Consider the following 225,935-nt stretch of genomic DNA (forward strand, 5'->3'; position numbering starts at 1 on the left):
TCAGGCTCAGCGCATGGGCGAAATCCACCGCCATGCCCGCCGCGCCAACAAGCGGCACCAGCAGCAGCGCCGTCATGATGCCGAAATTGCCCGAGCGGTCCGATATAAAGCCGGGCGGAAGGATCGCCATTGCATGTCCCCGATGTTGAAACTCCTTCCGCTTCTAACTTCAAAGTATAAAATATGGGGAAATCGAAATGGTATATGCCGGTTTAACGACAAGACGGCGGGCACCGGCGCCGGGGCGGAAGCTTCGGGCGATTGGCCTTTGCAAGCTTGATCTAAAAGTCTATAAGCCGCCGGATATCGAGATAGGGCATCCTGGTGAACGGATGTGAGAACAGGTGAGTGAGATGGCAGAGAATTGGACCCCGAGCAGCTGGCGGCAGAAACCGATCCTGCAGGTTCCCGAATATCCGGACGCAGCCGCTTTGGCGGCAACGGAAGCCACGCTTGCCAGCTATCCGCCGCTAGTCTTTGCGGGCGAGGCGCGCCGCCTGAAGAAGCATCTCGCCAATGTCGCCGAAGGCAACGGCTTCCTGTTGCAGGGCGGCGATTGCGCCGAGAGCTTCGCCGAACACGGCGCCGACAATATCCGCGACTTCTTCCGCGCCTTCCTCCAGATGGCCGTGGTGCTGACTTTTGGTGCGCAGCTGCCGGTCGTCAAGGTTGGCCGCATCGCCGGCCAGTTCGCCAAGCCGCGTTCGTCGAATGTCGAGAAGCAGGGCGACGTAACGCTGCCGGCCTATCGCGGCGACATCATCAACGGCATCGAGTTCACCGAGGAGTCGCGCATTCCGAACCCGGAACGCCAGGCCATGGCCTACCGCCAGTCGGCCGCGACGCTGAACCTTCTGCGCGCCTTCGCGATGGGCGGTTACGCCAACCTCGAAAACGTGCATCAGTGGATGCTCGGCTTCGTCAAGGACAGCCCGCAGGGCGAGCGCTACCGCAAGCTCGCGGACCGTATCAGCGAAACCATGGATTTCATGAAGGCGATTGGGATCACTTCGGAAAACCATCCGAGCCTGCGCGAGACCGATTTCTTCACCAGCCACGAGGCACTGCTGCTCGGCTACGAGGAGGCGCTGACCCGCGTCGATTCCACCTCAGGCGACTGGTATGCCACGTCAGGCCACATGATCTGGATCGGCGACCGCACGCGCCAGGCCGACCATGCGCATGTCGAATATTGCCGCGGCATCAAGAACCCGATCGGCCTGAAATGCGGCCCGTCGCTGCAGGCTGACGATCTGCTTCAACTGATCGATATCTTGAACCCGGCCAACGAAGCCGGGCGCCTGACGCTGATCTGCCGCTTCGGTCATGAGAAGGTTGCCGAAAACCTGCCGCGCCTCATCCGCGCCGTCGAGCGCGAAGGTCGCAAGGTCGTCTGGTCCTGCGACCCGATGCACGGCAACACGATCACACTCAACAACTACAAGACCCGCCCCTTCGAGCGGATCCTGTCGGAAGTCGAAAGCTTCTTCCAGATCCATCGCGCCGAAGGCACACATCCCGGCGGCATCCATGTCGAAATGACCGGCAAGGACGTGACCGAGTGCACCGGCGGCGCCCGCGCCGTCACCGCCGAAGACCTGCAGGACCGCTACCACACCCATTGCGATCCGCGTCTCAACTCGGACCAGGCGCTCGAGCTCGCCTTCCTGCTTGCCGAGCGCATGAAGGGCGGCCGCGACGAAAAGCGTATGGTCGCCAACGGCTGAGACTGAGCCCAAACAGATGATGAAAAGCCCGGTTCGCCCGGGCTTTTTGTTTATGGGCCTTACGTCATTAGCAGCTTCGGCATCCAACCCCTCATATACTCGCCTGAACGCTGTGCAGGTTGGCGTAGACGCCGCCTTGCGCCATCAGGTCGTCATGCGTGCCCTGTTCGACGATGCCGTCGCCCGTCAGGACCAGGATGCGGTCGGCATGGCGGACGGTCGACAGACGGTGGGCGATGACCAGGGTGGTTCGACCGGTCGCCAGGGTCAGCAGCGCCTGCTGTACGGCCCGTTCGCTCTCGTTGTCGAGCGCACTCGTCGCCTCGTCGAAGATCAGGATCTCCGGATCTTTCAGGAAGGCGCGGGCGATGGTGATGCGCTGGCGTTGGCCGCCCGAGAGCTTGACGCCGCGCTGGCCGATATCGGTGTCATAGCCATTGGGAAGAGCCATGATGAAGTCATGCGCATTGGCGGCGCGGGCGGCCGATTCCAACTCGGCATCGGTGGCGTCCGGTCTGCCATAGCGCAGGTTTTGCGCCACGGTGCCGGCAAAGAGATAGACATCCTGCTGGACCACGCCGACGTGGCGCCGGAGCGAGGCAAGCGTGACATCGCGGATATCGGCGCCGTCGATGTGGATCGAGCCGGCGTCGATATCGTAGAAGCGCGGGATGAGCGCGCAGAGCGTGCTCTTGCCGACCCCGGACGGCCCGACCAGGGCGACGAACTCTCCGGGAGCAATGGTGAGGGAAAGCCGCTGCAGCACCCGCGGACCATCGGCCTCATAAGCGAAGGCGACGTCGGAAAAACGGATCTCGCCCCTTGGCGCCGGCATCGGACGGGCGGCCGGCCGGTCGGTAATATCGGGCGCGATCTCCAGGATTTCCATGGCCCTAACGAAGCCGGTATAGCCCTCCTGCCAGAGCCGCACGAAATTGGCGAGCCTCTGCACCGGATCGATCAGCACGCCGACGCAGAGCAGGAAGGTCAGCATGTCGGGAACGGTCAGCTCCGCCGCCAGGATGCGCAAGGCCCCGACGATGATCACCAATATGGTGACGAGTTGGGCGAAGGTTTCGGTGCCGACCGAAAACCAGGCCTCGCTACGGTAGCCTTCGGCGCGGCTTTGCAGGAAGCGATGGTTCTGCTCGGCGAAACACTCCGTTTCCAGCGCCTCGTTGGCGAAGGACTGGACGACGCGGATGCCCGCAAGGGCATCCTCGACGCGCTCGTTGACGGCGGCGATCTGGCGTTTGCTGGCTTCGAGTGCGCGGTTCATGCGCCGGTTGAAATAAAGGGCATAGGCCACGGCCACGGGGGTGAGCAGCAGAATGAGGCCGGCAAGCGGCGGATCGATTGAGAATAGCACCAGCATGGCGCCGCCAAATTTCAGCACCGCGATCGAAAGATCCTCAGGGCCATGGTGAAAGAGTTCACCCAGCCAAAGGGAGTCATTGGTGATGCGGCTCATCAGCTGCCCGGTACGCTGCCGGTCGTAGAAGCTGAAGGACAGCTTCTGGCAATGCTCGAACAGTTCCTGCCGTACCGTCGCCTCGATGCGGGCGCCCATGACATGGCCGCGATAGTCGACGAAGAAGATCGCGCCGATCTGGATCGCCAGGACGGCCAGCATGACGCCGCCCATCGCCAGGATCTGTGCGAAGGCCTGCGGCGCATCAGATAGCGCCAGAAGCCGGCTCGTGACGATATTGGCGCAGAGCGGCAGGGCGACCGCCGTGCCGGCGACGAGGATCGCACAAAGCAGGTCGGCCAGCAGCAAAGGCAGATGCGGGCGGTAGTAGGAGAGGAATTTTCGTATACGCAATCTGCGCCGCTCATGGTCGGCGGCATTCGACTGGTCGCGGAAAAAGTTCAGGAAAGGCTTATGGCGTCGCGAGCTTTTCCTCGCGCGGGAGAACGGAATGTTCATGAACCTGAATGTCCTTGTGGGGGATGTTTCCTTTCTGTTTGGACAGGGTCGCTCTCATGTCAGTCTCCCGAGGATCGGATGGATTTGAGCCGTCAGTATCGCCGAGAACCGCGTTTAATTCAACGCGGTAATGGGACGAGGTCGGCAGGTGTTGTCGTCAGGCAACAGACTGTGGTTGCAATCGCGGGGCGTTACACCGGCGATGGCAGGCCTATTGCACCAGCACCGATTGCTGGCAGCGCACATCGGTGACGCGCACGTCAGCTTCGCCGATCTGATGCCGAGCAGTGTCAGCAGGTTGAAGAGCAGCTCGTGGAGCGGCTTGGTCAACCCTGAGTGTATCGGCGACGGCGCCGAGCAGCGTTACAACTATTGGTAACTATCGATGCCGGTAGGCGAGGTACACGTAAAGGGAAAGGATGGTTCCCATTTCGACCGGGGCGACAGGCGTCAGGCCTGTTCTCTTCAAGATCCCTGATGGTTTCGTTGAGGGAAATGGATTTGACCACGGCGACGATCGGCGGCAACGTTCTGCCTGAACGAGGAGAGTATGGTCATGACAGAACGACATACAGGCGGCTGCCTTTGCGGCGCCTTGCGATTTTCAATTTCGGCAAAGCTCGGACCTGTCGTCGGCTGCCACTGCTCGCAATGCCGTCGGCAGACGGGGTTCTATTACGCCGCGGTCAACGTGCCGCGCGCGGCGCTTTCGATCGAGGGCGATGGGGCCATCCGCTGGTATCGGTCGAGCGAAGAGGCGCAACGCGGCTTCTGCTCCAATTGCGGCTCGGCGTTGTTCTGGCAGGGCGACCAATCGGCGGAGATTTCTGTCATGGCGGGAACCTTCGACGAACCGAGCGGCCTGGCGTTCAGCCATCACATCTACTGCGCCGACAAGGGGGATTTCTACGAGATATCAGATGGCCTGCCGCAATATGACAGGAATCCCCCGTGATTGACAAAGGTTGATCGCCGAGGCTAGGTTTGTCGTGCTGCGTAGGGCGCTTCGCCGAATGTCGAAAGGGCAATGCCCGCCTACACTGTATCAACAGTTGCGCCCATGCCGAATCTCGAAAACCTCAAAAAGCAGGCCAAGCAGTATTTGCGATGGCACCGCGAAGGATACTATCCCGTTGCAGCCGAGATTAGAGCTGCGTTGCCGCGCTTCCGTCATCTCGATGACAGGCAGGTGCTGGAGGCGCGCTTCAAGCTCAGCGACGCGCAGGACCTGATCGCACGTCAAATGGGTTTCGAGGGATGGCAGGCGCTCAAGACAGGAGCCGCAGCCATGACAGATCCGAAAAACAAGCCCGCACCACAGGCCATCCTGAGTTCGATATCCGCGCAGTTGTTCGTCACCGATATCAAGGCGTCGTGCGAATTCTTCACCGGCAAGCTCGGCTTCAGGGTCGATTTCGTCTATGGCGACCCGCCGTTTTACGGGCAGGTCATCCGCGACAATGCTCAGCTCGCTCTGAGGCTGGTATGCGAGCCCGTGTTCGTGGGCGATATCAGGCAACGGGAACACCTGCTTTCAGCCTCGATCACCGTCGATACATCAGCCGAGATCAAGCGCCTCTTCCTGGATTTCCAGGCCGCAGGGGTGTCCTTCCATCAGACCCTCAGGAAGGAGCCGTGGGGCGCCAGAAACTTCATCGTGATGGATCCGGACGGAAATCTCATCCTGTTTGCCGGCCCAGGGGGCTGATCGTCGCGCAATAAGCGCTGCCTCAGCTTCTGGCGGAAAGTTCGGCGGTGAGACGGGCGACGTCCTCGCGCAGCCCCGTCAGTTCGGTCAGTACGTGCATGTCGATCTTCTGGTGCAGGGAGAGCACTTCGAGCTCGGCCTTGAGATTGACCTCGTAATCCTTGGCGGCTTCGAAGCGGTCGCGCTCGGCCTGGCGGTTCTGCGACATCATGATGATCGGCGCCTGGATGGCGGCGAGCATCGACAGGATCAGGTTCAGGAAGACGAAGGGATAGGGGTCGAAGGCGCCGCTCACCAGAATGATGGTGTTGATGACAGTCCAGGCGACCAGGAAGACGAAGAAGGCGATGATGAAAGACCAGGAGCCGCCGATGCGGGCGATGCTGTCAGCGATGCGCTCGCCGAAGGAGGCATCGGCTGAGAAGGCGGCGTTGACGTCGGTCGAGATGACCTTGCGCGCGTGCGCTTTCGCCAGCACGCGCTTTTCGATGTCGCCGAGTTCATCGGCCGGCTTGTCGAAATGATGGTGCATGAAATTCGAAAGATTAGACATGGCCTGTTTCCGATATCCGTTATCGATGCGGTCGCTTTCGGCGCCAGTATTCCGCTCCGGAGGTAAATTGCAATGCGTATCGGCGCCGCGGGGGCTATCGGCGATTCGTTCATAAAAATTTCGTCACTGCCGGACGCCGCATTCGGCGCGAACGTGTTGCGGTCGCGGAAGGTGCAGGCTAAATAAATGACATGACACAGGAAAACGCCCTTTCTGATATCTTCCGCATCGCGGTCGGCCAGCTTAACCCAACGGTCGGCGATGTTGCCGGCAATCTTGCCAAGGCGCGCGAGGCGCGCGCTGATGCTGCCCGGGAGGGCGCGCATCTGCTTGTCCTGACCGAGCTTTTCATCTCCGGTTACCCGCCTGAAGATCTGGTGCTGAAGCCCGCCTTCATCCGCTCCTGCTGGAAGGCGGTCGAGAGCCTGGCCGCCGACACCGCCGATGGCGGGCCGGGTGTCATCATCGGCTTTCCCCGGCAGGACGAGACCGGGCGCTACAATTCCGTCGCCGTGCTCGACGGCGGCAAGGTGATCGCGGTGCGCGACAAGATCGACCTGCCGAACTACGGCGAGTTCGACGAGAAGCGCGTCTTCGACCAGGGTGCCATGCCGGGGCCGGTGAATTTCCGCGGCGTGCGCATCGGTATTCCGATCTGCGAGGATATCTGGGGCGATCTCGGCGTCTGCGAGACGCTTGCTGAAAGCGGGGCCGAAATCCTGCTCTCGCCGAACGGTTCGCCCTATTATCGCGGCAAGGTCGATATCCGGCATCAGGTGGTGCTGAAGCAGGTGATCGAAACAGGCCTGCCGCTGATCTATGCCGCCCAGCTCGGCGGCCAGGACGAACTGGTCTTCGACGGCGCGAGCTTCGCCTTCAATGCCGACAAGACGCTCGCGTTCCAGATGAGCCAGTTCGAAACCGCGCTTGCGGTGACGACGTGGAAGCGCGGTGAAAACGGCTGGCACTGCGCCGAAGGGCCGATGGCGCATATTCCCGAGCGCGAGGAGGCTGACTACCGCGCCTGCCTGCTCGGCTTCCGCGATTACGTCAACAAGAACGGCTTCAAGACCGTTGTGCTCGGCCTTTCCGGCGGCATCGACTCGGCGATCTGCGCGGCGATCGCTGTCGATGCGCTCGGCGAGGAGCGGGTGCGCACCGTCATGCTGCCCTACCGCTACACCTCGGAGGATTCGCTGAAGGATGCCGCCGATTGCGCGAGAGCGCTCGGCTGCCGCTACGACATCGTGCCGATCGAGCAGCCGGTGACGGGCTTCAGCAATGCGCTCTCCAGCCTTTTCGAGGACACGGACAGCGGCATCACCGAGGAGAACCTGCAGAGCCGGGCGCGCGGCGTCATCCTTATGGCGATCTCCAACAAGTTCGGCTCGATGGTGGTGACGACGGGCAACAAGTCGGAAATGTCGGTCGGTTACGCGACGCTCTACGGCGACATGAACGGCGGCTTCAATCCGATCAAGGACCTCTACAAGATGCAGGTCTATGCGCTTTCGCGCTGGCGCAACGAAAACGTGCCGCCGGATGCGCTCGGACCATCAGGCGAGGTGATCCCGCAGAATATCATCGACAAGGCGCCGTCCGCCGAGCTTCGTCCCGACCAGAAGGACCAGGATTCGCTGCCGCCCTATCCCGTTCTCGACGATATCCTCGAATGCCTTGTCGAAAAGGAGATGGCGGTCGAGGAGATCGTGGCGCGCGGCCATGATGTCGCGACCGTCCACCGGGTCGAGCACCTGCTCTATCTTGCCGAATACAAGCGCCGGCAATCGGCGCCGGGTGTGAAGATCACCAAGAAGAATTTCGGCCGCGACCGGCGCTACCCCATCACCAACCGGTTCCGGGATCGCTAAGGTCATCAGTTCAAAGTGCTACAGCGTCCTTTACGTGTCTGAAAGGACGCGCGGCGCTCTAGGATTTTCGGGAGGAAACATGCGCAGCTCGGTTGAGATCTACAATGTCAGGACGGGCAGGGCTCGCGAAGTCTGGCAGACGGACAGTCTGGTTGAGGCGCCGAACTTCTCGCCCGATGGTTCCTACCTCTTGTTGAACGGAGACGGGCTGCTTTACCGTCTACCGCTTAATGGCGGAGAGGTGGTCAAGGTCGATACCGGCTTTGCCGTCAACTGCAATAACGACCACGGCATTTCGCCTGACGGCACCAGGATCGTCATCTCCGACAAGACCGAATTCGGCAAGTCGGCGATCTACACCCTGCCGATCGAAGGCGGCACGCCGAGGCTCATCACTCAAAACCTGCCGTCCTACTGGCATGGCTGGTCGCCGGACGGACTCCAGCTTGCCTATTGCGGCATTCGCGACGACCTCTTCGACATCTACACCATCTCCGTCGACGGCGGCGTCGAGACGCGGCTGACGCATGGCGAAGGCCGCAATGACGGCCCGGACTACTCCGCCGATGGGCAATGGATCTATTTCAATTCCAGCCGCACCGGTTTGATGCAGGTCTGGCGCGTCCATCCCGATGGCACGGGTCTCCAGCAGGTGACTTCGGACAATCACGGCAACTGGTTCGCCCATCCGTCGCCGAATAACGACAAAGTGCTGATCCTGTCCTACGACCCATCGGTTTTCGACCATCCGCGCGACCTCGATGTGCGGCTGCGGCTGATGGACATGGACGGCGGCAATCTGAAAACAGTGTTCGAGCTTTTCGGCGGGCAGGGCACGATCAACGTGCCCTGCTGGTCACCAGATGGTGATGAGTTTGCCTATATCAGGTATTTTCCCGCGGCTTAGCGCGTCCGCCGCCGCTCGCGAGCGGATTTCGCCAAGTCTTCCAGCACAGCAACCGACATGTCCCAGTCGATGCAGCCGTCGGTGATGGACTGGCCGTAGACGAGCGGCTTGCCGGGAACGAGATCCTGGCGGCCGGCGACGAGGTTGCTTTCGATCATCATGCCCTTGATGTCGCTGTTTCCGGCGGCGATCTGTGCGGCGACTGACTTGACGACGATCGGTTGGTTCATCGGGTCCTTGCCGCTGTTGGCATGGCTGGCATCGATGAGGATGCGTGGGGCCACAGCGAGCTTGACGGCGTCGCTCGTGACCGCCTCGACGTCGGCTGCCTCATAGTTCGGCCGCTTGCCGCCGCGCAGGATGATGTGGCAGTCCTCATTGCCCGTCGTCGAGGCGATGGCCGCCTGTCCGTCCTTCGTCACCGCCGGGAAGTGGTGCGGCTGCGAGGCGGCAAGGATCGCGTCCAGCGCCACGCGCACGCCGCCATCGGTGCCGTTCTTGAAGCCGATCGGGCAGGAGAGGCCGGAGGCGAGTTGCCGGTGGATCTGGCTCTCGGTTGTGCGCGCGCCGATCGCGCCCCAGCTGACGAGGTCGGCGATGTATTGCGGCGTGATCGTGTCGAGGAATTCGACGCCGGCGGGAAGGCCCATCGCATTGATGTCGAGCAGCAGGCGCCGGGCGATGCGCAAGCCTTCCTCGATGCGGTAGCTGCCGTCGAGATGTGGATCGTTCATCAGGCCCTTCCAGCCGACGGTGGTGCGGGGCTTTTCGAAATAGACGCGCATGACGATCTCGAGATCGCCGGCGAAACGCTGCCGCTGCTCCGCGAGCCGTGCGGCATAGTCCCTGGCCGCGACAGGATCGTGGATGGAGCAGGGGCCGATGACGACGATCAGGCGATCGTCTTCGCCCCGGAGAATTTGATGGATCGCATCGCGGTTGCTGGTCACGGTCTTGCTGACATCGGCATTGCGGGGAATTTCCGCGATGATATCGGCAGGCTTGGTCAGCGGGGTGATCTCGAGGATACGCAGATCATCAATGGTATCGGACACGGGTATGCTCCTGTTTGGTCATACCGTGCGGAAAAAAAAGCCGCCAGGTAGACTAGCGGCTGTTCGGGTTGTCGTCGCGTCGAATTCAGTTACGCATGGACCCGCGTCCGCTGTGAGGAGCGGTACCAATAAAATCGCGAGGCGTAGATAGAAGTGATCGACATGGTGCGTATGTAGTGTCACTGCCACGCGTTGTCACGCAGAATTTTCTGTCTGAAAAATACCGCCCGAAACCACGTATGCATCCGGGCGATATTTGTACTGCTTCAATGAGCTAACGCAATTCTGTGATCAAAGGGCGTCGACGTTCACGCCGATGGTGATGGCGCCGATCGGGGTTCCCTTATCGTCTGATATCGTGACGCTTGCCTGCGACTGCAGCGTCTGGGTGGATTCGTCCTTTTCGATCTCGTCGACGAAGACGGCGTCCTTGCCGGCGCCGAAGGACTTCTGGAACTTGGCTTCGTCGCCCTGCCAGTAGTCTGACGTAACGTCGCTCTGGCCGACATTCAGGCCCTTTGCATCCATGACGAAGATCTCGGTGATCTTGCCGCCGGAAGCAGTTTTCTTTTCCTGAAGGAATTTAGACAGCGCATTGCCGAGCACACCGTCGATCATCGAGTGGTCGGAACCATCGACTTCTGCGCGCCATTTCTTGTCGAGCGCGTCGATATCACCAGCGCTCAGGTTGGCGTTGGTGGCGTCCTGCGCCTTGAGGGCATCGATGATGGCAGGGTCGTTCAGCCAGGGTTCGACGTCGCTCTTCACGTAGTCGGCGATCGGGGCAAGCTGGGCAGCATCCTGCGCCATGGAAACGCCCATGGGGAGAGCTGAAGCGGCGCAGGTCAAAAGCAATGCGGTCATAATTTTCTTCATAGCAGTTCCCTTCTGATGATCAGTTGTTGAGGAATGAGGCTTGAACGAGGATGACGTCAGAATTCTTCCCAGGCGCCGGGAGAAGCAGCAACGGCGGCACTTGTGGCATGCCGCTGCGCAACGACTCTCTGCTCCTGGCGAGGCTGACGAACGGGTTGAGCGGGTTGCGGCTGGCTGGCGGCAGAGGCGCCGACAGTGAACCCAGCCGCCGAATTCTGCAGCAGGCGCCCCTGCGTCAGCAGTTCCTGGCAGGCCGCGTTTGTTTCCTCGACCATGGCCGCGTTCTGCTGTGTGGCCTGATCCATCTGGTTGATCGCGCCGTTGATTTCCTGCAGGCCCGTCGCCTGTTCGCGATAGGACTGAACGATGGAGGCGATGCTGTCGCTGATGCGGTTGACCTGCTCCTCGATCTTCAGCAGGGCGTCGCCGGTTTGATTGACCAGCCCGACGCCGGCGGCAACCTCTTGTCCTGACACGTTGATCAGGTTCTTGATTTCCTTCGCCGCGGTTGCGGAGCGCTGGGCAAGTTCACGCACTTCCTGCGCAACGACCGCGAAACCCTTGCCGGCGTCGCCGGCACGCGCGGCCTCGACGCCGGCATTGAGCGCCAGCAGGTTGGTCTGGAAGGCGATTTCGTCGATCACGCCGATGATGCGGCCGATCTGGCTGGACGAAGTCTGAATCCGATCCATCGCGCCGATCGCATCGCGCACCACCGTTGCAGACACATGGGCGCTGCGCTTGGTTTCCTCAACCAGTTGCCCGGCATTCTCGGCCCGCTGCGACGATGTTCTGACTGTTGTCGTCACCTCGTCGAGAGCCGCGGCAGTCTGCTCCAATGCGGCTGCCTGCTGTTCGGTCCGCCTGGCGAGCTGATCGGCGGAGGAGGCAAGCTCGCTCGACCCGCTTTCGACCGCGACCGAGGCGGTCTTGATCTCCGTCAGCGCGGCGGCGACCGCTTCGACCATGCAGTTGAAATCCTGCCGCAGCTTGTCGAATTCGGGGCCGAGATCGGCGAGACTTATCGAGAAATCGCCTGCCGCAAGCCGTTCCAATGCATTTGCGAGCGTGTTCATGACCAGCCGTTGCGTGTTGCTGGCCTCTTCCGTCAGCGATGCGTTGCGCGCCCGTTCGGCGTCGAGTGAGGCGCTCTGTTCGGCTGCAGCCTGTTCCCTTTCGATCTTCGCAATCGCCTCTTCGCGGAAAACTTCCAAGGCCCGCGCCAGGAAGCCGATTTCATCGCCGTTTTCGCGGTAGGTGACGGGAGAGGCGAGATCGCCTTTCTGCAAAGCGCTGATCCTGCCGCTGAGGATCCTGAGGGGGCGGCCAACGAGGCTGCGCATGGCGAGAAGAAATGCGACGACGGCCAAGGCTGTTATCGCCGATTGTGTGAGCAGCGAAATGACGACCTTCTGACGAACTTCGGAAGCGATCTTTTCGATAGACCAATTCGTGAGGACGTAACCGGTGGCCTTGCCCAACTTATCCAGCGGAAGCGGCGCGATGATCGTGACCACGCCTGCCGCCACGCCGTCGTCGATCGTCGTTTTTTCCGGCTTGGCACCGAGGCGCTTCTTCAAATCGTCGGCAGAAGGCAAACCGCCGATGCCGTCGCGCGTCCACGTATCGACGGCTGCGAGGTCCGCATTGAATGCGGCAAACTGGACAAGGTCGAGCGAGGGATCATCCCGGTAGAGCGAATAAGCCTCGCGAACGGCATTCGCCTTGCCCCATTTGACGCCGCCGGCGGCCACGGATGCAAACTGTTCGGCATCCTTGGCCCAGTTCGCCTTGGCGCCATCGACCAAGGCCCGGGTTTCGTACATCCAGCTATAGGCCGCGAAGGCGGAGATGCCGCAGAGATTGACGGTGACGATGATCGCTGCCAGCTTTGCCGTCAGGGGCATCGTTTTGAGAAATTGGAACATGCCGTGGGGCCTCGAATGCAAACGCGGTCGGCTAGTCCCCGACCGGCATATCAATACGGGCATCCACGCCGGCGATCGCAGCGCGAGCACTCATGCCCACGTCCTCCTTGCGACCCAAAACGCGCAATCTTAGTCTGTATTTTTTGTGTGAAGAAATGATAAATTGAAATGGACATCGGCGCGTCCGGCTGCTGTTTCCGGATTGCCGGGCCTCGATCGCCGCGGCGCTCCCCATCGCAACCGCCTTCCAGGAATAAAAGACTAAGAGCCGCGTTCCGCCATCGCCTCTTCGGGCTCGGCCTGGCGGTGCCTGCGGCGGCGTGTCGTCAGTTCCGCGCCGGTATCGCGAGGCAGGCGCAGGAAGGTGATGCAGGCAAGTGCCGAAATCGATGTCGCAGGCAGCTTGCCGCTGCGCCGGTTTCCTGAAATAGATGCATCGTCAGGTGCCCGCCGTCGCGGCGGGAGAATCGGGAATCCGGTGCAAGACCGGAACGTGCCCAACGCTGTAAGGCCGACGCCTGCCGCTCATCATGCCACTGGCTTTTTGCCGGGAAGGCTTGCGGCAGGGGGATGACGCCAAGTCAGAAGACCGGCCTGGCAAGATAGACCCAACCCGCGCGGACGGCGGGCGGTTGCGTTGTTTGGGATTTGACGATGCGACCCTTTGATGAGGATGCCCTTTCGGCGGCATCCGGCTTTTCCTTGGCCGAACGCGAGGCCGTTTATCACGCGATCATGACGCGGCGTGACGTTCGCAGCCAATTTCGGCCCGATCCCTTGCCCGACGACGTCGTGGAGCGGCTGCTGACCGCCGCTCATCACGCACCATCCGTCGGCTTCATGCAGCCCTGGAATTTCATCCTGGTGAAAAGTGCGGAGGTGAGGACGCGGGTGCGGGATGCCTTTGCCAGGGCCAACGAGGAGGCGGCGCTGATGTTCGAAGGCGAACGGCGGCAGGCTTACCGTTCGCTCAAGCTTGAAGGCATCGTCGAGGCGCCGCTCGGCATCTGCGTGACCTGCGATCCGACACGCAGCGGCAGCGTGGTGCTGGGGCGCACGCACAATCCCAGGATGGACGCTTATTCCACCGTCTGCGCCATCCAGAATCTCTGGCTTGCTGCACGGGCGGAGGGTGTCGGAATTGGCTGGGTCAGCATCTTTCGCGAAGGCGACCTGAAGACCATTCTCGGCATACCCCACCATGTCGAGGTGGTCGCCTGGCTCTGCGCCGGCTTTGTCGACCGGCTCTATGACGAACCGGAACTCTCCGTCAAAGGCTGGCGGCAACGGCTGCCGCTCGAAGAACTCGTCTTCCACGACGGCTGGGGACGGAGCGAGCGCTGAACCGGATTCAGACGATCACTGCTGCTGCTGCGGCTGCGGGCCGGGCGTTGCCGGATTGGCAAGATCGATCGAGCCCTGGTCGCCGGCGAGGAATTGCGGGCCCACCTGGCGGACCTTGTTCTGCGTCGGATCGTAGGGACGCTCCGGGACAGATGGCTGCGGCACGGTGGCTGCCGCGGCATCTTTCGCCGGCGGATTGGTGTGGAGGGTGGTGATCGAGCCCTGTTGCGGCGGTTGGCTCAGGGCCTGCTTGCCGCGCATCTCATTGTAGTAGGCGGTGAGATTGCAGGCGCAGGCGTTCTTTTCGCCGGGCGCGCGGCTCTTGTAGGCGAAGGCGTTCTTCATCGCGCTGTAGGGCGTGCCCGTCGCGACGGAGATCATGTTCGAGGCTTCGGTGCTCGTCACGTCGCGATAGAAGAGCTGGGTCTCGATGCCGGGGCACATCTTGGCGCAGGTCTGGGCATCACGGCCGAAATCCACCGAGGTGGCATTCGAGCTGATCGGAAAGAAGCCGCCGTCGCAGCTGCGCACGCAGATGGTGCTGACGGGCGAGAGCATATCGGCTCGCGGCAGGCCGTAACGCGGGTCAACCTGTTCATCGCCGCCGAGCGGAATGAAGGTATCGGTGCGCATCGCCTGTTCCTCGATGCTCGGGGCGGGATCGTTGGCGCTGCGCTCGGACGGCGCATAGAAATTGTCGCTGTTGCAGCCGTTGCCCTCGAGGGCGGTGGTCAGCTCGCGGCGTGCGTCGTCATTGCCATCGGTCTGGTTGCGCAGCTCGTCACGGCGATCCTGAAGATAGCGGATATTGTCGATCATCCGGGCTTCGGCCTGCGAGAGTTCGGCGCAATAATCGGCATTCTCTCCGCCGATCACGACCATGCTGCCCGAGGTGCAGTCGAAACTGCGCAGATCGTTGCGAACCTTGCGCAGTTCGAGGTTCTGCTCGGCCATGGCGTTGGCATATTGGCGCGCTTCCGGCCCGTTGTTGTTGCCGATCGATCGTGGCAGATCGGCCAGACGGCCGCGCAGGTCGTTGCAGATAGCGCTGGTCTGCGCGGCGGCTGGTGCTGCCAGTGCAAGAAGGAGCGCGAGAGACAGGTTTCGGCGTTTCACGGCGTCGTCCCGGAATGAGAAATATTCAATCGGTCAAAGGCGACGTCCATCCGCCGCGCGTTTTCTCTTAGCGTGTTTCTCTTAAGAAGCTGGGATATATTCCTAGCGCATTTTCGCAATTTTATCCAGCAGATGCGGCAATCTTCCTTTGGGGAAGGTCTGGGGTAGCTTTGCGCTGGAAGCGGACACCGCAACCGTCAATGGCAGTTCCCTTCTTCATCCGAATTGTTATTCTCACCGCTCGCTCCTGCGGGAAATTGGCTTTCACTGGGGATAGAACACAATGCGCTATATGCTCATGCTGCATGCCGACGAAGCTGCCGGGAAGGCCATAGCACCTGAAGACATGGCACGCTTCCTCGGCCAGATGTATGCCTATCAACAGGCGCTGGAGAAAGCGGCGGCGTTCGTCTCCAGCAACGCGCTCGTCAGTTCCTCCGAGGCGAGTATCGTTCGCGTTCAGGGAAATGAGGTCAGTGTTCTGGACGGCCCTTATGCCGATGTTCGCGAACAGTTCGGCGGTTACTTTATCATTGACGTCGCCGATATTGATGAAGCCAACAAATGGGCGGCACGCTGTCCTGCCGCGACCTGGGGCACGGTCGAGGTTCGTCGTATCAGGGATGCCTCGGAATATGCAGGATGACGGATTCGGGTTCCATCCTTGCCCGATCCGTTGCAGAGCGGGTGGCGCGCGAGAGCTATGGCCGCCTCGTCGCTTATCTTGGCGGGCGCTTGGGTGACCTCGCGTCTGCCGAGGATGCGCTCGCGGCGGCTTTCCTCGCGGCTCTCGAGAAATGGCCTGTCGATGGCGTGCCTGACAACCCCGATGCCTGGTTGCTGACCATCGCCCGCAGGCGCAGGTTCGACGATTGGCGCAAGGACAAAGTCAAGGCGAGGAGTGCCGATCATCTCGCGCTCATCACCGAGGAACTCTCGGCCGCGGCGGAACGGGATGAAGAAATCGCGGACAGGCGACTGGCGCTCATGTTTGCCAGCGCACATCCCGACATCGATGTCTCGGTGCGAACGCCGCTGATCCTTCAGACCGTGCTGGGCCTGACCGCGGCAGATATCGCCGCGCGGTTTCTCGTCTCTCCGAAGGCCATGGGGCAGAGGCTGGTGAGGGCCAAGGCGAGGATCAAGGACGAGAAAATTCCGTTCGTCGTGCCGGAAAAAGAGGAATTGTCGAACCGCTTGCCGCCGGTACTTGCTGCCATCTACGCCGCCTATACGAATGGGTGGTTGGACATTGACGGGGCGGAAACGCTTGGACAAGAGGCAATCTGGCTTGCACGTGTGGTCGTATCCCTGCTTCCGCAAGAGCCGGAGCCGAAAGGTCTTCTCGCACTGATGCTTTATGCGGAGGCGCGGCGATCATCCCGCAGGGGGCCTGATGGTGCATTCGTGCCGCTGGACAGCCAGGATGTCGGACTTTGGGATCATGAGCAATTGCGCATCGCAGAAGGTCTCTTGCGAGAGGCAAACGCAAAGGGGCCAACAGGCCGCTACCAGATCGAGGCGGCCATTCAATCTGCCCATGTCGCGCGCCGTTTGAGCGGCATCTCAAACTGGCAAGCTGTGGTTTCCCTCTATGATGTGCTGGGCAGGATTGCTCCGTCGCCCGTCGTGACACTCAATCGGTCCGTGGCGCTCATGCGGATAGGGCAAGCAGATGCGGCTCTCGGCGACATATATACGCTTGCCGTCGATCCGAGGATGGCCGACTACCTGCCCTATTGGACGGCCCGCGCGCGGATTTGCGCCGATCTAGATAGGCATGTCGAGGCGGCGGAAGCTTTCACGGTCGCCATCGGATTGTGTTGGTCGGAGGTAGAACGACGCCACCTCGAAGAACAGCGCTCAAAAGTTTTATGTTGACCACGAAGTTTTCTCACGGCGCCTGTCGAAATCGAGAACTCCTGCACGACATCCGTCTGTCCAACCAAGGAGTACGACATGACCAACACTTCAATAACCGTACAGAGCATCTTCGCTTCCGCCACCGTTTCCAACTTTGACGAAGCCCTCGTCTGGTATGAAAAGCTCATGGGGCGTCCCGCAGATGACAAGCCGATACCGGGCATGGCTCAGTGGCGCAAAATGGGCGGGGCCGGCCTGCAGGTCTGGAAGGATGACAAACGCGCAGGCAACGGGATGATAACGATCGTCGTCCCCGAGCTCGAGGCCGAGCGCGAAAGGCTTTCGCGCCAGGGCTTGCAACTCGTCAACAAAGTGGAAGGCGACTTTGGGGTCGTGGCTCAGATATTTGATGCGGAGGGCAACCGGATCAACCTGGCCGAGCCTCCCAAGGGATCTGTGAAGAACTGACTTCGCAGTCGCCGCTTCCAGACAATTAAGTCTTCGGCCCAGAGCAATGGCTGCTTTGGGCCGAAAGCAAAGGCTGGAGATGATTGAATAGCAAGAAGTGGCTGGCGCGGATCGCCCTGGCCGGCGCGGCGGCGAGCGAAGGCGAAAAGGGCGGAGAATGACAAGCATTTCCAACGAGCTTCACCCTGCGACGACATTCGGCATACCGGCAGCCCAACACGGTCTCCATATCTTCGTGGACGGTTGTTATGATCCCGGTTCCGGGCACGGGGGCTGGGCTTTTGTTGCTTATCGCGATGTCGTGGAAATCGCCTCCGGCTTCGGTGGCGTCGGAGACTCCGCCAATAATTCGATGGAGTTGACCGCCGTCCTCAAGGCAGCAATATGGATCAACGGCGAGGCGACGGGCGAAGCCGCGACCATCTGGTCGGATTCCATCTACGCCGTCACAGGCTGCAACATCAGGCGACATATCTGGAAGAACAATGGCTGGAAGAAAAGCAATCCGAACGGGAATGCTCGAAGCCGAATGATCGCCAATGCTGAACTCTGGAAAGCGGTCGATCTTCAGCTATCCCAGAATCCGTTGGTCACTATTGCCTGGTGCAAGGGCCATTCCTGCGTATCAGGCAACGAACGCGCGGATGAGCTTGCGGATAGAGGACGTCTGTCGTTAGGGCGCGGATGACTTGGCGTATCCTCGACCTTTGTCGAGGATCTGCTGCCGCTAACGCCGATGCTCGGGACAAGCCCGAGCATCGCGAACGAGATTGGCAGCCTGAGCCGCCTTACGCCGGCTGCGATGCCTCGACGACTGCCAATGCCGCCATGTTGACGACGCCGCGGGAGGTGACCGAGGGGGCGAGGATGTGGGCGGGCATAGCCGCACCGAGCAGGATCGGCCCGACATGCAGGCCGTCGGTCATCGACTTGACCACGCCGAGCGTGATGTTGGCGGCGTCGAGGTTCGGGAACACCAGCAGGTTGGCTTCGTCGTGCAGCGTCGTGTGCGGCATGACGCGCTTGCGCAGGGCTTCGGTGATGGCGCTCTCGCCATGCATTTCACCATCCACCTCAAGATCGGGGGCTGCGTCGCGCACGAGCTGCAGGGCGTTGCGCATCTTCGTCGCGCTCTCGGATTCGCGCGAGCCGAAATTGGAATGCGAGACGAGGGCGGCGCGCGGCGTGATCCCGAAACGGCGGATCTCCTCGGCCGCCAGCACCGTTGCCTCGGCGATTTCTTCGGCGCTCGGATTGAAGGTGACATAGGTGTCAGTGAAGAAGGTGGCGCCGCGCTGCGAGATCATCAGGCTGAGTGCGGAGAAATCGCGGACATTCTTGCGCTTGCCGATGATCTGGCGGACGTCCCGCAGGTGCTTCTCGTAGCGGCCTTCGAGGCCGCAGATCAGCGCATCGGCTTCGCCGCGCCTCAGCGCCAAAGCGCCGATGACTGTGGTGTTGGTGCGCACGATGGTGCGGGCGGCTTCCGGAATGACGCCGCGCCGGCCGACGAGCGAGAAATAGAGATCGACATATTCGCGGAAGCGCGGATCGTCTTCCGGATTGATGACCTCGAAATCCTGCAGCGGACGGATGCGCAGGCCATAGCGCTTCAGGCGCGTTTCGATGACCTGGGGACGGCCAATGATGATCGGTTCGGCGATGCCTTCCTCGATGAGAACCTGGGCGGCGCGCAGCACGCGCTCGTCTTCGCCTTCCGAGAAGATGACGCGCTTGCGCTCTGCTGTCTTTGCCGCCGTGAAGATCGGCTTCATGATGAAGCCGGAGCGGAAGACAAAGCGGTTCAGCTGGTCGAGATAGGCGTCGAAGTCCTGGATCGGACGGCGCGCCACGCCGCTCCGTTCAGCCGCTTTCGCGACCGCCGGCGCGATGCGCAGGATGAGGCGGGGGTCGAAGGGCGAGGGGATCAGGTAATCGGGGCCGAAGACCGGGGTCTCGCCGGAATAGGCGCGGGCGGCGACATCGGACGGTTCTTCGCGGGCAAGGGCGGCGATGGCGCGCACCGCCGCCATCTTCATTTCCTCGTTGATCGTCTCGGCGCCGCAATCGAGCGCGCCGCGGAAGATATAGGGGAAGCAGAGGACGTTGTTGACCTGGTTGGCGAAATCGGAGCGGCCGGTGCAGATCATCGCGTCGGGACGAGCGGCGCGGGCGAGATCCGGCATGATCTCCGGCGTCGGATTGGCAAGCGCCATGATCAGCGGCTTGTCGGCCATCTGCGCCAAAAGTTCGGGCTTCAGCACACCGGCGGCGGACAGGCCGAGGAAGACATCGGCGCCGCCGATATTTTCGGCGAGCGTGCGTGTATCGCTCTTCTGGGCATAGACGGACTTCCACTCGTCCATCAGCTCGGTGCGGCCTTCATAGACGAGGCCTTCGAGATCGTGGACCCAGATGTTTTCCCGCTTCGCCCCGAGGGTAACAAGCAGGTTGAGGCAGGCAAGGGCGGCGGCACCGGCGCCGGAGGCGACGATCTTGACGTTCTCGATCTTCTTCCCAGCGAGTTCCAGCCCGTTCAGGATCGCGGCGGCGACGATGATCGCGGTGCCGTGCTGGTCGTCGTGGAAGACCGGGATCTTCATCTTTTCGCGCAGGCGCCGCTCGACCTCGAAACATTCCGGCGCCTTGATGTCTTCCAGGTTGATGCCGCCGAAGGTCGGCTCCAGTGAGGAGACGGTGGAGACCATCTGGTCGACGCTGGCCGCATCAATCTCAATGTCGAAGACGTCGATGCCGGCGAACTTCTTGAAGAGTACGGCCTTGCCCTCCATAACCGGCTTAGAGGCGAGCGGGCCGATGTTGCCGAGGCCGAGGACGGCGGTGCCGTTGGAGATGACGGCGACGAGATTGGCACGCGAGGTATATTCGGCCGCCATCTCCGGATTGTCGCGGATGGCAAGGCAGGGGGCGGCAACGCCCGGCGAATAGGCGAGCGCCAGGTCGCGCTGATTGCCGAGCGGCTTGGTCGCCTGGATCTCCAGCTTGCCGGGGCGGGGATAGCGGTGGAAGAAGAGCGCCTGCTCGTCGAGATCGCCGCTTGGCAGGTTCTTGTCCGTCTTGGATTTATCCTGGTGATCCATTGCCGCCTCCGTGCACGTCTTTTTGGGAGTTCCCTCCATACATCAATCGGATACGGGCGACAGTATGGAAATGGGGGGAAGGAAGAAGTTTTCGATCGAACGGCAAAAACATCCCGGCCTCACGGACGGGATGTTCATCTTGGTTATAGGCGGTAAGCTCTCAGGCGGCGATGTTGACCCAGGCAGGCGCGATGGCGGTTCCCCGGCCGAGGCCGTAGCCGAGGCGGATGTTGAGCATGCCGAGCGGTTCCAGAAGTGTCGCAGCGTCAAGGCCGCCGGACTTTTCGACGGCAAATCCAGAGTCGACGACCAGACGGGAAACCTTTTCCACGGCGTCCTCATCATTTCGGGCGACGAATACCGGCACTTTCGCCGTGGCGTCGCGGGGCGCGTTGAAGAGTTCGGCGAAGATGGTGTTGAAGGCCTTGACGACCTTGGCGCCGGCGGCTGCCTTCTGGATCTTCTCGGCGGCGGAAGTCTCGTGGCCGAAGAGCAGGCCGGAGAAATCTGGTTTCAACGGATTGCTGATATCGACGACGATCTTACCTGCGAGGGACGGCAAAGCGGCAATTTCAAGCGCGCTCGCATAGGGAACGGCAAGGACCACGATTCCGGCGGCGGCGATCGCTTCCGTGATGGGGGCGCTCTCGACGCCGAGGCTTTCGGCAAGGCTGCGTGCAGCCGTATCATTGCGGCCGGCGATAACGAGATCAGTCTTGCCGGCGAGACGCGCGGCCAAGCCCTTGCCCATGTTTCCAATGCCGATAATTGCTGTTTTCATTGTGCTTTCTCCTGTGATCCGATGGGATAACAAAGAGATACATCCAAGCAATCCATTCGTTAATTGCATTGATTGCGATAACAGACCTGCATAAAAGTATCGAATGCCCGATCTTTTGAACCTGCAGACCCTCATTGCCGCCGCGACATCGGGAAGTTTTGCCGGAGCGGCGAAGCGGCTTGGCATTTCGCCGGCGATGGTTGGCCGACGCATCCAGGCGCTGGAGCAGGAATACGGGGTCAAGCTGATCGAACGCACCACGCGCACACAGCGGCTGACCGAGATCGGGTCTCGTTTCCTCGTCAAGGCAAGCAGGATCATCGACGAGCTGGAGGAGCTCAACGACATCTCCCGCCCTGATGCCGAGGCCCTGTCTGGACGCCTGCGTGTAAGCGCTCCGACGACGCTGGGGATCAAGCGGCTCGCGCCTGCCATGGCCGAGCTCGCGGAGCGGCATCCGGCGCTTTCCGTCGAGCTCAATCTCAGCGACCGCAATGTCGACCTCGTGGCCGAGGGTTACGATCTGGCAATCAGGATCGGCGAATTGAAGCCATCTTCCCTGATTGCGCGGCGGGTCGGCAGCTATCATTTCGTCTGCTGCGCCTCTCCGGCCTATTTTGAACGATTTGCTGCGCCGGAGCGGCCTGAGGATCTTCGCCTCGGCCGCTGCATCCTCAATCTCAATCTCGTTCCGCGCGACGAATGGCCGTTCGAGACGGAGGACGGAGAGAGTTTCACGGTCGCGGTGCGCGGCAACATAGAGATCGACAACGGTGAGGCACTCAGGACGGCAGCGCTCGCCGGCGCAGGCATCATCTACATCCCCGTCGATCTCGTTGCGGAAGACATAGCCGATGGAAGGCTTGTCGAGGTTCTCTCCGGCTGGCGAAAACTGGTGCTGCCGATCCACGCCGTCCATCCATCGCGTCGGTTCGTGCCGGGGCGGATCGGCGCGGTGATCGATGCCATCGCGCGCGGGCTGCGGGGTTAGATATCTGTCGGCTCGCGGCAGGGATTGCCGTCCGCGAACACCAATTTCCGAGTGAAGTCAATGGAATGCCACTTCTGCGGTTGCAGCCGCAGGGAGCTAATCCTTTTCGGAACTTGTTTGGCGGCCCCAGCAAGCGCAAAATGCCGCCGCGACGGGGCGGGGCGCCGGTTGCAAGGAGGAAATCATGGACAATTTGAACCTGACGACCCTGCAAAAGGGACAGACGATGGTCAATGACATGGCCATGGATGCGTTTGCTGCTGGTTTTCGCGGCAGTCTCCTGACCAGTCAAGACGCCGATTACAACGAGGCGCGGGCGATCTGGAATGCGATGATCGATCGCCGGCCCGGCCTTATCGCGCGTTGCTCAGGTGCGGCCGATGTCATGCGCGCGGTGCGTTTTGCGCGCGACAACAATCTGCTCGTTTCGGTGCGCGGCGGCGGCCACGGCATTGCCGGCAATGCGGTCTGCGAGGGCGGCGTCGTCATCGATCTGTCGCCGATGAAATCGGTGCGGGTGGATCCTCAGACGCGCCGCGCCCGGATCGAACCTGGCGCCACACTCGGCGACGTCGACAAGGAAACGATGGCCTTCGGGCTGGCGCTGCCGACCGGCATCAATTCCACGACCGGCATTGCCGGACTGACGCTCGGAGGTGGTTTCGGCTGGCTCACCCGCAAATTCGGGCTGACGCTCGACAATCTGCTTTCTGTTGATGTGGTGACGGCCGATGGCGAGCTGGTCAAGGCGAGCGAGACCGAAAAGCCGGATCTCTTCTGGGCGCTACGCGGCGGCGGCGGCAATTTCGGTGTCGTGACCTCCTTCGAGTTCAAGCTCAACCCTCTCAACACCGAGGTTCTGGCAGGACTGGTCGTGCATCCCTTCGCTGACGCGGAAAAGGTGCTCAGGGAATACCGGCAGGCATTGGAAGCAGCACCTGACGAACTGACCTGCTGGGTGGTGATGCGCCAGGCGCCGCCGCTGCCGTTCCTTCCGGCCGAATGGCACGGCAAGGAAATCGTCGTGCTCGCCATGTGCTATTGCGGGGATATCGCGGCGGGAGAGAAGGCTGCGGCCAGATTGCGCGGGATCGGAACGCCGATCGCCGATGTCGTCGGCCCGGTGCCGTTCACCGGTTGGCAGCAGGCATTCGACCCGCTTCTGACGCCGGGGGCGCGCAATTACTGGAAGAGCCAGGATTTCGCCTCCCTTTCCGATGCGGCGATCGAGGTTCTTCTCAACGCCGTGCGCAAACTGCCCGGACCGGAATGCGAGATCTTCATCGGCCATGTCGGCGGCGCCGCCGGCCGCGTTCCCACCGAGGCCACCGCATTTCCGCAGCGCAGCTCGCATTTCGTCATGAACGTGCATGCGCGCTGGCGGGAAGCCGGAATGGACGCAAGCTGCATCGGCTGGGCGCGCGAACTTTTCGAGGCAACCAAGCCGCATGCCGTGGGAACCGCCTATATCAACTTCATGCCTGAGGACGAGACCGATCGTGTCGAAATGGCATACGGCGCCAATTACCATCACCTTGCCGAAGTCAAGCTGCGCTACGATCCGAACAATCTGTTCCGCATGAACCAGAACGTGAAGCCGATGGCGGCCGTGCGGGCTGCGTGAGAGGATTGAGCGAAGTCAACAAGGTGAAATTTCCGCCGCGCATGTTGATGCGCGGCGTTCCATGATGGGCGTTCGAAAGGTGCGATGCCATCGGTCCATGATGAGCCGGCTACTTATCGCCTTCCACTGAGTTGACCAACAGATGTTGGATTAGCGATTGCTCTCGTTATCCGCCGGTCTTCGGCGTGATCGTCACGTCGGCGCCATAGGCATTGCGCAACTGGCCTTCCTGTCCCGGCTGCCGGTCGGCGGCCTGATGCAGCAGGATCGTCTCGTATCCTTGTGAACGGGTGCCTTCGATCAGCGTGATATCGGCATTTCCGGGATTGTCGGAGCGCTCGAACCACTCGACAGGGCGGTGCAGGAAGTTCATTTCCACCGCCCGGTTGGTGACGCCATGGCCGACGATTGCGACATTATGGTCGCTACTTTCGGCATCGCGCATGACGGTCTGCAGGAACAGGCGCACCCGCTGCGCCACATCCGCCCGGCTTTCGCCATCCGGCGGCCGGGCGTAGAATTTGCCGCTGTTGCTGCGCAGCCGCGCCCATTTTTCGAATTCCTCGGGGAATTTCTGTTTCTGCTCGGCATGGTCGTAGATTTCAGTGAAGAGACCGAAATCCTGCTCGCGCAGAAGATAATCCTCCCTGACATCGCCAACGAAGTTTTCGGGCAGGGCTTCGAGCAGCGCATCCTTGCTCTGGCGCGTGCGCAGAAACGGCGAGTACCAGATGTGCAGCTTCTGGAAGCCCGAGCTCGGCAATGCCTTCAGATAGGAGGCGATCACGCCGCCGGCCTCGGCCGCCTGGCGATAGCCCCACTGCGTCAGCGGCACGTTGTGATCGCCGAATTGGCGATAGGCCCGTTCGTTGATGTTGCCGAGGGATTCGCCGTGGCGAACGAGGAAGAGACGCATCAGCCGTCCCGCTTTGTCGGATATGGAATCGCTGTCATCATGAACGCGCTTGACCCACAGGGCAACATTGCCGGCAGGATGGAAAGGGTCGAAGCGCTTGGTCTCCGCTCGCCCGACCGTCCTGATGGTCTTTTGCGTCGAGTGAGAGCGAGACGTTCCGGGTTCTCGCTCTCCTTTGCGTGACCTTCCTAGATATCAGCGGCCTTGAAAGATCTTGATGAGCTTTGGTGTGAACCGGTGCGCCTTGATATCGAGGAAATCTTGATAGTTGGCGCGACCGGAGGTTATGGCCGCCAGATACCGCTGACAGGCAACCCTCGGAGCGTCCTTGTCGGAGACGTTCGTCACAATTCCGGCGACACGACGCTCATTCGCATCGAAACCCTTTGAGCAGTCCTTAATGACTTCATTTCTCGCTCTCGCGCTGCCCTGCAGCAGCGTGACGGTCGCATCGTAGTCCTGCTGCGTCGGTACGCAGCCTGCAAGCAGTGCAATAGACATCAGTATCGTCGCGGTGCGGGCGCGCATCATCAATTCCCCCGGTTAAGCCTCAATCGGCACTTGCTGTTAATTTGATTCTCGCTATGCGGGAAAGATCCTGAGCCTGTCAACATGATCGGATCGTTGGTCGTTGATGTTGCGAGCTTCACGGCCGACCGGGTCCGGCCGGGATTATCTCTGCGGAATGGACAGGTTTGCAGGGCTTTTCCCCAGCTTGTCATCTTCCTGAAACACGAGTCTGGTTTTGGAAGGCTAGATGAAAGATGGGACATGAGCCGTAGCTCGTGACAGACATGATGGAACCCAGACATTTCCGCACGCTCTTCATTTCCGATGTCCATCTCGGCTCGAAGGCCGCGAAGGCAGACTTCCTGCTGGACTTCCTGCGCTACCACGAAGCCGATACGATCGTGCTCGTCGGCGACATCATCGACGGCTGGCGCCTGAAGCGCAGCTGGTACTGGCCGCAGGTTTGCAACGACGTCGTCCAGAAGCTGTTGCGCAAGGCGCGCAAGGGCACACGCGTCGTCTATATCCCCGGCAATCATGACGAATTCCTGCGCGATTTTCCGGGCATGCATTTCGGCGGTATCGAAGTCGTCGAGCGCATGATGCATGACGGCGCCGACGGCAAGAAATACCTGATCTTGCACGGCGACGAATTCGACGTCGTCGTCCGCAACGCCCGCCTGCTCGCCTATCTCGGCGACTGGGCCTACGATACGGCGATCCGCATCAACATTCTGCTGGCGGCCGTGCGCCGCCGTCTCGGCATGCCCTACTGGTCGTTCTCGGCCTGGGCCAAGCTGCAGGTCAAGCATGCCGTCAACTTCATCGGCGAGTTCGAGCGCGTCGTGACTGAAGAGGCCCGCAAGAGCGGCGCCGACGGTGTGATTTGCGGCCATATCCACCATGCCGTCATCCAGGATATGGACGGCATTCGCTACATCAACACTGGCGACTGGGTGGAAAGCTGCACTGCGGTGGCCGAACATGAGGACGGCACGTTCGAACTGATCACCTGGCGCGCGCTCGCCAGTGCGGTGCCGGCGCTTGCCGCCATCGAGATGCATGACGAGGGCGAACTGGCTCCGCAGGCCGCTTGATTTTGGCGCCGGCGCGTTCGCGGCGGCACTCCAGCAATTTAGCCGTTACCGTCAGGTGACAGGCCCTATTTATTTTCTAAAACGTTTCAGGACGGCTATATCTCGCAATAGTCGCCCTCGGGGTGGTGTGTTAGGACAGCGGCCAGTTTCCTTCAGGTCCAGCCATGATTCCCGCTCAACATTCCCCGGGTGAGGGAGCGCCGCCGCGCTTCCGGTTGCTTAGCGCGCTTTCCTATTGCGCGCCGCTGCTCGTCAACGGCATCGTCCTGCCGTTCTTCCCCGTCTGGCTCGCTACCCACAGCTTCAGCGATCATGAGATCGGCATCATCCTTGCCATACCGATGGTGGTGCGCGTGTTGGTGGCGCCTGTCGTCGCCATGATCGCCGACCGCCTGAAGGAGCGCGCCGACGTGCTGCTCTGGTCGGGCGGACTGTCGCTGCTGACAGCGATCGCGCTCTACTGGACGACGAGTTTCTGGCCGGTGGCGATCGTCTTCGCGCTTCAGGGCGCCACCTTCGCGCCCTACCTGCCCGTCGTCGAATCGATCGTCATTTCGGGTGTGCGCCGCTGGGGGCTCGATTACGGCTCGATGCGCGTCTGGGGCTCGATCGCCTTCATCGTCTCGACCCTCGTCGGCGGCCAGCTGATCAGCCGATGGGGCGGCAGCATGGTGCTTGCCGTCATGGTGTTCGGCTTTAGCATGACCGTCGTCATGGCGATCTTCTGTCCACGCATCGGGCCGACGCGGCGGCACGGCCAGCCGATCGATCTTCCCGCTGCCACCGGCAGCGGTTTGCGCGAGCCGCATTTGCTGCTGCTCCTGATCGGTGTCGCGATCCAGCAGTCGAGCCATGCCGTGCTCAACGCTTTTTCCTCGATCTATTGGCATCAGCTCGGCTTTTCCGGCACTGAGGTCGGCCTGCTGTGGAGCGCCGGCGTCGCGTCGGAGGTGACGGTGTTCTTCCTGTCGAAGCGGCTCAACCGGCGCTTCGACGCCTGGACGCTGATTCGCTTCGGCTGCGCCGTCAGCGTCTGCCGCTGGATCCTGTTTCCCATGAATACGGGCTTTGCCGGGTTCTTCCTGCTGCAATGCTTCCACGGCTTCACCTATGCCTTCGTGCATACGGGCGTGCAGCGGCGGATCGTGGCGACGGTGCAGGAGACGAAGGAATCCTCGGCGCAGGGCGCCTATTTCTTCTATGTCGGCATGGCGATGGGGCTGATGACCATCGCGTCGGGTTATCTCTACGCCTGGCTCGGCGTCGTCAGCTATTATGTCATGGCGCTGATTGCGCTTTCCGGCCTCGGCCTCGTCATCTCAGCTTACTATCTTCAGCCCCAGAGGCTGCTTTCAGGCGGAAAAACCAGGGAAGCGGCGTAGCGCAGACCGGGCTCGCGGTCGCGGGCCAGCAGCAGAGGACCGTCGAGATCGACGAAATCGGCACTCTGGGCGAGCAGCACGGCCGGCGCCATGGCGAGCGAGGTGCCGACCATGCAGCCGATCATGATGCCGAAGCCGAGCCGCTCGGCTTCGGCTTTCATCGCCAATGCCTCCGTCAACCCGCCCGTCTTGTCGAGCTTGATATTGATCGCGTCGTAGCGGTCGGCAAGGCTTGCGAGATCGCCGGTGTGGTGGACGCTCTCGTCGGCGCAGACGAGGAGCGGGCGGCGGATTTCGGCAAGCAGGGCATCGCGGCCGGCCGGCAGCGGCTGCTCGACAAGGGCGACGCCCGCTTGCGCCGCGATATTCAGGTGGCGTTCCAGCACCGCCTCCGGCCAACCCTCATTGGCGTCGAGGATGATTGCGGCATCGGGCGCGGCGGCGCGGACGGCGCGGATGCGGCTTTCATCGTCACCGGTTCCAACCTTGACCTTGAGGAGCGCACGGCCTGCATGTTCGCGCGCCTGCGCGGCCATCACCTCCGGCTCGCCGAGCGAGATGGTGTAGGCTGTCGTGAGCGGCTTCGGAGCATCGAGGCCGAGGCGGGTGGCGACAGTTTGGCCCGTCTGTTTGGCTTCGAGATCCCAGAGCGCGCAATCGACGGCGTTGCGGGCCGCACCCGGCGGCATCGCCGACAGGAGATCGCGGCGCGAGATGTCGGCCTCTATTAGCGGGCGCGCCGCCTCGATCTGGGCGAAAACGCTCTCCATGGTCTCGCCGTAGCGGCGGTAGGGCACGCATTCGCCAAGCCCCTGTGCCCCGTTTTCGGCGAGCATGCAGGTGATGACCTCAGCTTCGGTCTTTGCCCCGCGCGAGATGGTGAAGGTCCCGGCAATCGGAAAGGAATTCATCTGGATATCGAGGGTGCGCGGCATTATTGCTATCCTGCGAGCATGGAAATTGGACGTTGCTTCTGTATATTGACGCGCCGGACGAACGATCGTTTTCGCGATTCGGCAATGTCACCGTAAGCCTTGAGAGACACAAGTATCTTGAACGCCGAGAATCGCAACGCCGCCTCGCTTGACGTGGACGACCATGCCGATGGTTCGGGGCAGCATGTGCGTCTTCGCGGCAACTGGCGTAGCGCCTACGTGCATTTCGTGCTGCGCGATTTGGAAAAGCTGCTGCACCAGAAGGCCGGCGACCTGACGGTCGACCTCTCCGATATATCAGATATCGACACCGCCGGCATCTGGCTCCTGTGCCGGTTGAAAAAGGAAGAGGAGGCGGCCGGGCGCACGGTTCGTTTCGTCGGCACCAATCCGCATATCGACGAAATGCTGGTGATGTTTTCCGAGGAACCTGCCAAAGCCGAGCCGGAGCAGAAGGAAAAGGTCTCGCTTGTCGCGCGCATTTTCGCGCCTGTGGGCAAGATGACCTACGACGTCTGGGATAATTTCGCCGCCGCCATGTATATCCTGGGTTCGGCGGTGCGCGGCGCGCAGATGAAGTTTGGCCGCGGCAGCGGTGTTTCGCCGGCTTCGATCGTCAACCAGATCGACCGCATGGGCGTTCGCGCCGTTCCGATCATCCTGCTGATGTCGTTTCTGATCGGGGCGATCATCGCCCAGCAGGGCGCCTTCCAGCTACGGTATTTCGGCGCTGAGGTTTTCGTCGTCGATCTCGTCGGCATCCTGCAATTGCGCGAAATCGGTGTGCTTCTGACCTCGATCATGATTGCCGGCCGGTCCGGCAGCGCGATCACGGCCGAAATCGGCTCGATGAAGATGCGCGAGGAGATCGACGCGCTGAAAGTGATGGGGCTGAACCCGATCGGCGTACTGATCTTCCCGCGGCTGGTGGCGCTGACGATCGCGCTGCCGCTTCTGACGGTGCTGGCGAATTTCGCATCGCTTGCGGGGGCTGCCGGCGTGGCTTGGGGGTATTCCGGCATCACCTTCGCCAACTTCCTGTCCCGGCTGCACGAGGCGGTGACGCTGTCGACGGTCCTGTCGGGCATGATCAAGGCGCCGTTCATGGCGCTCGTCATCGGCATCGTCGCGGCCGTCGAGGGGTTGAAGGTCGGCGGTAGCGCGGAGTCGCTCGGTCAGCACGTGACGGCCGCGGTGGTGAAGGCGATTTTCGTCGTCATCCTGATGGACGGGCTTTTTGCGATGTTCTATGCAGCGATCGACTTCTAGCATGGCGGGCGGCGTGAACGAGCAACCGATCGAAAGCGAAGGACAGGGCAGGGATGTCGTGCTTTCGGCGCGCGACGTCACGGTCGCCTTTGGCCCGAAGGTGGTGCTCGACAATCTGAACCTTGATATCTATCGCGGCGAGATCCTTGGATTCGTCGGCGCTTCGGGCACCGGCAAATCGGTGCTGATGCGCACGGTGCTGCGGCTGCTGCCGCGCCGCTCCGGCACGATCAAGATCCTCGGCCAGGATTTCGACGAACTCGACGAACCGCAGCGCAATGCGCTCGATATGCGGCTCGGCGTGCTGTTCCAGCAGGGGGCGCTGTTCTCTTCGCTGACGGTGAAGGAAAATATCCAGGTGCCGATGCGCGAATATCTCGACCTGCCGCGCTCGCTGATGGACGAACTGGCGCATCTGAAGATCCGCATGGTGGGGTTGGCGGCTGACGCTGCCGACAAATACCCTTCCGAACTGTCAGGCGGCATGATCAAGCGCGCAGCCCTTGCCCGCGCGCTGGCGCTCGATCCGGAACTGGTTTTCCTGGACGAGCCGACCTCGGGTCTCGATCCCATCGGTGCGGCCGAATTCGACGAACTGATCGCCAACCTGCGCGATAGTCTGGGACTGACCGTGTATATGGTGACGCACGACCTCGACAGCCTGTTTTCGGTCTGCGACCGTATTGCCGTGCTCGGAAAGAAGCGGGTAATGGTGGAAGGCACGATTGACGACATGCTGGCCTATGACGATTCGTGGGTGCAGGCCTACTTCAAAGGCAAGCGGGCGCGGTCGATCGTACCGCGGAACGATGGCGCGCAGCACAGCAGCAGCGGGAAGTGACCGGATAAGATGGAAACCAAAGCCAATTATACGATTGTCGGTTTTTTCACGGTGCTGGTGATCGCGGCGGCCTTCGGCTTCGTCTACTGGATGGCCGAATATGGCCGCGGCGGACCGATGACGGAGCTGATCGTGCGCATTCCGGGTTCCGCCAACGGCCTCAGCGTCGGCTCGCCGGTGCGCTTCAACGGCATCCAGGTGGGCTCGGTGCAGACGCTGTCGATCGATGCCGATGATCCGCAATATTCGCTGGCTTTCACCCAGGTGCGCACCGATGCGCCGATCTACCCTTCGACGAAGGCCGCCCTTGAAATCCAAGGCTTGACGGGCGCCGCCTATATCGAACTGTCAGGCGGGCGCAAGGGCGAGGAAAGTATCCTCCAGCATGCGATCGACAACGGCAAACGCGCCGTCATCGTCGCCGACCAGTCGAGCGTCACCAACCTGCTGGCGACCGCCGATAAGATCCTCGACCGCGCCAACGATGCGGTCGGCGATCTTCAGGGCTTCATCCAGGATTCGCGCGGGCCGCTGACCGAGACCTTCAAGAATGCCGAGACCTTCTCGGATGCGCTTGCCAAGAATTCCGACAATATCGACTCTTTCCTGCAGAGCGTCGGCGAGCTCTCCAATACGGTGAAGGCAGTCTCCGGCCGTGTCGACTCGACGCTTCAAGCTGTGGAATCACTGGTGAAGGCGGTCGATGCTCAAAAGATCGACCACATCGTCTCCAATGCCGAGAAGATCACCGCCAACGTCGCCGATGCCTCCGGCGACCTCAAGGGCGCGATCCAGAAGTTCGACGAAACGGCCACGACCTTCAACGATTTCGGCAAACAGGCGCAGGCGACGCTCGACCGCGTCGACACGCTCGTCGCCCAGATCGATCCTGCCAAGATCAAGGGCTCGGTCGACGATATCTCGCAGGCGACCAAGGATGCGCGCGTCGCCGTCGCCTCGATCCGCGACGTCGCCAACACGGTTTCGGCGCGCCAGAAAGATATCGACCAGACGATCCAGGACGTGTCGCAGCTTGCCAACAAGCTGAACTCGGCCTCGACCCGCATCGACGGCATTCTCATCAAGGTCGATGCGCTTCTCGGCACCGACAATACGCAATCGCTGTTTACCGAAGCGCGCGATACGCTTGAGTCCTTCAAAAAGGTCGCCGACAACCTGAATTCACGGATCGGCCCGATCGCCGACAATCTGCAGAAATTCTCGAGCGGCGGCTTGCGTGACGTGCAGACGCTCGTCAACGACATGCGCGGAACCGTCAGCAATCTGAACGATACGATCACCAACTTCGACCGCAATCCGCAACGCCTGATCTTCGGCGGGGACACGGTCAAGCAATATGACGGCCGGACGCGGCGTTAACAGGGGAAGTCAGGGGTAGCCTAATATGGTCGCATCGCATCTGTTGTCGCGCCGTTCATGGATCAGGGGAACGGCGATCGCGCTGCCGCTGACGGCGATGATCCTTTCCGGGTGCGGCACGTCGGCCAAGAACGACACCTACGACCTGTCCGCCGCCGTCGACGGTGACGGACCTGCGGCCAAATCCCGCCAGATCCTGATTGCTGGTCCGACGGCGCTGAAGGCGCTCGACAGCGAGCAGATCCTGATCCGCGTTTCGCCCTCGGAAATCCAGTATCTCTCTCGCGCGCAATGGGGCGACAAGCTGCCGCGCATGGTGCAGTCCAAGCTGGTGGAGGCTTTCGAGAATTCCGGCAAACTCGGCGGCGTCGGCATGCCGGGGCAGGGACTTGCGATCGACTACCAGGTCGTCACCGATATCCGTTCCTTCGAGATCGACGCTTCGAGCGGCAACCAGGCAGTGGTCGAAATCTCCGCCAAGATTCTCAACGACCGCAACGGCTCGGTGCGCGCCCAGAAGGTGTTCCGTGCGGTGGCGCCGGCAGGCGGTGGTAATGACGGCTTCGTCAAGGGGCTCGACCGCGCCTTCTCCACCGTTGTTTCCGAGATCGTCAGCTGGACGCTGCGTTCAATCTGAACTCGAATTCTGCGGCCGCTCCGCAAATATCGAGGGTTGTCAAATCCGGAAAATGTTTGCCTCCGTGGCGTAAGGCTGCCATCGTATTCAAATTCTTCATGAATTTGTGGAACGCATCATATGGTCCCATTTCAGGAGAATGCGGCATGGTGGTTGCGCGAGTATTCGGGAAATCGTCACCGGAAGCGATCCAGCGCGAAAATGATCGGCTGGCGGCGCTGCAACAACTCGATCTCCTCGACACGCCAAGGGACGAAGGCTTCGAACGGATCGTACGCCTGATAAAGCAGATATTCTCCGTCGACATCGGCATCGTATCGCTGATCGATGCGCATCGGCAATGGTACAAGGCCTGCTCCGGTTTTTCGGCCGACGAGGTATCGCTTGAAGACACGTTCTGCCGCTGCGTGGTGGATTGTGACGAGCCTGTCATCGTGCAGGATGCCACCAAGGATTTTCGCTTTTCGAAACATCCTTCGGTGACGGGCGAGGGCCACATTCGCTTTTATGCCGGCGTGCCGCTGAGAACGAAGACCGGGCACATGATCGGAACGGTATGCGCGATCGACCGCAGGCCAAGATCGTTCAGCAGCAAAGATCTCGGCATTCTCACGGAACTGGCGGGGGCTGCGATGGACCGCATCGACATCATGCAATCTGCCGCCACCGACGGCCTGACGGAGGCGATGACGCGGCGCGCCTTCAAGCAGGAAGCCGATCAGCTGATTTCGCTCGCCTTGCGGCACCAGCACGATCTGTCATGCATCGTCTTCGACATCGACCATTTCAAACAGGTGAACGATACGCATGGACATGCCGCAGGGGACGAGGTCTTGAAGGCCGTCGCCTCGATCTGCAAGACAGTCCTTCGCGTCGGCGATCTGTTTGGCCGTATCGGAGGCGAGGAATTCGCCGTCATCCTTCCGCATGTCGATCGGGAAGGAGCGGCCGCGGTCGCCGAAAAGCTCCGAGCCGCCATCGCTTCCGAACCCATTTTCCGCGATCATGGCGCTCTGAACGTCACAGCCAGCCTCGGAACATCGGCCCTTTCGATTGTCAGCAAGGACATCGAGACCCTGCTCGCTCAGGCGGACGCCGCAATGTATCAGGCAAAGCACGGCGGACGGAATCGCTGCATGTCCTGGGGTGCGATTCATGCCGATCACGCCATCGGCGCTCGACGGCGGGTGTTGAAGGCGGGCTCGATCATGTTCAACGAGCGGCGCTCGACCATCGACTGCACGGTCAAATCCCTCGGTTCGGAGAGTGCCGGCCTTTCAGTCTCGAATACGGCAGGCATTCCCCCGGAATTCATTCTCGCCATCAAAGGGGAAGGGTTCGAGACGAATTGCAGGGTGATTTCGCAAGACCGGCAACATCTGGAAGTGGCTTTTCGGTAGACCTGGACAGCGACTTACTTCGTCGGCTGCGTATCGGTCATCGTCGCGCCCGGCTGGCCGCCTGCGGTTGCGGAAGCGGCGGCGGCCGATGACGACGATAGGTAGCTGTCGAGCAGGCCTGCCATCTTGTCGTCGCGGATGCTTGCGGTTTTTTCGCCCATGACGACGCCGACCACGCGGCGGCCATCCTTCAGGGCTGACGTCACGACATTATAGCCCGATGCATCGGTATAACCGGTCTTGATGCCGTCGACGCCGTCATAGCGATACATGAGATTGTTGTGGCCGCGCAGCTTCATGCCGCGGAACTGGAAGCCGCGCATGGAGAAGAGTTTGAACTCTTCGGGGAAATCCCGCATCAGCGAAACGCCGAGGGTCGCCATATCGCGCGCCGTGGTGACTTGCTCCGGATCGGGAAGGCCCGACGGGTTCTTGAAGACCGTATCCTTCATGCCGAGCTGGTGCGCCTTGTCGGTCATCGCTTTGGCAAAAACCTCTTCGGAGCCGCCAAGCTGCTCGGCAATCGCCACAGCCGAATCATTGGCAGACAGCACGACAATGCTTTCGACCGCTTCACGCAGCGTCACCTTGCGGCCGGCGCCGATGGCAAGCTTGAACGGCTCCTTGCTCTCGGCATTTTCCGACATGGTGAGCTTCTGATCCCACGTCATGCGTCCCTCGTGCAGGGCCTCGAAGGCGAGATAGAGCGTCATCATCTTGGTCAGCGATGCCGGATAGTTCAGTTCGTCCTGATTGGAGGCTTCAAGCACTTGGCCAGACTGTGCATCCACGACGAAGCTTGCCTGGCCCGCTTCAGCCAGCGTGAAAGCGCCGAGCATGAAGGCCGATGAGAGCGCGGCGGCAAGAAGGCTGGGTGTCGTCTTGGTCATCAATGTTGCTGTCTCTATCGTTTGCGTGGTCGAATGAGCCGTCCGCTGGATTGTAGCGCATCAAAGAGGTTTGTGACGAAAAGAAGGACAACGGGCAATAAAAAGAGACCATCCACAGCCGATACCCGTCATTGCGCCGCCTTCGGTTTTGACAATGATACGCGCCGCACGTAGAGAATTCGCCATGAGCATGAAAAGCGCGCCTTCCTTCCGCAATGACCGCACCTGCCTGCAGGCTGCGATCGTGCGCGCTTTCGGCGGACGAGGTCTCTGCGTCCTGCTGTGACGTGCGGGCGCAATCGGCGTCCGGCGCGCTGCTGGACGTAAAGCCCTTCACCACGCCAATCAAGGTTGCCAGGGAGACAGGCACCGTGCTCAATCTTTATCATGTCAATTCGCTCGTCCATTGGGAGGAGCGCGAAATCCGTCTGCGCGATCATATGATCGACTTCTTCTCGCAAGAGGTTCGCAGCTTTCTCAGATCCGCCAATCCGGCCTGGGATGTCAGAAGGGTCGAGGCACCGGCGCTGATGCCGCGGGCTTTGGTTTCCAGCGCCTATTCCAACGCCGATATCTGGGTCCAGGAACAGCTTTCCATCAGCGATACTGCGCTGGTGCTGCGGCCGGAGACGACGCCGTCGACCTATGCCTATATGCAGCATGTTCTCGGAAATCACTCGAAGACGCGGCTGCCGCTCTGCGTCTGGCAGGCGGGCCGGTCTTACCGCCGGGAGCAGGAGCAGCCGACGAAACACATGCGGCTGAAGGAGTTCTGGCAGCTCGAATTCCAATGCGCGTTCACGGCCGACAGCGGCAACGACTACCACGCCGCCTGCCTCGAGCCGGTGCGCCGCATGATCGCCTCGCTGATCCATCTGCCGACGCGGGTCGTGCCGTCGGACAGGCTGCCTGCCTATTCCGAGGTGACGATGGATATCGAGGTCGACAATGGCGACAAGTGGATGGAGGTCTGCTCGATCTCGAGGCGCACCGACTTTCCGCAGCGCTACCGGTCTCAGCCGAGGAAGGGAGCGGCTATCGACCACGACGTTCTCGTGCTCGAAATCGCCATCGGCCTCGATCGGTGCGTCTACAATTGGAACATAGCGTCCGATCGATAGAGCGCGGGAAACCGGGGCCGCTTAGCGCGCCCCCGGTTCTCTTGAGCCTTTTTTTTCGCCGGCGTTTTCCCTACAAAGGGAGTGACCGTTAAGGCGCCGGCGCAGATTCATAAATGGAGTGACAGGCCATGTTGATTATTCTTGGCGGCTTGCCGGGTAGCGGAAAAACGACTGTTGCCCGCGCGCTCGCGAGACGGCTGGGCGCCGTGCATGTGAGGGTCGACACGATCGAGCATGCGATCAGAGCGTCAAGCGATCCTTCAAGAGACATCGGTCCGGCAGGTTATGTCGTCGCCTATGGGGTTGCGGAGGATAACCTCACTCTCGGCGGCGTCGTGATCGCGGACTCGGTTAATCCGTTGGAGATAACCCGCGACGCCTGGCTGGCGGTGGCGGCGCGATCCGGTGTGACCGCGGTCGAAATCGAGGTGATCTGTTCCGACAAGATCGAGCATCCCCGCCGGGTCGAGACGCGGAAAACCGACGTCGAAGGTCTTATCAAACCGACGTGGCAGCAAGTCGTCGACCGAGTATACGACGACTGGGGGAATAGGCCGACCATCGTCGATACGGCTGTGAAGGATCCGCCGGAGATTGTCGACGCGTTGATCGTCAGGCTGGGGATTGATCGCCCGCTTCCGATTTGATGTCGGCTCTTTTTGTGGGGCGTGCCGCGGGATGCCTCTTCTGCTCGCCGCGGCTGTGCCTTCTGGAGCTTTATGAAAAAGCAATGTCGGCGGTGGAGCGGATTTCTACCGTTGCCTTGCCTGCGTCAAAACCGTCGAGCGTTTCATTGTGGTGAGCGATAATCTCTGAGAAGGTGAGGGTCGCCGTATCGCCGGTGGTATGGCCATCGGCAATCAGCGTTACGTCATATCCGAGAGAAACCGCGCGTCTCACCGTCGTGTCGACGCAGAACTGCGACATGCAGCCGCCGATGACGAGGTGAGTGACCGACCGTTCGTTCAGGCGTTCGGCTAGATCGGTCTCGAAGAAAGAGTCGGCACTTTTCTTGCGGACGACAACTTCGCCTTGTCGTGGCGCAATCTCCTCGCGCAGAGCCCATCCTTCCGTGCCGACGGCCAATCGATGGCCACTGTCGCCATCATGCTGCACCAGCACGACCGGCACGCCTGCCTGTCTTGCCTTTTCCTGGAGCGATGCAAGCCGAGCGACGGTCTCATCGAGTGCGGCATCGACGTGCGGCTGGCGCTCCGGCGTGGCTTTTCCAGAGAGAATTGCATTCTGCACATCGATAATCAGCAGGGCTTTGGTCATTTCTGATGCCTCAATCAGGATGGTTCTCGGTCGCGGTCTTCAGACGAACGAAAGCCGCCCGACATGTGTGCGGCGGCTTTCTGTTCAATTCGGTTCGCTTGAGATCGTTGGCTACAAGCAGGCTCAGCTGAGCCTGCCCGCTGCGTGGGCGAGCATGGTGTAGACCTTGCCCGTATCCGAGGTGAGGTAGGACTGGGTCACCGTCCGGTTCGGGTCGGTGCGGGCGACGTCGGCGAGCAGCTTTTCAAAATCACCGATATAGCGATCGACGGCGGTGCGGAACTCCGGCTCGCGGTCGTATTTGCGCTTGATCTCGTCAAAGGTCTGCTGGCCCTTCAGCGTGTAGAGGCGACGGGTGAAGACGTCGCGCTCGCCGCGCTGATAACGGCGCCAGAGATCGACCGAGGCATCGTGATCGATGGCGCGGGCGATATCGACCGAGAGCGAGTTCAGCGATTCAACGACGTGGCGCGGATTGCGGGCATCGTTGCTGCGCGCGGCGGGTGCGGCCGTTTCGGCCGGGCGAGCCGGTGCGCGGGCAGGCGCCTCCTCGGCGGCCTCCTCACGCGATGCGCCGCGCAGAAGATCGCTGATCCAGCCGCCGCTTTCCGGATGGGCGGGCTCCTGGCGGGCTGTTTCCTGGCGCGCGGGTGCCGGCTGAGGGGCGGGGCGCTGGGGAGCGGCAACCGGTGCCGACGGCGCGATCGTTCCGCGCAGGCCCGTCGCTTCGATCGGCGGGCGGGCTGCCGGCTGCTGCGGCTGAACTGCGGCCGGCTGGGCGGCACGCGGGGCCGGCTGGGCCTGGGCGAGCGAGCGGGCGGCGGGTTCGGAGATTTCGAGCTGCTGGCTGGTGCGGCCGACGAGCTGGGAGATATCCTGCAGCGCCTTGATCTGCTCGGCGACGGCCCGGCGCATGGCCGAGGCGCTTTCCTTGGCTTCCTCGGGAAGGTCGAAGGCGCCTCGCTTCAGTTCAGCGCGGGTGGCGTCGAGCTCGTTGCGGATATCGGCGGCGGAGCGGCGGATATCCTCGGTGGCGCCGGAGAAGCGGCCGACTGCATCCTCCACCGCTTCGCGCAGCGCTTCGCGCATGTGCTGGGCAGCACCGTCCGAGGCACGGCCGGCTTCGCCGAGCATACGCTCGACTTCAGACAGGGAGGCGGTGAGGCCGCCGCGAATGCGGTTGGAGAGATCGCCGGAGCGGCGCTCGACATTGGCGAAGGTTCCGTCGATCGTCGTATTGGCCTCGTCGCCGGCGCGGGTGATCGCCTCGCGCATCGTCTCGGCGGCCTCCTGGGCGCGCTTCTCGGTTTCGGTGAGAATACGGCCAATATCGGTGAAGGAGGATTGTACGCCCTGGCGCAGATTGCCGGTGACCTGGTTGGAGCGCTGCTCTGCCCGCTCGAACACGGTCTCGATCATGCTGCCGAGGCCGAGCATGGTCTTTTCGATCTCTGCGGAGCGCGTAACGAGACCGACAGAGAGCGTCTGCAGCGCGCTTTCGCGCTCTTCGAGCGTCGAGGCGAGGTTGGACTGGGCGGCGCCGAGAAGCTGCGAGGCCTGGGTCAGGACCTTGGAGTGTTCGTCGAAGCGGCCGATGATGCCGCCGACCTGTGCCAGCGTCTGGCCCGAAATGTCGGAGAGGCGATCGACCTTGCCTTCGAGAAGCCTGGTCGAGGCCGAGACCATTTCGGCGGCCTTGGTGGCAGAGTCGGCAAAGCGCGTGGTGGTGTCGCCGAGGCGGCCATCGACGCTCGTCAGCTGCTCCGCGGCACGGTTCATCATCATCGCCATCGCCGCACTGCTTTCCGACATGCGCTCGACGAGGCCGTTGACGTTGGCGACCAGGCTGTTCTCGATGGCGCTGACGGCATTTGCGACATTTTCGGTGCGGGCGGCAACGGCGCTAGCAAGCGCTTCGTTTTGGGCGCGCAGACGGTCGGCGCTGAGGTTGGCGGCCGCGGTGATGCGGGCGGCGGCCTGCTCGCCGGCATCTGTGTAGCGGTCGATGATCGGGCGGGCGGTCTCGTCGAGGATGCGCGTCAGTTCGACCGAGCGGCCTGCGAGCATCGAGTTGAGGTCGCGGGTGCGCTCGTCGAGCGTCGAGCGAATCGAGTTGCCGCGCGCTTCGAGCGCCCGGTCGATGTCGGAGAGCGTCGTATCGATCTCGCGGGCACGTTCTTCGAGATTGGAGCGGATGGCGCTGCTGCGGGCTTCGAGCGCCCGGTCGACATCGGCCATGGTGGCGGAAATCTCGCTGCCGGCGCCCGAGAGCGTCGAGCGGATGGCGTTGCCGCGGGTTTCCAGCGACTGGCCGGCATCCGACAGCACCTTGGAGATGGCATTGACCTGGGTGCCGACGATGGTTTCGGCTTCGGCGACCTTGTTGACGATGGCGTTGCCGGCTTCCGAGAAGGTCTGTGCGACGGCAGCGGCCTGGCTTGCCAGCCGGTTTTGCGCTTCCGCCACGCGCGTGACGATCTGCGAGGAGCGCTCATCCATGGTACGGGTGAATTCGTCGCTTTTGGCGTTGAGGTCCTCGGCGAATTGCTGGCCTGTTTTGCCGAGCAGTTCGGTGGTTCTCGTCGCTTCGCCTTCCATTCCCTGGGCGGCTTCGGCAACGGCGCTGCGCAGCGTCGAGGCGAGACCAGCGGCCTTGCCTTCGATGGTGCGGTTGACCGCGTCGAGGCCGATGGTCAGGGCGCGGTCCATGGTGGAGAGGCGTTCCTCGATGCGTGCGTTGCCGCGGTCGAGGGTTTCGCCGAGGCTTGCCGTGCGGCCTTCGATGGCGCCCGTCAGCGTGGTGGAGCGGCTGTCCAGCGTTTCGGCCAGATTGGCGGTGCGGCTGTCGATTGCCTGGGTAAGGGTCGCGGCACTGCCTTCGAGCGTGGCCGAAATACGCCGGGTGGTGTCGTCGCTCAGCGCACCGAGACGGGAGATGCCGTCGGAAAGCACACCGGAGAGCTGACCACTCACCGTTTCGACCTTTTCGGCAACGCCGCCGACGCCGTCGCGGATGCGGTTCTCGATCGCCGCAAGGCCGGATTCCACCCGCGATCCGGTTTCTTCAAAACGGCCGGTCAGGCTTTCCACAGATTGGTCGAGATGGGCGGAGAAGCTCTGGGCGGAGGTCGAGATCGCGCTTGCCGCCTCCTGGAAGCGACCCGCGATCTGGCCGGCGCCCGCATGCATGCGCTCTTCCAACGTTTGCGCGCCGGCATCGATGGCCTGGCGGATCGCAGCCTCGCGTTCCTCCAGCGACATCTCGAGCATGCTGACGCTTGTTGCTACCGAGGTGCCGATGCTGGTCGCCTGCTCGGAGAGCGTATCGCTGATCAGCGCGTGGGCCTGGTTCAACGACAGGTCGATGGCGTTGGTGCGCTCCTCGAGCGTCGTACGGATGCGCTCGTGGGCGGAGGCGAGGCCGCCTTCGATGCGCGTCGCGGCCTCGTCCGCAAGGCCACCGAGACGCGCATGGGCATCGGTCAGTCGGCCTTCGATGCGGCCGGTCAAGCCGCCGACGATATCCTCAAAGCGGGCGCTGCCGGCATCGAGAGCGCCGGCGAGGGCCGCGCTATGCTCCGAGAGCGCGTTTTCGAGCCGCTGCTGGTTGTCGGTATAGGCATCGCGGATAGCGTCGGTCTTGTCGGCGAAGGCGCCAGCGACGCGTGCTTCGGCACCGGCGACAGCTTCCATCATGGAGTTGCTGCGGGCTTCGAGCGCGCTGTCGAAGCGGCTCTGGTTGTCGTCGAGCGAAATGGCGAGCGCCATGGTCTTTTCGTCGAGTGCATCGGTGAGCCGGTCGTGGCTTGCCGCAACGGCGCCGACGATCGCGGCGGTGCGGTGTCCCAGTGCTTCCTCGAGGCGAGCCTGGCCCTCGGTCAGCGAGGCGGCGAGCGCGTTCGCCTTCTGATCAAGCACACCGTTCAGGCGTTCATGCGTGCCGGAGACGGCATTGGTGATCGCATCGGCACCACTCGTCAGCGTCTCCTCGAGACGGCTCTGGCTCTCGTTCAGGGAAATGGCAAGCGCCATCGCGCGATCGTCGAGTGTTTCGGACAGGCGGTCATGGGTGGCCGAGACCGCGTTCAGGAAGGACTCCGAGCCGGTCTCCAGCGTGTCCTGCAGCCGGCTCTGGCCCTCGTTCAGCGAGGCGGCCAGCGCCGCTGCCTTCGTGTCCAGAGTTTCCGAGAGACGCTCATGCGTGCCGGAGACGGCCTTGAGGAAGGCTTCGGAGCGGGCTTCCAGCGTGTCTTCAATCTGCGACTGGCTCTCATTGAGCGAGATGGCGAGCGCCATCGCCTTCTCGTCCAGCGTCTCGGAGAGGCGGTCATGGGTGCCGGAGACAGCGTTCAGCAGGGCGGCCGAACGGGTTTCCAGCGTATCCTCGATACGCGCCTGGCCCTCGCTCAAGGAAGTGGCGATCGCCATTGCCTTTTCGTCGAGCGTTTCGGCAAGGCGGTCGCGCGTTCCGGAGACGGTGTTCAGCAGCGCTTCGGCGCGTGTTCCGAGTGCGTTCTCGATGCGGGCATGGCGCTCGTCGAGCGAGGTCGTAAGGGCAGCCGCCTTGCTGTCCAGCGTTTCCGACAGGCGGTCGTGGGCGCCCGAGACGGCGTTGAGGAAGGCGGCGGAGCGGGTTTCGAGCGTATCCTCGATACGGCTCTGATTTTCGTTCAAGGAGATGGCAAGCGCCATCGCCTTCTCGTCCAGCGTCTCGGAGAGGCGGTCATGGGTGCCGGAGACAGCGTTCAGAAGGGCTGCCGAACGGGTTTCCAGTGTATCCTCGATACGGGCCTGGCTTTCGTTGAGCGAAATGGCAAGCGCCATCGACTTTTCGTCGAGCGTCTCGGCAAGACGGTCATGGGTGCCCGACACCGTGTTGATGATGGCGTCGGCGCGGGTCGCCAAAGCTTCCTCGAAGCGGCCGTGATGGGTGGCCAGCGCATCGACGAGCGCGTCGCCGCGCTCTGCCATCACGCTGTCGATGCGGCTGTGCGCCGTGCCGAGCGCCTCGGTTATTTCGGCTGCGCGCGCAGCAAGCACGCCGCTCAGTTCCTCGGCGCGGCCGCCGAATGCCGACGTAACCTGCTCGGTGCCGGCGGCAACGGCGCTCGTCAGATCGGTCGTGGTGGTGCGCAGCGTGTCGCGGAACTCGGCCGAGCGGGCCTGAAGATTGTTCTGCAGCTCGGAGCTGCCCGATGCAAGCGCCAGCGCGATGTCCGACGTGGCGTTCTGCAGCGCAGAAGTCAGTTCGCCGGTGCGGCTGGTGAGGGCAGTGGTGATTTCCTCCGCCCGGGCGCCGACAGTGCTTTCCAGCATTTCGTGGCCGGTGGCGAGTGCGGTCGCAAGCGCCAGAGACTGGTCAGTCATCGACGAGCCGAGACGGTCGATGCCGGAACTCAGGATGCCGTCGATCGAATCCGAGCCGCCGGTCAGCGTCTCGTTGATGCGGGCGAGGCTTTCCATCAGTTTGGTGTCGAGCGAGCCGGTGCGCTTGTCGAAGGCGCTGGTGAATTCTGCGACCCGTTCGTCGAAGGCTGTCGACAGCTGAGCGACGGTGGTCTGCAGCCGCTCCTCGAAGAAGCCGGAGCGCACGTCGAGATCCATCACGGCATCGTCGGCGGTGGTCTGCAGGCTCTGGCGGAAGCTTGCGCCCTTTTCGTCGAGCGCGCTATTCAGCTTTGACAGCACGTCGTCAAGCGTGCCGCCGATGGTGCGTTCGCCCGATGTCAGGCTCTCGTTGATCTCGCGGGTGCGGGCGATCAGGATTTCGTTGAGCTGATGCGTGCGCTCGTTCAGCGCTGCGTTCAGCTTCTCGGTGCTGCTGTCCATCGTCGAGGCGCGCGTCTCGAACTGGCTGAGCAGCCTTTCGCCATGTTCGTTGAGGTTGACCGAGAGCGCTTCGAGGCGGTTGTCAAATTCTGTGGCAAGCGCAAAACCGGAGGCGTTCAGCGTCTGGAGCAGGCTGTCGGTCTTGGCGGCGAGCAGGCTGCCCATGGACTGCAGGGCGCTGTCTGACTTTTCCAGGATCGTAGCCGCGCGCGTATCGATCAGCGATGCGAAGGCTTCGCCCGATGTGGCAAGCCGCACGGCGATCTCCTCGGTCGCAAGCGACAGCTCTTCCTTCAATTGGTCGTGGACGCTGCCAATCGAGGTGCGGATGCGGTCGGCATGATTGACGATCGCCTCGCGTTCCGAGCCGAGTTCGTGGACGAGGCCGCGCACGCGCAGTTCATTGTCAGCATAGGAGCGCTCGAGGGCATTCACCTCGGAATGGACAAGCGTTTCCAGCTCGGAAGCGCGCGCGATCGTGCGCTCGATGCCTTCGTTCATGGCCGAGACTTCGCGACGCACGGCCTGGCCGACAGTCATGATGCGCTCGGAGGCGATGGTTTCCGGCTCTGCCAGACGAAGTGCCACCTCCGCCATAGAGCGGGCGGCGTTGCGCATGTCCTGGGCGCGGGAGATCATGATGGCGAAGGCGTAGAACATCATCACGGGAATGACGATGCCGACGAGGCCGGCGATGACGCCGGGCAGGGCGACGAGATCGGCGATCGAACGGATCTGCCAGATCTGCGGTGAATAAAGCAGCGACATCAGGCCGAGGCCGGCCATGACCCAAAGGATTGAGAACAGGGTGGCGGTGCGCATCGCCGAGCGGCTGGAGGCGCCGTCGAAGGATTTTAGGATAGAGGCGGGCGTGTTGCGGCTGGCATCGTTGGCCGGCGCGAAGGCCGGAGCCCTGGAAGCCTGCTCGCCGGCAGCACTGCGGCGGTTACGGCGTTGCGCTTCTTCCTGGGCCTGCTGATTACGCGCATTCGATGGGTCAGACACATTAGCCTCCGGGGCCTCAGGCGCGCTGCCGCGGCGAGACGGCACGTTTTCCTTGCCGAAGTCGATCTGGAGCGCTTCGTCCAATGCCTTGAACGCCTTGTCCTCGATCGACTCATTATATTTGTTGTTCGCCATTCGTATGCCTCGTTACTGTCAGCCAGCCGGACACCGCATCCCGGGCTTCCGCATCACCCGGGGACAACTTTGCCGTTCCAGCCCTCCCTCCCAACGACGGACGGATAAGCATGTCATTTCAGAGTAGATAGCCGCTTTTTCAAACGGAAGGTATCAAAACACTACCATTATCCACTCACTCGGCAAAGGCGCGTACCATAAACCCGCTCCACCAGTATCGTAGTGACACATCTGGGCTCTTCACACAATTAATGAAGGCTTGAGATTCATGGCTCGTTAACCCGTTGTTAACATCTTTGAATCCGAGGAGCCGCTTAAAAACCAATAATTTAGGGATATTTAACGGACGTTAACCATGTGGCGAGATTTCCGCCCTCGCTGTGCCGGAATTTAACGTGATGGCCACCCTGTCGTCGCAGAACTGTTGCAAGTGCGGACGACAAGCGACGGGGAAATTGGCACATGGCAGCATTGAGCATCGTATTCGAGACGCCGGATAATGCAAAGGGACCGTGTCCCTCCAAGGCTCGGCCGATCGATCTGGTCCACCTCGCAAAACAGACGATGGGCGACAAAACGCTCGAAATCGAAGTCCTTCAGATGTTTGCGCGCCAGGCGCGCGCATGCCTTCAGGACATTGCGAGCGGAGAAACCAGCCGCGCCGGCGCGGCCGCGCACCGGCTGAAGGGGGCTGCAAGCTCGGTCGGCGCGTTCCGCGTGTCGGAGACGGCGGAAGCCATCGAGGAAAACGGGACCGATGCCGGCACGATGGCAGCGCTCGGCGCTGCCGTCATCGACGCCGAGAATTTCATCCTGAAGCTCTGCCGCGGCTGAGCCGCTTCCGGGCACAAAACATGAGGCCCGTTGTTTCATTGCGAAACCACGGGTCTTTTTGCGACGTCCGATATGACGCTTTGAAGACGGCGGGCAAAGGCCCGATCTGCGAGGCTATGGCCAATTTCCCCGATGTTGACTGACGCGTCGAATTATCGGAAGAAAATCCGCCCATCCATTTGAAGACCGGAATCGTCCTGATGCCCAAACTTACCATCGTCGCCTTCGACGGCACGCGCTTCGACCTCGACGTCGACCAAGGCTCCACCGTGATGGAAAACGCAGTGCGCAATTCGGTGCCCGGCATCGAGGCCGAATGCGGCGGCGCCTGCGCCTGCGCGACCTGCCACGTCTATGTCGACGAGGAGTGGACTGAGAAGGTCGGCCAGCCGGAGGCGATGGAAGAGGACATGCTCGACTTCGCCTTCGACGTGCGCCCGACGTCGCGGCTGTCCTGTCAGATCCGGATGAAGGCCGTCTATGACGGGCTCGTGGTGCACGTGCCGGAACGACAGGCCTGACGCGCGCCGCGCATCAACCGCAGTCGCTGCTCAACATCCCTACAGTACAAAAAAGACGCCTCGCGCGCTGGTGCGAGCGAGGCGAGGCGGGCGCATTACCTACGGATGAGGGAGGAACATCCGCGGCTTCGGAACGCGCCAGGAGAACCCAGCGATGAAAGTGCAGATGCCGTACCTGAACTTTCGAATGTGTTCATATTAACGCGTTCCGGTTGAGTCTGCCAGAATGAAAAATGACCATTGAATCGCTGGGGAGGACGCAAGTTTCGCACAGGTTTCGTTGTGCAGCTAAGCTTTTTCGCTCGCAGCCTGCTTGAGAAAGCCTTATTTTTCGCCGGTTCGACCTCTGATTCGATTGTTCAGCAATCTCAGCATACGCTTCTGGAAGTTGACCGCTTCGACCCGGTCGAAGCGCGCCTGCAACTGGTCGTGCTCCTCTATACCGCGAGCTGATTCGTTGGAAACGAGCTCCTGCATGGTCTCGCAGCTGCGCTGCGGCGGCAGGGCGCGGATGGCCCGCTCCATGGAGCGGGCCTGATTGCGGGCAATCTCGGCATGGCGCTCCTCGTGACGCTTGATATCACTCGATAGGGCATCCCAGATCATCGACAGCTCCTTGCCCGCGCCCATACGGTTGCTCCAGCGCGGCAGGATGATCTGGGTGTGGACGGTAACCTTGACGTTGCCGATGCGGCAGCGGCCGTCGTCCTGGATATAGGTGGCCTCGCCGCCGAAACGGATCTTGGTGGCGCCGGGATGGCGTGCCGAGGAACCGCTCGCCGTCGGGCCGCGCCGGCTGAGTTCGCGGTCCAACTCATCCGCGGTTTTGCCGCGAATGTCGAAATAGGAATAGCTTTTCGATGCGATCACTTCAGCTGCGGCCGGCCCGCAAAGGGAAAGACCAATGGAAAAGACCATAGGAAGGACCATATAACGCACTGCAAGCGGCATTCTGAACGCAACCCGTGTTGAAATCGACGGGAGCTTGGGGCATAGCCACCGCAAGCGCAATATCGGATGACGGTTTTTTCGTCATCAATGGGATAAGTCTGGTGACAGGGCTCGAAGGCATTTTATGGCGCGTCGCCCATGGCCGTGAGATCGAACTCGGCCGTCGTTCGACGATCATGGCGATCATCAACGTGACGCCGGACTCCTTTTCCGACGGCGGGCGCTTCGAGACCGTCGATGCGGTCGTCGAGCATGCGTTGAGGGCGGTGAGCGAAGGTGCCGCCATTATCGACATCGGCGGTGAATCAACCCGGCCGGGCGCCGCAGCCGTCAGCCCTTCCGAGGAACAGGCGCGCGTGCTGCCCGTCATCGAGGCGTTGCGCGGGCGCACCGAGGCGCTGATCTCCATCGATACCTATCGCGCTGAGACGGCGCGGCTGGCAGTCAGCGCCGGCGCCCATATCGTCAACGACGTGTTCGGGCTGCAGAAGGAGCCCGATATCGCCAATATCGCCGCGGCGACCGGGGCGGGGCTCTGCATCATGCATACCGGCCGCGACAGGGCGAAACTTCCCGACGTGATCGCCGATCAGGTGCACTTCCTCAAACAATCGCTCGCGATCGCGACGGCATCAGGCGTCAACAGTGACCGTATTGTGCTCGATCCCGGCTTTGGCTTTGCCAAGGAGACGGCGGAGGAGAACCTGGAACTGATGGCACGTTTCTCCGAACTTTCCCGCTTCGGCCTGCCGCTGCTCGCCGGCACGTCGCGCAAGCGCTTCCTCGGCACGGTGACGGGGCGCGAGACGCCGGACCGGGACGCGGCGACGGCTGCATCAAGCGCTCTGCTCAGACTTCAGGGAGCTGCGGTTTTCCGCGTGCACAATGTCGCAATCAACAGGGACGCACTCGACATCGCTGATGCTATGCTGAATGCGCGCCAGGAATTCGAGAGGAAGCGGCCGACATGACCACCTACACGATCACGCTGCAGAACTGCGCCTTCTTCGCGCGCCACGGCGTGCATGACGAGGAGGAATTTCTCGGCCAGCGCTTCTTCGTCGATGCCGAGCTCGATGTCGTCGCGGGCGAGGCGTTGGAAAGCGATTCTATCAACGATACCGTCAATTACGGCATCGCCTTTACCGTGATCGAGGAAATCGTCACAGGCAAGCGGCGCTACCTGATCGAGGCTTTGGCGCTCGATATCGCCAAGGGCCTCTGCCAGACGTTCCCGCAGGTCAAGCGGGCGAAGATCACGGTGCGCAAGCCGAATGCGCCCGTGCCAGGCGTGCTCGATTTCGTGCAGGTGAGCGTTGAGCATTTTGCCTGACACTGCATTGCACTCGGCGACCCTCGGCCTCGGCGGCAATATCGGCGATCCCGTGAAGGCGATGGCGGCCGCGCTGCAAAGACTGGACGCGCGGGATGACTGCCGGGTCGCGGCGGTCTCGCGGCTGTATCGCACGCCGCCCTGGGGCAAGACCGACCAGTCGTTCTTCTTCAACGCCTGCGCTGCCGTCGAAACCCGGCTCGATCCGGAAGCGTTGCTCGATGTTTGCCTGTCCATAGAGCGCGAGATGAAACGTGAGCGGATCGAGCGCTGGGGGCCGCGCACGCTCGATATTGACGTTCTCACCTATGGCGATGTCGTGCAGGATGCGCCGCGGCTGGAATTGCCACATCCCCGCATGACCGATCGTGGGTTCGTGCTGATGCCGCTTGCCGATATCGCACCCGGCCTTCTCGTCCGCGGCAGGATGGTGAGCGACTGGCTTGGTGATGCCGATGTGGCGGGCATCGAAGTCGCTGACGACAGCCGCGACTGGTGGCTCAAGGTTTGAAAGAAGCCCCCTGAAACGGAAAACGGCGGGAAACCCGCCGCTTCAGGAAAATCCCGGAATGCCGTTCCTTATTCGATGGAGCCGACGGCCATTTCGTCGACCTGGCGGGTCAATGTCAGGCCGATGACGGGGATCATCTGGCTTTCGACCTTGACCGAAACGGTGACGTTCATCGTCTTGTCGTCACGCACGCGGGCAATCATTGCGCCGTTCAGCTTGGCGCGGTTGATGCCGACGACGACGGTGTCCTCGGTGACGGCGCCGGAGACGACGTCGAGGCCCTTGCCGGCGGCACCGTCGAGGAACTTGCCTTTGTAGGTCGAGCCGGATTGCGAGATGACCGCGGTCATCGGCTGCTTGAAGACGCCGACCCGGCAGGTGCCGTCGAGCTTGATGCCGGCGCTGTTGTCGCCTGTGGGCTCACCGATCAGGTTGCAGGTGAATTTCGTGCCCTTGTATTTGCCGGCGACGATCTCGCCAGGGCCTTTCCAGGAGCCGGTTACGGAATCGAAGAAGGCCTTGTCACGGGTCGCAGCGGTGGCTGCCGGAGCGACATCTGCGACGGGAGACAATGCCGCGGCGGCTAGGCCGCAAACGAAGAGAAACTTGCGCGAATACATGGATTTTCCTTGGCAAACACCACTCACGAACTGGCTGCAAGTTTTGCCGAATAATGGTTAATCCTTCCTTTCGATTGCGCCCGAATACGAGGTGACACGCGGCTTTCACGCGACCGAGATTTTAACATTATGCCATTATGGCATTGAATCCGCTGAATTTTCCCTGTCTTCCTGTTAGGGAAGGCGAAAACTTCGCAAATCGCCTCATCGCTTAAGGATTGTTGCCGCGCGGTGACATGGAGGGCGTGAGATAGCCGATGAAGTCGCCGATTCCCGGCCGCTTCAGGGCGCGGAAGGCGAGCGGACGGCAGAGATCCATCGCCGCGATTCCGATGCGGGCGGTCATCAGTCCGTTGATGACGCCTTCGCCGAGTCGGGCCGAGAGCTTGGAGGCCAACCCATGGCCGAGCACCTGCTGAACGAGGCTGTCACCCACCGCAATCGAACCGGTGACCGCGAGATGGGCCAGCACATCCCGAAGCAGGCGGAACATGCCGAGCGTGCCGGGACGGCCGCCGTAGAGCTCTGCCATGGCGCGGATGAGACGAACCGCCTCATAGAGCACATAGAGCAGGTCGACGACGGCGCGCGGGCTGACGGCGGTGACGATCGAGACGCGCTTGGAAGCGTTGACGATCAAGGTGCGGGCTTTGCGATCGAGGGGAGCGAGCAGTTCGCGTTCGGCCAGCGCAATCAGATGCGGGGGATCGATGACCTCGCCTTCCGTCGCTTTCAGCGTCGCACGGCCTTTCGATGTCTCCGCATTTGCCGAGAGAAGCGCGGTCAGCTGCGCGACGACGGCGCGCGCATTGGCTGGGCGGGTTTCGAGGATCGCCGCTTCGGCTTCCGCCTTGATCTTCTGGACGGCGGCAAGGCGCATCACGCCCGCTGTCTCCCGGATCACGAGGGCAAGCACGGCAAGGATGCCGACCGCGAGCACGGCAAGGGCCGCATACCCCAGCCAGTCGGCGCGGGTGAAGAGATCGCGAATCAGGCTGTCGGTCCAGAGGCCGACGGCAAGCGAGATCAGGATGCCGAAAGCGCCGGCGGCGATCTTGCCGAAGGAGGTTCGCCGCCTGCGCGGCACGGCAACGGGCACCGCGCTCAGATCCTTGTCGGGATTGAGGAAGGGATCGTCCTCATCAGGTGTGACGATGATATGTTCGGAGAAGCTTTCCGGCTTGCGGCGCTCACCTGCCTGCCGACTGTTGTCGCGCGGCGCGGCGGCTTCGTCCTCATAGGTGAAGGCGGCGGGCGGGCGGCGCGGGGGATCGGATGGAGGCTTGCTCATGCGAGACGATCTCCGAACAGGAACTGCATGGCGCGGTCGAGGCGGATATGCGGCACCGAGAGCTTGATGCCGCCGCCGGTTTCCTCGAGAAGCGGCGGGCGGAACCTGACGACGTTGACGTCGGGCAGGGGCTCACCGGCCTCGCCCGAGGCGATGCGGGCAAACAGGCTTTCCGGATCCTCCGGCAGGTCGCCGGGAAAGATCGCGGTCTTCCTCTGGCCGTCGAAGCACTCGGCTCCGATGGTTTCGCCCTCCATCGGCGTGCCGACGATGACAGGCAGCTCATGGCCGTTGCGCTTGACCGTTGCCTCGCGGGTGGCGCGCACCGAGGCGAGCGCCATGACGTCGATGCCGGCTCCTGCCATGCCGATGCGGGCGATGGCGCGATCGACGAGGCGTCGGGTCAGCGCGTCGAGCCGGTCGTGGCTTTCATGGTGGAGATGATCGGCCTTGGTGGCGGCGACCAGCACGCGGTCGATTCGGCGTCCGAGCAGGGAGGAAAGCAGCGAATTTGTGCCGGGACGGAAGCAGGCGAGGACATCGGTCAGCGCGCGCTCCAGATCCTGCACGGCTTCGGGGCCGCGGTTCATCGCCTGCAGCGCATCGACCAGCACGATCTGGCGGTCGAGACGGGCGAAATGCTCGCGGAAGAAGGGTTTGACGACGACCGATTTATAGGCCTCGTAGCGCCGCTCCATCATCGCCCAAAGCGAGCCGCGGCCGGAATGTCCCTGCGCCGGCAAAGCCAATGGCGCGAAGGTCAGCGCCGGCGATCCTTCGAGATCGCCGGGCAGAAGCAAGCGGCCTGGCGGCAGGGTGGAGAGCGAGCGTTCGTCGGCCTTGCAGGCTTTGAGATAATCGGCAAAGGCGTTAGCGAGGTCGCGGGCGACCATCTCGTCGGCGCCGGCATGAATATCGGGGGCGCGGGTGAGCGCCAGCCACCCATGCGACAGCTCCGAGCGGATGCCGGTTTCGGCGAGCGCGATCGTTTCTTCGCTGAAGGTCCGGTAATCCTTGCCGAGCAGGGGCAGGTCGAGCAGCCATTCGCCGGGATAGTCGACGATATCGATCGACAGCCGGCCGGGGGAAAACAGGCGGTTCCAGCCGCTGGCGCTCTGATAATCCAGCGTGATGCGCAGTTCGGAGATGGCGCGGGTCGAATCCGGCCAGATCCGCTCCTTCACCAGCGCACGGATATGATCCTCGTACTGGAAGCGCGGCACGGCATCGTCCGGCTGCGGCTCCAGACGCACGGCCGAGACGCGGCCTGACTGCACCGGCTCGAACAGCGGCAGACGACCGCCATGCAGCAGATTGTGGACCAGCGAGGAGATGAAGACCGTCTTGCCGGAGCGGGAGAGGCCGGTGACGCCGAGCCGCACGGTCGGATTGACGAGGCCGCTCGCCCGGTCGGCGAGATTATCCAACGCGATGCGGGCGTCGTCGGCAAAAGATGTCAGGCGTGGCGGCAAGGCGCAATTCCGATTGGTGACTGCCGGCAATATAGGAAGGGCGCGCCGCCCACAAAAGAAGCGCCGCGTTTTTGCTTGAATTGCGCCAAAGATTCAGACGACCACGAAATCGATGAGACGCCAGGCGGTGGCGGAAGCGTCGAAATCGATGACGGCAAGGCCGGCCGTCGGAAAGCCGCCGGGAAGGGCGCTCACCATCGCCTCATGGCCAATCAGCGCCTCAAGGGCCTGCTCCATAGTCGGATTGTGGCCGATCAGCATAACGGCCGCCTCCTCCTGCGCATCGACGATCTCGATGTAGTTGTCGACGGTGGCGTTATAGAGCGCGTCGACATAGCGAACCTCGAGCGACAGGCCCATGGCCCGGTACACCGCATCGGCGGTATCGCGGCAACGCTGCGCCGTCGAGCTGATCAGCAGATCGGGACGGTAGCCCTTGTCGGCGGCCTTGTCGGCGATGATCTCGGCATCGCCATAGCCCTTTTCGTTGAGCGGCCGGTCAAAATCGCGCTGTCCGGGTTCGGCCCGGGCAGACTCGGCATGACGCAGGAGATAAATGCGGTTGGGCGGAGGCAAGGGTACGGTCATGGGCAAAATCCAGGATCCAGCGGGTCTTTTCAGTATCGGTTGCATTTCGCCGCCGTCAACCGCCAGCCATGCGGAGGCTGACCAAAAGGTGGCCGACAACACGGCGTTTTGAAGGCGAAGCAAAAAACGGCGGCCGGAATAATGGTGAGAAAATAGACCGTTAGCCGAAAAATGTAACAGATTTAAAAATCTGTTTACCTGTCGTATTTGGCTTGAATCGCGGATAGCGCTTGGGATATACAGCCCGCCAAGAGATGTTCTTCAGGAGAATCGCGTTGAGTGAGAAGATCGATCTTAGCAATTACGTTCCCTCGGAAGAGGAAGAGTTCATGAACGTAAACCAGCGTGCCTACTTCAGGGCAAAGCTGGTTGCCTGGAAAAATGATATCCTTAGAGAAGCGCGCGAAACACTCGACCATCTGGCCGAGGAAAGCGCAAACCATCCCGATCTCGCCGACCGGGCGTCATCGGAAACAGACCGGGCGATCGAACTTCGCGCCCGCGACCGGCAGAGAAAGCTGATTTCCAAGATCGACGCCGCATTGCAGCGCATCGAAGACGGCACCTACGGTTATTGCGAGGAAACCGGCGAACCGATCGGCCTCAAGCGTCTCGACGCCCGCCCGATCGCGACGCTGTCGATCGAGGCGCAGGAGCGCCACGAACGCCGCGAAAAAGTCTACCGCGACGAATAACGGTTTTCATGCAGGCATGAGAGTTATAAGGCGCCGCGATCCGTTCGCGGCGCCTTTTCCAATTATAGCGGGCTTCCGGTCGCCAGGGGTTTCCACCATTGCTCCCGGTCCGTCTCGGCGGCGAGGTCAACCGCAACCCTGGTGCCGTCTCTGATCCGCCGTCGCAAAACGTCGTCCCGATCCGAATTCGTCCGCAGCATGCCTCCCTCGTGAAGAGCTTGCAGCCGCGTGCGGGACACTTTCAGCTCGGACACCAGTAGGCGGTCGAGGCGCGTGCTTGATGGAAACGGGACGATCAGTTCGATTTCCAGCGTCGTCCAATCGGACGTTTCCTGCCGAATCTCTTTTGCGATGTCGAATTCGGCAAATTCGTCCACACGCTGCGATTTGCGCCTGAGAGCCTCGGGATTGAAGGCTTCCGCCCGAATCCAATCCGGATCGTTGGACTGCAAGGCCGCGAGGATTGCGGGGTCGATGTCACGAACATTGCGGCGCTCGAAGATCGGACGGTTCCATGTCTTTTCGCAGGCCAGGCATTTGTAGATAAGCCAGGCATCGAGTCTGCGGCCATTGGCGTTGAGCCGGATCTTGTCGCTGCACCGGAAAGCTCTGAGGCCTCCGCATCCGCTGCATGCAATCCAAGGCTGGGGCGCTGTTTTGGGTAGAATGGTCCATCGGACCCGAAGGGTACTGCACATATCGTCTTGGTCTTCCGTTCGGAAGTCCACCAAGATGGTGCATGAGAGAACCCTTGCGGGCGCGGCGTGGCGATGTCTTGGGCGGCTGAAGAGCTGAGGCAGCGGAGCTGCGCATGGCACAATTGAACAATGCCAAACCGGTCTCTCGCCACCACCCTGTGAACATGGTCATACGCCGCCAGCGTGTCGCTATGCGGCAGTACGGGTGAAACTGGAGTGAGACCGGTATTTACTTAGGCAAAGTGAACCTCAGTGCGCCAACGCTCTTCAACCCAAGCGATAACAAATGACCGCGGGAAAGGGGAGTCCCTAAGCTATTCAGAGATGGAAAGCCGCATGCTTGCGGCTTTTATGCAACTTGCCCGATGGAGGCGGGAGCGCGGGGATCCGATGTCACACGATGTGCGCGCCCTTACTTGTCGCGATTGACGCTCATTTCGCCGAAGATACGGGCGACTTCCTTCTGCAGCTCGGTGTCGGCGCCGGTGATCGGCGCAAGGTCGGGATCGCGGCGTGGCAGGTTGCCCGGCTGCGGTGCTGCTTGACGGGGCGGCTGATTTGCCGGAGCCGGCACGATGCGCTCGGCCGTCAGGTTGTTCGACATTTCCTGCTCCAGCACGCGCTGGAAATCACGTCGGATCGCTGCCGATTGCGCCGCCGCGTCGTCCGCGGCCTCGGCTGTACGCGCCGCCGCCGGAGTGTCCTGGACAGGCGGGGCGGAAACTTCGGGCTCGATGCGCTGCTGCGGCAGCACGCGCTGGCGGGCGGCGTCGAGGATCTCGGCCGCGCTCGCGGCATCCCGGAACGACGCGGGCTGCGCTGCCGGAGGTGAGACGGGACGCTCCGGCGGGCGCGGCTGTGGCGGAGCGGCACGCAGCGGAATGTCGCGTTCGGCCGAAAGTGCAGCCGCAACCGGAGGCATCATAGGTTCGGCTGGAAGGGGGCTCGTGGCCACGGGCGGCGCGGCGACCGGCGAGGCTGGCGCCGAGAAGGAAGGTTCTGCGGCGGCCTCGACACGGGCTGCAACCGGCGGCCGCTGCGGAGGGGCGGGCGGTGTATCCGGTCGCATGGTGGATATCGGGCGTTGCTCTACCGGCTGCGGGCGAAAGGCGCTTTCCGGCTGTTCGGCCGCCGCGGGCAGGATGCGGCTTTCAATCACGACATCGGTCGGGCCGCCGATCATGATCAGGTGCTCGACGTCGTCGCGGCGCACCAGCACCAGCCGGCGGCGGGTATCGACGGCTGCCGCGTCCAGGACCTGCAGGCGGGGCTGGCGGTTGCGGCCGCCACGCACGAAGGGCGAGGGCGCGCGGTTGCGGATCACCCACAAAACGACGATGAGCAGGAGAAGCGCAAGTCCGACGCCACCGGCCGCAAGCAGGAAACGACCGCCGTAAGCTCCGACAACATCATCCAACATAGTCACTCACTCCATTTCACATCAGGCACATATTGACGACTTTTCCGTTCCTTAGGCAAGGGCCGCCGGTTCTGTCCAGTCACGTGTGGACGCGATTTCGTGTTGTGCCGGGGTCGCGCTTGCCGACATTGCACCTTTGCGGGCAACGGTGGCAGGCTTCAGGGGCAGATGGCGTTCTTGTCTGTGAATTCAAGCAGTCTTGCCGACTACCGCTGTTCTTGCGGGCGTGGCAAATTGCTAAGAAGAAAAGAGTGCCTGATTCCTGCTTCGTCCTCGTGCTAGTGACTGAGAAGGAAGGGTTTATGTGAGGAATACATGACGAAACCGCGTCAGGCCGACGACTATAACGCACCGCTTGTGGATCGTGGGGGGCGTTCTGGCACGGTTTTGCGCATTCTTCTGCTTGCGCTCGTGCTGATCGCCGCCGCCGGCGGCTTCGTTGTCTTCAAGCGGTCGCTTGATAACGAGATCGTGCTCGGCGGCCTCGGCGTGCTCGCCATGGTCGGCATCTTCTTCCTGGTATCCTCGGTCATCGGCTTCATCGAGGTGATGCCGCAGCGCCAGTCCGACAGCCTGGCGCGCTCTTTCCTCAACAGCCATCCCGATGGCACGCTGATCACCGACGAAAAGGGCAGGATCATCTATGCCAACGCCGCCTATGGCGCACTGACCGGTGCGCGCAAGGCGACCGAGGTGCAAACGCTGGAAACATTGCTGTCTCGCCACCGCGAGTCCAATGAGGCGCTCTACAGGCTGGTCAACGGCCTGCGGGAGGGCAAGGAGGGCAGCGAGGAATTCCGTCTGCTGCGCGCCGTCGGGCCGGGCAGCAACAACTCCGGCGCGCACTGGTATCGGCTGAAGGCACGGCTGCTGCATCCGGAGGAGAACGGCAGCAAGCCGCTGCAGATCTGGCAGATCACCGACATCACTGCCGAACGCGACGACCAGGAGCGCTTCTTCAAGGAGTTGCAGAACGCGATCGACTATCTCGACCATGCGCCGGCCGGCTTCTTCTCCGCCGGCAGGAAGGGCGAGATCTTCTACTTGAATGCGACGCTTGCCGAGTGGCTCGGGCTCGACCTGACCAAATTCGTGCCAGGCTCGATGACGATCGGCGACGTCGTGGCGGGAGAGGGGCTGGCGCTGATCCAGTCGGTGCAGGCCGAACCCGGTCTGAAAAAGACCGTGACGCTCGATCTCGACCTGCGCAAGACCAACGGGCAGAGCCTGCCGGTGCAGATCATCCACAGCGTCACCTCGATGCGCGATGGCGCACCCGGCGAAAGCCGGACGATCGTGCTGGCGCGCGAAAAGGGCGACGAAAACGGCCACTCCGCGTCGGCCGCCGCCATGCGTTTCACCCGTTTCTTCAACAACACGCCGATGGCGATCGCCTCGGTCGACGGTGACGGGCGCATCCTGCGCACCAATGCGCCGTTCCTGAAGCTGTTTGCTGGCGTCGTCTCGCGTGACGATCTCGAAAAGCGGCCACATCTCGAAATCATCGTCCAGGAGAGCGACCGGCCGCAACTGGCCGAGGCGCTGGCGGCGGCGAAAGACCGGCAGGGCGATATCGCCCCGCTCGACACCCGCACGCCGACCGACGAGGCGCGTTATTTCCGCTTCTACGTCAATGCCGTCATCGACCAGAGCGACGAGGCGCCCGAGGAGGCAGCGATCGTCTACGCCGTCGAGGTGACCGAACAGAAGGCGCTGGAAGCGCAGATGGCGCAGACGCAGAAGATGAATGCCGTGGGAACGCTTGCCGGCGGCATCGCACACGACTTCAACAACGTGCTGACGGCGATCCTGCTTTCCTCGGACCATCTGCTGCTGCAGGCGCGCCCCTCGGATGCGAGCTTTGCCGATCTGATGGAGATCAAGCGCAACGCCAACCGCGCCGCGGTGTTGGTGCGCCAGCTGCTCGCCTTCTCGCGCAAGCAGACGATGCGGCCCTCGGTGCTAAACCTTACCGACGTCGTCGGCGACCTGCGCATGCTGGTCGACCGGTTGCTTTCCGGCACCAACGTCAAACTCGATGTGCAATATGGCCGCGACCTCTGGCCCGTCAAAACGGATCTTTCGCAATTCGAGCAGGTGCTGATCAATCTCTGCGTCAACGCGCGCGACGCCATGCCCGACGGCGGGAAGCTGACGCTGCGCACCCGCAATCTGACCGCCGCCGATGTCGCCGCCTTCAACTATTCCTACATGCCGGCCGAGGACATGGTGCTGGTCGAAGTCGCCGACAATGGCACGGGCATTGCGCCGGAGATCATGGACAAGATCTTCGAGCCGTTCTTCACCACCAAGGACGTCGGCAAGGGCACCGGCCTCGGCCTCGCCATGGTCTACGGCATCGTCAAGCAATCGGGCGGTTACATCCAGCCGGAATCCGAAGTCGGTAAAGGCACGACCTTCCGCGTCTTCCTGCCGCGCCACATTCCGGAGCCGGCGGTTGCGGGCGAGGTGGACGCCATCGCCGAAGCCGGCGCGCGGCCCGAGGCGCTGGCGGCGCAACAGCCGGAGGACCTGACGGGATCGGCCGTCATCCTTCTCGTCGAGGACGAAGAGGCGGTGCGACGCGGCGGCAAACGCATGCTGGAAACGCGCGGCTATACCGTGCACGAGGCGGGCTCGGGCGTCGAGGCGCTCGCCATTATGGAAGAGCTTGACGGCAAGGTCGACATCGTCGTTTCCGACGTCGTCATGCCCGAAATGGACGGCCCGACGCTGCTGGGCGAACTGCGCAAGACCTATCCCGACCTGAAATTCATCTTCGTGTCGGGCTACGCCGAGGACGCCTTCGCCCGCAACCTGCCGCCGGATGCGAAGTTCGGATTTTTGCCGAAACCGTTTTCGTTGAAACAGCTGGCCGTTGTGGTGAAGGAGACGTTGGACGGGTGAGCCGCGGTAGGCGTTGTGCCGTGTCAGCCCCCAGAAGGGGCTGGAACGGCACTACCTGTCTGCCAAGGCGATTCCGGCCGGGCGCCGTCAATTCAATCCTCATTCCTCAGCGCGACCGCAATCTCAGCCGCAAGCCGCGCATTGTTCTCAACCAGCGCAATATTCGTCTTGAGGCTCTGGCCGTCCGTCAGGTCGAAAATGGTCGAGAGCAGGTAGGGCGTGACCGCCTTGCCGGTGATTTCGTCGCGCTCGGCGCTATCAAGCGCCCGCTCGATATAGATTTCCATCTCTTCGCTCGGAATCTCGTCGGCCTCAGGCACCGGATTGGCAACCAGCATGCCGCCGTCGATGCCGAGCTGTTCGCGCACGGTCTGGAAATTGGCGATGGCGGCCGGGCTGTTCAGCGACAGCGGGCTTGATATGCCTGAGGAGCGCGACCAGAAGGCGGGGAATTCCTCGCTCTCATAGGTGACGACGGGCACACCGCGGGTTTCGAGCACTTCCAGCGTTTTCGGAATGTCGAGGATCGCCTTGGCGCCGGCGCAGACGACGATGACGCCGGTGCGCGCCAGTTCCTCCAAATCGGCTGAAATGTCGAAGCTCTCCTCGGCGCCGCGATGCACGCCGCCGATGCCGCCCGTTGCAAAGACGCGGATGCCGGCGCGTGCCGCTGCAATCATCGTTGCCGCAACCGTGGTGGCCCCGGTGCGACGCTCGGCGATCGCAAAGGCCAGATCAGCGCGCGAAACCTTCATCACCTCGGTCGCCTTGGCGAGTTGTTCCAGCTCGTTCGCTTCAAGGCCGATATGCAATGTGCCGTGAATGACGGCGATGGTTGCGGGCACCGCGCCCTGTTCGCGGATGATCGCCTCGACGCTGCGGGCCATCTCGATATTGCCAGGATAGGGCATGCCGTGGGTGATGATGGTCGATTCCAACGCTACCAGAGGTGCGCCGCGCTGCTTGGCGCTCGCGACCTCCTTCGAATAGGCGATCGGCAGAAGAGGGGAGATGGGTTTGGTCATGGTCATGTCCTGTGATCGACAGAGCATGATGCCGAAAAGTGTGAGCGGTTTTCGGACGACATCATGCTCAATTATTTAATTCGCCGCTTCAATGCAGAATTCGGGCCGCGGGAACAAGGGCAAGCGCCTCATTCAAGAGGTCCGGCGTCAGATTTTCATTGACGGCGTGCCGCGACTGCACGGTGAGAATAGCCGCGGCCGTGCCATAGCGGACAGCTTCCTCGAGCGGCAGGCCCGCCATCAAGGCCGCCAGCGTGCCGGCGGCAAGGGAATCGCCGGCGCCGGTAACATCGGCGACCGTATCGGTGATCGGCGGCTGCAGCGTCATGGCGCGGCCCTCGCAAATCGCAACCAGCTCGCGCCGGCCGCGGGTGACGACGGCACTTTTGATGCCGATCTCGTTTAGCAGCGGCGGCCAGCCGCCCGCATCATCGGGCCGTCCACCGGTAAGAGCGGCGGCTTCGGCCTCGTTGAGGAACAGGTAGTCGATATCCCCGATGCAGGGTGTCAGCCTGACGACCTTCGCCGGCGAGATGGCGATCGCCGCGACGGGCTTTTGAAGGGAATTTGCTTTTGCGACGATCGCCGCGATCGTCTCTTCCGGCAGGTTGGCATCGAAAAGAATGAAATCATGGGCGGCGAAGGCCTCCCGCACCCAACGAATGGAGAGACGGCGCGGCACGAAGAAACGATAAAGCTCCATGTCGGCAAGGGCGATAACCAGATTGCCGTCCTTCTCGATGATGGCGGTGTAGCTCGGCGTCTTGCGATCGAGGAAGACGAAAGGCCGGTCGTCGATGCCGGCGAAATCGGCGGCTTCGCCCACTATCTCGCCCAGGGGATCGCCGCCACGCGGCGAGATCATCGTCACCTGAAAGCCGAGCCTTGCGAGATTTCGCGCAGCATTGAAACCACCGCCGCCGGGCTCCTCGAACCATGTGCCGGGGTTGCTGGCGCCCGGTGCCGTCTCGCCTGAGATGCGGCCGCGCCGGTCGATATGGGCGCCGCCGAGAACGAGAATCTTTCTCTTCATTTCAACCGCTCTCCATATCCTGGGCGAGCGAATCGGCATGCCGCAACTTGGCGCATCGCACCCGGCGCATGCGGTCTAAGCCGTTGCTTTGCATCGATAAAACAAATATAGAACACGGATCGTTTTACCTTTTTCTTTCAATTGTTTGATCGCCTATTGCGAGAGTGGAACAAATAGGGTACAAACTCGACATTGCTTGAGCGGCTTCAATAACCTAAAGGTGGATCGGATGTCTCAGAATTCATTGCGGCTGGTAGAGGACAAATCGGTGGACAAAAGCAAGGCGCTTGAAGCGGCACTCTCACAGATAGAGCGGTCGTTCGGCAAGGGCTCGATCATGAAACTCGGCTCCAACGAGAATGTTGTCGAGATCGAAACGATTTCGACCGGCTCGCTTGGCCTCGATATTGCGCTCGGAGTCGGCGGCCTGCCGAGGGGCCGAATCATCGAGATCTACGGGCCGGAAAGCTCGGGTAAAACGACGCTTGCTTTGCAGACCATTGCTGAAGCGCAGAAGAAGGGCGGCATCTGCGCCTTCGTCGATGCCGAACATGCGCTCGATCCGGTCTATGCCCGCAAGCTTGGCGTCGATCTGCAGAACCTTCTGATCTCACAGCCCGATACCGGCGAACAGGCGCTTGAAATTACCGATACGCTGGTGCGCTCCGGCGCTGTCGACGTCCTTGTCGTCGACTCGGTCGCCGCGCTGACGCCACGCGCCGAAATCGAAGGCGAGATGGGCGACAGCCTTCCGGGCCTGCAGGCCCGCCTGATGAGCCAGGCGCTGCGCAAGCTCACCGCTTCGATCTCGAAGTCGAACACCATGGTCATCTTCATCAACCAGATCCGCATGAAGATCGGCGTTATGTTCGGTTCGCCTGAGACGACGACAGGCGGCAATGCGCTGAAATTCTATGCCTCCGTGCGCCTTGATATCCGCCGCATCGGCTCGGTCAAGGAGCGCGAAGAGGTGATCGGCAACCAGACCCGCGTCAAGGTCGTCAAGAACAAGATGGCGCCTCCCTTTAAGCAGGTCGAGTTCGACATCATGTATGGCGAGGGTGTTTCCAAGACCGGCGAACTGGTCGATCTCGGCGTCAAGGCCGGCATTGTCGAAAAATCGGGCGCCTGGTTCTCCTATAATAGCCAGCGTCTCGGCCAGGGCCGCGAAAACGCCAAGACCTTCCTGCGCGACAATCCGGATCTCGCCCGCGAGATCGAGCTGTCGCTGCGCCAGAATGCCGGCCTCATCGCCGACCGCTTCCTGCAGAACGGCGGACCGGAGGCTGATGACGGCGACGGCGCCGCGGAAATGTAATTTCAGCGTTCAGTTCGTCCGCCAATCCATTTGAAAACCCAGGCCGGCCGCATTCCTTGATCAGAATGCGGCTGGTTTTGTTTGTCGGCTGGACAGTGGCGGAGGTGAACGTTAAAAGCCGATGGATTTAGATTGACCTGCCTGGGGCAGCATTGAAGGGCATAGAATGAGCGGCGTGAACGATATCCGGTCGACCTTCCTCGACTATTTCAAGAAGAACGGCCACGAGATCGTTTCGTCGAGCCCGCTGGTGCCGCGCAACGACCCGACGCTGATGTTCACCAATGCCGGCATGGTGCAGTTCAAGAACGTCTTCACCGGCCTGGAAAAGCGTGCCTATTCCACGGCGACAACCTCGCAGAAGTGCGTGCGCGCCGGCGGCAAGCATAACGACCTCGACAATGTCGGCTACACCGCGCGCCACCTGACCTTCTTCGAAATGCTCGGCAATTTCTCCTTCGGCGATTATTTCAAGGAGAATGCGATCGAGCTTGCCTGGAAGCTCGTCACCGAAGGTTTCGACCTGCCGAAGAACCGCCTGCTAGTCACCGTCTATTCCGAGGACGAGGAAGCAGCGACGCTCTGGAAGAAGATCGCCGGCTTTTCCGACGACAAGATCATCCGCATCCCGACCTCCGACAATTTCTGGCAGATGGGCGATACTGGCCCCTGCGGCCCATGCTCCGAAATCTTCATCGACCAGGGCGAGAACGTCTGGGGCGGCCCTCCCGGCTCGCCTGAGGAAGATGGCGACCGGTTCCTGGAATTCTGGAACCTCGTTTTCATGCAGTTCGAACAGACCGAGCCGGGCGTACGCAACCCGCTGCCGCGCCCGTCGATCGATACCGGCATGGGCCTGGAGCGCATGGCCGCCGTTCTGCAGGGCGTGCAGAGCGTGTTCGACACTGACCTCTTCCGCACGTTGATCGGCACCATTGAGGATACGATGGGTGCCAAGGCAGAGGGCAGCGCCAGCCACCGCGTCATCGCCGACCACCTGCGCTCCTCTGCCTTCCTGATCGCCGATGGCGTGCTGCCGTCGAATGAAGGCCGTGGCTATGTGCTGCGCCGTATCATGCGCCGCGCCATGCGTCATGCCCAGCTTCTCGGCGCCAAAGAGCCGCTGATGTACAAGCTGCTGCCGACGCTGGTGCAGCAGATGGGCCGTGCCTATCCGGAACTGGTGCGCGCCGAGGCGTTGATCTCCGAAACGCTGAAGCTCGAAGAAAACCGCTTCCGCAAGACGCTTGAACGCGGCCTGTCGCTTCTGTCGGACGCGACCACGGATCTTTCCAAGGGCGATATGCTGGATGGCGAGACCGCCTTTAAGCTCTACGACACCTACGGCTTCCCGCTCGACCTGACGCAGGATGCACTGCGCGCTCGCGAAATCGGCGTCGATATATCTGGCTTCACTGATGCCATGCAGCGCCAGAAGGCTGAAGCACGGTCGCACTGGGCCGGTTCCGGCGAAAAGGCGACGGAAACCGTCTGGTTCGAGCTTAGGGAGAAGCACGGCGCAACCGAATTCCTCGGTTACGACACGGAAGCTGCCGAAGGCGTGGTGCAGGCGATCGTCAAGGATGGTGCCGTTGCGACTGAAGCCAAGGCCGGCGATAAGGTGCAGATCGTCGTCAACCAGACGCCGTTCTACGGTGAATCCGGCGGCCAGATGGGCGATACGGGCATGATCTCGTCCGACCACGGCAAGATCGAGATTTCAGATACACAAAAGAGGGGCGAAGGCCTGTTCGTGCATGTGGGCACGGTCGTCGATGGTGTGATCAAGGCTGGCGATGCCGTCGTGCTGACGGTCGACCACGCCCGCCGTTCGCGCCTGCGCGCCAACCATTCGGCGACGCACCTGTTGCACGAGGCGATGCGCGAAGTGCTCGGCACCCATGTTGCGCAGAAGGGCTCGCTGGTCGCGCCCGAGCGCCTGCGTTTCGACGTTTCGCATCCGAAGCCGATGTCGGCCGAGGAGTTGAAGGTCGTCGAAGACATGGCCAACGAGATCGTGCTGCAGAATGCGCCCGTCACGACCCGCCTGATGAGCGTCGACGATGCAATTGCCGAAGGTGCGATGGCGCTGTTCGGCGAGAAGTACGGCGATGAAGTGCGCGTCGTGGCGATGGGCGAGGGCGTGCGCGGCGCCAAGGCCGGCAAGCCTTACTCGGTCGAACTCTGCGGCGGCACGCATGTGTCGGCGACCGGCCAGATCGGTCTCGTGCGCATTCTCGGTGAAAGTGCCGTCGGTGCGGGCGTTCGCCGTATCGAAGCGGTGACCGGCGAGTCGGCGCGTGAATATCTGGCTGAACAGGACGAGCGCGTGAAAACGCTCGCCGCCTCGCTGAAGGTTCAGCCGTCAGAAGTTCTCTCGCGCGTCGAGGCGCTGATGGACGAGCGCCGCAAGCTCGAGAAGGAACTGGCCGACGCCAAGCGCAAGCTCGCCATGGGCGGCGGGCAGGGCGGTTCGGGCGATGCGGTGCGTGAAGTCGCCGGCGTCAAGTTCCTCGGCAAGTCGATATCAGGCGTCGATCCCAAGGATTTGAAGGGACTTGCCGATGACGGCAAGACCAGCATCGGCTCCGGCGTCGTCACGCTCATCGGCGTTTCCGAGGATGGCAAGGCAAGTGCGGTCGTCGCCGTGACGCCGGACCTCCTGGGTCGTTTCAGTGCCGTTGATCTGGTGCGCGTCGCTTCTGCCGCGCTTGGCGGCAAGGGCGGCGGCGGCCGTCCCGACATGGCGCAAGCCGGCGGCCCGGATGGCGCCAAGGCCGACGAGGCGATCGAAGCGGTTGCAATGGCGCTCGCCGGCTGAGCTGTCCATTCAGAGAAGAATTTCGAAAGGCGGAAGCTCGGCTTCCGCCTTTGTTTGTTGATGGACTTTGTTTTTTAGTCGGCGTTCCGTCGCCTCCCTCAATCCTGTGCTCGTCACAGGAATCCAGGCCGCCCAAGTCATTGGGCGCGAAAGACTCTTTCCATTGAAATTTTGATTCATTCACGGCGCAGGAGAGGTGGCGTAGCTGGCATAGGGCCACGCCTTCTTCTGCCGCCTAGCGTAGCTTTGGCGCTCCAGAGCCAGCAAGTCAGCAGGATTTGTCAAATCCGGATATGGTTCTCTGCGGTCGATCGATTTGCATGAGGTTCTGACATGAATGGTGAAACGGCATGGGCACTTTATGAAAACCGCCTGAGGCGGGTTTCGGCCTATATTCACGACCACCTCGACGAGGAGCTGGATATGGAGCGCCTTGCCGAAATCGCCTGCATGTCGAGCTATCACTGGCACAGGGTCTACCGGGCGATTTACGGCGAGACGCTGGCGGCGACCGTCAAGCGGCTCAGGCTGCATCACGCGGCGGGTGAGATCGTCCGCACGGAGCTTGCCGTCAGTGAAATTGCGAAGCGATCAGGCTATCCCAATCTCCAATCCTTCAATCGCATCTTCAAGTCGGTCTACGGCATGCCGCCGGCCCGCTACCGGAAAGAGGGAAGCCACACAGCCTTCGAACCCTCACCTAACGGAAAGACCAAAGCCATGCTGGACGTTACCATACGCGAGATCGGACCGATCGAGCTGATCGGCGTTGCCCATACCGGTTCCTACATGCAGATCGACAAGGCCTTCGAGACGCTGTTCGGCACGCTTTATGCCCGCGGCCTCGCCAGGCCCGACATGCGGATGATCGGCGTCTATCTCGACGATCCCGACATCGTGCCGGAGGAAAAGCTGCGCTCGGTCGCCTGCGTCACCGGCGCTGCCGAGGTGCCGGCCGAGGCGCCGTTCGAGCGGCGCACGATCGAGGGCGGCGATTATGCCGTGCTGCGCCACAAGGGGCCCTATGCCAATATGCCCAAGTCCTATCAGTGGCTGTTTGCCGAATGGCTGCCGAAATCCGGCCGGCAGCTGAAGGACCGGCTGATGTTCGAGGAGTATCTCAACAATCCGCGCGACGTGCCGCCGACCGAGCTTCTGACGGATATTCACATGCCGCTCGTCTGACGACAGATATCTCCTGCGCGGCGATAGTCCAAAGTGCACGCGTCCTTTGCGTATCCGAAAGAACGCGGCGCTGTAGCCGCCGTGCAGGATTTGACGGTCAGGCGGCCTGCATCGCCTTGCCAGCCTCGTCGTCCAGCGCTTTGGCGCGCTTGTGGGCCTCACGCTCGCTGATGCGGCCGAAATAATCGATGAAGGCCTGGCGCTTCTCGATGCTGCCGAAATCAAGGCCCCAGCCGATATGGGAGCCGACATAGACGTCGGCGGCAGTGAAGCGCTCGCCGGCGACGTAGGTCGAGTCAGAGACGGCCATCTCCAGCGCGTTCATGACGTCGCCGAAACTGCCGCAACCAGCCATGCGCAGACGTTCCGGGGGAACTTCGAAGCCGAGAGCCTTCATCGTCACCGCCGATTCAAGCGGGCCGGCGGCAAAGAACATCCAGCGGTAATAGGAGGCGCGTTCCTCCGGCCTCGGCGCCAGGTCTTTTTCAGGAAAGGTGTCGGCAAGATAGGCGCAGATCGCCGCGCATTCGGTGACGACAGTGTCGCCGTGGCGAATCGCCGGCACCTTGCCCATCGGATTGACCCGGAGATATTCCGGCGCCTTCATGGTTCCGCCGTAGGTCAGGAGTTCGGTGCGGTAGGGTTGGCCGATCTCCTCCAGCATCCAGCGCGCGATGCGGCCGCGCGACATCGGGTTGGTATAGAATACCAGTTCTTCGGTCATGACGCCTCCTCGTATTCCCTAGTTTTCTGTGTTGCTGTCGCCCGGAATCAATAGCGCGGCGAGGTCTTTATGCAAGCCCCCGAGCCTAAAGCGCCTTTCGGTATTGAATGAAACCCGAACGCTCGGCGATCCTGTCATAGAGGCGCTGCGCTGTGGCATTGCTTTCGTGCGTCATCCAGTAAAGCCTGCCGGCGCCATTTTGCCGCGCCAGCCCGGCGACTGCATCGATCAGTGCTGCGCCGGTGCCGAGCCCGCGTTGATTGTTCTCGACATAGAGATCCTGCAGATAGCAGGTCCATTGCGGCAGCCAGCAGGAGCGATGGAAGATCGCGTGCGTGATGCCGACGAGGCGGCCGTCGTCGTCAAAGGCGCCGAGCGCATGCATCATTTCATCGGGATCGTGGAAGCGGGCCCAGGTAAGATCGGTCGTCTCGGCAGGGATGGCCACTTCGTAGAAACGCTGGTAGGCCGCCCATAAGGGTTCCCAGGCGGCACGGTCAGAAGGTTCGAGCGGGCGCACGGTCGCCGTCATTTCCTGTTCTCCCAAAATGAAAACGGCGGGGAAATCCCCGCCGCTTCAATGCTACCCCGAAAGGAGAGGCTTACGCCATGGCCTTCTGCAGGTTCTGGTCGATCTTATCGAGGAAGGCAGTGGTGGAGAGCCACGGCTGATCGGGGCCGATCAAGAGCGCAAGATCCTTGGTCATGAAGCCGGATTCGACGGTGTCGACGCAGACCTTTTCCAGCGTCGAGGCGAAGCGGGCAAGCTCGGCGTTGTCATCGAGCTTGGCGCGGTGGGCGAGACCGCGGGTCCAGGCGAAGATCGAGGCGATCGAGTTCGTCGAGGTTTCCTGACCCTTCTGGTGCTGGCGGTAGTGGCGCGTCACCGTGCCGTGAGCGGCTTCGGCTTCGACTGTCTTGCCGTCGGGCGTCAAGAGAACCGAGGTCATCAGGCCGAGCGAGCCGAAGCCCTGGGCAACCGTGTCGGACTGGACGTCGCCGTCATAGTTCTTGCAGGCCCAGACGTAGCCACCGGACCACTTGAGCGCGGAGGCGACCATGTCGTCGATCAGGCGGTGTTCGTACGTGATGTTGGCTTCCTTGAACTGATCCTTGAATTCGGTCTCGAAGACTTCTTCGAAGATGTCCTTGAAGCGGCCGTCATAGGCCTTGAGGATGGTGTTCTTGGTCGACAGGTAGACCGGCCACTTGCGCATCAGGCCGTACATCATCGAAGCGCGGGCGAATTCGCGAATCGATTCGTCGAGGTTGTACATGGCCATGGCGACGCCGGCGCCCGGAGCGTTGAAGACTTCCTTCTCGATGACCGTGCCGTCTTCGCCGACGAACTTGATCGTCAGCTTGCCTTTGCCGGGGAATTTGAAATCGGTGGCGCGGTACTGGTCGCCGAAGGCGTGGCGGCCGACGACGATCGGCTGCGTCCAGCCGGGAACCAGGCGGGGAACGTTGCGGCAGATGATCGGCTCGCGGAAGATGACGCCGCCGAGGATGTTGCGGATCGTGCCGTTCGGGCTCTTCCACATTTCCTTGAGGTTGAATTCCTTGACGCGGGCTTCATCGGGCGTGATCGTCGCGCACTTGATGCCGACGCCGTACTTCTTGATGGCGTTGGCGGCGTCGACGGTAACCTTGTCGTTGGTGGCGTCGCGGTTTTCGACCGAGAGGTCGTAATAGTCGATATCGAGGTCGAGATACGGATGGATCAGCTTATCCTTGATGAGCTGCCAAATGATGCGAGTCATTTCATCGCCGTCGAGATCGGCGACGGGATTGGCGACCTTGATCTTGTTCATGTATCTGCCTCGTTCGAGCTTGAATGGGGACGGGGTCCCGGGTGGGTTATGTGATGAGGAGCGCTATAGCATTGTGAACCCGGAACGCAAAGCTGCAACGGGTTCGACAATGCGTTTTTGCCGCCATTGCCAAGCGCAGAAATCTGGCTAGTGTCCGGCCTGATTTGCCCCGCCCGGAACATTCGACCATGAAGACGATTGCCCTCACCATCACCAGCCTTATCGCCTTTTCCGGCATCGGCCACGCCGCCGACGCCACAGCTCCGGTCAAGGAGATCATGGAGGCGACCAAGAACAACTGGGCCGACAACAACAGCGACTGGACCGATATCTTCGATGCGAGCCGGCTCGACCATCTCTACAGCAAGGATTTCGTGGCGAGATATCAGGCCGCCGCGCAGTTTCCTGCGGTCGATGACGACGGCATATCGCCGTTCGATTACGACGTCATTGTCAACGGCCAGGATGCGTGCCCGCTGCAGGATCTGACGATAGCGGCGGCGCCGCCGGTCAATGGCGCGACCGAGGTGACGGTGCGCTTTCAGAAGTCCGCCTGCTCGGACGCGCCCGATGCCAAAGACTATACGACCGTTCGCTTCGAGGTGGTCGAGGAGGGCGGCAATCCTGTGATCGACGATATCATCACCGAGAATATCGAGACGCAGGCCCGTGATTCCCTGAAGGCGACGATGGCGCTGATTGCCAAGGGCCAGTAAGCGCGCGACATTCGACCAGTGTTGGGAGGATGGTCTCCGGCGATTTGATTTCCGCTCCCACGGCGGTATCTATCGATGCTTCAGGCATGAGGGGCTCATGCATTTGTTTTCCGGTTTTCAGTTCCGCGACTGGCTGCTCGCCAACGATCCGGCGCTTTCGCGCCTGCGCATGGGCTTGCGGGTGACGCTGACGATCGTTCTTTCCTTCCTGATCCTGCTTGCCATCAAGACCCTCATCCTGCCATTGCCGACCGCAGCTTTCGGTCTCGGCATCGTATTGTCAATCGAGGGTGGGGTGGCGGTGCGCGACAAGGGCAATTCGCGCCAGTTGGTGACACGGCTCTTCGGTTGCGTCGCAAGCCTTGCGGTCGTCGGAATTGCGGCGGGGCTCGAGGATCGCCGCCTTCTCTCCGATCTCGTCTTCCTCCTGATCATCGCGCTCGCCTCGGCAGGGCGAGTGTTCGGGCCGCGCGGCTTTGCGATCGGCATGTTCGCCTTCACCTCCTATTTCATGGGCGCCTATTTCAAGCCGTCGCTTGCCCAACTGCCCGAAGTGGCGATCGGCCCCGTCGTTGCGGTGCTCGTCGGCCATGTGGTGAGGGCGGTGCTCTTGCCCGACGACTGGCGGCGCGACCTGCTGCGCTCACTCGAGAGTGTCAGGGGCCGTATCAACCAGATCCTCTTCAAGCTCGCCACCCTTGCCGGCAGCGCCGAGATCGGGGAAGCCGATCGCCAGGAACTGCGCCAGCTGGAAGACCGGCTGAAGGAAGTGGTGCTGATGGCTGAAACCTTCATCCCGCGCCCACCGGCCGGCGTCTTCGACGGTGCCGCCGATCCCGCCGCCGAGCTGGCGATCCGGCTCTTCGATGCGCATCTTGCCGCCGAGAGCGCGATCGTGCTGAGCTTCCAGAGCCCGCCACCCTTCGCCCTCGTCCATGCGGTGATCGAGGCCGACGCGGCGGAGCTCGCAAGATACGAGAACACGACCGAAGCCATCGTGGATCAGCCGCAGGGCGAAACCGTGCGGGCGCTGCTCTGGCTTGGCGAGGCGCGGCAGCAGTTGACGCAGGCGATCGGCGAGGGACAGGCGTCCGGTTTTTCAGGCATCGATGCGGTCAGGGAAACGGCTCAAACCCAGCCGATCGACTTTTCGTTTGCCAATCCGCTGCTGCGCTCGGCACTGCAGATCACGCTCGCATCGGCCATCGCCATGAGCTTCGGCCTGCTCTTGTCGCGCGAGCGCTGGTTCTGGGCGGTGCTTTCCTCCTTCCTGGTCTTCACCAACACCAATTCGCGCGGCGACACGGCGATGAAGGCGCTGTCACGCTCGCTCGGCACCGTGTTCGGCATCGCAATCGGCCTGGTGCTCGCGACGCTGATTTCGGGCGAGCCCGCGATCGCCATTCCGGTCGCGGTCGTTTGCATCTTCCTCGCCTTCTATTTCCTGCAGGTTTCCTACGCGACGATGACCTTCTTCATCTCGATCGTGCTTTGCCTGGTCTATGGCATGACCGGGGTGCTGACACTCGACCTCCTGAAGCTGCGCATCGGCGAGACCATGATCGGGGCTGCGGCCGGAACCGCGGTCGCCTTCGTCGTCTTCCCCGCGCGTACACGCGGTGCGCTCGATGCAGCGCTTGCCCGCTGGTTCGAGGCGCTGCGCGAACTGCTCGGCGCGATGGGCGAAGGTAAGCGCGGTTTCGAGCTGATCGCGCTGTCACAGAAGATCGATGCCTGCTACCGCGACATCACGGTGGCGGCGAAGCCGCTCGGCTCCTCCTGGTCGGTGGTGACGCGGCCGGGCCAGATCCGCCAGACGCTGGCGATCTTCCTGTCCTGCACCTATTGGGCGCGCATCCTGGCAAGGAACCACGATGCGCCTGCTGTCGACGATGACCAAAAGAGATTGATTGCGGCGGATGTGGCACTGATCGACCAAGCGGCTCCGCGCGGCTCGACCTGTTTCTTCATGGCGCGGAAGACACCGCGGACGACGGGGCGGCACTTGCCATTGTCGCGCGAGGGCGCCAGGCTCGGGCTCGAAATGATCGGTTCGGCGCTGGAAAGGCTCTATCCGCAGGCTGACGTCTTGCCGTTTGTACCGGGCGAGGCTATTGCGCGCTCGAAACAGGGATAGAACCATGGCAGGCACGAACAGCGAGCGTCAACTTCTGGCCGAAGGGCCGGCCATCATTCTGGTCGAGCCGCAGATGGGCGAGAATATCGGCATGGTGGCGCGCGCCATGGCGAATTTCGGTCTTGCCGAACTTCGCCTTGTCAATCCGCGCGACGGCTGGCCGAACGAAAAGGCGCTGGCGACCGCCTCCAAGGCCGACCATGTGATCGAGACGACCAAAGTCTACGACACGCTGGAACAGGCCGTCGCCGATCTCAATTTCGTCTATGCGACGACGGCCCGCGAGCGCGATGGCTACAAGCCGGTCCGCTCGCCCGTCATCGCTGCCGAAACGCTCAGGGCGAAATTCCGCGCGGGTGAGGGCACCGGCATCCTTTTCGGGCGCGAGCGCTGGGGATTGACCAACGAGGAGGTGGCGCTTGCCGACGAGATCGTCACATTTCCCGTCAACCCTGCCTTCGCCTCGCTGAATATCGCCCAGGCCGTGCTGCTGATGTCCTACGAATGGATGAAATCAGGCATGGAGGATCTGGGCGACGTGCCTTTCCAGGCGATCGGGCAGACGCCCTCGACCAAGGAGCAGCTGTTCGGCCTGTTCGATCAATTGGAAGAGGCGCTTGATGCGCGCGGTTATTTCCACCCTGCCGGGAAAAAGCCGAAAATGGTCGACAATCTCCGTGCCGTTCTATCCCGCCGGGCTTTCACGGAGCAGGAAATCAGCGTGTTGCGCGGCGTCATCTCCTCCCTCGACCGCTTTTCGCGCAAGAGCCCGCGCGGCGGCCGGTTCCCGACAACGGCCAAGGAAACTCCGCCCGATGACAGCGCCGACGCATGAGCTGAAACCCGTCCTCGTCTTCGATTCCGGTATCGGCGGGCTGACCGTGCTGCGCGAGGCGCGCGTGCTAATGCCCGAGCGCGGCTTCATCTATGTCGCCGACGATGCCGGCTTTCCCTATGGCGGCTGGGAGGAACAGGCGCTGAAGGAGCGGATCGTCGGGCTATTCGGTCGGCTGCTTCAGGAATACGACCCCGAGGTCTGCATCATCGCCTGCAACACTGCCTTCACGCTCGTCGGCGCCGACCTGCGCGCCGCCTTCCCCCAAATGACGTTCGTCGGCACCGTACCGGCGATCAAACCGGCGGCGGAACGCACGCGTTCCGGCCTCGTCTCGGTGCTCGCGACGCCCGGCACCGTGAGGCGGGCCTATACGCGCGATCTCATCCAGTCCTTCGCCCAGCAATGCCACGTGCGGCTCGTCGGCTCGGAAAATCTCGCGCGCATGGCCGAGGCCTATATTCGCGGCGATGCCGTCTCCGACGAGGCGGTGATCGAGGAAATCGACCAGTGCTTCGTCGAAAAGGACGGCCGCAGAACCGATATCGTCGTGCTGGCCTGCACGCACTACCCCTTCATGGCCAACCTCTTCCGCCGGCTCGCGCCCTGGCCCGTGGACTGGCTCGATCCGGCCGAAGCGATCGCGCGGCGCGCCCGCACGCTGGTGCCGCTGGTCGCCGATGCCGTGCATCCCGACAATTTCGACTTTGCGGTCTTTACATCAGGTCAGCAGGATTTCGCGACGCGACGGCTGATGCAGGGGTTTGGCTTGCGGGTGTGACGATCGGTTCGACTGCTGGAATTGTCCTGTGGGTTGGCGAAATCCGATCCTGAAAGATAGCGTATTCTTTGATAGACGGGGCGCTGCCGTTTCGGAAGAATGGCGTTTCGTTCATGTGAGTCTCTTCGCCGCGAGGATCAGCATTGCAAGTTGGCATCGATATGGGATTGGCGTCCGGCAGCCCGGCGACGCTCGATATCGAGGAGCTGCTGGCGACCCGTCTTCTCGTGCAGGGGAATTCCGGATCGGGCAAGTCGCATCTGCTGCGCCGTTTGCTGGAGCAATCCGCGCAATGGGTGCAGCAGGTCATCATCGATCCCGAGGGTGATTTCGTCACGCTCAGCGACAGGTTCGGCCATGTCGTCGTCGACGGCGAGCGCACCGAGGCGGAGTTGGCGGGCATTGCCAACCGCATCCGCCAGCATCGCGTTTCCTGCGTGCTGACGCTCGAAGGCCTCGATCTCGAAGACCAGATGCGCGCCGCCGCGGCCTTCCTCAACGGTATGTTCGATGCCGACCGCGAATATTGGTATCCCGTTCTCGTCGTGGTCGATGAGGCGCAGATGTTTGCGCCATCCGTCGCCGGCGACGTTTCGGAAGATGCGCGCAAGATGTCGCTCGGCGCAATGACCAACCTGATGTGCCGCGGCCGTAAGCGTGGGCTTGCCGGCGTGATCGCGACGCAGCGGCTTGCCAAGCTCGCCAAGAACGTTGCGGCCGAAGCCTCGAACTTCCTGATGGGCCGCACCTTCCTCGATATCGACATGGCGCGCGCCGCCGACCTGCTCGGCATGGATCGGCGCCAGGCGGAGATGTTCCGCGATCTCAAGCGCGGCAATTTCGTCGCTCTCGGACCGGCTTTGTCTCGCCGGCCGCTGCCGATCCAGATCGGCTCGGTGGAGACCTCGGCGCGCTCCTCCAGCCCGAAGCTGATGCCGCTGCCGGATGCGCCTCAGGATGTCGAGGACCTGATCTTCACGCCCGACCCCGAGGAATTCCAGCGCCCGCTGGTGCGCCGCGCGCCGCCGGCGCCGCGGCCGACGACCGATATTCTTGCCGAACTCTCGCGTTCGACACCGGCGGCGTCGGCAGCACCTGTCGAGGCGAGAGCGAGCCAGGTGGAAGTCTCCGCCGAGGAGCGGGAAGAGCGCCTTGCCGGCGTGCTGGCCGAAATCCTCGACGATCCCGCCTCCGCTTTCCGTACAGATTCGGTGCTCTACCAGGATTTTCTCGTGCGGCTGCGCATGCGCCGCGTGCCGGGACCGCCCATCGCGCTGCCGGATTTCCGCCGGCGCGTGGCGGTATCACGTTCCGGCGTCGATGCGGTAACGGCTGGAACGGAAGCCTGGGCGACGGCGCTGTCACTGTCATCGGGCGTCACCGACGATCTGCAGGGCGTTTTCCTGATGCTGGCCAAGGCCGCCGTCTGCGGTGAGCAGTGCCCGTCGGATGCCCGCATCGCCCGCGCCTACGGCACCCATTCCGCCCGCCGCGCCCGCCGTCTGCTCGGCTATTTCGAGGAGCAGGGGACCGTTGTCGTGCACACGGATTTCTCCGGCAAGCGTATCGTTGCTTTCCCCGACATGAATTGCCAGACGGCACCGGGCGATGCCAATGCGCCTGATACGGGCGACCAGCCGCTGGCGGCGGAATAGTCACGCTTTCGAGCGTTGCCGCTGTTGACATTTTCATGACGGGCCTCTAAAGACCGCGCCAAGCACCGGGCAGCAATGTCCGGTGTTTCATTTGACATGTCCCGTGGATCGTTCCTGTTCGCTAACCGGAACATCCTGTCAGATCTCGGCAGAGATCAGAGGAGGGCGTGTTTCCTTCGTGCGGTTTGGCAACAGACCGTCATAAACCTTTGAAAGGAAATGCGATGAGCAAGCGCGAATCGTCCAAGTACAAAATTGACCGCCGTATGGGCGAAAACATCTGGGGCCGTCCGAAGTCCCCGGTGAACCGCCGCGAATACGGCCCGGGCCAGCACGGCCAGCGCCGCAAGGGCAAGCTTTCGGACTTCGGTGTGCAGCTGCGCGCCAAGCAGAAGCTCAAGGGTTACTACGGTGACCTGCGCGAAAAGCAGTTCCGCGCGATCTTCGCCGAAGCCGATCGCCGCAAGGGCGACACGTCTGAAAACCTGATCGGCCTGCTGGAATCGCGCCTCGACGCGATCGTCTATCGCGCCAAGTTCGTTCCGACGGTCTTTGCTGCCCGTCAGTTCGTCAACCATGGCCACGTCACCGTCAACGGCGTTCGCGTCAACATCGGTTCCTACCGTTGCAAGGCCGGCGACGTCATCGAAGTTCGCGAAAAGTCGAAGCAGCTGGTGACCGTTCTCGAATCGGTCAGCCTCGCCGAGCGTGATGTTCCCGACTACATCGAAGTCGATCACAACAAGATGGTCGCAACCTTCGGCCGCGTTCCGACGCTCAGCGACGTTCCGTTCCCGGTCGTCATGGAACCGCATCTGGTCGTCGAATTCTATTCGCGTTAAGAAGCACCAGGCGTTTTCGCATATGGAAAAGCCGCTCTTTCGGGCGGCTTTTTTGTTATCTGGAGAGAAGCGATGGCGGATTTGCAGGCGACCCTCGATAGCATCTACAGCGATATCCTGCCGCGCGTCGGCGAGGGTAAGGTCGCCGACTATATTCCCGAGCTCGCCAAGGTCGATCCACGGCAGTTCGGCATGGCGATCGTCACCGTCGACGGTAAGGTCTTCCGCGTCGGCGATGCCGATGTTGCCTTTTCGATCCAGAGCATATCGAAGGTCTTCATGCTGACGCTGGCGCTCGGCAAGGTCGGCGAGGGCCTATGGAAGCGTGTCGGGCGCGAACCTTCCGGATCGGCATTCAACTCGATCGTCCAGCTCGAGCACGAGAGCGGGATTCCCCGCAATCCCTTCATCAATGCCGGCGCGATCGCGGTCACCGACGTCGTCATGGCCGGTCACGCGCCGCGCGAGGCGATCGGCGAGTTGCTGCGCTTCGTCCGATATCTCGCCGATGACGAGTCGATCACCATTGACGACAAGGTGGCGCGCTCCGAAACCCAGACCGGATACCGCAATGTCGCGCTCGCCAATTTCATGCGCGCTTACCGGAACCTCGACCATCCCGTCGACCATGTGCTCGGCGTCTATTTCCATCAATGCGCCCTTTCGATGAGCTGCGAGCAGCTCGCCCGCGCCGGACTGTTCCTGGCGGCGCGGGGCAGCAATCCGATGACCGGCCATTCTGTGGTCTCGCCGAAGCGGGCGCGGCGCATCAACGCGCTGATGCTGACTTGCGGCCATTACGACGGTTCGGGCGATTTCGCCTATCATGTCGGTCTGCCCGGCAAGAGCGGCGTCGGCGGCGGCATCTTCGCGGTGGCGCCCGGCATCGCCTCGATCGCGGTGTGGTCGCCGGGGCTAAACAAGGTCGGCAACTCGCAGCTTGGCGCCGTGGCGCTCGAAATGCTGGCGGCACGCACCGGTTGGTCGGTTTTCGGCGATTGAGGCTGTGTTGGCGAGGGGCTTTCTGCTAAGGCAAGCACGAATCTTCGATGGGACGAAGCAATGAATATCGCAGCCGATATCTCCGATGATCTGGAAACCGGCGAAGCTGATGGCGGCATCGGCCATGCGCTGTTCTCGGATGCGCCGCGCTCGGTCTCCTTCAACAAGCTGCGCAAACGGCTGTTGCGACAGGTGCGCCAGGCCTTCGACGATTTCGACATGCTGAAGGGGCAGAAGCGCTGGCTGGTCGGCCTTTCCGGCGGCAAGGATTCCTACGGGTTATTGGCGCTGCTGCTCGATCTGCAATGGCGCGGCCTGCTGCCGGTCGAGCTCATTGCCTGCAACCTCGACCAGGGCCAGCCGAACTTTCCGAAGCACGTCCTGCCGGATTATCTGACGAAGATCGGTGTGCGGCACCGGATTGAATATCGCGACACCTATTCGATCGTGAAGGAGAAGGTGCCGGAGGGCGCTACTTATTGCTCACTCTGTTCGCGGCTGCGGCGCGGCAATCTCTATCGCGTCGCCCGGGAGGAAGGCTGCGACGCGCTGGTGCTCGGTCACCACCGCGAGGACATTCTCGAAACCTTCTTCATGAATTTCTTCCATGGCGGGCGGCTTGCCTCGATGCCGGCAAAGCTTCTAAACGACGAGGGCGACCTGATGGTGCTGCGGCCGCTTGCCTATGCCGCCGAGGACGATCTCGCCAAGTTTGCCGCCGCCATGCAGTTTCCGATCATTCCATGCGACCTCTGCGGCTCTCAGGACGGGCTGCAGCGCAATGCGATGAAGGATATGCTCGCTGATATCGAGCGGCGCATGCCCGGCCGCAAGGACACGATGCTGCGGGCGCTTTCGCATGTGAACCCGTCGCATCTGCTCGACCCGAAACTCTTCGACTTTTCCAGCCTTGGCGTCACCGATCCTTCATGAAGGGCCGGCTATGCAGGCTGCCCATTGCATGAAGGACAGATTTCGCATGACTATTTCAGACACGGATATTCTTTTCCTCGGCGAGTGCGTCAGGCAAGCGGCGCAAGCCGAGATCATGCCGCGCTTCCGCAATCTCGGCGCTGCCGACGTCCAGGAAAAGACCTCGGCCACCGATCTGGTGACACAAGCCGATCTGCTTGCCGAACACAGGATCACAGCCGCATTGAAAGAGCGCTTTCCCGCAGCACTCATCGTCGGCGAGGAGGCCTATGACGCCGACAAGTCGGTGGTGCCTGCACTTGCCGATGCCGAGCTTGCCTTCGTCATCGACCCTGTCGACGGCACGTTCAATTTCGCCGCCGGGCTTCCCGTTTTCGGAACGATGCTTGCGGTCACCGTCAGGGGCGAGACTGTCGCCGGTATCATTCACGATCCCGTTCTTGGCGACACAGTGACGGCGATCAAGGGGGCGGGAGCCTTCCTCACGCGGCAGGACAGGCAGTCGAGTAAGCTGAAGGTGGCGGAACCCGCCGCACTGAACCAAATGGTCGGCGGCATATCATGGGGTCATATGGACGAGCCGGACCGTTCGCGCACCTGCGCCAACATGGCAAAGGCCCGCATGACCTTTGCTTTCAACTGCTCGGCCTACGAATACTGGATGGTTGCCTCCGGCAAGCTGCATTTCATTGGGCATTCGAAGCTGATGCCCTGGGACCATCTGGCCGGCGTGCTTGCGCATCAGGAGGCCGGCGGCCATACGGCGAAATTCGACGGAACGCCCTACAGGCCAGGAGAGATTTCCGGTGGCATCATCTCGGCGCCGGATAGGGAAAGCTGGCAGACGATCCGCAGGGAAATCATCGGCCGCTGATAAACCGAAGAGGAATTTGCCATGACGACTGCCATTGACACGATGACCCTTGCCGATCTTCTGCGGCAGGCAGCGAAAGCCGAGATCCTGCCGCGCTTTCGCAGGTTGGGCAGCCGTGATGTCCGCGCCAAGACGGAGGCGACCGACCTGGTGACGGAAGCCGATGAACAGGCCGAAAGAATGCTGAAGGCAAAGGCCGCGCGCCTCTGGCCGGAAGCGCTCTTCATCGGCGAGGAGTCTGTTTCGGCCGATCCCGCACTGCTCCACAAGCTCGACGGCGCGGATCTTGCCATCGTCGTCGATCCGGTCGATGGCACGTTTAACTTCGCCTCCGGCATTCCGGCCTTCGGCGTCATGGCCTCGGTCGTGTCGAAGGGCGAGACCATCGCCGGCATCATATACGATCCCATGGGCGACGACTGGGTCATGGCCGAAAAGGGCGGCGGCGCCTGGCTGCGGCGGCCGGACGGCGAGGCGGAGCGGCTGCACACCGCCGCCCCGGTTGCGCTCGATCAGATGGTCGGCATGGCCTCCACGGGCTACCTGCCACAGGAAAAGCGGGCCGTGATCCTCGGCAATCTCGCCAAAGTGCGATTCCTGACCAACTACCGCTGCGCGGCCCACGAGTATCGGACCTTTGCCGGCGGGCATGTGCATTACCTCATGTACAACAAGCTGATGCCCTGGGATCACCTTGCCGGCACGCTGATCTCACAGGAGGCGGGTGCTTATGCGGCCCGTTTCGACGGCTCGCCCTACCTGCCGCATCATCTTGACGGCGGGCTACTGATCACGCCTGACAAGGCTTCGTGGGACGTGCTGCGGCGCGAGGTTTTCACGGTCTGATGACATGAAAGCCGGTCGCAAAGCGCGGATTTCGCGGCCGGTTTCTGTAGGAGTCATTCTTCTCAGCCAGGACGCGGGCCCTGTTCTCCCGCCCCGCGTGTCAGCCGTAGAGCTTTTCCATGAGGAAGTTTTCCAGGCTTTGGCCACGCTTCTCGACGATCTGCTTCGTGATCAGGCGAAACCCTCTGCGCTCGAAAAACGGGCGGGCGGTTCGGCTGGCTTCCGTATAAATTCGTCTGAATCCCAGCTTCAAGGCTTCCTCCTCGACCCGGCTCAACAGACGGCTTGCAATTCCGAGCCCCTGGAGTTCAGGATGAACGAACATCATGTCCAGGCATCCGTCGCTGGTCAGATCTGAAAAGCCTACGGGCCTTCCATCCATTTCTGCGATCCAGGCGGGTCTGCTTATCCTGCGCTCCGCCCATAGACTGCGATCTTCCACTTGTGCCCAAGCCTTTATCTGAGCCGGCAAATAGTCTTTCGAAGAAACCTCGCGAATGGCGAGCAGGAAAATTTCGATCGTCGCGTCCGCGTCGCCCGGTGCATAAGGCCTGATCAGAATTCGTTCATCCATGGCGAATGCCTTGAACCGGCCCAGCGGGCCTGCGTCAGAAGTGGGCCGCACCCGGATCGAGCTGTGGGCTGTCTCCGGGATGGGTGAAGAGCTTGCCGTTCTCCGCCCAGAGAGTGGCTGCGATCGTCACCAGGCCGAAGAGTGCGAAGCCGCCGAAGAGGGGCTGCACCGTGCCGTTGAACATCTGGCCGACCAGGCCGCCGAGGATGGCGCCGAAGGTCGTCGAGACGAAGCCGGTGATGGCGGTCGCCGTGCCGGCGAGATTGCCCATCGGCTCGAGGCTGATGGCGGTGAAATTGGTGGCGATCACGGCGAACATCATCAATACAACGGTGAAGATGCCGTAGGCGACGGCAAAATCCGGCTTGCCGGCCAGCGAATGGAAAAAGCCGACGGCCGACAGCGCCGTGAAGATCAGGAGGGCGGCGTGCGAGATGCGGCGCATGCCGAACCTGCGCACGAAGAAGCCGTTGGCGAAATTGGCGACAGCGATACCGCCGGCGGTGGCGGCAAAGGCGATCGGTAGCCAGTCGCCAAGGCCGTAGACCTCGCCGAAGACCTGCTGCACGGAGATCACATAGGCGCTGATGACGCCGGTGAACATGGTGAGGCCGATCATGTAGCCGCAGGTGATGCGGTTTGTAAGCACGGTCTTGAAACCATCCACGACAGAGCCGACCGACAGCGGCAGCCGCTCTTCCGGCGGCAGCGATTCCTTCAGCCTGAGAAGAGCCCAAACGAACAGGATCGAGGCCACGATGCCGAGCAGGATGAAGATCCAGTGCCAGTTGGCGTAGATGATGATGAGTTGGCCGACGGAGGGCGCGACGATCGGCACGATCATGAAGACGATCATGACATAGGACATGACACGGGCCATTTCGCGGCCGCCGAAGCAGTCGCGGACGATGGCCATGGTGGTGATGCGCACGGCCGCGCCGCCCACACCCTGAACGAAACGCATGACGAGCAGCATTTCGAAGCTGCCGGTTGCCGCAGCGGCAAACATGCCGAGGACATAGCAGGCGAGGCCGCCAAGCAGGATATTGCGGCGGCCGAACGTATCCGAAAGGCTGCCGAAGAAGATCTGCGAGAAGCCAAACCCTAAGAAGAAAACGCCGATGATGAGCTGTGCGTCGTTGGTATTGGTGACGCCGAGGGAGTGGCCGATATTGGGCAGTGCCGGCAGCATGCTGTCGATCGCCATGGCGATGCTGGCAGTCATGATGGCGATGGTGACGACGAATTCGCCGAAACCCATGCCGATGCGGCGGGAGCCCTGGTTTTCCTGGTGCGGTTTATGCGGCGGCGTCATGTGGTGAAATCCCGTATGCGAATGTGGTCGGTCGTTCAGACGGCCGGATTATGCTGTTGGAAGAGCCGGCCCTTCTCGGCGATCAGCACGAAGATCAGCCCGACGATCGACACGGCAAAATAACCGGCGACCATCGGCAGCGCGGTGCCGTCGAAGGCCTGGCCGATGCCAGCCCCGATGATGGCGCCGCCGACCGTGCTCATGAAACCGAGCACGGAGGAGGCGGTGCCGGCGACGTGGCCGAGTGGCTCCATGGCGAGCGAATTGAAGTTCGAGCCGATCCAGCCGAACTGGAACATGGCAAGACCGAAGAATGAGATGAACAGGGCAAAGGGCATCGGCTCCGTGCTCATCATCTGCACGATCAGCCAGATGGTGTTGATGGCGATGAAGCCGAGGAGCGAACCGTGCGACAGGCGGCGCATGCCGAGCTTGCCGACGAAGCGCGAATTGAAGAAGGACGACAGCGACATGAAGATCGCGACGGCGGCGAAGGCGAAGGGGAAATAGATCCCGAGGCCATAGATGCCAACATAGACCTGCTGCGCGGAATTGATGAAGCCGAACAGCGCGCCAAAGATGAAGGTGCTGGCGATGGTGTAGCAGAGTGCCATGCGATTGGTCAGCACGAGCTTGAAGGCGCCGAAAATCGAGCGGGCAGTGAAAGGCCTGACATTGGCGGGATGCAGGGTTTCCGGCAGGCGGAGATAGGCCCAGACGGCGATGGCGGTCGCCATGGTGGCGATGAACAGGAAGATCAGGTGCCAGTTGCCGAAGAACATGACGATCTGGCCGGTGCCGGGCGCAATCACCGGTACGATCATGAAGACCATCATGATGAGCGACATAACTTCCGCCATCTGCCGGCCGCCATAGATATCGCGGACGATGGAAATGGTGATGACTCGGGTGGCGGCCGAGCCGATGCCCTGGATGAAGCGCAGCACCAGCAGGCCAGCGAATGACGGAACGAAAACGATTCCGATGGCGGAGGCGATATAGATGACGATGCCGATCAGCAGCGGTGTGCGCCGGCCGAAGCGGTCGGAAAGCGGCCCGTAGAAGAGCTGGGCGCAGCCGAAGCCGAGCAGGTAGCTGGAGACGACGAACTGGCGGTGATTCTCGCTTTCGACGCCGAGACTCGCGCCGATCTGCTGCAGAGCCGGAAGCATGATGTCGATCGCCAGCGAATTGATGGCCATCAGGAAGGCGGCAAGCGCGATGAATTCACGCTTGCCCATGGGCAGGCGGCCCGCGGACACGGCTTGCGATGAATCTGTCACAATGAAATTCCCATAAACAGGCCAAGGCGCTGCTTACCGCAGCGCCCCGGACTCAAGAAACAGATTTGGAAACCGAGCGGACGCCCGGAGACCGGTCAGGCGGCGCCGCGTACGGCGATGCCATTTTCCTGGAGATGCTGCTGCAACTCACCGGCCTGGAACATTTCCCGGACAATGTCGCAGCCGCCGACGAATTCGCCTTTTATGTAAAGCTGCGGGATCGTCGGCCAGTTGGAATAATCCTTGATGCCCTGGCGGATTTCCGAATCGGCGAGCACGTTGACGCTCTTGTAGTCGACGCCGATGTAATCGAGAATCTGCACGACCTGCCCGGAGAAACCGCACTGCGGAAACTGCGGCGTGCCCTTCATGAAGAGGACGACGTCGTTGCTCTTGATTTCGTTGTCGATGAATTCGTGAATGTCGCTCATAGGACCTGATCCTTTCAACAGGCGGGTTAAAGGCCCGTCGTTTCAATCGTTGCCTTTAGATAGCATGCGTCAGCAGGAATTCCAGCCGCCCGAACCAAAAAAAGACCAATCCGGCCGGCCGCCGCCGGGATTGTTGCCATCGCGTTACGGTTGCCGGGCGAGATAGGCTTGAATCTGGTCTATTTCAACATCGGTGAAGTGGTTGAAATCCCATTGCGAAACCTCGGTCATGACCCCGAGATCACGCCTGCCGACACCCTTGCCGGTGCGCAGCAGCGTCTTGAAATCGGCAGGCGAATAGGATTGCGCCAGCGGCCGCAGCGCCGGCGCCACGAAGACTTCCGACTGCTTCTCCGTGTCAAGATTGTGACAGTGGCTGCAATCGGTCCTGAAGGCATATTCGCCGATATCGGCGGGACGAGCGGTGGCGGGCGTCATCGAGACAGGGACGAGATCGGCTTCAAAGGGGATCTTGTCGAGCGCAAGGCCGATCCGACCGATTGGACCCCATTGCGTCGTTCCTTCCACCGCATCGGGAAGCTGCTTGAGGCTGCGCAGCCATGCGATCATCGCCGCCATGTCGTCATCGGCAATATTCGCAAAGTTGCTTGCCGGCATGATGAAGACGCCCGTGCCATCCTTCTTGACGCCATGGCGGATGAGGCGCACGAGTTCGGCGTCGCTATACATGGGCACGAAGCGGGTCAGGTTCGGCGCGACGATGCGACCGACGCCCGGCTCGTCGACCAGCACGTTGCCGGCATCGCGATGGCAGCCGCCGCACATCAACGTGCGGGCGCGGCGTTCTGCTTCCTCGGGAGACAGTGTCGTCTTGACCGTGAAGTCGGTCGTCGCAACGTCGTAGGTCCTGGCAAGGCGCCTCTCCGACAGGACGTAGACGCCGGCAACGGCGATGAGACAGATCGCGATGACGGCTGCCAGAGTGATTTTCAAAATGCGCTTCACGGTTCAGCCCCTTGGTGACGTTGCGGAGGCGCATAAGCCGGATGCGGGCTCTTCTGTTGCCGGAGCCGACGATCCGCAAAGCGCTCAGATTCTGATTTCATGATGCCTCAGCTGCGGCGCTGACGGCTGCGGCCGGCGACGGTGCGGCGCTTGCTGACCTGTTTGCGGGCAGGTTTGCGCTTGGCGGAGGTTGTCTTGCGTGAAGCCGTTGTCGTTGCAGTTGGGCGCGTCTTGCGCCTGCTGCGCTTCGTCGTCACGCGGCGGGTGGTTTTCTTCAGGATTTCCTTCAGCACGCTGTCGACGATGCCCGATATCAATTCTTTGACAAGATCGGCCACAAAACCCCTCCGTTCGTGGTGGAAACGACATGGTCGCTATTGAATTCCGGAAGAGTTCGGTTAGCAAGACGGCTTCGAGACCATCCCTGCTTTTTCGCCGATATCAGCGGCGCAACAGCAAGATAGCAGCAATATGCCGGCCATTGAGCCGGTCGGAAGAGCGGAATGAAACTGATCGAGAAGCGGGTCGTCCTGCATTTCCCGGGCTTCGAGCCGCTCGACGGCGCGGCCCACAGGGCGCGCTACGAGCGTTCGGCCAGACAGAGCGCCGCCGTCTGGGGCTATTCTGTCGAGACCGGCGCTCCGGAGGCGGGAAGCGATCCCCTCAGTTTCGAGGTCACGACGGGCAATGGAGCCGGAACCGATCCAGCCGGCTGGCGGACGAAGAGCCGGATTCACATGGTCGATCATGATGTTTTCGTGCGCAGACTGCGCAGCGGCAACACGCTGAGCCAGATCATTGCCGGTTTCCGCAGCTTCATACAGATCGTGCTGGAAGGTGGGATGCTGGGATATTTCCGCCATGCGTGGCGCTTTGGCCTGTTCTTCCTCTTTCCGTTCCTGTTGACGGCGCTGGCGATCTTCCTGGCAGCGCAAATCGCTCTCTTGCCTTATAGTTTCGGCTTTTCGCCCTGGAACACGCTCTGGAGCGGGCCGCTGGGGCTCTGTTTCTTCATTTTCGCCTTCCTGCCGTTTTCCGAACGTTTCCATACGCTGCATCTCTTTGCCGATTGGGAAATGGCGGTGGCGCTTGGCCGCATGAACCGGGCAGCTTTCAACGAGTGGCTGGAAGACAGAGCCGATGCCGTGCGCAAGGCGCTTGACGAAGAGGCTGGCGAATATGTGATCTCCTCGCACAGCATGGGATCGAATGTGGCTGCCCATGTCATCGGCATATTGCTCGAAAGGGAGCCGGATCTCTTCAAGGGCAAGCGCGTGGTGTTCGCCACGCTAGGCAGCGCCATCCTGCAATGCGCGCTGTTGTCGTCGGCGACGCGGCTTCGCGCCCGCGTCGGCCTGATCGCCCGCTGTCCCGATATTTCCTGGCTCGACGTCCAGTGCCTGACGGATTCGATCAACTTCTACAAGGTGCCGGTCGTTGCCGTTTCCGGCCATCCGGACGCGCCCCAGGCGAAAATGATCCTGATCCGCGTCAAGCAGATGCTGACGCGCGAGCACTACCGCAAGATCCGCAAGGACCAGCTGCGTGTCCACCGGCAATATGTGCTGGGGCCTGATCTCAAGGCGCCGTTCGATTTCACGCTGATCACATCAGGGCCGATGCCGGCGTCGGTTTTTGCGAGCCCCGATGAAACGAGGATACCCGGCTGAGAGCGGCCTTTTCGAGGTATCCCGCACAGAGACCAATGCGTCTGCTTGTTCTTGACGCCATGCATAGAGCCGGCGTAACTGGGCGCGACGGTTCCCCGAGGATGACTCCAAAGGGATTAATAGGGAACACGGTGAGGACGACCCAAAAGGGATCAAGACCGTGGCTGCCCCCGCAACTGTAAGCGGATTGCCGATCATCCCAGGGAGGAGCACGTTGTGGCTCTCCCTCAGGGCCTCTGGCCATGCCACTGCGAGGGTTTTCGCGGGAAGGCAGATGATCGGCGCATATTCGTAAGCCAGGAGACCTGCCGTCAATCACGATCCAATCAACCGGGCGGGGATGCCTGGAAAGGAACAGACATGATTGACCTGAACCTTCGCCGAACTCCGGCACGAATCCGTCTCGATTGGGTTTTTCACCGCTAGCGTCCGTTTGACCGTGCCTTGTTCCGCGCAGCCGCGCGCGGCACGGCGAGCCTAGCCATTTTCCTCCTTATCGAGATTTTCCATGCGCCAGTTTCTCACGAGCATGACGTTTGCCTTCGGGCTAACCGGCCTTGCAGCACCGAGCCTTGCTGCAACCCAATATCCATTGACCATCACCAATTGCGGCCAGCAGGTGACCTTCGAAAAGGCCCCGGCAAAGATCGTTTCGATCGGCCAGGGCATGACCGAAATCCTGTTTTCCCTGGGCCTTGCGGACAAGATCGCCGGAACCGCCGTCTGGGTCGGCCCCGTCCTGCCGCAATATGCCGAGGCCAACAGCAAGATCAAACGCCTTGCCGACAACGATCCTAGCTTCGAATCCGTCGTCGGCGCGGAGCCCGATCTGGTGGCGGCCGAATTCGAGTGGCATGTCGGCGCGCAGGGTTCCGTCGGTACGCGCGAACAGTTCTCCGGGCTCGGGATCAACACCTATGTCGCGCCCGCCGACTGCGTCGCCAAGGTCAATGCCGACGGCGGCGACGGCGTGCGCAAGGAGTTGTTCACGATGGACCTGATCTATCAGGAAATCGCCGAACTCTCCGAAATTTTCGACATCAAGGACCGCGGCGATGCCCTGATCGCCGATCTGAAGAAGCGCGAGGCCGATGCCGTCGCCTCGATATCGGGCGCGTCGGCAAAGAACCTGCCCGTCGTCTTCTGGTTCTCCAGCAAGGAGGTCAACGGCGACGCCTTCATCGCCGGAAAGAACGGCGCCCCGGCCTATATCCTGAAGACCCTGGGTGCTGCGAATGTCGTCACGACCGAAGAGGAATGGCCGCTGGTCGGCTGGGAGACGATCGCTCAGGCCAACCCCGCGGTCATCGTCATCGCTACGATGGACCGCAGACGCTATGCGGCCGACGATCCCAAGGTGAAACTCGGCTTTCTGGAGAATGACCCCGTCACCCGCGAGCTCGATGCTGTCAAGAACAAGCGCTTCGTGATGATGGACGCGCAATCGATGAACCCGACGATCCGGACGATCGACGGCATCGAGATCCTGGCAAAGGGCATCAAGTCGTCGGGTCTCGCCCAGTGAACAAGACGCTCCTGAAACGGGAGGGATGGTGGGCGCTTGTCGCGCTCACCATTGCAGCCTTCATCCTCCTGGGACTGATGATCAGTCTGGCCGTCTCGATCGGCGAAATATCGATACCGCTTCAAACGACTGTAAAGGCCGTCTCGAACCGGCTTTTCGGGACCGGTTTCGAACTCAGCCGCATTCATCAGGGCATCGTCTGGGATTATCGCCTCAGCCGCGCGCTGGTCGCCGCCAGTGCCGGCGCCTCGCTGGCGCTCTGCGGCGCCATCCTGCAGGCCCTGCTGCGCAATCCGCTGGCCGAACCTTACGTTCTCGGCATTTCGGCAGGCGCATCGACGGGTGCGGTCTGCGTCATGATCCTCGGCTTCGGTTACGGCGCGCTCAGCCTGTCGAGCGGCGCATTCATCGGCGCGGTGATCGCCTTTCTGCTGGTCGGCGTGCTTGCTGCCGGGGCCGGCGGCACCAGCGAGCGCATTATCCTTTGCGGGGTAGCCGGATCGCAGCTCTTCAATGCGCTGACCTCCTATATCGTCACCACATCGGCGAATGCCGAGCAGGCGAGGGGCGTCATGTTCTGGCTGCTCGGCTCTCTCAGCGGCGTTCGCTGGCCGGATGTCTATCTCTCTGTGCCGGTTGCCGTGATCGGCTTCCTCGTCTGCCTTGCCCACGTGCGCGCTCTCGATGCTTTCGCCTTTGGCACGGATGCTGCCGCATCGCTTGGCATTGCAGTCAGGCGCGTCCAGGTCGTGCTGCTCGGCGCGACCGCCGTGATGACGGCCGTTGTCGTCAGCATGGTCGGCTCGATCGGCTTTGTCGGCCTTGTCATTCCGCATGCCGCGCGTTTTCTGGTCGGGCCGGCACATAGCCGGCTGCTGCCGGCCACGGCACTCGGCGGCGCCCTTTTCATGGTCGCTGCCGACATCATCTCGCGGATCATCATCCCGCAACAGATTCTGCCGATCGGTGTCGTCACGGCGCTCTTCGGCGCTCCGGCCTTCGCCGTCATCCTTTATGGTTTCAGGAGGACCGCATGAGCATCACTGTCGACAGGGTGAGCGTTGCTGCCGGCAATGCGCTCATCGTCAACGGCGTCAGCCTTGCCGTGGAAAAAGGCAAGGTGCTCGGCCTGCTCGGGCCGAACGGTTCGGGAAAATCGAGCCTATTACGGCTAATCTGCCGGCTGAGAAAGGTGCAGAGCGGCATTATCCGGCTCGGGGAGGACGATATCTCGACGATATCGAGAGCCGAGCTTGCCCGCCGCATCGCCTTCGTCGAGCAGCAATCGACGACCGAGACGCAACTGACCGTCAGGGATGTCGTACGTCTTGGCAGGACGCCCCATCGCGGACTGCTGTCGTCCTGGGCTGCTGATGACGATCTCCGCGTCGACGAGGCTCTTTCCCGTGTCGATATGCGAGATCGGGCCGCGCAGCTCTGGCAGACGCTCTCGGGCGGCGAGCGTCAGCGCGTCCATATTGCACGAGCGCTTGCGCAGTCGCCGAGCGAACTCCTGCTCGACGAGCCGACCAATCACCTCGATATCCAGCACCAGCTGGACATTCTTTCCCTTGTCTCGAAGCTCGGCATTACCTGCATCGTCGCCCTGCACGACCTCAATCTGGCGGCAATGTTCTGCGATAGCCTCGCCGTGCTTGAGAAGGGAAAGCTCGTTGCAGTGGGAGCGGTCGAAACAGTGCTCACCGAGGGGTTGATCGGCCGCGTCTTCGGTGTCCGGGCACATGTCGAAAGATCTTCGATCCATGGCCGCTTCCATATCCAATACAGGATGGGCTGAGCCAGAAGCGCTCCATTCGGAGCGTTGCGGACCCTATTCCGGCGCCGAAGTCTGGAGGGCCAGGGCGTGCAGTATGCCGCCCATGTTGCCCTTCAGCGCCTCGTAGACCATCTGGTGCTGCTGCACGCGGCTCTTGCCGCGGAAGGCTTCGGCGACGACTTCGGCGGCGTAGTGATCGCCGTCGCCCGCCAGATCGCGGATCGTCACCTTGGCACCGGGAATCCCAGCCTTGATCATGTCTTCGATATCGCCGGGTTTCATGGCCATGATCGTTACTCCTTGCGCATTATTCCGCGGCAAGTTCGCCGCGGCCTTCCATGAAATCAGGGAACCACGATTCATGGGCATCGCGCAATTGCTGAATCGGCAGCGAGATGAGATCGCCGACGACGAGCGCCGTTCCCCCGACCGTGCCGAGACGGCGGAAGGGAACGCCGGCGCCTTCCGCGTTGGCGCAGACGAAATCGGCAACATCGCTCGGCACCGTCAGCACGTAACGAGCCTGGTCTTCACCGAAGAGCAGCGCATGCGGCGCACCTCTGCTTTCGCCGAGATCGATGGTCAGGCCCTTGCCTGATGCCATGGCCATTTCAGCAAGGGCAATGGCGAGGCCGCCCGAAGAAATGTCGTGGCAGGCTGTCGCCTGGCCGTTGCGGATGACGGAGCGGACGAAATCGCCGTTGCGGCGCTCGGCGAACAGATCAACCTCCGGCGCCGGGCCTTCGCGGCTGGCAAGCACGTCTCTAAGATAGACGGACTGGCCGAGATGGCTGCCGTCCAGGCCGATCATGACGACCTTGTCGCCGTCATTGGCGCTGCCGATGCGCACCATCTTGCGCCAGTCCGGCAGCAGGCCGACGCCTGCGATCGTCGGCGTCGGCAGGATGGCGACGCCGTTGGTCTCGTTGTAGAGCGAGACGTTGCCGGAGACGATCGGGAAGTCGAGCGCGCGGCAGGCTTCGCCAATGCCCTTCACGGCCTGAACGAACTGGCCCATGATCTCAGGCTTTTCGGGATTGCCGAAATTGAGATTGTCGGTGGCGGCGAGCGGCTCGGCGCCTGTCGCGGTGATGTTGCGCCAGCATTCGGCGACCGCCTGCTTGCCACCTTCGAAGGGATCGGCCTCGACATAACGCGGCGTGACGTCCGAGGAGAAGGCAAGCGCCTTGCTCGCATGGCCGTCGACGCGCACGACGCCGGCGTCGCCGCCCGGAAGCTGTAGCGAATTGCCCTGGATCAGCGTGTCGTACTGCTCGTAGACCCAGCGACGGCTCGACTGGTTGGCGGAGCCGACGAGCCGAAGCAGCGCCTGGCCGTAATCCTCCGGTGCTGCCACGAGATTGGCGGGCAGGGGGGCCTGCTTGCCGGATTCGCGCCAGGGGCGGTCATATTCCGGCGCCTGGTCGCCGAGATCCTTGATCGGCAGGTTGGCGACTTCCTCGCCCTGGTGCATGACGCGGAAGCGCAGGTCGTCTGTCGTCTTGCCGACGATGGCGAAATCGAGACCCCATTTGACGAAGATCGCCTTGGCTTCCTCTTCCTTCTCCGGCTGCAGCACCATGAGCATGCGCTCCTGGCTTTCCGACAGCATCATCTCGTAGGCCGTCATCCGCTCTTCGCGGACCGGCACCTTGTCGAGTTCGAGCAGGATGCCGAGATCGCCCTTGGCGCCCATTTCGACGGCCGAGCAAGTGAGGCCGGCCGCGCCCATGTCCTGAATGGCGATGACCGCGCCGGTCTGCATCAGTTCGAGGCACGCTTCGAGCAGGCACTTTTCGGTGAAGGGGTCGCCGACCTGAACCGTCGGGCGCTTCTCTTCGATCGACTCGTCGAATTCGGCCGAAGCCATCGTCGCGCCGCCGACGCCGTCGCGGCCGGTCTTGGCGCCGAGATAGACGACCGGAAGGCCGACGCCCTTGGCTTCGGACAGGAAGATGGCATTGGATTTCGCGATGCCGGCGGCAAAGGCGTTGACCAGGATGTTGCCGTTGTAGCGGGCGTCGAACTCGACCTCACCGCCGACCGTCGGCACGCCGAAGGAGTTGCCATAGCCGCCGACGCCCGAGACGACGCCGGAGACGAGGTGGCGGGTCTTCGGATGATCGGGTTCGCCGAAACGCAGCGCGTTCATTGCGGCGATCGGGCGGGCGCCCATGGTGAAGACATCGCGCAGGATGCCGCCGACGCCGGTCGCAGCACCCTGGTAGGGCTCGATATAGGAGGGGTGGTTGTGGCTCTCCATCTTGAAGACGACGCAATCGCCGTCATCGATATCGACCACGCCGGCATTCTCGCCCGGGCCCTGAATGACGCGCGGCCCCTTGGTCGGCAGCGTGCGCAGCCATTTCTTGGAGGATTTGTAGGAGCAGTGCTCGTTCCACATGGCCGAGAAGATGCCGAGCTCGGTGAAAGTCGGTTCGCGGCCGATCAGATCCAGAATGCGCTGGTACTCGTCCGGCTTCAGGCCATGGCTTGCGATGAGTTCCGGCGTGATCGGGATGGTGTTTGGAATGGTCATGAGCGGAAAGTCCCTGGCGCGTTTTGCGCTGTCTTTAGCTTATGTAGCGGCGACGCGCGACAGGAAAATGCCCGCCGTCAACAGAGGGCGGGCAGACTTTCTTTATAAAGCGGCAGCCGCTCAGAATTTGTAGCCGATCTGCAGGCCGGCGCGCGTCATGCCGTCGTTCGGGCCGTCGCAGAGATTGGCATGCGAGGAGTGGGCGATCTGGGCCATCACGTTCCAATTGCGGGTGAAACGGTAGCCGGCGCCGAGATATTCGTGAAACAGGAGGCGGCAGCCGAGTTCCGGACCGTCACTATCGCCATCGAGATCACCGGTATGGATGACGCCGCCGAAGCCGGCTTCGGCAAAGAGCTTCTCGTTGAAATCTACCGTCCAGGTGAAGCCAGTGAAGAATTGGGTGGCCTCGCCGGAGGTGCCGATCGAGGTACCGAGATGGACACGGGGGTGCAGCAATTGCTGCTGCCAGCCGGCGGCCTGATCGTAGCCGAAGAGATCGAAGAGTGCGGTAATTTCCGGAAAGACGCCGTTTTCCCGGGAATGGCCCGATTGTACCGAGGCCGATGCGCCGAAGCGCAATTCATCGAAAATCCGTTCACTTGCACTTGCGGAGCCTGTCATAGCCAAAAAGCCGGTAACCGCTGCCACTGACGCTATACCCAACAAGCGCAGAGCGACTTTGTCGAAGTCGATCTTCATTTGCTGTCCTTTGATTCCCTCATCCGTGGGATGTGAGAGGGGTATCATGGAGTGTCGATGGGTAAAGCGCAGCGGCTCAGCGCCGGGATTTATTTGGAACTATGAGGTGTATTTGCAACAGATCATATTTCGCCATCATAGGCGGAGCCACCATTTTCCAACAGCCGGCGCAGGATCATCAGGCCCGTGATCAGCTCTTGCCCCGTCTTCGGCGAGGAGAAGCCGACGCGGACGCGGTAATAGGTTTTTTCGCTGCGCGCCGTCTTGAACTCGTCCTCGTCGTCGACGAGCACACCATCACGGTAAGCGGCGTTCTTGAAGGTGCCCGACATCCAGGGCTCCGGAAGTTTCAGCCAGAGGAACGGCGCATGTTGGTGTGATTCGAAATCGAAGCCCGCCAGCTGTTCGCGGGCGAGCCGGACACGCCTCGAGAGCTCCCTGACACTCTCCTTGCGGATTTCGTGCGCCTTTCCGCTTTCGACGAGCTGCGCGCAGGTTTCCGCCAGGATGAAGGGAAGGCCACCGGTGACCATCCTGTGGGTCACCTTGATGCGCTGAGCAAAATGCGGCGGGCAGGCGACCCAGCCGCCGCGCACGCCGGCGGCGACCGATTTCGACAGGCCGTTGACGAGGAAGGTGCGATCGGGCGCGATCGAGGCGAGCAGCGGCGTGTCATCGTCGGCCATGCCGCCGTAAAGATCGTCCTCGATCAGCCAGACGCCGTGTTTCCTGGCGATTGCAGCGATTGCGACGCGCCGCTCATAGGGCATGATCGTCAGCGTCGGATTGTGAACGGTTGGCATCAGGAAGGCGAGCTTCGGATGCTGCTGCTGGCAGAGCCGCTCGAAATCATCGGGGATTATACCGCATTCGTCGGAATCGACTGTCAGCGTGCGACGACCGAGAAGACGGGCACTGCGGCTGATTTGGGTATAGCTGAGATTCTCGAAGACGATTTTGTCGCCCGGTGCCGAAACGGCGGCGATGACTGATATCGCAGCCGCATGCGCACCGAGCGTCGGCACGATGTTTTCAACCTCCGGCGTCCAGCCGCTGCGGGCAAGCCAGAGACGGCCGGCTTCGAACCAGTTGCGTGGGAAGCTCCGGGAATAGGAGGAGATCTCGGCGAGATGCTGCTCGCCGATTTCGGCGAGGATGCCAGCTATGATCTTGCCCTGCCCGAGATCGGGCGCGGCTGTCGTATCGAAGCGGATCTTGTTTGCCGGCGCATCCTGGAAACGGGTCCCGCCGAGCGAGATCGCCAACGGATCCATCTGTTCGCCGGGCGGCGTCTCGGAACGGTTCAGCACATAGGTGCCGCGCCCGACTTCACCGGCGACCAGGCCGCGCTCGTGCACCAGCGCATAGGCGCGGCCGATCGTGCCGATCGTCACGCCGATATCGTAGGCCAGGTTGCGCTGCGGCGGCAATTTGCTGCCGGCGGGCAGGGCGCCGCTTGATATGGCGGATTCAATGCTGTCGGCAAGCCGGAGATAGACCGGCCCGGAGCCACGGGAAAGATCAGGAAGCCAATTTGTCATGGTGACAATTGCTTATATTGTCACATTGTACCTGTCAAGTTTAGGAGTCAATTCCGACGGATCGCCGAAAGGATTCCTGAAATGTCTGCCTTGCCTGAAATCAAAATGCCGATTGTATCAATTGCCTCATTCGAGGACAGGAGAATGGTTGCCGTGCCGGCCGCGCCCGCCGGGACGACGCGCCTGGGCCGGATCTGGGCGGCTGTTCTTCTCTGGCAGCAAAAGCGGGAAGGTCGGCGTGCGCTGAGAAACCTGACGGCCGGCGAGCTCAAGGATATCGGCGTGTCGCAATCCGAAGCGGCACGCGAAATCGGCAAGTCGTTTTTCTGGGACTGATCGCGGCGATCAGTTGCAGGCCTTGCCGCCTGCCGACCAACGATTGACGTCAGCGGCGACGCGACCGGCGACCGGCTCCTGCATCATCGGGCCGAAGGCCTGAAGACGTGCAGGGCTTCCCTCGGCCTGGACGACGAGCAGCGGCCGGCTTTCCGGGCTGCCCTTGTGGACGAGCAGGATGCGCGGCCGGCCGGAGAAGGAATTGAGCTCCGGCGCGAGTTTATAGGCAGCAAAGGCCGGGTCGCCTGATTTAAACCAGCAGGCATTGGCGCCGAGCGCCACGCGTTCCATCGTCGGCAGCGCGCCGCGGTTCGGACCAGCTGTCGGCGCCGGCGTCTGGCACGCTGCCAGCATGGCTGCGAGAACAGTCGACACGGCGGCGTTTGCGACGGAGAGGCGAGGGCGCATTGGTCTTGCTCCAGGGATGAGGGCCTGGCATGTCGTACGCACGGCACGCGTGCCGGCGACATGCATCAGGGCGCGAGGCTCAGGCGGCGATGACGTCGAGCGCGGAGGCGAAGAGACCGCGGCCGTCCGAACCGCCATGGGCGGCTTCGATCAGGTTTTCGGGATGCGGCATCATGCCGAGCACATTGCCCTTTTCGTTCATCACGCCGGCAATATCGTTGATTGAGCCGTTCGGATTGGTGCCCTCGGCATAGCGGAACACCACCTGGCCATTGCCTTCGATCTTCGCCAGCGTCGCTTCGTCGGCGAAATAATTGCCGTCGTGATGGGCGACCGGGCTGCGGATGACCTGACCCTGTGCATAGGCGCGGGTGAAATCCGTATCGGCGTTGACGACTTCGAGCTTGATCTCGCGGCAGACGAATTTCAGCGAGGCATTGCGCATCAGCGCGCCGGGCAGCAGACCGGCCTCGACGAGAATCTGGAAGCCGTTGCAGACGCCGAGCACCTTCACGCCCTTTGCAGCCTTGTCGATGATCGCCTGCATGACCGGCATGCGGGCGGCGATCGCGCCGCAGCGCAGGTAGTCGCCGTAGGAGAAGCCGCCGGGAATGACGATCAGGTCGACATCGGGGATCTCGGTTTCCGTCTGCCAGATCGTGACCGGCGCCTTGCCCGAGATCTTGGTCAGGGCTGCGATCATGTCGCGGTCGCGGTTAAGGCCCGGAAGTTGAACGACGGCTGATTTCATGGGGTCCCTGCGTTTCGCGAAAGATATTGAACTGGAACGCTTTCGGTGAGCCATACTCCATTGTCGGAGACAAAGAAAGAATGACCCTCTGAAAACATGCGGGCCGCATCCACCCACAGGATGACATATTCACCCTTGCGGCGCATTGCGACGATTTTCGCCGTTTCGACATCCGCCGACAGATGAATATGATGCCGCTGCATCTTCTTCAGGCCCTCGCGCTCGATCGAGGACCAGCTCGCCAGGGACGTGCCATGAAAAAGAACGGCTGGCGGCTCGACCTGCTTCAAGGCGAGGTCGACCTCGACGCTGTGACCTTGATTTGCGCGAATTCTGTTATCGGCGAGCGTGAAGCGCTTCTTGGGATTGTTTTCGACGATTTCGATAATATCGGCGCGGGAGACGTCATATTTCGACGTCAGCGCTTTTTCGAATTCATCGAACGACACCCAGCCCTCGCCATCCAGCGCCAAGCCCGCGGCTTCCGGCGCATGACGTAAAACATAGCTCATATATTTCGAGACTTCCGTCTCCAGCTTTGCTTTCATCATGACGCCAAATCTTCAAAGTCCGCCGGACAGCCGGGCCGTGATCATCAGTCGATTGCGATTGCGAAGTTCTCGATCACCGTGTTGGCGAGCAGCTTTTCGCACATGGCCTTGAGGTCGGCCTCGGCCTTGGCCTTGTCGGCGCCCTCGAGCTCGAGGTCGAAGACCTTGCCTTGTCTTACATGGCCGACGCCCGAGAAGCCGAGGGCGCCGAGCGCCCCTTCGATGGCCTTGCCCTGCGGATCGAGAACGCCGTTTTTCAGCGTGACGGTGACACGAGCCTTGATCACTTTGTCTTTCCTGCCTTACTTGACGAGAACCGGGCCGGTGCCGCGCACGGGCTCGTTTTCATTGATGATGCCGAGACGGCGCGCGACTTCGGAATAGGCTTCCAGCAGACCGCCGAGATCGCGACGGAAGCGATCCTTGTCCATCTTCTCGCGGGTTTCGATATCCCAGAGCCGGCAGCTGTCCGGCGAGATTTCGTCAGCGAGGATGATGCGCATCAGATCGCCTTCGAACAGGCGGCCGCATTCGATCTTGAAATCGACGAGCTGGATGCCGACTCCGAGGAAGAGGCCGGTCATGAAATCGTTGACGCGGATGGCGAGCGCCATGATGTCGTCGAGTTCGGCGGGATTGGCCCAGCCGAAGGCGGTGATGTGCTCTTCAGAGACCATCGGGTCGTCGAGCGCGTCGGACTTGTAATAGAATTCGATGATCGAGCGCGGCAGGACGACGCCTTCCTCGATACCGAGGCGCTTGGCGAGGGAACCGGCGGCGACATTGCGCACGACGATCTCCAGCGGGATCATCTCCACTTCCTTGATCAGCTGCTCACGCATGTTCAGCCGGCGGATGAAATGGGTGGGGATGCCGATCTTGTTCAGATGGCTGAAGATATATTCGGAAATGCGGTTGTTGAGGACGCCCTTGCCGTCGATAACTTCGTGTTTCTTCTTGTTGAAGGCGGTGGCATCGTCCTTGAAGAACTGGATCAAAGTGCCCGGCTCGGGGCCCTCATACAGAATCTTTGCCTTGCCCTCGTAGATACGGCGGCGACGGTTCATCGTGGTTATTCTCTGTTGTTGGCGCTCTTGGGATAGCGCGAGTGGATCGATCTCGTGGCGTCCCCTTAAAGGAAAAGAGAGTGTTTCACAATCCGCCTGTCGCTCCTTCCCCGGTTTCCAGATTTCGTGGCCCCGGATTCCGGATTTTACGGAATACCGCCAAGAGAATCGAATGAATTCGCCAGATGAGTCTAGCGCCTTTTCCTTTACGGTGAAATGAAGGCGAAATGGCGGGCCGCTTATGCAGGCTTTTATTTGGCGGCTCTGCTTCGCAACGCGCGGCGAAGCTGCGTCTGTAGGGCGCGGGCGGCCGTTTGCCCATGGCGCCAGCTTCCGGCGCGGATGAAGGAGGGGATCTGCATGGCCGGCATCGGCCGGGCGAGCGCATAACCCTGCAGCATGTCGCAGTCGAGTTCTTCGAGAATACGGACATGCTCCGCCGTCTCGACACCCTCGGCGATGACGAGGATATCAAGCGAACGCCCGATATCGATGATCGAGCCGACGAGTTTACGCTGCTCGGCCGATTGCGGCAGCATGCGGATCAACTCGCGGTCGATCTTCAACGTCTTCGGGCTCAGGCGCAGCAGGCTGACGATCGAGGCGTGGCCGGTGCCGAAATCGTCGATCTGGATGTCGATACCGAGTTTGCGCAGCTTTTTCAGGTTTGCGGCCACCGCCTCGTCGCAATCGTCGAGCGAGATCGACTCCAGCAATTCGAAGGAAATACTGCCCGGCGGGATCTTGAGGGCTCGAAGCTTCTTGCCGAGATCGGGATCGGCGATCCGCCTGGCGGAGACGTTGACCGATATTTTCGGGACCGACAGCCCCTCCTTGATCCAGGTGCTGCGGTCGGCCAGCGCGCGCTCCAGGATCAGGGCATCGATGGTCGAAACGACGTCGAGATCCTCGGCGATATCGAGGAAGCGGTCGGGCGTCAGCAGCCCGTGCACGGGATGCTGCCAGCGGGCAAGCGTTTCGACGCCCGCGACATCCAGTGTGCGGGCATCGAACTGCAGCTGATAGAAAGGCACGAATTCATTGCGCTCGAGGCCGATCAGGATCTCGTCGGCGAGCTGCTTGGCGGAGACGACATCGCGGCGGTCGGATGCCGAGAAGAATTCGAATCGATTGCGGCCGAGGCCCTTGGCCCGGTAAAGCGCGATATCGGCGTCGAGCAGTATCTGCTTGGCGTCGAGCTTCGGACCGCTGTCGACAGCGATGCCGATGCTGGCGCCGAAACGGCAGTCGTGCCCCTCATATCTGACGGGTTTGCGTAATTCGCGGATGACGCGTTCGGCAAGGCTGGCGATCTTCTTCGAGGCGGCATCGACGGCGCAGAGGATGACGAATTCGTCGCCGCCGATGCGGGCAACGAAATCGGCGGCGCGGACGGAATTTCTCAACACGACCGCGGCATGCTTCAGCATGGCGTCGCCGGCCCGATGGCCGAGCGTGTCGTTGATCTGTTTGAAGCGGTCAAGATCGATATGCAGGATCGCCAACGCCAGGCCCTTGGCCCGGCATTCGGCCGAGCGGTCGTCCAGCATCTTGTCGAGATAGCGGCGGTTCGGAAGGCCGGTGAGGTAATCGTGCAGAGCCAGGTGCTCGATGCTTTCCTTAGCGGCCTCGAGTTCATGGTTGCGGGCTTCCGCCAGATCCTTGGCGCGCTGCAGCTCGTCGCGAAGCCTGACTTCCTCAGTCACATCCCAATTGGCGCCAATGAGCTTACGGTGACCGTTTCCGTCGATGAAGAAGGCCGAGCGGGCGCGGATGACGCGTTCAAGGCCGTCGCCGCGGATGATGCGGTATTCCTGCTGGAAATCACTGCCGCTTTCGACGCTGCGGTCGGCCAGGCCAAGGACGCGCTCGCGATCGTCGGGGTGCAGGCTTTTTGCCCAGACGTCGCCGGCAATCCGGCGGGCGGCGCCCTTCAGCCCGTAGATGGCGATCAAGCGGTCGTCCCACTCGACCATATCCTCCTCGATGTCGGCCTCGAAGACGCCGATGCGGGAAATCTCCAGGGCCAGATCGAGCCGGCGTGACAGGCGCGACAGCGTCTCCTCCGCCTGCTTGCGGGCGGTGATATCGGTATCCGTGCCGACGACGCGTGTCGGCACGCCTGCCTCGTCCCATTCCACGCAGGCGCCACGGCATTCGATCCAGATCCAGTGGCCGTCCCGGTGGCGCTCGCGATATTCGAAGATCTGATAATCAGGATCGCCGGCGTTCTGCCGATCGATGGCATGCGCGATGAAATCGCGATCATCGGGATGGACGAGCTGCAGCCAGGCATCGTAATCGCCGGCAACTTCCTCGTCCGGCGCCATGCCGCGCATGGTTTTCCACGTCGGGGAGTAATATTTCCGATCCAGGCGGTAGTTGTGATCCCACACGCCGAGGTCCGAGCCGACGAGCGCATAGTTCCAGCGGCCCTCCCGCTCGGCCAGATCGGAGCCGTCGGCCGCTGCGGCATCGCCATGCGGATCATCGGCCTCTGGATGGGCTTTCTTCACGGGCATTCTCGCTTATTGCATCTCGATGCAGTCTGCGGTTATTCCATTAAGAAAGACTTAGAAAGCAATCGCTCAATTAACGAGAAGGTGGCTTTTCCTCAATCAGGCGGTGAGCCGGCTGAGGAACTGGGCAAAGACCATCGTGCCTTCCGGCCAGGGCCCGTGACCGGAATCCGTATTGATATGACCGGACTCGCCGGCATCGACAAGGAAGGAGCCCCAGCTGCTGGCGATGTCGTCAGCATGGTCGTAGCTGCCGAACGGATCGTTGCGACTCGCCACGGTGATCGAAGGGAAGGGCAGCGGATCGCGCGGGTAGGGGCCGAAGGTCATCAGGTGCTTCGGGCGGATCTCGGGATTGGCGACATCGGGCGGGGCGACGAGAAAGGCGCCCGCCACCGGCTTACGGAAATGCGGGATGGCGTGGATCACCGAGGGCACGCCCAGCGAATGGGCGACGAGAACGACTGGCCGCGTCGAGGCGTTAACCTCCTCGGCGATGCGGGCGATCCAGTCCTCGCGGACCGGCTTCGTCCATTCGGCCTGTTCGACGCGCCGCGCCGTGCTGAGCTTTGCCTCCCAGCGGGTCTGCCAATGGCCGGGACCTGAGTTGGTGTAGCCGGGGATGATGAGGATATCTGCGTCTGAGGCTTTCATAGTGCCGCCGATGTGAGAAAGCTTGTCCCGGATGTCAAGAGGGGGTGGTCAAGGCAGACGGCGACACGGGCGCTGAAAGTTGCTATATTGCTCCAGTGCCGGTTGCGGATTTCGTGTCGGCTTGCCCGCCGATGCTTTCCGCCGCCGATCAGGTCTCGGCTGAGGAGGAGAAAGCCATGGCGGCATTTCATGTCATGACGGGTGCGGGTGAAAGCTTCGCGCGGCCCGTGGTCAATCGCATCGGCATCGCCGACGTCTTCGATGCGCTGAAGCGCGGATTCGATGATTTCATGGAGAAACCATCCCACTATGTGTTTCTCTGCCTGATGTACCCGATCGCCGGCGTTTTCCTGACGCTGTGGACCTCGGGCGCCAACCTTCTGCCGATGGTTTTCCCGCTGATGGCGGGCTTCGTGCTGATCGGTCCGATCGCCGCGATCGGCCTTTACGAGATCAGCCGCCGTCGCGAGGCTGGCGTCGACATGTCGTGGACGCATGCGCTTGATGTGCGCCATTCGCCGGCGCTGCCGGCGATCGTGGCGGTCGGGCTGATGCTTCTTGCCCTCTTCGTCGTCTGGCTGGTAACGGCGCAGACGCTTTACAGCAACCTGCTCGGCGAAGTGTTTCCGCGCACCATGGGCGATTTCACCCGCCAGGTCTTCGGCACGCCCCAGGGCATGCAGCTGATCATCTGGGGCAATCTCATCGGCTTCGTCTTCGCGCTCGTCGTGCTGGCAATATCGGTCATCACCTTTCCGTTGCTGCTCGACCGCGATGTCGGGGCGGTCTCCGCTGTTGTGACCTCGATCCGCGCAACATTCGTCAATCCGGTGCCGGTGCTGCTCTGGGGCCTGATCGTGGCCGTGCTGCTCGTCATCGGCACGATCCCGGTCTTTGCCGGGCTTGCGCTCGTCATCCCGATCCTCGGCCATGCGACCTGGCATCTCTATCGCAAGCTGATTGCGCGGGAAGCCGCGTAACCACGGCGTTGCCCCTTGGTTTCGGTCGCAACTCGATCCCCAGGGGAACCTTCGGACCTGCCTCGGAGTTTTTAGCAGGGACTTCGAGGCAGGATTTCAGAGGTAACGATGAAACATCTGTTTGCCCACTTCGCAACCAAGACATCGGAATGGGCGGGTAAACCCGTCGTCTTCATCCTGGCGCTGATGGTCGTCGTCATCTGGGCGGCACTCGGCCCCTTTTTTGGCTATTCGGAAACCTGGCAACTGATCATCAATACCGGAACGACGATCATCACCTTCCTGATGGTCTTCGTGCTGCAAAACGCCCAGACGCGCGACACGCGAGCCATCCAGGCCAAACTCAACGAAATCATCCTGACGAGCCACGCCGAGAACCGCTTCATCGGCATCGAAAACCTCGACGAAGAGGAGCTGAAGCGTCTCGACGAGTTGGTCGCCAAGGCCGCCAAAGGCAGGGGTGAGAGGGAAGCCTGCATGACTGAGGAAACAGCCGAGGCCGCGCCCTCGAAAAAGGCGGTGGCAAGGAAGCGACGGGTTTCCGCTAAGCCGGCGAAGCAGAAATAAAAACGGCGCCACCGGACCGCCGACAGTGACTGCTAACCCTTCTTCGTCATGCTCGGGCTTGTCCCGAACATCTGCAGCCGTTGATATGTGGCAGATCCTCGGCACAAGGCCGAGGATGACGCCAATTGGAGAGCGAAGGTCGCCTTCAGGGCGTTGCAATATCGCTATCGGGGATCGCTCACGCCTCGCCAAACACCCGACGGAAGATCGTGTCGACATGCTTGGTGTGGTAGCCAAGGTCGAACTTCTCCCGAATATCCTCCTCCGAAAGCGCGGCGCGAACTTCCGCATCAGCGAGCAGCTCTTCCAGGAAATCCTTGCCCTGTTCCCAGACCTTCATGGCGTTGCGTTGTACCAGGCGGTAGGCGTCCTCGCGGGAGGTGCCGGCCTGGGTGAGCGCCAAGAGGACGCGCTGGGAGTGAACGAGGCCGCGGAATTTGTTGAGGTTCTTTTCCATGTTCTCGGGATAGACCAGCAGCTTTTCGATGACGCCGGCGAGGCGGGAGAGGGCGAAATCGAGGGTGACTGTCGCATCTGGGCCGATCATGCGTTCGACCGAGGAGTGGGAGATATCGCGCTCGTGCCAGAGGGCGACGTTTTCCATGGCCGGCATGGCATAGGAGCGGACCATACGGGCAAGGCCGGTGAGGTTTTCGGTCAGAACCGGGTTGCGCTTGTGTGGCATGGCCGAGGAGCCCTTCTGGCCGGGCGAGAAATATTCCTCGGCTTCCAACACCTCGGTGCGCTGTAGATGGCGGATCTCGGTCGCCAGGCGCTCGATCGACGAGGCGACGACGCCAAGGGTGGCGAAATACATGGCGTGGCGGTCACGCGGGATAACCTGGGTCGAGACCGGCTCGGCCTTCAGGCCGAGAGCCTCGGCGACATGTTCTTCGACGCGCGGATCGATGTTGGCGAAGGTGCCGACGGCGCCCGAGATAGCGCAGGTCGCGACTTCCTCGCGGGCGGCGATGAGGCGCTGGCGGCAGCGCTCGAATTCGGCATAGGCGAGCGCCAGCTTGACGCCGAAGGTGGTGGGCTCGGCATGGATGCCGTGCGAGCGGCCGATGGTGACGGTGTCCTTGTGTTCGAAGGCGCGGGTCTTCAGCGCTTGGAGCAGCCGGTCGATATCGGCGATGAGGATGTCGGTCGCGCGCACCAGCTGGACGTTGAAGCAGGTGTCGAGCACGTCTGACGAGGTCATGCCCTGGTGGACGAAGCGCGCATCCGGGCCGACGATTTCGGCGAGATGGGTGAGGAAGGCGATGACGTCGTGCTTGGTGACGGCCTCGATCTCATCGATGCGCGCAACGTCAAAGGTGGCGGCGCCGCCTCTTTCCCATATCGTTTTTGCCGCCGATTTCGGGATGACGCCGAGCTCGGCCAGCGCGTCGCAGGCATGCGCCTCGATCTCGAACCAGATGCGGAACTTGGTTTCGGGAGACCAGATGGCGACCATTTCGGGCCGGGAATAACGCGGGATCATGGGCGGCTGCCTTCATTCAAGAGGTTTGAGCGTCTGAGACGCAATTCCCGGCAAAATCGCTTCGCGCTTTGCCTGGCAAAACCGCTGGGCACTTTTGCCGAAATTGCTTTAGCGCCCCTGTAGCAAAGACGGGCGGCAATCTCAACGCATGCGTTTGGCAAGATGATAGCTGCTTGCGACAAGGCAGACGAGCCCCAGCGGCAGGAAAAGGCGTAGGCCGATCACCAGGAACTGGTAGACGGCGCTGACGCTGGTGAAGACGAATTGGAAGACCCAGACGACGCTGCCGAAGGGGGCGTGCCAGCGCGAATAGAAGATCCGATATTCCATGGCGAAGAGGAAGGCGGTCATGAGGATCGTGGCCGCCGTCAGCGTCACGAAGAAAGCGGCAAACCGGGCTTCCGGCGGCCTGTTATAAGCGAGGAAGCGCGCGACCGGCAGAGCAAAGGGCCAGGAGAGCAGGCCGCCGAGGAAATAGAGTGCGGCGACCTCGCCAAGCCGGCTCGTCTGCAGGCCGTTACGCAGGTAGAGACCGAGCATGGCGGCCGCCAGCATCTGCATGCCCCAGAGCAATGCGCCGGCAAATAGATCGGGATAGGGCGGCTTTGCCGCCCGAAGGCGATCCATGCTCAGGGATGAACCGGAACGGCAATCCAGCGTCCGTTCCTTGCCGCATCGAAGGCGAGGATAAGGGCGATATGGACCTGGTTTCCGCCTTCCGGCTGATAAACCATGGCGCCGCCGATCCTGTATTCCACAGAACAGGTGCGCTCGGCCGGAACAGCCGTCACCTGCTTTGCCGCCTGACGGTTCGGAACGCCTTCCTTCTCGATCATCTGCAGGCTGAAGCCGAGTATCCGCTTGTCGACGGCAGCGCAATCCTTCGGCGCCGCCACCGGCATCTCGCCAAGCGCGAGCGTATAAGGCGCCTTCGGCGGACCGTCGGTCGCAAGCGTCGTATAGCGGAGTGTCTTCGAGGGAGAGCCAAGTTCGGTCGGCGGGTTGAAGGCGGCGATCAGGCCGGGATTGGTCAGGAGGTCGTATTTGTCCATCTGGCTGCGCGCTGCCGTGAGGTTCTGACGCCGCGCCTTGGAAAGATTGGCGTCCTTGTCGGTCAGCTCGGTGCGGAAGGGGGTGCCCTCGAGATATTCGCCGCTGTCGGTATCGATGAAATAGGTTTCGGAATAGGGGACGTTGCCGGTCTCCTTGATGCCGAATTCCTGGAACGCAAAGACCTTGCCGTCGGCGGAAAAGCCGATCGGCTGGATGCTGGCGATGTCGCCGGCAAGTGACATGCCGGGCAGGCCGGCGAGTGCGGCGGCAAGCATGCCGCCAATCATCAAATGCTTCCTCATGCTCGTGCCCCTTCAGCTGCCTGACGCAGATCGGCGACGGTCTTGCGATAAGCCTCGACCGTATCGCCCTTGAAAATTGCCGAGCCTGCAACGAGGACGTTGCCGCCGGCGCGCGCGATCACTGGTGCCGTTTCCACCGTGACGCCGCCGTCGACCTCGAGTTCGATCGGACGGTCACCGATCAGTGACTTTGCCGCGGCGATCTTCGCCGCCATCGCCGGAATGAACTTCTGCCCGCCGAAGCCGGGATTGACCGACATGATCAGGATGAGATCGACATCGTCGAGCACATTCTCGATGGCACTGAGCGGGGTTGCCGGATTGATCGTCACGCCGACCTTCTTGCCGAGATTGCGGATGGTCTGCAGCGAGCGGTGCAGATGCGGCCCGGCTTCAGCATGGACGGTGATGCGGTCGCAGCCGGCCTTGGCGAAGGCTTCGAGATAGTCATCGACTGGGGAGATCATCAGGTGGCAGTCGAAAGTGGCACTCGTGTAGGAACGCAGCGACTTGATGACATCGGGGCCGAAGGAGATGTTCGGCACGAAATGGCCGTCCATCACATCGAGATGGATCCAGTCGGCGCCGGCGGCCGTCACGTCGCGCACCTCCTCGCCGAGCCTGGCGAAATCCGCCGCGAGGATCGAGGGAGCAATGCGAATGGGCAACGTCATCAGTCTTACTCCGTATGGGGCGCGCGCTTTTATCACGGCGCCCGAATTCAAGGCTGGCGATCGCCGCTCATTGCGTCGGCGCCGCAGGTGGAAAGAAGCCGCTGCGTCGCCATTCGAGCACGCGGTAGGGATTTTGCGAAAGTTCATGGGCGCCGGTAAAGGTGATGGCGCCGACCGGCATCTGGAATGTCGTGCCGAGAAGCATCTCCTGCACCGGTTTGCCGGCCGCAGCAGCAGCTTCCGCCGCCTGGCCGGCAATAAGCGCCGCCGATAGCGACGGCAGGACATAACCTTCCGGCTCGATGCCCTTGGCGCGCAGCAAATCGGCCGCAGCCGTGCCCTCCGGCAGCATGGCGTATTCGGGCAGGGTGACGGCGCGTACGCCGTCTGCGAGCGGCAGCGGCTGATTGGCCGCGCGCATGGCATCGCCGCCGAGGATGGAGAGCGGGATGTTCTCCGCCCTGGCATCACGGGCGATGACGGCGACATCGTTGCGGTCGCCGCCGATAAAGACCCTGGTGGCGCCCGCCCGCTTCAGGCGGCGGACAAGGGCAATCTGCTGCTCCTGTCCCGGGCGGTAGGTGTCGGTGAAAACAGGCTTCAGGCCGTTCTGTTCCAGCGCATTGCGCACGGCTTCCGACAGTTCGCGGCCGTGGATGGTGCCGTCCTCGATCAGCGCGATCGGATCGGCGGCCCAGTCCTTCAGGATGACCTCGATGACCTTTGCCGCTTCGGCGCCGTCGGCGGGCGCCATGCGGAAGAGCGGCCAGCCGTTCTTCAGCGCATCCTCCATCAGGATGCGGGAGCGCACGGAGACGGTGATTGCGGGAATATTGGCGTCCTTCAGCTTCGGCAGCGCGCCTTCCAGCGTTTCGCTGCAGAGGAAGCCGACGGCGACCTGGACTTTCGCATTGACGAGCGCATCGGCAACCGCCGCGCCGCTATTGTCCTCGCAGGTCTCGTTGACGGCGACGAGGGTATTTCCCGATTGCTGGATCTCGAAACCGGCGCCGGCTGCAATCTGCGCGCCGAGCAGGCCGAGCGGACCGCCCTGAGGGGCGACGACGCCGATCGTCACGCCGGCCGCATGGCCTTGCGCCGCCGCTACCAGCAGCGTCAGAAAGGCTGCTATGCCACGCAGGTTGATCATGAAAGGCGGAGATCCCTAGCCATCGTCCATGCCCTTTTATCCGCAAGGCCGCGATCGTCAAAGAAAAACAAGCAAAAGGCAGCGCTTTTCACCGCTCGTCTTGTAGAAAAGGTAACCGATGCTCGCCATATTGGCGCGATGGGAAGAGGATCCCAGGCATATCGGGCGCACGGAGAAGCAGGTGTTGAACAGGCAGCATATCGACCCCGGCCTTTATCGCGATGCCATGAGCCGCTATGCTGGCCATGTGCAGCTCGTGACGACGGCGATGGAAGGCATGCGCCGTGGCGTCACCATCACTGCCGCCTGCTCGGTTTCGGACAATCCGGCCTCGGTGCTGATCTGCCTTAACAACACCAACCCGAAGAACGATATCTTTTTCCGCAGCGGCATCTTCGTGCTGAACACGCTCGGCGCCCATCACCAGGGTGTTGCCGACGCCTTTTCCGGGCGCACGGCGCTTACCAATGAGGAGCGTTTCGCCAGCGCCCGTTTCGACATGCTCGTCACCGGCGCACCCGTCCTTGCCGATGCGCTTGCCGCCTTCGATTGCCGGGTGACCGACATCAAGGAATTGCCGACCCACAACGTCATCTTCGGTGAGGTCGCCGCCGTCCGCTTCAGCGAAAAGCATCCGGCGCTCATCTATATGAACCGTGATTATCACACGCTGTGATTGGCCTGGCCGGGATTTCGAGGAGATAGAGCATGGACAATGCCGGGATCGAGGAAATGTTTCAGGGCCTCGGGCCGGTCACGGTCAAGCGCATGTTCGGGGGCAAGGGCATCTATCATATGGGGCGCATCGTCGCCGTCGAGGTGCGCGACGAGATGCTGCTGAAGGCCGACGAGACGAGCGCCCCGGAGTTTGCCGCTGCCGGCGCCACGCAATGGGCGTATGAGGGCAAGAAGGGCAAGCCGGTGAAGATGCCCTACTGGTCGATCCCCGACGAAGCTTACGACGATCCCGATCTGATGGCGAAATGGGTGCGGCTTGCCTACGAGGCAGCGCTTCGCGCCGAATAGCTAGCTGCGTTCGACCGAGGGTAGGGCTGCTATCGCCGCCTTCGTGAAGGCAGACAGCGGTTCCGGCAAATCCGTCAGGGGAAACCAGCCGAAATCCGAAAGCTTGTCCGGCTCGGTCAATCGCGGTTCGCCCTCGACGTCGCGGGCGAGATAGAGAATTGAAATCCAGTGCTGGCGGTCGGCATCGAGGATCTGTTCGGTCATGCCGATGCGTTCGATGCCGCCGATCGTCAGGCCGGTTTCCTCTTCGGCCTCGCGGCGGGCGGCGTCCTCAGCCAGCTCCATGTGATCGACCTTGCCGCCGACGATATTCCAATAGCCGGCTTCAGGCGGACGCATGCGTTTGTAGAGAAGGATCCTGCTGTCGCGCAGAATCACCAGGCCGACGCCGAGGCCCGGAAAATCGAGGCCGGGCCTGCCCATCGGATGTTCAGACCTTGGCGCTGCCGGCGATCAGCATGAAGGCAGGGATATCGTCGCCGAAGCCGACCGGGGTCGGGCCATCGTCGTGATCGCGATGACGGCGGCGATCGCGGCTGTCATCATTTGCCGGGTAAGGCCGATTGTTGCGCGCATTGTTTTGCGGCTTCTGCTCTGCTTTGCGCTCGTTTTTCAAGACCTCGGCCTTTGCTGGTGCTGCTGCGATCACTTCGACGCCATTATCCTGTATGTCGTTATCAGATTTATGACTCGTGGCGCTGCGACCACCGCGTCCGCGGCCCTTCTCGCCCCGATCATCCCGTCCGCCACGCTCGCGACTGTTGCGGCGCGGGCGTTCGCTATCCCGGCTGTCTTCCACCGGCGGCGGCAGTGAATTCACGTCGCCGCTCAGCCATTCGACTTTCTCGCCGATCAGCTTCTCGATCGCGTCGACGAACTTGGTGTCGCGCTTGGTGACGAGCGTGAAGGCGGCGCCCGAGCGACCGGCACGGCCGGTGCGGCCGATGCGGTGGACGTAATCTTCCGAATGAATCGGCACGTCGAAATTGAAGACGTGGCTGACATCGGGAATGTCGAGGCCGCGGGCGGCAACGTCGGAAGCCACCAGAAGCTGCAGATTGCCGTCACGGAAGCTTTGCAGCATCATCGTGCGGGAGCGCTGGTCCATGTCGCCATGCAGGGCGCCGACCGAGAAGCCGTGGCGCTCGAGCGAACGGAAAAGATCGGCGACATCCTTCTTGCGGTTGCAGAAGATGATGGCGTTCTTCAGCTCGGTCTGGGCGCGGACCAGTTCGCGCAGAACCGCGCGCTTTTCATAATCCTTGCCGTGCGAGGCGACGAAACGCTGCGTGACGGTCTTTGCGGCCGAAGCCGGCTTTGCCACCTCGATGCGCTCGGGATTCTGCAGGAAGCGGTCGGCGAGCTTCTGGATCTCCGGCGGCATGGTGGCCGAGAAGAACAGCGTCTGGCGGGTGAACGGGATGAGCTTGGCAATGCGCTCGATATCGGGGATGAAACCCATGTCCAGCATACGGTCGGCCTCATCGATGACGAGGATTTCGACGCCACTCATCAGGAGCTTGCCGCGCTCGAAATGGTCGAGCAGGCGGCCGGGCGTGCAGATCAGTACGTCGGCGCCACGTTCGAGCTTGCGGTCCTGATCCTCAAAGGAAACGCCGCCGATCAGAAGGGCGACGTTGAGGCGATGATTCTTGCCGTATTTCTCGAAATTCTCCGCGACCTGGGCGGCCAGCTCACGCGTCGGCTCGAGGATCAGCGTGCGGGGCATGCGCGCACGGGCGCGGCCCTTTTCCAGAAGCGACAGCATCGGCAGAACAAATGATGCCGTCTTGCCGGTGCCCGTCTGCGCGATGCCGCAAATATCGCGACGCTCGAGCGCAAAGGGAATAGCCCCCGCCTGAATAGGCGTGGGGATCGTATAGCCCGCGTCGGTCACAGCGGATAACACTTTTTGGCTCAAGCCAAGGTCAGCGAATGTCGTCAAAGGGAAAACTGTTTCCGTTCCGGTTCGGCCGAACTCTGAACGAGTCGGCGGGATTGCATGCCGCAATGCAGCGCGACATAGCCCCGAATGCCCGGCAAGTCAAGAAATAGAGAGACCTCACCCCGTGCAGAGTGAAGCGATGGTTACCGGCGGCTATTACTTTATATAGGTGGCGAGTTTAAGGCCTGCATTCATGAAATATACTGGATCGACCGCACGGCCATCCTGGCGCACTTCATAATGCAGATGCGTGCCCGTCGAACGGCCGGTGCTGCCGGCAAGCCCGATGACATCGCTGCGGTCGACTATGTCGCCGACTTTGACCAGAACTTCAGACATGTGCCCGTAGCGCGTCGAGATGCCGTTGCCGTGATCAACCTCGACCATGTTGCCGTAACCGCCGGTCCAGCCGGCGGAGATCACCTTGCCGGGCGCCGTCGGGCGAATCTTCTCGCCCGGCGAAAAGCGGAAGTCGATGCCGGAATGGAGGGCCAAACGGCCGAGGAAAGGGTCGCGGCGATTGCCGAAGGGACTGGTCATTTCCTTGCCGATGGCGGGATTGCGGAAGGGCAGGGATTCGGCGGTGCTGCGCACGGCCTCAAGCCGTGTCAGCGCGCCGTCGAGCGCCACCAGCGAATTGTTGAAGTCGTCGTTGCTCTCCGGCTCGACATAGGGGCCGCCGACGGCGCTGTCATCCTCATCCTGCTTGGCGGCCGCCTCGGGCATCGGGATCTTGAAGCGGGTCAGCACGCTCTCGATGGCGTTGGCGGCGCTGCCGGCATCGCTCGTCAATTGCTCGACGCGGTTGCGCTGGTCCTGTTCGACGTCTTTCAAGGACAGCGTCACCTTGGAGAAGATACGGTCGGCGCGGTCGCCGACGGTATCGGCAGCCGGCACATAGGCGAGCGTCGAATTGTCGGGCGTCGCATCGGCGGGTGCGCCGCTCGCCAGTTGCTTCTCGATCGCCTCGATGCCGCCACCAGTCAGCGAGGCGCGTTTGCCCTTGATATCAGGGGCGTAGGACTGGACCGGCGAAGACGGCGCCTGCGCGGCACCGTCCTTGTCGGTCAGGCCGGAGCTTTCGGCCCGGTCGAGCAGATTGTCGAGCTTGCCGTGGCGCGAGGTGAGCGCCATCTGCTGCTCCATCAACTTGTCGACCTTGTCCTCGACCACCTGCTGGTCGAGAAGCTGACGGGAGGTGATGCGGTCGACCTGAGCGCGAAGCGCGGCGATACGATCCTCGTAGTCGTGCTGCATCCGGGCCTGGCGCGCCATGGTGGCGCCGATCAGGTCGTCGCGCAGCACGAGATAGGACGTGGCCAGGAGATAGCCGATCGAGAAGACACCGACGAAACAGAAGGCAAGTGCCGCCATCCACGGCCGGACCGTCATGTGGCGGACCTTGTCGCCGCTTGCCAGGATAAGGATATGTTCCTGCGCCCGCTTGCCGAATACCCGGTGCTGATGTCCGCTGTTCACGCAGGCTCTCCCGATTGATGCTCTACGCCTCTTCGGGAAAATTAGACACGGTTATGGTTAATGAATGATTTCATTATTGCCGTCGCGCCACAAATTGCGGGCATGCGCTGTATGCCGGACATTTCAGGCGTGGCTGATCGATGCGAGCGAACGGTAGAAGGATGGCGTCAACCCGGCCTCGGCGCGGGCGAGATCGTTGAAGGGCGGCTTCAGCGGTCCGCGGAAATTGGCACGCACCAACTCCTGGAAGGCCTTTGCCGGATCGCGCTTCTCGCGGGCGCAGAGGAAGCGGAACCATTTGGCGCCGACGGCGACATGGCCTTTCTCGTCGTTATAGATAACGTCCAGAACATCGGCACTTTCGAGATCGCCGGTCTCGCGCATCTTCGCCTGCAGCGACGGGGTGACGTCGAGGCCGCGGGCTTCGAGAATCAGCGGCACGACGGCAAGCCTTGCCGTCAGGTCGTGGCGCGTCGAATGGGCCGCCTGCCAAAGCCCGTCATGGGCAGGCAGATCGCCGTAATCGGCTCCGAGGTCGTTGAGACGGGCACGTACCATGCGGAAATGCTTGGCTTCTTCGAAGGCGACCTGCATCCAGCCATCGAAAAAGGAGTTCGGCACCTGCTCGCTGGCGAATCGCGCCACGATATCGAGTGCCAGATCGACGGCGTTGAGCTCGATATGGGCGATGGCGTGGAGGAGGGCGATACGGCCTTTCAGCGTATGCAGCGAACGCTTCTCCACCTGAGTGGGCGGCGTCAGCACCGGTTTGTCGGGACGGCCCGGCCTTTCGGGCAGGGCGGCGTCGAGCGGCGAGCGCAGTGACACCCGGCGCGCGAACCAGCGGGTGGCGCTTTCCTGCGCAAGCTTCGTCTTGCGGTCGAGATCGGTTGCGCGGATGGCATCGATCGCGCCACCGCGCAGCGAGGTTATCGCAAGATCCCCGGTCACGCCGCGAGGTTCCTCACCGCTTCGAGCACGGTTTCGGCATGACCCTGTACCTTCACCTTCTGCCAGATGGTGGAGATGATCCCGTCCCGGCGGATGAGGAAGGTGGTGCGCTCGACCCCCATGAAATTGCGGCCATACATGCTCTTTTCCTTCCAGACGCCATAGGCCTGCAAGGTCGTCTTCTCTTCGTCCGAGGCGAGCGCCACCGAAAGACGGTGCTTCCTGATGAACTTGTCATGGCAGGCGGCCGAATCGGGCGACATGCCGATGACGGCAGCGCCCACCGCGTCGAACTCGGGCGCGAGCGCGGTGAAAGCCAATGATTCGGCCGTACAGCCCGTAGTGTCATCCTTGGGATAGAAGAACAGCACGAGCGGCTTGCCGTGGAAATCGGCAAGCGAAATGCGCCCGCCGCCATCACGGGGGAGGTTGAAATCGGGGGCCATGGCACCGATGCCGGGAACCGCCATTATGAAAACCTTTCTTTTGCCGGGTTTGTGGATGACACACTCTCTCCCCGAATTATATATTGGACGGAAACCCGTCCAGCATGGCCGGGTTCAATTCTTCATTTAAGGGAGAGCCCGAGGGCGCATGTCAGCCATCCGCGGCGAAAAGGTCACGTTTCGCAAGAAGGATATCGTTGCGCTGGACCGCTTGCCGTCCGCCCAGGCCGAGGATCCGATCATCGTCCATTGCCCGCCGCCGCGCTCTTCGATGCGGCGCACGGCGAAGCTGACCTCAGGGTTCCTGGGACTGATTCTCCTCATTGTCGCCGCCATCATCTTCACCGTCGAGAGCGGCATGTTCGACAAGCCGCTGTCGCAGCAGGCCCAGGCGGCGCTGAACGGCGCGGCCGGACCGCGCTATCGCGCCGAGGTCGGCTCCACCGTCATCCGCTTCACCTCTGGCTTGCGGCTGGCGCTGGAAGCGCGCGACGTCAACATGATCGACCAGGCGAGCGGTCAGCACGTATCGACGACGGGCTCGGTGCGGCTGGCGCTCGATCCGCTGCAGCTATTCCGCGGCCGTATTGCCGTCACCGATATCGAAGCGGAGGATATCGCCCTCGATACGGCGCTTCTGCCCTCCGGCAATCCCATCAAGCTCGACGATCTGCGTATCGACGCGATGCCGGCGGCAATGGAGAGGATATTCTCGCAGTTCGACATGTTCGACGGCATCGTCACGCGCGGTTCGACGAATTCAGTGCGCATCTCCGGCATCGACATCAAGCTTGCCGATACGGCAAACGGCCCGCTGTCGCTCGTTGTCGACAATCTCGTCTTTGCCCATGCCGGCCCAACCTCGCTGCAATTGAGCGGCGAGGTCGCGCTCAACGGCGAGGTGGCGGAACTCGACGTGCTGGCCGAGAAGGAAGATGGCCACGTCTCGAAGGTGGTGGCGACGCTCAAGCACGCCGACCTCACACCCTTCACACTGAAACGCAACGATCAGGGCGTAATACGGCAGGGGCTCAACACTTTCGCAGACCTCACCGTGTCGGCCACCAGGGCGGGGGATGGTGTTTCGCCGTCGCTTGCGGCGACGATCGATGTCGATCCCGGCCTGATCTATACGGATGGCGATGCGCAGGAGCTTTCGGGCGGGCAAATCAACCTCGTTTACGATTTCACCAAGCAGACGCTCGAGATCGCCAAATCGAACGCCCGGTTCGGCGCGACCACGCTTCCCCTCAACGGTGCACTGATCGATCTCGACAAGCTGGACCCGAAGGCGGGCAAAGGTTTCGGCATCGACCTTCTCGTCAGCGGCGGTACGGCCGCCCCCAGCGGTTCCGGCGAACAGCCGCTGTCTTTCGATATTCAGGCGACCGGGCGCTACATGGTCGCCGGCCGAGAATTCCAGTTTCCCAATATGACCGTCTCCAGCCCGCTCGGAGCGCTCTACGGATCGCTGCATGTCAAACTCGGCGACAAATCGCCCGAGATCAGCTTCGCCGGCCAGTCGTCGCAGTTGCAGACGACGGCGATCAAGCAGCTCTGGCCGTTCTGGATGGCGCCCAAGGTGCGCACCTGGGTGCATGGCAACCTTTTCGGCGGCATGGTGACCGACGCCGCCATTTCAGTCTTCATCCCCTTCGGCCGGCTGGACGAGGCAGCCGGCGGCAAGGGATTGAAACTCGATGCCAACCAGATCCGCATCGGTTTCGACATCACGGGCGCGCGAATGAATGTTGCCGGTGAGATTCCGCCGATCCGGGATACAGCGGCGCACTTCGACCTGACAGGCCCCGTGGCGACGATCGCGATCAAGAGCGGCATGTCCTATTTCCCCTCCGGCCGGTCTGTCGGTCTCGGGCAGGGGACATTCGTCATACCGTCTGCCTACGACAAGCCGCTGATGGCCGACATCGATCTTGCGGTATCAGGTGCGGCGGACGCTATCGGTGAGCTCCTGACGTACAAGCCGATCCGGGTGCTGCAGCGTGCCGGCTTTACGCCCGACGATTTGAAGGGACACATCGAGGCGAGTGTGAAGGCGCATTTCGGCCTGCTCTCCTCGCAAAACCCGCCGCCGGCCGACTGGAAGGCGGCGATGAAGCTCACCGACGTCGATCTTGCCAAGCCCTTTTCCGGCCGCACGATCAGCAATGTCACCGGCATGCTGAACGGCGATCCGAAACGGATCACGCTCGATGCCAAGGGCGAGATCGACGGCATTCCGGCCGATATCGATCTCACCGAGCCGGTCGAGGGATCCTCCGGCGTGGAGCGGCAGCGCGTGATCACCGCCACGCTCTCCGAAGACCAGCGCAACAAGGTGATGCCCGGACTTTCCGGCATTGTCGGCGGCAATCTGAAGATGGTGCTGACACGGATCGACGACGACCGGCAGAACGTCCAGCTCGACCTCACCAAATCGCTGCTTGACCTGCCCTGGATCGGCTGGTCGAAAGGCAGCGGTATTGCCGCCTCCGCCGAATTCGAGATATCCGGTCCACCCGACAATTCGCAGATCAAGAATTTCCGGCTGAAGGGCGACGGTTTCGGCGCCACCGGATCGCTGAATGTCGGCAAGACAGGCCTCATTTCGGCGGATTTCGACAGCATCAAACTTTCCTCGCTTGACGATTTCGCCCTCTCGGTGAAACGCAGCAAGGGCAGTTTCGACGTTTCCGTCTCCGGCGACAGCGCCGATGCGCGGCCGGTTATCGCGCGGCTGAAATCGGGCTCGGACAGCGACGGAGACGGGGATGCCGGCGATACCAGCGTAGCGGTGCGCGCCAAGTTGAAGAATGTTATCGGCTTCAACGATGAGAAGGTCGGCAATTTCCAGGCTCAGATATCGCTGCGCGGCGACAAGCTGCAGGCACTCAGCTTTTCCGGCGTCACGGACAGCGGCGAGGCCGTGGTCAGCCAGATGAAGGATGGCGGCGTCATCAACATCACCAGCGGCGATGCCGGAGCGGTATCGCGTTTTGCCGATCTCTATCAGCACATGCAGGGCGGCCTTCTCAATCTGGCGATCCGGCTGGGGGCGCAGGGCGGATGGGATGGTTCGCTCGACGTGCGCCGCTTCTCGATCGTCAACGAGCAGCGCCTGCACTCGATCGTCTCGACCCCGGTCGGACAGGAGCAGCGCAGCCTCAACGAGGCCGTCAAGCGCGACATCGACACCTCGTCGCAGCGCTTCCAGCGCGGTTTCGCCCGCGTCGTTTCACGCGACGGCATGATCGGCATCGAAAACGGCGTGCTACGGGGCGATCAGATCGGCGCAACTTTCCAAGGCGTAGCGCGCGACCGCAACGGCAACATGGACATGACCGGCACCTTCATGCCGGCCTACGGGCTCAATCGCCTGTTTGCCGAACTGCCGCTGATCGGCGTCATCCTCGGCAACGGCAGCGACCGCGGCCTGATCGGCATCACCTTCAAGCTCACCGGCAAGTTCGACCAGCCGAACCTGCAGATCAACCCGCTCTCGATCATCGCGCCGGGCGTGTTCCGCCAGATCTTCGAATTTCAATGAGGCGGGCGAGGGCCACGACGGCAGCGGTCGTGGCGACAAGTCCCTAAATCTCTTCCCCCTGAGGAGATCAGAATTGACGCACGGGCAGACGGGTCAGCCTCGATCAGAAACCCTGTGTAGCACGCGCCATCGATGCTCGGCCTGCTATTTTAGAGAGATTTGATGTAAGCTGTGGTTCTCGGCTTTGACAACGGCCGTTGCATTGTCGGAGGATGCCATGCAGTGCGCTCGGACAGGCTATTTCGTATCGGTTGCGGTGATCGCCGCCGCGCTCGGCGGCCATGCTTCATATTCCGCCGAAAAGAGCGAGCGACTGAAGCAGCAGGAGCTCGTTCGCTCCGCCCACGTGCTGACGGTTCCACTCGACGCGATGATGACGCCGCCGATTTTCTCGATCAGCTGGTGGTCGCGCGTGAAGCCTGTGTCAGACGTCAATCCGCCAATCTATGTCTTCCGGGAGGCCGAACGTACGGACGCGACATCTCGGCCCGGAGTTGAGTGATCTCTGCATTGTGGTCGTGCCCAAAAGCTTTCGGCACTCAAACGCCGCCCGGATCGGCGCATTTCGGCGGCCAATACCTGCCAACGCCTTCAGCGAAATCGAAAAAGCCGGCGCGGACGCCGGCTTTGATATCCGTTCAGAATTGAAGCCGCTTACGCCGCGCGGCGGATAAGGATGTGCTTCTTCTTGCCGAGCGACAGCTTGATGATGCCGTCGGCGGTGATTTCGCCGCTGCCGATCATCTTGCGTTCGTCGCTGACTGCCTCGTCGTTGATACGGACAGCGCCACCCTGGACGTGACGGCGAGCTTCGCCATTCGACGAGGCAAGGCCGGCGCGAACGATCAGCGACAGCAGACCGATGCCGGCGTCGAGTTCGGAAGCGGGCACGTCGACCGAGGGCAGGTTTTCCGAAAGGCCGCCTTCCTCGAAGGTCTTGCGTGCCGTTTCGGCGGCCTGCTCGGCGGCCGGGCGGCCGTGCAGGATCGCCGTGACCTCGGTCGCCAGGATCTTCTTGACCTCGTTCAGTTCCGAACCGCCGATTGCCGAGAGGCGAGCGATTTCGTCCATCGGCAGCGTGGTGAAGAGCTTGAGGAAGCGCGGCACATCGGCGTCCTCGGTGTTGCGCCAATACTGCCAGAAGTCATAGACGGGGAGCAGATCGGCATTCAGCCAGACCGCGCCGGAAGCCGACTTGCCCATCTTGGCACCTGATGACGTCGTCAAGAGCGGCGAGGTGAGGGCGTAGAGCTGCGGTGTCCCCATGCGGTGACCGAGATCGATACCGTTAACGATATTGCCCCACTGATCCGAACCGCCCATCTGCAGACGGCAATCATAGCGCTTGGCAAGCTCGACGAAATCATAGGCCTGGAGGATCATGTAATTGAATTCCAGGAAGGACAGCGACTGTTCGCGGTCAAGGCGCGTCTTCACACTGTCGAAGGACAGCATGCGGTTGACCGAGAAATGACGGCCGACATCGCGGAGGAACTCCAGATAATTCAACGAGCGCAACCATTCGGCGTTGTTGATCATCAGTGCGGCGTTGCCTGATTTGTCGTAGTCGAGGTAGTTCGAGAAGCAGTTCTTGATCGAGGCGATATTCTGCTCGATCGTCTCGATCGTCATCAGCTTGCGGGCCTCCTCCTTGAAGGAGGGATCGCCGACCATACCTGTACCGCCGCCCATCAGCGAAATCGGGCGATGGCCCGTCGCCTGCAGCCAGTGCAGCATCATGATCTGTGTCAGATGGCCGACGTGAAGGCTCGATGCCGTCGGGTCGTAGCCGATATAGGCGGTCACGGTTTCCTTGGCGAAGAGGTCGTCGAGGCCGCTTTCATCGGAGATCTGATGAATGAAGCCGCGCTCTTTCAGCGTGCGGAGGAAATCGGACTTGAACTCGGACATGGCCTTCGTCTCTTGATATCTGCGCTCGCCCATGCGGGCCTTGCGCAAGTTCGTTGTTGTTGATCTGTCGCGGCGCGTTTAGCACTGTTTTTATAAAAGTGCATCCGGGAATCGCATGGGAGGCAAGCCTCATGAATGTCATCAGGACGGCGATCGGTCTGATGAGCGGCACGTCGATGGACGGGATCGACGTCGCGCTGCTCAGGACCGACGGGCGCGGCTTCATCGAGCGCGGGCCGTTCTTGGGGGTTCCCTATGATGCCGACTTTCGCGGACAGCTCAAACGCGCGCTGGAACTGGCTCGTCCGCTGCACGACAGGAATGAGCGGCCGTCCGAACTTCGCGAGATCGAGCTTGAACTTACCTTACGGCATGCAGCTGCCGTTACGGCATTCCTTGAGCGCTTCGAGCTTTCTCCAGATGCCGTCGATGTTCTCGGCTTTCATGGCCAGACCGTGCTCCATCGCCCCGACGAAGGATTGACGATCCAGATCGGCGACGGCCCGGAACTTGCGCGCCGAACCGGCATATCGGTGGTTTACGACATGCGCGCCAACGACATGGTTCATGGCGGGCAGGGTGCGCCGCTGGTGCCGGCCTATCACGCAGCACTTGCGGGAAAATTCCAGCAGGCGGGACAGTCGGTGTGCTTCGTCAACATCGGCGGCATCTCCAATCTCACCGCAATCAGCTCGGATGGCCGGATATCGGCCTTCGACAGCGGGCCGGGCAATACGCTGATCGACCAGTGGGTGGAGATGCAGACCGGCAGAACCTATGATCCCGGCGGCGAGATCGGCGGGCGCGGCAAAGTCGTGGCCAGCCTGGCTGAGCGTTATCTGGAAAGCCCGTTCTTTCGCAGCAATGTTCGCCGGTCGCTCGACCGCGGCGATTTCGCGCCGCTTCGGCCCGGCGAGGCGAGCCTCGAAGACGGCGCCCGGACACTTGCGCATATCGCCGCCGCGTCGATCATCAAATCCGCCGATTTCCTGCCCGAAACGCCATCGACCTATATCGTCTGCGGCGGCGGGCGGCTGAACCGGACCCTGATGGCGGAATTTTCGACCATGGCTGAACGGCTGGGGTCTAATGTATTGACTGCCGAGGAGACAGGCTTCGACGGCGATGCGATGGAAGCCGAGGCCTGGGCCTATCTCGCCGTGCGCTCGCTGGACGGGCTGCCATTGACATTTCCCGGCACGACGGGGGTTGGTGCGCCGGTCAGCGGCGGGGTACTGGCAAAGCCGTAATCGGCCCGGGCAAACCCCGGGCCGTGCCGCATGGAATAATCTCGGCGCTATGAAATCAGCGAATGCGCTTGGCCGCCGGTTCCGGCACCAGCTCGCCGTTGAGGCGGCGATCGAGATAGTCCTCGCATTCGCCCATCAGCGTTTCCACCTGGCCGTTGAAGAAGTGGTTGGCGGCAGGCACGGTGCGGTGGGTGATGAGGATGCCCTTCTGGGTCTTCAGTTTCTCGACGAGGCCGTTCACATCCTTTTCCGGCGCGACCTTGTCGGCGTCGCCGTTGATGATCAGGCCGGAAGAGGGGCAGGGGGCCAGGAAGGAGAAGTCGTAGGTATTCGGCTGGGGGGCGATCGACATGAAGCCCTCGATCTCAGGCCGGCGCATCAGAAGCTGCATGCCGATCCAGGCGCCGAAGGAATAACCCGCGACCCAACAGGTCTTGGAGTCGGGATGCAGGCTCTGCACCCAGTCGAGCGCGGAGGCGGCATCCGACAATTCGCCGGCGCCGTGGTCGAACTCGCCCTGGCTGCGGCCAATGCCCCGGAAGTTGAAGCGCAGCGTCGTGAACCCGCGCTTCTGGAACATGTAGAAAAGTTGGTAGACGATCTGATTGTTCATCGTGCCGCCGAACTGCGGGTGCGGATGCAAAATGAGCGCGATGGGCGCGCTTTTTTCCTTGGAGGGCTGGTAGCGGCCTTCAAGACGGCCGGCAGGGCCGTTGAAAATAACTTCGGGCATTGGTACTCCGGGTTTTATTTCGCGTTCGCGCTGCGTTGGACGACAACATGACTTGACTAATGTTGTCAGCTTTTCTAAAACGCAGTTTAGAACAATTCGAAACTTGCATGGCGATCCACGCATCGTGGAACGTGTCATAAGGCAAGCCCGGCGGAAATTTCAAGAAAAATGAACCGCGGATGCTGAAGCAAGCTCGTCAAGCGCAGGACTGAAGATCATGGCGCCGCCACGCCTTTATCTTGATTGGAATGCCACAGCGCCGCTGCACCCCGCAGCGCGCGAGGCGATCATGCGCGCCATCGATGTTTTTGGCAATCCGAACAGCGTGCATGGAGAGGGGCGCGCCGCCCGCGCCGCCATCGAAGGCGCACGGCGCAAAGTCGCACTGCTGACGGGGGCTGATCCCGCCAATGTGATCTTTACCAGCGGCGCCACGGAAGCCGCCAATATGGTTCTGACGCCGGAATTCAACATGGGCCGCACGCCGCTGAAGCTCGGCCGTCTCTATTTTTCGGCCGTCGAGCATCTGGCAGTGCGCGAGGGCGGCCGGTTCCCCAAGGACAGCACGACCGAGATCCCGGTGACGGAGGCCGGTGTCGTCGACCTGAACGCGCTGGCAGCGCTTCTCGAGGTCCACGACAAGTCGACGGGCCTTCCCGTCGTCGCGATCATGCTCGTCAACAACGACACGGGCATCGTTCAGCCGGTGGAAGAAGCGGCCAGGATCGCGCATGCCCATGGCGGCCTCTTCATCGTCGACGCCGTGCAGGCGGCAGGTCGTCTGCCGATCGAGATCGAGCGCATCGGCGCGGATTTCATGATCATCTCCTCTCACAAGATCGGCGGGCCGAAGGGTGCGGGCGCGCTGATCGCCCGTGGCGAGGCACTGATGCCGAAGGCGCTGATCCGCGGCGGCGGGCAGGAGAAAGGTCACCGATCGGGGACACAGAATTCGCTGGCGCTGATCGGCTTCGGAGCAGCAGCGGAAGCTGCACTGGAGAACCTCGGGGAACGCAACGCTGCGATTGCCGCGCTGCGCGATCGGCTGGAAGCCGGCATGCGCGCTGCTGCGCCCGATGTCATCATCCACGGGTTGGGCGGTCCGCGGGTCGCCAACACCATCTTCTTCACGCTTCCCTGCCTGAAGGCGGAGACCGGCCAGATCGCCTTCGATCTTGAAGGTGTTGCGCTTTCGGCAGGCTCTGCCTGCTCGTCCGGCAAGGTCGGTGAAAGCCATGTTCTGGCGGCGATGGGACGCGACGCCAAGCTCGGAGCCTTGCGCATCTCGCTCGGCTTTTCCACAACGGACGAGGACATCGACCGGGCGATCGCGGCTTTCGGCAAGATCGCCTGCCGGCGTAGGTCGGCGGGCGAGGCGGCTTGACCGCATCATAAACTTGCGGAAACGCAAATTTCCGCTTGCCAATCGGGCTGAAAAGTCCCTTTTGGCCTCTTACATAAGGGCAAAGGATTGCCCGGCATAAGGGGCAAGTAATTGCCCGAGGTAAAGGGCAAGTGAATTGCCCAGACGCTACAAGCTGCCGGACCTTGTATCCGGCGAGATTGGAGAATGAGATGGCTGCGGTGCAGGAAACGATCGACCAGGTTCGCCTGATCGATGTGGACCAGTACAAATACGGTTTCGAGACCGTCATCGAGATGGACAAGGCACCGAAGGGCCTGTCCGAGGATATCATCCGCTTCATTTCGGCCAAGAAGCAGGAGCCGGAATGGATGCTGGAATGGCGTCTCGAAGCCTATCGGCGCTGGCTGACGCTGGAAGAGCCGACCTGGGCGCGCGTCAACTATCCGAAGATCGATTTCAACGACATCTATTACTACGCCGCGCCGAAGAGCACGCCAGGCCCGAAGTCGCTTGACGAAGTCGATCCGGAGATCCTCAAGGTCTACGAAAAGCTCGGCATTCCGCTGAAAGAGCAGGAAATCCTGGCCGGCGTCGAGAGGCCGAAGATCGCCGTCGATGCCGTCTTCGACAGCGTCTCGGTCGTCACGACCTTCAAGGAGGAGCTGAAGAAGGCCGGCGTGATCTTCATGTCGATCTCGGAAGCGATCCGCGAGCATCCGGAACTGGTGCGGAAGTACCTCGGTTCCGTTGTTCCGACCAGCGACAACTACTATGCGACGCTGAATTCGGCCGTGTTCACCGACGGTTCGTTCGTGTTCGTTCCGAAGGGCGTTCGCTGCCCGATGGAGCTGTCCACCTATTTCCGCATCAACGAGAAGAACACCGGCCAGTTCGAGCGTACGCTGATCATCGCCGAAGAAGGCGCCTACGTCTCCTACCTCGAAGGCTGCACGGCGCCGCAGCGCGACGAAAACCAGCTGCATGCGGCCGTCGTCGAGCTGGTTGCGCTCGACGATGCCGAGATCAAGTATTCGACGGTGCAGAACTGGTATCCGGGCGACAAGCACGGCAAGGGCGGCATCTACAACTTCGTCACCAAGCGCGGCGATTGCCGCGGCGACCGTTCGAAGATCTCGTGGACGCAGGTCGAAACCGGCTCGGCAATCACCTGGAAATATCCGTCCTGCATCCTGCGCGGCGACGACAGCCGTGGCGAATTCTACTCGATCGCCGTATCCAACGGCCATCAGCAGATCGACAGCGGCACCAAGATGATCCATCTCGGCAAGAACACGTCGAGCCGCATCGTCTCGAAGGGCATCGCCGCCGGTGTTTCCAACAACACCTATCGCGGTCAGGTCTCGGCCCACCGCAAGGCCTCGAATGCGCGCAACTTCACCCAGTGCGATTCGCTTTTGATCGGCGACAAGTGCGGCGCCCATACGGTGCCTTACATCGAGGCGAAGAATTCGACGGCGCAGTTCGAACACGAGGCGACAACTTCGAAGATTTCCGAAGACCAGCTGTTCTACTGCCTGCAGCGCGGCATCCCGACGGAAGCTGCGATCGCGCTGATCGTCAACGGCTTCGTCAAGGAAGTCCTGCAGGAGCTGCCGATGGAATTCGCCGTCGAGGCGCAGAAGCTGATCAGCATCTCGCTGGAAGGCTCGGTGGGTTAAACACGGTCTCCGTCATCCTCGGGCTTGTCCCGAGGATCTGCCGTGGCCAGAGGATAGGGATGAGTGGTTTCGTCTATATGATGTCCGACAAACCACGGGGGGTGATCTACACCGGTGTCACGAGTGATTTGCACGGTCGCATATGGGAACACCGGAACGCAATCCAGAAGGGTTTTACGCAGAAGTACAGAGCAAAGAACCTCGTCTGGTTTGAGAACCATCCGAACATCGTGTTGGCGATCCAGCGAGAGAAGTCCTTGAAGCGATATCTGCGTGAATGGAAAATCAAGCTTGTAGAGGAGCTTAATCCAACTTGGATCGACCTCTATGAGCGGATCGACGAAATTGAGAATATCTATCGACCGCATCCGAATACGCGGGAGTGGAGCGATTACAATTGAAGGCTTAGATCCTCGGGACAAGCCCGAGGATGACGATCGAGACCGGTGCGAACGGTCAACTAGGCGGCATTTGAATCCGCTTTATGGACAGGAAAAACGAAATGCTTGAAATCAAGAACCTCCATGCCCGCATCGCCGAAGACGGCACCGAGATCATTCGTGGCCTGAACCTGACGGTGAAGGCTGGTGAAGTTGCCGCGATCATGGGGCCGAACGGCTCCGGCAAGTCGACGCTCTCGTATGTGCTGTCCGGCCGCAGCGACTACGAAGTCACCGAGGGCGACATTCTCTATAATGGCGAGAGCATCCTCGAGCTCGATCCGGCCGAGCGCGCCGCCAAGGGCATTTTCCTGGCCTTCCAATATCCTGTGGAAATTCCGGGTGTCGCCACCATGCAATTCCTGAAGGTCGCAATGAACGAGCAGCGCAAGGCGCGCGGCGAGGACGAGCTGACGACGCCTGACTTCATGCGCCGCGTCAAGGATGCTGCGGCCAAGCTGCAGATCAATACCGAGATGCTGAAGCGGCCGCTGAACGTCGGTTTCTCCGGCGGCGAGAAGAAGCGCGCCGAGATCCTGCAGATGGCGCTGCTCGAGCCGAAGCTTTGCGTGCTCGACGAAACCGATTCCGGCCTCGACATCGACGCGCTGAAGATCGTCGCCGACGGCGTCAACGCGCTGCGTTCGCCGGATCGCGCCGTGGTCGTCATCACTCACTACCAGCGCCTGCTCGACTATATCGTCCCCGATACCGTCCACGTGCTCTACAAGGGTCAGGTGATCAAGTCGGGTGACAAGACGCTGGCGCATGAGCTTGAGGCCAACGGCTATGCCGACATCATCGGCGCGGCAGCCTGAGTTTCGGGCGGAAAGGACGACGTCCATGAACATGCAGACGACGAGCCGCCTGACCGCGGCCGAGGCGGCTCTGATCGAGGCCTTCAACGAGCAGATCGGCGAACTGCCGGGCAATGGCGCTGTGACGGCGCTGCGCGACCGGCTTCTCGACGACCTGAAGAAGGCCGGCCTGCCGACGCGCCGCATCGAGGCCTGGCACTATACCGACCTCAAGAATCTGTTGCGCACTATCCCGTCGCAGGCAGGTGATGCCGGCTCGGAGGCTTGGGAGCCGCTCGTTGCCGATGCGACAGTGCTGGCAGTGATCCAGGGCCATTCCAACCAGAAGGCCGTCGCCGACGGTCTTGGTATTTCGGCCTATTCCGAACATCTGATCAGCGGCTCGGCCGCGGATGGCCTGGATGCACTCGGTTCCGATGACGCGGTGGGCCGCATCAACGGCAGCTTCGTGCGCGACGGTTATGTTGTCGATGTGCCTGCCGAGACCGAGCTTGAATCTCCGCTCGAAATTCAGTTCATCCATTCCGGCGGACAGGCGCATACGCGCCTTCCCGTCTCCTTCGGCGCCGGCGTCAAGGCAACCGTCATCGAACGTCACCTTTCGGTGACAGGCGATGCGGCCCTCGTGTCCCACGTCAGTGACATCACTGTCGGCGAAGGCACGGAGCTGACCTGGATCATCCTGCAGCAGCAGGGCGCCGAGGATACGCATCTCGGCCAGATCCGCATCGATCTCGGCGCAGACGCCAAGCTCCGGCTTTTCGTCATCAATGCCGGCGGCAAGCTGGTGCGCCAGGAGCTGCATATCAAGGTGACGGGCGAGGGCGCGGATCTCACACTGCGCGGCATCAACCTGCTTGGGGCCGACAGCCATACCGACGTGACGATGGTGCTCGGCCACGATGTGCCGCACACCGGCTCGACCGAGGTGATCCGTAACGTTGTCTTCGACCGCGCCAAGGGCGTCTTCCAGGGCATGATCCGGGTGGCACCCGATGCGCAGAAGACCGATGCCAAGATGGCCTGCAACACGCTGCTGATGTCCGACGATGCCGAATTCTCGGTCAAGCCCGAGCTCGAGATCTTCGCCGACGACGTCCAGTGCGGCCACGGCGCGACGGTGACCGATATCGACGCCAATCATCTCTACTACATGATGGCGCGCGGCATTCCGGAGAACAAGGCGCGGGCAATGCTCGTCAACGCCTTCGTTGCCGAGATCGTCGAAGAACTTGATGACGAAGCCCTGGTCGAGGCGCTGGAAGGCGTGATTTCGGCCTGGCTCGAAAAGCACGCCTGATCGGATTTTGCCATGGACAAGATAGTACCGGCCACGCAATACGACGTCGAAGCCATCCGCCGGGATTTTCCGATCCTCAGCGAGAAGGTGTATGGCAAGCCGCTGGTCTATCTCGACAACGGCGCCTCGGCACAGAAGCCACAGGTGGTGATCGACGCCATCTCGCATGCCTATAGCCATGAATATGCCAATGTGCATCGCGGCCTGCATTATCTCTCGAATGCCGCGACGGACGCCTATGAGGCGGCGCGCGAGAAGGTCCGCCGCTTCCTCAACGCGCCTGATATCAACGACATCGTCTTCACCAAGAATTCGACTGAAGCGATCAATACCGTCGCCTATGGCTGGGGCATGCCCAAGATCGGCGAAGGCGACGAGATCGTCCTGACGATCATGGAGCACCATTCCAACATCGTGCCCTGGCATTTCATTCGCGAACGGCAGGGCGCCAAGCTGGTCTGGGTTCCCGTCGACGATGAAGGCGCCTTCCATATCGAGGATTTCGAGAAGAGCCTGACGGAGCGCACCAAGCTCGTCGCCATCACCCATATGTCGAATGCGCTTGGCACGATCGTTCCCGTCAAGGAAGTCTGCCGCATCGCGCATGAACGCGGCATTCCCGTCCTGATCGACGGCTCGCAGGGCGCGGTGCACCTGCCTGTCGACGTGCAGGATATTGATTGCGACTGGTACGTGATGACCGGCCACAAGCTCTACGGCCCGTCCGGCATCGGCGTGCTCTACGGCAAGAAGGATCGGCTGCAGGAGATGCGCCCGTTCCAGGGCGGCGGCGAGATGATTTTCGAAGTCGCCGAGGACGCAGTCACCTATAATGATCCGCCGCATCGCTTCGAGGCCGGCACACCGCCGATCGTACAGGCGATCGGGCTCGGTTATGCACTTGATTACATGGAGAAGATCGGCCGCGAGGCGATCGCCCGTCATGAAGCCGATCTTGCAGCTTACGCGGCCGAGCGCCTCAAATCCGTCAACTCGCTGCGGGTTTTCGGAACGGCGCCCGACAAGGGCGGCATCTTCTCCTTCGAACTGGCGGGCATTCATGCCCATGACGTCTCGATGGTGATCGACCGGCAGGGTGTTGCGGTACGCGCCGGCACGCATTGCGCCATGCCGCTCTTGAAACGTTTCGGCGTCACATCCACATGCCGTGCATCCTTCGGGATGTATAATACCCGCGCCGAGGTCGATGCCCTGGCCGATGCGCTTGAATATGCGCGCAAGTTCTTTGCTTGAGGAGTGTCCGTGATGAGCCTGGACGAAAGCGAACAGAAGATCGACGTGCGCGAAGGCATCGTCCATTCCAGCATCCCCGCCGATGAGCTGGCGCGGCTGAGCGACGACGTCATCAGCGCGTTGAAAACCGTCTACGATCCGGAAATTCCGGCCGACATCTTCGAGCTCGGTCTGATCTACAAGATCGACATCGAAGACGACCGCATGGTGAAGATCATGATGACGCTGACCGCGCCCGGCTGCCCAGTTGCCGGCGAGATGCCCGGCTGGGTCGAAAATGCCGTCGGCGCCGTCGAAGGCGTGTCGGGCGTCGAGGTCGCGATGACCTTCGATCCGCCGTGGACGCCGGACCGCATGTCGGAAGAGGCGCAGGTCGCCGTCGGTTGGTACTGATCCCCCGGTATTGATCCGTTTACCTCAGGGTACTACATTTGATTCACGATGCGCCGGATCTTGACCCCGGTTGCGGAAGGAGAATGAGCCGATGGGCTTTGCAATCATGAGCATGACGGACGGGGCTGCGGCCCGCGTCAAGGCGATCGTCGAGAATTCGGGGCCTGAGGCCAAGGGTGTGCGCGTCGGCATCAAGAAGGGCGGCTGCGCCGGGATGGAATATACCATCGACCTGGTGACCGAGCCGAATGCCAAGGACGACCTGATCGAGCGCGACGGGGCGAAAGTCTGGGTTGAGCCATCGGCCGTGCTCTATCTGCTCGGCACCGAGATGGGCTTCGAGCAGACCACTCTGCGCTCCGGCTTCACCTTCACCAATCCGAACCAGACATCGGCCTGTGGCTGCGGCGAATCCGTCGAACTGAAGCCTGCCGATGTGGCCGCCCTTGCCGCACAGCGCCAAAGCGAACCAGCGCATTCCTGATAGTGCCACGCTTCAGGCTGGTGGGAAATTCTCTGCCAGCCAATTCCCAATAAAATCCGGTTCCCGCTCATCGAGGCCATGGCCCGTGGGGAACAGTCTTGTCGTGACTCGGGCGCCGCTCTTTTCGATCTGATGGCTGACAAGAACGACATCCTCCGGCGCGCGCCGCTCGTCGCGTTCGCCGGCAAGAATGAGGATGCGATGGTTCTTCAGCTCGGGAAAATCCGCGGCAGGCGCGGGTGAGAGCGGCCGCAGCAGGACGGCACCGATTGCCGTTTCCGGACGATGCAGCAGGACCGAGGCGGCCATGATCGCACCATTCGAAAAGCCGAGCAGCACGGGCGGCCGTTTCAAGAGCCGGGTCTCCAAGGCCCTCGCGAGGAAATCGGCGAGGTGATGGGTTTCGTTGAAGAGGTCGAGATAATCGAGTGTCCGATCGGGGTTTCGCCGGAAGAAGGCAAAGCCTTCCTCCCATTCCACCGCGCCCCTCAGCGCGAGATAAGGACGATCCGGCCCGACCCGGTCGGCAAGCGCGATGAGATTGCGCTCGTGCATGCCGCTGCCGTGCAGCAGCACCAAAGGTGCTGCATCGAACTTGGCTCTTTCTGCGATGAAAAGGAAATCCTGAGGTTCCGGCATAGGATCGATCCGCGTCAATGGCGCGGATCGATATAGGCCCGATTCGAGGCGATCTTATAACAAGGCTGTCGAATGGCAGACGTCTTTGGCGTGGCTCGTGGTCAGTCGCGCTTGATGCTCATGAGCATTTCCCACATGTCGGCGCCAGTCTCGAAGACGACCGTGTTCGCCTTGTAGCTCTGCTCGGCTTCGATCATGTCGGTCAGTTCAGTGGCGGGATCGACCGGCTGATCTGTCTGGTTGACAACCGCCTGAACACCGCCTGGTTCAACCGAGGTGAGGCCGGTGTTCAGCCTGCCATAGCCTGATGTGCTGCTGTTTGCGACGTTGTTGGCGATCGCACCGATCCGCGTCGTCTGCGCCAGCATGCCCGAAAGAGCGGTGTTGGTAATGCCCGATATGCTCATCAGCCGTTTCCCCAGAACTGGATAGGAACCTTGTACCGACAAGGGTTTAGGGAATGCTGAAGGCGTTGTGTTAGCAAAGGGCTACCGGACGGACGTCGTTCGCGCGTATCTGCTCCGGATTGGCACAGGATGATATCCGGGGTGGGTGGCGGCGGAGCTGGCGGCTACGACGAGGGATGCGGCCGCCAGCGCCGACATGGACGCCGAGGCCGCTGCAAATGCGAGCAGCGCCGCCAGGATGATGAACTGGCCCGTGATCAGCCGGCCCCGATTGCCCAGATTTCCGAGCGGCCGCAGCAGGAACGATCCGGCATGGCTCAGCTTGTCGTAGCCAGCATTGCCTTTGGTTGCCGCCTTTGCCAGACGGCGCAATCTTGCGATCCAAGGAGGGTCGAGTGTGCGGATGGTGGTCATGATGCCGTTCCTTTCCAGCAGGTCTCGGGCCGGGCTATTCGGCCTTGAAAGAACCATAGAACGGGCTCGAAGAGCGGGACATTCAATGCTGGTGTAGGCGGACCTATACTTGGGTCCAGGTTTCAGCGATCACGACGAGGATCGGTTAAAACACCAGGATCGATCACGAGATTCCCATACCTATGTATAGTTTCGCGGTCCGCTTCCGGGGCGTAGCGTCTGGATGTCTCTCGGAAGCAACTTCCGTACTGAGACCGGCACCGCGAATGTGCCAATGGATTTCGGCATGTCCCCTCCCGCGCCGAAGTCTCGTGGATCGAACGATCCGCCAAGGACCGCTCCGCCGCCGCCGGAGCGGTCCTGCTTTTTTTGAGAGGGCGTTGTGTCACCTATCCCAAGGCGTGGCGTTCCCCTACATTGCCGGATGATGGGTTCTGGCCCTCGGCTGGATTTGTGGAGCAGGTGATGACCAAGAAGCGGCCGAAAGGCATAGAGAAATACACAGCACCCGCCGGTGGCTGGGGTGCGCTCAAAGCCGTTGCCGAAACCCTTGCGCGCCAGCAGGTCATCGCCCAGGGTGCGACGACGCTTTTGAAAGCCAATCAACCCGAGGGTTTCGATTGCCCCGGCTGCGCATGGCCCGATCCCAAACATACGAGCTCATTCGAATTCTGCGAAAATGGCGCCAAGGCGATCACCTGGGAATCGACGGCGAAACGCGCCGGACCGGATTTTTTCGCGACGCACAGCGTTGCCGAACTCTGGCAGTGGAACGATCACCAGCTCGAAGATCAGGGCCGCCTGACGCATCCGCTGATCTACGACCATGCCAGCGACCGCTACCTGTCGATCGGCTGGGATGAAGCCTTCGCGCTGATCGGCACGGAATTGCGGAAACTGCCCGATCCTGACATGGCCGAGTTCTATACATCGGGCCGCGCCTCGAACGAGGCGGCATTCCTGTTCCAGCTTTTCGTCAGGGCCTACGGCACCAATAATTTTCCCGACTGCTCGAACATGTGCCATGAGGCGACCAGCGTCGGCCTGCCCGAATCGATCGGGGTCGGCAAGGGCACGGTGACGCTCGAAGATTTCGATCATGCCGATGCGATCTTCAGCTTCGGCCACAATCCCGGCACCAACCATCCCCGGATGATGACCACCCTGCACGATGCCGCAAGGCGCGGCGTGCCGATCGTGGTCTTCAATCCGCTGAAGGAACGGGCGCTCGAAAAATTCGCCGCACCGCAGAACCCGGTGGAAATGGCGACGATGTCGTCGACGCCGATCGCATCGGCCTATCATCAGGTTCGCACCGGCGGGGATCTCGCGGCCCTCAAGGGCCTGATGAAACGGATCTTCGAACGGGATGACGCCGATATCGCCGCAGGCGGCAGGGGCTTTCTCGACCGGGAGTTCATCGAGGCCAACACGATCGGACTGGAGGCTCTGAAAGCCGATGTCGAAAAGACGGAATGGGCCGATATCCTCAAGAGATCGGGACTGACATTCGAAGCGCTGGAGAGCGCCGTCGATGTCTATCTCAACGCCCGCAACGTCATCCTCTGCTACGGCATGGGCATCACCCAGCACAGCCATGGCACCGCCAATGTCCAGCAGCTTGCCAATTTCCTGATGCTGCGCGGCAATATCGGCCGCCAGGGCGCCGGCATCTGCCCGCTGCGCGGACATTCGAACGTTCAGGGAGACCGCACTGTCGGGATCACCGAAATCCCCAACAAGGCGCTGCTCGATGGCATGGAGAAGGCCTTCGGCTTCCGTCCGCCGGAAGAGAAGGGCCACAACGCCGTCGAAGCCATCGAGGCGATCATAGAAGGCCGGTCGAAAGCGTTGATCTGCCTCGGCGGCAATCTCGCCGTCGCGATCTCCGATCCCGAGGCGACGTTCGAAGGCATGCGCAAGCTCGACCTTGCCGTCCATCTGGCGACAAAACCCAATCGCTCGCACCTGCTGATCGCCGGGACCTCGATCATCCTTCCGGTTCTCGGCCGCACCGATCAGGATATCCAGAAGACGGGACCGCAATCGGTGACCGTCGAGGATTCCATGTCGATGGTGCACGCCTCGCGCGGTTTCCTGAAGCCGCCGGGCGAAGAGCTGAGATCCGAACCGGCGATCATCGCCGGCATCGCCAAGGCAACGCTAGGCGCCAAATACGATATCGACTGGGACGGGATGGTTGCCGACTACAACCGCATTCGGGAAAAGATCGAGGTGGTCTTTCCCGACTTCCACGATTTCAACACGCGAGTGAGGAAGCCAGGCGGCTTCCGGCTGACAGTAGCCGCCTCCGACCGGCAATGGCGCACGCCCTCGGGCAAGGCGCATTTCATCGTCGCGCCGGGCCTGGACGAAGATCCGCGCCTTGCCGACGCGGATACGCTGGTTCTGACGACACTGCGCAGCCACGACCAGTACAACACGACGATCTACAGCCTCGACGACCGCTATCGCGGCGTCTTCGGCCGTCGCGACGTCATCTTCATGAACGGCAAAGATCTCTCCGCCCGTGGCCTGGCAGATGGCGACAGGGTCGATATCGAGTCGGTCGGTGAAACCAGCGGCAAGGCGGTCAAAGGGTTCACGGCTGTGGCTTACGACATCCCGGCCGGTTCCGTGGCCGGATATTATCCCGAGATGAACCGGGTCATCGCGCTTGCCAATTACGACCGCAAATCAGGAACGCCTGCTTATAAGGGCGTGCCGGTGAGGGTGCAGAAGTCGGCATGAAGGTGAGGCAGACGCTTGCCTGCCTCAACACTATCGCGATGCCGCCCACTTGTGCCAATCGCTTTCGTTGCCGTTGAACACGTTGAGGTCGATCTTGCCGTCGACGCCATCGGAAAGGCCGGAGCCGGAATATTGCCAGAAGAGCCACTTCCGGCCCGGATAGACCTTGGAAGGATGGGCGGCGACAGAGCGCAGCCAGAAGGGGTAGTTAAGCAGTTCACCCTTCAAATTGTCCCGGTAGAAGTCTGGCGCGGTGTAGATGATCGGGCGCTGGCCGTAGTAGCGCTCCAGCTTGTCCATGAAGACCTGCATCTTTTCCCGGACACGTGCAGGGGATATGCGCCTCTTGCAGCTCGATTCGCCGTTCCATTCGACGTCGATGACGGGCGGAAGAGCGTTGGCTTCCTTCGGCACGTTGCGGATGAACCAGTCGGCTTGTTCACCGGCTGTCCGGCACCAATAAAAGAAATGGTAGGCGCCATGCTTCAGTCCGGCCTCCTTGGCCCGGCGCCAGTTCTTCTTGAACATCGGATCGAGGTGATCGCCGCCGTCCGTCGCCTTGATGTAGACGAAGTTGGCGCCTTGCCTCCGCAACGTCTCCCAGTCGATCTCGCCCTGCCAGCGCGACACATCGACGCCGTGAACTGCAAGCTTTCTCGGCGAGGTGGAGCCGAAGTTGATCGGCTTGGCATCACGGAAGCGGTGGCCGTAAATTCGTCCGCGTGTCGGCGATTTCGTATCGGCATCGGGATCGACATCCGGCTCGGCGGGCATGAGCATCGCGACAGGCCTTTCCGTCGGCATCGGCATGCCGACCGGCCTGTCGGCGGGCACGAGCGCCTGCGGTTCTGGAACCGGCCCTGTCCAGCTCAGCGCCTGCTGCGGCGGGCTTGCCTGCGGCGCGGGATTACCGACGGCTGCAGCCGGTATCGGGCCGCTTGGCTTGGTGATGGCGCTGGTGGTTTCCGATGACGGCACGTTCGCCAGCACGTCTTCGGCGCCGGAACTGGCGGAGCATCCCGAGAGAATCAGGGCGGCGAGGAGAATTGCTGGCACAGCCGATGGACGCATGAGAACCTGCACGCAAAACAAAAATCGACGGCAATATCCATGCGGAGTGGAAATCGCCCATTTTGAATTGCTAACAGAGACTTGCTAAGAAAGGTTAAATTTGAACCTATGCCTCGAAATGGGCACACCCGAGTTCGCGCCGCGCATCGAAGCTTGGCGCGGAAATTCTCCATGGCGACGTCGCCACAGCCTCAGCGACCGGCTCGCATGCCCGCAATCAGAATATCGATGAGTTGCCTTGCCGCATCCCGCCAGGCGGGGCCGTAGCTGATGCTCGCGCCGCCCGCCAGCGCGCGCAGGATATCGAGCGGGTCCATAGACAGACGGATTTCACCGGTGGCGACTGCGCGATCCACCAGCAGATTGACGGCACCTATGATCAAATCGGCGGAATCGGCATAGAGCTCGGAGGTGCCGCCGACTAAAGAATCCAGCACCTCGGACATGCCGCGTTTCGTCACAACATAATCGACGAACTGCACCAGCCACAGGCGAAGCGCTTCGACAGGGGGATGAGTTTCGGCGAGGCTTTTGGCGGCGGCAGCAAGCTGTGTCGTCTCGTTGCGGTAGATGGCAGAAACCAGTGCATCGCGCGTCGGGAAATGGCGATAGAGCGTGCCGATGCCGACGCCGGCAATGCGTGCGATTTCCTCCAGGCTGGCGCTGGAACCCTTGTCGGCAAAGACGGTCTTTGCCGTCTCCATCAGCAGAAGACGATTGCGTTCGGCATCCGCGCGCGGCTTTCGGACGGTGGACCCGTCACTTTTTTCGGCCATTTACGAGAAGTCCCCTTGATAAGCGGAGGTGCCCTCCGTATTTATCTGGAGGCATCCTCCTTTTATTCCATTTGAGGCCGGTGGGCAATGGTTCACCAGTCCGGAGCGGTGCGTCCATGATCAAGGAGAAAATCATGAGTGGACTTTTTGGCGCGACATCGACCACCGACGAGGTGCTCGCCGGCGTCGATCTCAACGGCAAGCGCGTGCTGGTGACGGGTGTTTCGGCCGGCCTCGGCGTGGAAACCGCGCGCGTGCTGGCAGCCCACGGAGCGCAGGTGGTGGGTACGGCACGTGACCTTGCAAAGGCGAGGGAGGCAACGGAAGTCGTGCGCACCGATGCTACCAATGGCGGTAGCCTTGATATCGTCGAGCTCGATCTTGCTTCACTCGCAAGCGTGCGCGCCTGCGCAGATGCGCTTATCAAGGATGGCCGCCCCTTCGATGTCGTCATTGCCAATGCCGGCGTGATGGCCGCTCCCTTCGGCCGTACCGCCGATGGTTTCGAAACGCAGTTCGGCACCAACCATCTCGGTCATTTCGTGCTGGTCAACCGCATCGCCCCGCTCGTCACATCGGGCGGCCGCGTGGTGATCGTCGCATCCTCGGGCCATCGCATGGCACCTTTCAGTCTCGATGACCTCAATTTCGAGAGCAAGACCTACGAGCCCTGGGCGGCTTACGCTCAGTCGAAAACCGCAAATATCCTGTTCGCGGTGGAACTCGACCGACGCCTGAGGGAGCGCGGCATCCGTGCAACGGCACTGCATCCCGGCGGCATCCAGACCGAGCTCGACCGTCATCTCGACCCCGGCATGATCGAAGGCATATTGGCGCAGATCAACGCCGCACTCGCCGTCGAGGGCAAGCCGCCCTTCCAGCGGAAGACGATCCCTCAGGGGGCCGCTACATCAGTCTGGGCAGGCTTCGTCGCCCCGGCAGACGCGGTCGGCGGCAGATATTGCGAGAATTGCCACATCTCCGAAGTGACGGATGCGGAGGTCAGCCCGATTTCCGAAGGCGTGCGCAGCTACGCGCTCGATCCCGAGACGGCCAAGGTATTGTGGGCCAAAAGCGAGGATATGGTCGGCGAGCGCTTCTAGGCTTTAAACCGACACGCTTTGGCGCCGATGGAGAGCAGGGGGCTGGCGCGCATCGTCCGATCGCCGCCGTTCAGGCCTTGATATCGAGGCCGGCTTCGACGGCGGCGGCGATGAATGCCTTGCATGCATCCTCGCCGGTGCGCTTGCCCTTGATGACGTCGGCGCAAATCAGCAGCGCCTGGTCGAGTGCGGAACCGTCCTCCGTCGGCCAGTCCTCGATCATCGCCCAGGAGGCGGCCTGGGTGTTATCGATGGTCACGTATTGGCCGGGCTCTTCGAGGGCGATGAGCACAGGCTTCGACCAGGGCGCCCGCATTCTTGCTTCGCTTTGATCCTGGGGCATGGGGACTTCCTTCGCGCATTTCTATCAGAATTTGGAAAGCCCCTCCCATGATGGAAGGGGCTTGGATTGTCAGGCTCTTTACTACGGCATCAGGCTTGACGCTACTCGGCTGCCTCTGCATAGGCCTCGACCGGTGGGCAGGTGCAGATCAGGTTGCGGTCGCCATAGACGTTGTCGACGCGATTGACCGGCGACCAGTACTTGTCGACGCGGAAGGCACCGGGCGGGAAGCAGGCCTGCTCTCGGCTGTAGGGCCGGTTCCATTCCCCGACGAGGTCTTCCACCGTGTGCGGAGCGTTCTTCAGCGGATTGTCGAGCTTGTCCATACGGCCTTCCTCGATGGCGCGGGCTTCCTCGCGGATTGCCAGCATCGCTTCGCAGAAGCGGTCGAGCTCGGCCTTGGTCTCGGATTCGGTCGGCTCGATCATCAGCGTGCCAGCAACCGGCCAGCTCATGGTCGGCGCATGGAAGCCGCAGTCGATCAGGCGCTTGGCGACATCGTCGACCGTGACGCCTGAGCTGTCGACCAGCGGGCGCGTGTCGATGATGCATTCATGCGCGACGCGGCCGGTCTTCGACTTGTACAGCACGTCATAGGCACCCTTCAGCCGGGTGGCGATATAGTTGGCGTTGAGGATCGCCACCTTGGTCGCCTGCGTCAGGCCTTCGCCACCCATCATTAGGCAGTAGCTCCAGGAGATCGGCAGGATGGAGGCCGAGCCGAAAGCCGCCGCCGAAACCGCACCGGAACGGCCGTCGGTTTCCGGATGACCGGGCAGGTGAGGCGCCAGATGCGACTTGACGCCGATCGGGCCCATGCCGGGACCGCCGCCGCCATGCGGGATGCAGAAGGTCTTGTGCAGGTTCAGGTGGCTGACGTCGGAGCCGATGTCACCTGGGCGGGACAGGCCGACCATGGCGTTCATGTTGGCCCCGTCGAGATAGACCTGGCCACCATTGGCATGCACGAGATCGCAGATTTCCTTGACGGTTTCCTCGAAGACGCCGTGCGTCGAGGGGTAGGTGATCATGCAGCACGAGAGATTGTCTGCATGTTCCTCGGCCTTGGCGCGGAAATCGTCGAGATCGATGTCGCCGTTCTCGCGCACCTTCACGACCACGACCTTCATGCCGACCATCTGGGCAGAAGCCGGATTGGTGCCGTGCGCCGAGGTCGGGATCAGGCAGACGTCGCGGTGACCCTGGCCGTTCGCAATGTGGTAATTGCGGATTGTCAGCAGGCCCGCATATTCGCCCTGCGCGCCGGAATTCGGCTGCATGGAGAAGGTGTCATAGCCGGTGACGGCGCAGAGCTTTTCCGTCAGATCGTCGATCATCTCGCGATAGCCGAGTGCCTGGTCTGATGGCACGAAGGGATGGATATCCGAAAATTCCGGCCAGGTGATCGGCAGCATTTCCGCCGTCGCATTGAGCTTCATCGTGCAGGAACCGAGCGGGATCATCGAGCGGTCGAGCGCGAGATCGCGGTCGGAGAGCCGGCGGATGTACCGCGTCATCTCGCTTTCGGCGCGGTTCATGTGGAAGATCGGATGGGTGAGATACTCGCTGGTCCTGAGCAGGCCCTTCGGCAGGCGGTAGGAAGGCTCGAAATCGGCGATCGCGAAATTGCCGCCGAAGGCGCGCCACACAGCTTCCAGCGTTGCCGGACGCGTGCGCTCGTCGAGGCTCATGCCGATCTTCGTTTCGCCGACCTTGCGCAGATTGACGCCTTCGGCGACGGCTGCGCGCAGGATGAGGCCCTGCATATGACCGACATCGACGGTGATGGTGTCGAAGAAGGTTTTGGGTTCGACCTTATAGCCGAGCTTTTCCAAGCCCTTGGCCATCAGCACGGCCTTCTGGTGCACCTGCTGGGCGATTGCCTTGATGCCCTTCGGCCCATGGAAGACGGCATACATGGAGGCCATGACGGCGAGCAGCACCTGGGCGGTGCAGATGTTCGACGTCGCCTTTTCGCGGCGGATATGCTGTTCGCGCGTCTGCAGCGACAGGCGATAGGCGCGGTTGCCGCGAGCATCGACGGAAACGCCGACAAGGCGGCCGGGCATGGAGCGCTTGATAGCGTCCTTGACCGACATATAAGCCGCATGCGGGCCGCCATAGCCGACCGGAACGCCGAAGCGCTGCGACGAGCCGACAGCGATATCGGCGCCCATTTCGCCGGGCGATTTCAGCAGTGTCAGCGACAGGATATCGGTGGCAACGACAGCGATGGCGCCCGCCTGGTGCAGGCGCGAGATGAGGCCGGTGAAATCATGCACGTGACCGTGCGTGCCCGGATACTGGAAGATCGCGCCGAAGACATCGACCGGATCGAGATCGGTGAAGGGATTGCCGACGATGACGCTCCAGCCGAGCGGCTCGGCGCGGGTGCGGATGAGCGCGATGGTCTGCGGATGGCAATCGGCATCGACGAAGAAGGCCTTGGCCTTCGACTTGGCGACGCGTTCGGCCATGGCCATGCCTTCGGCAGCGGCGGTCGCCTCGTCGAGCAGCGAGGCGTTTGCGACGTCGAGGCCGGTGAGATCGCAGATCATCGTCTGGTAGTTCACGAGCGCTTCCAGGCGGCCCTGGCTGATTTCCGGCTGGTAGGGCGTGTATGCCGTGTACCAGGCGGGGTTCTCAAGAATGTTGCGCTGGATGACAGGCGGCGTGATCGTGCCGTAGTAGCCCTGGCCGATCAGCGAGACCAGCACCTTGTTCTTGTTGGCGGTCTCGCGCAGTTTGTCGAGCGCCTCGCGCTCTGTCATCGGCGCGCCCCAGACGAGCGGCGCCTTCTGGCGGATTCCGGGCGGCAGCGTCGCGTCGATCAGCCCGTCGAGGCTGTTATAGCCGATGACCTTCAACATGTCGGTCATTTCGGCCGGCGAGGGACCGATGTGACGCCGATTGGCGAAATCGTAGGGCTGATAGTCGGTGAACTGGAATTCGGTCGGCGTCGTCATTACGCGATGAGCTCCTTGTAGGCGGCCTCGTCGAGCAGGCCATCGGCATCGGCAAGGTTCTTGAGCTTCAGCTTGAAGAACCAGCCGGCGCCCTGCGGATCGGAATTGACGAGCGAGGGATCAGCGACGATCGCCTCGTTGACAGCAGTGATCTCGCCATCGAGCGGACAATAGACTTCGGAGGCCGCCTTGACGGATTCGACGGTCGCCGCGTCGTCGTTCTTGGAGAAGCTTGCGCCGATCTCGGGCAGTTCGACGAAGACGAGGTCGCCCAGCTGTTCGACGGCATAGGTGGTGATGCCGACGGTTGCGACATCACCGTCGAGCTGGAGCCATTCATGTTCAGCGGTAAATTTCAGCATGGAAAAATCCTCTCGGAAAACAGGGTTTCAGCGTTTGTAGGTTGGCGTAACGAAGGGCAGGGCAGAGACGGTGACTGGCAGGAACTTGCCGCGCACCTCGGCATAGACCTGTGTGCCCACAGCGGCGTGGGACACCGGCACGTAGCCCATGGCGACAGGGCTTTCGGCGCTGGGGCCGAAGCCGCCCGAGGTGACTTCGCCAATTTCGACCTTGCCCTCGGCATCGGCATAGAGCTTGGCGTGGCCGCGCACCGGCGCCTTGCCTTCCGGCTTCAGGCCGACGCGGCGGCGCGCAGCACCATTTTCAAGTTCGGAGAGGATGCGGCCGGAGCCCGGGAAGCCGCCGGCGCGGGCGCCGCTGGAGCGCCTTGCCTTCTGCATGGCCCATTCGAGGGCCGCCTCGACCGGCGAGGTGGTCGTGTCGATATCGTTGCCATAGAGGCAAAGGCCGGCTTCGAGGCGCAGCGAATCGCGGGCGCCGAGACCGATCGCCTGAACATCGGGATGTTCGAGCAACCGCATGGTGACATCCACGGCTTTGTCCGATGGAATCGAGATTTCAAAACCGTCCTCGCCGCTGTAGCCGGAGCGCGAGACCAGACAGGACACGTCGTGCAGGCGGCAGTGGCGCACGTCCATGAATTTCATCGCCGCGACATCGGCCCAGAGTTCGGCAAGAACCTCGACTGCACGCGGTCCCTGGAGCGCGATCAGAGCGCGGTTGAGGACTGTAATGTCGCATCGGTCGCCGATATGAGCCTGGAGATGGGCGACATCGGCCTCCTTGCAGGCGGCGTTGACGACGACGAACAGGTGGTCGTCGAGATGGGTGATCATCAGGTCATCGAGAATGCAGCCGCTGTCGTCGGTGAAGAAACCGTAGCGCTGGCGACCTTCGGCAAGACCCAGGATATCGATGGGCACCAGGCTTTCGAGCGCGAGAGCGGCGTCCTCATAGCTGCCCGACTTCGCCTTCACGATGACCTGGCCCATATGGGAGACATCGAACAGGCCGGCTTCGGCGCGGGTGTGAAGATGCTCCTTCATGACGCCGGCGGGATATTGCACCGGCATGTCGTAACCCGCGAACGGCACCATGCGGGCGCCGAGCTGGAGATGCAGGGCATGCAACGGGGTTTTCTTTAGGGCAGCGGTATCGTCCAAAAGACGCCTCCGGGGTTTGCGCCTTCTCACAAGGGCGCGGGCTCAAATCTGAAGGCGCGGCTGCGCACTTCTCTCCTGAGCCCCCTCTGTCCTTGACGCCTGAGATTGTTATCCCTTCGGCGAGCGTTTCGAGAACGCTTCTCTCCAGAGTTCCGTCTGCCCCTTGCTGGTCCTTTTGCCTGAGAGTTTCCGGGGCGGTTGCTCCTTCGGCACCGGTGGCGAAAGCACCGGATTCTCCCAACAGGGTTGGCGCAATTATCCGGCGGGCGCAGCACTTGGCAAGACCAAATGTCGTGACCTGACAAATTTTTGTCGCCATACTTCAGGGAAGCCTCCGATCTGTGGCAAATCTGCTTTTGCATTCGGCGGGGAAACCGGCTATCGCGAGATGCTGTTGAAGGGGATCTCATGCGGCAGACCAGACTGAAAGCGACGCTCTTCCTGCGCATGCTTTGCGCATTGAGCTTGCTTTTGCTCGGCCTCGCCCATCAGGTGCCGCGAGCCGCCGCTTCCGAGGGTTATGAGACAGCCGCCTATATGCTGCCGGACGGCACCTTTGCCTCGCTTTGCGTGACGGTGAAGGACGACGACGGCAAGACCGCTGCCTTCAAGCCGAATTGCGAAGCCTGTCGGCTATCGGCCTCGGTCATGCTGCCAACGCCGGATGCGGGTTGCTGGCTCGAGCGCAAGCTTGCCTCGGTCGTCAACTCGCCGATCGAAACATCAGCGATTGCCGGTGCAAGCGCCGTCAGCCGGCCGAATTCCCGCGCTCCTCCTATTCCCGTCTGATTTTTCTCCGCAATCTGAACGCAACATGCCGGTCCGCCTGAGAGAAATGCCGCGGCCGGCGAGGAGATATCCGATGAAAATGATCAAGACGCAGACCATCAAGACGTTGGGGCTTGTCGCCCTCTTTTCCGCAACCGCAGCGGCCGGCGCCGAAGCGCATGTGACCTTCCTCGACAAGCAGGCGACACAGGAAAGCACCATTCTCGCCACGCTGCAGCTGCCGCATGGCTGCGACGGCAAGGCGACGACGGAAGTGCGGGTCAAGCTGCCTGAAGGTTTCGTCTTCGCAAAGCCGCAGCCGAAGGCTGGCTGGGAGCTCGAAGTGATCAAGGGCGATTACCAGAAGACCTACGACAATCATGGCGACAAGGTGAAAACAGGCGCGATCGAGATCCGCTGGAAGAACGGCAATCTCTCCGACGATTTTTACGACACCTTCGTCATCCAGGGTAAAGTTTCAGGCGTCGAGGCCGGCACTTCGCTCGCCTTTCCGGTGACGCAGATCTGCGGTGACACCGTCACGGCCTGGGATCAGGTGGCGCCGGCAGGCGGCGATGCCCATGGCCTCAAAAGCCCGGCGCCGCTGCTGAAGATCGTCGCCGGCGAAGATCACGGCCATGACCATGATGATATGGCCGGCATGAATATGTCCGGTATGGCAGGCATGGCTGCTGCAGCGCCGGCCGGCGAAACGGTCAAGGCCGGCGATCTCGAAATCTCCGGCGGCTTCGCCAAGGCGATGCTGCCCGGTCAGCCGGTCGGCGGCGGTTTTTTCACGGTGAAGAACAATGGCAATGCGGATGATCGCCTGATCTCAGTAACGTCGCCTGTATCAGGCGAGGTTCAGATCCATGCGATGGAGACCAAGGACAACGTCATGCGGATGCGGCAGCTGAAGGACGGCGTCGCCATTGCCGCCGGCGAAACGGTCAAGCTCGAGCCCGGCAACCTGCATCTGATGTTCCAGAAGGTGAAGACGCCGTTCAAGCAGGGCGACACGGTGCCGGTGACGCTGACCTTCGAAAAGGCCGGCAAGGTCGATCTGGTGCTGCAGGTGCTGTCAGCACAGGGCAAGTAAGGCGAGGCCGGTTAAGACAGAAAAGCCCGCGACAGCAATTGCAGTCGCGAGCTTTTCGTTCGGAAGGCGATTGCCTTAGAAATCCTCGTAGGATCGCAGCGCCTGCTCCAGGCCTGCCTGCGGCTGGCGGTTGCCCTTGGCCATCAGGTCGAGCGCCACTTCCGTCGACTGGATGATGCTGGAGGGCTCGTCGACATCGTCGGTGCTCTCAGCCTTCAATTGCCTGTCAGCCAAGCGCCGCGCGTCGCGCGCTGCGGTGCTCGTTGCCACACGCTGCGGGATTCGGAGCGATTCAAAGGCAATGGCGGCGGTGCTGGCCGATATCGACAAGAGTTGGGTCATGCCGTCACCGTATCGGTATGATCTTGGTGCCATCATAAGAAAATCGTTGGCATTTTACCGAATGGTAAGAATTCATTCCTTCTCGATTGGAATCGTTCCCGAAACACGGTAAATCCGGCTCATGATCCAGGCTCTCCTTGTCGCAGTCGGCGGCGCTATCGGTTCCCTCCTCAGATATTATGTCGGCCAATGGGCGCTGAGGCTCATGGGCCCGGCGTTTCCCTGGGGCACGCTCACGGTCAATGTGGTCGGCTGCTTCGTCATCGGCCTCTTCACCGAGCTGATTGCGCGGAAATTCAACGCCTCGGTGGAACTGCGCCTGCTGCTCGTTACCGGCTTTCTCGGCGGCTTCACCACCTTCTCGGCCTTCTCGCTCGACGCCATCTCGCTGTTCGAGCGCGGCGAAGCCGTCGCCGGCGGCGTCTACATCGCTGCGAGCGTCGGGCTTTCGATGGCGGCCGTCATATCTGGGCTCGCCGTTATGCGCGCTTTGGCCTGATTTCTTTTCCGGTTTCCGTTTTGCATGAAAATGCTCTAAAGGCTGCGGCAAGAACGCCGGCTCGGCCCGCGCTGCAATTTCCGAAAGATCATTTATGGCTGGCATAGAACATATCAAGGTTGAACCCGACGAAGCGGGCATGCGGCTCGATCGCTGGTTCAAGGTACATTTTCCCGGGCTCGGATTCGGGCCGCTCCAGAAGCTGCTGCGCTCCGGCCAGGTGCGCGTCGATGGCGGCCGTGTCAAATCGGATGCCCGCGTGCAGCCCGGCCAGACCGTGCGCGTGCCGCCGCTGGATGTCGATGCGAAGCTGAAATCCGGGCCGATCGCCGGCAAGGATCTCAAGCATTCGACAGATTTCGAACTGCTGTCGCGCATGGTGCTGCATGAGGACGAAAAGGTGATCGTGCTCAACAAGCCACCCGGTCTTGCCGTGCAGGGCGGCTCCGGCGTCGCCAGGCATATCGACCAGATGCTCGAAGCCTGGACCAGCCCGAAGGGCGAGAAGCCGCGGCTCGTCCACCGCCTCGACCGCGACACGTCAGGCGTTCTCGTCATCGCCCGGACGCGCGGTGCAGCGCAGAAGCTGACGGCGGCCTTCCGCGAGCGCGACACCAAGAAGACCTATTGGGCGCTGGTCAAGGGCGTGCCGCGCAAGCACGAGGACAAGATCTCGACCTGGCTCGTCAAGGAACCGACTGCCGACGGCGACCGCATGCGCATCGCCAAGCACGGCGAGGACGGGGCAGACCATGCCGTCTCCTTTTACCGCGTGCTGGAGACCGCCGCGCAGAACCTCGCCTGGCTGGAGATGGAGCCCTATACCGGTAGAACCCATCAGCTGCGCGTACACGCGCTGCATATCGGCCATCCGATCATCGGTGATCCGAAATATTTCGACGACGATCCGAACTGGGATTTTCCAGGCGGCGTCCAGAAGAAGCTGCATCTGCATGCCCGCCACATCGACATCCCGCATCCCTCAGGCGGGCGACTGCGCATCAGCGCGCCGCTGCCGCCGCATATGGTGCAGACGTGGAATCTTCTCGGTCTCGATCTTGCCAGTGCCGAAAGGGATGCCGAATGAAACTGGCACTCTTCGATTGCGACGGCACACTGGTCGACAGCGCCGGGCTGATCCACGAAACCATGCGCAGGACCTTCGATAAGTTCGGCAAGCAGGAACCTCGATTTGAAGACACCAAGTCGATTATCGGCCTGTCCCTCGATATCGCGATCGCCCGCATGCAGGGCAGGCCACATATCGAGCAGGAAGACATCGAGATGACGGCGCATTACAAATCGCTGTTCTCGATCGTGCGTCAGGATCTCGATTACCGGGAGCCGTTGTTTCCTGGCATTCGTGAGATGATCGACGCGATCAGCGGGCGCGAGGATCTGCTGATCGGCGCGGTGACAGGCAAATCCAGGCGCGGGCTAAACCTCGTGATGGAGACGCATGGCTTCGACCAGTATTTTATTGTCGCGCGCACCGCCGACGATTGCCCCTCCAAGCCGCATCCGGCCATGGTGACGGAATGCTGTGACGAAACCGGCATGAATGCGGCCGACACCATTGTCATCGGCGATGCGGTTTACGATATGCAGATGGCAAAGGCTGCCGGCGCCAAGGCGATCGGCGTTGCCTGGGGCTATGCCAGCGTGGATGAGCTGATCGCCAATGGCGCCGATGCGATCGCCTACCATCCGAACGAAATATTGCGCCATTTTTCCTGAGGTAAGCCCATGCGCGATCTGCTGAACGACCTTTCCGAAGGCCTGAGCCATCCCGATCCCATCCGCCGCGCGCAGATCCAGATGAAGAAGCCGCTGCCGAAGCGCTTCTACACTGACGTCTCAATTGTCGAGCACGAGGGCGGCTTTGCGATCACGCTCGACGGCAAGATGGTGCGCACGCCGGCACGCCAGGTTCTCGCCGTGCCGACCGAGGCACTCGCCCGGCTCGTTGCCGCAGAATGGGAAGCGCAGGCTGAGGTCATCGACCCCGTCACCATGCCGGTAACGAGGCTCGTCAATACCACGCTCGATGGCATCGTCTCCAACACGCAGGCGATCTTCGAAGATATTCTGCGCTTTTCCTCGAGCGACCTGCTCTGCTACCGGGCCGATGGGCCGGAACGGCTGGTGGAGCGCCAAGCGGAACGCTGGGATCCGATTGTCGACTGGGCCGCGAACGATCTCGGCGCCCGCTTCATCCTCGTTGAAGGCGTGATGCATCACGAACAGCCGCGCGAGGCGACCGCCGCCTTTGCCGTCACGCTCGCACGGCACGAAAACCCGCTGGAGCTCGCCGTGCTCCACACGATCACGACGCTGACCGGCTCGGCGATCCTGGCGCTCGCCTTCGCCGAGGACATAGTGACCATGGAGGAGGCATGGTCGCTTGCCCATCTCGACGAGGATTGGACGATCGAGCATTGGGGACGCGACGAGGAGGCCGAGGAGCGGCGGGCGAAGCGCTTTGCAGAGTTCAAGGCGGCGACGGACGTTTTTTTTGCCCTAAGCGCCTGAAACATATTGCCTTCCCAGACATTATGACGAAATCTGCGACTCCAACGGGGAATGCGGGATTTTGCAATGAATTGGCTGAGGTCGTGTTTTTGCCGGGCCGCACTCGTCTGCATTGCGCTTACGGCCTGCGTCAGCCTCTCGGCCAACAAGCACGAGGCGCCGGTCTACGATGTGCGAAGCGCTGTCGTTCTCTCCGGTCCGAACATGCCGGCCGAATTGCTTTCCGGTATCAATGACCGTGTCAATGCTGCGATCAACTCAACGGTGCGTGACACCGTGCTGCCGCGCGTGGTGCTGACGATCCGGGTGGTTTCCATCCAGAAAGGACTCGGCTTCCAGAACGACCGCAACGTCGCCAAGATCAGCATCGACGCAGCCTCTGTCGAGGACGGCTCCGTCATCGCCGTCAGCGCTTTCGAGGTGACCAGTATCGCTGCCGATCCGAAGCTTGCCGACGAGATCATGGCCGAAGACGTCGCGGCACGGATCCGTTCGGTCTTCTCGCTCAGCGGACGTGGCCGCTAAAGAAATTAAACAGTTTGATATCGTCCGGAAATCGCTCACATTTTTCGGTATCATGCGCTAGCGCATATTGAATACGCAGCGGCGAGGAGAGATCGCATGAAGGAAATTCTCGAAGAACTGGAACGCCGCCGCGGCGTTGCCCGCCTCGGTGGCGGCAAGGAGCGCATCGACGCCCAGCACAAGCGCGGCAAGCTGACGGCGCGCGAGCGCATCGACCTCTTCCTCGACGAAGGCTCCTTCGAGGAGTTCGACATGTTCGTCGAACATCGCTCCACCGATTTCGGCATGGACAAGAGCCGTATCGCCGGCGACGGCGTCGTCACCGGCTGGGGCACGGTCAACGGCCGCACGGTCTTCGTCTTCGCCAAGGACTTCACGGTCTTCGGCGGCTCGCTTTCGGAAGCGCATGCCGAGAAGATCATGAAGGTGCAGGACATGGCGCTGAAGAACCGCGCGCCGATCGTCGGTATCTACGATGCGGGCGGCGCCCGCATCCAGGAGGGCGTGGCGGCACTCGGCGGCTATGCCGAGGTGTTCCAGCGCAATGTGCTCGCCTCCGGCGTCATCCCGCAAATCTCGGTCATCATGGGCCCCTGCGCCGGCGGCGACGTCTATTCGCCTGCCATGACAGATTTCATCTTCATGGTGCGCGATTCCTCCTACATGTTCGTCACCGGCCCGGACGTGGTCAAAACGGTCACCAACGAGACCGTGACGGCCGAAGAACTCGGCGGCGCGGTCGTGCATACGACGCGCTCATCGATTGCCGACGGTGCCTATGACAATGATGTGGAGACGCTCTTGCAGGTGCGCCGCCTGATCGATTTCCTGCCGCAGTCCAACACGTCACCGGTGCCGGAAATCGAATGTTACCAGTCGGTGACCGACACCGACAATTCGTTGGATACTCTTGTGCCAGCCAGCGCCAACAAGCCTTACGACATCAAGGAACTGATCCGGAAAGTGGCGGACGAGGGGGATTTCTTCGAGATCCAGGAGAGCTTCGCCAAAAACATCGTCTGCGGCTTCGGCCGCGTCGAAGGCTCCACCGTCGGCTTCGTCGCCAACCAGCCTATGGTGCTGGCCGGCGTGCTCGACAGCGACGCCTCACGCAAGGCGGCCCGTTTCGTGCGTTTCTGCGATTGCTTCAACATTCCGATCGTCACCTTCGTCGACGTGCCGGGATTTCTGCCGGGCACGGCGCAGGAATATGGTGGCCTCATCAAGCACGGCGCCAAGCTACTTTTCGCCTATGCGGAGGCGACGGTGCCGAAGCTCACCGTCATCACCCGCAAGGCCTTCGGCGGCGCCTATGACGTGATGGCGTCGAAGCATTTGCGCGGCGACCTCAACTATGCCTGGCCGACGGCGCAGATCGCCGTGATGGGCGCCAAGGGCGCGGTCGAGATCATCTTCCGCAAGGATATCGCCGATCCAGAGAAGATCGCCGCCCATACCAAGATGTACGAGGACCGGTTCCTCTCGCCCTTCGTCGCCGCTGAGCGCGGTTATGTCGATGAGGTGATTATGCCGCATTCGACGCGGCGGCGGCTGGCGCGCGGCCTGAAGATGCTGCGCAACAAGGATCTCTCCAACCCCTGGAAGAAGCACGACAACATTCCGCTTTGACATTCGCCTTCGAATAAAGCCGCGCAGTCAGGTGTTTACCCGCTGTCGAAAAAGTGAACGGCCGTCAGCGATCCGTGTGTTCAATCCTTGCGGGGGACAGGCTAACGCTCGGCTCTTATTCTTTTAAAGGAGAGGTTTAATGTCAACTTTCGAGCGTCTTTCTGCCTATCGCCCCTATGGGCTGGCCGCTCTCAGAATCATCACCGCGCTGCTGTTCATCGAGCACGGCACGATGAAGCTTTTCGGTTTCCCGGCTTCTCAGATGTCCGGCTCGTTGCCGCCGCTGATGCTTTTCGCCGCGCTTCTGGAATTGATCGGCGGCCTTCTCATTCTCGTCGGCCTGCTGACGCGCCCTATCGCCTTCCTTCTCGCGGGCGAAATGGCGGTCGCCTATTTCATGGCGCATGCGCCGAGCAGCTTCTTCCCGGCCGTCAACCAGGGCGACGCCGCAATCCTGTTCTGCTTCGTCTTCCTTTATCTGTTCTTCTCCGGTCCAGGCGCTCTTGCCGTCGACAACCGCAAGACGGCCTGATGCTTATCGGCTGCGGGGCGCTTCGGCGCCCCGCAGTGTTTTCGCGGATCAGGCGGTAAGCTTGAGGCCGGCGATGCCGGCAACGATCAGCGTGATGCAGGCAAGGCGGGAGACACTGGCCGAATCGCCGAGAAGCCAGACGCCGAGAAGCACGGTGCCGACAGTGCCGATCCCAGTCCAGATCGCATAGGCTGTGCCGATCGGCAGGTGCTTCACGGCAAGACCGAGCAGCACGACGCTCACCACCATGGATATCACTGTCAATGCGGTCGGCAGCGGCCGCGTGAAGCCGTCGGTATATTTAAGGCCGATCGCCCATCCACATTCGAAAAGACCTGCGAGAAAAAGCAGAAACCAGGCCATAAGCCTCTCCTTGTTCAAGAGCGAGGCCGTCCCCGCGACGTTGCATCCTCGGGACGCCGCAGTCGTCTGCGATAGTGCCTATATGCGTAAGGAAACGGCTACGTTCAAGATAGGAATAGGCATGGCTGCCATGCCACCCGTTTCTTGCCGCCCTTGCGGGCAGGCGTCACCGCTGCCCGCCGGTCTCCCCGGAAATGCTCTTGGCGCGGCGGCAGAGGCGGTCGAAGGTTTCGAGGAACCGTGAACGATCCTTCGGACTGAAGGCGGCATTATAGCCCTTGCTCTCACCGGTCTCGCGCAGGTGTGCGCCGAGATCGCGCATGGCGCTCGCCATGCCGATATTGGTCTCGTCGAAGACACGCCCGGTCGGCCCGGAGACGAAGGCGCCGCCGGCGACACAACGTACGGCAAGCGGCACATCGGCGGTAACGACGACGTCGCCCGCGCCAGCGTGCTCGGCGATCCAGTTGTCGGCGGCATCGAAAGCGTTAGAGACGATGACGTTGTGGATCATCGGATCGCGCGAGGGGCGCAGGCCTGAGTTGGCGACGAAGGTGACTTCGAGGCCGTGGCGCTCCGCGACCTTTAGGACTTCCGGCTTCACCGGACAGGCGTCGGCATCGACGTAGATCATGACGATATCCTCATGCCGGTTGAGTGACCGGCTGGCGGACCATATCGATATGGGGAATGCCGTCTTCCAGATATTCCTCAGACGTGCCGATAAAGCCGAAGGATTCGTAGAAGCGGCGCAGATGGGCCTGCGCCGACAAGGCGATGGGATTTGCCGGATAAAGCCGCTCGCAGGCGGTGATCGCTTCGCTCATCAATGCATCGCCCAGACGCTTGCCGCGATGGGCGGGCGAGACGACGACGCGGCCGATCTTCGACGCATCTTGCGGTTCATGCGGTCTCAGTATCCGCGCGGAGGCCAGCAGTTCGCCGCCATCCAGCAGCCGCAGATGCAGGGCATCGATATCCTTGCCGTCGAGCTCGGGATAGGGGCAGTTCTGCTCCACTACAAAGACGTCGACGCGCATTCTCATGAGGTCGTAAAGTTCACGGGCGGAGAACTCGTCGAGACCCTTGAGGTCGGTTGTGTAGGTGGTCGCCATCAGTTAATCCGCTGCGGATGCTCTCGCCGGAATGCATGAGCTCGAGGTTTTCCGTATATGTACGACGGGACGGCTGACTTCAAGCAAGGAATGACGGGCTGACCACGCCGTCGCCTCAGGCGAATTCCATGATCACGGCATCGACGGCCAGGCTTTCGCCGGGCGCCGCATTGATCTTGGAGACGACGAGATCGCGTTCGGCACGCAGCACGTTTTCCATCTTCATTGCCTCGACGACGGCAAGCGTCTCGCCGGCCTTGACCTCCTGGCCCTCGGCAACGGCGATGGCAACGACGAGGCCTGGCATCGGGCAAAGCAGGAACTTGGACGTATCGGGCGGAAGCTTCACCGGCATCAGCCTGTCGAGCTCTGCATGACGGGGCGAAAAGATCTTGGCCGTCACCGAAAGCCCTTGCCAGTCGATGCGCAAGCCGTTGAGAACAGGACGGATTTGCGCAATGACGTCGCGCCCGCCGACCTTGCCGTTCCAGACCGGATCGCCTGGTCTCCAATCGGTGACAACGCTCTTGTTTTCGCCCTCTATCGCCATATCCATGTCGAAGGGGATGGTGACGAGACCGTCGAGCAATCTGGCGGCGACATAGTTGCCGCCGAGCTTGATCACCCAATCCTCGCGCAGGGCGCCCGATGCGGCGCGCAGGCGATCGGCGAAACGTTCGCGGCGGCTCGTCTCGATCAGCGAGGCGGAGAGTGCGATCGCTGCCAGCACGGCCTCCTCCGCCCGATCCGGTTTCATCGGCGCGAAACCATCGGGATATTCCTCGGCGATGAAGCCTGTGGAAAGCCGGCCTTCGCGCCAGCGCGGATGTTTCATCAGCGCCGCAAGGAAAGGCACATTGTGCTGGATGCCATCGACGACGAAGCCGTCAAGTGCCTGACCCATGGCCTCGATCGCCTCGAGCCGGGTTGGCGCCCAGGTGCAGAGCTTGGCGATCATCGGATCGTAATACATCGAAATCTCCGCGCCCTCGAAGACGCCGGTATCGTTGCGCACAACGACATTGCCTGTCCTGCCTTCGGCCGGCGGACGATAGCGCGTCAGGCGGCCGATCGAGGGCAGGAAGTTGCGGTAGGGGTCTTCGGCATAGAGCCGGCTCTCGATCGCCCAGCCGTCAAGCCTGATATCGGCCTGAGTGAAGGGTAGGTGCTCTCCCGCCGCGACGCGAATCATCTGCTCGACAAGATCAATGCCGGTAACGAGTTCGGTCACGGGATGCTCGACCTGCAGGCGGGTGTTCATTTCGAGGAAATAGAAGTTGCGGTCGCGGTCGACGATGAATTCGACGGTGCCGGCGCTCTGGTAGTCGACGGCTCTTGCCAGCGCCACCGATTGCTCGCCCATGGCCTTGCGGGTGGCTTCGTCGAGGAAGGGCGAGGGCGCCTCTTCCGCCACTTTCTGGTTCCGGCGCTGGATCGAGCATTCGCGCTCGCCGAGATAGACGACATTGCCATGCGCATCGGCCAGCACCTGGATCTCGATATGGCGCGGCTCGACGACGAACTTCTCGATGAAGACGCGGTCGTCGCCAAAGGAGCTTTTCGCCTCCGAGCTGGCGCGATCGAAGCCGTCGCGCACTTCCGCCGGGTTCCAGGCGATGCGCATGCCCTTGCCGCCGCCGCCGGCCGAGGCCTTGATCATGACGGGATAACCGATCCCGCCAGCGATTAATTCCGCATGGGCGGCGTCCTCGATGACCCCGAGATGGCCGGGCACGGTGGAGACGCCGGCGGCATTGGCGAATTTCTTCGATTCGATCTTGTCGCCCATCGCCATGATGGCTTTGGGCTTCGGCCCGATGAAGACGATGCCCTGCTTTTCCAGCTCGGCGCAGAAGGAAGCACGTTCGGAGAGGAAGCCGTAACCGGGGTGGACGGCCTCAGCGCCCGTCGCCTTGCAGGCAGCGATGATCTTATCGGCGACCAGATAACTCTCGGAGGCCGCGGCTGAGCCGATGTGAACGGCCTCGTCGGCCATCTCGACATGCAGCGCGTCCCGATCGGCATCCGAATAGACCGCAACGGTCGAAATGCCCATGCGGCGCGCAGTCTTGATCACGCGGCAGGCGATTTCGCCGCGATTCGCGATCAGGATTTTCTTGAACATCGAGACTCCACCCAGAAATGCGTTCCGAAGTTTTACGCACAAAACATCGGAACGCACAATCAGGCTTGAGGCAGGTCACGCTGCAAGGCGTCAGGCGACGGCGGCTTCCCAGACGGGTTCTTCGTCGACGATGCGCAGCCAGCGGCTACGCCGCGGCCCAGGACGGTCGCGCAGCTCGATAGCGGCCATGATGCCGTTCCAGTGCGGATGATTCGCGCTAGGCAGCGTTGCCTGCTCGATCTGCTGGAGCACGCCATATTCGGCCGGCGAGACGGCGATGACGCCGCCTTCGGCGATGGCTCTGAATATGCGCATCGCGAAATCGACATCCTGGCGGGTGATGTTCCGGCGGTCGACGGCGCGCGATAACTTGTAGCCGCCGATGCCGTCGGTGATCGCCAGCCGAAGCTGATCGAGGGCGAGGGCTCTCAGTTCGCCCGGAACATCGGCCGAAATCTCCATAACATGGAGAATGAGCTCGAGCTCCAGCGCCGAGTTGACGACACCATCGGTCGTAAACATGCGCATGATCCAGGCGACGTTGATTTCATCAAGCGAGCCCTGCGGATAGGTGTGATTAACGATGAAACCGGCGAGTTGCTCCACGAAGAAAGCATTCCACTCGGTGCATTTTTCAGGGCAGGAATTGTTCAGTGCCAACATCGCCACGACATCCTGAGATGTCCGGATACCTTCCGGAAAGGCATGTTTGCGCAGCAGCACTATATCTTCGGCCGTCAGCCGATGCTTACCGGCCACGACGGAGGCCGGAAAAGCGAGACGGAATTCGCTCATGTTTTAACTCCAGACTTCATCATGAAGCCGAAGATTGTTTTACCGTCTGCGAATTGACGATCCCTCAAGAAGGGGAGTTAACCCCGTATTTGCCCGGTCAGGAAGATTTTAACGATCGCGCCTGCAGCCGCTCACGCCAGATGATGAAGAGACCGGAAGCGACGATGATGAAGATGCCGATCCATTTGGAAAAACTCGGGAAATCGTTGAACACCGCATAGCCGAGCACGGTCGCCGAGATGATCTCGAAATATTGGAAAGGCGCAAGCAGCGACAGCGGTGCGAGCCGGAAAGCCCTGACCACCAACAGGTGCGCATATCCCGAAATCGAGCCTAGGATGAGAAGCAGGACGAGGCCGAGAATGGAGGAGGGCAGGGAGATGGCAAAATCGGCACTGCCGGAACCGCTTCCGACGACAAGGGCGGCCGCCATGAAAACTGCTCCACCGATGCCAGACATCGTCTGCATGGTCAGCGGCGAATCAGCTTCGCCGATCGCGCGGTTGAGGAAAAGATAGAGCGCGAAGAGAAAGGCGCAGGCAACCGGCAGCAGGGCCTTCAGGCCGAAGATCTCGTAGCTCGGCTGAATGACGATCATCGCGCCGCCAAAACCGACGACGATCGCCATCCAGCGCCGCCAGCCGACCTTGTCGCCGAGAAACAGCGCGGACATGGCGGTCAGCATGAAGGGCTCGACGAAATAGATGGCGAAGACATCGGCAAGCGGCATGTATTTGACGGCAACGAAAAAGAGCAGGCTCGCGGCACCGTGCAGCACGCCGCGCAGCAGGTTCATCCACGGCCGTTTGGCCGAAAGCGCCTTCCGCCCGAAAAAGGCGAAGAGAAACGGCAAGGTGCAGGCAAGCTGAAAGAAGAAGCGATAGAAAGTGACCTGGCCCGGCGACATCGCCTCGAAGGTCGCCATGTATTTGGCGATGGCATCCATGGTCGGCAGGATGAGCATGGCGCCGGACATGATGGCCATGCCCTGCAGGGAATTTTGATGGGCTGAATGCTCTGACATGGCTGCCGATTCTGAAGGGAACCATGCCATCAACCACGGGAAAGCCAGGCAAATCAAGCCGGCAACGGCGAAGATCAGACCTCGCTCATCGTTTCGCCGAAAACCTGCTCGAAGGCGGCCCGCAGCCGGATATCGACATCCGCCATCATGACAGGCAGGCCAAGATCGACGAGGCTGGTGACGCCATAGCCCGATATCCCGCAGGGCACGATGCCGCTGAAATGATCGAGATCGGGATCGACGTTGAGCGACAGCCCGTGAAAAGTCACCCATTTGCGCAGCCTGATACCGAGGGCCGCGATCTTGTCTTCCGCCATCGTTCCATCGGCCAGCAGCAGTTTCTCGGGGCGGCGTACCCAGACGCCGACGCGATCCTCGCGCCGCTCGCCGCGCACGTTCATCATATCGAGCGTCCGGATGACGATCTCCTCCAGGGCGGCGACGAAGGCGCGCACGTCCTGGCGCCTCCGCTTGAGGTCGAGCATGACATAAGCGACGCGCTGGCCAGGCCCATGATAGGTATATTCCCCGCCGCGCCCCGTCCCGAAGACCGGAAAACGGTTCGGGTCCACCAGATCCCGCGCATCGGCACTGGTGCCGGCGGTGTAAAGCGGCGGATGCTCGACGAGCCAGACGAGCTCGTCACCGCCATCTGATATCGCCGCCACCTCACGCTCCATCGTCTCCACCGCCTCCTCATAGGGAACGAGGCCATCGGCGATGCGCCAGCGCACCGGGCTGGAGCCGAGTTTCGGAAGCATGGAGAATTCGAGATCGGTACGAAGCATAGCCATTCCTTGCCGCTCTCCCGTATTGCCTGCGAAAAAAGGGGCGGCAGCAGCCGTATATGGACCCGTTTGGAGGGCAATTCAAATGCTGTGACAGGTTTTCAAAAAAACTGTCATATCGCCCTTGTGCACCCCAAATGCTTTTGCTACATGCTGCCCCGCCGACGCAAATCGGCACCTACCACGATGCGGTCGTGGCGGAATTGGTAGACGCGCAGCGTTGAGGTCGCTGTGGGGCAACCCGTGGAAGTTCGAGTCTTCTCGACCGCACCATCTCCCTTTCAAGGGAACGCTCGCCGCGCAATAGTTGCGGCAGATCCTGACAGAACTCTACTGCCTGTGACAATGCCTTTAAGCTTGTCATTGTTGCTGCGTTCTGCAGCCGGATCGGAGAAGCAAGAGCATTTGCACCGTGAAAATTCATAGAGCGCCTTAATACATAATTAGCAATGGCGCATATAGAGGTAAACTCGGCTCTGTGCATGCGAAAGTGGTTGAGGACAATGAAAAAACAGGCGTCAAGCTGGTCACTCCTCGATGTTCATTTTGCTCTCGATATCGTCGAGAAGGCCCTCATTGGATATTTCTTCGTCGCCATCGTCATGCGTGTCGTGCCCCAGATGCGGGACAACCGGGCGATCATCGATTGCCTGTTGATTGTCTCAGAGGCGGCCGCGGCCTTCCTCATTCTGACGCGCCGGCCGACGAGAAATACGTCGCTGCGCCTTTTCGACTGGATGGTCACCGCCGTCGGCACTACCTTCCCGCTGCTCGTCACGCCCTCCGATTCGCAGCCGCTTGCGCCGATCCCGCTCTGCGTGATGGCAATGGCCTTCGGTTTCAGCCTGCAAATCGCGGCAAAGCTGACGTTGCTGCGAAGCTTCGGGCTGGTGCCGGCCAATCGGGGCGTGAAGATCGGCGGACCCTATAAATTTATCCGCCATCCGATGTATGCAGGCTATCTGCTGACGCATATCGGCTTTTTCCTGGTCCATCCGAGCTTTTGGAACTTTGCCGTCTATGCAATTGCCCTTACGGCACAATGTTTTCGGCTGCTGGCTGAAGAGCGTCTGCTCAAGCAGGATCCTTTATACGTAACCTTCATGGCCACGACCCGTTACCGGCTCATTCCATTCGTCTTCTGAGATGACGAAGCGGATTTAAAAGAAAAAGGGCCGACTTCCGGCCCTTTCCTTCAGCCAATGATGATCGCTGATCAGTGCATTGCACGGCATGCATCGGTGCGGGAAGCTCCACTGTCGGCACCCTTGGTGTGGGAGCCGCTCGGGCCGATCATGCTGTGGCATGGGGGCAGGGGCTTGATGCTGGCGGTCGCCATCTTGTCGACGGCAGGACCGGACATGCGGCTCGGGGCAAAACCGTCGCTGTCATTGGTGTAGTCGCTGGAATAGGCCGGGGCCCTGCGGTTGCTGTAATGCACCTGGGCCGGCTTTGACATCGGGCTCGGGGCAAAACCATCGCTATCATTGGTGTAGTCGTCGGAATAGGTCGACTGGGCGAAGGCAGCGCCTGCGAGGCTGACGGCGAACAGGGAGGCGGCGAGAGCAAATTTGATGCGCATGAGTTTATCTCCTCAATCTGCTGTTGAATTCAACAGCATAAGCCATCCCCGGCGAAGAGAAGTTCGCGCCCCAATTCAGGCAATTTTGTGAAATGAAAAAGGCCTGCCTCCACCCTTTTGTTCAAATGAAATCACAGTCTTGTCAACGGATTTGACGTTTTCGTTACGGAAGCCGCCTAAGAAAAACAGGCAAAATTGACAGGCACAAAACAATGTTCGATACAATCGGAAATTGATTAACTTTTGGTAATATTGCGGCGGCCATTCGGGAGGCGAGGGGCTGCCTCCCGGGTTCTTTTATCGGGTGTGCGTTCAATCCTCATTCGGGATATGCGCATCGACACCGGTCAGCTGCAGTTTGTTGCGCACATGATGGACGCCGTCGACCGAAAGCGCGCTGAGTTCGACCTTGCGGGCAATGCCGATCGTCTCCACGGAGCCTTCCAGGGTGACAACGTGTCCGTCGGCGTGGACCTCGATGCTGTTTATGTCGACCTCGGGAATGTTTTCGAGGTTGTCCGTCACCCGCGCTTCCAGATCATCGCTTTCATCCCGATCGATCATATCGGCGCGCAGCGAATCCTTCAGACGATTCTCGTTTCCGTCCCTGTCGATGCCGTCGATCCGGAAGCCCTTGTTGGGATCGGTCTCGAAATTGGCCGCGGTCTCGCCATAGGGGCGGTTTCCCGGGCCTTCAGTGCCGGTGCCGTCGGCATAGGGCCAGCCATCGTCAAGATTGCGTTCCTCGAGGTCGCGATAATCTTCTTCGCGGGAAAGCTCCAGATTGTTTCGGGAAACCCTGGGCTTATCGCCTGTACGCGGGGTTTTGCCATCGATCCTTGCCATTGCCGTCGCTCCTTGCTTTCTCTTTTGAGAACGCGAGCAACGGCCAATGGTTCGAGGCGGCGGACGATTTGTCAGCCGGTCGTCTTCTCCCATTTCTTCACGAGACGGTCGCGCTTCAGCCGCGAGAGGCGCTGCAGCCAGAAAATGCCGTCGAGCTGATCGATTTCGTGCTGAATGCAAATGGCGAGAAAACCTTCGGCAGCATCCTCGTGCCCGGCGCCCTCGCCATCCTTATAGCGGAAGCGGATTGCCCGCGGGCGCGTCACCTCGTCGGTCGCACCTGGCATGGAGACGCTGCCTTCGGCGTGGCTCATCGTCTCCTTCGAAAACCAGGTGATCTCCGGGTTGACGTAGAGGCGTACGCCGTCGGCCTTGTCGAGCTCCAGCACCGTCACGCGGCTGAGGACGCCGATATGGGCGGCGGTGATGCCGACGCCGGGAGCAGCGCGCATGGTCGCCAGCAGGTCGTCAGCGAGCTCGGCAAGCGACGAATCGAAGGCCGTCACCGGCGTGCAAACGGTCTTCAGACCGGGATGCGGATAGCGCAGAATCGGACGGATGGGCATGGGACGGGCTTCCTGTGCTTGGACGGTCGCGGAAACTATCGCCGGCCGCAGGCATTGTCATCACGAAGCATGGTTTGCAGCTTTACGGCAAGGATGCTTTGGGCTAGCAGGAGCAGGAATTCCGGCTGCGGGAAGCGCGCGCCGGATTGACTTATCCGCTTGTTGACAATGTGTTTTCGGCCGACATTTGCGAATGGCGGCGGCAGTCGTTGAAATTCGAACCAGATGCGAGGCGGCAGATGACGACGACCGACGGGGAAGACCGCATTCGCAGGCGCGATGACGAGGAAGCCGACATCTACGACGAGGACGGCAATGTCCGCAGCGATTTCCTGGCGCTCGTCGGCGCCGCGATCGCCGACCGCGATACGCTGTTCCTGCGCCAGAACGTTGCCCGCCTGCATGAATCCGAAATAGGCGACCTGCTGGAATCGATCCAGCCGGATCAGCGCCTGGCGCTGGTGCGCCTGCTCGGCGACGATTTCGACATGACGGCGCTGACCGAGGTCGACGAGGCGATCCGCCGCGAAATCGTCGACCAGATGCCGAACGAGCAGATCGCCGCGGCAATCGGCGAACTCGATTCGGACGATGCGGTCTACATTCTCGAGGATCTCGACAAGGAAGACCGGGAAGAGATTCTCGCCCAGCTGCCATTCACCGAGCGGGTGCGGCTGCGCCGGGCGCTCGATTATCCCGAAAGTTCGGCCGGGCGCCGCATGCAGACGGAATTCGTCGCCGTGCCGCCGTTCTGGACGGTCGGGCAGACGATCGACTATATGCGCGACGAGGAGGATCTGCCCTATTCCTTCTCACAGATCTTCGTCATCGATCCGACCTTCAAGCTGCTCGGCGCCGTCGATCTCGACCAGATCCTGCGCACCAAGCGGCAGACGAAGATCGAGCAGATCATGCGGGAGACGAACCATCCGATCCCGGCCGAAATGGACCAGGAAGAGGCCGCCCAGCTCTTCGAGCAGTACGACCTTCTCTCGGCCGCGGTCGTCGACGAGAACGGCCGGCTGGTCGGCGTCTTGACCATCGACGACGTCGTCGACGTCATCCACGAGGAGGCCGACGAGGACATCAAGCGCCTCGGCGGCGTCGGCGACGAAGAACTGTCCGACAACGTGCTCTCGACGGCGCGCTCGCGTTTCCTGTGGCTTTTGATCAACCTCGGCACGGCGATGCTGTCGGCAAGCGTCATCGGCCTGTTCGACGCTTCGATCGAGAAGATGATCGCGCTTGCCGTGCTGATGCCGATCGTCGCTTCGATGGGCGGCAATGCCGGCACGCAGACGATGACGGTGACGGTGCGCGCGCTCGCTACCCGCGATATCGATATCTACAATGCCGGCCGTATCATCCGCAGAGAGGCTGGCGTCGGCATCCTCAACGGCATTATCTTCGCGACGATCATGGGCGCAATCGCCGGCATTTGGTTTCATGACTACCAGCTCGGCGGCGTGATCGCTGCGGCGATGATCATCAACCTGATGGCGGCGGCCCTTGCCGGCATCCTTCTGCCGCTGCTGCTCGACAAGATGGGAGCCGATCCGGCGATCGCCTCGTCCGTTTTCGTCACGACGGTGACCGACTGCACCGGTTTCTTCGCTTTTCTCGGCATCGCCACCTGGTGGTTCGGCATCTGATCGACCGCTGAAATTGACTATTACGTAAAAGTCAATATTATGGCCTGTGCAGACGGGGAACACATGCCGGTGAACAAATATTATAGCATAACGGAGCTGACGCGCGAATTCGGTGTATCCACGCGCACGCTCCGCTTCTACGAAGATGAGGGATTGATCCATCCGGAACGGCGAGGACGCACCCGTCTCTTCAGGCAGGCCGACCGGCGTCTCATCGCGGAAATCCTGCGCGGCCGGCGCATCGGTTTCACCATCGCCGAGATCCGCGAGATCATCCAGGTCTACAAGGAGCCGCCGGGCGAGCTCGGCCAGCTCAAGCTGCTGATGAAACGCGTCGACGAGAAGCGCGAGGATCTGCGCCAGAAGCGCAAGGACATCGACGACACGCTGACCGAGCTCGACAATATCGAAGAAGCCTGCCTCGGCCGCCTCGCCGAAATCGGCGTCACCACCTGAAACTGCCGCCGAGCGGCCGCCATTATTGCGCCTCGGCGCTGCATTCGGCGGCAATCGTCTGGACGCGCTCGTCGTTTTCTATGTCGATCGTCCCCGCCTGCAGTGGGGTAAGCAGGCTTTGCGTCTGCAATTTTTGCAGCGTGCACTGGCAGAAGCTGCGGCAGAGCGCTTCGCCCTGCTGCATGACGCAAGCGGCATTGCATTGCTTTAGGTAAGTTTCGACCGGATCAGGCTTCGGCGGCGGGACCACAAGGGAAAGTCCGTAGGCGAGAGCGATCAAAACCGGCTGGTGAATGAGGTAGAACGCAAGGCTGTGACGGCCAAGCTTTGCCGTCCACCTGGAGTCGGTGCCGATGGCGGCAAGCCGGTGGACAATCCCGGTTCTGAGGGCAATCGAGGCAAAGCTCAATCCGACGAAAAAGGGCGTTCCCCATGGAAAGAGCGGGACGTAGTCGTTGGAGCGTTCGGGCATCTCGGCAAGGCCGATCCAGGCAAGATATCTGGGATCGAAGAAAGATGATCGAAGCAGGCCCGGTGTTCCGAAATTGTCGGTGATCCACGCGGCCAGGAGGGCGACCGTGACGATCAGCGTGAAAGCGAGCGGCAACCTGACGAAAACCACGCCGATGAGCGTGAGCACCGCGATGCAATGCAGGATGCCGAAATAGATCCACTCGTTCGGCATTGCGATGCGCGTGGCGATCGAGATGAGCGCGGCCGCAGCGGCAATCATGCCGAACCGCTTCCAGAAGGAGGGCCAGCGCACTTCGGGCGTGCTCGAGAGCGCCAGGCTGATTCCGACGATGAAGAGAAAGGTCGTGGCGATCGCCCGGGCATAGATTTTCAGCCAGCCGGTCTCGGCCGTGCCCGGCGCGAGATACCCCATGAACTCCATGTCCCAGCTGAAATGGTAAGTCGCCATGGCGATCAGCGCGGCGCCGCGCGCGGTATCCAATAGACCGATGCGTGGCGGTCTGGCCGCGGCATCGGCTTCAATTGCCGGCAATGTCATCAGAAGCCCTCGGGCAAATCATTTCCGTCGCGCGACGGCATATCGCGGCGAATAGCAGAAAGGTGGAGATTTGATGGCGAACCGACATCCATGATCGCCAGACGCGCTTCCGAGAAGAACTGCCGGCGCGCCAGCACGAAAATGACAACCGATGTCGTCACCATGAAGACATAAGGGTTGATGAGCCAGCCGAGATATCCGATCGACAGGAAGATCGCCCTCAGGCCTTCGTTGAAATTGCTGGCAGCAATGACGTTCATGCGAATGACGCGTTCGGCGGCTCGCTCGGCGGCGATGACATCGCTTTCGGCCTCGCGTAGCATCGGGATCGAGCCGAAAAGAATGGTGCAATAGTTGAACAGCCGGTAGGACCAGCCGAACTTGAAGAAGGCATAGCCGAAAAGCGCCGCGAGCCCTCCGACCTTGAGCTCGAAGGCGGCGTGGCCGCCGTGGAAGACGAAGGGCAGGTCGGCGAAAACGGCGTCGACCTTTTCCGTCGCACCGAGCAGGGCAAAGCAGCTGCCGATCGCGAAGATCGAGGTCGAGGCGAAGAAGGCGGTGCCGTTCTGCAGGCCGGCCATGATCTGCGTGTCGATCATCTTCAAATCGCGGCGCAGCGAATTGTAGATCCACTCCCGGCGCCGCTCGATCATCGCATGCGTCAGGCTGGTGCGTCCGAAGAAAGTGCGGCCCTGCAGCAGCCAGGAATAGCCCACCCACATACAGGCAAAGAAGGCCAGAGCGATGTAGTCCGCCATCGTCATCAGTGATTCAGTCTCCGCAGGAAAGCGGCCACTATGCCGCAAGTCGGATTATGCCGCATGGCCGAGTTCGGCGGCTTTACGCGGGCTTTCAGCCACGCAGCACTTCGGCATAATCGAGCCGCTTGGAAACGACAAGGCTTAGTGGATCGCCGACCGGCATCTTCTGGAGAAAGCGCCGCCTGGCCGGAAAACTTAGCTACCCGAAGTGGCGTCCTGCATGGCAACCAGCAGACGAACGCACCGCGTTAACCGCTTGTAAAGTTGTGACGGCCAATTGTTCAGGACTGGATATGAACACCTAATTTGAAAAGTGCCCCATGAGCCGGCCGGATTACATCCCGAGTCTTGATGGCCTGCGCGGTGTCGCTGCGCTTCTGGTCGTTGGAGCCCATATTGGCTTTATCTTTCCCGTGACAGCTCGGCATCTCGTGACGATGGGCGATGAAGCTGTGGGTTTGTTTTTTTCTCTTAGCGGCTTCCTGATGGCTCATCTCTACGGCTCACGGCCGGTTACGAGAGAAAACGTGATGGATTTTCTTGTGAGCCGCTTTGCTCGCATCTATCCGGTTTATCTCGCCGCAGTCGTTTTCGTAGCGATGCTGTCGAGCATGCAAAATCTGGATTTTGTTCAGCCGATCATGGGCGGCGCGGATTTTGTGCGCCATATCTTTCTTCTCGGCTCCAGCGGTGTTTTCTGGTCGATACCACCTGAGATCCAATTCTATCTGCTTTTTCCTGTCCTGTGGCTTTGCCTGGCCCAGCCGCAACGCTATAGCGGCCTGATTGTGGGCCTCACCGTGGTCGTCGTCGCGGACGGCCTGGTTGAATTGCCCGGCCCGGGAATAATGCTGGTCTCCAAGCTCCCTTACTTTCTTTTCGGCGCACTTGCCGGAATGATGCATTCCTACTGGTACAGCTGGATTCCGTCTGTCCTCACAGGGATTTTGACGCTTTTCCTTCTGGCGGTGTTTTTCACTTACAGGCATATCGTGTCGGGCTTTTCCCCTGAATTCTGGGGCCTGCAAAGTGCGGTGGCCGCAGCCGTAATTGTCGGGCTCGTCGCTCGACAACCTCCCGTCGCTGCACATGTCCTGGCGGCTGCGCCAATACGGTTTCTAGGAAAGATCAGCTTTTCACTCTACCTTTTCCATGTCCCCATCATGTTCCTGACGCGTCTGACTTTTGATGTCTTGATGCCGGAACCGGCGCTCATTGTGGTGACGCTTTTCGTAGCGGCAGTCGGGGCATGGTTCATCCACGAGACGATCGAGGTTCCCGGTCGGCAGCGGCTGGTTCGGCTATGGCAGGATAATCGATCGCGCGTGGTTTCGCGCAAGACTCCGGCTGATCAAACGGACCGCGCGATCATCAATCTGCAAGAGGTTGAAAAGCGTCTGCTGCACGGCGCGACTTCAACCATGGCCGATCAACGACAAGTCTCTACGACGCCCGAAGCGTGGGATGAGGCCGATGGCGTCATTCAAGATAATCTCAACGAGAAGCGTCGCGCATAGCCCAGATTCTCGCTGGCATTGAACGCCCTTCATCATCGTCTTCGTATTGCGCTCAGCCGAGTTCTTGGGCGAGCCCGATGAGAAGTCCTTCCGGCCCTCTTATGTAGCAGAGCCGATACGCGTCTTTATACTGCACGACTTCGCCTATGAGCCGCGCGCCGTGCGTACGGAGCCTTTCAAGCGTCTCGTCGATATTGTCCACGGTGAACATCACGCGGAGGTAGCCAAGTGCGTTGACCGGGGCATTCCTGTGATCGGCGACGACACGCGGCTTCAGAAAGCGGGAGAGTTCGAGCCGGCTGTGTCCATCAGGTGTACGCATCATAGCAATCTCGACATGCTGGTCGCCCAGTCCAGTGATACGTCCAGCCCATTCTCCTTCGATCGTGGCCCGCCCTTCGAACTCGAGGCCGAGTTCGCGAAAGAATTCAATCGTTCCTTCGAGGTCTTCGACGACGATTCCTACATTGTCCATCCGCTTGAGCGCCATGTTTCAAATCTCCGAGATGTCGTTCCAATCTGCAAGGTGTCACTAGTCCAGCAACGGACAAGTTGTTCAACATCCCCGGGCCTCATCCGGGGAGCCCGCATCAACGAAGGCGTTCAACTTGCCCGGCATTAGCCGGGACAGCCTCCGCCAGTGCCGTTGCACCCCAGCGCTGACGGCCAAGATCGCGATCCAGTCTTTTCTCGCGCTGTGTCCAATCGGTTCTACGTTGATATCGGCATAAAGCACACTCTACATAGGCCTCGAATGCTGCAATGACTGTAACGCGAACCGCTTGGTTTAGCGCATAATCCCGAAAAATCGGATTCGATTTTCGGAAAGGACTATGCGCAAACTCAAAGTGCTAGCGCGGCCCTATTCGACGCGCGGCGCTCTAGCGTGTAGTCCCGATGTCGCACCGGCTCCATGCGATGTCGGTGCGCCGCGCGGATCCGAAACCGGCCTCGCTTAAGCTTGCAATCTCGTATTCAAAAGGCGCATCCATGTTTCTTTCGGTATTCGATGTCTTCAAGATCGGTGTCGGGCCTTCGAGCTCGCACACGATGGGTCCGATGTCCGCCGCCAACAGGTTTCTCCAGCTGATCCTGTCGGACGAATGGCCGCGTCCGTCATCGGGCGCGCAGGTCGCCGCAATCAAGGTCAGCCTGCACGGCTCGCTCGCGCATACCGGAATCGGCCACGGCACGGGCAGGGCGGTCATTCTCGGGCTGATGGGCGAGGCGCCCGACAGTGTCGATCCGGACAAGATGGACGGCATCATTGATACGGTGGAGCGCACTGGCCGCATTGCGCCGGCTGGCCATCCTTCCTATCAGTTCCAGCCGAAGACCGATCTCATCTTCGACAAGAAACAGCCGCTGCCAGGCCATGCCAACGGCATGGCTTTTTCGGCCTATGACAGGGATGGCCGGCTGCTCCTCAAGCGCATTTATTATTCGGTCGGCGGCGGCTTCGTCGTCACCGATACCGAGCTGGAGCAGATGCGGGCGAAGAAGAATGCCGCCAGCGGCGCGCGCGTCCCTTATCCCTTCTCGACCGCCAAGCAGATGCTCGAGATGGCGGAGCGCTCCGGGCTTTCGATCGCGCAGATGAAACGAGCGAATGAGGAGAGCCAGCGCTCGCGCGAGGAACTCGACCAGGGGCTTGACCGCATCTGGGAGGCAATGCGCTCCTGCATCGAGCGCGGTCTCAAGGTGGATGGCATCATGCCCGGCGGCCTCAACGTCAAACGCCGCGCACGCAAGATCCACGACAAGCTGGAGGAGGAGTGGCGCAGCAACCGGGTCAACCCGCTGCTCGCCAACGACTGGCTGAGCGTTTATGCGATGGCCGTCAACGAGGAAAACGCGGCCGGCGGGCGTGTCGTCACTGCGCCGACCAACGGGGCGGCCGGCGTCATTCCGGCGACGATCCGCTACTACGAGCATTTCCACGAGGACTGGGACCAGGAAGGCATCCGCGATTACCTGCTGACCGCTGCCGCGATTGGCGGCATCATCAAGCACAATGCCTCGATCTCGGGCGCTGAAGTCGGCTGTCAGGGCGAGGTCGGCTCGGCCGCAGCCATGGCCGCCGCCGGCCTTGCGGCTGTCATGGGCGGCACGCCGGAGCAGATCGAGAACGCCGCCGAGATCGCGCTCGAACACCATCTCGGTATGACTTGCGATCCGGTCGCAGGCCTCGTGCAGGTTCCCTGCATCGAGCGCAACGCGCTCGGCGCGGTCAAGGCCGTCACCGCGGCCTCACTCGCCGTCAAGGGCGACGGCCAGCATTTCGTACCCCTCGACGCCTGCATCGAGACGATGCGCCAGACCGGCCACGACATGAGCGAAAAATACAAGGAAACCTCGACCGGCGGCCTTGCCGTCAACGTCGTCGAATGCTGAGTTTGTGGATGCTCTAAGCTTGGCGCTTGACGCTCGCTGCCAAAAGGATTTCAACGGCAGCATGGCATTGCATCTCATCAAACTCTGTGTCGGCGCCGACTCGATAGAGGATCTGCGCGAATGGGTGGCGGAGCGGGCGCTGCGCGCCATTGCCGCCGGCCTTGAGCCGCATTCGGTGCACACGACGCGCATGGTGCCGAAACGGATGGAGGAGCTGCTGGATGGCGGCTCACTCTACTGGGTGATCAAGGGTCAGGTACAGGCGCGCCAAAAACTGCTCGACATCGAGACCTTCACAGACGACGAGGGGATTTCGCGCTGCCGGCTGATGCTCGGCCCCGAGGTCATCGAGACGGCGGTGCAGCCGAAGCGGCCCTTCCAGGGCTGGCGCTACTATGTGCAGGACGACGTGCCGCCCGACCTGACAAGCCTAGGCGCCGGCGTCGCGGAAATGCCGGCGGATCTTCGCCGCGAGTTGACCGAACTCGGCCTGCTCTAGATTCTGATGGCTCCGGGCCACCCGGCCCAAATCTGAAACCGTATCGACCTGTCGAGGATCAACGCAGGCGCAGCTGCACCGGTGCGCTGCCGTCCGGCGAGGTCACATGCAGGTGGATGCGCGCCTCCGGCTGGGAATAACGCCAGGCGCGGGCGCCATGGCAAAGCAGCAGATTGATGAGATCCCGGGTCTTCGCGGACTTCGCCCTCGGCCGCTGCAGGCCGAGCTCGGCGAGGCGCAATGCGGCCTCGTGCAGCGGGTGCAGGGAGGAACGCATCTTTGCCGCGGCGCGGCGCTCTGAAGGCGTTCCCGGAACATTCTCATTGATCGCCATTGTTTTCCCCGTAACCAATACTGATCGAGTTCAAAAATGGTGGCCGGAAACGCAAACACCGATTCCGGCCGTCACCGATGCCGCCGGCACTTGCGTGGGCAGCATCGAATGGGTCATTGGGCGGCGGCCCAGCACTTGACGCCGGCCTTCTTCAAGGCCTTGCAGGCGTTGATGGCGTCGCGCTGGTCGTCGAAGCCGCCGAAGCGGGCGCGATAAACCTGCTCACTGCCGGCGCCGTAGGCGACTGCGAAGGGCTTCGCCGAGGCCAGTGCTTTGCCACCCTTGCTCTTGGCGCTATCCAGGAGATCCATGGCCATCTGTCGGCTCGGCGAAACGCCAACCTGCACGACCCAGCCGGCCGGTCCTGTATTGGCCGAGGTCGGGCTGGTCGAAGCGGTCGTGACGTTGTCAACGGCAGCATCGCTCTCGTCCGTCGGCACAGCGGCCGCAGCCTGCGGCTTGAAGGTCTTGGTCTTGACTTTGGTCGGCGCAGGCATTGCCTGGGTCACCAGCGGGTTGTCTGTCTTCGGCGCAGCGGTCTCGGCATAGGCGACCTCGGTCTCGGCAACCTGATAGCGTGCATCCGGCAGAGGCCCCTTATGCGGCAGGCCGAGATCGGCGGCAGCGGCCGAAACCGGCGGCTGGGCCGATGTGATCGTTTTTGCGACCTGCTGAGGAGCTTTCTGCGGCTCGACCGGAGCGGGCGTTTCGATCATCGCCGGGGCAGGGGCTGTCTCGGCGACCAGCGCCGAGGAACCACCGCGGCTCGAAGCCTTCGGCAGGTAAGTCGCAATCAAATTGCGCATTTGGGCGTCGCGGGCGGGCGTCGACGCGCCGCCGAGCACGACGCCGACGATCGACTTGCCGTCCACCTGCACCGAGCTCACCAGATTGAAGCCGGCAGCACGCGTGTAACCCGTCTTGATGCCATCGACACCGCGCACCGAACCGACCAGGCGGTTGTGGCTGCGGATCGTCCGTGTGCCGAACTTGAAGGCGCGGGTGGAGAAATAACCGTAATATTGCGGGAAATGCTGGCGAAGGGCGATGCCGAGGCGAGCCTGATCGCGGGCCGTCGTCATCTGCGCGGTGTTCGGCAGCCCGTTGGCGTTGCGATAGGTGGTGCGCGTCATGCCGAGCGCATGCGCCTTCGCGGTCATCAACTGGGCGAAGCGATCTTCGCTGCCGCCTCCGAGCATTTCGCCGAGGGCGGTCGCGGCATCGTTGGCCGAGAGAGTGACGAGACCGAGAATACCCTGTTCGACAGTGATCGTGCCGCCGGCCCGTACGCCGAGCTTGGTCGGCGCCTGAGCTGCCGCACGAGCAGAGAAGGGAACCGGTGTATCCAAGCGAATGCGACCCTGCTCCAACGCCTCAAAGGTCATATAGAGGGTCATCATCTTGGTCAGCGAGGCTGGATATTGCAGCCGATCGGCATTCTCGCTGTAGAGAACATTGCCGCTCTTGGCGTCGACGACGATGCCCGCATATTTCGAATTTGCCGCTTCCGCTTCGGCACTTATCGAATCGACCAGGACGATCGTGACGGCCACCGAAAGGACCGCCAACAGCCTTGCGAAAAGGCTACCGGATCGGGACGATGATACGGAGGAGACTGACCTTGACACTATTCCACTCTTCGCTTGCATTTCAGATATTTGGCAGGAACCGCACACCTCCCGCCGCACAGTCCGTCGTTTGAAACTAACGGCTCGGCGTTACCAATCCGTTTATGATGAATCGTTTATTTCACGGTCCGGGAGCATTTTAGAAACTTGTCGCGGAATGGTTCACAAGACGCGCTTCCACAAAGGTGCGGATAGCGGCATCAATATGTTCCCAGTCATTCAGATGGCTGCTGGAGAAGCGGTAGAGAACGCTGAGATCCCTGCCGACCTTGATATCGCGCTGACAATCTCCGCTTGCCGCCTTGTCTGGGGCTGAAGGCAATATGCAGCGCACGACATAGTCCGGCCCGCCCTTGACGGGCGCCGTCAGCAGCACCTCGTCGCCGTAACCCGCGTCGGCGCGAAGACGATGCAGTGTCAGCCCGTCGCGATAGGGTTCGGGCATTCCGTCGAGCAGATGCGAATAGATCGGCTCCAGCCGCCCGGACATGTCGCGCGACATCGTGCTCTGGGTGATCTGGAGAAAGATCAGGCCGGAGGACTGGGCGATATCGTCGAATCGAAGGTGATTTGCCTTGTTGTACCCCTGCATATCGGGCCATGCGAGGTAAAGATCGACGCGCTCTGCCGCACCTTCATGTCTCTGGCTCGGAAAGCGGATGGCATTCTCGGGAAATTTCACGGTATCCCGACCGACGGTCAGGGTGATTTCGGCCGTGCTGTCGGTGTTGCCGGCAAGCGAGATATGCCGGCCGAACCAACGCCCGCCGATGCTGATCGCGACGGTGAGAATCGCAAGGACGGCGATCACCGTCATCGTTCGGAACAGGAAACCCATGGAAAGGAGCGGCTGCTCCTCCGGTGCGCTGTGCGCGGCGTGGCTCATGGCGGTTCTTCGCTGTTTCGGCCACGGGAAAAGAAACGAACCGCCGGTGCCGATGATGAATCTGATCAGCATCATCGGGTCGACAGGGTTAACAATTTGCTAAAAAATTGAAGGGCGTGCTGTCTTGGGACAACGTCACCGGAACGGGACGAGCTAACGCTCGCCCTGGGCTAGAAATAGGTGAGCCGTTCCCGGGACAGCGGGAACGGCTCTTGGGCACCGGTCGGGGACGGGGATGCGGGGACTGACCGGGCCGAAGGCTGCTGCCGGCGGAGCCGGCGAGCCGTGTTTACTTGACGCTACCAACCGCGACAGTGCGGCCGTCCTGAAGCTTCGACCAGCGAGCCGGATCGTCGGCGGACTGGCGCTTCAGATAGGTGTATTCGGTATCCGACCACAGCAGCACCTTGTTGCGCATGTTGTCGAGGATGAAGTCGCCGTGGTCGGTACGAACAGTCAGCACGGCATGGCCTTCGCCATTCGGCTGCAGCACGACGGTGATCAGAGTGTCGGACGGCGAGAAGCCGTCGTCGATCAGCATCTTGCGCTTCAGGAGGGCATAGTCCTCACAATCGCCGACAGTGGTCGGAATCGCCCAGCGCTCCTCGACGCCGTAGATCTGTTCATCCGTCTCCGGCTGAATCGTCGAATTGACGGTGTAGTTGACCTTGAGGATTTCCTTCCAGCGATCCTCGGTAAGGATGGCCGGGCCGGCATCGCCGCCGGCATAGGCGCATTCTTTCGGATTCGCCTTGCAGAATTCGTAGTGTCCGATAGGCGGGCTGGCATTGCCTGCCAGGGCCATGCTGGCGGGCATCGCCTGTCCCGAACCCGTCATTGCCATCATGATGGCACCGGCCAGAAGGCCGCCTTTCAGGATGTTCGCAGTTGTCATTGCCGTCTCCCCTAAGTTGGAGCGACAATGGCACAGACGTTTTTATCTCACGCAAAATTACGCAATAGAATTAAAGGCTTAGTTGATTCAAATACCGATAAAGATTGGATCAAAACAATCTCGAATGCGCATAAAATTCGACGCGGATTTGTCTCGAAATCGAATAAAATTGTAATTCACGCAACAAGGCTTTCGCCCGCAAAAGGCCTGGGTTGCCGTCCTGATGTTAAGGATTTTCGTTGAGCCGGATAAATTCCGCTGTGCCACCGGCAGCGAGCGCCGGCACGTAGCAGGCGGGCGATGCGGCCAAAGTCGGGCGATTCGGGCGGTTCAGAACCAGAATGTCGCTCACATCCGCGGTTTCGGCGGGAAAATTATTTTTGAGGAAGATCGCGAAATCGGTCGGTGGCGGCAACGATCGCCGCCGTCATATCGGGATTCGAGGTGGAATGGGCGGCTTGCTCGATGATCTTGAGCTCGCTTTGCGGCCAGGCACGGGCCAGTTCCCAGGCGGTGACAAGCGGCGCCTCGATATCGAACCTTCCCTGCAGCAGAACACCGGGAATGCCGCTGAGTCGCGCTGCATTCTTCAAGAGGGCGCCGTCTTCCAGCCAGGCGCCATTCACGAAGTAGTGGGTGATGATGCGGGCGCGCGTCAGCAGATAAGCCGGATCGGCCCAGCGGCGCGGCAGGCCTTCGGGGGCGGTAAGCAGGATCGAGGCCGCCTCCCAGTCATGCCAGTCGCGCGCCGCCTTGAGGCGCGTCGCGGGGTCCGGATCGTTGAGAAGACGATGGTAGGCGGCAACCATATCCTCGTCCTGCCCCTGCATGCCCGCGGGAATCGCCTGACGGAAACGGTGCCATTCCTCGGGAAAGAGGGGCGCCATGCCGCGATAGAGCCAGTCGATCTCCGAGCGGCGCGTAGTGGTCACGCCAGCGATGACGATCGCGGCGACGCGCTCCGGATGGGTTTCGGCATAGGCGAGCGCCAGCGTGGAGCCCCAGGAGTTGCCGAGAAGGAGCCCGCTGTCGATGCCGAGATGGAGCCGCAGCCGCTCGATATCGGCAACGAGATGCCATGTCGTGTTGAGGGAAAGATCGGTTTCGGGATCGGCAGCGCTCGGGAGACTGCGGCCGCAATTGCGCTGATCGAAGAGGATGATCCGGTAGGCGTCGGGATCGAAATAGCGGCGTGCCGTAGTCGAACAGCCGGAACCCGGCCCGCCATGCAGCACGAGCGCCGGACGGCCCGCCGGGTTGCCGCAGGCTTCCCAATAGATCAGGTTGCCATCGCCGGTGTCGAGCAGGCCGTGATCGTATGGTTCGATATCAGGATAGAGAGGTGACATCGGCGCGCCCGCGATCGAGGAGGGCAGCCTTATCCGTCATATCGGTGACGGATGGATGACGGCCTAAAGGAATTCGCGCAGCGTCTCGCGGGACTGGATCGAGAGGAATTCGATCGCGACACCTTCGACGAAGTGGCGAACGACACGCCCGCGCATATTGCCGAGACGCACCGCAGTTCCGATCGAGGGACGCATTTCAATGTCGATGGCAGCGCCCGACAGCGAAAGGTCCATGATGCGGCAAGAATAGCGCGTGCCGTCCTCAAGCGTAAGTTCGGTCTTCACGTCGCGCGGTGTCAGGCGGTCGTGGCGGCGATCCTCGGGCAGGCCGAGCTCGTGTTTATTGGCAAGCCAGGTGAGCTGGGCGGCGAGCTTCTCGCGCTTGCGGTCGGTGGCATTGATCGACATGGTGAAGCCGCGGCTGTCGAGCGTCTGAACATAACCTTCGACGCGGCCGAGGTGGTCGATATAGGCGATCACGCGTTCGCCGGCACGCGGCCGGCCAAGGCAGGTGACGTACATGTCGCCAGGCGACATGTCGATCACCATGCATTCGAATTCCTCGTAGTTAGCAAGCATCAGCCGGCCCTGCATATTGATGGGCACACGCTGGAAAACGCCCTGTTCAGGGCGCGGCGCAGGTCTTTGCGTCTGAGCTGGCTGGAACGAGTGCATCAAAGGGCTTCTTCATGAAAAGGGCAGAGTTCGATCTTTACCCGCAATCCATTAACAGAAGGTTGTTCCGACCCATCCCAGCATAACCGAAAACGAGTATGCCTCGTGTTCCAAAACGGGACCGTCAGCGCGCCTCCACGCTCAGCAGCTGCGACACCATGCGACGCATGACCTGGCCGAAACGGGCGCCTATGCCGGCGACGACCTCGTTGACGGGGCGCACGTCGGCTGGCGCGGCTCTGCCGAAATGTGTCGGCAGCAGGCGGCTGCGATCCAGCGCCAGGAATTCGAGCGGCACGATCTCCAGCCAGCTCGCGGCCGCCGCCGGTGTGATTGCGCCGAGCAGGCGGTCGCAGGCGCCGTCCCGTGAGCGCAGCGGCATCATGACGATCTCAAAAGAAGCCTGATGGCCGACGGTGCTGTAGCCGGTGGCATTGAAAAGGGCCGGCATGGCGTGGTCCATCACGCCCATCGCCGTACGTTCGATATCGGTATGCTGACCATGCGCCCAGAGCGAGGAAAAACGCTCGCCGCGCAGATCGCGCCCGAAGAGATCGCAGATGCGGGTGCCGGCAAGCCGGAAACCGATGTCTCCGCCGTCGCGCTTCTCCAGAATGAAGAGGCTCTGAAGAAGATGGGGAACGGCGGAAGGTTCGACCTGGGATTTCAACGGTGCATCCGCAGTGCCACGGATGCGGTTCCAATAGTCAAATATTTCGATGGTCGTCTGTAAACGCATTTCACACCCACCTGTCCCATTCCGGAGCAATTTCAGGCCGTCATGGCCCTCATAGGCTCTACCTTGCGGATTTCATGCCAAACCGCGGCGGTTAAGGTTAAGAAACGGTTTCAGTTGAGATGAGGCGCCTCTCATGACACTGTCCCACCATCGCTTCGACTTTCGAAGTTCTGCACAACCTCCCCGGGCCAGGGTTTTTCCAGGCACTCCGGGTTACGCCGTCCGACACTGCGGGCGGCTTTTTTTTTGACAGGCGCTCCTGTATGGCTGTGGCTTCAACGAGGCAAAACACAGATGAATGAGCAGACGGCCGAGCCGAACAAGGCGCCCGAACCTCCCGAGGTCCAGCCGCCGGCACGGCCGCCGCGCGTACCGGTCTTCAACCTTCCGCCTGCGCTGTTCTTCAGCCTTTGCCTGCTGATCGCCATTTACGCAGTGCAGACGCTGGTGCTCTCCGACGATGCAGTAAGCTGGCTGTTCTTCACCTTCGGCTTCGTTCCCGCCCGCTATGTGATTCCGCTGTCGCAGCAAGGACCGGAACTGTTCTGGACGCCCGTCACCTATTCGCTGCTGCACGGCAGCGTTCAGCATATCGTCTTCAACGGATTCTGGCTCATGGCTTTCGGCGCACCGGTCGTGCGCCGGATCGGAACGTTGCGTTTCGTGCTCTTCTGGATTCTTTCCTCCGTCGCATCCGCCGCACTGCACGCAGCGCTCAACTGGGGCGACATATCGCTTCTGATCGGCGCGTCCGGCGTCATCTCGGGATTGATGGGGGCTGCCTGCCGATTCGCCTTTCCGTCCGAGCGGCGGCCGATGCTGCCGACTCATCTTAATGCCCGGCTTTCCATCCTCGAGGCGCTGAAGAGCCGGACCGTCGTCATCTTCATGCTGCTCTGGCTGGTCGGCAACGCGCTGATTGCCATCGGCATCCCGCTCGCCGGCGACAGCGATCAGGCGATTGCCTGGGACGCGCATATCGGCGGGTTCGTCTTCGGCTTCCTGCTTTTTTCGCTTTTCGACCGAGCGCCTAGCCCGCCTGTGGAAGCTGCCGGCACCAAGAAGGATATGTTGCAATCCTGAGCCGGGCGGTGCACCATCGGCCTATATCCGCGCTGGGGGGAGAAACCGCCGCGGATGCCTGTGACAAGTGTTTCACGGACATAGGAGGTTCGAATGACCAGTTCAGTCAAAGCAATCCTCGACCTGAAGGGCAGGGACGTCGTCACCGCCGGGCCGAACACCACCGTCGCCGAGGCGGCCAATATTCTAAGCAAGAAGAAGATCGGTGCCATCGTCGTCGTCGGCATGGAAAACCGGATTTCGGGCATGTTCACCGAGCGTGATCTGGTGCACGCCATCGCCAAACACGGCAAGGACAGCCTCGATCAGCCGCTTGCCCAGGTAATGACGTCGAAGGTTTATCGCTGTCACGAAGAGACGACCGTCAACGAGTTGATGGAACTGATGACCAGTCGCCGTTTCCGTCACGTTCCGGTGGAAAGCAACGGCAAGCTCGCCGGAATCATCTCGATCGGCGACGTGGTGAAATCACGCATCGCCGAAGTCGTGCGCGAGACCGAGGAAATCAAGGCCTATATCGCCGGCTGAGGTTTTCGCCCGCCTTGTTTGAGGCATGTCGTCGTTCCAAAACCGCGACATGCGTCAGGGGTGGCTGGCGTAGACTTCCTGCATGCGCTGGATCTCGGGGAGCCGAGCCCTGGCTTCCTCGTAGCCGCGTTCAATCGCTTCTCCGGCCCGATGGAACTCGGAAAGGCCGATATCGCTGAGGCGCGGCTGCAGCGAGATGTCAGGGGGGTCGCCGGCAAGGCGGGCGCGGGCAATCCTGTCCTGGATGATGTTGAAGGCCTGGACCATGACGCCGGTCATGCCGAGCCGCGCATAGGGCGCCGCTTCCTGCTTCTGCACTTCCTGCGGCGAGAGGCTGGCATTGTGCCGGACAACAGCCGAGCGGCCATAGAGATCATAATTGAGATTGACGGCGACGACGAGCAGTTGCTCGTAGGCGCGGCAGACGGAGACGGGAACGGGGTTGACCAGCGCGCCATCGACCAGCGTGCGATGGTTGCTGCGCACCGGCTCGAAAATGCCGGGGAGGGCATACGAGGCCCTGAGCGCAGTGATCAGCGAACCATTGGCGATCCAGACCTCGTGACCGGTATTGACCTCGGCCGCGACCGCGACAAAGGGCCGGTCGAGATCCTCGACGTTCAGTCCTTCGAGATGCTCCTGCATGCGTTTGGTCAGCCGCATGCCGCCGAAGAGGCCGCTACCGCCGATTGTGAGATCAAGCAGGCTCGCGATGCGGCGCATGGTCAGCGAGCGCGCAAAATTTTCGAGTTCGTCGAGTTTGCCGGCGAGATAACAACCGCCGACCAGTGCGCCGATCGAGGTACCGGCAATCATGCCGATCTCGATCCGCGCTTCGTCGAGTGCGCGCAGCACGCCGATATGGGCCCAGCCGCGGGCGGCGCCGCCGCCGAGTGCGAGCGCGATCTTGATTTTCCTTGCGGGCGTAGGGGGAGGGATCGTTTCGAGTGTGGTCGATATGCCGGAACCGGAACCCTCGCCTTCAGAGCTTTGACGATGCAGACTCCAGCTCAGCATGGCGCTCTCCCCTCCAGTAGAACACTTGGTTTCCGATAGTGTGCCCGATCAGTTTCCAAATGGTATATAGAAGCGGTTTTTGGCGCAATAAGGGGCAAATGCCGGCGAAATCGGGCTATTTTCCGTAAACGTCCTGCGGATCAAAATGACGCTCGTCATCGACGATATCAAGCATCGGCTTTCCGTCCTGAAGCGTGACCGTCCGGTAGAAGCAGGAGCGGCGGCCGGTATGGCAGGTGGCGTCGTGACCGGCGACCTCGACCTTCAGCCAGATGGCGTCCTGATCGCAATCGGTGCGGATTTCCTTCACCGTCTGGAGATTGCCTGACGTTTCGCCCTTCTTCCAGAGCTTGCCGCGCGAACGGCTGAAATAATGGGCCGTGCCGGTCTGGATGGTCAGCGCCAGTGCCTGGGCGTTCATATGCGCCACCATCAGCAGTTCGCCGTCGCCGGCATCTGTCACAATGGCGGTGATTAAGCCACGATCGTCGAAACGCGGCGTGAAATCACCCGCGTCCTCCAACGCGGACTTGTCCTCGGATGGTTGACTGAAGATCAGTTGGCTCATCGCGGCCCTCCTGAGGGAGCCGGTATCAGCGGCTTCGCACCATGGTCATGAAACGGGCCTGATCGGCCGGTTCCGTCTTGAACGTTCCGGTGAAGGTCGTCGTCAACGTGGTCGAGCCCTGCTTCTGAACGCCGCGCATTGCCATGCACATATGTTCGGCCTCGATCATCACGGCGACACCGCGCGGATTGAGCGTGTCGTCGATGGCCCGGGCGATCTGCGCGGTCATCGTTTCCTGCGTCTGCAGGCGGCGGCCATAGATCTCGACGACACGGGCGATCTTCGACAGGCCGAGCACGCGTCCGTCCGGCATGTAGGCGACGTGGGCCTTGCCGATGATCGGCACCATATGGTGTTCGCAATGCGAGTAGAACGGAATGTCCTTGACGAGGACCATGTCATCGTAGCCGGCAACCTCCTCGAAGGTACGGCCGAGCACGTCTTCCGGCGCCATATCATAGCCGGCGAAAAGCTCGCGGTAGGCTTTGACGACGCGAGCCGGCGTCTCGAGCAGACCTTCACGCGCCGGATCGTCGCCGGCCCAGCGCAGCAGAACACGAACGGCTTCTTCTGCCTCCTGCTGGGAAGGCCGATCAGACTCACGGTTCGTCTGCGGAAAATTCTTTACGATGGCGTCCATGATCAATGGTCTCCTGGTCCGCATCGCGGACCCGTCTGTCGGAATCGCCACTGGTCAATCCCATGCGGGAATTCATGCACCTCTGGCAGGCTCCGGGGCTTTCAGGGCTGTTTCAACACCCATCCGGCACGGTTTCCCAATCAAACTTACACGAGGCCATTGCATTTTCATGGCCTTCGAACGACATACATATAGGAAGACCGTCATGGTATGTAAGTATCCTTGGGCGACACGGTGTGTTTTTTGTTTCGACGACAATAACAGGCCGATTAGGCCGATCCGCAGCGATTTTGGAGCGGAATCCAGCATGGACGACATCTACAACAGCAAAATCCTCGAATTCGCGGGCAATATTCCGTTGACCGGCACACTTGCGGATGCGGATGCGAGCGCCCAGGCCCACTCCAAGCTCTGCGGCTCGAAGGTGCGGGTCTGGCTGAAGATGGACGGTGACGTCGTCACCGATTTTGCTCACGATGTGAAGGCCTGCGCGCTCGGACAGGCCTCGTCCTCGATCATGGCCCGCCATGTCGTGGGAGCCACGTCGGGCGAACTGCGCCAGGCACGCCAGGACATGCTCGCCATGTTGAAGGCGGACGGGGCGGGGCCTGCCGGGCGGTTTGAAGACATGCGCTATCTGCTGCCGGTGCGGGACTACAAGGCCCGCCATGCCTCGACGATGCTGACTTTCGATGCGGTGGTCGATGCGATCGGGCAGATCGAGGCGAAACGGGCGGAAGTAGTCGAGGCGTAATCGAGATGTGCGAGTTCTGCGCCCTGCAGACCAGCGATGAGGACGACGGTGGCGCCGCCGGCTCTGCGAATCCGCGCAAAGCGCCCGCGCACCGTTCCCGCAACTATACCGGCCCTTTTCGCAAGACCCCCGACCGCCTGCTCGGTATGGGGTTCATCCGTTTCTATCAGTTGACGCTTTCCGGCTTTGTCGGCAATTCCTGCCGGCATATCCCGACCTGCTCAGAATATGGCTACGAGTCGATCGCCCGCCATGGGCTCTGGGCCGGCGGATGGATGACGCTGTTTCGCGTCGGCCGCTGCGGTCCGGGCGGCACCAGCGGACTCGACCAGGTGCCGGAGACGCTCGGCGGCGACTTTCACTGGTGGACGCCGTGGCGTTATATCGCTCTCGGACGCAAAAGAGGGTGACCCCCATGACGATGCCCGGCGAATACAGGCGTGCATCGGTGGATTTCGACGCTTATCTCGATGAGCTGAGAGCAGATACGCTGATCGACAGCCGCAATGTGGTCTACACGATGACCCAGGGCGTCTTTCAGACGTTTCGCCGCCGGCTGAATGTTGCCGATGCGCTCCGCTTCGCCGATGTGCTGCCGCCGGTCCTGCGCGCGATTTTCGTCGCCGACTGGAATCCCGACGAGGTCAAACGGTCTTTCAGGGATCGTGCGGCCATGACACGGGAAGTGCAGTCACTGCGCGGTGACCATAATTTTTCCCCGAACACCGCCATCGCAGATGTGGCGGCAGCCATATGGAAACATGTCGATGAAGCGGCATTCAGCAGGGTGCTGAAAACCCTGCCCGATGGAGCAGAGGAATTCTGGCGGCCATGAGCATGTTCATAGCGCTCCTCCACAGCATCGTCCTGGCGCCCGACCGCCGGGTCATCATGGAAGATTTGCGCGCGCTTGCCGAAGAGCTCGGCTATCGCGAGCCGCGCACACTGGTTTCGACCGGAAATCTTGTCTTCGAAGCCGACGAAATGCGGCCGCACGAACTTGAGGTCGCGCTGGAAGAGGGTTTCGAAGAGAAGTTCGGCAAACATGTCGATATCATCGTGCGCAGCGACTGCACCTGGATGGCGCTTTGCAGCACCAATCCCTTCAGGGACGGCAGTGGTGATCAGGTCATCGTCCGGGTGATGCGCCTGCCGGTCGATCCGGCGAAGGTGGAGGCGTTGAAGCCGCTGATGGCGGAAGGACAGCGCATCGCCGTCGTCGGCGGCGATCTCTGGATCGATTTTGCCGGCAAGCAGAACCAATCCAAGCTGCTTTCGGCGCTGACGACCAAACGGCTCGGCGTCGGCACGATGCGCAACTGGAACACGGTGTGCGGCCTTGCCGAAATGATCATGTAGGCCGGCTTCTTCTTTACTCACGAGGGAAATCTGAGTATCAGGCGGCAGCGCTTCCAAAGGACGGAGGCGCTGTCATTGCAACCACCCGCATTCGTTGGCGGGACTGGACAAGGAGAATTTCGATGTCCCAAGCCATTTCCCTGACATTTCCCGATGGTTCCGTGCGCAGCTTCGATGCCGGCGCAACCGGCCGGGATGTCGCCGAATCCATTTCCAAGTCGCTCGCCAAGAAGGCGGTCGCCATTGCGATCGACGGTACAGTGCGCGACCTTTCCGATCCCGTAGCAACGGGCAGGATCGAGATCCTTACCCGCAACGACGACCGCGCGCTGGAACTCATCCGGCACGACGCTGCGCACGTCATGGCCGAAGCGGTGCAGGAACTCTGGCCCGGCACCCAGGTGACGATCGGCCCGGTCATCGAGAACGGCTTCTATTACGACTTTGCCAAGAACGAGCCCTTCACGCCCGACGATCTGCCGAAGATCGAAAAGAAGATGAAGGAGATCATCGCCCGCAACGCGCCTTTCACCAAGCAGGTCTGGTCGCGCGAGAAGGCGAAGCAGGTCTTTGCCGACAAGGGCGAGCAGTACAAAGTCGAACTCGTCGACGCGATCCCGGAAGGGCAGGATCTCAAGATCTATTACCAGGGCGATTGGTTCGACCTTTGCCGCGGTCCGCACATGGCCTCGACCGGCCAGATCGGCTCTGCTTTCAAGCTTTTGAAGGTGGCCGGCGCCTACTGGCGCGGCGACAGCAACAATCCGATGCTGAGCCGCATTTACGGCACGGCCTTCGCCGAGCAATCCGAGCTCGACAATTACCTGCATATGCTTGCAGAGGCCGAAAAGCGTGACCACCGCAAGCTCGGCCGTGAAATGGATCTGTTCCATTTCCAGGAAGAAGGCCCGGGCGTCGTCTTCTGGCACGGCAAGGGCTGGCGCATCTTCCAGTCGCTCGTCTCCTACATGCGTCGCCGGCTGGCCGCCGACTACCAGGAAGTCAACGCGCCGCAGGTGCTTGACACCGCACTCTGGGAAACTTCGGGTCACTGGGGCTGGTATCAGGAAAACATGTTCGCCGTGAAATCGGCGCATGCAATGACCCATCCCGAAGACAAGGAAGCTGACAATCGCGTCTTTGCGCTGAAGCCGATGAATTGCCCCGGCCACGTGCAGATCTTCAAGCATGGGCTGAAATCCTATCGCGAGCTGCCGATCCGCCTCGCCGAATTCGGGCTGGTGCATCGCTACGAACCTTCGGGCGCGCTGCACGGGCTGATGCGCGTACGCGGCTTCACGCAGGACGACGCGCACATCTTCTGCACGGACGAGCAGATGGCCGCCGAATGCCTGAAGATCAACGATCTCATCCTGTCGGTTTATGAAGACTTCGGCTTCAAGGAAATCGTCGTCAAGCTTTCGACCCGTCCGGACAAGCGCGTCGGTTCCGATGCGCTTTGGGACCGCGCCGAAGCCGTGATGACCGATGTGCTGAAGACGATCGAGGCGCAGTCCGAAGGCCGCATCAAGACCGGCATCCTGCCGGGCGAGGGCGCCTTCTACGGGCCGAAGTTCGAATATACGCTGAAGGACGCGATCGGCCGCGAATGGCAGTGTGGCACGACGCAGGTCGACTTCAACCTGCCGGAACGCTTCGGTGCCTTCTATATCGACAGCAACTCTGAAAAGACGCAGCCGGTGATGATCCACCGCGCCATCTGCGGCTCGATGGAACGCTTCCTCGGCATCCTGATCGAGAACTTCGCCGGCCATCTGCCGCTGTGGGTTTCGCCGCTGCAGGTCGTCGTTGCGACGATCACCTCGGAAGCAGACGCCTACGGCCTTGAAGTGGCCGAAGCGCTGCGCGAAGCCGGGCTGCATGTCGAGACCGACTTCCGCAACGAGAAGATCAATTACAAGATCCGCGAACATTCCGTTACGAAAGTTCCCGTCATCATCGTCTGCGGCAGGAAGGAAGCCGAAGAGCGCACGGTCAATATCCGCCGCCTCGGCAGCCAAGACCAGGTTTCGATGGGGCTCGACGCTGCCGTCGACAGCCTTGCCCTCGAGGCGACGCCGCCGGACATCCGCCGCAAGGCCGAAGCAAAGAAAGCCAGGGCGGCCTGAAAACCGCCTGGTCCGACAGCGCCGCTCCGGCGCTGTCGGAAATCTGTTATGAAGCTGCAATATTCTCGTCACGACTGTGGAGCGGGCTCGTCCCGATGTCGGATTGCGCTTCAAAGAATTATCCTATGCCAATGATGGCGATCCGCGCCTGAAGCGCTGGCTGATCCGCTCGATCGAGAGGCTCTCGGGCCGCGACCGCTTCGTCAGGCTCTACGACCTCTGGCGCAGCGACATCATCGGCAAGAGCAACCGTGTGTTCGGCAAGCTGCTCGATCTGATTAACATCGAACTCGACGTCGACGGCAATTGGCCGCTCGAATCCATCCCTATCGAACCGATCCTCATCGTCGCCAACCATCCCTTCGGCATCGGCGACGGAATCGCCGTTCTGGCGCTTGCCGAACAGCTCGGCCGCCCCTTCAGGGTGCTGATCCATAACGACCTGCTGAAGGTGCCTGAGATGGCGCCTTATTCGCTGCCGATCTCCTTCGAAGAAAGCCGGGAGGCGTTGGCGATGAACATCCGGAGCCGGCACGAGGCGGTGCGGCTGCTCAAGGGCGGCACCACCATCATCGTCTTTCCGGCGGGCGGCGTGGCGACCGCCAGGATGGGCTTCGGACCTGCCGAAGATCTGCCGTGGAAGATGTTTCCGGCAAAGCTCATTCAGGCAGCGGGCGCCAGCGTGCTGCCGGTCTACTTCGAGGGCCAGAACGGCCCCCTGTTTCATCTGGCGAGCCTGATGTCGATGACGCTGCGCCTGTCGCTCTTGATCCATGAATTCAGTCGACTGTCCGGCAGGACGATCACGGCGCATGTCGGCAAAGTGCTGACATGGGAGACACTGAGCAGCGGCAGCGATCGCAGAAGTCTGCTCGACCGCCTCCACGCGGCCGTCTTCTCGATGGCGCCGCCGAAACGCGCCGTCCGAAAAGGCTTCGGCTAAGCCGAACCACTTGTGGGAAATCAATCCAGGCTGGCGCCGTCACCGCCCTGCGGCTCGAGCTGTTCGTAGGAGGGCAGCGGCTGTTCGGGGGCCGGCTGAACGCCGGGCGGCGGCGGGGTGCCGGCCGGCACCTGCTGCACCGTACGGGCCGCACTTACGGGCTGCTGCGGCTGCTGGTCCCTCATGAGAACCTCGACATCGGTGTTTTTGCCGGCGACGACGGTGAAATCGCGCTGGTAGATCTTGTCCTTGTTGCGGGCGACGGCGGAATATCCGCCTTCGGCGAGAACCATCGTCGGAAAGGCGCTGACGCTTTCGCCGACGCTGTCGCCGGCTGCCGTCAGGATCGACCAGGCCGTATCGGCGATCGCCTCGCCACCGGTTTCGGAGACCAGCTTGAAGGTGATCTGCGCAGCGCGGTGCTGGATCGTCGCCTCGGTCAGTTTGCCGGCCTCGACCTGGATGTCGGCGCGGATGACGGCGTTGACGCTGCCATATTCGGAAACGATGTGATAGGTGCCGGCATTGAGGCGGACGACGGTGTTCGGCGAGACATCGGCCATGACGAGACCGCGCTCGCCATCGTCACGCACTTCCGACGAATAGATCGAGAAGCTCAGCTGGTCGGGACGGATGCGGGCATCGGTGCCGGAGACGGCGTTGAGCAGCAGACCGCCGGCATCGAGCACCATCACCTGCTTGTCGACTTCGCCGTCGGCAGGCACGGTCAGTTTTTTGGTGACGCCGGCACGACCGAAGGACACGTTGACGAAATAATCGCCGGGGGCGAGCTGGAAGGCGGCAGGCCCACCCTTGGCGCTGGCGATCAGCGGCAGCTTGCCGTCGGTTCCGGCGATCGGGCTGAAAACGTACCAGGAAAGGCCGTCCTCGACCGGCGTGCCGTCTGATGTCAGCTTGGCCTCCATCGCGACATCGCGCAGCTTGGCGGCCTCGGGCGCCGCACCTGGCGCGATGAAGGCGTTGAGCTTCGGCATCTTCGACGTCGACTCGAGCTGCTTGAAGTCCTTGAAGGCCTCCTGGGCGCCGGCGCCGCAGGTCGTCAATGCCACCAGGGCAAGCGCGAGGCCGATGCGTGCAAAAGGCGAAATGCCAAACATCTGTTTCGTGAACCGATTGACTTCTGAAATCGCAAAGGCCACTTCAAGACCAACGCGATGGCAAATTCAAGACCCACCCTTCGCAGCAGCCTAAAAATGAAAGCTTCTCCCGCATGAAATCCGATATCAAGCTGATCGACTACCTCGCCGTGCGCCGCTCCATCCCCGCTTTCCAGATGTGCGAACCAGGCCCCGAGAAGGCCGAAATCGAGGAGATCCTGCGTCTTGCTTCGCGTGTTCCCGATCACGGCAAGATCGCACCCTGGCGTTTCATCGTTTACCGCGGACAGCAGCGCGCTGATCTCGGCGAAGAGCTTTTGAAGCTGGCGCTCACGGCGAAACCCGAGCTTTCCGAGGAGATGATCCAGGTCGAGCGCACCCGCTTGACCCGCGCGCCGGTGGTCGTCGCCGTGGTCAGCAAGGCGGGTCCGCATATCAAGATCCCGGAATGGGAGCAACTGATGTCGGCAGGCGCGCTTTGCCTCAACGTCATTCTCGCCGCCAATGCCAACGGCTATGTCGCCAACTGGCTGACCGAGTGGTTCGCCTATGACGAACGCGCCTATCCGCTGCTCGGTGTCGGGCCGGATGAAAAGGTGGCGGGCTTCATCCATATCGGCTCGACGACATTTCCGGCGATCGAGCGGCCGCGGCCCGAGCTTGCCGATACCGTGACCTGGGTCGGCGGAGACGACTGATGTTCTACACCACCGACAGCAACCGGCACGGGCTCGCGCATGACCCCTTCAAGGCGATCGTATCCCCGCGTCCGATCGGCTGGATCGGCAGCAAGGGCAGGGACGGTTCGATCAACCTTGCGCCCTATTCCTTCTTCAATGCCGTGGCCGACCGGCCGAAGCTGGTTATGTTTTCCTCGGCCGGGCGGAAGCACAGCCAGCGCAACGCTGCTGAAACCGGCGTCTTTACCTGCAATTTTGTCAGTCGCAACCTCGCAGAGAAGATGAACCTCTCGTCGGCGCCGCTGCCCTACGGCACCAACGAATTCGACTTCGCCTGCTTGACGCAGAAGCAGGCCGAACTGATCGACGCGCCCTATGTCGGCGAGGCTTTCGCGGTGCTCGAATGCCGCGTCACCGAGATCATCGAGCCGAAGACGCTGTCGGGCGCACCTTCCGAAAACGTCCTCGTCTTTGGTGAGGTGGTCGGCATCCATATCGACGAGGCGATCGTCAGAGACGGCCGTCTCGACATGGCGATCGCCCGGCCGGTGGCGCGCATGGGCTACATGGATTACAGCGAAGGCAGCGATGTTTTCGAGATGCTCCGGCCCCGCGTCGAAGCCTAACCGGCAAGGCATACAAAGGCTTAAGAAACATGGTGAACGAATCTTAAACCTTTTATCGCTACGGTCGCAGCAGTGAATGGAGCGCGAGGGAATCGCGTTCAAGTGCTGGGGCATCGAGTGATCGTAGAAGCTTTCCTTCGTTGGATCGAAACGGCCAAGACCGGCGACCGGGCCCGTGCGGCAAACGCGCTTGGTCGGGCCTACCTGCAGTCCGCGATGTCTGCGGACGAACGGAAGGCGGCCGAGATGGCGATGACCTTTCTCCTCGACGATCCGTCGCCGCGTGTGCGGCTCGCGCTTGCCGAGGCGATCGCCTGGTCGCCCGATGCGCCACGCAATCTGATCCTTTCCCTTGCCGAGGACCAGCCCGAGGTCGCCTGCCACGCCGTCACCTGCTCGCCGCTTTTGAGCGATGCCGATCTCGTCGACCTTGCCGCGCGCGGCAACGGCGCCACCCGCATGCTAATCGCTGCCAGAGCCTATGTGACGCGCCCGGTTTCCGCCGCCCTTGCCGAGGTGGGCGACGAGGAGGAACTGCTTTGCCTGCTTGAAAACGACGGCGCGGCGATCTCCAGCCAATCGCTGAAACGCATTGCCGAACGGCTGGGCGACAACTGCGACATCCGTAATCTGCTTCTCGACCGCGGCGATCTTCCCGCCGATGCCCGCCAGCTGCTTACCCAGCATGTCAGCAATGCGCTGGTCGGACTGCCGCTGGCCCAGGCCGCAATCGGCCTGCAGCGGCTTCAGCGCATCAGCCGCGAGGCGACCGAGGCTGCCATCGTTTCGATTGCCGGCGACATCGCGCCGCGCGAAATACCCGATCTCGTGACGCATCTGCGCCTCAACGGCCGGCTGACGCCGTCCTTCCTGATGCATGCGCTCTGCGCCGGCAAGGTGGACTTCTTTGCCGCCGCGATCGTCGATCTGAGCGGCTGTGGCGAGCGCCGGGTGCGGTCGATCCTGGCAACGGGGCGCATGCATGCGGTGCGCGCGCTCTACGAGTCCGCCGGCCTGCCGAGGGACATCAGCGTCATCTTCGTCGAAGCGACGCTGCTCTGGCGCGACGCCGCCAGGAAGGCGCCTGGAAGCGTGCTCGGGAACGTCTGCGGCCGTCTTCTCGAAAAATTCCGCCATCGTGATAGCGCACATGGTGCGGTCGGCGAGTTGCTTGACATGGTGGAAAAGCTTGGTGTCGCCGAACAGCGGCAATCGGCCCGCGTCTATGCGGCGCTTGCGGCAGCCTAATCGTTCAGCCGCGTCACGACCCAGGAATAGCTGGCGGAAACGAAGTGCACGGGTTTGGAAAGCGTCTCCTTGACGTCGCTGCCCGACGGTAAATGCGCGCGGACCTGACCGGCGATGTTTTCAGCAAAACTTGCGAGCCTTACCGGTTCTTCGGCGGGCTCTGGCACGACAGTCGCAACCTCGGGCGTAGCTGCAGGCAGAGGGGAAGCCTTCGGCGCCTCGGCCGCGGCGAGTGCTTTCGGTGCCTCGCACACCGCGATAACCGAGGGATAGTTGACATTGGCATAGGCTTTGAGCCGACGCTCGGCTTCGGCATCGCATGCGGCAACGGTTTCCCAGCGCTTATCGACGGTCGCCACATAATTGCATTGGCTGACGGAATCGTCGCAACCGAGAATGGTCATCGCGATGAGCACCGCTTGCATATTCTGCCTCCTTGGCTATTGAAGCTGACATCGCCTTAGACGGGGCAATTCCAACCGAAAAAAGGCGAACGTATTAACTCTTCGTCATCTCGGCAAAAATTGCGCACCTTGCAAGCATCCGGAGCCAGCATGTCCGTCACCATCGCCCAAGAGCCGCCGCGCCAGGACGCCGTCATCCGTCTTCTCGATCTTTCCGATGCCTATGCGCAGTCGCTCTATCCCGCGGAAAGCAACCATCTGGTTGACCTTTCCTCGCTGGAAAAGCCTTCGGTGAGCTTCCTCGTCGCCCGTAACGACGGAACAATCGTCGGATGCTGCGCACTGGTCGAAGCCGGCGACGGCACGGCCGAGATCAAGCGCATGTTTGTGGATCCCAAGGCGAGGGGGCTGAGGATCGCCAGCGGCCTGATGAACGCGCTGGAGGCGATCGCGAGGGAAAAAGGGCTGGCGGCGATCCGGCTTGAAACCGGCATCTACCAGCCGGAGGCGATCGCCCTTTACCGCAAATACGGATATCGGGATATCGAACCTTTCGGCAGCTATCTGCCGGACCCGCTCAGCCTGTTCATGGAAAAGCGGCTGGGATAAGGGTCGGCGAACGCTCAGCCTTCGGCGATGCGGGGGATCGGTTTCGACGGCGAGGGGGCCTGTTCGTCGATCAGGATCTGCGGTCCCGTCTCGCCCTTTTCGGCGTTGCGGGCCTCGTGGATCCACTCACGCCAGATGGCGACGATCAGCGCCATCAGCACCGGGCCGATGAAGAGGCCGAGGAAACCCATCGTCTTGACGCCGCCGACGAGGCCGAAGAAGGTTGGCAGGAAGGGCAGCTTGATCGGACCGCCGACAAGCTTCGGCCGCAGCGTCTTGTCGACGATGAAGAGTTCGACGGTGCCCCAGACGAAGAGACCGATGCCGGCGACATGCGAGCCACTGGCCAGCAGATAGATCGAGACCAGCGTGAAGGAGAGCGGCGCTCCCCCCGGTATTAGCGCCATCACGCCGGTCAGCACGCCGAGCGTCACCGGCGACGGTACGCCGGCGATCCAGTAGGCGAGGCCGAGCACGATACCTTCGCCGATCGCGATCAGAGTCATGCCCATGACGGTAGAGCTGATCGTCGCCGGCACGACGCGGGAAATGCGCTCCCAGCGGTTCGGTAGGATGCGCTCGCCCAGCATGTCGATCTGCTTGGAGAAGGAGAAGCCATCGCGATAGACAAAGAACAACGCGATCAGCATGAAGAGCAGCGTCAGCAGCAGGTGGAAGGCGCCGCCGCCGGCCGCAAGCACGGCACGGTAGATGTTGCCGATATTGGCGCCGCTGACCGCCTGGATGACCTCGCCCAGGGCGCCGGGACTGCCGATATATTTTGTCCAGACTTCATCGAGGTACGAGCCCGCCAACGGCAGCACGACGATCCAATTGGGCGTCGGGGCGCCTGTACGGTTGGCATGGATCGCCCAGGCGACCCAGGTGCGCACTTCGCCCGTCGTATAGGCGACCGCAAGCCCGATCGGGATGACCAGGAATGTAATGATCATGATGATGGCGATGGTCGCCGCAATCGTCGTATTGCCGCCGACGCGGGCAAGAAGCTTGCGGTAGAGCGGCCAGCTGGCGAAGCCGATGACGAGGGCTGCAAGCACCGGCACGAGGAAGCCGTAGAAGAAATAAACACCGGCCGCGACGATCAGGACCAGCAGCCAGCGCGCCGCCGAAATGGAAGGGATCAGCGGCGTGCGTGTCGGCGACGACGAACCCAGCCATCGCGGCTCATGATTGGCTTTCTGACGGTCGAACACACCCACACGCGCCTCTTCTTATTCTTGTCGTCTGGTTATGGGCCATGAACCCGGCGGTTTCAAGGTCCGCAGCGTGAAAGCGTATACAAAGCGTCGCTATTCGACCGTCAGACGGAGCGTCTTACTGTTGCGGACGGCTGATAACCTTGAAGGCGTAGAATTGCGTCTTCTGGCTGGCCGAGAAATTATTGTCGGAGCCGAGAATGAGAACCTCGCTACCGTCCTTCGCCTTGCCGAGCGACATGGCCTCGATATTGTCGGGAACAAGGCCGATCGCGCGGAGATCGAGCACCTGGCTCTTGCGGGCGGGGACGACGCGCTGGTCGTTCTTGGCGAGCGACGGGATGGCGGATATGTCGGTCGCGTCGGTGAGATCCATCATCATGATCTTGATGTTATTGCCGAAACCCTGGGCATAGCTGCGCTCGACGGCAAGCAGGCGGTGATCGTCGAGGGCGAGCATCTCCGACATGCCGTTGTCGTTGCCGCCGTCGGCCTTCGTGGCGGCCTGCGGGATCGGCGAAACCGGGTAGACGTACTGAGCCTTCGGCTCGCCGGTTGCGCCGTCATAGCGGATGATCCGCGACAAGCTGCCTGATGTCAGCGAGGGGTTTGGGCCGTCCTGATAGAGGGCGGCCTCGACACCGACGAAAACATCACCCGAAGGAGCGACGGCGAGATCCTCGAAGGCGAGGTTGTCTCGGATGCCTGTCGACTTGTCGGCGGTCGGCGCAAAGCCCTCCGGCAGCTTGAATTCGCGAACGAAGGAGCCGTCCGGCGAAGCGACGCGGATGAAGGGCGGCAAGAGCGCCTTGCCGTCGCCTTCGCTGCCCCAGTAGATGCCGTCCTTGCCGAGGCGGATCGATTCCGGATCGACGGTCCTGGAGGTGAAGGGCTCGCCGTTCTTGTCCTTCAACGTGACGCGCTTGACGATGGAGACGTCCTTGAGGCCCGATGCATCGACATCCACATCAAGTTCATAGAAGCGGGCCGGGGCCCTCTCGGAGCGGTCATCGCTGATGGCGATATAGTGGCCGGTGGCGGCATCGAAATCGAGGCCTGATATGCCGCCGAATTCGACACCGTTTTCCATATGGCCTGTGGGGATAACGAATTCACCGAGATAGGAAAGCGAAATGCCAGCGGCGCAATCGCCGAAGGGGCAGGCGGTCCCGAAGGTGGCGCCGATCTCGGTGGCGCTGACAATGACGGTGCTGGACAGCAGAACGAAAGCGGCAGCCGCGAGAAAACGCTTGGTCATATCAAATATCCGGCAAGGGGTTGAAAACGGTCGAACCGGCGCAGCTGCTCCAACGAGGGAAGGCGCGCCAACCGCTTCATGCGCCGGTTGTTTGACGGAGTTGTTACGGTTCTTCGTCAGTTCCGTGAAATCGCGAATGCTAAAATGCGGCGCGCCGGACCGTACCAGTCCGACTGTTCAGCGCGCCCGCGACGCCCTAGATATCGAGGTTCTCGGCGAAGGCCGCGCGCTCCTGGATGAAGCGGAAGCGAGCTTCCGGCTTGGTGCCCATGAGATCGTCGACGGCGCTGCGGGTGCCCTCGAAATCCACCTCGTCGATCAGCACCTTGAGCAGGGTGCGCTTGGCCGGATCCATGGTGGTTTCCTTGAGCTGGGCGGGCATCATCTCGCCGAGACCTTTGAAGCGGCTGATTTCGACCTTGGCCTTGCCCTTGAACTCCGTCTGCATCAGCTCGGCGCGATGATTGTCATCGCGGGCATAGGCGGATTTCGACCCTTGGGTGATTTTGTAGAGCGGCGGCACGGCGAGGAAGAGATGGCCGCCACGCACCAGCTCCGGCATTTCCTGATAGAAGAAGGTGATGAGCAGCGAGGCAATGTGGGCGCCGTCGACGTCGGCATCGGTCATGACGATGATGCGCTCATAGCGTAAATCCTCGTCGCGGTATTTCGAGCGCGTGCCGCAGCCGAGCGCCTGGATAAGATCGGCGAGCTGCTGGTTGGCGCCGAGTTTTTCACGGCCGGCGCTGGCGACGTTGAGGATCTTGCCGCGCAGCGGCAGAATCGCCTGGTTGGCGCGGTTGCGCGCCTGCTTGGCCGAGCCACCTGCCGAATCGCCCTCGACGATGAAGAGTTCGGCGCCTTCGGCGGTGTTCTGCGAGCAATCGGCGAGCTTGCCCGGCAGGCGCAGCTTGCGCACCGCCGTCTTGCGGTTGACTTCCTTTTCCTTGCGGCGACGCAGGCGCTCCTCGGCGCGCTCAATCACCCAGTCCAGCAGCTTGGCCGACTCGTTCGGGTTGTCGGCGAGATAATGGTCGAAGGGATCTCGGAGCGCGTTCTCGACGATGCGCTGAGCCTCGACGGTCGCAAGCTTGTCCTTGGTCTGGCCGACGAATTCCGGCTCGCGGATGAAGACCGACAACATGCCGACGGCGGAGATCATCACGTCGTCGGTGGTGATCTGCGCGGCGCGCTTGTTCTGCGTCAGCTCGGCATAGGCCTTCAGGCCCTTGGTCAGCGCGATACGCAGGCCCGCCTCGTGCGTGCCGCCTTCGGGCGTCGGGATGGTGTTGCAATAGGAATGCACCTGCGGATCGCCGCCATACCAGGTGATCGCCCATTCCATCGAGCCATGGCCGCTGGTCTTTTCGGTCTTGCCGGCGAAGATCTCGCGGGTGACGGTGAACTCCTTGCCCATCGTCGCCTGCAGATAGTCCTTCAGGCCGCCGGGGAAGTGGAAGACGGCCTTATCAGGGACTTCGGAACCTTCCGGCAGCACGCCCGCTTCGCAGCTCCAGCGGATCTCGACGCCGCCGAAGAGATAGGCCTTGGAACGCGCCATGCGGAAAACGCGGGCGGCGTCGAACTTCATGTGATCCCCAAATATCTGGGGGTCTGGATGGAAGCGCACGCGGGTGCCGCGGCGATTGTGGACATCACCCAGTTCTTCGAGCCCGCCCTGCGGCAGGCCGCGGGAGAAGCGCTGGCGGTATAGCTTGCGGTTGCGCGCCACCTCGACCTCGAGGTCGTCGGAGAGCGCGTTGACGACCGAAACGCCGACGCCGTGCAGACCGCCTGACGTCTCATAGGCCTTGCCGTCGAATTTGCCGCCGGCATGCAGCTTGGTCATGATGACTTCGAGCGTCGACTTGCCCGGGACCTGCGGATGGTTCTCCACCGGGATGCCGCGGCCGTTGTCGGAGACGGTCAGGTAGCCCTGCAGATCGAGATGCACTTCGATGAAATTGGCGTGTCCGGCGACGGCTTCGTCCATCGCATTGTCGATGACTTCGGCAAAGAGGTGATGCAGCGCCTTTTCGTCGGTGCCGCCGATATACATGCCCGGGCGCATGCGCACCGGCTCGAGGCCCTCGAGGACGCGGATGGACGAGGCGCCATACTCATCCGAGTTCGACGCGGCAGGTGCAGGGCGCGCGGAGGCTCCGGCAATTGAGGATGCTGCTGCGACGACGGGCGCAGCCGTCACCGGCGGCCGTTCGGCCGCAACGGCAGGCTTCTGCGCCTCCTCCCGTTTTTCAGAGAGGGGCAGTCCGGAAAAAAGGTCTTTGCTGTTGTCCATGGAGCCGTTCAGATCTTCATCCTGTCTTGGGCTGGTATCCGCCGCCGACCCAAAATCACCGCATTTCACGTCACGTTTGCGAATCAGACAGATTCTGCCAGAAAGCACCTCTATACGCGACACCGCCAGACTTGGCGGGCTTTTCAGACATGATTTGCGTTGCCGGGCGCAGAATGGCAAGCGGCGGCAGGCTTCAGGAAACCATCCGCATGCGAATGTCCACAAGTCATTGCACCATCATCACTGCAATTGCGGCCTTTTTCCTATCCACGGCCGTGCTTTCCGCCGGCGGACCGGCGCGGGCGAGCGATACGCTGGGACCCTTCAAGGACGATCTGTTCTCGAAGCAGACCGTGCTGCAGACTGGGGATGACGGTGCCTTGGAGGTCATCGACTATGACGAGACGCGCGATATCAACGGCCGCGACCAGATCCCGGAGAAGCGAGCACAGCAGAAATATGTGGCGCTCGGCATCCGCAAGGCCCAGGCGGATGAAACGCTCTCGCTCGACGGTATCAGGCTCGATGTCACCAGGGTGGGACCGGCCGCGAATGCCGCCTTTACGGTGATCTTCATCCACGGCCGCGACGGCGATCGCCGTCTCGGAGCCAACGACTACAGCTTCGGCGGCAATTTCAACCGGCTGAAGAACCTCGTCGCCGGCAATGGAGGCGTCTATTATTCGCCAACGGTGAGAAGCTTCGACAGCAACGGCGTTGCGGCGATCGAAGGCCTCATCCGCTATGCCGCCGCACAATCGCCCGGTCGGCCGATCGTCCTTTCCTGCGCTTCCATGGGCAGCCAGGTCTGCTGGGGCATTGCGCGCGACGGCGACAGTGTCAAGCGGCTGAAGGGCATGCTCATCATGAGCGGGGTGACCGATCCCGATTTCGCGAAGAGCCCGTTCTACAAGGCGAAACTGCCGCTCTGGTTCGCGCACGGCAGCCGCGACCCGGTCTATGCCGCAGCCGACCAGCAGGCGCTGTTCGAAGGCCTGCACAAGGCGAAATATCCGACGCGCTTCACGCTGTTTCAAACCGGAAACCATGGAACGCCGATCCGGATGATCGACTGGCGCAGGGTGTTGAACTGGATTCTCGCCGGCTGAGAACGAATTCGGCAGAAATATGCGCGAGATCGCAGAGATTCCCCTTACGTCAAGGGCATGATGCTTTTCTTTGCCGCACGCTTTTGATATTGCCCCAGGGATATGCAGTTTGTGGAAGGCCGGCATGACCCCTGACGTGCGCCCGCTTGTGGCGGGAAATTGGAAAATGAACGGCACGCGTGCCTCCCTGGATCAGATCAAGGCGATCGCCGAGGGCGTTCGCCCTCCGCTCGCTAACAAGGTCGAGGCGCTGATCTGCCCGCCGACGACGCTGCTCTACGTGGCGACGGCGCTCTGCACCGACAGCCCGCTTGCGATCGGCGCGCAGGACTGCCACCAGAAGCCGTCAGGCGCCCATACCGGCGATATCTCGGCCGAGATGATCGCCGACAGTTTCGGCACCTATGTGATCGTCGGCCATTCCGAGCGGCGCACGGACCATGCCGAGACGGACCATCTGGTCCGCGCCAAGGCGGAAGCCGCCTTTGCCGCCGAGTTGACCGCGATCATCTGCATCGGCGAGACGGCGGACGAACGTCGCGCCGGGCAGGAACTCGACGTCATCAAGCGTCAGCTTTCCGCCTCCGTTCCCGATGCGGCAACCGCGGAGAACACGGTCATCGCCTATGAGCCGATCTGGGCGATCGGCACCGGCGTGACGCCGACATCAGGCGATGTCGAAAAGGCGCATGCCTTCATGCGTGCCGAGCTCGTGGCCCGCTTCGGCGATGAAGGCCGCAAGATGCGCCTTCTCTACGGCGGGTCGGTGAAGCCCGCCAATGCCGTAGAACTGCTTGGTATCGCCAATGTCGACGGAGCGCTGATCGGCGGAGCGAGCTTGAAAGCCGCCGACTTCCTCGCCATCTACCGGGCGTATGACGTGCTGCTCGCCTGAGAGGCATTGTTTATTACTGGGTTTATTCCTGGCCGAAGGGCTTGGAATAGATCAAAGCCTCATGTAAAGAGCCGCCAGAATTTCTTATTTATGTCCGTCTCCGCACGGGCAGGACTGGACCCATGCAGACAGTATTGATTGTCATCCATCTCATGATTGTGCTCGCCCTCGTCGGCGTCGTGCTCATCCAGCGTTCGGAAGGCGGCGGCCTCGGAATCGGCGGCGGCTCGGGCTTCATGTCGGCCCGCGGCACTGCCAATGCGCTGACGCGCACGACAGCGATCCTTGCGACCCTGTTCTTCCTCACCTCGCTTGGCCTCGGCATCCTGACACGTTACGAGGGCCGTCCGAGCGATATTCTCAACCGTATTCCGGCAACGGGCGGTCAGGGCAACGGCATTCTCGATTCGCTCGGTGGCGGCGCGCAGGCTCCGGCCCAGCCGGCCGGCAACGGCGTTCCGAACAGCGGCACTGCTGCGCCGGCACCGGCTGTCCAGGCACCTGCAACGTCTGCGCCTGCAACCCAGGCACCGGCTGCAAATGCACCAGCGGCGAGTGCCCCGGCAGCTCCGTCGGCGACTGCTCCGGCAACGCCCGCCGCGCCGGCCCAGCCCTCCGGCGTCCCGACGGGACAGTAAGCCGGTCTTCGACATAAACCGCCGGCAGGCCCTCGGGTCTGCCGGTTTTCTTTTGTGCAGATTCCAGCGCCACGCACCGAAAGTTCCGGAAAAGAATTTTTGGGCTGGTGGAATCGTTTTTGAAAAGGTATCCGGTGAATCCCATGGCGCGATACGTATTCATCACTGGCGGCGTGGTTTCCTCTCTCGGAAAAGGAATTGCGGCCGCGGCTCTCGGAGCGTTGCTGCAGGCCCGTGGATATCGGGTCCGGCTTCGCAAGCTCGACCCCTATCTGAACGTGGACCCGGGCACGATGAGCCCGACCCAGCACGGCGAGGTCTTCGTCACCGACGACGGCGCGGAAACCGATCTCGATCTCGGCCATTACGAACGCTTCACGGGGCGTTCGGCAACCAAGACCGACAACATCACCACCGGCCGCATCTACAAGAACATCATCGACAAGGAACGGCGCGGCGATTATCTCGGCGCGACGGTGCAGGTCATTCCGCACGTCACCAACGAGATCAAGGATTTCGTCACCGAAGGCAATGACGACTACGATTTCGTCATCTGCGAGATCGGCGGCACGGTCGGCGACATCGAGGCGATGCCCTTCATGGAGGCGATCCGCCAGCTCGGCAACGACCTGCCGCGCGGCACCGCCGTCTACGTCCACCTGACGCTGATGCCCTATATTCCGGCGGCCGGCGAACTGAAGACCAAGCCAACGCAGCATTCCGTCAAGGAGCTTCAGGCGCTCGGCATTCATCCCGACATCCTGCTGGTGCGCGCCGACCGGGAAATCCCGGAAGCCGAACGCCGCAAGCTCTCGCTGTTCTGCAACGTGCGGCCGTCCGCCGTCATCCAGGCGCTCGATGTCGCCAATATCTACGACGTGCCGATGGCCTATCACAAGGAAGGCCTCGACGACGAAGTGCTTGCCGCCTTCGGCATCGAGCCGGCCCCCAAGCCGCGCCTCGACCAGTGGGAAGAGGTCTGCAACCGCATCCGCACGCCGGAAGGCGAAGTCACGATTGCGATCGTCGGCAAGTACACCGGCCTCAAGGATGCCTATAAATCGCTGATCGAGGCGCTGCACCACGGTGGCATCGCCAACCGCGTCAAGGTCAAACTCGAATGGATCGAGTCCGAGGTCTTCGAAAAGGAAGATCCGGCGCCCTATCTCGAAAAGGTGCACGGCATCCTCGTGCCCGGTGGCTTCGGCGAACGCGGCTCGGAAGGCAAGATCCATGCGGCGCGTTTTGCCCGCGAACGCAAGGTGCCGTATTTCGGCATCTGCTTCGGCATGCAGATGGCCGTCATCGAGGCTGCCCGCAACCTTGCCGATGTACCCAATGCCTCTTCGACCGAATTTGGTCCGACGAAGGAACCGGTGGTCGGCCTGATGACTGAGTGGGTGAAGGGCAACGTGTTGGAAAAGCGCGCAGCTTCCGGCGATCTCGGCGGTACGATGCGCCTCGGAGCCTACAAGGCGGCGCTGAAGAAGGGCACGAAGATCTCCGATATCTACGGCTCGACCGATATTTCCGAGCGCCATCGCCACCGCTACGAAGTCAATATCGACTACAAGGACCGGCTCGAGAACTGTGGCCTCGTCTTCTCCGGCATGTCGCCTGACGGTGTGCTGCCGGAGACGATCGAATATCCCGATCATCCCTGGTTCATCGGCGTGCAGTACCACCCCGAACTGAAGAGCCGGCCGCTCGATCCGCATCCGCTATTTGCAAGCTTCATCGAAGCGGCGACGGAACAGAGCCGCCTCGTCTGAGCACGGCTGGCGATCGGCGGCGGGGACATGCCCGCCGCCGAATTCGACCATCAGGCAGCGGCCGGCAACGGTCCCGTATAGACTGAACGCGGGCGGATCAGCCGGCCGTCGAGCGCCTGCTCACGTGCATGCGCCAACCATCCCACGGTACGGCCGATCGCGAAGGCGCCGGTGAAGGCCTGACGTGGAAAGCCGAGCGCTTCGAGCAGCAGCGCGGTGTAGAATTCGACATTGACGTCGAGCGGCCGGTTCGGCTTGCGCGCTTTCAGGATCGCCAAGGCAGCGGCCTCCACCGCCTCGGCAAGTTCACCGCGGGCGCGGTTCACCTGTCCTGACACCATCAACGGCTTCAGAGCGCCCTTTAGCGCATCGGCACGCGGATCGCGGACGCGGTAGATGCGGTGGCCGAAACCCATCAGCCGCTCGCCGCGGTCGAGCGCGCCGCCGAGCCACGGGTAAGCATTCTCCGCCGTTCCGATCGCATCCAGCATGTCGAGCACGGGACCAGGCGCACCACCGTGTAGCGGTCCCTTCAGCGCGCTCAGCGCCGCCAGCACGGAAGAGGTAAGGCCTGCCTGCGTCGAGGCGATGACGCGGGAAGCAAAGGTCGATGCGTTGAGGCCATGATCCGATATCGTCACGAGATAGGCGTCGAGTGCGGCCGACTGTTCCCAGGTCGGCGATTTGCCGGTCAGCATGCGCAGGATATCGGCCGCCTGTGGCAGCGAGGCGTCCGGCGCGATCGGTTTCTGACTGCGCTGCAGTCGCAAAACCGCCGGCAGGAAGACGGCGGGCGCTGCCAGAAGGTTGAGCACGGTGTCGAAATCCTCGCCGTCCGGCAGCCGGGCGATCAGCGCCCGCATTGCATCGACCGGCGGTAAAGCGAGCAGGGAGGCGTCGGCGGCCCTGACATGGTCAAATACCCCAATTCGCGCTTTCGCCAGCCAGTCACGCAATTGTGCTTCGCCGACACTTCGTTCCATCAACCCGTCAAGCAACAATGCAGCGACGCCTTCATAGCTGCTGTTTGCGACCAGATGATCCAGCGATACGCCGCGGATGATCAGTCGCCCTGCTTCGCCATCGACATCCGAAAGCTGCGTTTCGGCGGCAATGACATCTTCCAAGCCGTTTTTCATAGGTTTTCTCCTTTACGACACGGATGATCTGACCTAGCGTCATTGACGTCAATCTTGATGCAATTGATCAATATGAGGCACCGATGTCGTGGCTGACCGCCGAGGAGGCGCTGCAAGCGCTGAAGACCAAGCCGCAGACGCTCTACGCCAATGTCAGCCGTGGACGCATCCGGGCCAAGCCCGATCCCGCCGATCCACGCCGCAGTCTCTACCAGGCCGCCGACGTGCAGCGATTGGCCGAGCGTCATGCCGGTCGCCGCAAGGCTGAAACAGTTGCAGCTGAGACGATTCGATGGGGCGACCCGGTTCTCACTTCGGCGATCTCGACCATCATCGGCGGACGCCTGTTCTATCGCGGACGGGATGCAGCCACCTTTGCTGAAGCTGCGACGCTGGAGCAGACGGCAGCGTTGCTCTGGAATAGCGCGGAAACACTCTCTTCCGGCACGGGAGCCGGACATGCCTCTCCATCGCTTCAGGCTGCTTTTCTCGCGCTTGCAGGGCGGCTGACATCAGATCTGCCGTCGCTCGGCCGATCGCAGGCGGCACTTCGGCGCGAGGCCCACGGGGTTCTCTCCACCGTCGCCGATGCGTTGGCGCCCGGACTTGCGGGTGAGCTGTTGCATCTGAGGCTTGCGGCCAGCTGGCAGCGGCCGGATGCAGCCGATTGCCTGCGTCGCGCGCTGGTGCTGCTTGCCGACCACGAACTCAATGCCTCGACCTTTGCGGCGCGCGTCACGGCATCAGCGGGTGCCGCCCTTTCGGCGGCCGTGCTTTCCGGCCTCGCGACGCTGACAGGGCCGCTGCATGGCGCCGCCTGGCAAGGCATCGATGCCTTGATCGAGGCCGCTTCCGGCTTCGGAGCGGAGCAGGCAATCCGCCGCACGCTTGCCCAGGGCAACCACCTGTCGGCCTTCGGCCATCCGCTCTATCCCGAAGGCGATGTCAGGGCTCTGGCGCTGCTTTCGCACTTTCCTCTGCCGCCGCAATTTGCCGAAGTCCGGGAAATTGGCGAGGAGATCGTCGGCGACAAGGTCAACGTCGATTTCGCGCTGGCGGCGATGGCTGCCGCCTTCGATCTCCCACGAGAGGCGCCGATCATCGTCTTTTCGCTTGCCCGTTCCGCCGGCTGGCTGGCGCATGCGATGGAGCAGATCGAGAGCGGCCAACTGATCCGGCCGCGGGCGCGTTATGCCGGACCCGCCCCGGAAGCCGTTACCGGCCGCTGAGGCTTGGCATCGCTTTGCTTTTTTCGCATAGGGAAACATCCGAATTCGGCTATCATGCTCCAAATGGAAGAAGACGGTTGGCGGGCACTCTCTTAAAAGCTGTTCCGCACGGTCAAAGGGGCTTTCCATGCACACTATGCTTCGCAGTCTGCTTGTCGCCACACTTGGTGTCGGCCTGTTTTCACATGCGGCGGCCTTTGCTCAGTCTGCCGGCTGCGCGGTGTCGCGCGATGCCAGCGCTCGCCAAGTGCTCACGTGTCCGGGCGGCGTCAAGGTGACGGCAGAGGCCGGCGCTTCCTTCCGCCTCACCGACCGCAACGGTGATGGCAGCCCCGATTCCCTGTCGCTGCGCAGCAAGGCTGTCCTCGTCGATGTCGATAGCAGCCAGCACGCGGGCAGCTTCCAGGTCGTGACGCCGCAGGCGATCGCCGCCGTGCGTGGCACGCAATGGGCCGTCGATGTCGCAAGCGGCAAGACCTCGGTGCTGGTCGTCAGAGGCAGCGTCGGGGTCCGTCGGCCGACGGGTAAGCCGGTGGTGTTGTCGCCAGGCGAGGGTGTCGATGTCGGCAGCGGAACGGAGCCGCTCGTCGTGCGCCGCTGGCCGGCGCCGCGTGCCGCCGCCCTTCTTGCCCGCCTCGGCCAATAAATATCATGAACCATCGCTTGCAGACCGTGATCGCGCTGCTGCTCGCCGGTCTCTGGGGCGCCGCGCTCGGCTACATCAATTTCAATGCCGGCAGCGGCCTCCTCGACCGGATGGAAGCTTCGCTCGCCGATATCCGTAGCGCCATCATCGGAGCGAAGGCGCCGCCTCCCGTCGTCTCGATCGTCGCGATTGACGACCGCACGGCGGCGGCTCACGGATATCCGCTGGATCGGGCGACACTCGCGCGCCTCGTCAATGCGATCACCGCCCTGAAGCCGAAGGCGCTGGCGCTCGACATTCTGCTCGTCGATCCCGGGCCGGAAGAGGGCGACGCGGCGCTTGTCGCAGCCCTTCACCGGGGGCCGAGCGTGATCGCGGCCGCGGCCACCTTTGCGCAGAGCCGGCAGCGGGTCACCGACGCGGCGGACGATCTGCTTGCCGCCATCCCCGAGGCAAACCAGCTTTTGTTGCCGCTTCCCCGCTTTGCCGAGGCGGCCGCGGTCGGCATCGTCAATGTCGCCACCGATCAGACCGGCACGCCGCGCTTCATTCCACTGATCTCGCGCGCCGCGGACAGGCTGGATCCGGCTTTTCCGCTGCGCGCCGCCTCGGTCGCGCTCGGCGTCGATCCGACGATCGAATCCAATGCCATCATGCTCGGAAGTCTGCGCGTTCCGACAGATGTCGGCCAGCGCCTGCCGGTGACCTTCTACGGCGGACGCGGCAGCATCGCCACCTTCAGCGCCGCCGACGCACTGGATGGCAAGCTTTCGGCGGATGCCGTCGCTGGCCGCGTCGTCGTCATCGGTTCGACGGTCACCGGCGGCGGCGACGTCTTCCCGACCCCGTTCGATCCGGTGATGCCCGGCGTCGAGGTAATGTCGACGGCGATTACTCATCTCATTGCGGGCGACGGCATGGTGCGCGACCACAGGATAAGGCTGATCGATGCCGGGACCGCCGTCGGCCTGCCGCTTGTGCTCGTTTCGCTGATCGCCTGGCGACGGAGCGCCGTCGGCTACCTCATCATCGTGCTTATGCTGATCGTCTGGGCGATGATCAACCTGTCGGCCTATGCGCATGGCTACTGGCTGAGTGCGGCGCTGCCGATCGCAGCCGCGCTGCCGCCGGCGCTGATCGTCGGCGCGGCCGAACTCTGGCTCGACCGCGGCCGCGCCCGCCATTACGCGGAGCAGAGCGCGCTGCTGCAGCGCATCGAGGCGCCTGGCCTAGGGGAGTGGCTGGCGCGCGATCCGAATTTCCTGGCCAAGCCCGTGCGCCAGAACGCCGCCGTCGTCTTCATCGATCTCTCCGGCTTCACCGGCCTCAGCGAAAATCTCGGACCGGTCAAGGTGAGCGAGGTGCTCAGCGGCTTCTTCGAACTGATAGACGAAGAGGCGCGCGCCCATGGCGGCGCCATCACCAGCTTCATGGGCGACGGGGCGATGATCCTGTTCGGCCTGCCGGAGCCGGCCGAGGACGATGCCGCTCGCGCGGCTGCCTGCGCGGTCGGCCTGTGCGACCGCACCCGGGCCTGGCTCAGGGTGCATGCCGGCTTCGCCCAAAAGAAGATCGGCTTCAAGGTCGGCGCCCATTGCGGCCCGATCGTCGCCTCGCGGCTCGGCACCGGCGACCGGCAGCAGATCACCGCGGCGGGCGACACCATCAATGTCGGCAGCCGCCTAATGGAGGTGGCCGCCCGCCATGGTGTCGAGCTCGCGCTCAGCGCCGAAATCGTCCGTGCCGCAGGCCCTGACAGCGTTGTCATGCAGTCCGGCCGGATGGAGGGGCCATTGGACACGGCGCTGCGCGGCCGGGCAAGCCGCATCGACGCCTGGCTGTGGCGAAGCCACACGCTTTGACAATCGCCGCGGGAGCGGCTAGGAACGGCGCAAATACCCCGCCGGCAAGCTCCGGCCATGGCGCAACACGCGCCTGACAGCTCCGAAAGATCGAACTCATGACAGAATTCAACGGCGTCGTTCCGGCGATCGCCAAGGCGTTGCAGAAGCGCGGTTACGCCGAACTCACCCCGGTGCAGAAGGCGATGCTCGACCCGGCGCTTGCCGCTTCCGACGCGCTGGTCTCGGCCCAGACAGGCTCCGGCAAGACCGTTGCTTTCGGACTAGCGCTGGCGCCGACGCTGCTCGAGGGCAGGGAGCGCTTCGGCAATGCCGGCGCACCGCTTGCCATCGTCATCGCCCCGACGCGCGAGCTTGCGCTACAAGTGAAGCGCGAGCTCGAATGGCTCTATGAGATGACCGGTGCAGTGATCGCCAGCTGCGTCGGCGGCATGGATATCCGCAGCGAGCGCCGCTCGCTCGAACGCGGCGCCCATATCGTCGTCGGCACGCCCGGCCGTCTCTGCGACCATATTCGCCGCAAGGCGCTCGACATGTCGGAATTGAAGGCCGCCGTGCTCGACGAGGCCGACGAGATGCTCGATCTCGGCTTCCGTGAAGATCTGGAATTCATTCTCGATTCGGCGCCGGATGAACGCCGCACATTGATGTTTTCGGCGACAGTGCCGACCGCCATTGCCAAGCTCGCCAAGAGCTATCAGCGCGATGCCGTGCGCATCAGCACACAGGCTGAGGAAAAGCAGCATGTCGATATCGAATATCGTGCGCTCATGGTGGCCCCGAGCGACCGCGAAAACGCGATCATCAACGTGTTGCGCTATTACGAGGCGACCAACGCCATCGTCTTCTGTTCGACACGCGCTGCCGTCAATCATCTGACCGCGCGGTTCAACAACCGCAATTTCGCTGTGGTGGCGCTTTCCGGCGAGCTGACGCAGAACGAACGCAGCCACGCGCTGCAGGCGATGCGCGATGGCCGCGCCCGCGTCTGCATCGCGACCGACGTCGCCGCCCGCGGCATCGACCTTCCGGGCCTCGATCTCGTCATCCATGCCGACCTGCCGACCAATCCGGAAACGCTGCTGCACCGCAGCGGCCGCACCGGCCGTGCCGGGCGCAAAGGCATCAGCGCCATGATCGTGCCGCTGAATGCACGGCGCAAGGCGGAGCGCCTGCTGGAGAATGCCGGAATTTCGGCTGCCTGGGCGCGGCCGCCGTCGGCCGAAGAGGTGAGCGAGCGGGACGACGAGCGGCTGCTCGCCGATCCGATCTTCTACGAAGCGCCGCAGGAGGAAGAGCAGGGGCTGGTGCAGCAGCTTCTCGCCAGCCACGGCGCCGACAAACTCGCGGCCGCTTTCCTGCGCCTTTATCGCACCAATCATTCGGCGCCGGAGGACCTTATCGAGGTTGCCGTCTACGAAGACCGCAGCCGCAAGCGCCGCGACAATGCTGAGCCCTACGAGCCGGCACAGAAGGGACCGCGCGAAGATTTCGGCGCCAGCGTCTGGTTCTCCGTCTCGGTCGGGCGCAAGCAGAATGCCGAGCCGCGCTGGCTGATCCCCATGCTCTGCCGCAACGGCAACGTCACGAAGCGCGAGATCGGCGCGATCAAGATGCAGCCCGAGGAAACCTATGTGGAGATCGCCGCAGCAAGCGCGGAAAGCTTCCAGGAGGCCCTCGGTCCGAACAAGACACTGGAACGCGGCATCCGCGTGACCCGGCTTTCCGGCACGCCGGATTTCAGCCGGGCGTCATCGCCGAAACCTTATGCCGGCAAGGCGTCCCGTGACGAGCGGCCGGACGATTCGTTCCGCAGCGAGCGGCCGAAGAACAAGTTCGGCAAGGGTCCGGGCGGCGGATATGCCGCAGCCGATAGTGGCAGCCAGGAAAAGCGGGACAGCAAGCCCTGGAGCAAGAAATCGGGCAAGCCCGGCTTCGAAGGTCCGAAACCCGACAAGCCAAAATACGACAAGCCGAAATTCGAGGGCCCCAAAAGAGAAGGCAAAGGCGGCGCCGGGCCGAAGGCCAAGTTTTCGAAGAAGAAGCCGGCCTGATTTCGCCGGCACCTCTCTGCCGCGGCGAGTGGGGAGCTTGGCGTGATGTATTCAGCGGGGAGCGAAGGTGATGGTGGAGACGGCGATACTCAGCGTTCCGGTTTTCAGTACACTCTGCAACGAGGCCTTCCGGCTAAGGCGGGCAGTCTTCGTACATGAGCAGAAGGTTCCCGAAGCCGAAGAATTCGATAGCGACGATCTCACCGCCCACCATATCGTCGCCGTCACCCGCACCTCGCCATGAAGAACTACTGAACCATCGGGCTTCAGACGACGATGAACCGCCCCGTCATGCCGCAACCCGATCCGGCCGCCTTCATCAAGGCCAACCTGCAGATATCGCCCGTTCCCTCCATCCCTGAAATCCTGCTTCATCAGGCGGGGCCAGCGAGCGGTCTCTGGCGGCTTGCCGGCCGCAGACAAGCCGATCCGGCGCCCTACTGGGCCTATCCTTGGGCCGGCGGCGCCGTGCTCGCCCGTCACCTGCTCGATCGGCCGGAGACGGCGGCTGGTCGACGTGTCCTCGATCTGGGCGCTGGCTCCGGGCTCGTCGCCATCGCGGCGGCGAAGGCCGGAGCAATGGCCGTGGCGGCAATCGACATCGATGCCAATGCCATCGCTGCGATCGGCCTGAACGCGGCGATCAATAGCGTGAACATTGCAGCCGTCGCCGCCGATATCACCGAGGCCTCCCCACCAGAAACTGATCTGCTCGTCGTCGGCGACCTGTTCTACGATCCCGCCCTTGCCGTGCGGGTGATGGGCTTCCTCCGGCGTTGCCAGGCCGCCAGCATCGAGGTGCTGATCGGCGATCCCGAGCGCGCTTATCTTCCGCAGGGAGAGCTCAGGCGAATCGCCACCCATGCGGTTGCGGATTTCGGCGCAGGCGGCGGGGCGGCCCAGGCCGGCGTGTTCACGCTTTCCTGAAACCGTTGAGGCGGAAGCTATACCAGAAGGTCAGGCCGCAGCAGCATGACCGGGCAGGGCGCTCCGGCCGGCAGTTCCGGCGCATGCGGCGGGCGGATGATGAGGCAGTCCGAACGGGCAAAGGTCTTCATCATCGACGAATCCTGCTTGTCGAAGGGTTCGACCAGCCAGCCGCCGGCAGCGGATTTCGAAAGCCTGGCCCTGATATAGTCCTGCCGGTGGTCGTTGGCGCGTAGTGTGACGGTCGCCTCCACCATTGCTTCGCGCCGCACCGGCGGCAGGCAGGCGAGCTTGCGGATCAGCGGCTCCAGGAAGAGCAGCGAGCAGACGAGGCTCGAGACTGGGTTGCCGGGCAGCCCGAGCACATGCGTCTCCCCGAAGCTGCCGACCATCAGCGGTTTGCCGGGGCGCATGGCGATGCGCCAGAAATCGAGCTGCATGCCGGCCTCGATCAGCGTGGCCTGCACCAAATCATGATCGCCAACCGAAGCGCCGCCCAGCGTAACGATGACATCGACCTTGGCGTCCCGCGCCTTGTCGATTGCCGCGGTAATCCTGGCCTTATCGTCAGGCACGATGCCGAGATCGAGCACGTCGGCACCGGCCCGGCGGGCAAGGGCTGCAACGCCGAACGTGTTCGACGCAATGATCTGCGAAGGGCCGGGCGTGCTTCCGGGCGGCAGCAATTCGTCGCCGGTTGCGAGGATGGCGATCAGCGGACGGCGCAGCACTTCGACATCAGGCCGGTTCATGCCGGCGGCGACCGTCAGTCGGGAGAAATCGAGCACGGTGCCCGCGGACAGCACGGCTTCGCGTTCGACGAAATCCTGGCCGCGGGGACGCACATGCTGGCCCTGCCGTACAGGGAAATTCGTTTTGATGCCGCCGTCGGTCTTTTCGGCATCCTCCTGCAAGAGGACGCTATCGGCACCTGGCGGGACAGGTGCGCCCGTGAAGATGCGGACAGCCTCGCCCTTGCCGACGCGTCCCCCGAAGCCGTGGCCGGCGGCGGAGGTGCCGATAACCTTCAGCACGGCGCCTGGCTCCGGCGCGTCTTCGCAGCGCAGCGCATAGCCATCCATGGCGGATGCATTGAAAGGCGGCTGGGTCAGGCCAGCCTTGAGATCGACGGCCAGGACGCGACCTTCGGCCTCGGCGAGCGGCAGCGTTTCGGATGCTGCGACGGGGTTTGCACGCGAGAGCAAGCGGCTCAAGGCCTCGGCGACCGGTAGAAGGTTCATTTCGCCTCCGGGCGACTGAAATCACCAGATTTGCCGCCGGATTTTTCGAGCAGCCTGACGCCACTGATCTCCATTGCCTTATCAGCGGCCTTGGCCATGTCGTAGATCGTGAGACAAGCGACCGAGACCGCGGTCAGCGCCTCCATCTCCACGCCGGTCTTGCCGGTGAGCTTGGCAGTCGCTCTCACGCGCAGTCCGGGCAGGGCGGCGTCTTCCTCGATCTCGACCGCGACCTTCGTCAGCATCAGCGGATGGCAGAGCGGGATGAGATCGGCGGTGCGTTTTGCCGCCATGATGCCGGCAAGACGGGCCGTGCCGATCACATCGCCCTTCTTGGCATTGCCTTGCCGGATGAGAGCGAGCGTTTCCGGTGCCATCTTTACATGGCCCTCGGCTGTTGCAATGCGCACCGTCTCTGCCTTGTCGGAGACATCGACCATATGCGCCTCGCCGGAGGCGTCGATATGGGTGAGGCCGGGCTTTCCGCCGCTCATATCATTCGGCCGCGATGGCGGCTTCGCCGAAGAGCAGCGAGCGGGTGGCGGCCGTTACGTCGTCCTTGCGCATCAGGCTTTCGCCGACGAGGAAGGTGTTGATGTCGACAGCCTGTAGGCGCTTGCAATCCGCATTGGTGAAGATGCCGCTTTCGCCGACCAGCAGCCGATCATCAGGCACCATTGATGCCAGCGTCTCGCTGACCGTTAGGCTGACCTCGAAGGTACGCAGATTGCGATTGTTGATGCCGACGAGCGGCGAGGAAAGCTTCAGCGCGCGTTCCATTTCCGGCGCGTCATGAACTTCGACCAGCACGTCCATCCCGAGCGAGAAAGCCTCGTCCTGAAGGCGCTCAGCATCGTCATCGCTCAGCGAGGCCATGATGAGTAGAATGCAGTCGCCGCCCCAGGCGCGCGCCTCATGGACCTGATAGGTCTCGAACATGAAATCCTTGCGCAGCGCGGGCAGGGCGCAGGCAGCGCGCGCTGCCGTCAGGAATTCCGGTGCACCCTGGAAGCTCGGCGTGTCGGTGAGAACCGAAAGGCAGGCAGCGCCACCGGCTTCATATGCTTTTGCAAGTGCTGGCGGATCGAAATCCGGCCGGATCAGACCTTTGGACGGGCTTGCCTTCTTGATCTCGGCGATGAGGCCGAGCTGGCCGGCATCGCGCTTGGCGACGAGCGCCTTGTGGAAACCGCGCGGCGCCGACTGGCCGGCCTGCATGGCCCTCAGATCCGCAAGCGAGGTCTTCGCCTTGGCGGCCGCGATTTCCTCACGCTTGTAGGCTTCGATCTTCTTCAGGATATCGGTCATGAGGCGATCCTAGTCGATATCGTTGGATACGGCGATCAGTTTGTCGAGGGCAGAGGCCGTGGCGCCGCTATCCAGTGACTCCGTGGCGAGCTTCATTCCGTCGCGGATCGTCCCGGCTTTGCCTGCAATAACGAGCGAAGCGGCGGCATTGGCGAGCGCGATATCGCGATAGGCGTTCTTGGCACCGGCAAGCACATTGCGGAGTGCTGCGGCATTGACGGTGCCATCGCCGCCCTTGATATCGGCGAGCATGCAGGGTGCTATGCCGAAGTCATCAGGTGAAAGCTCGAAAGTACGGATCTGACCGTTCTCGAGTGCAGCGACACTGGTCTTGCCGGTCGTGGTGATTTCGTCGAGGCCGTCACCGTGAACAACCCAGACGCTTTCGGAGCCGAGATCGCGCATGACTTCGGCAAGCGGCACGACCCATTGCGGTGCAAAGACACCGAGGAGCTGGCGCTTGACGCCAGCCGGATTCGAGAGCGGTCCAAGCAGGTTGAAGATGGTGCGTGTGCCAAGCTCGACACGGGTGGGGCCGACATGGCGCATGGCCGAATGATGCTGCTGCGCGAACATGAAGCCGACACCGGCCTCGGCAATGCAGCGCGAGATCATTTCGGGAGTGACCTCGAGATTGACGCCGAGGGCGGCAAGGCTATCGGCGGCACCGGATTTCGAACTGAGTGCCCGGTTACCGTGCTTGGCGACCGGAACGCCGGCACCGGCGACAATCAGGGCCGCCAATGTCGAAATATTGTAGGTGCCGCTGGCATCGCCGCCGGTGCCGACGATATCGATCGCGTCGGCGGGGGCTTCTACCCGCAGCATCTTGGAGCGCATCGTGGTAACAGCGCCGACGATCTCGTCGACCGTCTCGCCGCGAACACGCAGTGCCATCAGGAAGCCGCCGATCTGCGAAGGCGTTGCCTGGCCGGACATCAGGATATCGAAGGCCTGGCGGGCCTCGTCACGGGTCAGGGGCTCGCGGCTTGCTGCCTTGGCCAGAAGCGGCTTCAGATCGGTCATGCGGTTCAAGCCTCCTAGCGGACCGTCGCCTTCTCGGCGAGCGTCTGGTTGATCTGCGCGCCGTACTGCGTCTGCAGCAGGTTGACCATCTGATCGAGAATATCATCGCCGGCGGCATTGGCCATGGCGGTGATCTGGGCATCGCGGTTGTTCAGCACGTCGCCGGTCGGCTCAGCGTTGACCTCGGTGACCTTCAGCAGGATCTGCGTCGAGGGATCGGCGCCGACAGCGCTCGCCACCGTATCGGTAGGTCCGGAGAAAGCGGCACCGATACCGCCACGGCCGAGGACCGGATCGTCGGTGGAACGGGTGAAACCGCTCTTGCTTTCAACAGCGATGCCGAGCGGCGCTGCGATATCGGCAAGTGCGGTGCCCTTCGCGGCTTCGGCCTTCAATTCTTCAGCCTTCTTGGCGAGTGCCGCCTTCTGCTGTTCCGCCGTCCAGTCCTCGACGGCCTTTTCGCGCACCTCGGCAACCGGACGATCGCGATCCGGCGTGATTTCGCGGACGTTGAACCAGACATAACCGTCATTGCCCATCGGCAGCGGCGGCGCATCGACGCCGACCTCGGTCTTGAAGGCTTCGCCGAGCAATTGCTGCTTGATCGGAATATCCTTGATCTCGTTGCCGTCCTTGCCGGCGCCGGTCATATCGACGGCATCGACGGTCACAGCCTTGAGCTTCAGCTGGTTGGCGATATCCTCGAGCGTGGCGCCGCCGGCGCGCAGGTCCTCGATGCGGTCATGAACATTGATCACTTCCTGAGAGGCATTGGCGAGCGCCAGCTGCTTGCGGATATCGTCCTTCACCTCGTCGAAATTCTTCATCGTCTCCCGCTTGATATGGGTGACGCGCAGGATGACCGGACCGAAGGAACCATCGACAACGGGCGTCGTGCCGCCATCGGTCGCAACCGCGAAGGCGGCTTCGGCAACAGCCTGGTCGGGAACCTTGTCCTTGGTGAATTCGCCAAGCAGCACGTCGCTTGCCGTCTTGCCCTGGTCGGAAACTAGCTGGTCGAAGCTGGTGCCGCTCTTCAGCGCCGTTTGGGCGGCAGTGGCAAGATCCTTGCTGGCGAAGGTCAACTGCTCGATGGTGCGGCTTTCCGGCGTGCGATAGGCATCCTTGCCCTTGTCGAACGCCTCACGGATCTGGTCGTCGCTGACAGTCGCGGCATCGGCGATATCGACGGGCTGCAGCTTGAGATAGATGAGCTTACGGTATTCCGGTGCGCGGTAGCGCTGTTTGACACCTTCGAACCACGTCGCCAGCACGTCGTCGGCCGGCGCCTTGATCGGCTCGATATTGGCGGCGGTGAGCAGCAGATAGTCGACGCTGCGGCTTTCGTTGCCATAGAGCTTCAGGGCATCGACCAGCGTCTTCGGCGCTGTGAAGCCGTTGGAGACGGCATCGACGATCTGGCTGCGGACGGCGACCTTGCTGCGCTCCTTGATATAGTCGTCCTGGCGGATGCCGGCGTTGCGCAGGCGCGAGATGAAGAGCTCGCGGTCGAACTTGCCGTTGACGGCCTTGAAGGCCGGATCGTCGCCGATCAGCTGGGCAAGGCGATCCTCGGAGAGGCCGAGATTCATGTCTTCGGCGAGCTGGTCGAGCGAGGCGCCGGCAACGAGCTGGGAGAGCACCTGCTGCTCGACGCCGAAGGCGCGGGCCTGCTCGGGGGTGAGGCGAGTGCCGAACTGCTGGCTGAGGCTTGCCACCTGGCGCTGATAGGCGAGGTGGAATTCGTTGACGTCCACATGCTGATCGCCGACGGCCACGACCGTGGTGCTGTTGCCGCCCGTTATCAGCGAGCGGGAAACGCCCCAGATGCCGAAGGAGGCGACCAGCAGAAGCATCAGCAGCTTGGCGACCCAGGTCTGAGCGGCTCTTCTCAGAAGATGGAACATAGAAACGCAAACCTCGCAGTATCATTGACCCGCACGCGGGCAGACATTCGACGTTCCTTAGAACAAACCCGACAGGAAATGAAGGGTTTGTCGCGCGAAAAGCTGCGTGGAGCGGCGGGCGGCGCGCGCGGCCCTGACGGGCAACAAAAGATCGGCTGCGGCGGAACCTTTCCGGCGGTCATTTCGTTGAAGCGGCATCCCAGGAAATAGGAGCAGACCATGGCAGAATTGAAAACCGCTTCCGCCGAATCCACCGCTGCGCGCGTCAAGGCCGATATCGCAGCAGACGATCTGTCGGCGCAGGTCGCGGCGCTGCGCGAAGACCTCTCCAGGCTGACCGACAGCGTACGGGCGCTGGGGCAAGGGGCAAAGTCCGTGGTGAGCGACGAGGCTTCGCTGATGACGGAACGGCTGCGCGACAAGGTTCGCGAAGAACCGCTCATGGCGCTCGCGGTGACGGCAGGTGTCGCTTATCTTTTCGGCCTGCTGAGCCGCCGCTGAAAATGGAGTTTGGGCAAGGAAAGGCCGGACGCCATGAGCGCCCGGCTTTCAAATATTATGTGCGCTAACGGCTGTCGCGACCGGGTCAGCGGCGGATGACGCGGCCGATTGCGATCAGAATGCAGGCGCCGACGAAACCGGTGATCAGATAACCCAGCCAGCCGGCCAGCGGCTGAATGTGCAAAAGACCCAGGATCCAATTGGCGACGATGGCGCCGACGATGCCGAGCAATATGTTCATGAGCAGGCCCATATTGCTGCTCATGACCTTTTCCGCCAGCCATCCGGCGATACCGCCGATGATGATGGCCGCAATCCAACCCACGCCTGCGTTTTCCATGGTGTTTTCCCTCCTGACAAAACGACTCGAATGAATGCACGAAACGAAAGAAAGTTCCACTCCCAGAGGAACTTAAACAGCGTTCACGGATGTAGCTGCGTGACCGGCGTTTCCAGCGCATGAACGGCGATTTGAAACAGAAGACCGGCGATCGCAAGTGTCGCGAAGCCGAAAGGCATGATCAGGCTCTTGCTAAACATCTTTTTCTCCCCCGTTTTGAGTAAAGCATAAGCTGATATAGACGCTTCGCAAGATTATTATTAACGGATGGTTAAGTGTGAAATTTAATTAAAATTTAAACTACTGCCTCCCGCAAGTTTTCTTCTGATAACTATTGAACAATAATATAAGGATGAAGTAATTCCAACTCCTGATAGAACGGTAACATCTATTCGGCAGCTGATATACTTCGTCTTCATGGCACAGATGTCAGCGATCAATACTGACCGGTCCGCAGTTATTGCAATCAAAACACCGGTCGATGACGGCAGATCTGCACACCGCCTGGAACGGAGTTTTGATCGGCGTTAAACCCAGCGGGTGCGATCAGAAAGTGATGCCGGCCATCATCGGCCGTGCCCGCCGGCTGCTAGCGGATTGATTTTGGCGGGGATTGCACCATTCTTCCCGGATCGCGATTCAATCGGGGAAACATTTGATGCCAAAAGCTGCCATCGCCCTTGCCTGCATCTGCCTGCTCACGCTTTCCGGTTGCGGCAACACCGCGCGCGGCCTGAAGAAGGATGGGCAGGAAACAAGCCACGCATTGGACAATGCGACACATCGGGTGCTTTCAGCCGGTGCCAAGAAGTAGTCTGGCGACGGCATGACCGCCGTTTTGCACAGCGGGCGTCGCTTGCTTCAACAAAAAGGGCCCGCCTGGGGTAAGGCGGGCCTGGACTAACAGAGAGAATGACGGACAGAAGCCGTCTTTTAGCGAGTAAAGCACTTCTTCAAGCGCATGACCCTACGTCGTTCAACGTAACCACGACCGAGGTCGCCTGGGCAACGGTCGTCGGAATCACGTCAAAAATTGCCCCAGTTCTGGGCGCGGGCACGGGCGCGGATGATTCTATATTCGCGACCGCCATAGAGCGAGCCGATGGTCAGCAGAATCGTCAGAAAGTCCCAGATGATGTGCATCGTATCCTCCTTGGATTGAATGCCTCTGCCGTCGATCGGTGAAGATACAATAGCAATCTTTCGAACGTGCTTATATGACAAGAAATCGGGATAGGCGAAGCATTGCTGCCTTGGCGCAAACCACCGCTCCCTTCAGCCGATCGCCGCGCAGGCGTCCCGAACACACGCACGCAGCCAGCGATGCGCGGGATCGGCATCCATCCTCGGATGCCAGAGCAATGAAACCGTGATGTCAGGCGTGGAGACGGGCAGGAGGAAACTGTGCATTCCCACCCGCAAGGCTTCGGTGTGCCGTTCCGGAACGCTGGCGATCAGGTCTGAAGCGCGGGCGAGAGCCAGTGCGGTCGAAAAGCCGCCGACGATCGTGACGATCTGCCGTTCCAGCCCGAGCACAGCAAGAGCATCGTCGATCAATCCTTTGTCGCGCCCGCGTCGCGACACGGAGATGTGCCGACCGGCCGTATAACGGGACGGCGTCATCTCGCCCTGACAAAGCGGATGCCCCATCCGCACGACGCCGATGAAACGGTCGCGGAACAGGGCCTGCGTCCGCACCTCCGGCCCGGTCGCCTTGTCGACGACCCCGGTTTCCAGGTCGACAGTGCCGTCGCGCAACGGGGCGCTGTCCTTGTCCGGTTTCTGCATGAAGCGCAGCCGCACGCCGGGCGCTTGCCTGTGCAGGCGTTCGATGAGTTGGGGTCCGAAGTTTTCGACGAAGCCTTCGCTGGTGCGCAGCGTAAAGGTTCGGACCAAACGGTCAAGGTCGAGCGCCTTGGCAGGTCGCAGGACCGCTTGTGCATCCTCGACGATCCGCCCAACCTGCTCACGCAGTTCGAGCGCCCGCGGCGTGGGGACAAGGCCGCGCCCGGCCCGGACCAACAGCGGATCGCCGGTCGTTTCGCGCAGTCGCGCCAGCGCCCGGCTCATCGCTGACGGGCTGAGCCGCAATCTTCGGGCCGCGCGCGCAACGCTGCCTTCCGTAAGCAACACATCGAGGGTGACAAGCAGGTTGAGATCGGGTGTCGACATCAGTCGGTCATAACATGGTTTAATCGCGATGTGGCGTCAAACGCATAAATGAAGTGCAAATAGTGCGTCTTCCGCCATATCAGGCCGAGGACTAGGTTTTCGGCGGCTCCATCCAGGAAGCCGCGAGAAAACGGAGTTCACGATGAAACCAATCGTTGCGGAAGGAGGCGAGGCAAACGCTGAACGGACACCCTCCGTCCGATGGGCGCTTGCCAGCCTTTCCTTATCCATGCTGCTGCCGTCGCTCGGCACCAGCATCGCCAATGTTGCCCTGCCGTCCTTGGCGAAAGCGTTCGATGCCGCTTTCCAGGACGTCCAATGGATCGTGCTGGCCTATCTCCTCACGATTACCATCCTGATCGTCAGCGTCGGACGGCTCGGCGACACGACCGGCCGCAGACGGCTTTGCTCATCGGCATCCTGCTCTTCACGCTGGCTTCCATCCTGTGCGGCCTCGCGCCGACCCTATCGACGCTGATTGCGGCGCGCGCCCTGCAGGGCCTGGGCGCGGCGATCATGATGGCTCTCACCATGGCCTTCGTCGGCGAGACCGTGCCGAGGGCGAGGATCGGCAGCGCCATGGGGCTGCTCGGAACGACGTCGGCGATAGGCACCGCTCTCGGTCCGTCGCTCGGTGGCGTTCTGATCACAGGATTCGGCTGGCCGGCCATCTTCCTCGTCAACGCGCCGCTCGGCGTGCTGACCTTCGCTCTCGCCTATCGCCATCTGCCTGCCGATAGCAGCAGAGGGAAATCAGATCGGGCGGGCTTCGACATTGCGGGCACCTTGCTGCTTGCCCTGACGCTCTCGGCCTATGCGCTGGCGATGACGATCGGGCATGGCAGGTTTGGTCCGCTGAATGTGGCTCTGTTGCTGGCCGCCGCGCTTGGCACCGGTTTCTTCGTGTTCATCGAGGCGAGAACGGCTTCACCGCTGATTCGATTGGCGGCGTTCCGCAATCCGGTGATGAGCGCCAGCCTGGCCATGAATGCGCTCGTTTCGACGGTGATGATGGCAACGCTGGTGGTCGCCCCATTCTACCTTTCCCGAGCGCTCGGGCTTGACCAAGCGCTCGTCGGAATCGTCATGTCGATCGGCCCTGTCATTTCCACCCTGAGCGGTGTGCCCGCCGGCCGCCTGGTCGACCGTCTGGGCGCACCATTCGTGATTATCGCCGGGCTCGCGGCCATGGCAGCCGGCTCCATCGCTCTCACCGTGTTTTCCGGGATTGCCGGCTACATCGCTGCCATCGCCATCCTGACACCGGGCTATCAACTGTTCCAGGCCGCCAACAATACGACCGTCATGATGGACGTCCGTCCGGAGCAGCGAGGCGTCATTTCGGGCATGCTCAACCTGTCGCGCAACCTCGGGCTGATCACCGGCACTTCCGTCATGGGAGCGATATTCGCGCTTGCCTCGGCGGCGTCGGACGTCGCCATGGCGCGTCCTGAAGCCGTTGCATCAGGTATGCGGACCACTTTCGCCGTCGCAGCAGCGCTGATTGCCGCCGCGCTTGCCATCGCGGCCCAAACTTACAGGCGCCGCCGAGCACCCGACCCCGGGTAGTTGTCAGCGATGGTTTCCGCGCCAGCACAACCGAGACCAAGGTCCGATCCATCCCGGACTTCAGACCCATACCAAAGCGTCGGTCGCTGCCGTAGATCTTTGCGCCATGGCTGGAGTTTGGGAGTTTTGTCTGTGACCAAAATCTTCGTCGTGGCGATGATACTTACGCCGCTTGTGTTCTGGGGTTCCATTGGCGCTCTGATATATTCGCTCCTCTCGTGAACGAGCTTCAACCCGTCATTCCAGCAAGGCTGATCGGCGCCGGGCGCAGACACGTACGCCCTGCCACCGGTAATCTCGGCAACTCGGGCCTCATAATCTTCTCTGGTGTGGATCATCGTATGGCCCACCGCTCAGCTGGAGGGCTGAACCATTGGCAGACGGCCATAGTGCGGGTCGGACAAATGGTAAATGGCGGAAGAGGTGGGATTCGAACCCACGGTACGGTTTCCCGCACGCCGGTTTTCAAGACCGGTTCCTTAAACCACTCGGACACTCTTCCAGGCAATTGAGAAGCCCAAAGAAATTCCGTTTCGGCGTTTCTTTTGGATCGGTGTTGCTACCGAATTGCTGCCCATTCACTCACAGGCGGGCTTTGTAGCAGCTTTGATCGCAGCGTCAACTTGTTCTGCGGTGTTCAACTCATCGCCGTATAGATGATGCATAAATCGGCTGCCTGGAGAGAGCCAGGTGCCCATGAGGGGCTGGAGAAGCGGCTTACGTGGCCGCTTCTCGGCTATTGTCAAACCAGGACGGTGAAGTTGTCGAAGGCGAGCTGCGGAAAGCCTGTGGGCTCTGTTTCAGGCTCGATATCGAAGCGGATGAAGTCGACAGCTCCGAGCGCCTCCAACGAAATATGCTGGCCATCGGCAATGGTGTCTCCATGGACCATCACAGCCATCTCGCTCACCTTGTTGCCATCGATGTAGCCCTCGAAGGTGACAAGAGCATCGACGCCTTCGTAACCCGCGTCAAAATTGGTCGCGACGTCGACGCCCTCAATTGTGAAGAGCTTGCCGTCAACGCGATCGAAAAAGGGATTGTATGGATTGCTGACGACGTACTCGTTGCCGCTGGATTCAGCGACCGCCCACAGATTGCCGTCAACCTTGTCGCCAAATTTGAAGCCGGCATAACCTGAAGCGATATCCGATTGCCCGGGATATTCTTTGGGGGCGTTTTCGAAATCGATGGAATACAGTCCTTGCGGAGGTGCGTTGACGGCGATGTTGAAATCGGCGACGTCCGTACCGCCTTTTCCATCGGAGATCTTGAACGAGAATTTCTCGGAGAAGGATTTTCCTGGCTCAAGACTTGCCGGATCATCGACCGCGTAATTGTAGCTGCCGTCGCCCCAAATCGTCAGCGTTCCGTGCTCGCCCTCAATGGTAAGATATCCGGGCTCACCTGCTTTGTTGGGAATTCTCACACCGTTGACGAACTGAACCTGAAGCAGGTCGCCATCCGGATCCGATGCGTTGTCGAGAAGGCTTCCTTCAATGGCTTCCATGGGTGAGTAGTCGTGGATCAATACGCTAGGCACTGTTGGTTTGTGATTTGCCATGGCTCGTCTCCTGAAGATGAGCGTGGAAAGGACGCCGGGCGCACCCCGAACGCCGCAAATAAACTTTCCACCTCACCTTGAGTCAAGCAACAAAACACACGCACGAAGGGAAATACGGCTTGCGAAGCCGCCGCCCTCAATAACTCATGCGTGTCAAATGTGCGGACAGGCCACCACTGAACGAAACCTTTAGGCGCGGCTGGCGCCTCCAATCCGGAGCTTTTCGAGCATGCAGACGCCGCCAGCCGCTTACCATGTGCCCCGCTTCGGCACGACGATTTCGGGCATCATTGCGGCGGTGAGCGGGCAGGGCGGCGGGGTTGGCGTTAGCAATCTGTAAACCATAATCATTAGAATTGTCGCTATCGCTGCGAAATCGTTCGCAAATTTGCCACGATGCCAGCAAGATTAAGCTCTCGTTAGGCGGGTGGGAATAAGGCGCTATTGATCCATTATCGGGCGAAGTTCCTTAACCATATGAGCGGCGTGGGACACATGAAACTGGAATACGGGGCGGCGTCATTCGCAACGACAGCGCGGTGGCTGGCGATATCGGCGATGTGTGCGACGGTTGCAGCGTGCGGCACGACACAGGCGGTGCCGAAGAAGAAAGCCCACGGCAAAGAGTATTTCTCCGAATCCGAATATGGCGTGAAGGCGAGCCCGCGGGTCGCCACCGGCAACAATATCCCCAAGGGCGGCGGCCGCTACATGGTCGGCAACCCCTACGAGGTGAAGGGCAAGTGGTATTACCCGAAGGAAGATTTCGCCTATAGCAAGGTCGGGATCGCCTCCTGGTACGGTTCTGCCTTTCACGGGCGCCTGACGGCGAACGGCGAAGTCTATGACCAGATGCATCTTTCGGCCGCGCATCCGACTTTCCCGCTGCCGAGCTATGCGCGCGTCACCAATCTCGAGAACGGTTCGTCCATCGTCGTTCGCGTCAACGATCGCGGTCCTTATCATGAAGGGCGCATCATCGATCTTTCCAACAAGACCGCCGACATGCTGGATCTGCAGCACAGCGGCACCGGCAAGGTACGTGTGCAATATGTCGGCCGCGCCCGCATGGACGGCCATGACATGCCTTACCTGATGGCATCCTACGCGCCGAAGGGCAGCCGTCTTCCGGGGATCAATCCGGAAGGCCAGATCGCAACCGGCGTGATGGTCGCCTCCAACAGCCGCAAGATCACCCGCGACCAGTTGCAGAGCGCGGAAGACTACGAGACCCAGCCCGCCAACGTGCCGGTGCCGATGTCGGCGACATCCTATGCCGGTTCGACGCCGAGCGCCCGCTACAATGCAGCGCCCGCGCTCGCCCCGGCTGCCCATGTCCTGGTCGCGCCGTCTGCGCCCGCAGGCAATGGCATGCAGGCCTTCGACCAGATGGTCGTGCTGCCGGAAATCGGCCCCATGCCCTATGAGCGCCCCTATGGCGGGGGATCGCTTGCGCTCGGCTACCAGAACGAAGAGGTGAGGACGGTGACGGTCGATCTCGCCTTCGACGCGGTGATGGTGCGCAATGACGGGCTGACGCAGGAGTCGATCCTTGCCTCGGCAAGGCGCCAGCAGGCAAAATCCGCCGCGCGCTGAGCATGGCAATTGCATCGGATTTCCTCTCGCTCTAACCTCCTTACAGACGACGCTCGTTCGATGGGAATTGCGATGCTGAAGCCTATGCTTCGCCTTCTTGCGTGCCTGATGCCGCTCGCCACCGGCGCGCTCGCAGCCGATGGCGGCACTGTCGGTTTCGCCACCAAGGCGACGCAGGCCTATATGATCGAGGCGTCGACCCGCACCGTGCTTCTCGCCAAGAACGAGGACCAGGGATTTTCGCCGGCTTCGCTCGCCAAGCTGATGACTGTGGATCTTGTCTTCGAAGCGGTGACGAAGGGCCAGATCACGCTCGACACCGAATATCCGGTTTCCGAATATGCTTGGCGGACAGGCGGCGCACCGTCGAGGACGGCAACGATGTTTGCCAGCCTGAAATCGCGCGTGCGCGCCGAGGACTTGATCAAGGGGATCGCCATACAGGGCGCCAATGATGCCTGCATCGTGCTTGCCGAAGGCATGGCGGGTAGCGAACAGCAGTTTGCCGAATCGATGACGCGCCGCGCCCGGGAGCTCGGCATGGAGAAGGCGGTATTCGGCAATTCCACCGGACTTCCCGACGGCAAGGGGCCGGATAGCAGGAGCAAGGTGACGGCACGGGAGATGGTGACGCTCGCCGCCGCCCTTCAGCAGTCCTATCCGAACCTCTATCCTTATTTCAAGCAGCCGGAATTCGAGTGGAACAAGATCCTCCAGCGAAACAGGAATCCGCTGCTGGGTTTCGATCTCGGCGCCGACGGGCTTGCCACCGGCTTCACAGAAGGCGAGGGCTATTCGATCGTCGCTTCGGTTGAGCGCGACGGCAGACGACTGTTCCTGGCGCTTGCCGGCATCGCTTCCGACAAGGAGCGGACGGAGGAAGCCAAGCGCGTGCTCGAATGGGGGCTGACCGCATTCGAGAACCGGCAGATTTTCGCTGACAAGGAAGTCATCGGCGCAGCCAGCGTCTATGGCGGCACGGCGCGCACCGTCGATCTCGTCGCCAAGGCGCCCGTCAGCGTATATATTCCGATCAGCAATCCCGACAGGCTGTCGGCGCGCATCGTCTATCACTGGCCGCTGACGGCGCCGGTCAAGCCGGATTACCAGGCGGGCACGCTCAGGATCTTTGCCGGCAGCCGACTGCTCAGGGAGGTGCCGCTCTATACGGTGCAGGCGGTAGACGAGGGCTCGCTCAGCAGCCGGGCGGTCGACGCCATGCTGGAACTCGGCGAATCGCTGTTCTTCTCCTGGCTCTGGGACAAGTCGGCACCCGGTTGACGCCCTCTTTCCGATGCAATTTGCCGGGAAAGGTGAATATGTCGCCGCGGCTAAAGGTTTTCCTCCCTGGTATCTTCGGATAGATAGAAGGGGCGGGGCGCATGCGGCGCCCGGAATGCGGGAAGTTGTCATTGTCATCCGGTGCGGGATTGTTCGTTACGTTTGAAGGCGGGGAAGGCGCTGGGAAATCCACGCAGATCCGCCGCCTCGCCGCGGCGCTGAAGGGCGAAGGTCATGATGTGCTGGTGACGCGGGAACCGGGCGGATCGCCGGGTGCGGAGGCCGTGCGCCACGTGCTGCTGTCAGGTGCTGCCGAAGCCTTCGGCACGCGGATGGAAGCGATCCTTTTTGCGGCGGCGCGCAACGACCATGTCGAAGAGGTGATCCGGCCGGCGCTTGCCGCGAGCAAGATCGTGCTCTGCGACCGCTTCATGGATTCCTCACGCGTCTACCAGGGCATTACCGGCAATCTCGAGCCCGATTTCATCGAGACGCTGCAGCGTATCGCCATCAACGGCGTCATGCCCGATTGCACTGTGATACTCGACATCCCTGCCAGGATCGGACTGGAGCGGGCGCAGAAGCGCGCTGCAGCCGACGGCCCCGACCGCTTCGAGAAAGAGCGGCTCGAGACACACGAGAAACGGCGCGAAGCCTTTCTCGATATCGCCGCCCGCGAGCCGGAGCGCTGCCACGTGATCAATGCCATGCAGGCGGAAGAGGCGATCGCCGCCGAGATCCTGGCGATCGTCAGGCAGCTGCTGACGCCATCAGGCCAGATCAGGACACCGGAAGCCGCCCATCATGAGTGAGGAAAGGCCCGGACTGCTCGACGGCGCTATCTGGCCGGCGGAAAACACTCGGCTGTTCGGCCATGAGGAGGCGGAAGCCTTCCTCGCGCAGTCCTACCGGTCCGGCAAGGGCCATCACGCCATCCTGATCGAAGGGCCGGAGGGCATCGGCAAGGCGACGCTTGCCTTCCGTTTCGCCAATCACGTGCTCTCGCATCCCGATCCCGACACTGCGCCGGAAACGATCGGCGATCCCGACCCGGCCTCCGCGGTCAGCCGGCAGATTCTCTCCGGCGCCTCGCACAATCTCCTGCACCTTGCCCGGCCGGTGGATGAAAAGACCGGCAAGGTGAAATCGGCGATAACGGTCGACGAGGTGCGCCGCGCCGGCAAGTTCTTCTCGCAGACGTCGGGCACCGGCAACTGGCGAATCGTCATCATCGACCCGGCCGACGACATGAACCGCAATGCCGCCAACGCTATCCTGAAAATCCTGGAAGAGCCGCCGAAGCGGGCGCTGTTCCTGGTGCTGTCGCATGCGCCGGGACGGCTGCTGCCGACGATCCGCTCGCGTTGCCTGCCGCTGAAACTGGCGCCGCTTGCGGACGACGCGCTTATCGCCGCCCTCGATCATCTCGGCATAGCAGGTGAGGACAGGGCAGTGCTTTCGGCGGCCAAGGGCAGCGTCGGCGAGGCGCTGAAACTCTTGAACTACGGCGGAGGCGACATCATCGCCGCCTATGACGAGATGCTTTCGGCCGAGGGGCCGACGGCGCGCAAGGCGATGCATCGGCTGGCCGACGCGCTGTCCGGCAGGGAAAGCGACACGATCTTCGATTTCTTCGTCAGCCATATCGGCGACGACATCATGAGCCGCGCGCGGGCAGCAGCAGGCGAGGGGCGGATCGCTGCTGCGGAACGGCTGGCGCGGCTCTATTCCGAGATCACCGAGCGGCTCGCCATTTCCGACGGCTATAATCTCGACCGCAAGCAGACGATCATCAGCATTCTCGCCGATATCAAGCAACCGGGCCTCTAAAGCCAGCCCGGAGATCGCCGAGCGCGCCCGCTAAGGGGTAGGGGCTGCCGTCTCGGCACGAACCCGACAGCAGAGGGGCATCATACATACCTCCGATCAGCCGGCCAGCAGCTTCCATGCGACGACGGCGAGCGTGGCGGCCAGGACGATACGGATGGTGCGTTCGTGCAGCTTCGGCGCCAGAAGACTTCCGGCGATAATGCCGGGAATCGAACCGATGAGCAGGGCAAACAGCATTGCCCAATCGATTTCGCCGATAAACCAGTAACCCATGCCGCCGATCAGGGTCAGCGGTACGGCATGGACGATATCGGAACCGACGATCTCGCGCACGTCGAGCCTGGGATAGAGCACCAGCAGGATCGTCACGCCAAGCGCGCCCGCGCCGACCGAGGTCAAGGTGACGAGGACGCCGAGCAGGAACCCCAAAGCGACGGTGAAGGTGACGATCGTGGCCGGCCGCGGCGGCGTGCGTTCGCCGATGGCGCGACGCGCCAGCTCGAGTATCTGGCCTCGGAAGACCAGCATGATCGCGGTCATGACGAGAAGCCAGCCGAGCGCGGTGGTGATGGTATGGGCGACGCCGATGCTCTTGCGATCGACGCCGGCCAGCATCCACAGCATCAACAAGGCTGCCGGCACGCTGCCGGCGGCCAAGCCGCCGACGATCTTCCAATTGATGCGCCCATGCATGCCGTGAACGGTGGTGCCAGCCGTCTTGGTGATCGCTGCGTAGAGAAGATCCGTGCCGACGGCGGTTGCAGGGTGGACGCCAAAGAGCAGCACCAGCAGGGGCGTCATCAACGATCCGCCGCCAACGCCGGTGATGCCGACGAGCGCGCCGACACAGAGACCCGAAAGCGAATAGAGAGGCTGGAATGTCAATCGAGCGCCTCCGACGGCGCGCGACTACGGCACTTCCGGTAAATGAAAATTGGCACTTCGTTTTGTCCCGCCCTCTTTATCCCGACGGGTAAATTGCGTCCGTTCATGAGTCAAGCTCACACGCCGGTCCCGGAAATCATTGATGACTGGAAAGTTGATGTTTCGCTTGGCGGTGACATGCGCTAAGAGCGGCTGACCATTTTTATAGAGTAAGCCGGACATTGGCCGCCATGACAGACAAGACACCTTTCTACATCACCACCGCGATTTCCTATCCCAACGGCAAGCCGCATATCGGCCATGCTTACGAGCTGATCGCGACGGATGCGATGGCGCGCTACCAGCGCCTGGACGGCAGGGACGTCTTCTTCCTGACGGGGACCGACGAACACGGCCAGAAGATGCAGCAGACCGCTCGCGCCGAGGGAATTGCGCCGCAGGCACTCGCCGACCGCAACTCCGGCGAATTCCAGGCGATGGCGAAGCTTCTCAACGCCTCGAACGATGATTTCATCCGCACCACGCAGGAGCGTCATCACGAGACCTCGCGCAACATCTGGAACCTGATGGCCGACAACGGCGACATCTACAAGGACAGCTATGCCGGCTGGTATTCGGTGCGCGACGAAGCCTATTACCAGGAAAACGAGACGGAGCTGCGCGCCGACGGCGTGCGTTACGGACCGCAGGGCACGCCTGTCGAATGGGTGGAAGAGGCAAGCTATTTCTTCAAGCTTTCCGAATACCAGGACAAGCTGCTTGCGCATTACGAAGCAAACCCTGATTTCATCGGTCCCGCCGAGCGCCGCAACGAAGTGATTTCCTTCGTCAAGTCGGGCCTGAAGGATCTCTCCGTCTCGCGCACCACCTTCGACTGGGGCATCAAGGTCCCGAACGATCCCGCCCACGTCATGTATGTCTGGGTCGATGCGCTGACCAACTACATTACTGCGACGGGCTATATCGAAGACAAGAATGGTCCGAGAGCGAAATATTGGCCCGCAGACGTGCACATCATCGGCAAGGACATCATCCGCTTCCACGCCGTCTACTGGCCGGCCTTCCTGATGTCGGCGAAGCTGCCGCTGCCCAAGCGCGTCTTCGCCCACGGCTTCCTGCTCAACAAGGGCGAGAAGATGTCGAAATCGCTCGGCAACGTCGTCGATCCGGTCAATCTGGTCAACCATTTCGGCCTCGATCAGGTGCGCTACTTTTTCCTGCGCGAAGTCTCCTTCGGCCAGGACGGCAGCTACAGCGAAGAGGCGATCGGCACGCGCATCAATTCCGATCTCGCCAACGGCATCGGCAACCTCGCCAGCCGCTCGCTGTCAATGATCGTCAAGAATTGCGACGGCAAGATCCCGGAATGCGGACCGCTGACGGACGAGGACAAGGCGATGCTGGCGCAGGCCGACGCGCTGCATGCCTCGACACGCGACGACATGGGCAAGCAGCTCATCCATCGCGCGCTCGTCTCGATCATCGCTGTCGTTTCGGAGGCCGACCGTTATTTCGCCGGCCAGGCTCCGTGGGCGCTGAAAAAGACAGATCCGGCGCGCATGGGCACGGTGCTTTACGTTACAGCCGAGGTCGTGCGCCAGATCGCAATCCTGTTGCAGCCCTTCATGCCGGATTCATCAGGCAAGCTTCTCGATCTCGTGGCCGCGCCTGCTGACAAGCGTGATTTTGCCGCCCTCGGCGAGGCAGGCCGCCTCGTTGCGGGAACGACGCTGGAAGCGCCGACGCCGGTCTTCCCGCGCTATGTGGCTCCGGAGGCTTAAGACCGTGCTGGTCGATACGCATTGCCATCTTGATTTCGCCGATTTCGAGGCGGAACGCGACGAGATCGTCGCGCGCGCCCACCAGGCCGGCGTCGCGCAGATGGTGACGATCTCGACGCGCGTGCGTAAGCTCGACGGGCTGCTCGCCATCGCCGAGAAATATCCATCCGTCTTCTGCTCGGTCGGCACGCATCCGAACAATGCCGACGAAGAGCTCGACATTCAGACGGAAGACCTGGTGCGCCTGGCGGATACCCATGAAAAGATCGTCGCGATCGGCGAGGCGGGTCTCGATTATTTCTACGACACGCAGAAGCCCGAGGACCAGCAGACCGGCTTCCGCCGCCATATCGCGGCTGCGCGCGAAACGCAGCTTCCGCTTGTCATCCACAGCCGCAGCGCCGACGAAGACATGGCTGCGATCCTGACCGAGGAAACGGGGAAGGGGTCCTTCCCCTTCATTCTGCATTGCTTCTCGGCCGGCCCGGAACTGGCGAAGACCGGCGTCGAGCTCGGAGGCTACATTTCCTTCTCGGGCATCCTGACCTTCCCGAAATCGGAAGAGCTGCGCGACATCGCCAAGACCATTCCGCATGAGCGTCTGCTGGTGGAAACCGACGCGCCGTATCTCGCGCCGAAGCGCTGGCGCGGCAAGCGCAACGAGCCGTCCTATGTGGTGAATACGGCCGAGGTGCTCGCCGACACGATCGGCCTGTCCTATGCGGAGGTTGCGCGGATCACGACCGAGAACGCTTTCCGGCTGTTTTCGAAGATGCCGAGGATCTAGCAGCGTGCTCTACCGGCGGCGTTTCACCATTCTCGGCTGTTCGTCGTCACCGGGCGTGCCGCGCATCACCGGCGACTGGGGCGGCTGCAATCCCGACAATCCGAAAAACCGGCGCACGCGCGCCTCCTTCATGGTGCAGCAATTCGCACCGGACGGCGGCGTCACAACCGTCGTCATCGACACCGGGCCGGATTTTCGCGAGCAGATGATCAGGGCAGGGGCCGACCACGTCGACGCCGTGCTCTACAGCCATCCGCATGCGGATCATATTCATGGCATCGATGATCTGCGGGGCTTTTTCCACAATACACGCCGCCAGGTGCCGATCTATGCCGATCAGTTTACGATGGAAAGGCTGCGCGAAGCCTTCGGTTATTGCCTGGAAACGCCGCCGGGCAGCAACTATCCGCCGATCGCGCTGCCGTTCGTCATCGAAAACGTCGACGAACCCGTCGAAATCAGCGGTCCCGGAGGCAAGATTGCCTTCCACCCGCATATCCAGCAGCACGGCGATATCTACTCACTTGGCTTCCGCATCGGCGATGTGGCCTATTGCAGCGATATCAGCGACTTCCCGCCGCAAACCGTCGAGAAGCTTCATAATCTCGATGTGCTGATCATCGACGCGCTGCAATATACCTATCATCCGAGCCACCTGTCCCTGGAGCAGTCGCTTGACTGGATCGGCCGGTTGAAGCCGAAACGTGCGATACTCACGCATATGCACACGCCGCTGGACTACGACGCGGTGATGGCGCAGACGCCGGACCATGTGGTGCCGGCGTATGACCAGATGAGCTTCGAGACCGAAGTCAGGATCCCGGCCTGAGCCTTGGACCTAAGGACGGGCCAAGGCCCGTTACTGCATGTAAGGCAGAACCTCGACGGCGCCGCGATGGATCATGTCGAGCGAGACGTAGAGGATGATCAGCAGGCCGACATAGGCGATCCAGCGATGCTGATTAAGCAGCCGGGCGATCAGGTTTGCGGCGATGCCCATCAGCGCGATCGACAATCCGAGGCCGATGACCAGAACACCCGGATGTTCGCGCGCAGCACCGGCAACGGCGAGCACGTTGTCGAGCGACATCGACACGTCTGCAATGACGATCTGGGTCGCCGCCTGGAAGAAGGTCTTTTTCGGCGCGCCTTCGGCGTTCGTCGCATCGTGATCCCCGCCATGACCGGCGCGAATCTCGCGCCACATCTTCCAGCAGACCCAGAGGAGCAGCAATCCGCCGGCCAGCAACAGGCCGACAATCGCCAGCAGATAAACGGCGACGCTGGCAAAGATGATACGCAGGACGGTCGCGGCCAGAATGCCGACAATGATCGCTTTGCGGCGCTGGGAGGCCTCCAGGCCGGCGGCCGCAAGGCCGATGACCACCGCGTTGTCACCGGCGAGAACGAGATCGATAGCGATAACCTGCAGCAAAGCCGTCAGAGCGGCTGCCGTAAAGAAATCCATAATGATTACCCCCAATGCGTTAGAAGCGTGCTAGCGTCTCGGAAGTTTGGCGTCAACCGCTGAGAGGATGCGTCAAGCCTCGCTATCCATGACGCGGCGCATCCGGAATGCGCAGGCGACAGCGTTATGGAACTAGAGGCGAGGGGGCTGCATCGCTGTCCGGTCCATTGCCATTTCCCTGGAACATTCATCTCATCCGCCGGTTCTTCCAGTCAGGAAACCAGGCCGGATCGACGGCTGTGTCTACATCGAGAGGAGAGCCCCCGTGAGCAACATTTACAAGGATACCAATCCAGCCTTCCCAGGCCGGGCAGGCGGCGGCAGCCTTGCCGCATTTTTCGACAGCCGATCGGAAGCCGAGTCCGCAATCTCCCGCCTTGAAGACGCGGGTGTTCCGACGGCGAGGATACGGTTGATGCCGGGATATGAGGCGGATGGAAAAAACGCCGGCGTGGTGAGCGACGACCGCAGCGGCTTCTTCGACGCGCTGGCGGACTTCTTCTTCCCCGACGAGGATCGGGCAGTTTATGCGGAGGGATTGCGGCGCGGCGGCTTCCTCGTCCAGGTCAGCGACATCGATGACGCCCTCTATGAAACCGTCCACGACATCCTGGACGATGAGGGCAGCATCGACTTGGATGAGCGGGCGGATCTCTGGTCGTCGGAGGGCGCATTTCAAGGTGCATCGAACACGGGCTTTGCCGGACCTGTCCACGGCGGCAAATCCTCGGAAGATCTGGCCGTATCGGAGAGCGCATTCGAAGAACGTGAATCGTCTCCGGCTACCGAAGACACGCGTCCGGTCGCGACGCGAGACACCGCGCACGGAAGCGGCAAGGTGCGTGCCTATACGTTCACTGACACCGGCTCCGCGCCATCGAGCGATGACGATCGGCAATCGCAGGCCCAGTCGCAAGGCGGATCGCAACAGAGCCAGGATTTCAGACGCGATCACTGATGCCCCAGAGGCCTGGCTGCAAAGCCGGGCCTCATTCCGTTCAGCCCGCATATCGAGGACATGTCCATGCAATCATCCATCAACCGCGACGGCTTCCTTCCGCCCGACCCCGACGAATTGATCGAGGAGGGCGAGTTGCCTTTTGCCGACGCCGCGAGCGACCAGGCCGACAATAGTTTGACCGCTCTGCAGCGGGAGGTAAGGCTGCTCAGCGTCCGCATCGGCGTGCTGCGCGAAGATGCAGAGGCGGCGCTGAAAGCCAAGGCGACATCGATCGATGCAAACGCCCACGTCCAGCTCGGCGACTATCCCTGGCTTAAGCTCGCCGCGGCGACAAGCGCAGCCTTTATCACAGCCAGGATCCTTCGAAGCCTTCCGTTCGGTGCGCTGCTTGCCGGCTCTACCAGTCATTTCGCAGAGACGAGACGGCGGTGAAAAGCTGGCATGCGCAAAAGCTTGACGGACAGCGTTGCGCGCCATCACAGGAAAGGCCGGGGCGGGACTTCCGCGAATGCGCAGCCAGAACTTTCTCGAGCTTTATCTGAATGATGTGGTTATTTCCTAAACCGTTTGTTCCGGCTTTTGAAGATGCGGGAAGTGAGCCGTTTGGCCCGCCTTTGAGGTTCTGCAGGTTCTCCCACCCAAGCTGCGGCGGTCGAACGGCGCGAAGTTCTCATGATGATATGGCGATTGCCGGCTCATCGAGAACAGCGCAGAGCGGGCAGGGCCGCGATGTCAGTGGCATAGAGATGAGCTTCGACCGATCGGCGCCTGGCCAATAATCGGGTATGCGTCCGCCAAACAGGTTCATCGATTGACGTTGATCGCGCAACGTTTCACAAAGTTCCAAGCCTCTACCAACCAGAAGCGATGACAACACGCGGGACCACGATTACATGCACATCAACGATGTCCGTCATCCTTTGCGGAAAGTGTCCACATTCCTGGCGGTCGTATTTTCGACGCTTCTGCTGGCGAGCATAAACCAGACCTTGGCGGCCGAACCCTCTGCCTCCCCAGCACCGATCCGCGTTATTATCGAACTGCCGAATGATGATTCCGGACGTGCGCTGGTCAATCGGATAGTTCCTGGCAATCAGGAACCGGCGCAGCCTGCGGCGGTCTCGCAAGAGGCCGAACCGCCGTCGATTGCGACCTCACTTCAGGATCTGCGCCAGAGGTTACTTACACTCCTCAATGCCGTTCCAACTCTTCCGGGGCAGATCCAGGCTGCAATCCGGCTCTTCCAGGCAGATGATCGTATCGACCCTCTCGGTCTCGTCTTGGCGGTCATACTCTTCGTAGCGGGCGGATTCGTTGCGCAGCGCATCGCCTGGTGGTCAGGGCGCGGCCTTCTCCATTTCGTGCTGACCGCACCTGCCGACACCATCCGGCAGCGGATCAAGCTCCACGCAGGTCGGCTCTCTATGGGGCTTCTCGCATTGGCCGGCTATCTCATCGGAAGCCTTGGCGCGTTTATCCTCTTCCCATGGCCTGCCGTGTTCCGCGATGTCGCACTCATCCTCTTGTCAGCCGCGCTCATGGTGCGCCTTGCCGTGCTTGTCGGCCGCATTGTCATCGCGCCAGGCGCCCGCCTGCCGCATATGCGGCTGTTGACGCTTGTCACGTCGCTTGCCTGGTTCTGGTACTACTGGCTCCTCGGAATTGTCGCAATATTGGCGGCCGGCTGGGCCATCATCGAAGTGATCCGGACGATCGGGGCGTCAACCATCCTGGTCGATCTCTTTACCGCGGCATGGCTTGGTGCGGTTTCAATTGCGCTGCTCATCATGATCTGGCTGCGGCAGTTTCGTTCTGATGGACCGCAGGTGAACCGGCTGATCAGCGTGGGCTTCAGCGCGAGCATTATTCTATCGTGGCTTTTATGGGTGTCCGGGCTCCGCGGTGCGTTCTGGACGGTGATCGTCATCACGCTTTTGCCCCTTACCGTCTCGATAGCTCGCGATATCATTCGGCACATCATCATACATCCCGAGAATGAGCGCGCCGCCGAAGATCCGACCGTCTTGGGATGGTCAGTCGTCATTATGCAAACGCTGCGCAACGGCCTCATTGTGGCTGCCGCGCTCCTCATTGCCCGCTCGTGGAATGTCAACCTCAGTGACCTCGCCGCATCCGAAACGGTGACCACACGTTTAATCCGCGCGGGAATCCGCATCGTTATCGTGTTGCTGGTGACCGACGTCATCTGGAAGCTCGTAAGCACTCTGATCGACACTCAGATGGCCGTGGCGTCGCGAAGCGGGAACGGGGAGCAGGAGCAGGGGACCGACGCACGCCGGCGTCAGCGGTTGAATACTCTTCTTCCCATTCTTCGCAATGTGCTGTTCCTG

At 61.8% G+C, this 225,935-nt stretch carries 216 protein-coding genes, 2 tRNA genes, 2 pseudogenes and 3 riboswitches (2 of these 223 cut by a window edge); of the genes and pseudogenes, 114 read left to right on the plus strand and 106 right to left on the minus strand.

Annotated features, from left to right (window positions below; all coding sequences use genetic code 11):
• Positions 1–130: the start of a VWA domain-containing protein gene (locus EFB14_RS03350; protein ID WP_125845817.1), read on the minus strand. 1,160 nt of this gene lie to the left of the window's left edge; only the first 130 of its 1,290 coding nucleotides appear in the window; it begins with the start codon at positions 128–130; the stop codon falls past the left edge of the window.
• Between the two features lie 223 nt (positions 131–353).
• On the opposite strand from EFB14_RS03350, the gene EFB14_RS03360 reads away from it, so the two are divergent.
• On the plus strand, positions 354–1,727 hold the full coding sequence (locus tag EFB14_RS03360) for a class II 3-deoxy-7-phosphoheptulonate synthase (RefSeq protein ID WP_126822707.1): 1,374 nt from the start codon (positions 354–356) through the stop codon (positions 1,725–1,727).
• A gap of 91 nt (positions 1,728–1,818) precedes the next feature.
• On the opposite strand, the gene EFB14_RS03365 is transcribed toward EFB14_RS03360, so the two are convergent.
• Positions 1,819–3,657, minus strand: a complete 1,839-nt coding sequence (locus EFB14_RS03365; RefSeq protein ID WP_126822709.1) for an ABC transporter ATP-binding protein — start codon at positions 3,655–3,657, stop codon at positions 1,819–1,821.
• Between the two features lie 556 nt (positions 3,658–4,213).
• Here EFB14_RS03365 and EFB14_RS03370 point away from each other — a divergent pair.
• Both EFB14_RS03370 and EFB14_RS03375 read left to right on the plus strand, forming a co-directional pair.
• A complete protein-coding gene (locus EFB14_RS03370) occupies positions 4,214–4,612 on the plus strand; it encodes a GFA family protein (protein ID WP_126822711.1) in 399 nt (132 codons plus the stop codon).
• Positions 4,613–4,717: 105 nt separating this feature from the next.
• The gene (locus EFB14_RS03375) at positions 4,718–5,365 is read left to right on the plus strand and encodes a VOC family protein (RefSeq protein ID WP_126822713.1); all 648 of its coding nucleotides are present in this window, start codon (positions 4,718–4,720) and stop codon (positions 5,363–5,365) included.
• A gap of 22 nt (positions 5,366–5,387) precedes the next feature.
• Here the strand turns inward: EFB14_RS03375 and EFB14_RS03380 are convergent, their stop codons facing one another.
• The gene (locus EFB14_RS03380) at positions 5,388–5,918 is read right to left on the minus strand and encodes a DUF1003 domain-containing protein (protein ID WP_126822715.1); all 531 of its coding nucleotides are present in this window, start codon (positions 5,916–5,918) and stop codon (positions 5,388–5,390) included.
• A 191-nt stretch (positions 5,919–6,109) separates the two neighbouring features.
• Between EFB14_RS03380 and EFB14_RS03385 the strand changes: the two genes are divergently transcribed.
• On the plus strand, positions 6,110–7,789 hold the full coding sequence (locus EFB14_RS03385) for an NAD+ synthase (protein WP_126822717.1): 1,680 nt from the start codon (positions 6,110–6,112) through the stop codon (positions 7,787–7,789).
• Positions 7,790–7,868: 79 nt separating this feature from the next.
• On the plus strand, positions 7,869–8,696 hold the full coding sequence (locus EFB14_RS03390) for a TolB family protein (RefSeq protein WP_126822719.1): 828 nt from the start codon (positions 7,869–7,871) through the stop codon (positions 8,694–8,696).
• On the opposite strand, the gene EFB14_RS03395 is transcribed toward EFB14_RS03390, so the two are convergent.
• From EFB14_RS03395 to EFB14_RS03405, 3 genes are all read right to left on the minus strand, one after another.
• Positions 8,693–9,751 (minus strand): 3-deoxy-7-phosphoheptulonate synthase, encoded by a 1,059-nt coding sequence (locus tag EFB14_RS03395; RefSeq protein ID WP_126822721.1) that lies wholly within the window; start codon positions 9,749–9,751, stop codon positions 8,693–8,695. The two genes, EFB14_RS03390 and EFB14_RS03395, sit on opposite strands and share 4 nt — an antisense overlap.
• 291 nt (positions 9,752–10,042) lie before the next feature.
• A complete protein-coding gene (locus EFB14_RS03400; protein ID WP_126822723.1) occupies positions 10,043–10,627 on the minus strand; it encodes a hypothetical protein in 585 nt (194 codons plus the stop codon).
• 56 nt (positions 10,628–10,683) lie between these two features.
• Positions 10,684–12,555, minus strand: coding sequence for a methyl-accepting chemotaxis protein (locus EFB14_RS03405; RefSeq protein WP_126822725.1), 1,872 nt, complete (start codon positions 12,553–12,555; stop codon positions 10,684–10,686).
• A gap of 424 nt (positions 12,556–12,979) precedes the next feature.
• Positions 12,980–13,167, plus strand: a riboswitch (cobalamin riboswitch).
• A gap of 42 nt (positions 13,168–13,209) precedes the next feature.
• On the opposite strand from EFB14_RS03405, the gene bluB reads away from it, so the two are divergent.
• Entirely contained in the window at positions 13,210–13,899 is a 690-nt protein-coding gene (gene bluB, locus EFB14_RS03415; protein WP_126822727.1) for a 5,6-dimethylbenzimidazole synthase, read from the plus strand.
• Positions 13,900–13,914: 15 nt separating this feature from the next.
• Here the strand turns inward: bluB and EFB14_RS03420 are convergent, their stop codons facing one another.
• Positions 13,915–15,015, minus strand: a complete 1,101-nt coding sequence (locus EFB14_RS03420; RefSeq protein WP_126822729.1) for a DUF2865 domain-containing protein — start codon at positions 15,013–15,015, stop codon at positions 13,915–13,917.
• A 283-nt stretch (positions 15,016–15,298) separates the two neighbouring features.
• Between EFB14_RS03420 and EFB14_RS03425 the strand changes: the two genes are divergently transcribed.
• The 4 genes from EFB14_RS03425 (at position 15,299) to EFB14_RS03440 (ending at position 18,034) form a co-directional block, all read left to right on the plus strand.
• A complete protein-coding gene (locus EFB14_RS03425) occupies positions 15,299–15,661 on the plus strand; it encodes a YciI family protein (RefSeq protein WP_125845802.1) in 363 nt (120 codons plus the stop codon).
• Entirely contained in the window at positions 15,658–16,896 is a 1,239-nt protein-coding gene (locus EFB14_RS03430; protein WP_126822731.1) for an RNA polymerase sigma factor, read from the plus strand. Before EFB14_RS03425 ends, EFB14_RS03430 begins: the two co-directional genes overlap by 4 nt.
• 78 nt (positions 16,897–16,974) lie before the next feature.
• Complete coding sequence (locus EFB14_RS03435) at positions 16,975–17,346, plus strand: VOC family protein (protein WP_126822733.1); 372 nt, start codon at positions 16,975–16,977, stop codon at positions 17,344–17,346.
• Positions 17,347–17,503: 157 nt separating this feature from the next.
• Entirely contained in the window at positions 17,504–18,034 is a 531-nt protein-coding gene (locus tag EFB14_RS03440; protein ID WP_126822735.1) for a ribonuclease H family protein, read from the plus strand.
• A gap of 100 nt (positions 18,035–18,134) precedes the next feature.
• Here the strand turns inward: EFB14_RS03440 and EFB14_RS03445 are convergent, their stop codons facing one another.
• Both EFB14_RS03445 and EFB14_RS03450 read right to left on the minus strand, forming a co-directional pair.
• The gene (locus EFB14_RS03445; RefSeq protein WP_126822737.1) at positions 18,135–20,447 is read right to left on the minus strand and encodes an NADP-dependent malic enzyme; all 2,313 of its coding nucleotides are present in this window, start codon (positions 20,445–20,447) and stop codon (positions 18,135–18,137) included.
• Between the two features lie 160 nt (positions 20,448–20,607).
• Entirely contained in the window at positions 20,608–21,228 is a 621-nt protein-coding gene (locus EFB14_RS03450; protein ID WP_126822739.1) for an NADPH-dependent F420 reductase, read from the minus strand.
• A gap of 103 nt (positions 21,229–21,331) precedes the next feature.
• Here EFB14_RS03450 and EFB14_RS03455 point away from each other — a divergent pair, with 103 nt between their 5' ends.
• Both EFB14_RS03455 and EFB14_RS03460 read left to right on the plus strand, forming a co-directional pair.
• A complete protein-coding gene (locus EFB14_RS03455; protein ID WP_126822741.1) occupies positions 21,332–22,219 on the plus strand; it encodes a LysR family transcriptional regulator in 888 nt (295 codons plus the stop codon).
• Between the two features lie 184 nt (positions 22,220–22,403).
• Positions 22,404–23,843, plus strand: coding sequence for an FAD-binding oxidoreductase (locus EFB14_RS03460; RefSeq protein WP_126822743.1), 1,440 nt, complete (start codon positions 22,404–22,406; stop codon positions 23,841–23,843).
• 166 nt (positions 23,844–24,009) lie between these two features.
• On the opposite strand, the gene EFB14_RS03465 is transcribed toward EFB14_RS03460, so the two are convergent.
• On the minus strand, positions 24,010–24,759 hold the full coding sequence (locus EFB14_RS03465; protein ID WP_126822745.1) for a histidine phosphatase family protein: 750 nt from the start codon (positions 24,757–24,759) through the stop codon (positions 24,010–24,012).
• Between the two features lie 195 nt (positions 24,760–24,954).
• Positions 24,955–25,287, minus strand: coding sequence for a hypothetical protein (locus EFB14_RS03470; protein WP_126823532.1), 333 nt, complete (start codon positions 25,285–25,287; stop codon positions 24,955–24,957).
• 266 nt (positions 25,288–25,553) lie between these two features.
• Between EFB14_RS03470 and EFB14_RS03475 the strand changes: the two genes are divergently transcribed.
• Together EFB14_RS03475 and EFB14_RS03480 are read left to right on the plus strand one after the other, a co-directional pair.
• Entirely contained in the window at positions 25,554–26,366 is an 813-nt protein-coding gene (locus EFB14_RS03475) for a UDP-2,3-diacylglucosamine diphosphatase (RefSeq protein WP_126822747.1), read from the plus strand.
• 164 nt (positions 26,367–26,530) lie between these two features.
• Positions 26,531–27,748, plus strand: coding sequence for an MFS transporter (locus tag EFB14_RS03480; protein WP_126822749.1), 1,218 nt, complete (start codon positions 26,531–26,533; stop codon positions 27,746–27,748).
• Here EFB14_RS03480 and dgcA read toward each other — a convergent pair.
• The gene (dgcA, locus tag EFB14_RS03485; RefSeq protein WP_126822751.1) at positions 27,700–28,683 is read right to left on the minus strand and encodes an N-acetyl-D-Glu racemase DgcA; all 984 of its coding nucleotides are present in this window, start codon (positions 28,681–28,683) and stop codon (positions 27,700–27,702) included. The two genes, EFB14_RS03480 and dgcA, sit on opposite strands and share 49 nt — an antisense overlap.
• A 99-nt stretch (positions 28,684–28,782) precedes the next feature.
• Here dgcA and EFB14_RS03490 point away from each other — a divergent pair, with 99 nt between their 5' ends.
• The 5 genes from EFB14_RS03490 to EFB14_RS03510 all read left to right on the plus strand — a co-directional run bounded on the left by EFB14_RS03490 (position 28,783) and on the right by EFB14_RS03510 (position 34,210).
• Positions 28,783–29,952 (plus strand): MlaE family lipid ABC transporter permease subunit, encoded by a 1,170-nt coding sequence (locus tag EFB14_RS03490; protein WP_183604817.1) that lies wholly within the window; start codon positions 28,783–28,785, stop codon positions 29,950–29,952.
• Between the two features lies 1 nt (position 29,953).
• Complete coding sequence (locus tag EFB14_RS03495; protein ID WP_126822755.1) at positions 29,954–30,793, plus strand: ABC transporter ATP-binding protein; 840 nt, start codon at positions 29,954–29,956, stop codon at positions 30,791–30,793.
• A 9-nt stretch (positions 30,794–30,802) separates the two neighbouring features.
• Entirely contained in the window at positions 30,803–32,173 is a 1,371-nt protein-coding gene (locus EFB14_RS03500) for an MlaD family protein (protein ID WP_126822757.1), read from the plus strand.
• Positions 32,174–32,198: 25 nt separating this feature from the next.
• Positions 32,199–32,810, plus strand: a complete 612-nt coding sequence (locus EFB14_RS03505) for an ABC-type transport auxiliary lipoprotein family protein (RefSeq protein WP_126822759.1) — start codon at positions 32,199–32,201, stop codon at positions 32,808–32,810.
• A gap of 146 nt (positions 32,811–32,956) precedes the next feature.
• A complete protein-coding gene (locus tag EFB14_RS03510) occupies positions 32,957–34,210 on the plus strand; it encodes a sensor domain-containing diguanylate cyclase (RefSeq protein ID WP_126822761.1) in 1,254 nt (417 codons plus the stop codon).
• A 14-nt stretch (positions 34,211–34,224) separates the two neighbouring features.
• Here the strand turns inward: EFB14_RS03510 and EFB14_RS03515 are convergent, their stop codons facing one another.
• A complete protein-coding gene (locus tag EFB14_RS03515) occupies positions 34,225–35,100 on the minus strand; it encodes a D-alanyl-D-alanine carboxypeptidase family protein (protein WP_126822763.1) in 876 nt (291 codons plus the stop codon).
• A 371-nt stretch (positions 35,101–35,471) separates the two neighbouring features.
• On the opposite strand from EFB14_RS03515, the gene EFB14_RS03520 reads away from it, so the two are divergent.
• Complete coding sequence (locus tag EFB14_RS03520; protein WP_126822765.1) at positions 35,472–36,221, plus strand: aminoacyl--tRNA ligase-related protein; 750 nt, start codon at positions 35,472–35,474, stop codon at positions 36,219–36,221.
• Positions 36,222–36,349: 128 nt separating this feature from the next.
• Positions 36,350–36,868, plus strand: coding sequence for a P-loop nucleotide/nucleoside kinase family protein (locus EFB14_RS03525; protein ID WP_126822767.1), 519 nt, complete (start codon positions 36,350–36,352; stop codon positions 36,866–36,868).
• A gap of 70 nt (positions 36,869–36,938) precedes the next feature.
• On the opposite strand, the gene EFB14_RS03530 is transcribed toward EFB14_RS03525, so the two are convergent.
• A complete protein-coding gene (locus tag EFB14_RS03530; protein ID WP_126822769.1) occupies positions 36,939–37,499 on the minus strand; it encodes a cysteine hydrolase family protein in 561 nt (186 codons plus the stop codon).
• 123 nt (positions 37,500–37,622) lie between these two features.
• A complete protein-coding gene (locus EFB14_RS03535) occupies positions 37,623–44,468 on the minus strand; it encodes an apolipoprotein A-IV repeat region-like domain-containing protein (RefSeq protein ID WP_126822770.1) in 6,846 nt (2,281 codons plus the stop codon).
• Between the two features lie 462 nt (positions 44,469–44,930).
• Between EFB14_RS03535 and EFB14_RS03540 the strand changes: the two genes are divergently transcribed.
• Together EFB14_RS03540 and EFB14_RS03545 are read left to right on the plus strand one after the other, a co-directional pair.
• Positions 44,931–45,302, plus strand: a complete 372-nt coding sequence (locus EFB14_RS03540; protein ID WP_125845781.1) for an Hpt domain-containing protein — start codon at positions 44,931–44,933, stop codon at positions 45,300–45,302.
• Positions 45,303–45,502: 200 nt separating this feature from the next.
• Complete coding sequence (locus tag EFB14_RS03545) at positions 45,503–45,823, plus strand: 2Fe-2S iron-sulfur cluster-binding protein (RefSeq protein WP_003540151.1); 321 nt, start codon at positions 45,503–45,505, stop codon at positions 45,821–45,823.
• Between the two features lie 324 nt (positions 45,824–46,147).
• On the opposite strand, the gene EFB14_RS03550 is transcribed toward EFB14_RS03545, so the two are convergent.
• The gene (locus EFB14_RS03550) at positions 46,148–46,774 is read right to left on the minus strand and encodes a DUF922 domain-containing Zn-dependent protease (RefSeq protein WP_125845780.1); all 627 of its coding nucleotides are present in this window, start codon (positions 46,772–46,774) and stop codon (positions 46,148–46,150) included.
• Between the two features lie 101 nt (positions 46,775–46,875).
• Here EFB14_RS03550 and folP point away from each other — a divergent pair, with 101 nt between their 5' ends.
• The 3 genes from folP to folK are packed head-to-tail and all read left to right on the plus strand — an operon-like array spanning position 46,876 to position 48,618.
• Complete coding sequence (gene folP / locus EFB14_RS03555; RefSeq protein WP_126822772.1) at positions 46,876–47,745, plus strand: dihydropteroate synthase; 870 nt, start codon at positions 46,876–46,878, stop codon at positions 47,743–47,745.
• Positions 47,742–48,107 carry a dihydroneopterin aldolase gene (gene folB, locus EFB14_RS03560; RefSeq protein WP_126822774.1) on the plus strand — a complete coding sequence of 122 codons (366 nt, stop codon included), beginning with the start codon at positions 47,742–47,744 and terminating at the stop codon, positions 48,105–48,107. Before folP ends, folB begins: the two co-directional genes overlap by 4 nt.
• Complete coding sequence (gene folK / locus EFB14_RS03565; RefSeq protein WP_183604824.1) at positions 48,100–48,618, plus strand: 2-amino-4-hydroxy-6-hydroxymethyldihydropteridine diphosphokinase; 519 nt, start codon at positions 48,100–48,102, stop codon at positions 48,616–48,618. Before folB ends, folK begins: the two co-directional genes overlap by 8 nt.
• Positions 48,619–48,686: 68 nt before the next feature.
• Here the strand turns inward: folK and EFB14_RS03570 are convergent, their stop codons facing one another.
• The 4 genes from EFB14_RS03570 to EFB14_RS03585 all read right to left on the minus strand — a co-directional run bounded on the left by EFB14_RS03570 (position 48,687) and on the right by EFB14_RS03585 (position 52,589).
• The gene (locus EFB14_RS03570; protein ID WP_126822776.1) at positions 48,687–49,238 is read right to left on the minus strand and encodes a hypothetical protein; all 552 of its coding nucleotides are present in this window, start codon (positions 49,236–49,238) and stop codon (positions 48,687–48,689) included.
• Between the two features lie 211 nt (positions 49,239–49,449).
• On the minus strand, positions 49,450–50,529 hold the full coding sequence (locus EFB14_RS03575; RefSeq protein WP_126822778.1) for a YcjF family protein: 1,080 nt from the start codon (positions 50,527–50,529) through the stop codon (positions 49,450–49,452).
• On the minus strand, positions 50,526–52,001 hold the full coding sequence (locus tag EFB14_RS03580) for a YcjX family GTP-binding protein (protein WP_126822780.1): 1,476 nt from the start codon (positions 51,999–52,001) through the stop codon (positions 50,526–50,528). Before EFB14_RS03580 ends, EFB14_RS03575 begins: the two co-directional genes overlap by 4 nt.
• Before the next feature lie 93 nt (positions 52,002–52,094).
• Positions 52,095–52,589: a SixA phosphatase family protein gene (locus EFB14_RS03585; protein WP_126822782.1), complete on the minus strand. Its 495-nt coding sequence runs from the start codon at positions 52,587–52,589 to the stop codon at positions 52,095–52,097.
• A 275-nt stretch (positions 52,590–52,864) separates the two neighbouring features.
• Here EFB14_RS03585 and dksA point away from each other — a divergent pair, with 275 nt between their 5' ends.
• Entirely contained in the window at positions 52,865–53,284 is a 420-nt protein-coding gene (gene dksA, locus EFB14_RS03590; protein WP_008525884.1) for an RNA polymerase-binding protein DksA, read from the plus strand.
• 62 nt (positions 53,285–53,346) lie between these two features.
• On the opposite strand, the gene EFB14_RS03595 is transcribed toward dksA, so the two are convergent.
• Together EFB14_RS03595 and EFB14_RS03600 are read right to left on the minus strand one after the other, a co-directional pair.
• Positions 53,347–53,982, minus strand: coding sequence for a DUF1062 domain-containing protein (locus EFB14_RS03595; protein ID WP_126823536.1), 636 nt, complete (start codon positions 53,980–53,982; stop codon positions 53,347–53,349).
• Between the two features lie 412 nt (positions 53,983–54,394).
• On the minus strand, positions 54,395–55,408 hold the full coding sequence (locus EFB14_RS03600; RefSeq protein ID WP_126822784.1) for a flagellar biosynthetic protein FliO: 1,014 nt from the start codon (positions 55,406–55,408) through the stop codon (positions 54,395–54,397).
• Positions 55,409–55,717: 309 nt separating this feature from the next.
• On the opposite strand from EFB14_RS03600, the gene cckA reads away from it, so the two are divergent.
• On the plus strand, positions 55,718–58,309 hold the full coding sequence (gene cckA, locus EFB14_RS03605; RefSeq protein WP_126822786.1) for a cell cycle histidine kinase CckA: 2,592 nt from the start codon (positions 55,718–55,720) through the stop codon (positions 58,307–58,309).
• Positions 58,310–58,401: 92 nt separating this feature from the next.
• Here the strand turns inward: cckA and EFB14_RS03610 are convergent, their stop codons facing one another.
• Together EFB14_RS03610 and EFB14_RS03615 are read right to left on the minus strand one after the other, a co-directional pair.
• Positions 58,402–59,334 (minus strand): pseudouridine-5'-phosphate glycosidase, encoded by a 933-nt coding sequence (locus EFB14_RS03610; protein WP_126822788.1) that lies wholly within the window; start codon positions 59,332–59,334, stop codon positions 58,402–58,404.
• Between the two features lie 88 nt (positions 59,335–59,422).
• Positions 59,423–60,367 carry a carbohydrate kinase family protein gene (locus EFB14_RS03615; RefSeq protein WP_126822790.1) on the minus strand — a complete coding sequence of 315 codons (945 nt, stop codon included), beginning with the start codon at positions 60,365–60,367 and terminating at the stop codon, positions 59,423–59,425.
• 229 nt (positions 60,368–60,596) lie between these two features.
• On the opposite strand from EFB14_RS03615, the gene recA reads away from it, so the two are divergent.
• The 3 genes from recA to EFB14_RS03630 all read left to right on the plus strand — a co-directional run bounded on the left by recA (position 60,597) and on the right by EFB14_RS03630 (position 65,691).
• Complete coding sequence (gene recA / locus EFB14_RS03620) at positions 60,597–61,685, plus strand: recombinase RecA (protein WP_125845768.1); 1,089 nt, start codon at positions 60,597–60,599, stop codon at positions 61,683–61,685.
• Between the two features lie 166 nt (positions 61,686–61,851).
• Positions 61,852–64,506, plus strand: coding sequence for an alanine--tRNA ligase (gene alaS, locus EFB14_RS03625; protein ID WP_126822792.1), 2,655 nt, complete (start codon positions 61,852–61,854; stop codon positions 64,504–64,506).
• Between the two features lie 333 nt (positions 64,507–64,839).
• The gene (locus EFB14_RS03630; protein WP_126822794.1) at positions 64,840–65,691 is read left to right on the plus strand and encodes an AraC family transcriptional regulator; all 852 of its coding nucleotides are present in this window, start codon (positions 64,840–64,842) and stop codon (positions 65,689–65,691) included.
• 97 nt (positions 65,692–65,788) lie between these two features.
• Here the strand turns inward: EFB14_RS03630 and EFB14_RS03635 are convergent, their stop codons facing one another.
• The 3 genes from EFB14_RS03635 to EFB14_RS03645 form a co-directional block, all read right to left on the minus strand.
• Positions 65,789–66,415, minus strand: coding sequence for a glutathione S-transferase family protein (locus tag EFB14_RS03635; RefSeq protein WP_126822796.1), 627 nt, complete (start codon positions 66,413–66,415; stop codon positions 65,789–65,791).
• An 85-nt stretch (positions 66,416–66,500) separates the two neighbouring features.
• Complete coding sequence (locus EFB14_RS03640) at positions 66,501–66,947, minus strand: GNAT family N-acetyltransferase (RefSeq protein WP_126822798.1); 447 nt, start codon at positions 66,945–66,947, stop codon at positions 66,501–66,503.
• 70 nt (positions 66,948–67,017) lie between these two features.
• Positions 67,018–68,229, minus strand: coding sequence for an NADP-dependent isocitrate dehydrogenase (locus EFB14_RS03645; RefSeq protein ID WP_126822800.1), 1,212 nt, complete (start codon positions 68,227–68,229; stop codon positions 67,018–67,020).
• Between the two features lie 188 nt (positions 68,230–68,417).
• On the opposite strand from EFB14_RS03645, the gene EFB14_RS03650 reads away from it, so the two are divergent.
• From EFB14_RS03650 to EFB14_RS03695, 10 genes are all read left to right on the plus strand, one after another.
• On the plus strand, positions 68,418–68,945 hold the full coding sequence (locus EFB14_RS03650; RefSeq protein ID WP_126822802.1) for a hypothetical protein: 528 nt from the start codon (positions 68,418–68,420) through the stop codon (positions 68,943–68,945).
• 97 nt (positions 68,946–69,042) lie between these two features.
• Positions 69,043–71,082, plus strand: a complete 2,040-nt coding sequence (locus EFB14_RS03655; protein WP_126822804.1) for an FUSC family protein — start codon at positions 69,043–69,045, stop codon at positions 71,080–71,082.
• 4 nt (positions 71,083–71,086) lie between these two features.
• Positions 71,087–71,917, plus strand: a complete 831-nt coding sequence (locus tag EFB14_RS03660; protein ID WP_126822806.1) for an RNA methyltransferase — start codon at positions 71,087–71,089, stop codon at positions 71,915–71,917.
• Entirely contained in the window at positions 71,898–72,698 is an 801-nt protein-coding gene (gene murI / locus EFB14_RS03665; RefSeq protein WP_126822808.1) for a glutamate racemase, read from the plus strand. The genes EFB14_RS03660 and murI overlap by 20 nt, the downstream gene beginning before the upstream one ends.
• Positions 72,699–72,841: 143 nt before the next feature.
• The gene (locus EFB14_RS03670; protein ID WP_126822810.1) at positions 72,842–74,353 is read left to right on the plus strand and encodes a helicase HerA domain-containing protein; all 1,512 of its coding nucleotides are present in this window, start codon (positions 72,842–72,844) and stop codon (positions 74,351–74,353) included.
• 224 nt (positions 74,354–74,577) lie between these two features.
• Positions 74,578–75,195 (plus strand): 30S ribosomal protein S4, encoded by a 618-nt coding sequence (rpsD, locus tag EFB14_RS03675; protein ID WP_126822812.1) that lies wholly within the window; start codon positions 74,578–74,580, stop codon positions 75,193–75,195.
• A 72-nt stretch (positions 75,196–75,267) separates the two neighbouring features.
• Entirely contained in the window at positions 75,268–76,197 is a 930-nt protein-coding gene (locus EFB14_RS03680) for a glutaminase (RefSeq protein ID WP_126822814.1), read from the plus strand.
• Positions 76,198–76,257: 60 nt separating this feature from the next.
• Positions 76,258–77,130, plus strand: a complete 873-nt coding sequence (ttcA, locus tag EFB14_RS03685; protein WP_126822816.1) for a tRNA 2-thiocytidine(32) synthetase TtcA — start codon at positions 76,258–76,260, stop codon at positions 77,128–77,130.
• A gap of 46 nt (positions 77,131–77,176) precedes the next feature.
• Positions 77,177–78,004, plus strand: a complete 828-nt coding sequence (locus EFB14_RS03690; protein ID WP_126822818.1) for an inositol monophosphatase family protein — start codon at positions 77,177–77,179, stop codon at positions 78,002–78,004.
• A 21-nt stretch (positions 78,005–78,025) separates the two neighbouring features.
• Positions 78,026–78,850 carry an inositol monophosphatase family protein gene (locus EFB14_RS03695; RefSeq protein WP_126822820.1) on the plus strand — a complete coding sequence of 275 codons (825 nt, stop codon included), beginning with the start codon at positions 78,026–78,028 and terminating at the stop codon, positions 78,848–78,850.
• 100 nt (positions 78,851–78,950) lie between these two features.
• Here the strand turns inward: EFB14_RS03695 and EFB14_RS03700 are convergent, their stop codons facing one another.
• From EFB14_RS03700 to EFB14_RS03725, 6 genes are all read right to left on the minus strand, one after another.
• A complete protein-coding gene (locus EFB14_RS03700) occupies positions 78,951–79,424 on the minus strand; it encodes a GNAT family N-acetyltransferase (RefSeq protein ID WP_126822822.1) in 474 nt (157 codons plus the stop codon).
• A 34-nt stretch (positions 79,425–79,458) separates the two neighbouring features.
• Positions 79,459–80,739, minus strand: coding sequence for a multidrug effflux MFS transporter (locus EFB14_RS03705; protein ID WP_126822824.1), 1,281 nt, complete (start codon positions 80,737–80,739; stop codon positions 79,459–79,461).
• Between the two features lie 35 nt (positions 80,740–80,774).
• Positions 80,775–81,980, minus strand: coding sequence for a multidrug effflux MFS transporter (locus tag EFB14_RS03710; RefSeq protein WP_126823538.1), 1,206 nt, complete (start codon positions 81,978–81,980; stop codon positions 80,775–80,777).
• Positions 81,981–82,117: 137 nt separating this feature from the next.
• Positions 82,118–82,453, minus strand: coding sequence for a Grx4 family monothiol glutaredoxin (gene grxD / locus EFB14_RS03715; protein ID WP_126822826.1), 336 nt, complete (start codon positions 82,451–82,453; stop codon positions 82,118–82,120).
• Between the two features lie 144 nt (positions 82,454–82,597).
• Complete coding sequence (locus EFB14_RS03720) at positions 82,598–83,419, minus strand: c-type cytochrome (protein WP_126822828.1); 822 nt, start codon at positions 83,417–83,419, stop codon at positions 82,598–82,600.
• Between the two features lie 107 nt (positions 83,420–83,526).
• Positions 83,527–83,757 carry a hypothetical protein gene (locus tag EFB14_RS03725; RefSeq protein ID WP_126822830.1) on the minus strand — a complete coding sequence of 77 codons (231 nt, stop codon included), beginning with the start codon at positions 83,755–83,757 and terminating at the stop codon, positions 83,527–83,529.
• Between the two features lie 165 nt (positions 83,758–83,922).
• Here EFB14_RS03725 and EFB14_RS03730 point away from each other — a divergent pair, with 165 nt between their 5' ends.
• The 4 genes from EFB14_RS03730 (at position 83,923) to EFB14_RS03745 (ending at position 88,412) form a co-directional block, all read left to right on the plus strand.
• Entirely contained in the window at positions 83,923–85,089 is a 1,167-nt protein-coding gene (locus EFB14_RS03730) for a hypothetical protein (protein ID WP_126822832.1), read from the plus strand.
• A gap of 71 nt (positions 85,090–85,160) precedes the next feature.
• Positions 85,161–85,416, plus strand: a riboswitch (cobalamin riboswitch).
• Between the two features lie 181 nt (positions 85,417–85,597).
• Complete coding sequence (locus tag EFB14_RS03735; RefSeq protein WP_126822834.1) at positions 85,598–86,614, plus strand: ABC transporter substrate-binding protein; 1,017 nt, start codon at positions 85,598–85,600, stop codon at positions 86,612–86,614.
• Positions 86,611–87,651, plus strand: a complete 1,041-nt coding sequence (locus EFB14_RS03740; RefSeq protein WP_126822836.1) for a FecCD family ABC transporter permease — start codon at positions 86,611–86,613, stop codon at positions 87,649–87,651. Before EFB14_RS03735 ends, EFB14_RS03740 begins: the two co-directional genes overlap by 4 nt.
• Entirely contained in the window at positions 87,648–88,412 is a 765-nt protein-coding gene (locus tag EFB14_RS03745) for an ABC transporter ATP-binding protein (protein ID WP_126822838.1), read from the plus strand. Before EFB14_RS03740 ends, EFB14_RS03745 begins: the two co-directional genes overlap by 4 nt.
• A gap of 33 nt (positions 88,413–88,445) precedes the next feature.
• Here the strand turns inward: EFB14_RS03745 and EFB14_RS03750 are convergent, their stop codons facing one another.
• From EFB14_RS03750 to EFB14_RS03765, 4 genes are all read right to left on the minus strand, one after another.
• Positions 88,446–88,679, minus strand: coding sequence for a BolA/IbaG family iron-sulfur metabolism protein (locus EFB14_RS03750; protein WP_003579540.1), 234 nt, complete (start codon positions 88,677–88,679; stop codon positions 88,446–88,448).
• A 19-nt stretch (positions 88,680–88,698) separates the two neighbouring features.
• On the minus strand, positions 88,699–90,930 hold the full coding sequence (purL, locus tag EFB14_RS03755; protein WP_126822840.1) for a phosphoribosylformylglycinamidine synthase subunit PurL: 2,232 nt from the start codon (positions 90,928–90,930) through the stop codon (positions 88,699–88,701).
• Between the two features lie 120 nt (positions 90,931–91,050).
• Complete coding sequence (locus EFB14_RS03760; protein ID WP_126822842.1) at positions 91,051–91,632, minus strand: acyloxyacyl hydrolase; 582 nt, start codon at positions 91,630–91,632, stop codon at positions 91,051–91,053.
• 122 nt (positions 91,633–91,754) lie between these two features.
• Complete coding sequence (locus tag EFB14_RS03765) at positions 91,755–93,173, minus strand: aminotransferase-like domain-containing protein (RefSeq protein WP_126822844.1); 1,419 nt, start codon at positions 93,171–93,173, stop codon at positions 91,755–91,757.
• Between the two features lie 81 nt (positions 93,174–93,254).
• Between EFB14_RS03765 and EFB14_RS03770 the strand changes: the two genes are divergently transcribed.
• Positions 93,255–93,509, plus strand: coding sequence for a DUF1127 domain-containing protein (locus tag EFB14_RS03770; protein WP_126822846.1), 255 nt, complete (start codon positions 93,255–93,257; stop codon positions 93,507–93,509).
• 9 nt (positions 93,510–93,518) lie between these two features.
• Here the strand turns inward: EFB14_RS03770 and EFB14_RS03775 are convergent, their stop codons facing one another.
• The 7 genes from EFB14_RS03775 to EFB14_RS03805 form a co-directional block, all read right to left on the minus strand.
• Complete coding sequence (locus EFB14_RS03775) at positions 93,519–93,917, minus strand: hypothetical protein (RefSeq protein ID WP_125845738.1); 399 nt, start codon at positions 93,915–93,917, stop codon at positions 93,519–93,521.
• Positions 93,918–93,996: 79 nt separating this feature from the next.
• The gene (gene purQ / locus EFB14_RS03780; RefSeq protein ID WP_126822848.1) at positions 93,997–94,668 is read right to left on the minus strand and encodes a phosphoribosylformylglycinamidine synthase subunit PurQ; all 672 of its coding nucleotides are present in this window, start codon (positions 94,666–94,668) and stop codon (positions 93,997–93,999) included.
• Entirely contained in the window at positions 94,665–95,219 is a 555-nt protein-coding gene (locus tag EFB14_RS03785; protein ID WP_126822850.1) for an RNA 2'-phosphotransferase, read from the minus strand. Before EFB14_RS03785 ends, purQ begins: the two co-directional genes overlap by 4 nt.
• A 44-nt stretch (positions 95,220–95,263) precedes the next feature.
• Complete coding sequence (purS, locus tag EFB14_RS03790; protein WP_125845735.1) at positions 95,264–95,506, minus strand: phosphoribosylformylglycinamidine synthase subunit PurS; 243 nt, start codon at positions 95,504–95,506, stop codon at positions 95,264–95,266.
• A gap of 15 nt (positions 95,507–95,521) precedes the next feature.
• Positions 95,522–96,286 (minus strand): phosphoribosylaminoimidazolesuccinocarboxamide synthase, encoded by a 765-nt coding sequence (gene purC / locus EFB14_RS03795; RefSeq protein WP_008526002.1) that lies wholly within the window; start codon positions 96,284–96,286, stop codon positions 95,522–95,524.
• A gap of 251 nt (positions 96,287–96,537) precedes the next feature.
• Entirely contained in the window at positions 96,538–98,808 is a 2,271-nt protein-coding gene (locus tag EFB14_RS03800) for a putative bifunctional diguanylate cyclase/phosphodiesterase (protein WP_126822852.1), read from the minus strand.
• A 96-nt stretch (positions 98,809–98,904) separates the two neighbouring features.
• The gene (locus EFB14_RS03805; protein ID WP_126822854.1) at positions 98,905–99,459 is read right to left on the minus strand and encodes an RBBP9/YdeN family alpha/beta hydrolase; all 555 of its coding nucleotides are present in this window, start codon (positions 99,457–99,459) and stop codon (positions 98,905–98,907) included.
• 176 nt (positions 99,460–99,635) lie between these two features.
• Here EFB14_RS03805 and EFB14_RS03810 point away from each other — a divergent pair, with 176 nt between their 5' ends.
• Positions 99,636–100,439: a DUF2189 domain-containing protein gene (locus EFB14_RS03810; protein ID WP_126822856.1), complete on the plus strand. Its 804-nt coding sequence runs from the start codon at positions 99,636–99,638 to the stop codon at positions 100,437–100,439.
• Positions 100,440–100,547: 108 nt separating this feature from the next.
• Positions 100,548–101,006 (plus strand): low affinity iron permease family protein, encoded by a 459-nt coding sequence (locus tag EFB14_RS03815; RefSeq protein WP_125845731.1) that lies wholly within the window; start codon positions 100,548–100,550, stop codon positions 101,004–101,006.
• A 178-nt stretch (positions 101,007–101,184) separates the two neighbouring features.
• Here EFB14_RS03815 and purB read toward each other — a convergent pair whose 3' ends face one another.
• From purB to EFB14_RS03840, 5 genes are all read right to left on the minus strand, one after another.
• Complete coding sequence (gene purB, locus EFB14_RS03820; protein ID WP_126822858.1) at positions 101,185–102,492, minus strand: adenylosuccinate lyase; 1,308 nt, start codon at positions 102,490–102,492, stop codon at positions 101,185–101,187.
• Positions 102,493–102,633: 141 nt separating this feature from the next.
• Positions 102,634–103,119, minus strand: coding sequence for a hypothetical protein (locus EFB14_RS03825; protein ID WP_126822860.1), 486 nt, complete (start codon positions 103,117–103,119; stop codon positions 102,634–102,636).
• Positions 103,120–103,121: 2 nt separating this feature from the next.
• Positions 103,122–103,847 carry a DUF2259 domain-containing protein gene (locus EFB14_RS03830; RefSeq protein WP_126822862.1) on the minus strand — a complete coding sequence of 242 codons (726 nt, stop codon included), beginning with the start codon at positions 103,845–103,847 and terminating at the stop codon, positions 103,122–103,124.
• Positions 103,844–104,521 (minus strand): ribulose-phosphate 3-epimerase, encoded by a 678-nt coding sequence (gene rpe, locus EFB14_RS03835; RefSeq protein ID WP_126822864.1) that lies wholly within the window; start codon positions 104,519–104,521, stop codon positions 103,844–103,846. Before rpe ends, EFB14_RS03830 begins: the two co-directional genes overlap by 4 nt.
• A 67-nt stretch (positions 104,522–104,588) precedes the next feature.
• A complete protein-coding gene (locus EFB14_RS03840; protein ID WP_126822866.1) occupies positions 104,589–105,671 on the minus strand; it encodes a branched-chain amino acid ABC transporter substrate-binding protein in 1,083 nt (360 codons plus the stop codon).
• A 181-nt stretch (positions 105,672–105,852) separates the two neighbouring features.
• Here EFB14_RS03840 and EFB14_RS03845 point away from each other — a divergent pair, with 181 nt between their 5' ends.
• Both EFB14_RS03845 and EFB14_RS03850 read left to right on the plus strand, forming a co-directional pair.
• Positions 105,853–106,347 (plus strand): flavin reductase, encoded by a 495-nt coding sequence (locus tag EFB14_RS03845; protein WP_126823540.1) that lies wholly within the window; start codon positions 105,853–105,855, stop codon positions 106,345–106,347.
• A gap of 32 nt (positions 106,348–106,379) precedes the next feature.
• A complete protein-coding gene (locus tag EFB14_RS03850; protein ID WP_126822868.1) occupies positions 106,380–106,697 on the plus strand; it encodes a TfoX/Sxy family protein in 318 nt (105 codons plus the stop codon).
• Here the strand turns inward: EFB14_RS03850 and EFB14_RS03855 are convergent, their stop codons facing one another.
• The 5 genes from EFB14_RS03855 to EFB14_RS03875 all read right to left on the minus strand — a co-directional run bounded on the left by EFB14_RS03855 (position 106,698) and on the right by EFB14_RS03875 (position 111,542).
• Positions 106,698–107,120, minus strand: a complete 423-nt coding sequence (locus tag EFB14_RS03855) for an NUDIX domain-containing protein (protein ID WP_126822870.1) — start codon at positions 107,118–107,120, stop codon at positions 106,698–106,700.
• A gap of 7 nt (positions 107,121–107,127) precedes the next feature.
• Positions 107,128–108,642: a DEAD/DEAH box helicase gene (locus EFB14_RS03860; RefSeq protein ID WP_126822872.1), complete on the minus strand. Its 1,515-nt coding sequence runs from the start codon at positions 108,640–108,642 to the stop codon at positions 107,128–107,130.
• A 156-nt stretch (positions 108,643–108,798) separates the two neighbouring features.
• Positions 108,799–110,121: a peptidoglycan DD-metalloendopeptidase family protein gene (locus EFB14_RS03865; RefSeq protein ID WP_126822874.1), complete on the minus strand. Its 1,323-nt coding sequence runs from the start codon at positions 110,119–110,121 to the stop codon at positions 108,799–108,801.
• Positions 110,122–110,244: 123 nt separating this feature from the next.
• Complete coding sequence (locus EFB14_RS03870; RefSeq protein WP_126822876.1) at positions 110,245–111,072, minus strand: ferritin-like domain-containing protein; 828 nt, start codon at positions 111,070–111,072, stop codon at positions 110,245–110,247.
• Positions 111,069–111,542 (minus strand): peroxiredoxin, encoded by a 474-nt coding sequence (locus EFB14_RS03875; RefSeq protein ID WP_126822878.1) that lies wholly within the window; start codon positions 111,540–111,542, stop codon positions 111,069–111,071. The genes EFB14_RS03870 and EFB14_RS03875 overlap by 4 nt, the downstream gene beginning before the upstream one ends.
• Positions 111,543–111,666: 124 nt before the next feature.
• Between EFB14_RS03875 and EFB14_RS03880 the strand changes: the two genes are divergently transcribed.
• Positions 111,667–115,065 carry a YhdP family protein gene (locus EFB14_RS03880; protein ID WP_126822880.1) on the plus strand — a complete coding sequence of 1,133 codons (3,399 nt, stop codon included), beginning with the start codon at positions 111,667–111,669 and terminating at the stop codon, positions 115,063–115,065.
• Between the two features lie 217 nt (positions 115,066–115,282).
• A complete protein-coding gene (locus EFB14_RS03885) occupies positions 115,283–115,567 on the plus strand; it encodes a hypothetical protein (RefSeq protein WP_126822882.1) in 285 nt (94 codons plus the stop codon).
• Between the two features lie 152 nt (positions 115,568–115,719).
• On the opposite strand, the gene tyrS is transcribed toward EFB14_RS03885, so the two are convergent.
• On the minus strand, positions 115,720–116,976 hold the full coding sequence (gene tyrS / locus EFB14_RS03890; RefSeq protein ID WP_126822884.1) for a tyrosine--tRNA ligase: 1,257 nt from the start codon (positions 116,974–116,976) through the stop codon (positions 115,720–115,722).
• Between the two features lie 131 nt (positions 116,977–117,107).
• Here tyrS and EFB14_RS03895 point away from each other — a divergent pair, with 131 nt between their 5' ends.
• A complete protein-coding gene (locus EFB14_RS03895; RefSeq protein WP_126822886.1) occupies positions 117,108–118,226 on the plus strand; it encodes an anhydro-N-acetylmuramic acid kinase in 1,119 nt (372 codons plus the stop codon).
• A gap of 55 nt (positions 118,227–118,281) precedes the next feature.
• Here the strand turns inward: EFB14_RS03895 and EFB14_RS03900 are convergent, their stop codons facing one another.
• Positions 118,282–118,959 carry an alpha/beta hydrolase gene (locus EFB14_RS03900; RefSeq protein WP_125845715.1) on the minus strand — a complete coding sequence of 226 codons (678 nt, stop codon included), beginning with the start codon at positions 118,957–118,959 and terminating at the stop codon, positions 118,282–118,284.
• Between the two features lie 217 nt (positions 118,960–119,176).
• On the opposite strand from EFB14_RS03900, the gene EFB14_RS03905 reads away from it, so the two are divergent.
• From EFB14_RS03905 to sufA, 8 genes are all read left to right on the plus strand, one after another.
• Positions 119,177–120,343, plus strand: coding sequence for a cysteine desulfurase family protein (locus EFB14_RS03905; RefSeq protein ID WP_126822888.1), 1,167 nt, complete (start codon positions 119,177–119,179; stop codon positions 120,341–120,343).
• Positions 120,344–120,534: 191 nt separating this feature from the next.
• Positions 120,535–122,004, plus strand: coding sequence for a Fe-S cluster assembly protein SufB (gene sufB, locus EFB14_RS03910; RefSeq protein ID WP_126822890.1), 1,470 nt, complete (start codon positions 120,535–120,537; stop codon positions 122,002–122,004).
• A gap of 59 nt (positions 122,005–122,063) precedes the next feature.
• Positions 122,064–122,405, plus strand: coding sequence for a GIY-YIG nuclease family protein (locus EFB14_RS03915; RefSeq protein WP_126822892.1), 342 nt, complete (start codon positions 122,064–122,066; stop codon positions 122,403–122,405).
• Between the two features lie 101 nt (positions 122,406–122,506).
• Positions 122,507–123,262: a Fe-S cluster assembly ATPase SufC gene (gene sufC, locus EFB14_RS03920; protein WP_126822894.1), complete on the plus strand. Its 756-nt coding sequence runs from the start codon at positions 122,507–122,509 to the stop codon at positions 123,260–123,262.
• Between the two features lie 25 nt (positions 123,263–123,287).
• Entirely contained in the window at positions 123,288–124,562 is a 1,275-nt protein-coding gene (gene sufD / locus EFB14_RS03925; RefSeq protein ID WP_126822896.1) for a Fe-S cluster assembly protein SufD, read from the plus strand.
• A gap of 12 nt (positions 124,563–124,574) precedes the next feature.
• On the plus strand, positions 124,575–125,816 hold the full coding sequence (locus EFB14_RS03930) for a cysteine desulfurase (protein WP_126822898.1): 1,242 nt from the start codon (positions 124,575–124,577) through the stop codon (positions 125,814–125,816).
• A gap of 12 nt (positions 125,817–125,828) precedes the next feature.
• Entirely contained in the window at positions 125,829–126,209 is a 381-nt protein-coding gene (locus EFB14_RS03935) for an SUF system Fe-S cluster assembly protein (protein ID WP_003559708.1), read from the plus strand.
• A 91-nt stretch (positions 126,210–126,300) separates the two neighbouring features.
• Positions 126,301–126,693 carry a Fe-S cluster assembly scaffold SufA gene (sufA, locus tag EFB14_RS03940; protein WP_126822900.1) on the plus strand — a complete coding sequence of 131 codons (393 nt, stop codon included), beginning with the start codon at positions 126,301–126,303 and terminating at the stop codon, positions 126,691–126,693.
• Between the two features lie 12 nt (positions 126,694–126,705).
• Here sufA and EFB14_RS03945 read toward each other — a convergent pair whose 3' ends face one another.
• The 3 genes from EFB14_RS03945 to EFB14_RS03955 form a co-directional block, all read right to left on the minus strand.
• Positions 126,706–127,332: an alpha/beta hydrolase gene (locus tag EFB14_RS03945; RefSeq protein WP_126822902.1), complete on the minus strand. Its 627-nt coding sequence runs from the start codon at positions 127,330–127,332 to the stop codon at positions 126,706–126,708.
• Between the two features lie 101 nt (positions 127,333–127,433).
• Positions 127,434–127,739: a flagellar basal body rod C-terminal domain-containing protein gene (locus tag EFB14_RS03950; RefSeq protein ID WP_126822904.1), complete on the minus strand. Its 306-nt coding sequence runs from the start codon at positions 127,737–127,739 to the stop codon at positions 127,434–127,436.
• An 81-nt stretch (positions 127,740–127,820) separates the two neighbouring features.
• Entirely contained in the window at positions 127,821–128,153 is a 333-nt protein-coding gene (locus EFB14_RS03955) for a hypothetical protein (protein WP_126822906.1), read from the minus strand.
• A 465-nt stretch (positions 128,154–128,618) separates the two neighbouring features.
• Here EFB14_RS03955 and EFB14_RS03960 point away from each other — a divergent pair, with 465 nt between their 5' ends.
• Entirely contained in the window at positions 128,619–130,904 is a 2,286-nt protein-coding gene (locus tag EFB14_RS03960; RefSeq protein WP_126822908.1) for an FdhF/YdeP family oxidoreductase, read from the plus strand.
• 30 nt (positions 130,905–130,934) lie between these two features.
• Here the strand turns inward: EFB14_RS03960 and EFB14_RS03965 are convergent, their stop codons facing one another.
• Both EFB14_RS03965 and EFB14_RS03970 read right to left on the minus strand, forming a co-directional pair.
• Positions 130,935–131,975 (minus strand): glycoside hydrolase family 25 protein, encoded by a 1,041-nt coding sequence (locus tag EFB14_RS03965; RefSeq protein ID WP_126822910.1) that lies wholly within the window; start codon positions 131,973–131,975, stop codon positions 130,935–130,937.
• A 191-nt stretch (positions 131,976–132,166) separates the two neighbouring features.
• Positions 132,167–132,751: a TetR/AcrR family transcriptional regulator gene (locus EFB14_RS03970; RefSeq protein ID WP_126822912.1), complete on the minus strand. Its 585-nt coding sequence runs from the start codon at positions 132,749–132,751 to the stop codon at positions 132,167–132,169.
• A 134-nt stretch (positions 132,752–132,885) separates the two neighbouring features.
• Here EFB14_RS03970 and EFB14_RS03975 point away from each other — a divergent pair, with 134 nt between their 5' ends.
• On the plus strand, positions 132,886–133,854 hold the full coding sequence (locus tag EFB14_RS03975; RefSeq protein ID WP_126822914.1) for an SDR family NAD(P)-dependent oxidoreductase: 969 nt from the start codon (positions 132,886–132,888) through the stop codon (positions 133,852–133,854).
• A gap of 70 nt (positions 133,855–133,924) precedes the next feature.
• Here EFB14_RS03975 and EFB14_RS03980 read toward each other — a convergent pair whose 3' ends face one another.
• The 4 genes from EFB14_RS03980 to gcvT form a co-directional block, all read right to left on the minus strand.
• Positions 133,925–134,170: a DUF982 domain-containing protein gene (locus EFB14_RS03980; RefSeq protein WP_164737487.1), complete on the minus strand. Its 246-nt coding sequence runs from the start codon at positions 134,168–134,170 to the stop codon at positions 133,925–133,927.
• 128 nt (positions 134,171–134,298) lie between these two features.
• On the minus strand, positions 134,299–137,163 hold the full coding sequence (gene gcvP, locus EFB14_RS03985) for an aminomethyl-transferring glycine dehydrogenase (RefSeq protein ID WP_126822918.1): 2,865 nt from the start codon (positions 137,161–137,163) through the stop codon (positions 134,299–134,301).
• On the minus strand, positions 137,163–137,525 hold the full coding sequence (gene gcvH, locus EFB14_RS03990; RefSeq protein ID WP_126822920.1) for a glycine cleavage system protein GcvH: 363 nt from the start codon (positions 137,523–137,525) through the stop codon (positions 137,163–137,165). Before gcvH ends, gcvP begins: the two co-directional genes overlap by 1 nt.
• 27 nt (positions 137,526–137,552) lie before the next feature.
• Entirely contained in the window at positions 137,553–138,689 is a 1,137-nt protein-coding gene (gene gcvT, locus EFB14_RS03995; RefSeq protein ID WP_126822922.1) for a glycine cleavage system aminomethyltransferase GcvT, read from the minus strand.
• Positions 138,690–138,846: 157 nt separating this feature from the next.
• A riboswitch (glycine riboswitch) is annotated at positions 138,847–138,939 on the minus strand.
• A gap of 158 nt (positions 138,940–139,097) precedes the next feature.
• On the opposite strand from gcvT, the gene EFB14_RS04000 reads away from it, so the two are divergent.
• Both EFB14_RS04000 and EFB14_RS04005 read left to right on the plus strand, forming a co-directional pair.
• Positions 139,098–139,478, plus strand: coding sequence for a hypothetical protein (locus EFB14_RS04000; RefSeq protein WP_126822924.1), 381 nt, complete (start codon positions 139,098–139,100; stop codon positions 139,476–139,478).
• Positions 139,479–139,551: 73 nt separating this feature from the next.
• Positions 139,552–140,556 (plus strand): DUF1775 domain-containing protein, encoded by a 1,005-nt coding sequence (locus EFB14_RS04005; RefSeq protein ID WP_126822926.1) that lies wholly within the window; start codon positions 139,552–139,554, stop codon positions 140,554–140,556.
• A gap of 75 nt (positions 140,557–140,631) precedes the next feature.
• Here the strand turns inward: EFB14_RS04005 and EFB14_RS04010 are convergent, their stop codons facing one another.
• On the minus strand, positions 140,632–140,898 hold the full coding sequence (locus EFB14_RS04010; protein WP_125845697.1) for a hypothetical protein: 267 nt from the start codon (positions 140,896–140,898) through the stop codon (positions 140,632–140,634).
• 121 nt (positions 140,899–141,019) lie between these two features.
• Between EFB14_RS04010 and crcB the strand changes: the two genes are divergently transcribed.
• From crcB to EFB14_RS04045, 7 genes are all read left to right on the plus strand, one after another.
• Positions 141,020–141,397 (plus strand): fluoride efflux transporter CrcB, encoded by a 378-nt coding sequence (gene crcB, locus EFB14_RS04015; protein ID WP_126822928.1) that lies wholly within the window; start codon positions 141,020–141,022, stop codon positions 141,395–141,397.
• A gap of 94 nt (positions 141,398–141,491) precedes the next feature.
• The gene (locus EFB14_RS04020; protein ID WP_126822930.1) at positions 141,492–142,484 is read left to right on the plus strand and encodes an RluA family pseudouridine synthase; all 993 of its coding nucleotides are present in this window, start codon (positions 141,492–141,494) and stop codon (positions 142,482–142,484) included.
• Entirely contained in the window at positions 142,481–143,134 is a 654-nt protein-coding gene (locus EFB14_RS04025) for an HAD-IA family hydrolase (protein WP_126822932.1), read from the plus strand. Before EFB14_RS04020 ends, EFB14_RS04025 begins: the two co-directional genes overlap by 4 nt.
• 9 nt (positions 143,135–143,143) lie before the next feature.
• Positions 143,144–143,929: an ATP12 family chaperone protein gene (locus EFB14_RS04030; RefSeq protein ID WP_126822934.1), complete on the plus strand. Its 786-nt coding sequence runs from the start codon at positions 143,144–143,146 to the stop codon at positions 143,927–143,929.
• A 66-nt stretch (positions 143,930–143,995) separates the two neighbouring features.
• Positions 143,996–144,454 carry a calponin homology domain-containing protein gene (locus tag EFB14_RS04035; RefSeq protein ID WP_125845692.1) on the plus strand — a complete coding sequence of 153 codons (459 nt, stop codon included), beginning with the start codon at positions 143,996–143,998 and terminating at the stop codon, positions 144,452–144,454.
• A 96-nt stretch (positions 144,455–144,550) separates the two neighbouring features.
• Positions 144,551–146,083, plus strand: coding sequence for an acyl-CoA carboxylase subunit beta (locus tag EFB14_RS04040; protein WP_126822936.1), 1,533 nt, complete (start codon positions 144,551–144,553; stop codon positions 146,081–146,083).
• A 139-nt stretch (positions 146,084–146,222) separates the two neighbouring features.
• The gene (locus tag EFB14_RS04045; protein ID WP_126822938.1) at positions 146,223–146,615 is read left to right on the plus strand and encodes a DoxX family protein; all 393 of its coding nucleotides are present in this window, start codon (positions 146,223–146,225) and stop codon (positions 146,613–146,615) included.
• A gap of 48 nt (positions 146,616–146,663) precedes the next feature.
• Here the strand turns inward: EFB14_RS04045 and sugE are convergent, their stop codons facing one another.
• The 7 genes from sugE to lipB form a co-directional block, all read right to left on the minus strand.
• Positions 146,664–146,978 (minus strand): quaternary ammonium compound efflux SMR transporter SugE, encoded by a 315-nt coding sequence (sugE, locus tag EFB14_RS04050; protein ID WP_125845689.1) that lies wholly within the window; start codon positions 146,976–146,978, stop codon positions 146,664–146,666.
• Between the two features lie 166 nt (positions 146,979–147,144).
• The gene (locus EFB14_RS04055; RefSeq protein WP_126822940.1) at positions 147,145–147,612 is read right to left on the minus strand and encodes a YaiI/YqxD family protein; all 468 of its coding nucleotides are present in this window, start codon (positions 147,610–147,612) and stop codon (positions 147,145–147,147) included.
• Between the two features lie 10 nt (positions 147,613–147,622).
• Entirely contained in the window at positions 147,623–148,093 is a 471-nt protein-coding gene (locus EFB14_RS04060) for a GNAT family N-acetyltransferase (RefSeq protein WP_183604819.1), read from the minus strand.
• Between the two features lie 115 nt (positions 148,094–148,208).
• Entirely contained in the window at positions 148,209–150,218 is a 2,010-nt protein-coding gene (locus tag EFB14_RS04065; protein ID WP_126822944.1) for an acetyl-CoA carboxylase biotin carboxylase subunit, read from the minus strand.
• A gap of 90 nt (positions 150,219–150,308) precedes the next feature.
• A complete protein-coding gene (locus EFB14_RS04070; RefSeq protein ID WP_126822946.1) occupies positions 150,309–151,013 on the minus strand; it encodes a hypothetical protein in 705 nt (234 codons plus the stop codon).
• A gap of 97 nt (positions 151,014–151,110) precedes the next feature.
• Positions 151,111–152,067, minus strand: coding sequence for a DMT family transporter (locus tag EFB14_RS04075; protein ID WP_376772302.1), 957 nt, complete (start codon positions 152,065–152,067; stop codon positions 151,111–151,113).
• Positions 152,068–152,111: 44 nt separating this feature from the next.
• Entirely contained in the window at positions 152,112–152,831 is a 720-nt protein-coding gene (gene lipB / locus EFB14_RS04080) for a lipoyl(octanoyl) transferase LipB (protein WP_126822949.1), read from the minus strand.
• Between the two features lie 182 nt (positions 152,832–153,013).
• On the opposite strand from lipB, the gene EFB14_RS04085 reads away from it, so the two are divergent.
• Positions 153,014–153,098: transfer RNA gene (locus EFB14_RS04085), tRNA-Leu, on the plus strand.
• Positions 153,099–153,328: 230 nt separating this feature from the next.
• A complete protein-coding gene (locus EFB14_RS04090) occupies positions 153,329–153,970 on the plus strand; it encodes a methyltransferase family protein (RefSeq protein ID WP_126822951.1) in 642 nt (213 codons plus the stop codon).
• 71 nt (positions 153,971–154,041) lie between these two features.
• On the opposite strand, the gene EFB14_RS04095 is transcribed toward EFB14_RS04090, so the two are convergent.
• From EFB14_RS04095 to EFB14_RS04105, 3 genes are all read right to left on the minus strand, one after another.
• The gene (locus EFB14_RS04095; RefSeq protein WP_126822953.1) at positions 154,042–154,407 is read right to left on the minus strand and encodes a hypothetical protein; all 366 of its coding nucleotides are present in this window, start codon (positions 154,405–154,407) and stop codon (positions 154,042–154,044) included.
• A 312-nt stretch (positions 154,408–154,719) separates the two neighbouring features.
• Positions 154,720–155,253 carry a BON domain-containing protein gene (locus tag EFB14_RS04100; protein ID WP_126822955.1) on the minus strand — a complete coding sequence of 178 codons (534 nt, stop codon included), beginning with the start codon at positions 155,251–155,253 and terminating at the stop codon, positions 154,720–154,722.
• 71 nt (positions 155,254–155,324) lie between these two features.
• A complete protein-coding gene (locus tag EFB14_RS04105) occupies positions 155,325–155,819 on the minus strand; it encodes a peptide deformylase (protein ID WP_126822957.1) in 495 nt (164 codons plus the stop codon).
• A 239-nt stretch (positions 155,820–156,058) separates the two neighbouring features.
• Here EFB14_RS04105 and mgtE point away from each other — a divergent pair, with 239 nt between their 5' ends.
• Both mgtE and EFB14_RS04115 read left to right on the plus strand, forming a co-directional pair.
• Positions 156,059–157,471 (plus strand): magnesium transporter, encoded by a 1,413-nt coding sequence (gene mgtE / locus EFB14_RS04110; RefSeq protein WP_125845677.1) that lies wholly within the window; start codon positions 156,059–156,061, stop codon positions 157,469–157,471.
• Between the two features lie 63 nt (positions 157,472–157,534).
• A complete protein-coding gene (locus EFB14_RS04115) occupies positions 157,535–157,927 on the plus strand; it encodes a MerR family transcriptional regulator (protein ID WP_164737485.1) in 393 nt (130 codons plus the stop codon).
• A gap of 22 nt (positions 157,928–157,949) precedes the next feature.
• Here the strand turns inward: EFB14_RS04115 and EFB14_RS04120 are convergent, their stop codons facing one another.
• Positions 157,950–158,939 (minus strand): heparan-alpha-glucosaminide N-acetyltransferase, encoded by a 990-nt coding sequence (locus tag EFB14_RS04120; RefSeq protein ID WP_126822959.1) that lies wholly within the window; start codon positions 158,937–158,939, stop codon positions 157,950–157,952.
• A complete protein-coding gene (locus EFB14_RS04125; RefSeq protein ID WP_125845674.1) occupies positions 158,939–159,703 on the minus strand; it encodes a DUF599 domain-containing protein in 765 nt (254 codons plus the stop codon). Before EFB14_RS04125 ends, EFB14_RS04120 begins: the two co-directional genes overlap by 1 nt.
• 317 nt (positions 159,704–160,020) lie before the next feature.
• Here EFB14_RS04125 and EFB14_RS04130 point away from each other — a divergent pair, with 317 nt between their 5' ends.
• Entirely contained in the window at positions 160,021–161,217 is a 1,197-nt protein-coding gene (locus tag EFB14_RS04130; protein ID WP_126822961.1) for an acyltransferase family protein, read from the plus strand.
• Positions 161,218–161,269: 52 nt separating this feature from the next.
• On the opposite strand, the gene EFB14_RS04135 is transcribed toward EFB14_RS04130, so the two are convergent.
• Entirely contained in the window at positions 161,270–161,707 is a 438-nt protein-coding gene (locus EFB14_RS04135) for a VOC family protein (RefSeq protein WP_126822963.1), read from the minus strand.
• Between the two features lie 500 nt (positions 161,708–162,207).
• Here EFB14_RS04135 and EFB14_RS04140 point away from each other — a divergent pair, with 500 nt between their 5' ends.
• Positions 162,208–163,611, plus strand: a complete 1,404-nt coding sequence (locus EFB14_RS04140; protein WP_126822965.1) for an L-serine ammonia-lyase — start codon at positions 162,208–162,210, stop codon at positions 163,609–163,611.
• Positions 163,612–163,672: 61 nt separating this feature from the next.
• The gene (locus EFB14_RS04145; RefSeq protein WP_126822967.1) at positions 163,673–164,110 is read left to right on the plus strand and encodes a DUF1489 family protein; all 438 of its coding nucleotides are present in this window, start codon (positions 163,673–163,675) and stop codon (positions 164,108–164,110) included.
• A gap of 58 nt (positions 164,111–164,168) precedes the next feature.
• Here the strand turns inward: EFB14_RS04145 and EFB14_RS04150 are convergent, their stop codons facing one another.
• From EFB14_RS04150 to EFB14_RS04185, 7 genes are all read right to left on the minus strand, one after another.
• Entirely contained in the window at positions 164,169–164,444 is a 276-nt protein-coding gene (locus EFB14_RS04150) for a hypothetical protein (protein WP_125845669.1), read from the minus strand.
• A gap of 113 nt (positions 164,445–164,557) precedes the next feature.
• On the minus strand, positions 164,558–166,093 hold the full coding sequence (locus EFB14_RS04155) for a D-alanyl-D-alanine carboxypeptidase (RefSeq protein ID WP_126822969.1): 1,536 nt from the start codon (positions 166,091–166,093) through the stop codon (positions 164,558–164,560).
• A gap of 118 nt (positions 166,094–166,211) precedes the next feature.
• Positions 166,212–166,958, minus strand: coding sequence for a hypothetical protein (locus tag EFB14_RS04160; protein WP_126822971.1), 747 nt, complete (start codon positions 166,956–166,958; stop codon positions 166,212–166,214).
• Between the two features lie 289 nt (positions 166,959–167,247).
• Positions 167,248–167,853, minus strand: coding sequence for a transglutaminase-like cysteine peptidase (locus EFB14_RS04165; protein ID WP_126822973.1), 606 nt, complete (start codon positions 167,851–167,853; stop codon positions 167,248–167,250).
• A 374-nt stretch (positions 167,854–168,227) separates the two neighbouring features.
• Entirely contained in the window at positions 168,228–169,202 is a 975-nt protein-coding gene (gene pip / locus EFB14_RS04175; RefSeq protein ID WP_126822977.1) for a prolyl aminopeptidase, read from the minus strand.
• Positions 169,203–169,265: 63 nt separating this feature from the next.
• Positions 169,266–169,877: a PilZ domain-containing protein gene (locus tag EFB14_RS04180; protein WP_126822979.1), complete on the minus strand. Its 612-nt coding sequence runs from the start codon at positions 169,875–169,877 to the stop codon at positions 169,266–169,268.
• Positions 169,878–170,001: 124 nt separating this feature from the next.
• Entirely contained in the window at positions 170,002–170,646 is a 645-nt protein-coding gene (locus EFB14_RS04185) for a PAS domain-containing protein (protein WP_126822981.1), read from the minus strand.
• A 264-nt stretch (positions 170,647–170,910) separates the two neighbouring features.
• On the opposite strand from EFB14_RS04185, the gene EFB14_RS04190 reads away from it, so the two are divergent.
• Both EFB14_RS04190 and EFB14_RS04195 read left to right on the plus strand, forming a co-directional pair.
• On the plus strand, positions 170,911–171,699 hold the full coding sequence (locus tag EFB14_RS04190) for a rhomboid family intramembrane serine protease (RefSeq protein ID WP_126822983.1): 789 nt from the start codon (positions 170,911–170,913) through the stop codon (positions 171,697–171,699).
• A 93-nt stretch (positions 171,700–171,792) separates the two neighbouring features.
• Positions 171,793–172,227 (plus strand): CBS domain-containing protein, encoded by a 435-nt coding sequence (locus EFB14_RS04195; RefSeq protein ID WP_126822985.1) that lies wholly within the window; start codon positions 171,793–171,795, stop codon positions 172,225–172,227.
• Positions 172,228–172,281: 54 nt separating this feature from the next.
• On the opposite strand, the gene EFB14_RS04200 is transcribed toward EFB14_RS04195, so the two are convergent.
• From EFB14_RS04200 to folE, 3 genes are all read right to left on the minus strand, one after another.
• Complete coding sequence (locus EFB14_RS04200) at positions 172,282–173,244, minus strand: patatin-like phospholipase family protein (protein ID WP_126822987.1); 963 nt, start codon at positions 173,242–173,244, stop codon at positions 172,282–172,284.
• Between the two features lie 115 nt (positions 173,245–173,359).
• Positions 173,360–173,812, minus strand: a complete 453-nt coding sequence (hisI, locus tag EFB14_RS04205) for a phosphoribosyl-AMP cyclohydrolase (protein WP_125845659.1) — start codon at positions 173,810–173,812, stop codon at positions 173,360–173,362.
• Positions 173,813–173,837: 25 nt separating this feature from the next.
• Positions 173,838–174,452 carry a GTP cyclohydrolase I FolE gene (gene folE, locus EFB14_RS04210; RefSeq protein WP_125845658.1) on the minus strand — a complete coding sequence of 205 codons (615 nt, stop codon included), beginning with the start codon at positions 174,450–174,452 and terminating at the stop codon, positions 173,838–173,840.
• Positions 174,453–174,759: 307 nt separating this feature from the next.
• On the opposite strand from folE, the gene EFB14_RS04215 reads away from it, so the two are divergent.
• The 6 genes from EFB14_RS04215 (at position 174,760) to EFB14_RS04240 (ending at position 179,637) form a co-directional block, all read left to right on the plus strand.
• The gene (locus EFB14_RS04215; protein ID WP_126822989.1) at positions 174,760–175,206 is read left to right on the plus strand and encodes an iron-sulfur cluster assembly scaffold protein; all 447 of its coding nucleotides are present in this window, start codon (positions 174,760–174,762) and stop codon (positions 175,204–175,206) included.
• 5 nt (positions 175,207–175,211) lie between these two features.
• The gene (gene yidD / locus EFB14_RS04220; protein ID WP_126822991.1) at positions 175,212–175,616 is read left to right on the plus strand and encodes a membrane protein insertion efficiency factor YidD; all 405 of its coding nucleotides are present in this window, start codon (positions 175,212–175,214) and stop codon (positions 175,614–175,616) included.
• Positions 175,613–176,041, plus strand: coding sequence for a DUF2267 domain-containing protein (locus tag EFB14_RS04225; protein ID WP_245438208.1), 429 nt, complete (start codon positions 175,613–175,615; stop codon positions 176,039–176,041). The genes yidD and EFB14_RS04225 overlap by 4 nt, the downstream gene beginning before the upstream one ends.
• Complete coding sequence (locus EFB14_RS04230) at positions 176,038–176,565, plus strand: DUF1697 domain-containing protein (RefSeq protein ID WP_126822995.1); 528 nt, start codon at positions 176,038–176,040, stop codon at positions 176,563–176,565. The genes EFB14_RS04225 and EFB14_RS04230 overlap by 4 nt, the downstream gene beginning before the upstream one ends.
• A gap of 122 nt (positions 176,566–176,687) precedes the next feature.
• Positions 176,688–178,694, plus strand: a complete 2,007-nt coding sequence (gene thrS / locus EFB14_RS04235; protein WP_125845653.1) for a threonine--tRNA ligase — start codon at positions 176,688–176,690, stop codon at positions 178,692–178,694.
• 103 nt (positions 178,695–178,797) lie between these two features.
• The gene (locus EFB14_RS04240; protein ID WP_126822996.1) at positions 178,798–179,637 is read left to right on the plus strand and encodes a lysophospholipid acyltransferase family protein; all 840 of its coding nucleotides are present in this window, start codon (positions 178,798–178,800) and stop codon (positions 179,635–179,637) included.
• Positions 179,638–179,657: 20 nt separating this feature from the next.
• Here EFB14_RS04240 and EFB14_RS04245 read toward each other — a convergent pair whose 3' ends face one another.
• Positions 179,658–180,755, minus strand: a complete 1,098-nt coding sequence (locus EFB14_RS04245) for a hypothetical protein (RefSeq protein ID WP_125845652.1) — start codon at positions 180,753–180,755, stop codon at positions 179,658–179,660.
• A gap of 113 nt (positions 180,756–180,868) precedes the next feature.
• Between EFB14_RS04245 and EFB14_RS04250 the strand changes: the two genes are divergently transcribed.
• The 3 genes from EFB14_RS04250 to EFB14_RS04260 all read left to right on the plus strand — a co-directional run bounded on the left by EFB14_RS04250 (position 180,869) and on the right by EFB14_RS04260 (position 183,309).
• Positions 180,869–181,453, plus strand: coding sequence for a nitroreductase family protein (locus EFB14_RS04250; protein WP_126822998.1), 585 nt, complete (start codon positions 180,869–180,871; stop codon positions 181,451–181,453).
• On the plus strand, positions 181,453–182,061 hold the full coding sequence (locus EFB14_RS04255) for a flavin reductase family protein (RefSeq protein WP_126823000.1): 609 nt from the start codon (positions 181,453–181,455) through the stop codon (positions 182,059–182,061). The genes EFB14_RS04250 and EFB14_RS04255 overlap by 1 nt, the downstream gene beginning before the upstream one ends.
• 102 nt (positions 182,062–182,163) lie before the next feature.
• Complete coding sequence (locus tag EFB14_RS04260; protein ID WP_126823002.1) at positions 182,164–183,309, plus strand: DUF2336 domain-containing protein; 1,146 nt, start codon at positions 182,164–182,166, stop codon at positions 183,307–183,309.
• Here the strand turns inward: EFB14_RS04260 and EFB14_RS04265 are convergent.
• Positions 183,306–183,734, minus strand: coding sequence for a hypothetical protein (locus EFB14_RS04265; RefSeq protein ID WP_126823004.1), 429 nt, complete (start codon positions 183,732–183,734; stop codon positions 183,306–183,308). The genes EFB14_RS04260 and EFB14_RS04265 overlap by 4 nt on opposite strands.
• 129 nt (positions 183,735–183,863) lie before the next feature.
• Here EFB14_RS04265 and EFB14_RS04270 point away from each other — a divergent pair, with 129 nt between their 5' ends.
• Positions 183,864–184,322, plus strand: a complete 459-nt coding sequence (locus EFB14_RS04270) for a GNAT family N-acetyltransferase (RefSeq protein ID WP_126823006.1) — start codon at positions 183,864–183,866, stop codon at positions 184,320–184,322.
• 14 nt (positions 184,323–184,336) lie between these two features.
• Here EFB14_RS04270 and EFB14_RS04275 read toward each other — a convergent pair whose 3' ends face one another.
• From EFB14_RS04275 to parE, 3 genes are all read right to left on the minus strand, one after another.
• Positions 184,337–185,542, minus strand: a complete 1,206-nt coding sequence (locus EFB14_RS04275) for an AI-2E family transporter (protein WP_126823008.1) — start codon at positions 185,540–185,542, stop codon at positions 184,337–184,339.
• Between the two features lie 115 nt (positions 185,543–185,657).
• Complete coding sequence (locus EFB14_RS04280) at positions 185,658–186,797, minus strand: esterase-like activity of phytase family protein (protein ID WP_126823010.1); 1,140 nt, start codon at positions 186,795–186,797, stop codon at positions 185,658–185,660.
• 196 nt (positions 186,798–186,993) lie between these two features.
• Complete coding sequence (gene parE, locus EFB14_RS04285; protein ID WP_126823012.1) at positions 186,994–189,096, minus strand: DNA topoisomerase IV subunit B; 2,103 nt, start codon at positions 189,094–189,096, stop codon at positions 186,994–186,996.
• 209 nt (positions 189,097–189,305) lie between these two features.
• Between parE and EFB14_RS04290 the strand changes: the two genes are divergently transcribed.
• The 4 genes from EFB14_RS04290 (at position 189,306) to EFB14_RS04305 (ending at position 193,510) form a co-directional block, all read left to right on the plus strand.
• The gene (locus EFB14_RS04290) at positions 189,306–190,205 is read left to right on the plus strand and encodes an alpha/beta hydrolase (protein ID WP_126823014.1); all 900 of its coding nucleotides are present in this window, start codon (positions 189,306–189,308) and stop codon (positions 190,203–190,205) included.
• A gap of 124 nt (positions 190,206–190,329) precedes the next feature.
• Positions 190,330–191,100: a triose-phosphate isomerase gene (gene tpiA, locus EFB14_RS04295; RefSeq protein WP_125845642.1), complete on the plus strand. Its 771-nt coding sequence runs from the start codon at positions 190,330–190,332 to the stop codon at positions 191,098–191,100.
• A 122-nt stretch (positions 191,101–191,222) separates the two neighbouring features.
• Complete coding sequence (gene secG, locus EFB14_RS04300) at positions 191,223–191,738, plus strand: preprotein translocase subunit SecG (protein ID WP_126823016.1); 516 nt, start codon at positions 191,223–191,225, stop codon at positions 191,736–191,738.
• Positions 191,739–191,881: 143 nt separating this feature from the next.
• Positions 191,882–193,510, plus strand: a complete 1,629-nt coding sequence (locus EFB14_RS04305; protein WP_125845640.1) for a CTP synthase — start codon at positions 191,882–191,884, stop codon at positions 193,508–193,510.
• A 50-nt stretch (positions 193,511–193,560) separates the two neighbouring features.
• On the opposite strand, the gene EFB14_RS04310 is transcribed toward EFB14_RS04305, so the two are convergent.
• Positions 193,561–194,649, minus strand: a complete 1,089-nt coding sequence (locus EFB14_RS04310; RefSeq protein WP_126823018.1) for a citrate synthase/methylcitrate synthase — start codon at positions 194,647–194,649, stop codon at positions 193,561–193,563.
• 83 nt (positions 194,650–194,732) lie between these two features.
• Between EFB14_RS04310 and EFB14_RS04315 the strand changes: the two genes are divergently transcribed.
• From EFB14_RS04315 to EFB14_RS04340, 6 genes and pseudogenes are all read left to right on the plus strand, one after another.
• Positions 194,733–195,878, plus strand: coding sequence for a citrate synthase (locus EFB14_RS04315; RefSeq protein WP_126823020.1), 1,146 nt, complete (start codon positions 194,733–194,735; stop codon positions 195,876–195,878).
• Positions 195,879–196,005: 127 nt separating this feature from the next.
• Positions 196,006–196,524 (plus strand): FecR domain-containing protein, encoded by a 519-nt coding sequence (locus EFB14_RS04320; RefSeq protein ID WP_126823022.1) that lies wholly within the window; start codon positions 196,006–196,008, stop codon positions 196,522–196,524.
• A 5-nt stretch (positions 196,525–196,529) separates the two neighbouring features.
• Positions 196,530–198,386 carry a CHASE2 domain-containing protein gene (locus EFB14_RS04325; protein WP_126823024.1) on the plus strand — a complete coding sequence of 619 codons (1,857 nt, stop codon included), beginning with the start codon at positions 196,530–196,532 and terminating at the stop codon, positions 198,384–198,386.
• A 98-nt stretch (positions 198,387–198,484) separates the two neighbouring features.
• Positions 198,485–200,440, plus strand: a complete 1,956-nt coding sequence (locus EFB14_RS04330) for a DEAD/DEAH box helicase (protein WP_126823026.1) — start codon at positions 198,485–198,487, stop codon at positions 200,438–200,440.
• Positions 200,441–200,507: 67 nt separating this feature from the next.
• Positions 200,508–200,669 (plus strand): annotated as a pseudogene (locus EFB14_RS04335) (GNAT family N-acetyltransferase); the annotation flags it as partial.
• Positions 200,670–200,716: 47 nt separating this feature from the next.
• Positions 200,717–201,367 (plus strand): class I SAM-dependent methyltransferase, encoded by a 651-nt coding sequence (locus EFB14_RS04340; RefSeq protein WP_126823028.1) that lies wholly within the window; start codon positions 200,717–200,719, stop codon positions 201,365–201,367.
• Positions 201,368–201,384: 17 nt separating this feature from the next.
• Here the strand turns inward: EFB14_RS04340 and EFB14_RS04345 are convergent, their stop codons facing one another.
• The 5 genes from EFB14_RS04345 to EFB14_RS04365 are packed head-to-tail and all read right to left on the minus strand — an operon-like array spanning position 201,385 to position 206,849.
• Entirely contained in the window at positions 201,385–202,608 is a 1,224-nt protein-coding gene (locus EFB14_RS04345; RefSeq protein ID WP_126823030.1) for a molybdopterin molybdotransferase MoeA, read from the minus strand.
• Positions 202,605–203,102 (minus strand): cyclic pyranopterin monophosphate synthase MoaC, encoded by a 498-nt coding sequence (gene moaC / locus EFB14_RS04350; RefSeq protein ID WP_125845632.1) that lies wholly within the window; start codon positions 203,100–203,102, stop codon positions 202,605–202,607. Before moaC ends, EFB14_RS04345 begins: the two co-directional genes overlap by 4 nt.
• A 1-nt stretch (position 203,103) precedes the next feature.
• Positions 203,104–203,916: an indole-3-glycerol phosphate synthase TrpC gene (gene trpC / locus EFB14_RS04355; protein ID WP_126823032.1), complete on the minus strand. Its 813-nt coding sequence runs from the start codon at positions 203,914–203,916 to the stop codon at positions 203,104–203,106.
• Positions 203,917–203,925: 9 nt separating this feature from the next.
• Positions 203,926–204,942 carry an anthranilate phosphoribosyltransferase gene (trpD, locus tag EFB14_RS04360; RefSeq protein ID WP_126823034.1) on the minus strand — a complete coding sequence of 339 codons (1,017 nt, stop codon included), beginning with the start codon at positions 204,940–204,942 and terminating at the stop codon, positions 203,926–203,928.
• Positions 204,943–204,956: 14 nt separating this feature from the next.
• Positions 204,957–206,849, minus strand: coding sequence for a peptidylprolyl isomerase (locus tag EFB14_RS04365; protein WP_126823036.1), 1,893 nt, complete (start codon positions 206,847–206,849; stop codon positions 204,957–204,959).
• Between the two features lie 219 nt (positions 206,850–207,068).
• On the opposite strand from EFB14_RS04365, the gene EFB14_RS04370 reads away from it, so the two are divergent.
• On the plus strand, positions 207,069–207,350 hold the full coding sequence (locus EFB14_RS04370; RefSeq protein WP_125845628.1) for a hypothetical protein: 282 nt from the start codon (positions 207,069–207,071) through the stop codon (positions 207,348–207,350).
• Positions 207,351–207,435: 85 nt separating this feature from the next.
• Here the strand turns inward: EFB14_RS04370 and EFB14_RS04375 are convergent, their stop codons facing one another.
• Positions 207,436–207,690 (minus strand): GlsB/YeaQ/YmgE family stress response membrane protein, encoded by a 255-nt coding sequence (locus tag EFB14_RS04375; protein WP_126823038.1) that lies wholly within the window; start codon positions 207,688–207,690, stop codon positions 207,436–207,438.
• A gap of 658 nt (positions 207,691–208,348) precedes the next feature.
• Here EFB14_RS04375 and EFB14_RS04380 point away from each other — a divergent pair.
• Positions 208,349–208,504: a hypothetical protein gene (locus EFB14_RS04380; protein ID WP_008526318.1), complete on the plus strand. Its 156-nt coding sequence runs from the start codon at positions 208,349–208,351 to the stop codon at positions 208,502–208,504.
• A 461-nt stretch (positions 208,505–208,965) separates the two neighbouring features.
• On the opposite strand, the gene EFB14_RS04385 is transcribed toward EFB14_RS04380, so the two are convergent.
• Positions 208,966–209,862, minus strand: coding sequence for a LysR family transcriptional regulator (locus EFB14_RS04385; RefSeq protein ID WP_126823040.1), 897 nt, complete (start codon positions 209,860–209,862; stop codon positions 208,966–208,968).
• A gap of 142 nt (positions 209,863–210,004) precedes the next feature.
• Between EFB14_RS04385 and EFB14_RS04390 the strand changes: the two are divergent.
• Positions 210,005–211,431: pseudogene (locus EFB14_RS04390) on the plus strand (MFS transporter).
• 412 nt (positions 211,432–211,843) lie between these two features.
• Here the strand turns inward: EFB14_RS04390 and EFB14_RS04395 are convergent.
• Positions 211,844–211,933 (minus strand) — tRNA-Ser (locus EFB14_RS04395).
• Between the two features lie 240 nt (positions 211,934–212,173).
• Complete coding sequence (locus EFB14_RS04400; RefSeq protein ID WP_126823042.1) at positions 212,174–212,995, minus strand: Ig-like domain-containing protein; 822 nt, start codon at positions 212,993–212,995, stop codon at positions 212,174–212,176.
• Positions 212,996–213,490: 495 nt separating this feature from the next.
• Here EFB14_RS04400 and EFB14_RS04405 point away from each other — a divergent pair, with 495 nt between their 5' ends.
• The 4 genes from EFB14_RS04405 to EFB14_RS04420 all read left to right on the plus strand — a co-directional run bounded on the left by EFB14_RS04405 (position 213,491) and on the right by EFB14_RS04420 (position 217,702).
• Entirely contained in the window at positions 213,491–214,591 is a 1,101-nt protein-coding gene (locus EFB14_RS04405; RefSeq protein ID WP_126823044.1) for a septal ring lytic transglycosylase RlpA family protein, read from the plus strand.
• Between the two features lie 72 nt (positions 214,592–214,663).
• Positions 214,664–215,872 carry a D-alanyl-D-alanine carboxypeptidase family protein gene (locus EFB14_RS04410; protein ID WP_126823046.1) on the plus strand — a complete coding sequence of 403 codons (1,209 nt, stop codon included), beginning with the start codon at positions 214,664–214,666 and terminating at the stop codon, positions 215,870–215,872.
• Positions 215,873–216,003: 131 nt separating this feature from the next.
• Complete coding sequence (tmk, locus tag EFB14_RS04415) at positions 216,004–216,684, plus strand: dTMP kinase (protein WP_183604820.1); 681 nt, start codon at positions 216,004–216,006, stop codon at positions 216,682–216,684.
• Positions 216,677–217,702 (plus strand): DNA polymerase III subunit delta', encoded by a 1,026-nt coding sequence (locus EFB14_RS04420; RefSeq protein ID WP_126823050.1) that lies wholly within the window; start codon positions 216,677–216,679, stop codon positions 217,700–217,702. The genes tmk and EFB14_RS04420 overlap by 8 nt, the downstream gene beginning before the upstream one ends.
• Before the next feature lie 96 nt (positions 217,703–217,798).
• Here EFB14_RS04420 and EFB14_RS04425 read toward each other — a convergent pair whose 3' ends face one another.
• Positions 217,799–218,587 carry a sulfite exporter TauE/SafE family protein gene (locus tag EFB14_RS04425; protein ID WP_126823052.1) on the minus strand — a complete coding sequence of 263 codons (789 nt, stop codon included), beginning with the start codon at positions 218,585–218,587 and terminating at the stop codon, positions 217,799–217,801.
• A 230-nt stretch (positions 218,588–218,817) separates the two neighbouring features.
• Between EFB14_RS04425 and metG the strand changes: the two genes are divergently transcribed.
• The 3 genes from metG to EFB14_RS04440 are packed head-to-tail and all read left to right on the plus strand — an operon-like array spanning position 218,818 to position 221,984.
• Complete coding sequence (gene metG, locus EFB14_RS04430) at positions 218,818–220,368, plus strand: methionine--tRNA ligase (protein WP_126823054.1); 1,551 nt, start codon at positions 218,818–218,820, stop codon at positions 220,366–220,368.
• Positions 220,369–220,372: 4 nt separating this feature from the next.
• Entirely contained in the window at positions 220,373–221,155 is a 783-nt protein-coding gene (locus tag EFB14_RS04435; protein WP_126823056.1) for a TatD family hydrolase, read from the plus strand.
• A gap of 4 nt (positions 221,156–221,159) precedes the next feature.
• Positions 221,160–221,984 (plus strand): MBL fold metallo-hydrolase, encoded by an 825-nt coding sequence (locus EFB14_RS04440; RefSeq protein ID WP_126823058.1) that lies wholly within the window; start codon positions 221,160–221,162, stop codon positions 221,982–221,984.
• A gap of 30 nt (positions 221,985–222,014) precedes the next feature.
• Here the strand turns inward: EFB14_RS04440 and EFB14_RS04445 are convergent, their stop codons facing one another.
• Complete coding sequence (locus EFB14_RS04445; protein ID WP_126823060.1) at positions 222,015–222,623, minus strand: TerC family protein; 609 nt, start codon at positions 222,621–222,623, stop codon at positions 222,015–222,017.
• A 265-nt stretch (positions 222,624–222,888) separates the two neighbouring features.
• Here EFB14_RS04445 and EFB14_RS04450 point away from each other — a divergent pair, with 265 nt between their 5' ends.
• The 3 genes from EFB14_RS04450 to EFB14_RS04460 form a co-directional block, all read left to right on the plus strand.
• Positions 222,889–223,581 (plus strand): hypothetical protein, encoded by a 693-nt coding sequence (locus EFB14_RS04450; RefSeq protein WP_126823062.1) that lies wholly within the window; start codon positions 222,889–222,891, stop codon positions 223,579–223,581.
• A 66-nt stretch (positions 223,582–223,647) separates the two neighbouring features.
• Positions 223,648–224,016 (plus strand): hypothetical protein, encoded by a 369-nt coding sequence (locus EFB14_RS04455; RefSeq protein ID WP_126823064.1) that lies wholly within the window; start codon positions 223,648–223,650, stop codon positions 224,014–224,016.
• Between the two features lie 461 nt (positions 224,017–224,477).
• Positions 224,478–225,935, plus strand: partial view of a mechanosensitive ion channel family protein gene (locus tag EFB14_RS04460; RefSeq protein WP_126823066.1) — the 5' portion only. 696 nt of this gene lie beyond the right edge of the window; the window shows 1,458 of its 2,154 coding nt (coding positions 1–1,458); its start codon is at positions 224,478–224,480; its stop codon lies off the right edge, out of view.

Source organism: Rhizobium fabae, from assembly GCF_003985135.1.
Taxonomy (GTDB): Bacteria; Pseudomonadota; Alphaproteobacteria; order Rhizobiales; family Rhizobiaceae; genus Rhizobium; species Rhizobium pisi.

Coding starts and splice junctions, on each gene's coding strand:
- EFB14_RS03360 (WP_126822707.1), top strand. CDS start 354: ATGGCAGAGAATTGGACCCCGAGCAGCTGGCGGCAGAAACCGATCCTG.
- EFB14_RS03365 (WP_126822709.1), bottom strand. CDS start 3,657: ATGAACATTCCGTTCTCCCGCGCGAGGAAAAGCTCGCGACGCCATAAG.
- EFB14_RS03370 (WP_126822711.1), top strand. CDS start 4,214: ATGACAGAACGACATACAGGCGGCTGCCTTTGCGGCGCCTTGCGATTT.
- EFB14_RS03375 (WP_126822713.1), top strand. CDS start 4,718: ATGCCGAATCTCGAAAACCTCAAAAAGCAGGCCAAGCAGTATTTGCGA.
- EFB14_RS03380 (WP_126822715.1), bottom strand. CDS start 5,918: ATGTCTAATCTTTCGAATTTCATGCACCATCATTTCGACAAGCCGGCC.
- EFB14_RS03385 (WP_126822717.1), top strand. CDS start 6,110: ATGACACAGGAAAACGCCCTTTCTGATATCTTCCGCATCGCGGTCGGC.
- EFB14_RS03390 (WP_126822719.1), top strand. CDS start 7,869: ATGCGCAGCTCGGTTGAGATCTACAATGTCAGGACGGGCAGGGCTCGC.
- EFB14_RS03400 (WP_126822723.1), bottom strand. CDS start 10,627: ATGAAGAAAATTATGACCGCATTGCTTTTGACCTGCGCCGCTTCAGCT.
- EFB14_RS03405 (WP_126822725.1), bottom strand. CDS start 12,555: ATGTTCCAATTTCTCAAAACGATGCCCCTGACGGCAAAGCTGGCAGCG.
- bluB (WP_126822727.1), top strand. CDS start 13,210: ATGCGACCCTTTGATGAGGATGCCCTTTCGGCGGCATCCGGCTTTTCC.
- EFB14_RS03425 (WP_125845802.1), top strand. CDS start 15,299: ATGCGCTATATGCTCATGCTGCATGCCGACGAAGCTGCCGGGAAGGCC.
- EFB14_RS03430 (WP_126822731.1), top strand. CDS start 15,658: ATGACGGATTCGGGTTCCATCCTTGCCCGATCCGTTGCAGAGCGGGTG.
- EFB14_RS03435 (WP_126822733.1), top strand. CDS start 16,975: ATGACCAACACTTCAATAACCGTACAGAGCATCTTCGCTTCCGCCACC.
- EFB14_RS03440 (WP_126822735.1), top strand. CDS start 17,504: ATGACAAGCATTTCCAACGAGCTTCACCCTGCGACGACATTCGGCATA.
- EFB14_RS03445 (WP_126822737.1), bottom strand. CDS start 20,447: ATGGATCACCAGGATAAATCCAAGACGGACAAGAACCTGCCAAGCGGC.
- EFB14_RS03450 (WP_126822739.1), bottom strand. CDS start 21,228: ATGAAAACAGCAATTATCGGCATTGGAAACATGGGCAAGGGCTTGGCC.
- EFB14_RS03455 (WP_126822741.1), top strand. CDS start 21,332: ATGCCCGATCTTTTGAACCTGCAGACCCTCATTGCCGCCGCGACATCG.
- EFB14_RS03460 (WP_126822743.1), top strand. CDS start 22,404: ATGGACAATTTGAACCTGACGACCCTGCAAAAGGGACAGACGATGGTC.
- EFB14_RS03465 (WP_126822745.1), bottom strand. CDS start 24,759: ATGCGTCTCTTCCTCGTTCGCCACGGCGAATCCCTCGGCAACATCAAC.
- EFB14_RS03470 (WP_126823532.1), bottom strand. CDS start 25,287: ATGCGCGCCCGCACCGCGACGATACTGATGTCTATTGCACTGCTTGCA.
- EFB14_RS03475 (WP_126822747.1), top strand. CDS start 25,554: ATGATGGAACCCAGACATTTCCGCACGCTCTTCATTTCCGATGTCCAT.
- EFB14_RS03480 (WP_126822749.1), top strand. CDS start 26,531: ATGATTCCCGCTCAACATTCCCCGGGTGAGGGAGCGCCGCCGCGCTTC.
- dgcA (WP_126822751.1), bottom strand. CDS start 28,683: ATGCCGCGCACCCTCGATATCCAGATGAATTCCTTTCCGATTGCCGGG.
- EFB14_RS03495 (WP_126822755.1), top strand. CDS start 29,954: ATGGCGGGCGGCGTGAACGAGCAACCGATCGAAAGCGAAGGACAGGGC.
- EFB14_RS03500 (WP_126822757.1), top strand. CDS start 30,803: ATGGAAACCAAAGCCAATTATACGATTGTCGGTTTTTTCACGGTGCTG.
- EFB14_RS03505 (WP_126822759.1), top strand. CDS start 32,199: ATGGTCGCATCGCATCTGTTGTCGCGCCGTTCATGGATCAGGGGAACG.
- EFB14_RS03510 (WP_126822761.1), top strand. CDS start 32,957: ATGGTGGTTGCGCGAGTATTCGGGAAATCGTCACCGGAAGCGATCCAG.
- EFB14_RS03515 (WP_126822763.1), bottom strand. CDS start 35,100: ATGACCAAGACGACACCCAGCCTTCTTGCCGCCGCGCTCTCATCGGCC.
- EFB14_RS03525 (WP_126822767.1), top strand. CDS start 36,350: ATGTTGATTATTCTTGGCGGCTTGCCGGGTAGCGGAAAAACGACTGTT.
- EFB14_RS03530 (WP_126822769.1), bottom strand. CDS start 37,499: ATGACCAAAGCCCTGCTGATTATCGATGTGCAGAATGCAATTCTCTCT.
- EFB14_RS03535 (WP_126822770.1), bottom strand. CDS start 44,468: ATGGCGAACAACAAATATAATGAGTCGATCGAGGACAAGGCGTTCAAG.
- EFB14_RS03540 (WP_125845781.1), top strand. CDS start 44,931: ATGGCAGCATTGAGCATCGTATTCGAGACGCCGGATAATGCAAAGGGA.
- EFB14_RS03545 (WP_003540151.1), top strand. CDS start 45,503: ATGCCCAAACTTACCATCGTCGCCTTCGACGGCACGCGCTTCGACCTC.
- EFB14_RS03550 (WP_125845780.1), bottom strand. CDS start 46,774: ATGCCGCTTGCAGTGCGTTATATGGTCCTTCCTATGGTCTTTTCCATT.
- folB (WP_126822774.1), top strand. CDS start 47,742: ATGACCACCTACACGATCACGCTGCAGAACTGCGCCTTCTTCGCGCGC.
- EFB14_RS03570 (WP_126822776.1), bottom strand. CDS start 49,238: ATGTATTCGCGCAAGTTTCTCTTCGTTTGCGGCCTAGCCGCCGCGGCA.
- EFB14_RS03575 (WP_126822778.1), bottom strand. CDS start 50,529: ATGAGCAAGCCTCCATCCGATCCCCCGCGCCGCCCGCCCGCCGCCTTC.
- EFB14_RS03585 (WP_126822782.1), bottom strand. CDS start 52,589: ATGACCGTACCCTTGCCTCCGCCCAACCGCATTTATCTCCTGCGTCAT.
- EFB14_RS03595 (WP_126823536.1), bottom strand. CDS start 53,982: ATGTGCAGTACCCTTCGGGTCCGATGGACCATTCTACCCAAAACAGCG.
- cckA (WP_126822786.1), top strand. CDS start 55,718: ATGACGAAACCGCGTCAGGCCGACGACTATAACGCACCGCTTGTGGAT.
- EFB14_RS03610 (WP_126822788.1), bottom strand. CDS start 59,334: ATGACCAAACCCATCTCCCCTCTTCTGCCGATCGCCTATTCGAAGGAG.
- EFB14_RS03615 (WP_126822790.1), bottom strand. CDS start 60,367: ATGAAGAGAAAGATTCTCGTTCTCGGCGGCGCCCATATCGACCGGCGC.
- recA (WP_125845768.1), top strand. CDS start 60,597: ATGTCTCAGAATTCATTGCGGCTGGTAGAGGACAAATCGGTGGACAAA.
- alaS (WP_126822792.1), top strand. CDS start 61,852: ATGAGCGGCGTGAACGATATCCGGTCGACCTTCCTCGACTATTTCAAG.
- EFB14_RS03630 (WP_126822794.1), top strand. CDS start 64,840: ATGAATGGTGAAACGGCATGGGCACTTTATGAAAACCGCCTGAGGCGG.
- EFB14_RS03635 (WP_126822796.1), bottom strand. CDS start 66,415: ATGACCGAAGAACTGGTATTCTATACCAACCCGATGTCGCGCGGCCGC.
- EFB14_RS03640 (WP_126822798.1), bottom strand. CDS start 66,947: ATGACGGCGACCGTGCGCCCGCTCGAACCTTCTGACCGTGCCGCCTGG.
- EFB14_RS03645 (WP_126822800.1), bottom strand. CDS start 68,229: ATGAACAAGATCAAGGTCGCCAATCCCGTCGCCGATCTCGACGGCGAT.
- EFB14_RS03650 (WP_126822802.1), top strand. CDS start 68,418: ATGAAGACGATTGCCCTCACCATCACCAGCCTTATCGCCTTTTCCGGC.
- EFB14_RS03655 (WP_126822804.1), top strand. CDS start 69,043: ATGCATTTGTTTTCCGGTTTTCAGTTCCGCGACTGGCTGCTCGCCAAC.
- EFB14_RS03660 (WP_126822806.1), top strand. CDS start 71,087: ATGGCAGGCACGAACAGCGAGCGTCAACTTCTGGCCGAAGGGCCGGCC.
- murI (WP_126822808.1), top strand. CDS start 71,898: ATGACAGCGCCGACGCATGAGCTGAAACCCGTCCTCGTCTTCGATTCC.
- rpsD (WP_126822812.1), top strand. CDS start 74,578: ATGAGCAAGCGCGAATCGTCCAAGTACAAAATTGACCGCCGTATGGGC.
- EFB14_RS03680 (WP_126822814.1), top strand. CDS start 75,268: ATGGCGGATTTGCAGGCGACCCTCGATAGCATCTACAGCGATATCCTG.
- ttcA (WP_126822816.1), top strand. CDS start 76,258: ATGAATATCGCAGCCGATATCTCCGATGATCTGGAAACCGGCGAAGCT.
- EFB14_RS03690 (WP_126822818.1), top strand. CDS start 77,177: ATGACTATTTCAGACACGGATATTCTTTTCCTCGGCGAGTGCGTCAGG.
- EFB14_RS03695 (WP_126822820.1), top strand. CDS start 78,026: ATGACGACTGCCATTGACACGATGACCCTTGCCGATCTTCTGCGGCAG.
- EFB14_RS03700 (WP_126822822.1), bottom strand. CDS start 79,424: ATGGATGAACGAATTCTGATCAGGCCTTATGCACCGGGCGACGCGGAC.
- EFB14_RS03705 (WP_126822824.1), bottom strand. CDS start 80,739: ATGACGCCGCCGCATAAACCGCACCAGGAAAACCAGGGCTCCCGCCGC.
- EFB14_RS03710 (WP_126823538.1), bottom strand. CDS start 81,980: ATGGGCAAGCGTGAATTCATCGCGCTTGCCGCCTTCCTGATGGCCATC.
- grxD (WP_126822826.1), bottom strand. CDS start 82,453: ATGAGCGACATTCACGAATTCATCGACAACGAAATCAAGAGCAACGAC.
- EFB14_RS03730 (WP_126822832.1), top strand. CDS start 83,923: ATGAAACTGATCGAGAAGCGGGTCGTCCTGCATTTCCCGGGCTTCGAG.
- EFB14_RS03735 (WP_126822834.1), top strand. CDS start 85,598: ATGCGCCAGTTTCTCACGAGCATGACGTTTGCCTTCGGGCTAACCGGC.
- EFB14_RS03745 (WP_126822838.1), top strand. CDS start 87,648: ATGAGCATCACTGTCGACAGGGTGAGCGTTGCTGCCGGCAATGCGCTC.
- EFB14_RS03750 (WP_003579540.1), bottom strand. CDS start 88,679: ATGGCCATGAAACCCGGCGATATCGAAGACATGATCAAGGCTGGGATT.
- purL (WP_126822840.1), bottom strand. CDS start 90,930: ATGACCATTCCAAACACCATCCCGATCACGCCGGAACTCATCGCAAGC.
- EFB14_RS03760 (WP_126822842.1), bottom strand. CDS start 91,632: ATGAAGATCGACTTCGACAAAGTCGCTCTGCGCTTGTTGGGTATAGCG.
- EFB14_RS03765 (WP_126822844.1), bottom strand. CDS start 93,173: ATGACAAATTGGCTTCCTGATCTTTCCCGTGGCTCCGGGCCGGTCTAT.
- EFB14_RS03770 (WP_126822846.1), top strand. CDS start 93,255: ATGTCTGCCTTGCCTGAAATCAAAATGCCGATTGTATCAATTGCCTCA.
- EFB14_RS03775 (WP_125845738.1), bottom strand. CDS start 93,917: ATGCGCCCTCGCCTCTCCGTCGCAAACGCCGCCGTGTCGACTGTTCTC.
- purQ (WP_126822848.1), bottom strand. CDS start 94,668: ATGAAATCAGCCGTCGTTCAACTTCCGGGCCTTAACCGCGACCGCGAC.
- EFB14_RS03785 (WP_126822850.1), bottom strand. CDS start 95,219: ATGATGAAAGCAAAGCTGGAGACGGAAGTCTCGAAATATATGAGCTAT.
- purC (WP_008526002.1), bottom strand. CDS start 96,286: ATGAACCGTCGCCGCCGTATCTACGAGGGCAAGGCAAAGATTCTGTAT.
- EFB14_RS03800 (WP_126822852.1), bottom strand. CDS start 98,808: ATGCCCGTGAAGAAAGCCCATCCAGAGGCCGATGATCCGCATGGCGAT.
- EFB14_RS03805 (WP_126822854.1), bottom strand. CDS start 99,459: ATGAAAGCCTCAGACGCAGATATCCTCATCATCCCCGGCTACACCAAC.
- EFB14_RS03810 (WP_126822856.1), top strand. CDS start 99,636: ATGGCGGCATTTCATGTCATGACGGGTGCGGGTGAAAGCTTCGCGCGG.
- EFB14_RS03815 (WP_125845731.1), top strand. CDS start 100,548: ATGAAACATCTGTTTGCCCACTTCGCAACCAAGACATCGGAATGGGCG.
- purB (WP_126822858.1), bottom strand. CDS start 102,492: ATGATCCCGCGTTATTCCCGGCCCGAAATGGTCGCCATCTGGTCTCCC.
- EFB14_RS03825 (WP_126822860.1), bottom strand. CDS start 103,119: ATGGATCGCCTTCGGGCGGCAAAGCCGCCCTATCCCGATCTATTTGCC.
- EFB14_RS03830 (WP_126822862.1), bottom strand. CDS start 103,847: ATGAGGAAGCATTTGATGATTGGCGGCATGCTTGCCGCCGCACTCGCC.
- rpe (WP_126822864.1), bottom strand. CDS start 104,521: ATGACGTTGCCCATTCGCATTGCTCCCTCGATCCTCGCGGCGGATTTC.
- EFB14_RS03840 (WP_126822866.1), bottom strand. CDS start 105,671: ATGATCAACCTGCGTGGCATAGCAGCCTTTCTGACGCTGCTGGTAGCG.
- EFB14_RS03850 (WP_126822868.1), top strand. CDS start 106,380: ATGGACAATGCCGGGATCGAGGAAATGTTTCAGGGCCTCGGGCCGGTC.
- EFB14_RS03855 (WP_126822870.1), bottom strand. CDS start 107,120: ATGGGCAGGCCCGGCCTCGATTTTCCGGGCCTCGGCGTCGGCCTGGTG.
- EFB14_RS03875 (WP_126822878.1), bottom strand. CDS start 111,542: ATGGCGGTTCCCGGCATCGGTGCCATGGCCCCCGATTTCAACCTCCCC.
- EFB14_RS03880 (WP_126822880.1), top strand. CDS start 111,667: ATGTCAGCCATCCGCGGCGAAAAGGTCACGTTTCGCAAGAAGGATATC.
- EFB14_RS03885 (WP_126822882.1), top strand. CDS start 115,283: ATGCAGTGCGCTCGGACAGGCTATTTCGTATCGGTTGCGGTGATCGCC.
- tyrS (WP_126822884.1), bottom strand. CDS start 116,976: ATGTCCGAGTTCAAGTCCGATTTCCTCCGCACGCTGAAAGAGCGCGGC.
- EFB14_RS03895 (WP_126822886.1), top strand. CDS start 117,108: ATGAATGTCATCAGGACGGCGATCGGTCTGATGAGCGGCACGTCGATG.
- EFB14_RS03900 (WP_125845715.1), bottom strand. CDS start 118,959: ATGCCCGAAGTTATTTTCAACGGCCCTGCCGGCCGTCTTGAAGGCCGC.
- EFB14_RS03905 (WP_126822888.1), top strand. CDS start 119,177: ATGGCGCCGCCACGCCTTTATCTTGATTGGAATGCCACAGCGCCGCTG.
- sufB (WP_126822890.1), top strand. CDS start 120,535: ATGGCTGCGGTGCAGGAAACGATCGACCAGGTTCGCCTGATCGATGTG.
- EFB14_RS03915 (WP_126822892.1), top strand. CDS start 122,064: ATGAGTGGTTTCGTCTATATGATGTCCGACAAACCACGGGGGGTGATC.
- sufC (WP_126822894.1), top strand. CDS start 122,507: ATGCTTGAAATCAAGAACCTCCATGCCCGCATCGCCGAAGACGGCACC.
- sufD (WP_126822896.1), top strand. CDS start 123,288: ATGAACATGCAGACGACGAGCCGCCTGACCGCGGCCGAGGCGGCTCTG.
- EFB14_RS03930 (WP_126822898.1), top strand. CDS start 124,575: ATGGACAAGATAGTACCGGCCACGCAATACGACGTCGAAGCCATCCGC.
- EFB14_RS03935 (WP_003559708.1), top strand. CDS start 125,829: ATGAGCCTGGACGAAAGCGAACAGAAGATCGACGTGCGCGAAGGCATC.
- sufA (WP_126822900.1), top strand. CDS start 126,301: ATGGGCTTTGCAATCATGAGCATGACGGACGGGGCTGCGGCCCGCGTC.
- EFB14_RS03945 (WP_126822902.1), bottom strand. CDS start 127,332: ATGCCGGAACCTCAGGATTTCCTTTTCATCGCAGAAAGAGCCAAGTTC.
- EFB14_RS03950 (WP_126822904.1), bottom strand. CDS start 127,739: ATGAGCATATCGGGCATTACCAACACCGCTCTTTCGGGCATGCTGGCG.
- EFB14_RS03955 (WP_126822906.1), bottom strand. CDS start 128,153: ATGACCACCATCCGCACACTCGACCCTCCTTGGATCGCAAGATTGCGC.
- EFB14_RS03960 (WP_126822908.1), top strand. CDS start 128,619: ATGACCAAGAAGCGGCCGAAAGGCATAGAGAAATACACAGCACCCGCC.
- EFB14_RS03965 (WP_126822910.1), bottom strand. CDS start 131,975: ATGCGTCCATCGGCTGTGCCAGCAATTCTCCTCGCCGCCCTGATTCTC.
- EFB14_RS03970 (WP_126822912.1), bottom strand. CDS start 132,751: ATGGCCGAAAAAAGTGACGGGTCCACCGTCCGAAAGCCGCGCGCGGAT.
- EFB14_RS03975 (WP_126822914.1), top strand. CDS start 132,886: ATGAGTGGACTTTTTGGCGCGACATCGACCACCGACGAGGTGCTCGCC.
- EFB14_RS03980 (WP_164737487.1), bottom strand. CDS start 134,170: ATGCGGGCGCCCTGGTCGAAGCCTGTGCTCATCGCCCTCGAAGAGCCC.
- gcvP (WP_126822918.1), bottom strand. CDS start 137,163: ATGACGACGCCGACCGAATTCCAGTTCACCGACTATCAGCCCTACGAT.
- gcvH (WP_126822920.1), bottom strand. CDS start 137,525: ATGCTGAAATTTACCGCTGAACATGAATGGCTCCAGCTCGACGGTGAT.
- EFB14_RS04000 (WP_126822924.1), top strand. CDS start 139,098: ATGCGGCAGACCAGACTGAAAGCGACGCTCTTCCTGCGCATGCTTTGC.
- EFB14_RS04005 (WP_126822926.1), top strand. CDS start 139,552: ATGAAAATGATCAAGACGCAGACCATCAAGACGTTGGGGCTTGTCGCC.
- EFB14_RS04010 (WP_125845697.1), bottom strand. CDS start 140,898: ATGACCCAACTCTTGTCGATATCGGCCAGCACCGCCGCCATTGCCTTT.
- crcB (WP_126822928.1), top strand. CDS start 141,020: ATGATCCAGGCTCTCCTTGTCGCAGTCGGCGGCGCTATCGGTTCCCTC.
- EFB14_RS04020 (WP_126822930.1), top strand. CDS start 141,492: ATGGCTGGCATAGAACATATCAAGGTTGAACCCGACGAAGCGGGCATG.
- EFB14_RS04025 (WP_126822932.1), top strand. CDS start 142,481: ATGAAACTGGCACTCTTCGATTGCGACGGCACACTGGTCGACAGCGCC.
- EFB14_RS04030 (WP_126822934.1), top strand. CDS start 143,144: ATGCGCGATCTGCTGAACGACCTTTCCGAAGGCCTGAGCCATCCCGAT.
- EFB14_RS04035 (WP_125845692.1), top strand. CDS start 143,996: ATGAATTGGCTGAGGTCGTGTTTTTGCCGGGCCGCACTCGTCTGCATT.
- EFB14_RS04040 (WP_126822936.1), top strand. CDS start 144,551: ATGAAGGAAATTCTCGAAGAACTGGAACGCCGCCGCGGCGTTGCCCGC.
- EFB14_RS04045 (WP_126822938.1), top strand. CDS start 146,223: ATGTCAACTTTCGAGCGTCTTTCTGCCTATCGCCCCTATGGGCTGGCC.
- sugE (WP_125845689.1), bottom strand. CDS start 146,978: ATGGCCTGGTTTCTGCTTTTTCTCGCAGGTCTTTTCGAATGTGGATGG.
- EFB14_RS04055 (WP_126822940.1), bottom strand. CDS start 147,612: ATGATCTACGTCGATGCCGACGCCTGTCCGGTGAAGCCGGAAGTCCTA.
- EFB14_RS04060 (WP_183604819.1), bottom strand. CDS start 148,093: ATGGCGACCACCTACACAACCGACCTCAAGGGTCTCGACGAGTTCTCC.
- EFB14_RS04065 (WP_126822944.1), bottom strand. CDS start 150,218: ATGTTCAAGAAAATCCTGATCGCGAATCGCGGCGAAATCGCCTGCCGC.
- EFB14_RS04070 (WP_126822946.1), bottom strand. CDS start 151,013: ATGAGCGAATTCCGTCTCGCTTTTCCGGCCTCCGTCGTGGCCGGTAAG.
- EFB14_RS04075 (WP_376772302.1), bottom strand. CDS start 152,067: ATGGCATGGTTCCCTTCAGAATCGGCAGCCATGTCAGAGCATTCAGCC.
- lipB (WP_126822949.1), bottom strand. CDS start 152,831: ATGGCTATGCTTCGTACCGATCTCGAATTCTCCATGCTTCCGAAACTC.
- EFB14_RS04090 (WP_126822951.1), top strand. CDS start 153,329: ATGAAAAAACAGGCGTCAAGCTGGTCACTCCTCGATGTTCATTTTGCT.
- EFB14_RS04095 (WP_126822953.1), bottom strand. CDS start 154,407: ATGCGCATCAAATTTGCTCTCGCCGCCTCCCTGTTCGCCGTCAGCCTC.
- EFB14_RS04100 (WP_126822955.1), bottom strand. CDS start 155,253: ATGGCAAGGATCGATGGCAAAACCCCGCGTACAGGCGATAAGCCCAGG.
- EFB14_RS04105 (WP_126822957.1), bottom strand. CDS start 155,819: ATGCCCATCCGTCCGATTCTGCGCTATCCGCATCCCGGTCTGAAGACC.
- mgtE (WP_125845677.1), top strand. CDS start 156,059: ATGACGACGACCGACGGGGAAGACCGCATTCGCAGGCGCGATGACGAG.
- EFB14_RS04115 (WP_164737485.1), top strand. CDS start 157,535: ATGCCGGTGAACAAATATTATAGCATAACGGAGCTGACGCGCGAATTC.
- EFB14_RS04120 (WP_126822959.1), bottom strand. CDS start 158,939: ATGACATTGCCGGCAATTGAAGCCGATGCCGCGGCCAGACCGCCACGC.
- EFB14_RS04125 (WP_125845674.1), bottom strand. CDS start 159,703: ATGACGATGGCGGACTACATCGCTCTGGCCTTCTTTGCCTGTATGTGG.
- EFB14_RS04130 (WP_126822961.1), top strand. CDS start 160,021: ATGAGCCGGCCGGATTACATCCCGAGTCTTGATGGCCTGCGCGGTGTC.
- EFB14_RS04135 (WP_126822963.1), bottom strand. CDS start 161,707: ATGGCGCTCAAGCGGATGGACAATGTAGGAATCGTCGTCGAAGACCTC.
- EFB14_RS04140 (WP_126822965.1), top strand. CDS start 162,208: ATGTTTCTTTCGGTATTCGATGTCTTCAAGATCGGTGTCGGGCCTTCG.
- EFB14_RS04145 (WP_126822967.1), top strand. CDS start 163,673: ATGGCATTGCATCTCATCAAACTCTGTGTCGGCGCCGACTCGATAGAG.
- EFB14_RS04150 (WP_125845669.1), bottom strand. CDS start 164,444: ATGGCGATCAATGAGAATGTTCCGGGAACGCCTTCAGAGCGCCGCGCC.
- EFB14_RS04155 (WP_126822969.1), bottom strand. CDS start 166,093: ATGCAAGCGAAGAGTGGAATAGTGTCAAGGTCAGTCTCCTCCGTATCA.
- EFB14_RS04160 (WP_126822971.1), bottom strand. CDS start 166,958: ATGAGCCACGCCGCGCACAGCGCACCGGAGGAGCAGCCGCTCCTTTCC.
- EFB14_RS04165 (WP_126822973.1), bottom strand. CDS start 167,853: ATGACAACTGCGAACATCCTGAAAGGCGGCCTTCTGGCCGGTGCCATC.
- pip (WP_126822977.1), bottom strand. CDS start 169,202: ATGTCACCTCTCTATCCTGATATCGAACCATACGATCACGGCCTGCTC.
- EFB14_RS04180 (WP_126822979.1), bottom strand. CDS start 169,877: ATGCACTCGTTCCAGCCAGCTCAGACGCAAAGACCTGCGCCGCGCCCT.
- EFB14_RS04190 (WP_126822983.1), top strand. CDS start 170,911: ATGAATGAGCAGACGGCCGAGCCGAACAAGGCGCCCGAACCTCCCGAG.
- EFB14_RS04195 (WP_126822985.1), top strand. CDS start 171,793: ATGACCAGTTCAGTCAAAGCAATCCTCGACCTGAAGGGCAGGGACGTC.
- EFB14_RS04200 (WP_126822987.1), bottom strand. CDS start 173,244: ATGCTGAGCTGGAGTCTGCATCGTCAAAGCTCTGAAGGCGAGGGTTCC.
- hisI (WP_125845659.1), bottom strand. CDS start 173,812: ATGAGCCAACTGATCTTCAGTCAACCATCCGAGGACAAGTCCGCGTTG.
- folE (WP_125845658.1), bottom strand. CDS start 174,452: ATGGACGCCATCGTAAAGAATTTTCCGCAGACGAACCGTGAGTCTGAT.
- EFB14_RS04215 (WP_126822989.1), top strand. CDS start 174,760: ATGGACGACATCTACAACAGCAAAATCCTCGAATTCGCGGGCAATATT.
- yidD (WP_126822991.1), top strand. CDS start 175,212: ATGTGCGAGTTCTGCGCCCTGCAGACCAGCGATGAGGACGACGGTGGC.
- EFB14_RS04230 (WP_126822995.1), top strand. CDS start 176,038: ATGAGCATGTTCATAGCGCTCCTCCACAGCATCGTCCTGGCGCCCGAC.
- thrS (WP_125845653.1), top strand. CDS start 176,688: ATGTCCCAAGCCATTTCCCTGACATTTCCCGATGGTTCCGTGCGCAGC.
- EFB14_RS04245 (WP_125845652.1), bottom strand. CDS start 180,755: ATGTTTGGCATTTCGCCTTTTGCACGCATCGGCCTCGCGCTTGCCCTG.
- EFB14_RS04250 (WP_126822998.1), top strand. CDS start 180,869: ATGAAATCCGATATCAAGCTGATCGACTACCTCGCCGTGCGCCGCTCC.
- EFB14_RS04255 (WP_126823000.1), top strand. CDS start 181,453: ATGTTCTACACCACCGACAGCAACCGGCACGGGCTCGCGCATGACCCC.
- EFB14_RS04265 (WP_126823004.1), bottom strand. CDS start 183,734: ATGCAAGCGGTGCTCATCGCGATGACCATTCTCGGTTGCGACGATTCC.
- EFB14_RS04270 (WP_126823006.1), top strand. CDS start 183,864: ATGTCCGTCACCATCGCCCAAGAGCCGCCGCGCCAGGACGCCGTCATC.
- EFB14_RS04280 (WP_126823010.1), bottom strand. CDS start 186,797: ATGACCAAGCGTTTTCTCGCGGCTGCCGCTTTCGTTCTGCTGTCCAGC.
- parE (WP_126823012.1), bottom strand. CDS start 189,096: ATGGACAACAGCAAAGACCTTTTTTCCGGACTGCCCCTCTCTGAAAAA.
- EFB14_RS04290 (WP_126823014.1), top strand. CDS start 189,306: ATGCGAATGTCCACAAGTCATTGCACCATCATCACTGCAATTGCGGCC.
- tpiA (WP_125845642.1), top strand. CDS start 190,330: ATGACCCCTGACGTGCGCCCGCTTGTGGCGGGAAATTGGAAAATGAAC.
- secG (WP_126823016.1), top strand. CDS start 191,223: ATGCAGACAGTATTGATTGTCATCCATCTCATGATTGTGCTCGCCCTC.
- EFB14_RS04305 (WP_125845640.1), top strand. CDS start 191,882: ATGGCGCGATACGTATTCATCACTGGCGGCGTGGTTTCCTCTCTCGGA.
- EFB14_RS04310 (WP_126823018.1), bottom strand. CDS start 194,649: ATGAAAAACGGCTTGGAAGATGTCATTGCCGCCGAAACGCAGCTTTCG.
- EFB14_RS04315 (WP_126823020.1), top strand. CDS start 194,733: ATGTCGTGGCTGACCGCCGAGGAGGCGCTGCAAGCGCTGAAGACCAAG.
- EFB14_RS04320 (WP_126823022.1), top strand. CDS start 196,006: ATGCACACTATGCTTCGCAGTCTGCTTGTCGCCACACTTGGTGTCGGC.
- EFB14_RS04325 (WP_126823024.1), top strand. CDS start 196,530: ATGAACCATCGCTTGCAGACCGTGATCGCGCTGCTGCTCGCCGGTCTC.
- EFB14_RS04330 (WP_126823026.1), top strand. CDS start 198,485: ATGACAGAATTCAACGGCGTCGTTCCGGCGATCGCCAAGGCGTTGCAG.
- EFB14_RS04340 (WP_126823028.1), top strand. CDS start 200,717: ATGAACCGCCCCGTCATGCCGCAACCCGATCCGGCCGCCTTCATCAAG.
- EFB14_RS04345 (WP_126823030.1), bottom strand. CDS start 202,608: ATGAACCTTCTACCGGTCGCCGAGGCCTTGAGCCGCTTGCTCTCGCGT.
- moaC (WP_125845632.1), bottom strand. CDS start 203,102: ATGAGCGGCGGAAAGCCCGGCCTCACCCATATCGACGCCTCCGGCGAG.
- trpC (WP_126823032.1), bottom strand. CDS start 203,916: ATGACCGATATCCTGAAGAAGATCGAAGCCTACAAGCGTGAGGAAATC.
- trpD (WP_126823034.1), bottom strand. CDS start 204,942: ATGACCGATCTGAAGCCGCTTCTGGCCAAGGCAGCAAGCCGCGAGCCC.
- EFB14_RS04365 (WP_126823036.1), bottom strand. CDS start 206,849: ATGTTCCATCTTCTGAGAAGAGCCGCTCAGACCTGGGTCGCCAAGCTG.
- EFB14_RS04370 (WP_125845628.1), top strand. CDS start 207,069: ATGGCAGAATTGAAAACCGCTTCCGCCGAATCCACCGCTGCGCGCGTC.
- EFB14_RS04375 (WP_126823038.1), bottom strand. CDS start 207,690: ATGGAAAACGCAGGCGTGGGTTGGATTGCGGCCATCATCATCGGCGGT.
- EFB14_RS04380 (WP_008526318.1), top strand. CDS start 208,349: ATGCCAAAAGCTGCCATCGCCCTTGCCTGCATCTGCCTGCTCACGCTT.
- EFB14_RS04385 (WP_126823040.1), bottom strand. CDS start 209,862: ATGTCGACACCCGATCTCAACCTGCTTGTCACCCTCGATGTGTTGCTT.
- EFB14_RS04400 (WP_126823042.1), bottom strand. CDS start 212,995: ATGGCAAATCACAAACCAACAGTGCCTAGCGTATTGATCCACGACTAC.
- EFB14_RS04405 (WP_126823044.1), top strand. CDS start 213,491: ATGAAACTGGAATACGGGGCGGCGTCATTCGCAACGACAGCGCGGTGG.
- EFB14_RS04410 (WP_126823046.1), top strand. CDS start 214,664: ATGCTGAAGCCTATGCTTCGCCTTCTTGCGTGCCTGATGCCGCTCGCC.
- EFB14_RS04420 (WP_126823050.1), top strand. CDS start 216,677: ATGAGTGAGGAAAGGCCCGGACTGCTCGACGGCGCTATCTGGCCGGCG.
- metG (WP_126823054.1), top strand. CDS start 218,818: ATGACAGACAAGACACCTTTCTACATCACCACCGCGATTTCCTATCCC.
- EFB14_RS04445 (WP_126823060.1), bottom strand. CDS start 222,623: ATGGATTTCTTTACGGCAGCCGCTCTGACGGCTTTGCTGCAGGTTATC.
- EFB14_RS04455 (WP_126823064.1), top strand. CDS start 223,648: ATGCAATCATCCATCAACCGCGACGGCTTCCTTCCGCCCGACCCCGAC.